The sequence below is a fragment of the Pseudomonas sp. KH_046_2 genome, from assembly GCF_057838985.1.
In genome coordinates, this window is sequence record NZ_CM174480.1 from 1 (window position 1) to 227,379 (window position 227,379).

Annotated in this window: 199 protein-coding genes, 3 tRNA genes, 4 rRNA genes and 3 pseudogenes (1 of these 209 only partly in view); 126 read left to right on the top strand and 83 right to left on the bottom strand. The window is 59.2% G+C overall.

The window, feature by feature from the left end:
• The 9 genes from dnaA (at position 1) to AC3IX1_RS00045 (ending at position 12,067) form a co-directional block, all read left to right on the top strand.
• Positions 1-1,521 carry a chromosomal replication initiator protein DnaA gene (gene dnaA / locus AC3IX1_RS00005; RefSeq protein ID WP_489386646.1) on the top strand — a complete coding sequence of 507 codons (1,521 nt, stop codon included), beginning with the start codon at positions 1-3 and terminating at the stop codon, positions 1,519-1,521.
• A 39-nt stretch (positions 1,522-1,560) separates the two neighbouring features.
• Positions 1,561-2,664: a DNA polymerase III subunit beta gene (dnaN, locus tag AC3IX1_RS00010; RefSeq protein WP_007969885.1), complete on the top strand. Its 1,104-nt coding sequence runs from the start codon at positions 1,561-1,563 to the stop codon at positions 2,662-2,664.
• Between the two features lie 20 nt (positions 2,665-2,684).
• Complete coding sequence (recF, locus tag AC3IX1_RS00015) at positions 2,685-3,788, top strand: DNA replication/repair protein RecF (RefSeq protein ID WP_007969883.1); 1,104 nt, start codon at positions 2,685-2,687, stop codon at positions 3,786-3,788.
• 5 nt (positions 3,789-3,793) lie between these two features.
• Complete coding sequence (gyrB, locus tag AC3IX1_RS00020) at positions 3,794-6,211, top strand: DNA topoisomerase (ATP-hydrolyzing) subunit B (protein WP_489386647.1); 2,418 nt, start codon at positions 3,794-3,796, stop codon at positions 6,209-6,211.
• Between the two features lie 835 nt (positions 6,212-7,046).
• The gene (gene istA, locus AC3IX1_RS00025; protein WP_178925292.1) at positions 7,047-8,546 is read left to right on the top strand and encodes an IS21 family transposase; all 1,500 of its coding nucleotides are present in this window, start codon (positions 7,047-7,049) and stop codon (positions 8,544-8,546) included.
• Positions 8,539-9,342: an IS21-like element helper ATPase IstB gene (istB, locus tag AC3IX1_RS00030; protein ID WP_489385302.1), complete on the top strand. Its 804-nt coding sequence runs from the start codon at positions 8,539-8,541 to the stop codon at positions 9,340-9,342. Before istA (AC3IX1_RS00025) ends, istB (AC3IX1_RS00030) begins: the two co-directional genes overlap by 8 nt.
• A complete protein-coding gene (locus AC3IX1_RS00035) occupies positions 9,329-9,607 on the top strand; it encodes a hypothetical protein (protein ID WP_489386648.1) in 279 nt (92 codons plus the stop codon). The genes istB (AC3IX1_RS00030) and AC3IX1_RS00035 overlap by 14 nt, the downstream gene beginning before the upstream one ends.
• A 232-nt stretch (positions 9,608-9,839) precedes the next feature.
• Positions 9,840-10,814 (top strand): HNH endonuclease family protein, encoded by a 975-nt coding sequence (locus AC3IX1_RS00040; protein ID WP_489386649.1) that lies wholly within the window; start codon positions 9,840-9,842, stop codon positions 10,812-10,814.
• A 47-nt stretch (positions 10,815-10,861) separates the two neighbouring features.
• Positions 10,862-12,067, top strand: coding sequence for an ISL3 family transposase (locus tag AC3IX1_RS00045; protein WP_489384767.1), 1,206 nt, complete (start codon positions 10,862-10,864; stop codon positions 12,065-12,067).
• 531 nt (positions 12,068-12,598) lie between these two features.
• On the opposite strand, the gene AC3IX1_RS00050 is transcribed toward AC3IX1_RS00045, so the two are convergent.
• The 4 genes from AC3IX1_RS00050 to glyQ all read right to left on the bottom strand — a co-directional run bounded on the left by AC3IX1_RS00050 (position 12,599) and on the right by glyQ (position 17,010).
• Positions 12,599-13,378: a lysophospholipid acyltransferase family protein gene (locus tag AC3IX1_RS00050; RefSeq protein ID WP_150728122.1), complete on the bottom strand. Its 780-nt coding sequence runs from the start codon at positions 13,376-13,378 to the stop codon at positions 12,599-12,601.
• An 83-nt stretch (positions 13,379-13,461) separates the two neighbouring features.
• Positions 13,462-14,001, bottom strand: a complete 540-nt coding sequence (gmhB, locus tag AC3IX1_RS00055) for a D-glycero-beta-D-manno-heptose 1,7-bisphosphate 7-phosphatase (protein ID WP_177336487.1) — start codon at positions 13,999-14,001, stop codon at positions 13,462-13,464.
• Positions 14,002-14,005: 4 nt separating this feature from the next.
• The gene (glyS, locus tag AC3IX1_RS00060; protein ID WP_489386650.1) at positions 14,006-16,060 is read right to left on the bottom strand and encodes a glycine--tRNA ligase subunit beta; all 2,055 of its coding nucleotides are present in this window, start codon (positions 16,058-16,060) and stop codon (positions 14,006-14,008) included.
• Positions 16,057-17,010 carry a glycine--tRNA ligase subunit alpha gene (gene glyQ / locus AC3IX1_RS00065; protein WP_008155694.1) on the bottom strand — a complete coding sequence of 318 codons (954 nt, stop codon included), beginning with the start codon at positions 17,008-17,010 and terminating at the stop codon, positions 16,057-16,059. Before glyQ ends, glyS begins: the two co-directional genes overlap by 4 nt.
• 81 nt (positions 17,011-17,091) lie before the next feature.
• Here glyQ and AC3IX1_RS00070 point away from each other — a divergent pair, with 81 nt between their 5' ends.
• From AC3IX1_RS00070 to AC3IX1_RS00080, 3 genes are all read left to right on the top strand, one after another.
• Positions 17,092-17,649 (top strand): DNA-3-methyladenine glycosylase I, encoded by a 558-nt coding sequence (locus tag AC3IX1_RS00070; protein WP_150728125.1) that lies wholly within the window; start codon positions 17,092-17,094, stop codon positions 17,647-17,649.
• A 40-nt stretch (positions 17,650-17,689) separates the two neighbouring features.
• Positions 17,690-18,577, top strand: a complete 888-nt coding sequence (locus AC3IX1_RS00075; protein WP_489386651.1) for a lysophospholipid acyltransferase — start codon at positions 17,690-17,692, stop codon at positions 18,575-18,577.
• 72 nt (positions 18,578-18,649) lie between these two features.
• Positions 18,650-18,889: a PilZ domain-containing protein gene (locus tag AC3IX1_RS00080; RefSeq protein WP_489386652.1), complete on the top strand. Its 240-nt coding sequence runs from the start codon at positions 18,650-18,652 to the stop codon at positions 18,887-18,889.
• On the opposite strand, the gene AC3IX1_RS00085 is transcribed toward AC3IX1_RS00080, so the two are convergent.
• The 5 genes from AC3IX1_RS00085 to def form a co-directional block, all read right to left on the bottom strand.
• On the bottom strand, positions 18,890-19,204 hold the full coding sequence (locus AC3IX1_RS00085) for a tetratricopeptide repeat protein (protein ID WP_347909886.1): 315 nt from the start codon (positions 19,202-19,204) through the stop codon (positions 18,890-18,892). It abuts the gene before it with no gap.
• A 146-nt stretch (positions 19,205-19,350) separates the two neighbouring features.
• Complete coding sequence (gene trkA, locus AC3IX1_RS00090) at positions 19,351-20,727, bottom strand: Trk system potassium transporter TrkA (protein ID WP_056726763.1); 1,377 nt, start codon at positions 20,725-20,727, stop codon at positions 19,351-19,353.
• A gap of 22 nt (positions 20,728-20,749) precedes the next feature.
• Entirely contained in the window at positions 20,750-22,060 is a 1,311-nt protein-coding gene (rsmB, locus tag AC3IX1_RS00095; RefSeq protein WP_489386653.1) for a 16S rRNA (cytosine(967)-C(5))-methyltransferase RsmB, read from the bottom strand.
• Positions 22,057-23,016 carry a methionyl-tRNA formyltransferase gene (gene fmt / locus AC3IX1_RS00100; RefSeq protein WP_489386654.1) on the bottom strand — a complete coding sequence of 320 codons (960 nt, stop codon included), beginning with the start codon at positions 23,014-23,016 and terminating at the stop codon, positions 22,057-22,059. The genes rsmB and fmt overlap by 4 nt, the downstream gene beginning before the upstream one ends.
• 57 nt (positions 23,017-23,073) lie before the next feature.
• Positions 23,074-23,580 (bottom strand): peptide deformylase, encoded by a 507-nt coding sequence (def, locus tag AC3IX1_RS00105; RefSeq protein ID WP_008045730.1) that lies wholly within the window; start codon positions 23,578-23,580, stop codon positions 23,074-23,076.
• A 184-nt stretch (positions 23,581-23,764) separates the two neighbouring features.
• Between def and AC3IX1_RS00110 the strand changes: the two genes are divergently transcribed.
• From AC3IX1_RS00110 to tsaC, 3 genes are all read left to right on the top strand, one after another.
• Positions 23,765-24,589, top strand: a complete 825-nt coding sequence (locus tag AC3IX1_RS00110) for a peptidoglycan-binding protein (protein WP_489386655.1) — start codon at positions 23,765-23,767, stop codon at positions 24,587-24,589.
• Positions 24,590-24,670: 81 nt separating this feature from the next.
• A complete protein-coding gene (gene dprA, locus AC3IX1_RS00115; RefSeq protein ID WP_489386656.1) occupies positions 24,671-25,777 on the top strand; it encodes a DNA-processing protein DprA in 1,107 nt (368 codons plus the stop codon).
• 54 nt (positions 25,778-25,831) lie between these two features.
• Positions 25,832-26,389 carry an L-threonylcarbamoyladenylate synthase type 1 TsaC gene (tsaC, locus tag AC3IX1_RS00120; RefSeq protein WP_489386657.1) on the top strand — a complete coding sequence of 186 codons (558 nt, stop codon included), beginning with the start codon at positions 25,832-25,834 and terminating at the stop codon, positions 26,387-26,389.
• 132 nt (positions 26,390-26,521) lie between these two features.
• Here the strand turns inward: tsaC and AC3IX1_RS00125 are convergent, their stop codons facing one another.
• The gene (locus tag AC3IX1_RS00125; protein WP_489386658.1) at positions 26,522-27,499 is read right to left on the bottom strand and encodes an NADPH:quinone reductase; all 978 of its coding nucleotides are present in this window, start codon (positions 27,497-27,499) and stop codon (positions 26,522-26,524) included.
• A gap of 163 nt (positions 27,500-27,662) precedes the next feature.
• On the opposite strand from AC3IX1_RS00125, the gene hemF reads away from it, so the two are divergent.
• Both hemF and aroE read left to right on the top strand, forming a co-directional pair.
• Entirely contained in the window at positions 27,663-28,577 is a 915-nt protein-coding gene (gene hemF, locus AC3IX1_RS00130) for an oxygen-dependent coproporphyrinogen oxidase (RefSeq protein WP_489386659.1), read from the top strand.
• 13 nt (positions 28,578-28,590) lie between these two features.
• Positions 28,591-29,412: a shikimate dehydrogenase gene (gene aroE / locus AC3IX1_RS00135; RefSeq protein ID WP_489386660.1), complete on the top strand. Its 822-nt coding sequence runs from the start codon at positions 28,591-28,593 to the stop codon at positions 29,410-29,412.
• A 5-nt stretch (positions 29,413-29,417) separates the two neighbouring features.
• Here aroE and AC3IX1_RS00140 read toward each other — a convergent pair whose 3' ends face one another.
• The 3 genes from AC3IX1_RS00140 to betC all read right to left on the bottom strand — a co-directional run bounded on the left by AC3IX1_RS00140 (position 29,418) and on the right by betC (position 33,628).
• Positions 29,418-30,986 carry a SulP family inorganic anion transporter gene (locus AC3IX1_RS00140; RefSeq protein ID WP_489386661.1) on the bottom strand — a complete coding sequence of 523 codons (1,569 nt, stop codon included), beginning with the start codon at positions 30,984-30,986 and terminating at the stop codon, positions 29,418-29,420.
• A 190-nt stretch (positions 30,987-31,176) separates the two neighbouring features.
• Positions 31,177-32,097: a choline ABC transporter substrate-binding protein gene (choX, locus tag AC3IX1_RS00145; RefSeq protein WP_489386662.1), complete on the bottom strand. Its 921-nt coding sequence runs from the start codon at positions 32,095-32,097 to the stop codon at positions 31,177-31,179.
• Between the two features lie 16 nt (positions 32,098-32,113).
• Positions 32,114-33,628, bottom strand: coding sequence for a choline-sulfatase (gene betC / locus AC3IX1_RS00150; RefSeq protein ID WP_489386663.1), 1,515 nt, complete (start codon positions 33,626-33,628; stop codon positions 32,114-32,116).
• A gap of 114 nt (positions 33,629-33,742) precedes the next feature.
• Here betC and AC3IX1_RS00155 point away from each other — a divergent pair, with 114 nt between their 5' ends.
• Positions 33,743-34,693: a choline sulfate utilization transcriptional regulator gene (locus tag AC3IX1_RS00155; RefSeq protein WP_150728139.1), complete on the top strand. Its 951-nt coding sequence runs from the start codon at positions 33,743-33,745 to the stop codon at positions 34,691-34,693.
• Here AC3IX1_RS00155 and AC3IX1_RS00160 read toward each other — a convergent pair.
• Entirely contained in the window at positions 34,690-35,352 is a 663-nt protein-coding gene (locus AC3IX1_RS00160; protein WP_489386664.1) for an NAD(P)-dependent oxidoreductase, read from the bottom strand. The genes AC3IX1_RS00155 and AC3IX1_RS00160 overlap by 4 nt on opposite strands.
• An 86-nt stretch (positions 35,353-35,438) precedes the next feature.
• Between AC3IX1_RS00160 and AC3IX1_RS00165 the strand changes: the two genes are divergently transcribed.
• Positions 35,439-35,765: a DOPA 4,5-dioxygenase family protein gene (locus AC3IX1_RS00165; RefSeq protein WP_489386665.1), complete on the top strand. Its 327-nt coding sequence runs from the start codon at positions 35,439-35,441 to the stop codon at positions 35,763-35,765.
• On the opposite strand, the gene AC3IX1_RS00170 is transcribed toward AC3IX1_RS00165, so the two are convergent.
• Positions 35,766-36,167, bottom strand: a complete 402-nt coding sequence (locus AC3IX1_RS00170) for a GFA family protein (RefSeq protein WP_489386666.1) — start codon at positions 36,165-36,167, stop codon at positions 35,766-35,768.
• Between the two features lie 320 nt (positions 36,168-36,487).
• On the opposite strand from AC3IX1_RS00170, the gene AC3IX1_RS00175 reads away from it, so the two are divergent.
• The 9 genes from AC3IX1_RS00175 (at position 36,488) to AC3IX1_RS00215 (ending at position 46,858) form a co-directional block, all read left to right on the top strand.
• Entirely contained in the window at positions 36,488-37,795 is a 1,308-nt protein-coding gene (locus AC3IX1_RS00175) for a CitMHS family transporter (protein ID WP_008045759.1), read from the top strand.
• Between the two features lie 85 nt (positions 37,796-37,880).
• Positions 37,881-38,648, top strand: coding sequence for a TerC family protein (locus AC3IX1_RS00180; RefSeq protein WP_489386667.1), 768 nt, complete (start codon positions 37,881-37,883; stop codon positions 38,646-38,648).
• Positions 38,649-38,942: 294 nt separating this feature from the next.
• Positions 38,943-40,601 carry a Na/Pi cotransporter family protein gene (locus tag AC3IX1_RS00185; RefSeq protein WP_489386668.1) on the top strand — a complete coding sequence of 553 codons (1,659 nt, stop codon included), beginning with the start codon at positions 38,943-38,945 and terminating at the stop codon, positions 40,599-40,601.
• A 56-nt stretch (positions 40,602-40,657) separates the two neighbouring features.
• Positions 40,658-42,034: a M16 family metallopeptidase gene (locus tag AC3IX1_RS00190; RefSeq protein ID WP_489386669.1), complete on the top strand. Its 1,377-nt coding sequence runs from the start codon at positions 40,658-40,660 to the stop codon at positions 42,032-42,034.
• Positions 42,035-42,266: 232 nt separating this feature from the next.
• Positions 42,267-43,295: a DUF5924 family protein gene (locus AC3IX1_RS00195; protein ID WP_489386670.1), complete on the top strand. Its 1,029-nt coding sequence runs from the start codon at positions 42,267-42,269 to the stop codon at positions 43,293-43,295.
• Between the two features lie 54 nt (positions 43,296-43,349).
• Positions 43,350-44,498, top strand: coding sequence for an ABC transporter permease (locus AC3IX1_RS00200; protein ID WP_489386671.1), 1,149 nt, complete (start codon positions 43,350-43,352; stop codon positions 44,496-44,498).
• Positions 44,495-45,298 carry an ABC transporter ATP-binding protein gene (locus AC3IX1_RS00205; RefSeq protein WP_489386672.1) on the top strand — a complete coding sequence of 268 codons (804 nt, stop codon included), beginning with the start codon at positions 44,495-44,497 and terminating at the stop codon, positions 45,296-45,298. The genes AC3IX1_RS00200 and AC3IX1_RS00205 overlap by 4 nt, the downstream gene beginning before the upstream one ends.
• A gap of 1 nt (position 45,299) precedes the next feature.
• The gene (locus tag AC3IX1_RS00210) at positions 45,300-46,238 is read left to right on the top strand and encodes an MlaD family protein (RefSeq protein WP_489386673.1); all 939 of its coding nucleotides are present in this window, start codon (positions 45,300-45,302) and stop codon (positions 46,236-46,238) included.
• The gene (locus AC3IX1_RS00215; RefSeq protein ID WP_489386674.1) at positions 46,235-46,858 is read left to right on the top strand and encodes an ABC-type transport auxiliary lipoprotein family protein; all 624 of its coding nucleotides are present in this window, start codon (positions 46,235-46,237) and stop codon (positions 46,856-46,858) included. Before AC3IX1_RS00210 ends, AC3IX1_RS00215 begins: the two co-directional genes overlap by 4 nt.
• A 119-nt stretch (positions 46,859-46,977) precedes the next feature.
• Here AC3IX1_RS00215 and AC3IX1_RS00220 read toward each other — a convergent pair whose 3' ends face one another.
• Together AC3IX1_RS00220 and AC3IX1_RS00225 are read right to left on the bottom strand one after the other, a co-directional pair.
• Positions 46,978-47,625, bottom strand: a complete 648-nt coding sequence (locus tag AC3IX1_RS00220) for an HAD family hydrolase (RefSeq protein WP_489386675.1) — start codon at positions 47,623-47,625, stop codon at positions 46,978-46,980.
• A gap of 25 nt (positions 47,626-47,650) precedes the next feature.
• Positions 47,651-48,196 carry a gamma carbonic anhydrase family protein gene (locus tag AC3IX1_RS00225; RefSeq protein ID WP_489386676.1) on the bottom strand — a complete coding sequence of 182 codons (546 nt, stop codon included), beginning with the start codon at positions 48,194-48,196 and terminating at the stop codon, positions 47,651-47,653.
• Positions 48,197-48,284: 88 nt separating this feature from the next.
• Between AC3IX1_RS00225 and prlC the strand changes: the two genes are divergently transcribed.
• Positions 48,285-50,336 (top strand): oligopeptidase A, encoded by a 2,052-nt coding sequence (prlC, locus tag AC3IX1_RS00230; RefSeq protein ID WP_489386677.1) that lies wholly within the window; start codon positions 48,285-48,287, stop codon positions 50,334-50,336.
• Entirely contained in the window at positions 50,333-50,620 is a 288-nt protein-coding gene (locus tag AC3IX1_RS00235) for a YheV family putative zinc ribbon protein (protein WP_008018424.1), read from the top strand. Before prlC ends, AC3IX1_RS00235 begins: the two co-directional genes overlap by 4 nt.
• A 41-nt stretch (positions 50,621-50,661) precedes the next feature.
• Here AC3IX1_RS00235 and AC3IX1_RS00240 read toward each other — a convergent pair whose 3' ends face one another.
• The 3 genes from AC3IX1_RS00240 to AC3IX1_RS00250 form a co-directional block, all read right to left on the bottom strand.
• Entirely contained in the window at positions 50,662-51,306 is a 645-nt protein-coding gene (locus tag AC3IX1_RS00240; protein WP_489386678.1) for a dual specificity protein phosphatase family protein, read from the bottom strand.
• A 383-nt stretch (positions 51,307-51,689) separates the two neighbouring features.
• On the bottom strand, positions 51,690-51,962 hold the full coding sequence (locus AC3IX1_RS00245) for a hypothetical protein (protein ID WP_489386679.1): 273 nt from the start codon (positions 51,960-51,962) through the stop codon (positions 51,690-51,692).
• An 86-nt stretch (positions 51,963-52,048) separates the two neighbouring features.
• Complete coding sequence (locus AC3IX1_RS00250; protein ID WP_489386680.1) at positions 52,049-52,351, bottom strand: hypothetical protein; 303 nt, start codon at positions 52,349-52,351, stop codon at positions 52,049-52,051.
• A 222-nt stretch (positions 52,352-52,573) separates the two neighbouring features.
• Between AC3IX1_RS00250 and AC3IX1_RS00255 the strand changes: the two genes are divergently transcribed.
• From AC3IX1_RS00255 to AC3IX1_RS00265, 3 genes are all read left to right on the top strand, one after another.
• A complete protein-coding gene (locus AC3IX1_RS00255; RefSeq protein ID WP_489386681.1) occupies positions 52,574-53,632 on the top strand; it encodes a PA0069 family radical SAM protein in 1,059 nt (352 codons plus the stop codon).
• A gap of 244 nt (positions 53,633-53,876) precedes the next feature.
• The gene (locus AC3IX1_RS00260; protein WP_008045785.1) at positions 53,877-54,608 is read left to right on the top strand and encodes a carbonic anhydrase; all 732 of its coding nucleotides are present in this window, start codon (positions 53,877-53,879) and stop codon (positions 54,606-54,608) included.
• Between the two features lie 90 nt (positions 54,609-54,698).
• Entirely contained in the window at positions 54,699-56,225 is a 1,527-nt protein-coding gene (locus AC3IX1_RS00265; RefSeq protein WP_489386682.1) for a SulP family inorganic anion transporter, read from the top strand.
• A gap of 118 nt (positions 56,226-56,343) precedes the next feature.
• On the opposite strand, the gene AC3IX1_RS00270 is transcribed toward AC3IX1_RS00265, so the two are convergent.
• Positions 56,344-56,994 carry a hypothetical protein gene (locus AC3IX1_RS00270; RefSeq protein WP_489386683.1) on the bottom strand — a complete coding sequence of 217 codons (651 nt, stop codon included), beginning with the start codon at positions 56,992-56,994 and terminating at the stop codon, positions 56,344-56,346.
• A 369-nt stretch (positions 56,995-57,363) separates the two neighbouring features.
• On the opposite strand from AC3IX1_RS00270, the gene coxB reads away from it, so the two are divergent.
• The 4 genes from coxB (at position 57,364) to AC3IX1_RS00290 (ending at position 61,673) form a co-directional block, all read left to right on the top strand.
• The gene (coxB, locus tag AC3IX1_RS00275) at positions 57,364-58,491 is read left to right on the top strand and encodes a cytochrome c oxidase subunit II (protein WP_489386684.1); all 1,128 of its coding nucleotides are present in this window, start codon (positions 57,364-57,366) and stop codon (positions 58,489-58,491) included.
• A gap of 82 nt (positions 58,492-58,573) precedes the next feature.
• Complete coding sequence (gene ctaD / locus AC3IX1_RS00280; protein WP_056726727.1) at positions 58,574-60,166, top strand: cytochrome c oxidase subunit I; 1,593 nt, start codon at positions 58,574-58,576, stop codon at positions 60,164-60,166.
• A gap of 42 nt (positions 60,167-60,208) precedes the next feature.
• Complete coding sequence (locus AC3IX1_RS00285) at positions 60,209-60,760, top strand: cytochrome c oxidase assembly protein (RefSeq protein ID WP_489386685.1); 552 nt, start codon at positions 60,209-60,211, stop codon at positions 60,758-60,760.
• A 25-nt stretch (positions 60,761-60,785) separates the two neighbouring features.
• Positions 60,786-61,673: a cytochrome c oxidase subunit 3 gene (locus AC3IX1_RS00290; RefSeq protein WP_489386686.1), complete on the top strand. Its 888-nt coding sequence runs from the start codon at positions 60,786-60,788 to the stop codon at positions 61,671-61,673.
• 11 nt (positions 61,674-61,684) lie between these two features.
• On the opposite strand, the gene AC3IX1_RS00295 is transcribed toward AC3IX1_RS00290, so the two are convergent.
• Complete coding sequence (locus AC3IX1_RS00295) at positions 61,685-61,888, bottom strand: twin transmembrane helix small protein (protein ID WP_489317805.1); 204 nt, start codon at positions 61,886-61,888, stop codon at positions 61,685-61,687.
• Positions 61,889-61,959: 71 nt separating this feature from the next.
• Between AC3IX1_RS00295 and AC3IX1_RS00300 the strand changes: the two genes are divergently transcribed.
• From AC3IX1_RS00300 to AC3IX1_RS00320, 5 genes are read left to right on the top strand one after another with little or no spacing between them, the layout of a single operon-like run.
• Complete coding sequence (locus AC3IX1_RS00300) at positions 61,960-62,700, top strand: SURF1 family protein (protein ID WP_489386687.1); 741 nt, start codon at positions 61,960-61,962, stop codon at positions 62,698-62,700.
• On the top strand, positions 62,666-63,259 hold the full coding sequence (locus tag AC3IX1_RS00305; protein ID WP_489386688.1) for a hypothetical protein: 594 nt from the start codon (positions 62,666-62,668) through the stop codon (positions 63,257-63,259). The genes AC3IX1_RS00300 and AC3IX1_RS00305 overlap by 35 nt, the downstream gene beginning before the upstream one ends.
• A gap of 10 nt (positions 63,260-63,269) precedes the next feature.
• Entirely contained in the window at positions 63,270-64,340 is a 1,071-nt protein-coding gene (locus tag AC3IX1_RS00310; RefSeq protein ID WP_489386689.1) for a COX15/CtaA family protein, read from the top strand.
• Positions 64,328-65,227, top strand: coding sequence for a heme o synthase (cyoE, locus tag AC3IX1_RS00315; RefSeq protein WP_008045805.1), 900 nt, complete (start codon positions 64,328-64,330; stop codon positions 65,225-65,227). The genes AC3IX1_RS00310 and cyoE overlap by 13 nt, the downstream gene beginning before the upstream one ends.
• Positions 65,224-65,859: an SCO family protein gene (locus AC3IX1_RS00320; protein ID WP_489386690.1), complete on the top strand. Its 636-nt coding sequence runs from the start codon at positions 65,224-65,226 to the stop codon at positions 65,857-65,859. Before cyoE ends, AC3IX1_RS00320 begins: the two co-directional genes overlap by 4 nt.
• 79 nt (positions 65,860-65,938) lie before the next feature.
• Here AC3IX1_RS00320 and AC3IX1_RS00325 read toward each other — a convergent pair whose 3' ends face one another.
• The 7 genes from AC3IX1_RS00325 to zur form a co-directional block, all read right to left on the bottom strand.
• Positions 65,939-66,709, bottom strand: coding sequence for a MetQ/NlpA family ABC transporter substrate-binding protein (locus AC3IX1_RS00325; protein WP_489386691.1), 771 nt, complete (start codon positions 66,707-66,709; stop codon positions 65,939-65,941).
• A gap of 62 nt (positions 66,710-66,771) precedes the next feature.
• On the bottom strand, positions 66,772-67,446 hold the full coding sequence (locus AC3IX1_RS00330) for a methionine ABC transporter permease (RefSeq protein ID WP_056726718.1): 675 nt from the start codon (positions 67,444-67,446) through the stop codon (positions 66,772-66,774).
• Positions 67,446-68,453, bottom strand: a complete 1,008-nt coding sequence (locus AC3IX1_RS00335; protein WP_053152858.1) for a methionine ABC transporter ATP-binding protein — start codon at positions 68,451-68,453, stop codon at positions 67,446-67,448. Before AC3IX1_RS00335 ends, AC3IX1_RS00330 begins: the two co-directional genes overlap by 1 nt.
• 364 nt (positions 68,454-68,817) lie before the next feature.
• Entirely contained in the window at positions 68,818-69,534 is a 717-nt protein-coding gene (locus tag AC3IX1_RS00340; RefSeq protein WP_489386692.1) for a PA5502 family lipoprotein, read from the bottom strand.
• A 37-nt stretch (positions 69,535-69,571) separates the two neighbouring features.
• Positions 69,572-70,360, bottom strand: coding sequence for a zinc ABC transporter permease subunit ZnuB (gene znuB / locus AC3IX1_RS00345; RefSeq protein WP_489386693.1), 789 nt, complete (start codon positions 70,358-70,360; stop codon positions 69,572-69,574).
• Complete coding sequence (gene znuC / locus AC3IX1_RS00350) at positions 70,353-71,138, bottom strand: zinc ABC transporter ATP-binding protein ZnuC (RefSeq protein ID WP_007989407.1); 786 nt, start codon at positions 71,136-71,138, stop codon at positions 70,353-70,355. Before znuC ends, znuB begins: the two co-directional genes overlap by 8 nt.
• The gene (gene zur / locus AC3IX1_RS00355; protein ID WP_056726713.1) at positions 71,138-71,620 is read right to left on the bottom strand and encodes a zinc uptake transcriptional repressor Zur; all 483 of its coding nucleotides are present in this window, start codon (positions 71,618-71,620) and stop codon (positions 71,138-71,140) included. Before zur ends, znuC begins: the two co-directional genes overlap by 1 nt.
• 66 nt (positions 71,621-71,686) lie before the next feature.
• Here zur and znuA point away from each other — a divergent pair, with 66 nt between their 5' ends.
• The gene (gene znuA, locus AC3IX1_RS00360; protein ID WP_489386694.1) at positions 71,687-72,616 is read left to right on the top strand and encodes a zinc ABC transporter substrate-binding protein ZnuA; all 930 of its coding nucleotides are present in this window, start codon (positions 71,687-71,689) and stop codon (positions 72,614-72,616) included.
• A 126-nt stretch (positions 72,617-72,742) separates the two neighbouring features.
• Here znuA and AC3IX1_RS00365 read toward each other — a convergent pair whose 3' ends face one another.
• Positions 72,743-73,693 carry a homoserine kinase gene (locus tag AC3IX1_RS00365; protein WP_489386695.1) on the bottom strand — a complete coding sequence of 317 codons (951 nt, stop codon included), beginning with the start codon at positions 73,691-73,693 and terminating at the stop codon, positions 72,743-72,745.
• Between the two features lie 60 nt (positions 73,694-73,753).
• The gene (locus tag AC3IX1_RS00370; protein ID WP_046042673.1) at positions 73,754-74,041 is read right to left on the bottom strand and encodes a DUF2782 domain-containing protein; all 288 of its coding nucleotides are present in this window, start codon (positions 74,039-74,041) and stop codon (positions 73,754-73,756) included.
• Between the two features lie 74 nt (positions 74,042-74,115).
• On the opposite strand from AC3IX1_RS00370, the gene polA reads away from it, so the two are divergent.
• Entirely contained in the window at positions 74,116-76,920 is a 2,805-nt protein-coding gene (polA, locus tag AC3IX1_RS00375) for a DNA polymerase I (protein ID WP_489386696.1), read from the top strand.
• Positions 76,921-77,343: 423 nt separating this feature from the next.
• Here polA and yihA read toward each other — a convergent pair whose 3' ends face one another.
• Entirely contained in the window at positions 77,344-77,988 is a 645-nt protein-coding gene (gene yihA, locus AC3IX1_RS00380; RefSeq protein ID WP_046042671.1) for a ribosome biogenesis GTP-binding protein YihA/YsxC, read from the bottom strand.
• A gap of 191 nt (positions 77,989-78,179) precedes the next feature.
• Here yihA and AC3IX1_RS00385 point away from each other — a divergent pair, with 191 nt between their 5' ends.
• From AC3IX1_RS00385 to AC3IX1_RS00415, 7 genes are all read left to right on the top strand, one after another.
• Positions 78,180-78,470 carry a c-type cytochrome gene (locus tag AC3IX1_RS00385; protein WP_008002190.1) on the top strand — a complete coding sequence of 97 codons (291 nt, stop codon included), beginning with the start codon at positions 78,180-78,182 and terminating at the stop codon, positions 78,468-78,470.
• A 45-nt stretch (positions 78,471-78,515) separates the two neighbouring features.
• A complete protein-coding gene (locus AC3IX1_RS00390; RefSeq protein ID WP_489386697.1) occupies positions 78,516-79,145 on the top strand; it encodes a c-type cytochrome in 630 nt (209 codons plus the stop codon).
• Positions 79,146-79,345: 200 nt separating this feature from the next.
• Positions 79,346-79,987 (top strand): thiol:disulfide interchange protein DsbA/DsbL, encoded by a 642-nt coding sequence (locus tag AC3IX1_RS00395; protein WP_489386698.1) that lies wholly within the window; start codon positions 79,346-79,348, stop codon positions 79,985-79,987.
• 14 nt (positions 79,988-80,001) lie between these two features.
• Entirely contained in the window at positions 80,002-80,880 is an 879-nt protein-coding gene (locus AC3IX1_RS00400) for an endonuclease/exonuclease/phosphatase family protein (RefSeq protein WP_489386699.1), read from the top strand.
• Positions 80,877-82,820 carry a GGDEF domain-containing protein gene (locus AC3IX1_RS00405; RefSeq protein WP_489386700.1) on the top strand — a complete coding sequence of 648 codons (1,944 nt, stop codon included), beginning with the start codon at positions 80,877-80,879 and terminating at the stop codon, positions 82,818-82,820. The genes AC3IX1_RS00400 and AC3IX1_RS00405 overlap by 4 nt, the downstream gene beginning before the upstream one ends.
• Before the next feature lie 103 nt (positions 82,821-82,923).
• A complete protein-coding gene (locus tag AC3IX1_RS00410; protein ID WP_489386701.1) occupies positions 82,924-83,703 on the top strand; it encodes an N-acetylmuramoyl-L-alanine amidase in 780 nt (259 codons plus the stop codon).
• Between the two features lie 76 nt (positions 83,704-83,779).
• Complete coding sequence (locus AC3IX1_RS00415) at positions 83,780-85,393, top strand: EAL domain-containing protein (RefSeq protein ID WP_489386702.1); 1,614 nt, start codon at positions 83,780-83,782, stop codon at positions 85,391-85,393.
• 7 nt (positions 85,394-85,400) lie between these two features.
• On the opposite strand, the gene AC3IX1_RS00420 is transcribed toward AC3IX1_RS00415, so the two are convergent.
• Together AC3IX1_RS00420 and algB are read right to left on the bottom strand one after the other, a co-directional pair.
• The gene (locus AC3IX1_RS00420; RefSeq protein WP_489386703.1) at positions 85,401-87,191 is read right to left on the bottom strand and encodes a KinB sensor domain-containing domain; all 1,791 of its coding nucleotides are present in this window, start codon (positions 87,189-87,191) and stop codon (positions 85,401-85,403) included.
• A gap of 10 nt (positions 87,192-87,201) precedes the next feature.
• On the bottom strand, positions 87,202-88,548 hold the full coding sequence (algB, locus tag AC3IX1_RS00425; RefSeq protein ID WP_489386704.1) for a sigma-54-dependent response regulator transcription factor AlgB: 1,347 nt from the start codon (positions 88,546-88,548) through the stop codon (positions 87,202-87,204).
• A gap of 502 nt (positions 88,549-89,050) precedes the next feature.
• On the opposite strand from algB, the gene AC3IX1_RS00430 reads away from it, so the two are divergent.
• The 3 genes from AC3IX1_RS00430 (at position 89,051) to AC3IX1_RS00440 (ending at position 92,774) form a co-directional block, all read left to right on the top strand.
• A complete protein-coding gene (locus AC3IX1_RS00430) occupies positions 89,051-89,215 on the top strand; it encodes a DUF1328 domain-containing protein (protein ID WP_489386705.1) in 165 nt (54 codons plus the stop codon).
• A gap of 793 nt (positions 89,216-90,008) precedes the next feature.
• The gene (gltP, locus tag AC3IX1_RS00435; protein ID WP_489386706.1) at positions 90,009-91,340 is read left to right on the top strand and encodes a glutamate/aspartate:proton symporter GltP; all 1,332 of its coding nucleotides are present in this window, start codon (positions 90,009-90,011) and stop codon (positions 91,338-91,340) included.
• Between the two features lie 204 nt (positions 91,341-91,544).
• Complete coding sequence (locus tag AC3IX1_RS00440; protein ID WP_489386707.1) at positions 91,545-92,774, top strand: nucleoside recognition domain-containing protein; 1,230 nt, start codon at positions 91,545-91,547, stop codon at positions 92,772-92,774.
• Here AC3IX1_RS00440 and AC3IX1_RS00445 read toward each other — a convergent pair.
• Positions 92,756-93,853: an aminopeptidase gene (locus AC3IX1_RS00445; RefSeq protein ID WP_489386708.1), complete on the bottom strand. Its 1,098-nt coding sequence runs from the start codon at positions 93,851-93,853 to the stop codon at positions 92,756-92,758. The genes AC3IX1_RS00440 and AC3IX1_RS00445 overlap by 19 nt on opposite strands.
• Positions 93,854-93,912: 59 nt before the next feature.
• Here AC3IX1_RS00445 and AC3IX1_RS00450 point away from each other — a divergent pair, with 59 nt between their 5' ends.
• Together AC3IX1_RS00450 and AC3IX1_RS00455 are read left to right on the top strand one after the other, a co-directional pair.
• Positions 93,913-94,335: a PA0061/PA0062 family lipoprotein gene (locus tag AC3IX1_RS00450; RefSeq protein WP_489386709.1), complete on the top strand. Its 423-nt coding sequence runs from the start codon at positions 93,913-93,915 to the stop codon at positions 94,333-94,335.
• 40 nt (positions 94,336-94,375) lie between these two features.
• Positions 94,376-94,795 (top strand): PA0061/PA0062 family lipoprotein, encoded by a 420-nt coding sequence (locus AC3IX1_RS00455; RefSeq protein WP_489317829.1) that lies wholly within the window; start codon positions 94,376-94,378, stop codon positions 94,793-94,795.
• 4 nt (positions 94,796-94,799) lie between these two features.
• Here AC3IX1_RS00455 and AC3IX1_RS00460 read toward each other — a convergent pair whose 3' ends face one another.
• The gene (locus AC3IX1_RS00460) at positions 94,800-95,033 is read right to left on the bottom strand and encodes a DUF1161 domain-containing protein (protein WP_489386710.1); all 234 of its coding nucleotides are present in this window, start codon (positions 95,031-95,033) and stop codon (positions 94,800-94,802) included.
• A 391-nt stretch (positions 95,034-95,424) separates the two neighbouring features.
• Here AC3IX1_RS00460 and AC3IX1_RS00465 point away from each other — a divergent pair, with 391 nt between their 5' ends.
• Positions 95,425-96,426: an LLM class flavin-dependent oxidoreductase gene (locus tag AC3IX1_RS00465; RefSeq protein ID WP_489386711.1), complete on the top strand. Its 1,002-nt coding sequence runs from the start codon at positions 95,425-95,427 to the stop codon at positions 96,424-96,426.
• 68 nt (positions 96,427-96,494) lie between these two features.
• Here AC3IX1_RS00465 and AC3IX1_RS00470 read toward each other — a convergent pair whose 3' ends face one another.
• Entirely contained in the window at positions 96,495-96,716 is a 222-nt protein-coding gene (locus AC3IX1_RS00470; protein ID WP_008045869.1) for a DUF1161 domain-containing protein, read from the bottom strand.
• 121 nt (positions 96,717-96,837) lie between these two features.
• Positions 96,838-97,053, bottom strand: a complete 216-nt coding sequence (locus AC3IX1_RS00475) for a dodecin (protein WP_008045871.1) — start codon at positions 97,051-97,053, stop codon at positions 96,838-96,840.
• Between the two features lie 157 nt (positions 97,054-97,210).
• Between AC3IX1_RS00475 and AC3IX1_RS00480 the strand changes: the two genes are divergently transcribed.
• Complete coding sequence (locus AC3IX1_RS00480) at positions 97,211-97,534, top strand: ElaB/YgaM/YqjD family protein (RefSeq protein ID WP_489386712.1); 324 nt, start codon at positions 97,211-97,213, stop codon at positions 97,532-97,534.
• Here AC3IX1_RS00480 and AC3IX1_RS00485 read toward each other — a convergent pair.
• Positions 97,531-98,424, bottom strand: coding sequence for a LysR family transcriptional regulator (locus AC3IX1_RS00485; protein ID WP_223455024.1), 894 nt, complete (start codon positions 98,422-98,424; stop codon positions 97,531-97,533). The two genes, AC3IX1_RS00480 and AC3IX1_RS00485, sit on opposite strands and share 4 nt — an antisense overlap.
• Before the next feature lie 124 nt (positions 98,425-98,548).
• Here AC3IX1_RS00485 and trpB point away from each other — a divergent pair, with 124 nt between their 5' ends.
• Entirely contained in the window at positions 98,549-99,769 is a 1,221-nt protein-coding gene (gene trpB, locus AC3IX1_RS00490) for a tryptophan synthase subunit beta (protein WP_489386713.1), read from the top strand.
• Entirely contained in the window at positions 99,769-100,581 is an 813-nt protein-coding gene (gene trpA / locus AC3IX1_RS00495; protein ID WP_090452353.1) for a tryptophan synthase subunit alpha, read from the top strand. Before trpB ends, trpA begins: the two co-directional genes overlap by 1 nt.
• Positions 100,582-100,644: 63 nt before the next feature.
• Here trpA and AC3IX1_RS00500 read toward each other — a convergent pair whose 3' ends face one another.
• From AC3IX1_RS00500 to AC3IX1_RS00545, 10 genes are all read right to left on the bottom strand, one after another.
• Positions 100,645-102,606 (bottom strand): DUF7844 domain-containing protein, encoded by a 1,962-nt coding sequence (locus tag AC3IX1_RS00500; RefSeq protein ID WP_489386714.1) that lies wholly within the window; start codon positions 102,604-102,606, stop codon positions 100,645-100,647.
• Positions 102,603-102,923: a DUF2388 domain-containing protein gene (locus AC3IX1_RS00505; protein WP_057712574.1), complete on the bottom strand. Its 321-nt coding sequence runs from the start codon at positions 102,921-102,923 to the stop codon at positions 102,603-102,605. Before AC3IX1_RS00505 ends, AC3IX1_RS00500 begins: the two co-directional genes overlap by 4 nt.
• Positions 102,924-102,951: 28 nt before the next feature.
• On the bottom strand, positions 102,952-103,269 hold the full coding sequence (locus AC3IX1_RS00510; protein ID WP_489386715.1) for a DUF2388 domain-containing protein: 318 nt from the start codon (positions 103,267-103,269) through the stop codon (positions 102,952-102,954).
• Between the two features lie 107 nt (positions 103,270-103,376).
• Entirely contained in the window at positions 103,377-103,694 is a 318-nt protein-coding gene (locus AC3IX1_RS00515; protein ID WP_095942951.1) for a DUF2388 domain-containing protein, read from the bottom strand.
• A 323-nt stretch (positions 103,695-104,017) separates the two neighbouring features.
• Complete coding sequence (locus tag AC3IX1_RS00520) at positions 104,018-104,233, bottom strand: DUF1127 domain-containing protein (protein WP_008018491.1); 216 nt, start codon at positions 104,231-104,233, stop codon at positions 104,018-104,020.
• A gap of 319 nt (positions 104,234-104,552) precedes the next feature.
• Positions 104,553-106,046 carry a succinyl-CoA:acetate CoA-transferase ScpC gene (gene scpC / locus AC3IX1_RS00525; RefSeq protein ID WP_489386716.1) on the bottom strand — a complete coding sequence of 498 codons (1,494 nt, stop codon included), beginning with the start codon at positions 106,044-106,046 and terminating at the stop codon, positions 104,553-104,555.
• A gap of 213 nt (positions 106,047-106,259) precedes the next feature.
• Positions 106,260-107,696, bottom strand: a complete 1,437-nt coding sequence (locus AC3IX1_RS00530; RefSeq protein ID WP_489386717.1) for an NAD(P)(+) transhydrogenase (Re/Si-specific) subunit beta — start codon at positions 107,694-107,696, stop codon at positions 106,260-106,262.
• A complete protein-coding gene (locus tag AC3IX1_RS00535; RefSeq protein ID WP_053152987.1) occupies positions 107,693-108,043 on the bottom strand; it encodes an NAD(P) transhydrogenase subunit alpha part 2 in 351 nt (116 codons plus the stop codon). The genes AC3IX1_RS00530 and AC3IX1_RS00535 overlap by 4 nt, the downstream gene beginning before the upstream one ends.
• Before the next feature lie 11 nt (positions 108,044-108,054).
• Positions 108,055-109,176: a Re/Si-specific NAD(P)(+) transhydrogenase subunit alpha gene (locus AC3IX1_RS00540; RefSeq protein WP_489386718.1), complete on the bottom strand. Its 1,122-nt coding sequence runs from the start codon at positions 109,174-109,176 to the stop codon at positions 108,055-108,057.
• Between the two features lie 435 nt (positions 109,177-109,611).
• Complete coding sequence (locus tag AC3IX1_RS00545; RefSeq protein WP_489386719.1) at positions 109,612-110,511, bottom strand: LysR family transcriptional regulator; 900 nt, start codon at positions 110,509-110,511, stop codon at positions 109,612-109,614.
• A 157-nt stretch (positions 110,512-110,668) separates the two neighbouring features.
• Between AC3IX1_RS00545 and AC3IX1_RS00550 the strand changes: the two genes are divergently transcribed.
• From AC3IX1_RS00550 to rrf (AC3IX1_RS00585), 8 genes are all read left to right on the top strand, one after another.
• The gene (locus tag AC3IX1_RS00550) at positions 110,669-111,850 is read left to right on the top strand and encodes an acyl-CoA dehydrogenase (RefSeq protein ID WP_057397414.1); all 1,182 of its coding nucleotides are present in this window, start codon (positions 110,669-110,671) and stop codon (positions 111,848-111,850) included.
• 11 nt (positions 111,851-111,861) lie between these two features.
• Positions 111,862-113,082: a CaiB/BaiF CoA transferase family protein gene (locus tag AC3IX1_RS00555; protein WP_489386720.1), complete on the top strand. Its 1,221-nt coding sequence runs from the start codon at positions 111,862-111,864 to the stop codon at positions 113,080-113,082.
• 595 nt (positions 113,083-113,677) lie between these two features.
• Positions 113,678-115,214: ribosomal RNA gene (locus tag AC3IX1_RS00560) — 16S ribosomal RNA — on the top strand.
• An 82-nt stretch (positions 115,215-115,296) separates the two neighbouring features.
• Positions 115,297-115,373 (top strand) — tRNA-Ile (locus tag AC3IX1_RS00565).
• A gap of 30 nt (positions 115,374-115,403) precedes the next feature.
• Positions 115,404-115,479 (top strand) — tRNA-Ala (locus tag AC3IX1_RS00570).
• Positions 115,480-115,726: 247 nt separating this feature from the next.
• Positions 115,727-118,620: ribosomal RNA gene (locus tag AC3IX1_RS00575) — 23S ribosomal RNA — on the top strand.
• 149 nt (positions 118,621-118,769) lie between these two features.
• Positions 118,770-118,885 (top strand): 5S ribosomal RNA (gene rrf, locus AC3IX1_RS00580).
• A gap of 108 nt (positions 118,886-118,993) precedes the next feature.
• A 5S ribosomal RNA gene (gene rrf, locus AC3IX1_RS00585) occupies positions 118,994-119,109 on the top strand.
• The 16S, 23S and 5S rRNA genes sit together here with 2 tRNA genes alongside, the layout of an rRNA operon.
• Before the next feature lie 105 nt (positions 119,110-119,214).
• Here the strand turns inward: rrf (AC3IX1_RS00585) and AC3IX1_RS00590 are convergent.
• From AC3IX1_RS00590 to AC3IX1_RS00610, 5 genes and pseudogenes are all read right to left on the bottom strand, one after another.
• Positions 119,215-119,682 (bottom strand): SRPBCC family protein, encoded by a 468-nt coding sequence (locus AC3IX1_RS00590; protein WP_489386721.1) that lies wholly within the window; start codon positions 119,680-119,682, stop codon positions 119,215-119,217.
• 22 nt (positions 119,683-119,704) lie between these two features.
• Positions 119,705-123,115 (bottom strand): amino acid adenylation domain-containing protein, encoded by a 3,411-nt coding sequence (locus AC3IX1_RS00595; protein WP_489386722.1) that lies wholly within the window; start codon positions 123,113-123,115, stop codon positions 119,705-119,707.
• 13 nt (positions 123,116-123,128) lie between these two features.
• Positions 123,129-124,058: pseudogene (locus AC3IX1_RS00600) on the bottom strand (diiron oxygenase).
• Positions 124,055-124,831 (bottom strand): DUF3050 domain-containing protein, encoded by a 777-nt coding sequence (locus tag AC3IX1_RS00605; RefSeq protein WP_489386723.1) that lies wholly within the window; start codon positions 124,829-124,831, stop codon positions 124,055-124,057. Before AC3IX1_RS00605 ends, AC3IX1_RS00600 begins: the two are co-directional and overlap by 4 nt.
• 725 nt (positions 124,832-125,556) lie before the next feature.
• On the bottom strand, positions 125,557-126,267 hold the full coding sequence (locus tag AC3IX1_RS00610; protein ID WP_489386724.1) for a GntR family transcriptional regulator: 711 nt from the start codon (positions 126,265-126,267) through the stop codon (positions 125,557-125,559).
• 196 nt (positions 126,268-126,463) lie between these two features.
• On the opposite strand from AC3IX1_RS00610, the gene lapG reads away from it, so the two are divergent.
• Positions 126,464-127,156 (top strand): cysteine protease LapG, encoded by a 693-nt coding sequence (gene lapG, locus AC3IX1_RS00615; RefSeq protein ID WP_489386725.1) that lies wholly within the window; start codon positions 126,464-126,466, stop codon positions 127,154-127,156.
• A 14-nt stretch (positions 127,157-127,170) separates the two neighbouring features.
• Positions 127,171-129,117 carry a cyclic di-GMP receptor LapD gene (gene lapD, locus AC3IX1_RS00620; protein ID WP_489386726.1) on the top strand — a complete coding sequence of 649 codons (1,947 nt, stop codon included), beginning with the start codon at positions 127,171-127,173 and terminating at the stop codon, positions 129,115-129,117.
• A gap of 45 nt (positions 129,118-129,162) precedes the next feature.
• On the opposite strand, the gene AC3IX1_RS00625 is transcribed toward lapD, so the two are convergent.
• On the bottom strand, positions 129,163-129,501 hold the full coding sequence (locus tag AC3IX1_RS00625) for a tryptophan synthase subunit beta (RefSeq protein ID WP_223504791.1): 339 nt from the start codon (positions 129,499-129,501) through the stop codon (positions 129,163-129,165).
• Between the two features lie 146 nt (positions 129,502-129,647).
• Positions 129,648-140,309 carry a retention module-containing protein gene (locus AC3IX1_RS00630; RefSeq protein ID WP_489386727.1) on the bottom strand — a complete coding sequence of 3,554 codons (10,662 nt, stop codon included), beginning with the start codon at positions 140,307-140,309 and terminating at the stop codon, positions 129,648-129,650.
• Positions 140,310-140,665: 356 nt separating this feature from the next.
• Here AC3IX1_RS00630 and AC3IX1_RS00635 point away from each other — a divergent pair, with 356 nt between their 5' ends.
• From AC3IX1_RS00635 to AC3IX1_RS00665, 7 genes are all read left to right on the top strand, one after another.
• Entirely contained in the window at positions 140,666-142,015 is a 1,350-nt protein-coding gene (locus AC3IX1_RS00635) for a TolC family outer membrane protein (protein ID WP_489386728.1), read from the top strand.
• A 42-nt stretch (positions 142,016-142,057) separates the two neighbouring features.
• Positions 142,058-144,214 carry a type I secretion system permease/ATPase gene (locus AC3IX1_RS00640; protein ID WP_489386729.1) on the top strand — a complete coding sequence of 719 codons (2,157 nt, stop codon included), beginning with the start codon at positions 142,058-142,060 and terminating at the stop codon, positions 144,212-144,214.
• Positions 144,204-145,568: an HlyD family type I secretion periplasmic adaptor subunit gene (locus AC3IX1_RS00645; protein WP_489386730.1), complete on the top strand. Its 1,365-nt coding sequence runs from the start codon at positions 144,204-144,206 to the stop codon at positions 145,566-145,568. Before AC3IX1_RS00640 ends, AC3IX1_RS00645 begins: the two co-directional genes overlap by 11 nt.
• A gap of 371 nt (positions 145,569-145,939) precedes the next feature.
• Positions 145,940-146,827, top strand: a complete 888-nt coding sequence (locus AC3IX1_RS00650) for a TauD/TfdA dioxygenase family protein (RefSeq protein WP_489386731.1) — start codon at positions 145,940-145,942, stop codon at positions 146,825-146,827.
• Positions 146,828-146,845: 18 nt separating this feature from the next.
• Positions 146,846-147,871: an ABC transporter substrate-binding protein gene (locus AC3IX1_RS00655; RefSeq protein WP_489386732.1), complete on the top strand. Its 1,026-nt coding sequence runs from the start codon at positions 146,846-146,848 to the stop codon at positions 147,869-147,871.
• Between the two features lie 5 nt (positions 147,872-147,876).
• Positions 147,877-148,737: an ABC transporter ATP-binding protein gene (locus tag AC3IX1_RS00660; protein ID WP_489386733.1), complete on the top strand. Its 861-nt coding sequence runs from the start codon at positions 147,877-147,879 to the stop codon at positions 148,735-148,737.
• 21 nt (positions 148,738-148,758) lie between these two features.
• Positions 148,759-149,625, top strand: a complete 867-nt coding sequence (locus AC3IX1_RS00665) for an ABC transporter permease (protein WP_489386734.1) — start codon at positions 148,759-148,761, stop codon at positions 149,623-149,625.
• Between the two features lie 9 nt (positions 149,626-149,634).
• On the opposite strand, the gene AC3IX1_RS00670 is transcribed toward AC3IX1_RS00665, so the two are convergent.
• Both AC3IX1_RS00670 and AC3IX1_RS00675 read right to left on the bottom strand, forming a co-directional pair.
• Positions 149,635-150,111 (bottom strand): hypothetical protein, encoded by a 477-nt coding sequence (locus AC3IX1_RS00670; RefSeq protein ID WP_489386735.1) that lies wholly within the window; start codon positions 150,109-150,111, stop codon positions 149,635-149,637.
• Positions 150,065-150,418: an RHS repeat-associated core domain-containing protein gene (locus tag AC3IX1_RS00675; RefSeq protein ID WP_489386736.1), complete on the bottom strand. Its 354-nt coding sequence runs from the start codon at positions 150,416-150,418 to the stop codon at positions 150,065-150,067. The genes AC3IX1_RS00670 and AC3IX1_RS00675 overlap by 47 nt, the downstream gene beginning before the upstream one ends.
• A 310-nt stretch (positions 150,419-150,728) precedes the next feature.
• Between AC3IX1_RS00675 and AC3IX1_RS00680 the strand changes: the two genes are divergently transcribed.
• From AC3IX1_RS00680 to AC3IX1_RS00695, 4 genes are all read left to right on the top strand, one after another.
• On the top strand, positions 150,729-151,649 hold the full coding sequence (locus AC3IX1_RS00680; protein WP_489386737.1) for a LysR family transcriptional regulator: 921 nt from the start codon (positions 150,729-150,731) through the stop codon (positions 151,647-151,649).
• 222 nt (positions 151,650-151,871) lie between these two features.
• Entirely contained in the window at positions 151,872-153,404 is a 1,533-nt protein-coding gene (locus AC3IX1_RS00685) for an MFS transporter (RefSeq protein ID WP_489386738.1), read from the top strand.
• 26 nt (positions 153,405-153,430) lie between these two features.
• On the top strand, positions 153,431-154,495 hold the full coding sequence (locus AC3IX1_RS00690) for an HlyD family secretion protein (protein ID WP_489386739.1): 1,065 nt from the start codon (positions 153,431-153,433) through the stop codon (positions 154,493-154,495).
• Positions 154,492-156,051, top strand: a complete 1,560-nt coding sequence (locus AC3IX1_RS00695; RefSeq protein ID WP_489386740.1) for an efflux transporter outer membrane subunit — start codon at positions 154,492-154,494, stop codon at positions 156,049-156,051. Before AC3IX1_RS00690 ends, AC3IX1_RS00695 begins: the two co-directional genes overlap by 4 nt.
• Before the next feature lie 55 nt (positions 156,052-156,106).
• Here AC3IX1_RS00695 and AC3IX1_RS00700 read toward each other — a convergent pair whose 3' ends face one another.
• On the bottom strand, positions 156,107-156,865 hold the full coding sequence (locus AC3IX1_RS00700; RefSeq protein WP_489386741.1) for a slipin family protein: 759 nt from the start codon (positions 156,863-156,865) through the stop codon (positions 156,107-156,109).
• Positions 156,866-156,867: 2 nt separating this feature from the next.
• Positions 156,868-157,401, bottom strand: coding sequence for an NfeD family protein (locus AC3IX1_RS00705; protein ID WP_489386742.1), 534 nt, complete (start codon positions 157,399-157,401; stop codon positions 156,868-156,870).
• A gap of 199 nt (positions 157,402-157,600) precedes the next feature.
• Here AC3IX1_RS00705 and AC3IX1_RS00710 point away from each other — a divergent pair, with 199 nt between their 5' ends.
• The 11 genes from AC3IX1_RS00710 (at position 157,601) to AC3IX1_RS00760 (ending at position 166,674) form a co-directional block, all read left to right on the top strand.
• The gene (locus AC3IX1_RS00710) at positions 157,601-158,062 is read left to right on the top strand and encodes an aminoacyl-tRNA deacylase (RefSeq protein WP_007975646.1); all 462 of its coding nucleotides are present in this window, start codon (positions 157,601-157,603) and stop codon (positions 158,060-158,062) included.
• A gap of 85 nt (positions 158,063-158,147) precedes the next feature.
• Complete coding sequence (locus AC3IX1_RS00715; protein ID WP_347909993.1) at positions 158,148-158,393, top strand: DUF2789 domain-containing protein; 246 nt, start codon at positions 158,148-158,150, stop codon at positions 158,391-158,393.
• Between the two features lie 82 nt (positions 158,394-158,475).
• Complete coding sequence (locus tag AC3IX1_RS00720; protein ID WP_046040690.1) at positions 158,476-158,721, top strand: type II toxin-antitoxin system prevent-host-death family antitoxin; 246 nt, start codon at positions 158,476-158,478, stop codon at positions 158,719-158,721.
• Complete coding sequence (locus tag AC3IX1_RS00725) at positions 158,711-158,992, top strand: type II toxin-antitoxin system RelE family toxin (RefSeq protein ID WP_489386743.1); 282 nt, start codon at positions 158,711-158,713, stop codon at positions 158,990-158,992. The genes AC3IX1_RS00720 and AC3IX1_RS00725 overlap by 11 nt, the downstream gene beginning before the upstream one ends.
• A 132-nt stretch (positions 158,993-159,124) precedes the next feature.
• A complete protein-coding gene (locus AC3IX1_RS00730; protein ID WP_489386744.1) occupies positions 159,125-159,553 on the top strand; it encodes a MarR family winged helix-turn-helix transcriptional regulator in 429 nt (142 codons plus the stop codon).
• Entirely contained in the window at positions 159,550-161,622 is a 2,073-nt protein-coding gene (locus AC3IX1_RS00735) for an FUSC family protein (RefSeq protein WP_489386745.1), read from the top strand. Before AC3IX1_RS00730 ends, AC3IX1_RS00735 begins: the two co-directional genes overlap by 4 nt.
• Positions 161,619-161,828: a DUF1656 domain-containing protein gene (locus AC3IX1_RS00740; protein WP_007987399.1), complete on the top strand. Its 210-nt coding sequence runs from the start codon at positions 161,619-161,621 to the stop codon at positions 161,826-161,828. Before AC3IX1_RS00735 ends, AC3IX1_RS00740 begins: the two co-directional genes overlap by 4 nt.
• The gene (locus AC3IX1_RS00745) at positions 161,825-162,712 is read left to right on the top strand and encodes an efflux RND transporter periplasmic adaptor subunit (protein ID WP_489271670.1); all 888 of its coding nucleotides are present in this window, start codon (positions 161,825-161,827) and stop codon (positions 162,710-162,712) included. Before AC3IX1_RS00740 ends, AC3IX1_RS00745 begins: the two co-directional genes overlap by 4 nt.
• Positions 162,709-164,157 carry an efflux transporter outer membrane subunit gene (locus AC3IX1_RS00750; RefSeq protein WP_489386746.1) on the top strand — a complete coding sequence of 483 codons (1,449 nt, stop codon included), beginning with the start codon at positions 162,709-162,711 and terminating at the stop codon, positions 164,155-164,157. The genes AC3IX1_RS00745 and AC3IX1_RS00750 overlap by 4 nt, the downstream gene beginning before the upstream one ends.
• Positions 164,158-164,249: 92 nt before the next feature.
• Positions 164,250-164,885, top strand: coding sequence for an NADH:ubiquinone oxidoreductase subunit N (locus AC3IX1_RS00755; RefSeq protein WP_489386747.1), 636 nt, complete (start codon positions 164,250-164,252; stop codon positions 164,883-164,885).
• 283 nt (positions 164,886-165,168) lie between these two features.
• Entirely contained in the window at positions 165,169-166,674 is a 1,506-nt protein-coding gene (locus AC3IX1_RS00760; RefSeq protein WP_489386748.1) for a YdgA family protein, read from the top strand.
• Positions 166,675-166,746: 72 nt separating this feature from the next.
• On the opposite strand, the gene AC3IX1_RS00765 is transcribed toward AC3IX1_RS00760, so the two are convergent.
• The gene (locus tag AC3IX1_RS00765) at positions 166,747-168,276 is read right to left on the bottom strand and encodes an FAD-dependent oxidoreductase (protein WP_489386749.1); all 1,530 of its coding nucleotides are present in this window, start codon (positions 168,274-168,276) and stop codon (positions 166,747-166,749) included.
• A 140-nt stretch (positions 168,277-168,416) separates the two neighbouring features.
• Here AC3IX1_RS00765 and AC3IX1_RS00770 point away from each other — a divergent pair, with 140 nt between their 5' ends.
• The 6 genes from AC3IX1_RS00770 (at position 168,417) to AC3IX1_RS00795 (ending at position 175,412) form a co-directional block, all read left to right on the top strand.
• Entirely contained in the window at positions 168,417-168,977 is a 561-nt protein-coding gene (locus tag AC3IX1_RS00770; RefSeq protein ID WP_489386750.1) for a YbhB/YbcL family Raf kinase inhibitor-like protein, read from the top strand.
• 56 nt (positions 168,978-169,033) lie between these two features.
• Positions 169,034-169,303 carry a hypothetical protein gene (locus tag AC3IX1_RS00775; protein WP_489386751.1) on the top strand — a complete coding sequence of 90 codons (270 nt, stop codon included), beginning with the start codon at positions 169,034-169,036 and terminating at the stop codon, positions 169,301-169,303.
• Between the two features lie 219 nt (positions 169,304-169,522).
• Positions 169,523-170,935: a CHASE2 domain-containing protein gene (locus AC3IX1_RS00780; RefSeq protein ID WP_489386752.1), complete on the top strand. Its 1,413-nt coding sequence runs from the start codon at positions 169,523-169,525 to the stop codon at positions 170,933-170,935.
• The gene (locus AC3IX1_RS00785; RefSeq protein WP_489386753.1) at positions 170,895-171,260 is read left to right on the top strand and encodes a hypothetical protein; all 366 of its coding nucleotides are present in this window, start codon (positions 170,895-170,897) and stop codon (positions 171,258-171,260) included. Before AC3IX1_RS00780 ends, AC3IX1_RS00785 begins: the two co-directional genes overlap by 41 nt.
• Entirely contained in the window at positions 171,260-172,612 is a 1,353-nt protein-coding gene (locus AC3IX1_RS00790) for a M48 family metalloprotease (protein WP_489386754.1), read from the top strand. Before AC3IX1_RS00785 ends, AC3IX1_RS00790 begins: the two co-directional genes overlap by 1 nt.
• 1,864 nt (positions 172,613-174,476) lie before the next feature.
• Entirely contained in the window at positions 174,477-175,412 is a 936-nt protein-coding gene (locus AC3IX1_RS00795) for a lysozyme inhibitor LprI family protein (protein ID WP_489386755.1), read from the top strand.
• Positions 175,413-175,992: 580 nt separating this feature from the next.
• Here the strand turns inward: AC3IX1_RS00795 and AC3IX1_RS00800 are convergent.
• The 10 genes from AC3IX1_RS00800 to AC3IX1_RS00845 all read right to left on the bottom strand — a co-directional run bounded on the left by AC3IX1_RS00800 (position 175,993) and on the right by AC3IX1_RS00845 (position 182,661).
• Positions 175,993-177,918 carry a DUF927 domain-containing protein gene (locus AC3IX1_RS00800; protein WP_489386756.1) on the bottom strand — a complete coding sequence of 642 codons (1,926 nt, stop codon included), beginning with the start codon at positions 177,916-177,918 and terminating at the stop codon, positions 175,993-175,995.
• Positions 177,905-178,783: a toprim domain-containing protein gene (locus AC3IX1_RS00805; protein WP_489386757.1), complete on the bottom strand. Its 879-nt coding sequence runs from the start codon at positions 178,781-178,783 to the stop codon at positions 177,905-177,907. The genes AC3IX1_RS00800 and AC3IX1_RS00805 overlap by 14 nt, the downstream gene beginning before the upstream one ends.
• Positions 178,780-179,001 carry a hypothetical protein gene (locus tag AC3IX1_RS00810; RefSeq protein WP_489388672.1) on the bottom strand — a complete coding sequence of 74 codons (222 nt, stop codon included), beginning with the start codon at positions 178,999-179,001 and terminating at the stop codon, positions 178,780-178,782. Before AC3IX1_RS00810 ends, AC3IX1_RS00805 begins: the two co-directional genes overlap by 4 nt.
• A 150-nt stretch (positions 179,002-179,151) precedes the next feature.
• The gene (locus AC3IX1_RS00815; protein ID WP_489386758.1) at positions 179,152-179,415 is read right to left on the bottom strand and encodes a hypothetical protein; all 264 of its coding nucleotides are present in this window, start codon (positions 179,413-179,415) and stop codon (positions 179,152-179,154) included.
• A gap of 139 nt (positions 179,416-179,554) precedes the next feature.
• Complete coding sequence (locus tag AC3IX1_RS00820) at positions 179,555-179,710, bottom strand: hypothetical protein (protein WP_489386759.1); 156 nt, start codon at positions 179,708-179,710, stop codon at positions 179,555-179,557.
• Positions 179,707-180,051, bottom strand: coding sequence for a helix-turn-helix domain-containing protein (locus AC3IX1_RS00825; RefSeq protein ID WP_489386760.1), 345 nt, complete (start codon positions 180,049-180,051; stop codon positions 179,707-179,709). The genes AC3IX1_RS00820 and AC3IX1_RS00825 overlap by 4 nt, the downstream gene beginning before the upstream one ends.
• On the bottom strand, positions 179,960-180,184 hold the full coding sequence (locus AC3IX1_RS00830; protein WP_489386761.1) for a helix-turn-helix transcriptional regulator: 225 nt from the start codon (positions 180,182-180,184) through the stop codon (positions 179,960-179,962). Before AC3IX1_RS00830 ends, AC3IX1_RS00825 begins: the two co-directional genes overlap by 92 nt.
• Positions 180,185-180,259: 75 nt before the next feature.
• Entirely contained in the window at positions 180,260-181,138 is an 879-nt protein-coding gene (locus tag AC3IX1_RS00835; RefSeq protein WP_489386762.1) for a hypothetical protein, read from the bottom strand.
• 39 nt (positions 181,139-181,177) lie between these two features.
• Positions 181,178-182,419 carry a tyrosine-type recombinase/integrase gene (locus tag AC3IX1_RS00840; RefSeq protein ID WP_489386763.1) on the bottom strand — a complete coding sequence of 414 codons (1,242 nt, stop codon included), beginning with the start codon at positions 182,417-182,419 and terminating at the stop codon, positions 181,178-181,180.
• A 165-nt stretch (positions 182,420-182,584) separates the two neighbouring features.
• Positions 182,585-182,661, bottom strand: a tRNA-Arg gene (locus AC3IX1_RS00845).
• A gap of 464 nt (positions 182,662-183,125) precedes the next feature.
• Between AC3IX1_RS00845 and AC3IX1_RS00850 the strand changes: the two genes are divergently transcribed.
• Positions 183,126-185,126, top strand: a complete 2,001-nt coding sequence (locus AC3IX1_RS00850) for an RNA/DNA-binding domain-containing protein (protein WP_489386764.1) — start codon at positions 183,126-183,128, stop codon at positions 185,124-185,126.
• Between the two features lie 662 nt (positions 185,127-185,788).
• Here AC3IX1_RS00850 and tnpC (AC3IX1_RS00855) read toward each other — a convergent pair.
• Positions 185,789-186,379 (bottom strand): annotated as a pseudogene (tnpC, locus tag AC3IX1_RS00855) (IS66 family transposase); the annotation flags it as partial.
• A gap of 153 nt (positions 186,380-186,532) precedes the next feature.
• On the opposite strand from tnpC (AC3IX1_RS00855), the gene AC3IX1_RS00860 reads away from it, so the two are divergent.
• The 3 genes from AC3IX1_RS00860 to AC3IX1_RS00870 are packed head-to-tail and all read left to right on the top strand — an operon-like array spanning position 186,533 to position 189,691.
• Positions 186,533-187,759 (top strand): tyrosine-type recombinase/integrase, encoded by a 1,227-nt coding sequence (locus AC3IX1_RS00860; RefSeq protein WP_489384666.1) that lies wholly within the window; start codon positions 186,533-186,535, stop codon positions 187,757-187,759.
• Positions 187,756-188,700 carry a tyrosine-type recombinase/integrase gene (locus AC3IX1_RS00865; protein ID WP_489384667.1) on the top strand — a complete coding sequence of 315 codons (945 nt, stop codon included), beginning with the start codon at positions 187,756-187,758 and terminating at the stop codon, positions 188,698-188,700. The genes AC3IX1_RS00860 and AC3IX1_RS00865 overlap by 4 nt, the downstream gene beginning before the upstream one ends.
• On the top strand, positions 188,693-189,691 hold the full coding sequence (locus AC3IX1_RS00870) for a tyrosine-type recombinase/integrase (RefSeq protein WP_489384668.1): 999 nt from the start codon (positions 188,693-188,695) through the stop codon (positions 189,689-189,691). Before AC3IX1_RS00865 ends, AC3IX1_RS00870 begins: the two co-directional genes overlap by 8 nt.
• A gap of 79 nt (positions 189,692-189,770) precedes the next feature.
• Here AC3IX1_RS00870 and tnpC (AC3IX1_RS00875) read toward each other — a convergent pair.
• From tnpC (AC3IX1_RS00875) to tnpA, 3 genes and pseudogenes are all read right to left on the bottom strand, one after another.
• Positions 189,771-190,742: pseudogene (tnpC, locus tag AC3IX1_RS00875) on the bottom strand (IS66 family transposase); the annotation flags it as partial.
• A 61-nt stretch (positions 190,743-190,803) separates the two neighbouring features.
• Positions 190,804-191,139, bottom strand: a complete 336-nt coding sequence (gene tnpB, locus AC3IX1_RS00880; RefSeq protein ID WP_256453175.1) for an IS66 family insertion sequence element accessory protein TnpB — start codon at positions 191,137-191,139, stop codon at positions 190,804-190,806.
• Positions 191,136-191,453, bottom strand: coding sequence for an IS66-like element accessory protein TnpA (gene tnpA / locus AC3IX1_RS00885; RefSeq protein WP_256453176.1), 318 nt, complete (start codon positions 191,451-191,453; stop codon positions 191,136-191,138). Before tnpA ends, tnpB begins: the two co-directional genes overlap by 4 nt.
• 290 nt (positions 191,454-191,743) lie before the next feature.
• Here tnpA and istA (AC3IX1_RS00890) point away from each other — a divergent pair, with 290 nt between their 5' ends.
• From istA (AC3IX1_RS00890) to AC3IX1_RS00910, 5 genes are all read left to right on the top strand, one after another.
• Positions 191,744-193,243: an IS21 family transposase gene (gene istA / locus AC3IX1_RS00890; protein ID WP_178925292.1), complete on the top strand. Its 1,500-nt coding sequence runs from the start codon at positions 191,744-191,746 to the stop codon at positions 193,241-193,243.
• A complete protein-coding gene (istB, locus tag AC3IX1_RS00895; RefSeq protein ID WP_489385302.1) occupies positions 193,236-194,039 on the top strand; it encodes an IS21-like element helper ATPase IstB in 804 nt (267 codons plus the stop codon). Before istA (AC3IX1_RS00890) ends, istB (AC3IX1_RS00895) begins: the two co-directional genes overlap by 8 nt.
• 528 nt (positions 194,040-194,567) lie before the next feature.
• Positions 194,568-196,010 carry an NADP-dependent succinate-semialdehyde dehydrogenase gene (gene gabD, locus AC3IX1_RS00900; protein ID WP_489386765.1) on the top strand — a complete coding sequence of 481 codons (1,443 nt, stop codon included), beginning with the start codon at positions 194,568-194,570 and terminating at the stop codon, positions 196,008-196,010.
• Positions 196,011-196,194: 184 nt separating this feature from the next.
• A complete protein-coding gene (gene gabT / locus AC3IX1_RS00905) occupies positions 196,195-197,472 on the top strand; it encodes a 4-aminobutyrate--2-oxoglutarate transaminase (RefSeq protein ID WP_007994487.1) in 1,278 nt (425 codons plus the stop codon).
• A gap of 135 nt (positions 197,473-197,607) precedes the next feature.
• Positions 197,608-198,822, top strand: coding sequence for an HDOD domain-containing protein (locus AC3IX1_RS00910; RefSeq protein WP_489386766.1), 1,215 nt, complete (start codon positions 197,608-197,610; stop codon positions 198,820-198,822).
• Between the two features lie 190 nt (positions 198,823-199,012).
• Here the strand turns inward: AC3IX1_RS00910 and AC3IX1_RS00915 are convergent, their stop codons facing one another.
• A complete protein-coding gene (locus AC3IX1_RS00915; protein ID WP_489386767.1) occupies positions 199,013-200,002 on the bottom strand; it encodes a GGDEF domain-containing protein in 990 nt (329 codons plus the stop codon).
• 217 nt (positions 200,003-200,219) lie between these two features.
• Positions 200,220-201,404 (bottom strand): delta-9 fatty acid desaturase DesA, encoded by a 1,185-nt coding sequence (gene desA, locus AC3IX1_RS00920; RefSeq protein WP_489386768.1) that lies wholly within the window; start codon positions 201,402-201,404, stop codon positions 200,220-200,222.
• 146 nt (positions 201,405-201,550) lie between these two features.
• Here desA and dibA point away from each other — a divergent pair, with 146 nt between their 5' ends.
• The 6 genes from dibA (at position 201,551) to AC3IX1_RS00950 (ending at position 207,720) form a co-directional block, all read left to right on the top strand.
• The gene (gene dibA / locus AC3IX1_RS00925) at positions 201,551-203,470 is read left to right on the top strand and encodes a phosphodiesterase DibA (RefSeq protein ID WP_489386769.1); all 1,920 of its coding nucleotides are present in this window, start codon (positions 201,551-201,553) and stop codon (positions 203,468-203,470) included.
• 222 nt (positions 203,471-203,692) lie between these two features.
• Complete coding sequence (gene oscA / locus AC3IX1_RS00930; protein WP_007975618.1) at positions 203,693-203,875, top strand: sulfur starvation response protein OscA; 183 nt, start codon at positions 203,693-203,695, stop codon at positions 203,873-203,875.
• 68 nt (positions 203,876-203,943) lie between these two features.
• Positions 203,944-204,957 (top strand): sulfate ABC transporter substrate-binding protein, encoded by a 1,014-nt coding sequence (locus AC3IX1_RS00935; protein WP_489386770.1) that lies wholly within the window; start codon positions 203,944-203,946, stop codon positions 204,955-204,957.
• Positions 204,958-205,026: 69 nt separating this feature from the next.
• Positions 205,027-205,845, top strand: coding sequence for a sulfate ABC transporter permease subunit CysT (gene cysT, locus AC3IX1_RS00940; protein ID WP_007972956.1), 819 nt, complete (start codon positions 205,027-205,029; stop codon positions 205,843-205,845).
• 12 nt (positions 205,846-205,857) lie between these two features.
• On the top strand, positions 205,858-206,727 hold the full coding sequence (gene cysW, locus AC3IX1_RS00945) for a sulfate ABC transporter permease subunit CysW (RefSeq protein ID WP_150726413.1): 870 nt from the start codon (positions 205,858-205,860) through the stop codon (positions 206,725-206,727).
• 3 nt (positions 206,728-206,730) lie between these two features.
• Positions 206,731-207,720: a sulfate/molybdate ABC transporter ATP-binding protein gene (locus AC3IX1_RS00950; RefSeq protein ID WP_154910760.1), complete on the top strand. Its 990-nt coding sequence runs from the start codon at positions 206,731-206,733 to the stop codon at positions 207,718-207,720.
• 121 nt (positions 207,721-207,841) lie between these two features.
• On the opposite strand, the gene AC3IX1_RS00955 is transcribed toward AC3IX1_RS00950, so the two are convergent.
• Positions 207,842-208,366: an Mpo1 family 2-hydroxy fatty acid dioxygenase gene (locus AC3IX1_RS00955; RefSeq protein WP_489386771.1), complete on the bottom strand. Its 525-nt coding sequence runs from the start codon at positions 208,364-208,366 to the stop codon at positions 207,842-207,844.
• Between the two features lie 83 nt (positions 208,367-208,449).
• Here AC3IX1_RS00955 and AC3IX1_RS00960 point away from each other — a divergent pair, with 83 nt between their 5' ends.
• The 3 genes from AC3IX1_RS00960 to AC3IX1_RS00970 all read left to right on the top strand — a co-directional run bounded on the left by AC3IX1_RS00960 (position 208,450) and on the right by AC3IX1_RS00970 (position 210,725).
• On the top strand, positions 208,450-209,136 hold the full coding sequence (locus tag AC3IX1_RS00960) for a Crp/Fnr family transcriptional regulator (protein ID WP_489386772.1): 687 nt from the start codon (positions 208,450-208,452) through the stop codon (positions 209,134-209,136).
• Between the two features lie 115 nt (positions 209,137-209,251).
• Positions 209,252-209,500: a helix-turn-helix domain-containing protein gene (locus AC3IX1_RS00965; RefSeq protein WP_489386773.1), complete on the top strand. Its 249-nt coding sequence runs from the start codon at positions 209,252-209,254 to the stop codon at positions 209,498-209,500.
• Positions 209,493-210,725, top strand: a complete 1,233-nt coding sequence (locus AC3IX1_RS00970; RefSeq protein ID WP_489386774.1) for a type II toxin-antitoxin system HipA family toxin — start codon at positions 209,493-209,495, stop codon at positions 210,723-210,725. The genes AC3IX1_RS00965 and AC3IX1_RS00970 overlap by 8 nt, the downstream gene beginning before the upstream one ends.
• Here AC3IX1_RS00970 and AC3IX1_RS00975 read toward each other — a convergent pair whose 3' ends face one another.
• On the bottom strand, positions 210,726-211,730 hold the full coding sequence (locus AC3IX1_RS00975) for an AraC family transcriptional regulator (RefSeq protein ID WP_489386775.1): 1,005 nt from the start codon (positions 211,728-211,730) through the stop codon (positions 210,726-210,728).
• 100 nt (positions 211,731-211,830) lie between these two features.
• Here AC3IX1_RS00975 and AC3IX1_RS00980 point away from each other — a divergent pair, with 100 nt between their 5' ends.
• Positions 211,831-212,904, top strand: a complete 1,074-nt coding sequence (locus AC3IX1_RS00980; protein ID WP_489386776.1) for a fatty acid desaturase — start codon at positions 211,831-211,833, stop codon at positions 212,902-212,904.
• 129 nt (positions 212,905-213,033) lie between these two features.
• Here AC3IX1_RS00980 and AC3IX1_RS00985 read toward each other — a convergent pair whose 3' ends face one another.
• The 3 genes from AC3IX1_RS00985 to AC3IX1_RS00995 are packed head-to-tail and all read right to left on the bottom strand — an operon-like array spanning position 213,034 to position 217,070.
• The gene (locus tag AC3IX1_RS00985; protein ID WP_489386777.1) at positions 213,034-214,644 is read right to left on the bottom strand and encodes an arylsulfatase; all 1,611 of its coding nucleotides are present in this window, start codon (positions 214,642-214,644) and stop codon (positions 213,034-213,036) included.
• A 15-nt stretch (positions 214,645-214,659) separates the two neighbouring features.
• Entirely contained in the window at positions 214,660-215,475 is an 816-nt protein-coding gene (locus tag AC3IX1_RS00990) for an ABC transporter ATP-binding protein (protein WP_489386778.1), read from the bottom strand.
• Complete coding sequence (locus AC3IX1_RS00995; RefSeq protein ID WP_489386779.1) at positions 215,472-217,070, bottom strand: ABC transporter permease; 1,599 nt, start codon at positions 217,068-217,070, stop codon at positions 215,472-215,474. Before AC3IX1_RS00995 ends, AC3IX1_RS00990 begins: the two co-directional genes overlap by 4 nt.
• Before the next feature lie 278 nt (positions 217,071-217,348).
• On the opposite strand from AC3IX1_RS00995, the gene AC3IX1_RS01000 reads away from it, so the two are divergent.
• Positions 217,349-218,362 (top strand): ABC transporter substrate-binding protein, encoded by a 1,014-nt coding sequence (locus AC3IX1_RS01000; protein ID WP_489386780.1) that lies wholly within the window; start codon positions 217,349-217,351, stop codon positions 218,360-218,362.
• A gap of 121 nt (positions 218,363-218,483) precedes the next feature.
• On the opposite strand, the gene AC3IX1_RS01005 is transcribed toward AC3IX1_RS01000, so the two are convergent.
• Positions 218,484-219,404 carry a LysR family transcriptional regulator gene (locus AC3IX1_RS01005; RefSeq protein WP_489386781.1) on the bottom strand — a complete coding sequence of 307 codons (921 nt, stop codon included), beginning with the start codon at positions 219,402-219,404 and terminating at the stop codon, positions 218,484-218,486.
• A 183-nt stretch (positions 219,405-219,587) separates the two neighbouring features.
• Here AC3IX1_RS01005 and AC3IX1_RS01010 point away from each other — a divergent pair, with 183 nt between their 5' ends.
• The 8 genes from AC3IX1_RS01010 to AC3IX1_RS01045 all read left to right on the top strand — a co-directional run.
• Positions 219,588-220,508: a TauD/TfdA dioxygenase family protein gene (locus AC3IX1_RS01010; RefSeq protein ID WP_489386782.1), complete on the top strand. Its 921-nt coding sequence runs from the start codon at positions 219,588-219,590 to the stop codon at positions 220,506-220,508.
• A 120-nt stretch (positions 220,509-220,628) separates the two neighbouring features.
• Positions 220,629-222,989, top strand: a complete 2,361-nt coding sequence (locus tag AC3IX1_RS01015; protein ID WP_489386783.1) for a TonB-dependent receptor — start codon at positions 220,629-220,631, stop codon at positions 222,987-222,989.
• 259 nt (positions 222,990-223,248) lie between these two features.
• The gene (locus tag AC3IX1_RS01020) at positions 223,249-224,058 is read left to right on the top strand and encodes an energy transducer TonB (RefSeq protein ID WP_489386784.1); all 810 of its coding nucleotides are present in this window, start codon (positions 223,249-223,251) and stop codon (positions 224,056-224,058) included.
• A 44-nt stretch (positions 224,059-224,102) separates the two neighbouring features.
• Positions 224,103-224,828, top strand: a complete 726-nt coding sequence (locus AC3IX1_RS01025; RefSeq protein WP_489386785.1) for a MotA/TolQ/ExbB proton channel family protein — start codon at positions 224,103-224,105, stop codon at positions 224,826-224,828.
• Between the two features lies 1 nt (position 224,829).
• The gene (locus tag AC3IX1_RS01030; RefSeq protein ID WP_007972930.1) at positions 224,830-225,231 is read left to right on the top strand and encodes an ExbD/TolR family protein; all 402 of its coding nucleotides are present in this window, start codon (positions 224,830-224,832) and stop codon (positions 225,229-225,231) included.
• A gap of 289 nt (positions 225,232-225,520) precedes the next feature.
• A complete protein-coding gene (locus AC3IX1_RS01035) occupies positions 225,521-226,102 on the top strand; it encodes an alpha/beta hydrolase (protein WP_489386786.1) in 582 nt (193 codons plus the stop codon).
• Positions 226,103-226,157: 55 nt separating this feature from the next.
• Complete coding sequence (locus AC3IX1_RS01040; protein ID WP_489386787.1) at positions 226,158-227,081, top strand: sigma 54-interacting transcriptional regulator; 924 nt, start codon at positions 226,158-226,160, stop codon at positions 227,079-227,081.
• A 273-nt stretch (positions 227,082-227,354) separates the two neighbouring features.
• On the top strand, positions 227,355-227,379 hold the 5' end (the start) of the coding sequence (locus AC3IX1_RS01045; RefSeq protein WP_150726432.1) for a MetQ/NlpA family ABC transporter substrate-binding protein. The gene runs 758 nt beyond the window's last position; 25 of the gene's 783 nt are visible here — the first part of the coding sequence; the start codon lies at positions 227,355-227,357; the stop codon falls past the right edge of the window.

Consider the following 227,379-nt stretch of genomic DNA (forward strand, 5'->3'; position numbering starts at 1 on the left):
GTGTCAGTGGAACTTTGGCAGCAGTGCGTGGAGCTTCTGCGCGATGAGCTGCCTGCCCAACAATTCAACACTTGGATCCGTCCACTACAGGTCGAAGCCGAAGGCGACGAGTTGCGTGTCTATGCACCCAATCGTTTTGTTCTGGACTGGGTCAACGAAAAGTACCTGGGGCGTGTTCTCGAATTGCTCGATGAGCACGGTAATGGCATGGCGCCTGTGCTTTCCCTATTAATAGGCAGCAAACGCAGTTCGGCACCCCGTGCCGCGCCCAATGCTCCCCTGGCTGCCGCGGCTTCCCAGGCCCAGGCTGCTCAAGCGCCCGCCAGTCCGCCGCCGGCACCTGCTGCCGCGTCGACCAAACGTGCGATGCAAAAAGTGGCCGAGGTCACCGAGGAAGAACCTTCCCGTGACAGCTTCGACCCGATGGCCGGCGCCAGTTCGCAACAGGCCCCGGTTCGCGCCGAGCAACGTACCGTGCAGGTCGAAGGTGCGCTCAAGCACACCAGTTACCTGAACCGCACCTTTACCTTTGAGAATTTCGTTGAAGGTAAATCCAACCAGCTGGCGCGCGCCGCCGCCTGGCAGGTGGCAGACAACCCCAAGCACGGTTACAACCCGCTCTTCCTTTATGGTGGCGTCGGCCTGGGTAAAACCCACTTGATGCATGCTGTGGGTAACCACCTGTTAAAGAAGAACCCGAATGCCAAGGTGGTGTACCTGCATTCCGAGCGTTTCGTGGCCGACATGGTCAAGGCCCTGCAACTGAACGCGATCAACGAGTTCAAACGCTTCTACCGTTCGGTGGATGCGTTGCTGATCGATGACATTCAGTTCTTCGCCCGCAAGGAACGTTCCCAGGAAGAGTTTTTCCACACCTTCAACGCCCTGCTCGAAGGTGGCCAGCAGGTCATTCTCACCAGTGACCGCTACCCGAAGGAAATCGAAGGCCTTGAAGAACGTCTCAAATCCCGCTTTGGCTGGGGCCTGACCGTAGCGGTCGAGCCGCCGGAGCTGGAAACCCGTGTGGCGATCCTGATGAAGAAGGCCGATCAGGCCAAAGTCGAGCTGCCTCACGACGCCGCGTTCTTCATTGCCCAGCGCATTCGCTCCAACGTCCGTGAGCTGGAAGGCGCGCTCAAACGCGTGATCGCCCACTCGCACTTCATGGGCCGCGATATCACCATCGAGCTGATTCGCGAATCCCTTAAGGACTTGTTGGCGTTGCAGGATAAACTGGTCTCTGTGGATAACATTCAGCGCACTGTCGCCGAGTACTACAAGATCAAGATCTCCGACTTGCTGTCCAAACGCCGTTCGCGTTCGGTCGCTCGTCCGCGTCAGGTCGCCATGGCGTTGTCCAAGGAACTGACCAACCACAGCTTGCCGGAAATCGGCGATGTGTTTGGCGGTCGCGACCATACAACGGTCTTGCACGCGTGCCGCAAGATCAACGAACTTAAGGAATCCGACGCGGACATCCGCGAGGACTACAAGAACCTGCTGCGTACGCTGACCACTTGATGAACACCAGCGCAGCTTATTAAGGCAAGGGACTAGACCATGCATTTCACCATTCAACGCGAAGCCCTGTTGAAACCCCTGCAACTGGTCGCAGGCGTCGTCGAACGCCGACAGACCTTGCCGGTACTTTCCAACGTGCTGCTGGTTGTCGAAGGCCAGCAATTGTCGCTGACCGGTACCGACCTGGAAGTCGAGCTGGTTGGTCGTGTTCAACTCGAAGAGCCGGCGGATCCGGGTTCCATCACCGTGCCGGCGCGCAAGCTGATGGACATCTGCAAAAGCCTGCCGAACGATGCGCTGATCGACATCAAGGTCGACGAGCAGAAGCTTGTGGTCAAGGCTGGCCGTAGCCGCTTCACCCTGTCGACACTGCCGGCCAACGACTTCCCTACCGTGGAAGAAGGCCCGGGTTCGCTGACCTGCAGCCTGGAGCAAAGCAAGCTGCGTCGTCTGATCGAACGCACCAGCTTCGCCATGGCCCAGCAGGACGTGCGTTACTACCTCAACGGTATGCTGCTGGAAGTTTCCGCTGGCGTGATCCGCGCCGTGGCCACCGACGGTCACCGTCTGGCCATGTGCTCGATGCAGGCCGATATCGGTCAGCCGGATCGTCACCAGGTCATCGTGCCGCGCAAAGGTATCCTCGAACTGGCACGCCTGCTCACCGAGCCGGACGGCAATGTCAGCATCGTGCTGGGTCAGCACCACATCCGCGCCACCACCGGTGAGTTCACCTTCACCTCGAAGCTGGTCGACGGTAAATTCCCGGACTACGAGCGTGTTCTGCCTAAAGGCGGCGACAAGCTGGTACTTGGCGATCGCCAGGCTCTGCGCGAAGCGTTCAGCCGTACCGCCATTCTGTCCAACGAGAAGTACCGTGGTATCCGTCTGCAACTGGCCAGCGGTCAGCTGAAGATCCAGGCGAACAACCCGGAGCAGGAAGAAGCGGAAGAAGAAGTGGGCGTTGAATACAACGGCGGTTCTCTGGAAATCGGCTTCAACGTGAGCTACCTGCTCGACGTACTGGGCGTGATGACCACCGAGCAGGTTCGTCTGATCCTGTCCGACTCCAACAGCAGTGCGCTGGTGCAGGAATCGGATAACGACGACTCGGCTTATGTTGTCATGCCGATGCGTCTGTAATCATGCCCAGCAGAAGCTAGATGTCCTTAAGTCGCGTCTCGGTCACCGCGGTGCGCAATCTGCACCCGGTGACCTTCTCCCCCTCCCCCCGCATCAATATTCTTTACGGCGCCAACGGCAGCGGCAAAACCAGTGTTCTGGAAGCCATCCATCTGCTGGGGCTTGCCCGTTCGTTTCGCAGCACCCGTCTGTTGCCGGTCATTCAATACGAACAGCTTGCCTGTACGGTATTTGGCCAGGTTGAACTGGCGGAGGGTGGGCATAGCGCCTTGGGCATCTCACGGGATCGACAAGGCGAATTCCAGATCCGTATCGATGGGCAGAACGCGCGCAGCGCCGCGCAACTGGCCGAGATCTTGCCACTGCAGCTGATCAATCCGGACAGTTTTCGATTGCTGGAAGGTGCGCCGAAGATTCGCCGGCAGTTTCTCGACTGGGGTGTGTTCCACGTGGAACCGCGCTTCATGTCAACCTGGCAGCGCTTGCAGAAGGCCCTGCGCCAGAGAAACTCTTGGCTGCGGCATGGTACACTTGACGCCGTTTCGCAAGCGGTTTGGGACAGGGAACTGTGCCAGGCCAGCGCTGAAATTGATGAATACCGCCGCGCTTATATCAAAGCCTTGAAACCAGTCTTTGAACAAACCTTGAGCGAACTGGTTGAGCTTGAAGGCTTGACGCTCAGCTATTACCGCGGCTGGGACAAGGACCGTGAACTGAGTGCTGTGCTCGCCGGGTCTCTTCAGCGGGACCAGCAAATGGGACATACCCAGGCCGGACCACAACGTGCTGATTTGCGTCTCAGACTGGGCGCGCACAACGCCGCGGACATCTTGTCCCGTGGCCAGCAGAAGTTGGTGGTTTGCGCATTACGGATTGCCCAAGGGCACTTGGTCAGCCAGGCTCGACGCGGTCAGTGTATTTATCTGGTGGATGACTTGCCGTCCGAACTGGACGAGCACCACCGTCGCGCCCTTTGCCGCTTGTTGGAAGACTTACGCTGCCAGGTCTTTATCACCTGTGTAGATCACGAATTATTGAGGGAAGGCTGGCAGACGGAAACGCCAGTCGCTCTGTTCCACGTGGAACAGGGCCGTATCACCCAGACCCACGACCATCGGGAGTGAAGGCATTGAGCGAAGAAAATACGTACGACTCAACGAGCATTAAAGTGCTGAAAGGCCTGGATGCCGTACGCAAACGTCCCGGTATGTACATTGGTGACACCGACGATGGCAGCGGTCTGCACCACATGGTGTTCGAAGTGGTCGATAACTCGATCGACGAAGCTCTCGCCGGCCACTGCGACGACATCAGCATCATCATTCACCCGGATGAGTCCATCACCGTTCGTGACAACGGTCGTGGCATCCCGGTAGACGTGCACAAAGAAGAAGGTGTTTCGGCAGCCGAGGTCATCATGACCGTTCTGCATGCCGGCGGTAAGTTCGACGACAACTCCTACAAAGTATCCGGTGGCCTGCACGGTGTAGGTGTGTCGGTGGTGAACGCACTGTCCAAAGAACTGGTCCTGACCGTTCGCCGCAGCGGCAAAATCTGGGAACAGACTTACGTCCACGGTGTTCCACAAGAGCCGATGAAAATCGTTGGTGAGAGTGAAACCACCGGCACCCAGATTCACTTCAAGCCATCGGCCGAGACGTTCAAGAACATCCACTTCAGCTGGGACATCCTGGCCAAGCGGATTCGTGAACTGTCCTTCCTCAACTCCGGTGTCGGCATCGTCCTCAAGGACGAGCGCAGCGGCAAGGAAGAGTTGTTCAAGTACGAAGGCGGCCTGCGTGCGTTCGTTGAATACCTGAACACCAACAAGACCCCGGTCAACCAGGTGTTCCACTTCAACATCCAGCGTGAAGACGGCATCGGCGTGGAAATCGCCCTGCAGTGGAACGACAGCTTCAACGAGAACCTGTTGTGCTTCACCAACAACATTCCACAGCGCGACGGCGGTACTCACCTGGTGGGTTTCCGTTCCGCGCTGACGCGTAACCTCAACACCTACATCGAAGCAGAAGGCCTGGCGAAGAAGCATAAAGTCGCGACCACCGGTGACGATGCCCGTGAAGGCCTGACCGCGATCATTTCGGTGAAAGTACCGGATCCGAAGTTCAGCTCCCAGACCAAAGACAAGCTGGTTTCTTCCGAAGTGAAGACCGCGGTCGAACAGGAAATGGGCAAGTACTTCTCCGACTTCCTGCTGGAAAACCCGAACGAAGCCAAACTTGTCGTCGGCAAGATGATCGATGCGGCGCGTGCTCGTGAAGCGGCGCGTAAAGCCCGTGAAATGACCCGTCGTAAAGGCGCGCTGGATATCGCCGGGCTGCCGGGAAAACTGGCTGACTGCCAGGAAAAAGACCCTGCCCTTTCCGAACTGTATCTCGTGGAGGGTGACTCTGCTGGCGGTTCCGCCAAGCAGGGGCGTAACCGTCGGACCCAGGCCATCCTGCCGCTGAAGGGCAAGATCCTGAACGTCGAGAAGGCGCGCTTCGACAAGATGATCTCTTCGCAAGAAGTGGGCACCTTGATCACCGCGCTGGGCTGCGGCATCGGCCGCGACGAGTACAACATCGACAAGCTGCGTTACCACAACATCATCATCATGACCGATGCTGACGTCGACGGTTCGCACATCCGTACCCTGCTGCTGACCTTCTTCTTCCGTCAGTTGCCGGAGCTGATCGAACGCGGCTACATCTACATCGCTCAGCCACCGCTGTACAAGGTCAAGAAAGGCAAGCAAGAGCAATACATCAAAGACGACGAGGCCATGGAAGAGTACATGACGCAGTCGGCCCTGGAAGATGCGAGCCTGCACCTGAACGAAGAAGCACCGGGTATCTCCGGCGAAGCGCTTGAGCGTCTGGTGAATGACTTCCGTCTGGTGATGAAGACTCTCAAGCGTCTGTCGCGTCTGTACCCACAGGAGCTGACCGAGCACTTCATCTACCTGCCAGCGGTGAGCATGGAGCAACTGTCCGATCACGCAGCAATGCAAGATTGGCTGGCTCAGTACGAAGTTCGCTTGCGCACCGTAGAGAAGTCCGGCCTGGTTTACAAAGCCAGCCTGCGTGAGGATCGTGAACGTAACGTCTGGCTGCCAGAGGTCGAACTGATCTCCCACGGCCTGTCGAACTACGTCACCTTCAACCGCGACTTCTTCGGCAGTAACGATTACAAGACTGTCGTTTCGCTAGGCGCTCAACTGAGCACCCTGCTGGACGACGGCGCGTACATCCAGCGTGGCGAGCGCAAGAAGCCGGTAACCGAGTTCAAGGAAGCCCTTGAATGGCTGATGGCTGAAAGCACCAAGCGTCACACCATCCAGCGATACAAAGGTCTGGGCGAAATGAACCCGGATCAGCTGTGGGAAACCACCATGGACCCAAGCCAGCGCCGGATGCTCAAAGTGACCATCGAAGACGCCATTGGCGCAGACCAGATCTTCAACACCCTGATGGGTGATGCGGTCGAACCTCGCCGTGACTTCATCGAAAGCAATGCTCTGGCGGTGTCCAACCTGGACTTCTGATTCCGGTTGTAGGATCCCAGAATAGTTGCTCATTTTCACAAATAGATGGTTCACCTAACCTGTGGATTAGGAAGCCATTGCAAAGAAGGCCCGCTTATAAAGCGGGCTTTTTTTCGCCTCCGAAACGAGTGCAATTATCGATTTGGCACGTCTTTGACTCAAAAATAGATCATAAGCACGGGTAGGTTTAAAAAGAGAGTTGAGGAGAAGATTGGAGAAGGGGATTAGAAATCAAGGCAGCTTTAGAAAGGTAAGTGTGTTAATGGCTGAAGTGCTTAAGGATTTTAATAATCCTACATATGTAAGCTGATGATCACTTTCCGCAAAAATTCGTGCTTGTTTTTAAAAAAATGGCATTTCTGGGGGATTAATTATTTAAAGTAATATTATACATTGCGAACTTAGGGTAAATACCTTAGTTACCTGCTGGACGCGAAAAAAGTGCACGTTTTTCGGTGGTAAATCGTAGATTTTACGAGTAGCGTGGAATATTATTTGAAAACCGGTTGTCAAAAGTTCTCAAAATCTTCGCAGGTAAATCAAGACCTTATTTGAAATTACTCATGTGAGTACTGATTCCGCAACGGTTGAATCCTGCAAGCTTAGAGCGTAACCCTATAAACGATGAAGGACTTAAATTAAACAGCTATCAAGTCAAAGAGGAGAAAATTATGAAAAGCGGGAGGTGTGAAATGTAAAAACGCGACCAAAACCAAGGGGTGTTGCCGCTGACCGAAAACTGACCCAGTAAAGGCTGTTCTGCCGACTGAAAACTGACCCAGGTGTTCAACTACTTCTGCTCACTTTCCGAGCAGGAGAACACAGGGTGATCAGCATGGAAATGTTGGGGAAAATTCGGAGGATGTACTTTCGCGACAAGCTGTCGCTGCACCAGATCGCCAAGCGTACCGGGCTGTCGAGAAACACCATCCGAAAATGGGTCAGAGCACCCGAAGCCACTCAGCCGGCGTACCAGCGGTGCGTAACCTTCAACAAACTCAGCCCATTCCACGAGACGCTGGAGCAGGCGCTGAAGGCTGATTCGTTTCGGGCAAAGCACAACCGCAGGAGCGCCAAAGCACTCTTTGAGCAGATCAAAGCCCAGGGTTATGACGGCGGCTACAGCCAGCTCACAGCCTTCATCCGCTCGTGGCGCGGTGAGCAAGGCAAATCGTTACGTGCCTTTGTGCCGCTGACGTTTGCACTCGGTGAGGCTTTTCAATTTGACTGGAGCGAAGAAGGTCTGCTGATCGGCGGCCTGTTCCGACGCATCCAGGTCTCCCACATGAAGCTGTGCGCCAGTCGCGCGTTCTGGTTGGTTGCGTATCCCAGCCAAGGCCACGAGATGCTGTTCGATGCCCATACGCGCTCGTTCGGTGCGTTAGGTGGGGTGCCACGTCGAGGCATCTACGACAACATGAAAACGGCTGTCGACAAGGTTAACAAGGGCAAAGGCCGCACGGTCAATGCTCGGTTTTCCGTGATGTGCGCGCACTACCTGTTCGATCCGGACTTCTGCAATGTCGCCTCGGGCTGGGAAAAAGGCATCGTTGAAAAGAACGTGCAAGACAGCAGACGACGCATCTGGCTCGACGCTCAAGACTGCATGTTTCACACCTTCGAAGAATTGAATGCCTGGCTCGGCCAACGCTGTCGTGCACTCTGGAGCGAGCTGGTGCATCCGCAGTACAACGGGCTGACGGTGGCAGAGGTCTTGGAGCTAGAGCGGGTCGAAATGATGCCGATGCCGACGGCTTTTGATGGCTACGTCGAGCGCACCGTGCGGGTCTCCAGCACCTGCCTGATCAGCGTGGCGCGAAATCGATATTCGGTGCCTTGCGAGCGCGTCGGCCAGTGGGTCAGCAGCCGTCTGTATCCTTCTCGGATCGTGGTCATCGCCGATGAAACTATGATCGCCAGCCACGAGCGTCTGTTTGATCGAGATCAGGTCAGTTTTGACTGGCAGCATTACATCCCACTCATCGAACGCAAACCCGGTGCGCTGCGCAATGGCGCGCCGTTTGCCGATCTGCCTAAGCCGTTGCAGCTTCTCAAGCGGGGCCTGAGACGTCACAGCAACGGTGATCGAATCATGACGCAGGTACTGGCTGCTGTGCCCATCGCCGGTCTCGACCCGGTGCTCGTGGCGGTAGAACTGGTGCTTGAGTCGGGAAGCTTGAGCGCCGATCACATCCTGAATGTTCTAGCTCGACTGACCTCCACTGCACCACCTCCTTCCGTAGAAACCAACCTGCAACTCAAGGTAGCGCCTGTCGCCAATACGGCGCGCTACGACCGGCTCCGTACAACCGATGAGGAGAATCGCAATGCGTGACCTAATGGCGGAACTCAAAGAGCTGCGTCTGCATGGCATGGCCAGCGCTTGGGAAGAACTGGCTTCTCAAGGCGAAGCCTCGACGACGTCGTCGAAGTGGCTGCTCGAACATCTGCTCCAACAAGAACAAGCAGATCGCGCCGTACGCTCAGTGAACCACCAGATGAACATGGCCAAACTGCCCATGCATCGTGACTTGGCAGGCTTCGACTTCGGCGCTTCCAGCGCAGATGCCCGTCTGGTCAAAGATCTGTCCAGCTTGGAGTTCACAGAGACCGCGCAGAATGTCGTGTTCATCGGCGGGCCCGGAACCGGCAAAACACATTTGGCCAGCGCCCTGGCCGTGTCCGGAATCACGACCCATAACAAACGCGTGCGCTTCTTTTCCACAGTGGATCTGGTCAATCTGCTGGAGCGTGAAAAGTACGACGGCAAGAGTGGCCGAATCGCTCAAGGGCTGCTTCGGACAGACCTGGTGATACTCGATGAACTGGGGTATTTGCCCTTCAGCCAGAGCGGCGGCGCGCTGTTATTTCACCTGCTGTCCAAGCTATACGAGCACACCAGCATTGTGATCACGACCAACCTCAGCTTCTCGGAATGGTCGAGTGTGTTCGGCGACGCCAAGATGACCACAGCGTTGCTGGATCGGTTGACACACCATTGTCACATCGTCGAAACGGGCAACGAGTCCTACCGCCTGCAACACAGCACTCTGGCCGCGCAGACAAAGATCAAATCACGTGAACGAAAGCGCAAGGACGAAGATGGTATCGAGGACGATGAACCGTTTTGATCTGCACCATAAACACCCTGCCGCATGCCTTTATGCGGTGGGGCTTGATGACCGTTCAACCGGAACACTGCTGCTAAGCTTATTCACAATTGCTGGGACAAAAAACAGCAATCCGCCCTGGGTCAATTTTCAATCGGCAGGGTGGGTCAGTTTTCAATCAGCGCCAACAGCATTGAGCAACTGCTCACATCCGATTTCTTTCAGTTGCTATCAACCGACGATGCGAGAGCTGATCGACGCCTGGCGCAAATTGCAGACCTCATAACAGCTCGTACGAGAGGAGAAGAACTGTCCGTCGAGGACAGTCGGATCCTCGCAGATTTCGAGCGCGATATTTCCAGCGCAATTCCAGTAGGTTCAAGCGAAGTCCATCGCATCGTACAATCAGCTGTTGCCGAATATCTATCACTGCGGCGAGAAGCGAGCAGCCGGACACTTCAGCGATTGCGTGATAAAGCCAGGGCCGAGATTTTGGCTGCATTGGAGGTGGTGTAACGATGCGCCGTGTTGATCGTTCCAGTGTACAAGTCCCAGCATCGCTGCTTCCGGAAGGAAAAGGGTCCACCGAACTCGTGGAGGCCAGAAATCACCGCAACGCACCTCCTCCGGCAAACGGGAAAAAAAAGAAAAGTTTCGAGTACACAGCCTATAAGGGTAAGGATGTTCACAAAGCGCTGGAGAAGTTATTCCACGGGAAATGTGCTTATTGCGAAACAGTTTATGCCGCCTCAGCCCCAGTGGACGTAGAACACTATCGTCCCAAGAATGCTGTCTCCGAAAGCCTTGCGCATGGCGGCTACTGGTGGGTCGCGATGCAATGGGAAAATCTACTGCCCAGTTGCATCGATTGTAACCGCCAGAGAGGGCAGGTTCTGGTCGAACCATCTACCAGTTTGGCAGTACTTGCTGCTGCTAAACCTACGATTACGCAAGCAGGCAAGAAAGACAGCTTTCCACTGGCAGCTATCGGGGTGCGTACGACTGAAGAAGGATTGGACTTTACTGCCGAATACCCGCTGCTTCTCAATCCTTGCGAAGATGATCCGGCCGCCAGCTTGATGTATAGCTTCAATCCGGCGGATGCAACCGGATTGATCCTGCCTACTGGTGATGTAGACCAGCAAACCCGGGGGGCTGTCTCAATCCAAATCTATGGTCTGAATCGCCTAAAACTCGTACAGGATCGTACTCGGATATTAAGATGCCTTGAGTTTCTCGGTGATCTGGTAATCGACATCTCTAGCTCAATAGAAGACTTAGAAGCACCAGCCTCTGTAGCCGCATTGGTCGGAACACCAGCTGAAAGGGTCGCGTCAAGATTACGGCTTCTGCGCGACCGTACTCTGGCTGAGATGAAGGACTTTACAGATGATAAGGCGCCCTACTCGTCATTGGCTAAAGCCTGGCTTGAGCGCTTTAAAATGGTTCTTCACGGAATCCCGGGAAACACAGAAACAAGAACGCCGATTTGATTGATGATGTTCGTGCGAGCAAACACATCTAACAAACCGGCGTTCTTATGCGTGATATTAATACTTTCCTTCCCTTTTGGGAGGGCTTTTCTGTCGTTACGATCAAGCCCGATGGCGATACGCTACAGATCGACCTGATGCCTCACGCCACCCGGTTTCCTTCCTGTGGCGGCTGCCAACAACCGTGTTCAACCACGCATGAGTACTGCCAGCGAGTCATTCGTGATTTGCCCATTCTCGGCCGAGCAGTGCGCCTCAGCGTGTTGCTCCGACGTGTCGGGTGTCGCGACTGTGGCAAACGCATGGAAGCGGTCAGTTGGCTGGATCGCTATGCCCGCATGACACGCCGCCTGGCCGAGGCCGTCATTCAAACCTGCGAGCGCCTGCCCACAAAACACGTGGCTCAACTGTTCGGGCTGCATTGGGACAGTGTGCGGTTGCTGGAGCGTCGAGCCTTGCAAGCGGCGCTGAGTGTTTTGCCAAAGGCGCAGCCACGGCGCCTGGTAATGGACGAATTCGCGCTGTTCAAAGGTCATCGTTACGCCAGCGTCGTGCTGGACGCCGATACCCGGCGAGTGCTGTGGATTGGCGAAGGTCGCAGCCGTGCGGCGATCAGGCCATTCTTCGAAGAGCTGGGCCCAGAGGGTTGCGCTCGCATCGAAGCGGTGGCGATGGACATGAACACCGCTTTTGACCTGGAGGTTCGTCAGCACTGCCCAAAAGCGCGCGTGGTCTACGACCTCTTCCATGTGGTGGCCAAATATGGCCGAGAGGTGATTGATCGAGTCCGCGTCGATGAAGCTAATCGGCTACGTCATGACAAGCCTGCCCGAAAGGTCATCAAGCAAGCGCGATGGCTGTTGCTGCGCAACCCGCAGAACCTGAAAACGCCGGAGCAACAGGTGCGTTTGGAGGATCTGCTGGCGGCCAACCAAGCGTTAATGACGGTCTATTTGATGAAGGCTGAACTCAAAACGCTTTGGACACCGAGCACCGCCTGGGGCTGGCGATCAGCCTGGCAGCAATGGCTGCGCCATGCGCATGAAAGCGAAATACCGCCTCTGATCCAGTTTGCCAAACGACTGAAGGGTTACTGGCGGGGCATCGTCAGCCGGGTTCGCTGGCCGATGCATACGGGCCAGTTGGAAGGCATCAACAATCGAATCAAGGTCATCAAGCGGATGGCGTACGGTTACCGGGACAGCGAATTCTTTTTCATGAAGATCAAGAGCGTCTTTCCCGGTAATCCGTGAAGAACCTTTAAAATGAGAGTTCTATCGTAGAACCATAGATGTGTGATCGGGCGGCAAACAGTGCTTCTACTCGGACGCATCTATTCAGTGAGGCGGGTAGGCTTTTCTCATCTATTTTGTGAACCCTAACCGGCGGCTTCACAAGAAAGATGATTTTTTTCCAGCGTTTGCTGAGGCTCCCGAATCATCTATTTTGTGACCCTACACCGGTCGATGCCAACGAAAAGGCCAACGCATTGCGTTGGCCTTTTTTATTGTCTGCGTTTTACTCGCTCGCCGGAGCAACGCGCGGTCCCTCCACTGCTTGCAGAATGAAAGCGAGTGATTCAGGTCGCTCTGTCATGTCGACAGTCAGCGATTGTTTCTGGCATAAAAAAACCGGCTATATCAGCCGGTTTTTTTACGTCCGAAAAAAACTTATGCACCTTTTTATGGTTTTTATCATTCAAAGAAATATGTAAAAAAATCATAAGGTTACGTGCAATAAACGACGTTTTTCGATCAAGCGGTACACAGGTTATCCACAGAATCTCAGACAGCCACCTGATCGTTTGAAACCGGCGCTTGCGGAGCCGGTGGCAGCGAGCCCATTTCCCGTTGCATTTGCTCGTTCCACGCCTGGACCCGATCATTCAATTCAGCAATGGCTCGCGGTCCGGTGCCTGCGGCATACATCGGCTCGCCAATGATCACAGTGATGACGCCCTGCTTCTTTGCCCAACCGGTTTTCGGCCAGAACTTGCCTGCGTTGTGCGCAATCGGCAGCACGGGCAATTCGGCGTTGACCGCCAAAGCGCTGCCACCGCGCGAGAACTTTCCGACGGTGCCGAAAGGAACGCGCGTGCCTTCGGGGAAGATCAGCACCCAGACATTGTCCTTGAGCAACTCATCACCTTTCTGCGCCACATGCTTGAGCGCGGCTTTCGGGTTGCCGCGATCGATGGCGATAGGTCGCAGCATGGCCATGGCCCAACCGAAGAACGGCACATAGAGCAATTCACGTTTGAGCACCTGGCTCAGCGGTGAGAAATAGGCGGAGAGAAAAAAAGTCTCCCAAGTGCTTTGGTGATTCGACTGAATGACGCAAGGCCGTTCAGGTACGTTTTCGGCGCCCTTCACTTCGTAGCGAATGCCCAGGAACACTTTGCTCAGCCACAGGGCGCAGCGGCACCAGTACACGTTGATGAAGCGATAACGTGCCTTGAAGGGCAGGAACGGCGCGATAAAAAAACTCAGGCTGCACCACAGCAAGGAGCTGGTGCCCAGCAGCAGGTAAAAGAGGAAGGTTCTGATGGCCTGCAATATCGACATGGTGACGTTTACCGTTGCGGGCATTGCCCGCCTGTATAAAGCGCACTCCTGATGGGTCCTTTATCAGGAATTTCAGAAGCACTCTAATTGTGGATAAGTTCTGCGGCAATCGCCGCCAGATCGTCAAAAATCAATGTGCCTACCGGTAGGGTCAAGCCCTGAGTCTTTTCGCCTTTCCCGGTCTTTACCAAAACTGGCTGTGAATCGACGGCTTTGGCGGCTTCCAGGTCACCAAGGCTGTCGCCGACGAACCAGAGATTGGTCAGCGACACGTTGTAATGAGCGGCGATGGTTTTCAACATCCCGGGTTTCGGCTTGCGGCAATCGCAGCCTTCGTCCGGCCCGTGCGGGCAGTAGACGATCAGCCCGACTTCACCGCCCTGCTCCGCCACTAGCGCGCGCAAGCGCTCGTGCATGGCATCCAGGGTGGCGAGGTCGTAATAGCCGCGAGCGATGCCCGACTGGTTGGTAGCGACCGCTACCGTCCAGCCGGCCTTGCTCAACTGCGCGATGGCTTCGATCGAGCCGGGGAGCGGAATCCACTCCTCCACCGACTTGATGTAAGCGTCGGAGTCGTAATTGATCACTCCGTCCCGATCGAGAATCAGCAGTTTCAACAGCAATCCCTCAACCCAGCAACGAAATGTCGGCGACGCCGAGGAACAACCCACGCAGACGCGCCAGCAGGGCATAACGGTTGGCGCGGACCTTGGCGTCTTCGGCGTTGACCATCACGGCTTCGAAGAACGCATCCACCGGCTCGCGCAGTGCGGCCAGGCGTGCCAGGGATTCAGTGTACTGACGCGAGGCGGTCATTGGCTGTACAGCCTGGTCAGCCTGCTGGATCGCCGAGTACAGGGAGAACTCGTTGGCATTATCGAAGTACTTGGCTTCCACAACGGTAGGCACCGAGCCTTCGACCTTGCTCAGCAGGTTCGACACGCGTTTGTTCACCGCGGCCAGGGCGGCGGCTTCCGGCAATTTGCGGAAAGCCTCTACCGCTTGCACGCGCTGGTCGAAGTCCAGGGCCGAGCCCGGCTTCAGGGCACGTACCGACAGGTAAGTGGCGACGTCCACGCCTTCGTCTTCGTAACGGGCACGCAGACGATCGAAGATGAACTCCAGCACCGAATCAGCTAGGCCGGCAGCCTTGACCTTGCTGCCGAACGAGTTGACGGCGAAGGCCACGGCGTCGGTCAGGTCGAGGTCGAGCTTCTTGTCGATCAGGATCCGCAGCACGCCGAGCGCGGCACGGCGCAGGGCATATGGGTCTTTGCTACCGGTGGGCAGCATGCCGACACCGAAAATCCCGACCAGGGTGTCGAGCTTGTCGGCGATCGCCACGGCCGCACCGGTCAAGGTGGTCGGCAGTTCAGCGCCGGCACCGCGCGGCATGTATTGCTCGTTCAGCGCTAGCGCGACATCTTCCGGCTCGCCATCGTTGAGGGCGTAGTAGTAACCGGCGACACCTTGCATTTCCGGGAACTCACCGACCATCTCGGTCGCCAGATCACACTTGGACAGCAGGCCGGCACGCGCCGCCCGTTGAGCGTTACCGCCAATGTGTGGAGCGATGAACGCGGCGAGCTTGGAAACGCGTTCGGCCTTGTCGTAGACGCTGCCGAGTTTTTCCTGGAACACCACGTTCTGCAGGCGCTGGTTGAAGTCTTCGAGCTTCTGCTTCTTGTCTTGCTTGAAGAAGAACTCGGCGTCGGTCAGGCGTGGGCGAACCACTTTCTCGTTACCGGCGATGATCTGCTGCGGGTCTTTGCTCTCGATGTTGGCCACGGTAATGAAACGTGGCAGCAACTTGCCGTCGGTATCCAGCAGGCAGAAGTACTTCTGGTTGTCCTGCATGGTGGTGATCAGGGCTTCCTGCGGCACGTCGAGGAAGCGCTCCTCGAACGAGCACACCAGCGGCACTGGCCATTCGACCAGCGCGGTCACTTCATCGAGCAGCGCTGGCGGAACGATTGCCGTGCCTTCCTGACGGGTGGCCAGCTCTTCGGTGCGCTTGCTGATGATCTCGCGACGCTCGTTGGCGTCGGCCAGAACGTAGGCGGCACGCAGGTCAGCCAGGTAGCTGGACGGCGAACCGATGCGCACGTTTTCCGGGTGATGGAAGCGGTGACCACGGGAGTCGCGGCCGGCCTTCTGGGCGAGGATGGTGCAATCGATGACCTGGTCACCGAGCAGCATCACCAGCCACTGGGTCGGACGAACGAATTCTTCCTTGCGCGCGCCCCAACGCATGCGTTTCGGGATCGGCAGGTCGTTCAGGGAATCTTCGACGATGGTCGGCAGCAGGCTCGCGGTCGCCTTGCCGGCGATGCTCTGGCTGTAGCGCAGTTTCGGGCCGCTCTGATCGATTTCGCTCAGGTCGACACCGCACTTCTTGGCAAAGCCCAGTGCCGCTTGGGTCGGGTTGCCTTCGGCATCGAACGCGGCCTGACGTGGCGGGCCGTCGAGGTTGATGCTGCGATCCGGCTGCTGGGTGGCCAGTGCGGTGATCAGCACGGCCAAGCGGCGCGGGGCGGCATAAACGGTTTTGCTTTCGTAGTTCAGGCCGGCGGCTTGCAGGCCCTTGTCGATACCGGCGAGGAACGCCTCGGCCAGGGTGTTCAGGGCTTTGGGTGGCAGTTCTTCAGTGCCCAGTTCAACCAGAAAATCCAGAGCACTCATTGTGCAGCCTCCAGCTTGGCCAGTACTTCATCACGCAGGTCCGGGGTCGCCATCGGGAAGCCCAGCTTGGCGCGAGCCAGCAGGTAGGCTTGCGCAACGGAACGCGCCAGGGTGCGTACTCGCAGGATGTATTGCTGACGCGCGGTCACCGAGATTGCCCGGCGCGCATCCAGCAGGTTGAAGGTGTGGGAAGCCTTCAACACCATTTCGTAGCTCGGCAACGGCAGCGGCTGGTCGAGTTCGATCAGGCGCTTGGCTTCGCTTTCGTAGAAATCGAACAGTTCGAACAGTTTTTCGACGTTGGCGTGTTCGAAGTTGTAGGTCGACTGCTCCACTTCGTTCTGGTGGAACACGTCGCCGTAGGTCACTTTGCCCATCGGGCCGTCAGCCCAGACCAGGTCGTAGACCGAGTCCACGCCTTGCAGGTACATGGCCAGACGCTCGAGACCGTAGGTGATCTCGCCGGTCACCGGGTAGCACTCGATGCCGCCCGCTTGCTGGAAGTAGGTGAACTGGGTCACTTCCATGCCGTTGAGCCAGACTTCCCAGCCCAGACCCCAGGCGCCGAGGGTCGGCGATTCCCAGTTGTCTTCGACGAAGCGGATGTCGTGGACCAGCGGGTCCAGGCCGACGTGCTTGAGGGAGCCCAGGTACAGTTCCTGGAAGTTGTCCGGGTTCGGCTTCAGGACCACTTGGAACTGGTAGTAGTGCTGCAGACGGTTCGGGTTTTCGCCGTAGCGGCCGTCAGTCGGACGGCGGCTTGGCTGCACGTAGGCAGCGTTCCAGGTTTCCGGGCCGATGGCGCGCAGGAACGTTGCGGTGTGGAAAGTGCCGGCGCCTACTTCCATATCGTAGGGCTGAAGTACCACACAACCTTGCTCGGCCCAGTATTGCTGGAGGGCGAGGATCAAGTCTTGGAAGGTACGCACGGCTGGCGTAGGCTGGCTCACGAAATTCACCTGTTTCTTGGGCTGCGATTTAAAGAGCGGGAGTATACCCGATTCATTGCTGCGCACGCCCCCTGGAGCCTTATGCCACGCTGCTTTTGGTGTTCCGAAGATCCGCTGTACATGGCATATCACGATCAGGAGTGGGGCACGCCGCTACGCGATGCGCAGGGTTTGTTCGAGTTGCTTTTGCTCGAAGGGTTCCAGGCCGGGCTTTCCTGGATCACTGTGCTGCGCAAACGCGAGCATTATCGCCAGGTGATGTTCGGTTTTGATGTCCAGCGCGTGGCGCAGATGAGCGATGCCGAAATCGACGAGTTGATGCTCGATCCAGGGATCATCCGCAACCGCCTCAAGCTAAACGCGGCCCGGCGCAATGCCCAGGCCTGGCTGGCGCTGGAGGATCCGGTGGCGTTTCTCTGGTCGTTCGTCGGTGGTGTGCCTGTGATCAATCATTTCAAGGATCGCAGCGAAGTCCCGGCCGTGACACCAACCGCCGTGGAAATGAGCAAGGGCCTGAAAAAAGCCGGTTTCACGTTCGTCGGGCCGACCATTTGCTACGCGCTGATGCAGGCTTCGGGCATGGTCATGGATCACACCCGGGACTGCGACCGCTACGCGCAGTTGGCGAACGGCGGTTAGAATGGCCGCCTCGCGCACAGCACAAAATCAGGAGTGACCTGTGGATAAGTTGAAAGGCGCCTTGCTGGTAGGCGCTCTGCGGCTGTTTGCCCTGCTTCCGTGGCGGGCCGTGCAGGCCGTGGGCTCGGCGATTGGCTGGATCATGTGGAAAACCCCGAACCGTTCCCGCGACGTGGTGCGGATCAATCTGTCCAAGTGCTTTCCTGACATGGACCCCGCCGAGCGCGAACGTTTAGTCGGACAGAGCCTTAAGGACATCGGCAAGTCCCTGACCGAAAGCGCCTGCGCCTGGATTTGGCCGGCCCAGCGCTCCATCGACCTGGTGCGCGAGGTCGAAGGCCTCGACATATTGAAGGACGCCCTCGCCTCCGGCAAAGGCGTGGTCGGCATCACCAGCCACCTGGGCAACTGGGAAGTGCTGAACCACTTCTATTGCAGCCAGTGCAAACCGATCATTTTCTATCGTCCGCCGAAGTTGAAGGCGGTGGATGAGTTACTGCAAAAGCAGCGGGTGCAACTGGGTAACAAGGTCGCCGCTTCCACCAAGGAAGGCATCCTCAGCGTCATCAAGGAAGTGCGCAAAGGTGGTGCAGTGGGCATTCCCGCTGACCCGGAACCGTCCGAATCCGCCGGGATCTTCGTGCCGTTCTTCGCCACTCAGGCGCTGACCAGCAAGTTTGTGCCGAACATGTTGGCTGGCGGTAAAGCGGTCGGCGTGTTCCTGCACGCCCTGCGCCTGCCGGACGGTTCGGGCTACAAGGTGATCCTTGAAGCCGCGCCAGAGGCCATGTACAGCACCGATACAGCGGAATCCTGTGCGGCCATGAGCCAGGTGGTCGAGCGCTATGTGCGGGCTTACCCGAGCCAGTACATGTGGAGCATGAAGCGCTTCAAGAAGCGTCCACCGGGTGAAGAGCGTTGGTATTGATTCAATTGGCATGATCTGTGGATAACCCTGGACTTGGGGTTATCCACAACCGTTCACTCAAGGGCGCAGAAGATGTCCGAACACCGCAAGTCATTGCGCATCAAGATCACTCACGAAAGCATCGGTGATTGCCTGGGGCAGACACGCAATCTGTCGGCCACCGGCGTTTACGTCAAGCACCCGAACCTGTCGGCGCTGCCCCGGGGGGCGGTGGTCTATGGGCAGGTACAGGGCTTACCCACAGGCGCACCGCGAGTACGCATGGAAGTGGTGCTGGTGGATGCCGATGGCATCGGTTTGCGTTATCTCTGATCAGTGCGCCTGACGCTCGAGCTTCTTCAGGAACACTGTCATTTCCTTCTCTGCCTGCTTGTCGCCATGGGCGCGAGCGGCTTCCAGGCCTTGCTCCCAGGCCTGCCGCGCGGCCGTAAAGTCCGCCAGCGCCAGATGGGCCTTGCCCAGTAGTTTCCACGCCGCCGAATACTTCGGATCGAACTCCACGCAGCGTTGGAAATGCTCCGCAGCCTTGGCGTTTTCCCCCAGATCCAGATAACCCTTGCCCAGGCCGAAGCGCAGCAATGAGTTATCCACACCCTTGGCGAGCATTTTTTCCAGGGATTCGATCATGGTGGATTCCTTGATAGAGGTGAGTCAGGGGTTCATGGATTCCAGTGAGATTGCTATCGCGAGCAGGCTCACTCCTACAGGGGAATGCATTCCAAATGTAGGAGCGAGCCTGCTCGCGATGGGGCCAGTGCAGTCTCTGCAAAACCTCAGAAAAAGCTCAACCCCACATGGAACAACTTTTCCACATCGCGAATATGCTTTTTATCCACAAGGAACAGAATCACATGGTCGCCGGCTTCGATCACGGTGTTGTCGTGGGCGATGATCACTTCTTCGTCGCGGATAATCGCACCGATGGTGGTGCCCGGCGGCAGGCCGATGTTCTCGATGGCCTTGCCGATCACCTTGCTCGATTTCGCATCGCCATGGGCAATCGCCTCGATGGCCTCCGCCGCGCCCCGGCGCAGTGAGTGCACACTGACGATGTCGCCCCGGCGCACGTGGGCCAGCAAGGTGCCGATGGTCGCCAGTTGCGGGCTGATGGCGATGTCGATGTCGCCGCCCTGGATCAGATCGACATAGGCCGGGTTGTTGATGATGGTCATCACCTTCTTCGCACCCAGGCGCTTGGCCAGCAGCGACGACATGATGTTGGCTTCGTCGTCGTTGGTCAGGGCCAGGAACAGGTCGGCGTCGGCGATGTTCTCTTCCATCAGCAGGTCGCGGTCCGAAGCACTGCCCTGCAACACCACCGTGCTGTCCAGTGTGTCGGAGAGATGACGGCAGCGTGCCGGGTTCATCTCGATGATTTTCACCTGATAACGGCTTTCGATGGCCTCGGCCAGACGCTCGCCAATCTGCCCGCCACCGGCGATGACGATGCGTTTATAGGTTTCGTCGAGACGGCGCATTTCGCTCATCACCGCGCGAATGTTCGCCTTGGCGGCGATGAAAAATACCTCGTCGTCGGCCTCGATCACCGTGTCGCCCTGGGGCAGGATCGGCCGGTCACGACGGAAAATCGCCGCGACGCGGGTTTCCACGTTCGGCATGTGCTCGCGCAACTGCCGCAGTTGCTGACCCACCAGCGGCCCGCCGTAGTACGCCCGTACCGCCACCAGTTGCGCCTTGCCTTCGGCGAAGTCGATCACCTGCAACGCGCCGGGGTGCTGGATCAGGCGCTTGATGTAGTTGGTGACCACTTGTTCCGGGCTGATCAGCACGTCCACCGGAATCGCTTCGTTCTGGAACAACTGCTCTTCGCGGGTCAGGTACGCGGCTTCGCGAACCCGGGCGATTTTGGTCGGGGTGTGGAACAGGGTGTGGGCGACTTGGCAGGCGACCATGTTGGTTTCGTCGCTGTTGGTCACCGCGACCAGCATGTCCGCGTCATCCGCTCCGGCCTGGCGCAACACGGTCGGGAACGAGCCGCGACCCTGCACCGTGCGGATGTCCAGGCGGTCACCGAGGTCGCGCAGGCGCTCGCCATCGGTGTCGACCACAGTAATATCGTTGGCTTCGCTGGCCAGGTGTTCCGCCAGCGAACCGCCGACCTGCCCTGCACCGAGGATGATGATTTTCATCCAGTCACTCCATTGAATCCATTTAACCGCGCGCGGCGGCGATCTTGATCAGCTTGGCGTAGTAGAAACCATCGTGGCCACCTTCCTGGGCCAGCAACTGGCGACCATGGGGCTGCTTGATGCCGGCCGCCGTGGCGAGGTCCAGTTCCCGGGCACCCGGCGTGCGGGCGAGGAAGGCTTCGATGACTTCGGTGTTTTCGGTCGGCAGCGTGGAACAGGTGGCGTACAGCAGGATGCCGCCCACCTCCAATGTGGTCCACATGGCGTCGAGCAACTCGCCCTGCAGCAGCGCCAGCGCGGCGATGTCGTCGGGTTGGCGGGTCAGCTTGATGTCCGGGTGACGACGAATCACGCCGGTGGCCGAGCATGGCGCGTCCAGCAGGATGCGCTGGAACGGCTTGCCGTCCCACCACGCCTGGGTGTCGCGGCCGTCGGCGGCAATCAGTTCGGCGCTGAGCTTCAGGCGTTCGAGGTTTTCCCGCACCCGCACCAGCCGCTTGGCTTCCAGGTCTACCGCCACGACGCCCGCCAGTTTTGGCTCGGCCTCGAGAATGTGGCAGGTCTTGCCACCTGGTGCGCAGCAGGCGTCGAGCACCCGTTGTCCGGGGGCCAGGTCGAGCAGATCGGCAGCCAGTTGCGCGGCTTCGTCCTGCACGCTGATCCAGCCCTCGGCGAAACCCGGCAGGCTGCGCACATCGGCGGCGGCGTCGAGCACGATTCCATCGCGGCTGTACACACATGCTGTGGCGGCGATTCCCGCGTCAGTCAGCAAACCGAGGTAGGCATCGCGGCTGTGATGGCGACGGTTGACCCGCAGGATCATCGGCGGATGTGCATTGTTCGCCGCGCAAATGGCTTCCCACTGCTCCGGCCAGAATGCCTTCAGGGATTTCTGCAGCCAGCGAGGGTGAGCGGTGCGCACCACCGGATCACGCTCCAGCTCGGCGAAAATCGTTTCGCTTTCGCGCTGAGCGTTACGCAGCACAGCGTTGAGCAATGCCTTGGCCCAAGGTTTTTTCAGCTTGTCGGCGCAACCGACGGTTTCACCAATGGCGGCATGGGCCGGGACGCGGGTGTAGAGCAGTTGATAGAGACCGACCAGCAACAGCGCCTCGACATCGGCGTCGGCGGCCTTGAACGGTTTCTGCAGCAGCTTGGCCGCCAGTGCCGACAAGCGTGGCTGCCAGCGCGCGGTGCCGAACGCCAGGTCCTGGGTGAAGCCGCGATCACGGTCTTCGACCTTGTCCATCTGCGTTGGCAGCGAACTGTTGAGCGAGGCTTTTCCGTTCAGGACGGCAGCGAGTGCCTTGGCGGCGGCCAGACGCGGGTTCATTGAGCGTCCGCCGCTTGACCGAGGATAGTGCCGGTGGCGAACTTCTCGCGACGGCTATTGAACAGGTCGCTGAAGTTCAGCGCCTTGCCGCCGGGCAATTGCAGGCGGGTCAGGCACAGGGCCTGCTCACCGCAGGCGACGATCAGGCCGTCCTTGCTGGCGCCGAGGATTTCACCCGGTGCGCCTTTGCCTTCAGCCAGTTTTGCGGCCAGCACTTTCAGGGCTTCGCCGTTCAAGGTGCTGTGGGTGATCGGCCACGGATTGAAGGCGCGGACCAGACGCTCCAGCTCAACCGCCGGGCGGGTCCAGTCGATGCGTGCTTCGTCCTTGTTCAATTTGTGCGCATAGGTAGCGAGGCTGTCGTCCTGCACTTCGCCCTCCAGGGTTGCGGCGGCGAGGCCGGCAATCGCCTGGACCACGGCCGGCGGGCCCATTTCGGCCAGACGATCGTGCAGGCTGCCGCCGGTGTCTTCGGCGCTGATCGGCGTGGTGACCTTGAGCAGCATCGGCCCGGTATCGAGGCCGGCCTCCATGCGCATCACGGTCACACCGCTTTCGGCGTCCCCCGCTTCCACGGCGCGCTGGATCGGCGCCGCACCACGCCAGCGTGGCAGGAGCGAGGCGTGACTGTTGATGCAACCCAGGCGCGGAATATCCAGCACCACTTGCGGCAGGATCAGGCCGTAGGCGACCACCACCATCAAGTCCGGCTTCAGCGCGGCCAGTTCAGCCTGAGCATCTTCGTTGCGCAGGGTCGGCGGTTGCAGCACCGGGATATTGTTTTCCAGCGCCAGCTGCTTGACCGGACTCGGCATCAGTTTTTGCCCGCGACCGGCCGGACGATCCGGTTGGGTGTAGACCGCGACGATCTCGTAAGGGCTGTCGAGCAGGGCCTTGAGGTGTTCGGCGGCGAATTCGGGGGTGCCGGCAAAGACGATGCGCAGTGGCTCAGTCATGGGTGACGTCTCTTGAAAAGAAAAAGGCTTGCCGCAGCAAGCCTTTGAAGATGGGCATCAGGCGTTCTGGCGATGAAGCTTTTCCAGTTTCTTCTTGATGCGGTCGCGTTTGAGCGTGGACAGGTAATCGACGAACAATTTGCCGTTGAGGTGGTCGCATTCGTGCTGGATGCACACGGCGAGCAAATCTTCGGCGATCAGTTCGTAAGGCTGGCCGTCGCGGTCCAGTGCCTTTACCTTGACCCGTTGCGGGCGATCGACGTTTTCGTAGAAGCCGGGCACCGACAGGCAGCCTTCCTGATACTGGCCCATCTCGTCGGTCAGGGGCTCGAACTCGGGGTTGATGAACACTCGCGGTTCGCTGCGGTCTTCGGAAAGGTCCATCACGACGATACGTTTGTGCACGTTGACCTGGGTAGCGGCGAGGCCGATGCCAGGCGCTTCATACATTGTTTCAAACATGTCATCGACCAGCTGACGCACTTCGTCGTCCACTACGGCCACTGGTTTGGCGATAGTGCGCAGACGCGGATCAGGGAATTCGAGGATGTTTAAAATGGCCATAAGCTTGATTTGTGCACGTGTGAAGTAAGGTCGGGTCGATGGCCTGGCGGTCCGAAGATGCAGGCTACCGTTGTAAAACGTAGCTCCCTTTTGTTGACAAGCAAGTCTTGATAAGCAAGCAGGGAGCGAGCCTCTGACGGCTCTGGCGTTTCACGCGAACGTACATAATAAAGGGATTCACCGCATGAGGAAATCACTACTCGCCCTGCTGCTCCTGGCCTCGGCCGGTCTGGCGTACGGGCAAGTGCAACTTCGGGAAGATATTCCCACCATAAAGCTGTCGCCTCAGGTGCGCAGCAGCCCGGTAACCGAGGCCGTACCCGGCATTGCGCTGAAGTCGATCAACAGCTTTCTGCTGAGCAACCGCATCGTCGACAAGGCCGAGGATTTCGACAAGGCACCCTACGTCGTCGCCGGCGATGCCGAACGCGTGCTCAGCGGCGCGGGTGACCGTATCTTTGCCCGTGGCCATTTCGATCCGGCGCAATCGGCGTACGGCATTTTCCGCCAAGGCAAGGTCTACACCGATCCGCAGAGCAAGGAGATTCTTGGGATCAACGCCGACGACATCGGCGGCGGCGATGTCGTGGCCATTGAAGGTGACGTCGCCACCCTGGAGTTGCAACGCACGACCCAGGAAGTCCGCCTCGGCGATCGCTTGTTCAGCGGGGAGGAGCACGCGATCAATTCGACCTTCACGCCCAGCGCACCGAGCCACGAAATCAACGGATTGATCATCGATGTGCCGCGTGGGGTCACGCAGATTGGCGAGTTGGACGTGGTTACGCTGAACAAGGGACAGCGCGACGGCCTGGCCGAAGGCAATCTGCTGGCGGTGATGAAGACCGGCGAAACCGTGCGGGACCGGATCACCGGTCAGCCGTTGAAAATTCCCGATGAGCGCGCCGGTTTGCTCATGGTTTTCCGTACCTACGACAAGCTCAGCTATGGGCTGGTGCTCAGCGCTTCGCGCTCGCTGTCGGTGATGGACAAGGTGCGAAATCCGTAAGAGTGCTTCACAAGTTACCAACAGAGTTATCCACAACTTATTCCCGTTTGTACGGGTGCTTATTACGATCAAGGATGATCCATGTCGCTGCCTACTGTTACACCGGTTTCTCCCGCGGAACTGGACGCTCGATTACGTCTGCACCGTTTGCCGGAACTCGGTCCGGCACGTTTCAAGAAGCTGCTTGAAGCCTTTGGCTCGGCGTCCAAAGCGATCAGCGCACCGGCCAGTGCCTGGCGCGCGCTGGGTTTGCCACTGGCCTGTTCCGAGGCCAGGCGTAGCACCGAGATCCGTGACGGCGCCAGTCATGCATTGGCCTGGCTGGAGCATCCGGCCCAGCATTTACTGATGTGGGACCAACCGGACTACCCGGCACTGCTGGCACAAATCAGCGATTCACCGCCGCTGTTATTTGTCGCGGGCGATCCGGGCATTCTGGAAAAACCACAACTGGCGATGGTTGGCAGCCGTCGCGCGTCCCGGCCAGGAATGGACACCGCTGCCGCGTTTTCCCGCAGCCTGGCCGGTGCCGGTTTTGTCATTACCAGCGGCCTGGCCCTGGGCATTGACGCCGCCGCGCACCAGGCCGCGCTCGACGTCGGCGGGCAAACGGTCGGTGTGCTCGGTACGGGGCTCGAGAAGTTTTATCCACAGCGAAATAGACGCCTGGCGGACGCCATGATCGCGTCGGGCAGCGCAGTGCTTTCGGAGTTTCCGCTGGATGCAGGTCCCAGCGCCGGCAACTTCCCCCGGCGCAACCGGATCATCAGTGGTTTGTCTCTCGGAGTGCTGGTGGTCGAAGCCAGTGTCGCCAGTGGTTCACTGATCACCGCGAGGCTGGCGGCGGAACAGGGGCGCGAGGTGTTTGCGATGCCCGGGTCGATCCATCACCCCGGCGCCCGCGGCTGTCATCAGTTGATCCGGGACGGTGCGGTGCTGGTGGAAACCATCGAACATATCCTCGAGGCCTTGCGCGGCTGGCAACGACTGTCGTTATCCACAGAAACCTTCGCCCCTGCAACGACTCACCCGCTGCTGAAATTGCTGCATGCAGCCCCTCACACCAGTGAAGCGCTGGCCGATGCAAGCGGCTGGGCCTTGCCGAAAGTGCTGGCGGCGTTGACGGAACTGGAAATGGATGGCCGCGCCGTGTGCGAAAGCGGGCGCTGGTTTGCGCGGGTGAGCTAGGTTTTATAAACAAGATCGGTAAACTGCGCAGAGCCTTAGTCTGGAGTGTTTTTCATGGTCAACAGTTGGCGTGTGCAACAAGCCGCGCAAGCAATTCGCGCCGGGGCGGTGATTGCCTACCCAACCGAAGCAGTCTGGGGCCTGGGTTGCGACCCGTGGGACGAGGAAGCGGTGGAGCGTCTGCTGCTGATCAAGGGCCGGTCTGTGGACAAGGGGCTGATTCTGGTCGCCGACAACATCCGTCAGTTCGATTTCCTCTTCGAAGACTTCCCCGAGTTGTGGATGGACCGCATGGCCAGTACCTGGCCGGGGCCGAACACCTGGCTGGTGCCGCACCAGAACCTGCTGCCGCAGTGGATTACCGGCGTGCATGAAACCGTGGCGCTACGGGTCAGCGATCACCCACTAGTGCGGGACTTGTGCGCGCTGGTCGGGCCGTTGGTGTCGACGTCGGCCAACCCGCAGGGGCGCCCGGCGGCACGTACGCGGATTCGCGTCGAGCAGTACTTCCGTGGTCAGGTGGATCTGGTGCTGGGTGGCAATCTGGGCGGGCGCAAGAACCCGAGCGTGATTCGCGATCTGGCCACCGCCAGGGTTGTGCGCCCGGACTGATACCGAGGCGACCCCAATCGCGGGCAAGCCCGCTCCCACAGTGTCTTCTGGTGTTCACAAAATTTGTGGTCACCGCTGATCCTTGTGGGAGCGGGCTTGCCCGCGATGAGGGCCAGGCAGGCGCTGAAAATGTTAAGGCAGCAGAACAACCGAGCCCGTCGTACGCCGCGCCGACAACTCGGTCTGCGCCTTCGCCGCGTCAGCCAGTGGATAGCGCTGACTGATGTCCACGGTCAGCTTGCCGCCGATGATCATCTCGAACAACTCGTCGGCCATGCGTTGCAGGTTCTCGGCGTTGTTCGCATAAGTACCCAGGGTTGGCCGGGTCACGTACAGCGAGCCTTTCCCTGCCAGGATCCCCAGGTTCACGCCATCGACCGCGCCGGACGCATTGCCGAAACTCACCACCAGCCCACGCGGCGCGACGCTGTCGAGTGAAGTCAACCAGGTGTCCTTGCCAACGCCGTCGTACACCACCGGGACTTTTTTGCCGTCGGTCAATTCCAGCACGCGTTGCGCGACATTTTCATGGCTGTAGTCGATGGTCGCCCAGGCGCCGTTGGCCTTGGCCAGCGCGGCTTTCTCCGCCGAGCTGACAGTGCCGATCAACTTGACGCCCAAGGCCCTGGCCCATTGGCAGGCCAGGGAACCGACCCCACCGGCCGCGGCATGGAACAGGATGGTTTCGCCACCCTTGAGTTCATAAGTCTGACGCAGCAGGTACTGCACGGTCAGGCCCTTGAGCATCACGCCGGCGGCCTGTTCGAAGCTGATGGCGTCCGGCAGTTTCACCAGGTTGGCCTCGGGCAAGACGTGAACATCGCTGTAGGCGCCCAGAGGGCCGCTGCCATAGGCCACGCGATCGCCGATCTTGAAGCGGCTCACGTCGCTGCCCACCGACTCGACCACGCCTGCACCTTCTGAGCCGACACCCGACGGCAGGGACGGTGGCGGGTACAGACCGCTGCGGTAATAGGTGTCGATGAAGTTCAGGCCGATGGCCTTGTTGACCACACGCACTTCCTTCGGACCTGGCTCGGCGGGCTGGTAATCCACATATTCAAGCACTTCGGGGCCGCCATGGGCGCGGAACTGGATACGCTTTACCATCAGAACTCTCCATAGGTCGTTTTACCAAGCTCCCTATCGGACTCCTAAGCTTGATCTTCGTCAACTGCGAAGGGGCGACTTGCGATGGTATGCTACGGGCCCATTTGCGCAGGCTGAGCTCCAATGGAGCGCCGCGTAGTTTTGCCCGATTCAAGGTGAAGACATGACGACCCGCACCGAGGCCGTAAAAGCCTACCTGCTCGACCTGCAAGAGCGCATTTGCGCTGCCCTGGAAGCCGAAGACGGCGGCACGCAATTCGTCGAAGACGCCTGGACCAGGCCGGCGGGCGGTGGCGGTCGCACCCGCGTGATAGAAAACGGCGCGGTGATTGAAAAGGGTGGCGTCAACTTTTCTCATGTCTTCGGCAGCGGTCTCCCACCGTCTGCCAGCGCTCATCGACCGGAACTGGCCGGCCGTGGCTTCGAAGCCCTCGGCGTGTCGCTGGTGATTCACCCGCACAACCCGCACGTGCCGACTTCCCACGCCAACGTGCGCTTTTTCATCGCGGAAAAAGAAGGTGAAGAACCGGTCTGGTGGTTTGGTGGCGGCTTCGACCTGACCCCGTATTACGGCAACGAAGAAGACTGCATCCACTGGCACCGCGTCGCCGAGCAGGCCTGTGCGCCGTTCGGCCCGGACGTCTACCCGCGTTACAAGGCCTGGTGCGACAGCTACTTCCACATCAAGCATCGTCACGAGCCACGTGGCATCGGTGGCCTGTTTTTCGACGACCTGAACGAGTGGGACTTCGACACCAGCTTCGCCTTCATGCGCGCCATCGGTGATGCGTACATCGATGCCTATCTGCCCATTGTGCAGCGCCGCAAGAACGATGCTTTCACCGCCCAGCAGCGCGAGTTCCAGGAGTTCCGCAGAGGCCGCTACGTTGAATTCAACCTGGTCTACGACCGCGGCACGCTGTTCGGCCTGCAATCGGGTGGGCGTACCGAGTCGATTCTGATGTCGCTGCCACCGCAAGTGCGCTGGGGCTACGACTGGAAGGCCGAGCCTGGCAGCGAAGAAGCCCGCCTGACCGAGTATTTCCTGCAAGACCGCGATTGGTTGGCCGAAGCCTGAACGAGGAAACCTGATGGACCGTTATGTCGTATTCGGTAACCCGATTGGCCACAGCAAGTCGCCGTTGATCCATCGCCTGTTCGCTGAGCAGACCGCGCAAAAGCTGGACTACAACACGCTGCTGGCGCCGCTCGACGACTTTTCCACCTGTGCCCGGACGTTTTTCCTCGAAGGGCGCGGCGCCAATGTGACGGTGCCATTCAAGGAAGAAGCCTATCGGCTGGCGAACAGCCTGACGGCGCGGGCGCAACGGGCCGGAGCGGTGAACACCCTGAGCAAACTGGCCGATGGCAGTCTGCTTGGCGACAACACCGACGGCGCCGGGTTGGTGCGCGACCTGACGGTCAATGCGGGATTCAGCCTCAAGGGCAAACGCATCCTGCTGCTCGGTGCCGGCGGCGCGGTACGTGGTGCTTTGGAGCCGTTGCTGGCCGAGCAGCCGGCATCGGTGATCATCGCCAACCGCACGGTGGAAAAGGCCGAGTTGCTGGCAGAGCTGTTCTGCGATCTTGGACCGGTCTCGGCCAGCGGCTACGACTGGTTGCGGGAGTCGGTGGACCTGATCATCAACGCGACGTCGGCGAGCCTGACCGGTGATGTGCCGCCGATTGCTGCCAGCCTGATCGAGCCTGGCAAAACGGTGTGCTACGACATGATGTACGGCAAGGAACCGACCTCGTTCTGTCGCTGGGCCAGCGAACACGGGGCGGCGGTGGCGATGGATGGCTTGGGCATGCTGGCCGAGCAAGCGGCGGAAGCGTTCTTCCTGTGGCGCGGTGTGCGTCCGGAAACGGCGCCAGTGTTGGCTGAGCTTCGCCGGCAGTTGGCCCTTTAAAGTCTTTAATCCTCAAACCGGATCGGGCACTTCTGCGCCCCTTCCAGCTTCCTCAGCTCTTCCACTACCTGTGGCCGGGCCCGGCGCAAGGTCAGGCTGCGGTCCTGGCGAAGCAGGCGCCGGGCTTCCTGATGCAGCATTTCCACCCCTGAATAGTCGATGAAGTTGATCTGCTGCGCCTCGATCACCACGCGCGCGCCGTGCATGCGTTGCAGGCGCACTTGCAGGTAATGGCTGGCGCCGAAAAAGATCGAGCCGCCCACCCGCAGAATGTCCTCCTCGCCATCTCGCACATGCTGCACCCGTGGTTGCGATGTGCGCTTGAGGTAGAAAAAAAGCGAGGCCAACACGCCGGCGTAGATCGCGGTTTGCAATTCCAGCAGCAGCGTGGCGACGCAGGTCAGCGCCATGACCACGAACTCAGCACGGCTGACCCGCAACAACGCGCGAATGCCGCGATGGTCCACCAGTCCCCAGGCGATCAACAGAATGCTGCCGGCCATGGCCGGAATCGGGATGTGCGCGATCAGGCTCGCGCCGAAGATCGCAAACAGCGCCACCCACAATGCCGAAAAAATCCCGGCCAGTGGCGAACAGGCACCCGCTTCATAGCTCAAGCCTGAGCGAGTGAAAGAGCCGGCTGACAGTGATCCGGAAAAGAACGCACCGACGATGTTCGACAGGCCTTGGGCACGAACTTCCTGGTTGGCGTCGAGTAATTGCTGCGAACGTGCCGATATCGAGCGGGCAATCGACAGACTGGTAACCAGCCCGAGCATACCGACCGCCACCGCGCTGGGCAGCAGGTGCAGGATCAGATCGAGATCCAGCGGCAACGGACTGAAAGGCGGCAGCTTGCCGGTAAAGGCGCTGACCAGTTGCACATGGCCGAACATTGATGGCCAGAGCCAAACCAGCAAGCCGCCGAGAATCAGGGTGATCAAGAGCGTCGGCCAGCGTGGCAGCAGCAGCTTGAGGATCACGCCCACCACCACCGTCGCCAGCCCCAGCGCCAACGAAGGTTTGTCCATATCGCCAAGATTGCGCAACAAGGTGATGAAACTGTCCAGTGCGGTGGCTTGGCTGGGCAAGTCCAGCCCCAGCAGATTAGGCAATTGACCGATGGCAATCACCACGGCAGCACCCAGGGTGAAGCCGAGTACCACCGAGTGAGAGACGAAATTCACCAGTGCGCCAAACCGCAGCAAACCCAGTAGCCATTGAAAGAGGCCGGCAAGAAACGTCAGCAACAGGATCAACATGACGTAGTCCTGCGAGGCTGGAACGGCCAAGGGACTGACGCTGGCGTACAGGACAATCGAGATGGCCGCCGTAGGGCCGCAGATCAAATGCCACGACGACCCCCACAGACAGGCGATCAGCACCGGGATGATTGCCGCGTACAGGCCGTATTCCGGCGGCAGGCCGGCAATCAGTGCGTAGGCGATGGATTGCGGCAGCGCGAGAATCGCGCCGCTGAGGCCAACGATCAGGTCGCGACCGACACTGGCGCGGGTTTGCCGGGGCAACCAGGTGAGGAAAGGGAAGAGTGAATGGCGGCTTGGCAGGGCCATGGGGCCTCTCGGGTGGAGTTTTACGGAAGAGTATCAGGCCCAGGCAATCATTGTGGCGAGGGAGCTTGCTCCCGCTGGACCGCGTAGCGGTCCCAAAAGGGCAATCACGATGTGTCTGACTCATCGAGGTAACCGGATTGCGTCTGCTGCGCAGCCGAGCGGGAGCAAGCTCCCTCGCCACAGGTAATCATCAGAGTTTGGCTTTGACCGCCGGCAAAGCGTCCTTGCCATCCACGGTCTTCACCCCATCGAGCCACTTGTCCAGCACTGCCGGGTTGGCCTTGATCCACGCCTTGGCCGCGTCGGCATTGCTGACTTTCTTGTTCACCACCTCGGCCATGATGCTGTTCTCCATGTCCTGGGTGAAACTCAGGTTGGTCAGCAATTTGCCGACGTTCGGGCAGGCCTGTGCATAACCTTTGCGGGTCAGGGTATGCACGCTGCCGGTGTCGCCGAAGTACTTCTCGCCGCCCTTCAGATAGTGCATTTTCAGCTGCACGTTCATCGGGTGCGGGGTCCAGCCGAGGAAGGTCACGAATTTCTGCTTTTTCACCGCGCGGGACACTTCCGCCAGCATTGCCTGCTCGCTGGACTCGACCAGTTTCCACTGGCCCATGTCGAAATCGTTTTTCTTGATGATCTCTTGCAGCGAGATGTTCGCCGGTGCGCCGGAGCCGATGCCGTAGATCTTGCGGTCGAACTTGTCGGCGTATTTGTTCAGGTCGGCAAAGGTATGCACACCCGCCTCCCACACGTAGTCCGGAACGGCGAGGGTGAATTCGGTGCCGTCGAGGTTCTTCGCCAGTTGCGTGACATCGCCGTTGGCGACGAACTTGTCATAGAAGCCCTGCTGCGCCGGCATCCAGTTACCCAGGAACACATCGACCTGGCCATCCTTGAGCCCGCCAAAGGTGATCGGCACGGCGAGGGTGTCGACCTTGGCCTTGTAGCCCATGCCGTCCAGCAGAAACCCGGTGATGGCATTGGTCGCGGCGATATCGCTCCAGCCCGGGTCGGCCATTTTCACGGTCTCGCAACTCTTATCGGCAAACGCCGATGCACTGCCCAGCGCCAGGAGCCCGACCGTCAGTACTGTGGATAACCTTTGCATGGACTTCCCCTTAACATTATTGGTTTTGGCAGGGTTGTGGATAACGTGCTTTACGCTCCAGATCGTCGAGGTCGATGTGGTTGCGCATGTACTGCTGACTGGCGTCCACCAGCGGCTGGTGATCCCAGCTCTTCAGCTTGCCGAGGGTCAGCGCCTCGGCCACGAAGCGTCGGCGCCGCTGGCTGGCGAGCACCTGCTGGTGAATCGCCGGAATGTTCCATTTGGCTCGCGCTTCGGCGAGAAAATCGTCGAACAGCTGGCGATGTTGCGGCGAATGGCTGAGTTCTTCCAGTTCGTGAGGGTCATTCTGTACGTCGAAGAGTAGGCAAGGGTCGTCTTCGCTGTAGATGAATTTATAGGCACCGCGGCGGATCATCATCAACGGGCTGATGGTGCCTTCGGCCATGTATTCACCAAACACTTCATCGTGGCCACCCTGCCCTTGCAGGTGCGGGACCAGCGAGCGGCCGTCCAACGGCAAGCCCGGCTCCAGCGAGCCGCCGGCCAATTCAACAAACGTTGGCAACAGGTCCGCCATGGAAACACTGGCGCTGACCCTGCCGGCACCGAATTGCCCCGGTGCGCTGATCAGCAGCGGCACCCGTGCGGCCATTTCGTACCAGTGCATTTTGTACCAGAGCCCGCGTTCGCCGAGCATGTCGCCGTGGTCACCGGAAAACACGATGATGGTGTCATCGATCAGCCCGGTATCTTCGAGGGTTTGCAGGAGTTTGCCGACGTTGCTGTCGATATAGCTGCACGCGCCGAAATAGGCACGGCGGGCATCGCGGATCTTATCCACAGGCAGTGGCTTGTCCCACAGGTCGTAGACCTTGAGCAGACGTTGCGAGTGCGGATCGAGTTCATGCGGGTCCGGGGTTGTAGGCAGCGGGATGTCGGCATCGTCGTACAAATCCCAGAAAGCCTTGGGAATGGTGTACGGGTCGTGTGGGTGAGTCATGGAAACGGTCAGGCAGAACGGCTGATCGCCATCCTCGCGGATATGGTCGAACAGGTACTGCTGGGCCTTGAACACCACCTCTTCGTCGAAATCCAGTTGATTGGTGCGCACGCACGGGCCGGCTTGCAGCACTGACGACATGTTGTGATACCAGGTCGGGCGCACGTCCGGCTCATCCCAGTTCACCGCCCAGCCGTAGTCGGCCGGGTAGATGTCACTGGTCAGGCGTTCTTCGTAACCATGCAACTGGTCCGGGCCGCAGAAATGCATCTTGCCCGACAGCGCAGTGCGGTAGCCGAGGCGGCGCAGGTAATGGGCGTAGGTCGGTACGTCGGCGGGGAAATCGGCGGCGTTGTCGTAGGCGCCGATCTTGCTCGGTAACTGGCCGCTGACCAGGGTGAAACGCGATGGCGCGCACAAGGGGCTGTTGCAATAAGCCGAATCGAACACCACGCCTTGTGCGGCGAGGCGGCTCAGATGAGGCAGTTTGATGGGCGATGGGCCGTAGAACGGCAACATTGGCGCGGCCATTTGATCGGCCATGATGAAAAGAATGTTCTTGCGCTTCATGTGATCGCGGCATTCCATAGTGGATGTTTATGCGAGAGTGCTGGCTTCGAGAATGAAACCCTCACACCTTGCGGTAAAGCCCACGCACGGCAATGACTAGGATAAGCACAGCTTATGTATGACGCCCTTGGTGACCTGTCACTGGATCTGCTTCGCGCCTTCGAAGCGGCGGCCCGTCAGCGCAGCTTCACCGCGGCGGCGGTTGAGCTGGGCACCACGCAACCGGCCATCAGCCAACAGATCAAGCGCCTGGAAGAACAGCTGGCGACACGCCTGTTCGACCGCATTTATCGCGGTATCGAGTTGACCGAGGCCGGGCAGATCCTTTTTGAGCAGGTTCAGCTCGGTTTGCAGAATATCGACGCAGGATTGAGCGCGATCAGCGCACAGCAACAGCATGAAGTGCTACAGGTGGCCACGGATTTTGCCTTTGCCGCCTATTGGCTGATGCCGCGCCTGCACCGCTTTCACGCGGCCAATCCGCAGGTGGATGTCAGCCTGGTCACCAGTGAACGCAGCCATAACATGCTACGTACCGATATCGATGTGGCGGTACTGTTCGGCGACGGCCGCTTCAAGCAGGGTGAGAGCCACTGGCTGTTCAGTGAGGAAGTGTTTCCGGTGTGTAGCCCGCAGTTGTTGAGCGAGCGTCCCCTGCCCTTGCCGGCCCAGGCATTGCTGGAGTTTCCGTTGCTGCACCTGCGTGGGGAACACAGCAGTAATTGGTTCGACTGGAGTGGTGTGTTCCGCGAACTGGGTATCACCTCGCCCCCGGCGCCCGGGCAATTGCGCTTCGACAACTACACCTTGCTGATTCAAGCGGCGATTGGTGGCCAGGGCGTTGCCATCGGCTGGCGCCACCTTGTGGATAACTTGCTGGCGCAAGGATTGTTGTGTCGACCGATCGGCGAAACGGTGATGTCGAGGCTGGGTTACTACGTGGTCCTGCCCCAGCGCAAACGACGCGGAGCATTGATCCAGCAGTTTGTGGACTGGTTGATGGCTGAACAGGCGAGCAGTGCGCAATCACTCAACGGCCTGACACTGCCGTCCATTGCGGTTTAGCTGTCGGTCGCGATGAAGTTGACGTGCTCTCGGATGTGCAGGTTCAAGTGCAATTCATCGGCAATGCCCACGGCGGTGCGGGCCAGCCGTCCGAGTGGTTCGGTCAGCCCCGGCTCTAGGTTGCCACCGATTTGGGCAAAATGTTCGATGGTCAGCCCCGGTACCCCGCGCGGTTCATTAACCAGCGTCCACTTCAAAGGACTGCTTTGCAGTGCCTCGCGGATTTCCTCGGCGGCGTGACGTTGCAAGCTGTCCTCGGTTTCCGGATCGTCCAGCACGTCGAAATCACCCACCAGAAACAATCGGGCGATGTTTGCTGCCTGCATGCCATCGATCAGTGCATCCACTGCCAGCACCTGCTCGACCGGGCCCGGTACGATGGTTTTTTCAACGTGTTCGCTGTTGAACGGTAAGCCTGGAGCGTCCAGCAAGCAGATGACCACGGAGCTGCCGGCCACACTCTGCTTGACCCGTTGCGCGTCGAACAGGTCGCCAGTCTTGGTGCGCAGCCCCGGACGGGGTGCCAGCGCATTGAGGTCATCGAGAATCGCGATCACTTCATGCTGGCGTCGCAGCATTTCAGCCATCAGCGCACTGCCCAGGCTACTCATGGCACCATAAAGCACCACCTTCACGACGGGGGTTTCGGCATTTTTCATGGCTGGGCTTCCTGTTTTCCAGCGCCTATATGATGTTTGACCCGCAGGAACCAGCGAGGGTTCGAACAGTTTTCAGAGGGGTTCAGATGCAGCAGATCACGGGTTACCACGCCCACGTTTATTTCGATGCCAGTACGATCGGGCAGGCGCGGGCTTTGTGTGAACAGGCGGCGCAATTGTTTCCACTGAAAATGGGCCGCGTGCATGAGCGCCCGGTCGGTCCGCACCCGGACTGGAGCTGTCAGTTGGCGTTCGAGCCGAAGGTGCTGGGCGACGTGCTGCCGTGGCTGGCGCTCAACCGCAAGGGTCTGGTGGTGTTTCTGCACCCGGACACCGGAAACGATTTGCTTGATCACACCGAGCACGCGATCTGGATGGGCGCTATTCGGCCGCTGGACCTGACTGTTTTTTGATCAGAGTGTTTCTTCAGCCTCACCGGGCAAGTGTTCGTCCAGATGCAGCCACGGCAAGCGGCTGTCGGTCCAGATGTGCCGCTCGGCCGGTGCTTGTTCAGGATGGTCGAGGGTGGCGATGGTCAGGTCGATGCTGTCCGGGCTCAGGTGCGTTACCACCGCCAGTTGCGCCCCGCAGTGGCCGCAGAAATATCGCGCGCAGGTGGATGAAGAATCGTACCGAGACGGCGTCCCGGCCAGCCATTGAAAGGCCGATGCCGGCACGGTGATCCAGGTGGTCACGATGCCGCCGCTGACCCGTCGGCAAATCGAACAATGACAGTGGACGATATCGTGCAGTGGCCCGCTGAATTGATAGCGCAGTTGCCCGCAGTGGCAGCCGCCGGTGTGAAGTTCGCCCATGTTTTGACCTCCTGCCCTGTGTTCAGGGACTTGAAACCAATCCGACGATCGGTTGCACATCCGGTCCTTGCTTTCGTTGGCGAAAGCTGGCTGAAAGCTTCCCCGATTAGGATCGCCCCCACTACCGGCAACAGACCGGTTGGCCAATGCCAGCGTTTTATCGCTCGCACAGCCCATTTAACAACAACAATGGTGATTCTGATGTCCTCTTCTACCCGCCGCTTCGCTGTAACTCCGCCCGTACGTCTCGTGCTTCCCGTTCTGCGCTGATCCCGCCCGATCCGCCCATTCCCTAGCCGCGCTACGCCTGGAGTATTCCCATGCTGACTTTCCTTGGCTTCGCCATGGTCATCACGTTCATGTTCCTGATCATGACCAAGCGCCTGTCCGCGCTGATCGCCCTGATCATCATTCCGATCATCTTTGCCCTGTTCGGCGGTTTTTCGCCGAAGATTGGCCCGATGATGCTTGAGGGCATCACCAAGCTTGCGCCGACCGGCGTGATGCTGATGTTCGCTATCTTGTACTTCGCCCTGATGATCGACTCCGGCCTGTTCGACCCGGCCGTGCGCAAGATCCTCAAACTGGTCAAGGGCGACCCGCTGAAGGTTTCGGTCGGCACCGCCGTTCTGGCGCTCGTTGTCTCCCTCGATGGTGACGGCGCGACCACTTACATGATCTGCGTGGCCGCCATGCTGCCGCTCTACAGCCGTATCGGCATGAGCCCGCGGATCATGGCCGGCCTGATCATCCTTGCCGGTGGCGTGATGAACATGACTCCGTGGGGCGGTCCGACCGCTCGCGCGGCCAGTGCGCTGCATGTGGACCCGTCCGACATCTTCGTACCGATGATTCCTGCGATGCTGGCCGGTGTGGTGGCGATCCTGGTCATTGCCTACTTCTACGGCAAGCGTGAACGTGCACGCCTGGGTGAACTGCACCTGGTCGGCGATGAAATCGACCACAGTGAAATCAGCGTTTCGCAGTTCCCGGATGCCCGTCGTCCGAAGCTGATCTGGTTCAACGGCGCCCTGACCCTGGCCCTGATGTGCACCCTGATCGCCGGCCTGCTGCCGTTGCCGGTACTGTTCATGGTGGCGTTCAGTATTGCCATGATTGTCAACTATCCTTGCCTGCAACAGCAGAAGGATCGCGTCGCGGCTCACGCCGGTAGCGTGCTGGCGGTGGTCGGGTTGATCTTTGCTGCCGGTATCTTCACCGGTATCCTGACCGGCACCGGGATGGTCGACGCCATGTCGAAAAGCCTGTTGGCGGTGATTCCGGATTTCCTCGGCCCGTACCTGGCGGTGATCACGGCGCTGGTAAGCATGCCGTTCACTTTCTTCATGTCGAACGATGCATTTTATTACGGCGTGTTACCGGTACTTGCCGAAGCCGCGAGCCATTACGGTATAACCGCAGTGGAAATGGCACGTGCCTCGATCGTCGGTCAGCCCGTCCACCTGTTGAGCCCGCTGGTTCCATCGACCTACCTGTTGGTGGCCCTGGCCGGTATCGACTTCGGTGACCACCAGCGCTTCACCCTGAAGTGGGCAGTGCTGGTTTGTATCTGCATACTGATTGCTGCACTGCTGTTGGGGACTTTCCCGGTGTTCAGTACTCTATAAGCCCAAGACTCACCACTTCGGGTCCAGGCTTCGCTGTTTGAAGCCCGGGCCCGTTGTGGTTTAACAATCGCTCAAAGGAATACACATGGAATGGCTGACCAACCCTGAAATCTGGGTTGCCTTCTTCACCCTGACCGCCCTGGAAATCGTCCTGGGTATCGATAACATCATCATGATTTCGATCCTGGTCAGCCGCATGCCCAAACACATGCAGGCACGCACCCGGATTTTCGGTCTGGCGCTGGCCATGATCACGCGAATCCTGCTTTTGCTGTCGATCACCTGGGTCATGCGCCTGACGGCGGACCTGTTCGTAGTATTCGGCCAGGGTATTTCCGGACGCGACCTGATCCTGTTCTTCGGTGGTCTGTTCCTGCTGTGGAAAAGCTCGCAAGAGATGTACCACGCACTGGAAGGTGAAGACGAAAGCCACGACGAGCCTTCGGGCAAGGGCGGCAACTTCCTCTACACCATCATCCAGATCGCGATCATTGACATCGTGTTCTCCCTCGACTCGGTGATCACCGCGGTCGGCATGGTGTCCCACGTACCGGTCATGGTCGCGGCAATCATCGTGGCCGTGCTGGTGATGATGTGGGCATCGGGCACCATCAGTGAGTTCATCGACAAGCACCCATCGCTGAAGATGCTGGCGTTGTCGTTCCTGCTGTTGGTCGGCACCGTGCTGATTGCCGAATCCCTGGACGTGCACGTGCCAAAAGGCTACGTCTACTTCGCCATGGCGTTCTCGCTGGCTGTGGAAGCGATCAACATCAAGATGCGCACCGCCATTGCGAAAAAGAGGAAACAGCAGGATCCGGTAAAGCTGCGCAAGGACATTCCGGGCCAGTAACCCGAAAACTGTAAATACGCAAAACCTGTGGGAGCGAGCCTGCTCGCGATAGCGGTCTGTCAATCAACATCCATGTTGAACCTGATGGCCTCATCGCGAGCAAGCTCGCTCCCACAGTGCTTTGTGTGGCTGGAAGACCGCCCTTTTTCATGACAGTTTTGTTTCAATCCCTTCTTTGGCTATGCGATGCTGGCGCGCAGACCGTTAGCCAACTACAGCTTAAGTACAGAACGTAGAACGTCGCGCGGTACCGTCAACTTGCTCCTTTGGGGCGCTACACCACAGGGGGTCATTATGCTCACCCTGCTCAATTTGCTTTCTGCCGTGGCCCTGCTGATCTGGGGCACGCACATCGTCCGAACCGGCATCCTGCGGGTCTACGGCACCAACTTGCGCCATGTCATCAGCCATAACATGACCAACCGCTGGCTGGCTTTCCTCTCTGGGATCGCCGTGACGGCAATGGTCCAGAGTAGCAACGCCACCGCCATGCTGGTCACTTCGTTTGTCGGCCAGGGCCTGATGGCGCTTACGCCGGCGTTGGTCACCATGCTCGGTGCCGATGTCGGTACGGCCCTGATGGCGCGGGTGCTGACGTTCGATCTGTCGTGGTTGTCGCCCCTGCTGATTTTTGCCGGGGTGATTTTCTTTCTGTCGCGCAAGCAGACCCGACTCGGACAGATGGGCCGTGTCGCCATTGGTTTGGGGTTGATCATTCTGGCGCTGCAACTGATTGTCGAAGCCGCGCACCCGATTACCCATGCCAAAGGGGTGAAGGTGATTTTCGCCTCGCTCACCGGCGACATCCTGCTCGACGCCCTGGTCGGCGCGTTGTTCGCGATGGTTTCCTATTCCAGCCTGGCCGCTGTGTTGCTGACCGCGACCCTGGCGGGCGCCAATGTGATCAGCCTGCCTGTGGCCATCGGGTTGGTGATCGGCGCCAATATCGGCAGCGGCGTACTCGCCTTTCTCAGCACCAGCATGCAGAACGCCGCCGGACGCCAAGTGGCGCTGGGCAGCCTGCTGTACAAACTGATTGGTCTTTTATTGATCATTCCGGTGCTCGATCCGCTGGTGCACTGGCTCGATGGCCTGGATTTCAGCCCTCAGGAAATGGTCATTGGCTTTCACCTGCTCTACAACACCGTGCGCTGCCTGATCCTGCTGCCCAGCGTCGGGCCGATGGCCAGGTTTTGTGCCTGGGTGCTGCCGGAGCGCCCGCTGGCCAACGGTACGGCCAAGCCCCGGCACCTTGACCCCACGGCGTTGGTCACCCCCGGTCTGGCGCTGGCCAACGCGGCCCGGGAAACCCTGCGCATGGGCGACCTGATCGACAGCATGCTCGAAGCCATGCTCGACGTTTTGCACGGCAAGCAAACCGCCGTCACCCAGGAAATGCGCCGCCTTACCGATGATGTCGAAGCGCTCTACAGCGCGATCAAGTTGTACCTGGCGCAAATGCCCCGGGAAGATCTCAGCGATCAGGACAGCCGGCGCTGGGCGGAAATCATCGAACTGGCGATCAACCTGAAACTGGCCAGCGATTTGATCGAACGCATGCTGCGCAAGGTCCAGCAGCAGAAAACCTCGCAGCGCCGGTCGTTTTCCGAAGTCGGGCTGGACGAATTGACCGGGCTGCAAACTCAGTTGATTTCCAACCTGCGGCTCGGGATGTCGGTGTTTCTCAGTGGCGACCCGGAAAGTGCCCGCCAGCTGGTGCGTGAAAAACGTCGTTTCCGTGCACAGGAACGGCGCCTGGCTCACGCTCATGTCAGCCGCTTGCAACTTAAAATCGTGCAAAGTATCGAAACCAGTTCGTTGCACCTGGAGCTGATCGCTGACATGAAACGTCTGAATTCGCTGTTTTGCAGCAGTGCCTACGTGGTGCTGGAAACATCGGACACCGGTGCGCTGGTGGTCGACGATTTGAGCGACATCACTCATTCACCCTGAACGTCCACAGTTACCTGAAGTCTGTTGAACTTACGCTTGCCGTACGGAAGCTCGTTATGCGTTGTCTGTTGTTCGCCTGCCTGTTGCTTGGTTCATTCCCGTCATTCGCCCTCGATCGCTTCCAGGTCGAGGGCTATACCCTGCGCAACGGTTTGCAGTTGCTGCTCAAGCCCGGCACTGACCGCGGGCATGTGGCGATCCGGCTGGTGGTCGGCGTTGGCCTGGACGATTTCAAGTGCGAAGAAAAGGAGCTGCCGCATCTGCTGGAACACCTGTTGTTCAGCGGAATCGATGCCAGCGGCGAAGGTGGCCTGGAAGAACGCATGCAGGCCCTGGGCGGCGAGTGGAACGCGTTCACCAGCAATGCCGATACAACGTTCGTCATCGAAGCCCCGGCGAAAAACCAGCGTAAGGTGCTCGACCTGTTGCTGGCGCTGCTGACCCAGACCCGCTTCGACGACAGCGCCATCAACGCGGCCAAGCAATTGGTCGAGCGTGAAGACGGCGGCCACTACTCGCACCTGCAACGCTGGCTCGATCGTCAGGACCTGGGCCACACGGCCAGCAAACAACTGGCCGTGGAACTGGGCCTCAAATGCCCGGAGCGTGCGCAAGTCGATGACCTGACCCGTGAGCAGCTGGAGCGGGTGCGCAAGGACTGGTATGCGCCGAACAATATGACCCTGATCGTGGTCGGCGACCTCGACAAGTTGTTGCCGGCCTATCTGGATCGGGCGTATGGCGCGCTGGAAGCGATTACGCCTGGCGAGCATCCGCCGCTGCCGCAAATCCAGGCCAGCGCAGCCCATGAGCGCACTTTGCCCCACGGTCTGGTCGGCAACGGCGCCAAGTTGCACTGGCTGGTGCCGGAGCCGGTACTGGAGGATGGGCACGATGAAACCTTCGATTTGCTCAAGGACTATCTGGATTGGGCGCTCTATCGCCAGTTACGCCTGGCTCACGGTTTGTCCTACGGCCCATGGGCGGAGCGCGAGGTGTTCGGCGGCGTGGGTTTCATGAGCCTCAATGCCGACCTTGAGCGCGACGACGTGGCCGATGCCGAACAAGTGCTCGAGGACCTGAAGGCCGGCCTGCTCAAGGACGGCCTCAATGCCAACACCTTCAATCGCCTCAAACAGGCCGCGATCGCCCGCCAGGCCTGGGCCGCACAAGGTAACAGCGCGTTGGCCGACTACTACTGGAGCGCCATCGGCAACTACGAGGACGGTCGCTTCACCAACCCGGCCCGGGAGCTGCAAGGGGTGACCCTGGAAGAGGCGAACAAGGCCGTTCGTGAATTGCTCCTGCAACCGGGGTATTTGCGGATCGAGAAGCCGTTGTTCAGTTATGACCAAGTGATGTGGCTGGTGGTCGGTGGGGTGGGCTTGATCGTGTTGATGCTGGTGGGCTGGCGTTTGCAGCGCAGGAAATAACCATTCCAACTGGCGGGCGACTAACTGTGGCGAGGGGGCTTGCCCCCGTTGGGTCGCGAAGCGGCCCCAAAATCAGCGATTCCGATCTTAAAGATGCATTGCAGTAATCAGCTTCACGACTGCTTCGCAGCCGAACGGGGCGGTGCGGCGATTCGACAAGCCCCCTCGCCACAGGGCCGCACCAGCGGTACCCTGTCGAGGTTTTTTCCTACGACGACTGTGAAACCACCGAATGCAAAACCTGACCCTTTTCGTACAGCGCATCCTCGAATTGATGAAGCGGTACCCTGGGGTCATTGCGCTCTTTGGTTTCATCTCCGGGGTGGGCAGTTTCATTCTGGTCGATCGCCAGCAAGGCCTGGCGAGCTGGATCACCACCATCATGCTGATCAGCTGGATCTGGCTGATGCTGGAAAACAGCCTGACCAAGCTGTTCACGCGCATCTTCAAGCGCGAAATCCCGGAACCCTTGCTGCGATACGCAACGCAGATGATCCATCAGGAAAGCCTGTTCTTTGTCCTGCCGTTCTTCTTCATCACCACGACGTGGAACAGCGGCCAGCTGATTTTCACCGGGCTGCTGGGCGTCGCGGCGCTGATTTCGATCATCGACCCGCTCTACTACAAATGGCTGGCACCGCGGCGCTGGGCGTTTCTGGCCCTGCACACCCTGACCCTGTTCGCCGCGCTGCTCACCGCCTTGCCGGTGATCATGCACCTGACCACCGCGCAAAGTTTCAAATGGGCACTGGGTATCTCGGTGCTGTTGTCGTTCCCGAGCCTGGCGTCGATCTTCCCGATTCGTACCCTGCGCAGTGCGCTGGCGATCTTGAGTATCACCCTGGGCATCGGCGCCTTTGGTTGGGCGCTACGCTCGTGGGTGCCGCCGGCGACACTGTGGATGACCGACGTGGCCATCAGCACGCAGATGCAAGACCGCACGCCGGGTGCCAGCCTCGACGAAGTCAGCGCCGAACAGATTCGCAATGGCGGGCTCTACGCGTACACCGCGATCAACGCCCCGCGTGGCCTGGGCGAACGGATTTATCACGTCTGGCAGTTCAACGGTAAAGAGGTCGACCGCATCCCCCTGGATATTCGTGGCGGGCGCAAGGAAGGTTACCGGGCCTGGACCCACAAGCAGAACTTCCCGGGCAGCCCGGCCGGCAAATGGCAGGTTCGGGTGCTGACCGAAGATGGCCAGGTCATCGGCGTGCTGCGCTTCAAAGTCACGGACAGCACAGCGATCAAAGAAAAGTAATCCGGTTCGTGCTATTACGTAAATCTGCGTAATCACTGAACAAGCACGGAGCTTATGATCAGCAGCACGATGGCCGGCAACGCCCGATTGGACACGTCGATTACCCCTGCGCGGTTGCGGGTGACGGGCGACTGGACGCTTGCCCATTACGCTGACCTCAAGCTGTTGAGCGAAAAACTCCACGGCCAGTACGATGCCAACACCCCCATCGACCTCAATGGTCTCGGCGCCCTCGACACCGCCGGCGCCTCGCTGTTGGTCGAGCTGCTTGGCTCCGAGCGCCTCGGTCGCTCCGCCGAACATCCTGATTGCACACTCTCTGCCGCCGATCGGGCGTTGCTGCAAACTGTCTACTGTTCGTTGACCGATTTCTGCGTACCGATCAAGGAACCGGAGGTCAGCGTTTCCATTCAGTTGCTGACCCGCATTGGCCGCGCGGTGGACACCGTCTGGCAGGACACCCTGCAACTGCTGGGTTTCGTCGGCCTGATCATCGAAACCATCGCCCGCGGCCTGTTCCGTCCCAAGCGCTGGCGCGTTACGCCGATGATCGCCCACATCGAACAGACCGGTCTCGACGCCGCCCCCATCGTTGCGTTGCTGACTTTTCTGGTGGGCGCCGTGGTGGCGTTTCTCGGGTCGACGGTGCTGGCCACTTTCGGCGCCACCGTCTTCACCGTGGACCTGGTGGGGTTTGCCTTCCTGCGCGAGTTCGGTGTGTTGCTGACCGCGATCCTGATGGCCGGGCGCACCGCCAGTGCGTTCACGGCGCAAATCGGTTCGATGAAGGCCAACGAGGAAATCGACGCCATCCGCACCCTGGGCCTCGACCCCGTGGAGTTGCTGGTGGTGCCGCGGGTCCTGGCGTTGCTGATCGCCCTGCCGATGCTGACCTTCCTGGCGATGCTGTCGGGGATTATCGGCGGTGCCGTGGTCTGCGCGGTGGCGCTGGATATCTCGCCGGCGATGTTCCTGTCGCTGCTGCAAACGGACATCGGCGTTCAGCACTTTCTGGTGGGGATCGTCAAAGCGCCGGTCTTCGCCTTCCTCATCGCCGCCATCGGTTGCCTCGAAGGCTTCAAGGTCAGTGGCAGTGCTGAGTCCGTCGGTGCCCACACCACATCGAGTGTGGTGCAGTCGATTTTCGTGGTGATCGTGATGGATGCGATCGCCGCGATGTTTTTCATGGAGATGGGTTGGTGAGTCGTGTCCCCAGAGCGCCCTCCGAGGCGGTGATTGAAGTCCGTGGGCTGTGCAACCGCTTTGGCCGCCAGAGCGTGCACGAGAACCTCGACCTGGACTTGTACAAGGGTGAGATCCTCGCCGTGGTCGGCGGCTCTGGCAGCGGCAAATCGGTGCTGTTGCGCAGCATTGTCGGGTTGCGCCAGCCCAGTGAAGGCGTGGTGAAAGTCTTCGGGAAAAACCTGCCGACCTTGTCCGAGCATGAGCGCTCTCTGGTGGAGCGGCGATTCGGCGTGCTGTTCCAGAAAGGCGCGCTGTTCTCTTCGTTGACCGTGACCGAGAACGTCGCCCTGCCGCTGATCGAACACGCCGGCTTGAGCCGCAACGACGCCGAGCACCTGGCGGCAGTGAAAATGGCCCTGGCCGGGTTGCCGCTGTCGGCGGCGGAGAAGTACCCCTCGTCGCTGTCCGGCGGCATGATCAAGCGCGCCGCCCTGGCCCGGGCGTTGGCGCTGGACCCGGACATCCTGTTTCTCGATGAGCCCACCGCCGGTCTCGACCCGATCGGCGCCGCCGCGTTCGACCAATTGATCCTGACCCTGCGCGATGCCTTGGGCCTGAGTGTCTTTCTGGTGACCCACGACCTCGATACGCTCTACACCATCACCGACCGGGTGGCTGTGCTGGCGCAGAAAAAAGTGCTGGTGGCGGACGCCATCGACAAGGTGTCGGAAACCGACGACGCGTGGATTCACGAATACTTCCATGGCCCTCGCGGCCGCGCGGCATTGACGGCCGCCCAACAGCTCAAAGAGGTCTGACATGGAAACCCGAGCCCATCATGTATTGATCGGCCTGTTCACCGTGATTGTGGTGACGGCCGCGTTGCTGTTCGGCCTGTGGCTGGCCAAGTCCAGTGTCGACACCGAGTTCAAGGACTACGAAGTCGTGTTCAACGAGGCGGTCAGCGGCTTGTCCAAGGGCAGTTCGGTGCAGTACAGCGGGATCAAGGTCGGCGATGTGATCTTGCTGCGGCTGGACCCGAAAGACCCGCGTCGGGTGCTGGCGCGAATTCGCCTGGCCGGTGATACCCCGGTCAAGGAGGACACCCAGGCCAAACTGGCCCTGACCGGCGTCACCGGGACTTCGATCATCCAGCTCAGCGGCGGCACGCCACAGAGCCCGACGCTCAAGGGCAAGGACGGCAACCTGCCGACCATCGTCGCCTCGCCCTCGCCCATCGCCCGCCTGCTCAATGACAGCGAAGACCTGATGGCCGGGGTGACCACGCTGATGCATAACGTCAACCTGATGTTCTCCACGGAAAACATCGAGCGCATCAGCAACACCCTGGAGCACCTGGAGCAAACCACCGGGGCCATTGCCGAGCAGCGCGGCGATATCCGCCAGGCCATGCAGCAACTGGCGTCGGTGGGCAAGCAGGCCAACACCATGCTGGAGCAGACCACGACGCTGATGCGCAATGCCAACGGGCTGCTCAACGAGCATGGCAAGGAGGCGCTGGGCAGCGCCGAGCAGGCGATGAAGTCGCTGCAGGAGAGCAGTGCCACCCTCAACAAACTGATCACCGCCAATCAGGATTCGCTCAACAGCGGCATGCAAGGCCTCAATGGCCTGGGCCCGGCCGTGCAGGAGATGCGCGAAACCCTGTCCTCGCTGCGCGCCATTACCAAACGCCTGGAGGCCAACCCCAGCGGTTACCTGCTGGGCGGTGACAAGACCAAGGAATTCACGCCATGAAGCTGATTCGGATTGCCCTCCTCGCTGGCTTCACGCTGATCGGTTCGTGCTCGATCCTGCCCAAGCCCGAACCCTTCGAGGTCTATCGATTGCCGTCGGCCCAGAGCGCATCGGCCAGCCATGGCACGCCGCAGCGCTGGTCGCTGCGCCTGAGCAAATTCCAGTCCAGCGAAGCGTTGAACAGTCCGAACATTGCAGTGATTCCCCAGGGCGATGTGATCAGCCACTACAAGGGTTCACGCTGGAGCGATCCGGCGCCGGTGCTGGTGCGCAATCGTCTGCTGGAAGGTTTCCAGCATGACGGGCGGGTGCCGTTGTTGAGCACCGATGACAGTATTTTCCAGACCGATCTTGAATTGGGCGGCAGCCTGCTGGCGTTCCAGACTGAGTACCAGGGGCCGAATGCCAGTGCGGTCGTGCGTCTGGATGCATTGCTGGTGCGCAGTTACGACCAGCGCATCCTCGCCAGCCGCCGCTTTGAAGTGCGCCAGCCACTCAGCGATGTGCAGGTTCCGGCGGTGGTGGTCGGGTTCGGTCAGGCGAACGATCAGTTGACCGCGCAGGTGGTGAATTGGGCGGTTGAGCAAGGACAACGATTGGCCCCGCCACCTCGGCCCTGAGGCCTGCACAATCCCCCTGTAGGAGCGAGCCTGCTCGCGAAAGCGGTGTGTCAGACACATTGTTCTTGAATGTGAAGCCGTCATCGCGAGCAGGCTCGCTCCTACAAGGGAGCGTCGTATCAGCGCAAAAACGCCCGGTGCATCTCTTCCAGCGTTTCAAAGTGATACGCCGGCGCTTCGGCGCTCAACTCTTCGTGGCTGCCGAACCCGTAACCCACCGCTGCCGCGTCCAGCCCGTTGCTGCGTGCGCCGATCAGGTCGTGCTTGCGGTCGCCGATCATCAGGGTGTTGGCCGGGTCCAGGTTTTCTTCGGCCATCAGGTGAGCGATCAACTCGACCTTGTTGGTCCGGGTGCCGTCCAGTTCGCTGCCGTAAATCACCTTGAAGTGTTTGGCAAAGTCGAAATGCCGGGCGATTTCCCGGGCGAACACCCAGGGTTTCGAAGTGGCGATGTACAGCTGCCGCCCTTGTCCGCACAGGGTTTCCAGCAGCGGCGTGACACCATCGAACACGCGGTTTTCGTAGAGGCCGGTGACCTTGAAGCGCTCGCGATAGAAATTCACCGCCTCCCACGCCCTGGCTTCATCGAAGTCGTAGAACTGCATGAACGCTTGCAACAGCGGCGGGCCGATGAAGTGTTCGAGTTTGGCCAGGTCCGGCTCATCGATACTCAGTTTGCCCAGGGCGAACTGGATCGAACGGGTGATGCCCTCACGTGGGTCGGTGAGGGTGCCATCGAGGTCGAACAAAACGGTTTGGTAATGCATGTCGAATCCTGAAAAAGGGGGCAGGTCAAAGCTGGTCGTAGCCTTCGGCCAGATGCAGGTCCTTGAGCTTCACGTAGTTCGCCGCGCTGTAGGTGAAAAAGGCGCGTTCCTTGTCAGTCAATGGGCGGATCTGCTTCACCGGGCTGCCCACATACAGGAAGCCGCTTTGCAGATGCTTGCCCGGTGGCACCAGGCTGCCGGCACCGATGATCACGTCATCGTCGACCACCGCACCGTCCATGACGATGCTGCCCATGCCGATCAACACCCGGCTGCCCACCGAGCAGCCATGCAGCATGACCTTGTGGGCGATGGTCACGTCATCGCCGATCAGCAACGGAAAGCCATCGGGGTGGAACGGCCCGGCGTGGGTGATGTGCAACACGCAGCCATCCTGCACGCTGGTGCGCGCGCCGATGCGGATGCGGTGCATGTCGCCACGGATCACTGTCAGCGGCCAGACCGAGCTGTCTTCGCCAATTTCAACGTCACCGATCACCACCGCCGAGCCGTCGACAAAAGCGCCTTTACCCAGCAGCGGCGTGTGGTTCTGATACTTGCGAAGGTTCACGATAGGGTTTCTCTCTGTTGCTGATAGCTGCGGTGAACGTCGATTGTAATTAAGATGGCTGCATGTTTCTCCAGCCAAGGTATCAACCGTGAGCGTGAACAACCCTCTTTTGCAGTCCTATGACCTGCCTCCGTTCTCCGCCATCCGCGCCGAACACGTACAACCGGCCATTGAACAGATCCTGGCTGACAACCGTGCCGCCATCGTCGAGATCCTCAAGACCCAGGTCAAACAGCCAACGTGGGCTGGTCTGGTGCTGGCGATGGACGAACTCAACGACCGCCTGGGCGCCGCCTGGAGCCCGGTCAGCCACCTCAATGCCGTGTGCAACAGCGCCGAACTGCGCGAAGCCTACGAGTCGTGCCTGCCGGCCTTGAGCGCCTATTCCACTGAAATGGGTCAGAACCGCGAGCTGTTCCAGGCCTTCGAAGCCCTGGCCAACAGCCCGGAAGCCGCCGGTTTCGACGTGGCGCAGAAAACTATCCTGGAACACTCCCTGCGTGACTTCCGTCTGTCGGGTATCGACCTGCCGGAAGCCGAACAGAAGCGTTACGCCGAAGTGCAGAGCAAGCTGTCCGAACTGGGCAGCCGTTTCTCCAACCAGTTGCTCGATGCCACTCAGGCCTGGACCAAGCACATCACCGATGAGGCCGCCCTCGCCGGCCTGACCGACTCGGCCAAGGCGCAAATGGCCGCCGCGGCTCAGGCCAAGGATCTGGACGGCTGGCTGATCACCCTGGAATTCCCGAGCTATTACGCGGTGATGACCTACGCCCATGACCGCGCATTGCGTGAAGAGGTTTACGCCGCGTACTGCACCCGTGCGTCGGACCAGGGCCCGAATGCCGGCCAGAACGATAACGGCCCGGTCATGGAAGAAATCCTCGACCTGCGTCAGGAACTGGCAAAACTCTTGGAATTCAGCAGTTTCTCCGAGCTGAGCCTGGCGACCAAAATGGCTGAGTCCAGCGATCAGGTGCTGAGTTTCCTGCGCGACCTGGCCAAGCGCAGCAAGCCATTCGCCGCCCTGGATCTGGAACAGCTCAAGGCTTACGCCGCCGAACAAGGTTGCCCGGATCTGCAAAGCTGGGACAGCGGTTTCTACGGCGAAAAACTCCGTGAACAACGCTACAGCGTGGCCCAGGAAGCCCTGCGCGCCTACTTCCCGATCGACAAGGTGCTCAGTGGTCTGTTCGCCATCGTCCAGCGCCTGTACGGTATCGAGATTGCCGAGCAGAAAGGCTTCGACACCTGGCACCCGGATGTCCGCCTGTTTGAAATCAAGGAAAACGGCCAGCACGTCGGCCGCTTCTTCTTCGACCTCTATGCCCGCGCCAACAAGCGTGGCGGTGCGTGGATGGATGGCGCACGCGACCGTCGTCGCACCGCTGGTGGTGTATTGCAAAGCCCGGTGGCCAACCTGGTGTGCAACTTCACCCCGGCCGACAGCGGCAAGCCTGCGCTGCTGACCCACGACGAAGTCACCACCCTGTTCCATGAGTTCGGTCACGGCCTGCATCACCTGCTGACCCGCGTCGAGCATGCTGGCGTGTCCGGCATCAACGGCGTGGCCTGGGATGCGGTCGAGCTGCCAAGCCAGTTCATGGAAAACTGGTGCTGGGAGCCGGAAGGCCTGGCGCTGATTTCCGGTCATTATGAAACCGGCGAGCCGCTGCCCCAGGACTTGCTCGGGAAAATGCTCGCGGCGAAAAACTTCCAGTCCGGCCTGATGATGGTTCGCCAACTGGAGTTCTCGCTGTTCGACTTCGAACTGCACGCCACTCACGGCGACGGCCGCAGCGTGCTGCAAGTGCTCGAAGGCGTGCGCGACGAGGTCTCGGTGATGCGTCCGCCGGCCTACAACCGTTTCCCCAATAGCTTTGCGCACATCTTCGCTGGCGGTTACGCAGCGGGTTACTACAGCTACAAATGGGCTGAAGTGCTGTCGGCCGATGCGTTCTCGAAGTTTGAAGAAGAAGGCGTGCTCAACGCCGCCACCGGTCGTGCGTTCCGCGAAGCCATCCTGGCTCGTGGCGGCTCCCAGGAGCCGATGGTGCTGTTCGTCGACTTCCGTGGTCGTGAGCCATCAATTGACGCACTCTTGCGCCACAGCGGCCTGAGTGAGGACGCGGCAGCATGAGTGAGGGACCTGTGATTACGAAAAAACGCTTTATCGCCGGGGCGGTCTGCCCGGCATGCAGCGAGCCGGACAAATTGATGATGTGGAATGAAGACCAGGTCCCGCACCGAGAGTGCGTGGCTTGCGGTTACTCCGACACACTCAATGAGCAAGGGCTGTCGGTGCCCAAGGAGTTGGGTACGCGGGTTAATACCAGCGCACTCAAACCAGCCGACACCAAGGTTCAGGCGGTTCAGTTCTTCCCGAATCCGAAACTGAAGAAAAAGCCTGACGAACAGCACTGAGTGAAAAAAGCCCCCGTTGCGCAATGCTACGGGGGCTTTTTTTATTCGATATGAGCGGACTTGAACCAGTTCTTCATTGAACACGCGGCGAACGGGCTGGTGCTGCAATCACCATTGGCCAGGGCGGTGCGCAGTTTTTCCACGTCGGCCTGCATCATGTAGCGAATGCCGTCCTTGAAGTGGGTGCTGTCGCCAAAGCCGCCCTGGGTCATTTCGTTCAGGGCCTCCTCCTTGCTCCAGCCCTGGATGACAACCCGGTACATGGCTGCCATCAGGCCGGTACGGTCGGAGCCGTGTTTGCAATGCATCAGTACCGGGCCTTTGGCTTCGGCAGACTGAATGGCGCGCAAGGCCTTGAGCACATCGGCGTCATCCACATGGTTGGTGCGATAAGGCAGCTGTACTTGCGTGATGCCTGGCGTGGACAACCAACTGGAGTCTGCTTCAGGCAGGAAGTTGATCACCGTGCCCACCTTGAGTTTTTCCAGCAGTGGCACCGCGCCCTTGTCCGGCAAGGCGCTACGATAGAGCGTCGGCGACATCTGGAAGAGGTTGTATCGCTTCTCTACCTGTTGAGCCCAGTCTGCCGGACGCTGCATTACACCGTCGTCAGCAAGTGCCGGTGTCAGGTTAACGAGTGCAACCAGCGACAGGCATATTGCAGATAAAAAACGTGGGAGAAGCATGCTTGAGCGACCGTTCAGAAAGGGACGGGAAGATGGCGGCAGGATCAGCCATGCACGGTCAAAGGCCTGTGAGCTGACTGTCAAAGAATCGTGAAGCCTGCGCTCTATAGTTTCAGTTTGATGAATGCTTTGAGCAAACCGTTCAGTTCGGCCCCATAGTCAAACACCTGTCCAGTTACAGGGTTGCGCTCACAACCTTCGAAAGGCGAGCCGGAATCCGCAGATTTGGTCTCGTACACACCGAGGCTATGCAGTTGATGATCCTCTTCATCAATGTCAAATACCTCAACATCTACTCGAAGCTCGGGTGGTTCAGCGGGAAGACGATGATAAAGGTACGCTATGCCCTCTGGAGAAATTATTTGTTGATGATAAAAAGCGAGTCAAAGTTGTGTAAAGGCGGCAATGTCATTTTCGTCGATACTATTGTCTGGAATGATATTGATATCGGACCATGGATCAAACTCGAGCTTTGAAGTCTTGCCATCATCCTTAATATGGAGTGTCACGGAGGGAGCACTTGCGAGAGCATCAGAAAACTGCTCCATTATTTTGTTTGGATACTCGTCTGCCCTTATTAGCTTGATGACGACCTGCACATCTTCTGGCGTTTCTATTTCTTGTAGATAGGCACCGGTTTTTATGGGAGTGGACATTTTTTATCCTCGAGGCTGTCTGGAGTGCATGCGGGAGCCCGCATGCATTCGGCAATAGCGCCTTCCAGTGATTGGAAAGTCAGGGCTCAGGGATTGACGATACTGGCATAAGCCTTTGCCAGCGCCTGCAACTTGGCTTTGTCGTCGGCACCGATGTTTCCGTCTCCATCGACATCCTTGCCAACGGCCCTGATGCTGAACGAGTTACCACGGTCTGTGGAAACAGCAGTGTAAAACTCCGAGTCGACCAGGCGTTCAATTTGAACATTGTTTGCCGCATCCCAACTCAACTCTTTTTGAGCCAGTTGCAGCGAAACCAGTGTGTTGGGCTCCGAAGGGCTCGGTTGCATGAGTTGCAGAAAGATGCCGCGCTGATTAAAGAAAGACATTAATAAATCCTTTTATTTGATTGCTGTCGAGGGTGTTGCTTGTCGGGCTGAATATACGGTTGGGTATTGGATCTAACCACTGACTATATGTTTCCTCAGTTTTCTCATCATTGATGAACAAGTAACTCACGACGCCCCGTCGCCAGATGAAGGGCTGAGCGGTACTGGTTGATTCGCAGCATGTCGTATACTGTATGGATATACAGATCAAGGAGTCCGCCGATGGTTAGCCCTTTGCCTCCCCGTGGCCGCGGCACTGCAACCAACCCGCACAACCGCTTTGCCCCCAGCCATTCGGTGGTTGAGGACGACGGCTGGTACCAGGAAGTACTACTCACTCAAGGCACCGAGGTGAGCATTGAAACGGCGAAAACCATCATTACCCGTAACACGTCGCCGGACTTGCCCTTCGACCGATCGATCAATCCCTATCGCGGTTGCGAGCATGGCTGCATCTACTGCTACGCGAGGCCAAGCCATGCCTATTGGGACATGTCGCCCGGGCTGGATTTCGAAACCAGACTCATCGCCAAGACCAACGCCGCGCAGGTGCTGGAGGAACAACTCTCAAGACGTGGGTATCAATGCGCGCCGATCAACCTCGGCTCCAACACCGACCCCTATCAGCCGATCGAGCGTGAATACAAGGTCACCCGGCAAACCCTCGAAGTGCTCCTGCGTTACCGACACCCCGTGACCATCGTTACCAAGGGTTCGCTGATTCTTCGCGACCTGGACCTGCTGACCCAGCTTGCCAGCCAAAGACTGGTGGCGGTAATGATCAGCCTGACCACACTGGACGACGAACTCAAACGTATCCTTGAACCCCGCGCCGCAGCGCCCAAGGCCCGGTTGCGGGCGATCAGGGTCATGCGCGAGGCAGGCATTCCGGTGGGCGTGCTGTGTTCACCGATGATTCCGATGATCAACGACAGCGAACTCGAAAGCCTGCTCACCGAGGCCCAGGCGGCCGGGGCGCAAAGTGCTGCCTACATGATGTTGCGCCTGCCGCTGGAAGTAGCGCCGCTGTTCGAAGAATGGCTGGGCGCCCACTATCCGCAACGGGCGGCGCATGTGCTGAGCCTGATTCGCCAGAGCCGTGGCGGTGAACTCTACGACAGCCGCTTTGGTGCTCGAATGCGCGGTGAAGGTCCCTTCGCCGACCTGCTGGCACAGCGCTTTGCCAAAACCATCAAGCGCCTGGGGCTCAATCGCCGGGAAGGCTTTGACCTGGACTGCAATGCCTTTTGTCCACCCGGTCGCCAAATGTCATTGATTTGAGGACAATTGGCCTATGGTTGAGTACTGAAGATCGCGCTCACGCCTTAGGCTGGTCACGTTTTTTGTGACCTGGAACACGCATTCCAGAGCGTTTTATTCAGTTTCAATTAAGATTCGGCCGCTACCTTGTTCATCGAGTGACTGATGGGTCGAGATTTTTCGCCTGGATGTTTTTTAACCAGCCACTGGCTTCACACCGGACCACACGGGAAGACTCCCTGAGCCCGCCAATGAGGATGAATTGATGAGTGACAAGGATAAACAGCCGTTGGCTGCGTCGGCTTCAGCCCAACCCGAGGCCGAAACCGCCGATGCAGCGTTGCAGCATATCGTTGACGGCTTTTTGCATTTTCATCATGAGATCTTTCCTCAGCAGGAAGAGCTCTTCAAGAAGCTCGCCACGGCCCAGCGGCCACGAGCGATGTTCATCGCCTGCGCCGACTCGCGCATCGTTCCCGAGTTGATCACCCAAAGTTCCCCCGGTGATCTGTTCGTGACCCGTAACGTCGGCAACGTCGTGCCGCCCTACGGGCAAATGAACGGCGGTGTTTCCACGGCCATCGAGTACGCCGTACTGGCTCTTGGGGTGCATCACATCATCATTTGCGGGCATTCCGACTGCGGCGCGATGCGCGCGGTACTCAACCCGGACAGTCTGGAAAAAATGCCCACGGTCAAAGCCTGGCTGCGTCATGCCGAAGTGGCCAAGACCATGGTGCAGGAGAACTGCAACTGCTCTAGCGAAAGCGAAAGCATGCACATCCTCACCGAGGAGAATGTGATCGCCCAATTGCAGCATCTGCGCACCCATCCGTCGGTGGCTTCGCGCATGGCCAACGGTCAGCTTTTTATTCACGGCTGGGTCTACAACATCGAAACCAGTGAAATCAAAGCGTACGACGCCGATCAAGGCTGTTTCCTGCCACTCAATGGCAGCCTGCCAATTCCCGTGGCGACGCCCAAAGCGCGCTTCTAAACCCTCCTAAATCGTTGTGTGGTTCATCCGCGGCTGCCGTTCAGGCAGCCTGGCTTTGCCATGCCTGAAGAAAACTTCGGGAGACTCACCATGCGTGCTGCTCGACTCAAAGCTGTTCTGCCACGGGAGCTGCTGGCTTCGGTGGTTGTGTTTCTGGTCGCCCTGCCCCTGTGCATGGGCATTGCGATTGCCTCGGGGCTGCCGCCGGCCAAAGGACTGATCACCGGCATCATCGGTGGTCTGGTGGTCGGCTGGTTGGCCGGCTCGCCGCTGCAAGTCAGCGGTCCGGCGGCGGGCCTGGCCGTTCTGGTATTCGAGTTGGTCCGCCAGCACGGCATTGCCATGCTCGGGCCGATTTTGTTGCTGGCGGGTTTGTTGCAACTGGTGGCTGGCCGTTTGAAGCTGGGCTGCTGGTTTCGGGTGACGGCACCTGCGGTGGTGTACGGCATGCTGGCCGGGATTGGCGTGTTGATCATCCTGTCTCAAGTACATGTGATGCTGGATGCCGTGCCCAAACCCTCGGGTCTGGATAACCTGGCGGCCTTCCCGGCGGCGATGGCTCAGGCGTTGCCCTCGTTTGGCTGGCAAGCCGGGTTGCTCGGTTTGTCGACAATCGCTGTCATGTGGCTGTGGGAGAAATTCCGTCCGCAATCCCTGCGCTTCGTTCCTGGCGCGCTACTTGGCGTCGGTCTGGCCACGCTTGCCAGCCTGGTGCTGGCGTTGCAGGTCAAACGGGTTGAGGTTCCGGCCAACCTGACGGAGGCCATCGACTGGCTGAAGCCCGCGGATCTGCTCAACCTAGCTGATCCGACCTTGCTGATCGCGGCGTTTGCCGTGGCCTTCATCGCCAGCGCCGAAACCTTGCTTTCAGCCGCCGCGGTTGATCGCATGCACAGTGGTCAGCGCTCGGACTTCGACCGGGAATTGTCGGCGCAAGGTATCGGCAACATGCTGTGTGGCCTGCTTGGGGCGTTGCCGATGACCGGCGTAATCGTACGCAGTTCGGCGAATGTTCAGGCCGGAGCAACCACGCGCTTTTCGACCATTTTCCACGGCCTGTGGTTGTTGGCGTTCGTACTGCTGCTGTCCAGCGTGCTGCAAAGCATTCCGGTGGCGAGCCTGGCGGGCGTGCTGGTTTACACCGGTTTCAAGCTGGTGGATCTCAAGGTTTTCCGTGGTTTGGGCCGGTATGGTCGGGCGCCGATGTTCACCTATGCGGCAACCGCACTCGCCATCGTTTTCACCGACCTGCTGACCGGCGTGTTGATTGGCTTCGGTTTGACGCTGGTGAAACTGGCGCTGAAAGCTTCGCGGTTGAAAATCAGCCTGATCGACCTGCCGCAGGAAGGGGAAATGGAATTGCGCCTGGCAGGCGCGGCTACCTTCCTCAAAGTGCCGGCGCTGACCCAGGTGCTGGGTAGCATTCCGCCAGGCGCGACGGTGCATGTGCCGCTCAATAACCTGAGCTACATCGATCACTCGTGTCTGGAGTTGCTGGAGGAATGGGGCCGGGCGAACGCGGCCAAGGGTTCGAAGCTGTTGATTGAATCGCGGGGATTGAAGCGCAGGCTCGAAGGCAGGGTTCGTACCAACACGGGCATAGGTGCGGCTGGCTGAGGTCCAATGTGGGAGCGAGCTTGCTCGCGATGGGGGCGTATCAGTCAACATTGATGTTGAATGACATGGCCCCATCGCGAGCAGGCTCGCTCCTACAGGTTCTGTGTTGAACTCTGGATCAAGCCGCTGGCTGATCCAGTTCCAGGCCTACACCCAAGCGGCGGGACATGCACGGCCAGCGTTTCCACGCGGCGCCGGTGTCCGGGCTGTTGAGCTTCTCGCGGTAGGCTTCTACCGATTCCAGTGCGAAGCTTTCGTCGTTGAGCATCTCGTCGATGGCGTGATGCACCACTTCGTCCAGTTGGTTGGCGAACGACTCACCGATCAATTGGTGAGCAATCAGGTTGGCGACAGTCATGTCCAAGGGGATCAGTGGCTGGCCGAAATGCTTGATGTACAGGTCGTTGACCTCTTCGACAAACCGGTGCGCCAGATAGGCCTCATCCAGCAGGCTGTCGAGCCCGACATGGCCGGCCATGATGGCTGGCGGCTGCAGGAAGTACTGCTCGGCGATTTTCAGTACCGGTTTGATCTGTGACTCAATGCCCGCTTCCCTGGCGACTTCATTGGCTGCATCCAGCAGATCGGGCACTTCTTCGATGTAGGCGGCGACAAATCGCGTCAGTACGCCGTTTGTATCGGTCTCCGGCAATTGGATCGCCGGGTGTAGATGAGGCAATTTACTTTCCAGCTGACGCGTCAGCAGGCCGGTCTCGGCTTCGTGTTGTTGGGCTTTTTGGATCTGCTCGCGCAATGCGGCGGTGTTCATGAAAACTCCAGGAAACAAGGCAATGAAATAGGGAAGACATAACTTAGCTGGCTTACGAAAAATGCTAAGACGCATTTGTCATAATTATTTCATCCTTGAGACGGCCCCGTTATATCGGTTTGCCACCACTCGTCTGCATCCTTCTCCATTCGTGCCCTGCAACGCAAGTTAATGCTGTTTCAGATCATTTACGCCTTCGCATTGCGAGGTGAGAGTCGCTGTCTATACTCGGGGTGGAATGGAGTTAGCTGATGACGCCCGACTGCATATGCAGCAAGGCCCGGTGCTCAAGTTCGTAGTCTGATGCAGCCGCTCCCTTGCCGCAGGTGAAAGCCGGCGGGATAACAAGAACGATAAGGGGAACCCGCAATGATGCGACATCCACATGTCTGGATGGGCCTCCTGTTGTGGTCGATTTTCAGTCAGGCGCAAGCGGCCTGGACTGTGAATATGGCGCCTGGAGCGACTGAAATCAGTCACGCAGTATTCGACCTGCACATGATCATTTTCTGGATCTGTGTGGTGATCGGCATCATCGTATTTGGTGCCATGTTCTGGTCGATGATTCTCCACCGCCGCTCGACCGGGCAGGTGGCCGCCAAATTTCATGAAAGCACCACCGTCGAAATCCTCTGGACCATCGTGCCCTTCCTGATCCTGGTGGCCATGGCGATTCCCGCTACCGCGACCCTGATCAAGATGTACGACGCCAGCGAGCCGGAAATCGATATCCAGATCACCGGCTATCAGTGGAAGTGGCACTACAAATATCTGGGCCAGGACGTCGAGTTCTTCAGCAACCTGACCACCCCTCAGGATCAAATCCACAACAAGGAAACCAAGGGCGAGCACTACCTGCTCGAAGTCGACAAGCCATTGGTGCTGCCGGTCGGCGCCAAAGTGCGCTTCCTGGTGACCTCCGCCGACGTGATCCACTCATGGTGGGTGCCGGCTTTCGCGGTCAAGCGCGATGCGATTCCCGGGTTCGTCAATGAAGCCTGGACCCGCGTCGACAAGCCCGGCATCTACCGTGGCCAGTGCGCCGAGTTGTGCGGCAAGGATCACGGCTTCATGCCGACCGTGGTCGAGGTCAAGGAAAAGGCCGATTACGAAAAATGGCTGGCCGAGCGCAAGACCGAGGCCGCGCAGCTCAAAGAGCTGACCAGCAAGGAATGGACGCTCGAGGAGCTCAAGGAACGCGGCGACAAGGTCTATCACACCACCTGCGTGGCCTGTCACCAGGCCGAAGGCCAGGGCCTGCCGCCGATGTTCCCGGCACTCAAGGGCTCGAAAATCGCCACCGGACCGAAAGACGCTCACCTGAGCATTGTCTTCCACGGCAAGCCTGGCACTTCCATGGCCGCGTTCGGCAAGCAACTCTCGGAAGTCGATATCGCAGCGGTCGTGACCTATGAACGTAACGCCTGGGGCAACAACAAGGGCGACATGGTCACGCCTAAAGAAGTGCTGGAGCTGAAACAGGCGGAAAGCAAATGACCCGGTCTATTGCGCACCTAAGGAACCGGTCGGGGCTACGCACCCCGGCCTGCCCAGCCCATCTGTTTGCAGGAGACAGAACATGACTGCTGTAATCGATGAACATGTTCATACCGCCACCGACCACGCCCACGGCCCCGCCAAAGGCCTGATGCGCTGGGTGCTGACTACCAACCACAAGGATATCGGTACGCTGTACCTGTGGTTTGCATTCTCCATGTTCCTGCTTGGCGGTTCGTTCGCGATGGTGATTCGCGCCGAGCTGTTCCAGCCAGGGCTGCAGATCGTCCAGCCGGAATTCTTCAACCAGATGACCACCATGCACGGCCTGGTGATGGTCTTCGGTGCGGTGATGCCGGCCTTCGTCGGCCTCGCCAACTGGATGATCCCGCTGATGATCGGCGCGCCGGACATGGCTCTGCCGCGCATGAACAACTTCAGCTTTTGGCTGTTGCCGGCGGCGTTCCTGCTGCTGGTGTCGACCCTGTTCACCCCCGGTGGCGGGCCGAACTTCGGCTGGACGTTCTACGCGCCGCTGTCGACGACCTACGCGCCGGAAAGCGTGACCTTCTTCATCTTCGCCATTCACTTGATGGGGATCAGTTCGATCATGGGTGCGATCAACGTGATCGCCACCATCCTCAACCTGCGCGCCCCCGGCATGACGCTGATGAAAATGCCGCTGTTCGTCTGGACCTGGCTGATCACTGCGTTCCTGCTGATCGCGGTGATGCCGGTACTGGCCGGTTGCGTGACGATGATGCTGATGGACATCCACTTCGGCACCAGTTTCTTCAGTGCCGCCGGTGGCGGAGACCCGGTGCTGTTCCAGCATGTGTTCTGGTTCTTCGGTCACCCCGAGGTGTACATCATGATCCTGCCTGCGTTCGGTGCCGTCAGCTCGATCATTCCGGCCTTTTCGCGCAAGCCACTGTTCGGCTACACCTCGATGGTCTACGCCACGGCGAGTATCGCGTTCCTGTCGTTCATCGTCTGGGCGCACCACATGTTCGTGGTCGGCATTCCGCTGGTGGGCGAGCTGTTCTTCATGTACGCCACGTTGCTGATTGCGGTGCCGACGGGCGTGAAGGTGTTCAACTGGGCCAGCACCATGTGGCAGGGTTCGCTGACGTTCGAGACGCCGATGCTGTTTGCCGTGGCGTTCGTGATCCTGTTCTCCATCGGCGGTTTCTCCGGGTTGATGCTGGCCATCGCCCCGGCGGACTTCCAGTACCAGGACACCTACTTCGTGGTCGCGCACTTCCACTACGTGCTGGTGCCGGGGGCGATCTTCGGGATCTTCGCCTCGGCCTATTACTGGATGCCGAAATGGACCGGCCACATGTACGACGAAACCCTCGGCAAGCTGCATTTCTGGCTGTCGTTCATCGGCATGAACCTGGCCTTCTTCCCTATGCACTTCGTGGGACTGGCGGGCATGCCGCGGCGGATTCCGGACTACAACCTGCAGTTCGCCGACTTCAACATGGTGTCGTCGATCGGCGCATTCATGTTCGGTGCCACGCAGATCTTCTTCCTGTTCATCGTGATCAAGACCATTCGCGGCGGCCCGCCGGCACCGGCAAAGCCGTGGGATGGGGCTGAAGGTCTGGAGTGGAGCATTCCGTCACCGGCGCCATATCACACCTTCACCACGCCGCCGGAAGTGAAATGAAAACCCTCGTTTCCACAAGGGGCGCTGTGGAGGTCCGAAGTCATGGCTGACTCGATTTCGATGAAGAAGCTGGTCACGCGCCTGCTGACCGTGGTGGTGGCAATGTTTGTGTTCGGGTTCGCACTGGTGCCGATCTACGACGTGATGTGCAGGGCCTTCGGCATTAATGGCAAAACTGGCGGGCAGTACGAGGGTGAGCAAACGGTCGACACCTCGCGCCAGGTGCGCGTGCAGTTTCTGTCGACCAACACCGCCTACATGCCGTGGGACTTTTACCCCAAGCATGACGAATTGACCGCGAACCCGGGGGCGGTGAACGAGATGATCTTCATCGCTCACAACCCCACCGATAAGCCGATGAGTGCCCAGGCCGTACCGAGCATTGCGCCGAGCACCGCGGCGGCGTACTTCCACAAGACCGAATGCTTCTGCTTTACCCAGCAAGTGCTGCAGCCCGGTCAGCGGATCGAGATGCCGGTACGTTTCATCGTTGACCGTGACATGCCCAAGGATGTGAAGCACCTGACGCTGTCCTACACGCTGTTCGATATCACCGCCCGACATCCACCGGTAGCTGTAAACACTGGCGGCTGAGCGTGCCCGATAAGGAGAACAATAAATGGCAACTCATGAACATTATTACGTTCCGGCCCAGAGCAAATGGCCGATCATCGCCACGGTCGGGATGTTCGTCACGGTGTTTGGCCTGGCCACCTGGTTCAACGATCTGAAAGCGGCGCGTCCGGAATCCCACGGCCCGCTGATCTTTTTCGTCGGTGGCCTGTTGGTGGCCTACATGCTGTTCGGCTGGTTCGGTACGGTGATCAAGGAAAGTCGCGGCGGCTTGTACAGCGCACAGATGGATCGCTCGTTCCGCTGGGGCATGAGCTGGTTCATTTTCTCGGAGGTGATGTTCTTCATCGCCTTTTTTGGCGCGCTGTTTTATGTCCGTCATATCTCCGGGCCGGCGCTCGGTGGTGAAGGCGCCAAAGGCATGGCGCACATGCTGTGGCCGAACTTCCAGTTCACCTGGCCGCTGCTGAGCAACCCCGACTCGAAACTGTTTCCGCCGCCCAAGGAGGTCATCAGCCCGTGGGGCCTGCCGTTGCTCAACACCGTGTTGCTGGTCAGTTCCAGCGTGACCGTGACCATCGGCCACCATGCCTTGAAAAAGGGCCATCGCGGCGCACTGAAACTCTGGCTGGCGCTCACCGTATTGCTCGGCGGTGCGTTCCTCACCTTCCAGGCCGAAGAGTACATTCACGCCTACCGTGAACTGGGTCTGACCCTGGGTTCGGGCATCTACGGCGCGACCTTCTTCATGCTCACCGGGTTCCACGGCGCCCACGTGACCATCGGCACCATCATCCTGTTCGTGATGCTGGTGCGGATCATGCGCGGGCACTTCGACAACGAGCACCAGTTCGGTTTCGAAGCGGCAACCTGGTACTGGCACTTCGTGGATGTGGTGTGGATCGGGCTGTTTGTTTTCGTCTATGTGCTCTAAAGCAGCTACAGCTACCAGGGGGCATTGGAAACCAGCTGGCCGCTGAAAAAGCCCCAGGTGATCAGACCCAGGGTAATGGCGGCCAGCGTGACACGCACACTCAAGGCAATGACGAGGCGGTTTGAGCGGCTGTCGTCCTTGACCAGAAAAAACAGGCCGCTGAACAGGCTGACAACCGTGGCAATCAGCATCAGGACGATGGCTGCTTTGAGCATGGTGAGACTCCGGGGGGATAAGCGATGCACTTGAGTATAGCTATCGCGATGACCGACTTTCTGGCGATGCCATGAAGCGCTTTCGGCCGGGTATCGTGCCAACGCTGGTGGTGGCCCTTTTGCTGCCGTTACTGGTGTCCCTGGGGTTCTGGCAATTGAGCCGGGGGGCGGAGAAAAGCGCGCTGCTGCAAACCTACGCCGAGCGCCGGGCCGCCGAGCCGATGGCCAGCACCGAATTGCAACACACGCCAGACCCGGCCTTCCGTCGGGTTCACCTGTACGGCCAATTCGATGTCGAACACAGCCTGCTGCTGGATAACAGTCAACGCAACGGCAAGGTCGGCGTCGAGCTGTTGCAACCCTTTCACGATCAGGCATCCGGGCTTTGGTTGCTGGTCAATCGCGGCTGGCTGCCGTGGCCGGAGCGCCGCACACCACCGCAATTCAAGACACCTGGCGAAGCAGTCAGCCTCGACGCGTGGGTCTACGTCTCCCCCGGCGCGACGTTCCAATTGCACGCAGATCCCACAACGTTGACATGGCCGAAGCTGATTACGGCCGTTGAGCCAGACAAACTCTGGACAGCACTGAACCGTGAAGGGTTTGCCTACGAACTGCGCGCCGAAACCGGCCCCGCCACCTATCAGGCCGACTGGCCGGTAGTCGCCACGGGCCCGGAAAAACACATCGCTTATGCCGTGCAGTGGTTCGCCATGGCGATCGCCCTGTTCGGTCTTTATCTCTATCTCGGCTGGCACAACGCAAAGGAGAAACACCATGGGAGCGGCCATGAATCCACCCAGCACGTCTGAGGCGAAACCGTCGGTGAACCGGCGCAAGGGCCGTATGCAACTGCTGCTGATCCTGCTCGGGGTGATCGGTCCGATGATCCTCGCCACCGGCATGTACAAGCTGAATTTCTGGGTGCCCGAGGGCCGCAGTTATCACGGCGAACTGATCGGCAACGGCCAGACCCGCGCGGACATCGGCGTGCAGGCCCAGGAAGAGCGTTGGCAGATACTGGTGACCGCGCCCAAGGATTGCGCGGTGGACTGCCAGCAACTGGTGTATCTGGCGCGGCAAATCCAGATCGGCCTGGGCCGCGATGCGTCCCGCGCCAGCCATGCGTTGGCTGCCGCGCAGACGCTGAACAGCGATTACGAGTCTAAACTTCAACGCGAGTACCCGCAGTTGCAACGCTATTCACTGGACTTGCCTGCCTACACAAAAGGCGCTCAGAGCAATGACGCGCCGCACCTGTGGATCATCGACCCCCACGGCAATCTGGTGCTGCGCTACGACCCGTCGGTCAAGGGCAAGGACCTGCTCAACGATCTGCGCCACCTGCTGAAACTGTCGAACATCGGATAAGGGCATCGTCATGGCCAAGCCTGGATTTCGCCTCGCGTTGTTTGCCACCTTGCTGGCACTGATTGTGGTGTTGCTCGGCGCCTACACCCGCCTGACCCACGCCGGCCTCGGCTGCCCGGACTGGCCGGGCTGCTACGGCTTCATCAGCGTGCCGAAAAGCGAAGCCCAGCTGGCCCATGCCGAATTGCATTTCCCGGACGCTCCGGTCGAGGCCCACAAGGGCTGGAACGAGATGGTCCACCGCTACTTCGCGGGCACGCTGGGGCTGTTGATCGCGGTGTTGGCCGGTCGTTCGTGGGTGCATCGCCGCCATCCCGGGCAGCCGGTGAAGCTGCCGTTGTTTCTGTTGGCGGTGGTTGTTGGCCAGGCCGCGTTCGGCATGTGGACGGTAACGCTCAAGCTCTGGCCGCAGGTGGTCACCGGGCATTTGCTGGGCGGCTTCGCGACCTTGAGCCTGCTGTTTCTGCTGACCTTGCGCCTGTCCGGCGTACTGCCGGCGCTGACCGTGCCACGACGTTTGCAGCACTGGGCGACGGCGGGGCTGTTGCTGGTGATCGGGCAAATCGCCCTCGGTGGCTGGGTCAGTTCCAACTATGCCGCGGTGGCCTGTATCGACTTCCCGACCTGTCACGGGCAGTGGTTGCCAGCGGCGGACTTCGCCAATGGCTTTCACCTGACCCAGCACATCGGTCCGAACTATCTTGGCGGGCAACTGGACAGCGACGCCCGTACGGCCATTCACCTGACCCATCGCATCGGTGCGTTGCTGGTCACCCTGGTATTGCTCGGTCTGGCCTGGCAACTGAAAGCAGTCGGCATGACGCGCCTGGCTGGCCTGGTGCTGATCGCCCTTGGCGCACAAATCACCCTGGGCATCAGCAACGTGCTGTTCCATCTGCCGCTGCCGGTGGCCGTCGCGCATAACGCGGGCGGCGCGGCGCTGTTGCTGACCATGGTGCTGGTCAATTACCACGCCCGAACCAGTCTGGTCCGGGTCAAGCAAGCGCGCTGGCACTTCAGCCCGCGTAAACACTCAGCCGGGCCCATAACAATAAAAGGAGAGATGCCATGGCGATTCTGATCGGCGAACGTCCCAGTCAGGCGATCTGGCGTGACTACCTGGAACTGACCAAACCCAAAGTCGTGGTGCTGATGCTCATCACTTCACTGGTGGGGATGTTCCTCGCGACCCGCGCCGGGGTGCCGTGGACGGTGCTGATTTTCGGCAACCTGGGCATCGCCCTGTGTGCCGGTGGCGCGGCGGCGGTCAATCATGTGGTGGACCGGCGCATCGACGCGGTGATGGCGCGTACCCACAAACGGCCGCTCGCCGAAGGCCGGGTTTCGCCGACCGCCGCGCTGACGTTCGCGCTGGTATTGGCGGTCCTCGGGCAAGCCATGCTGCTGGCATTCACCAACCCGCTGACTGCGTGGCTGACCCTCGCCTCGTTGCTTGGCTACGCGGTGGTCTACACCGGATTCCTCAAGCGCGCGACCCCGCAGAACATCGTCATCGGTGGTCTGGCCGGTGCCGCGCCGCCATTGCTTGGTTGGACCGCCGCCACCGGTCACGTCAGCGCCGAACCGCTGTTGCTGGTGCTGATCATCTTCGCCTGGACCCCGCCACACTTCTGGGCGCTGGCGATCCATCGCAAGGAGGAATACGCCAAGGCCGACATCCCGATGCTGCCGGTCACCCATGGCGAGCACTACACCAAGATTCACATCCTGCTTTATACCTTCGCATTGCTTGCCGTCAGCCTGATGCCTTATGTGATCCACATGAGCGGCACGCTCTACCTGGTCTGCGCGCTCGGGCTGGGTGCGCGGTTTCTGCAATGGGCCGTGGTGCTGTACCGTGGCACTCGGCCGCACGCGGCGATCAACACGTTCAAGTACTCTATTTACTACTTGTTCCTGCTGTTTATCGCCCTGCTCGTAGACCACTACCTATTGTTGAACCTATGACTCGAACCCAGAAAACCGTCTTCATACTCGTCGCCCTGGTCGCACTGATCCTGGGCCTGACCGTCAACAAGGTGCTGTCCGGGAAAAACCAGGGCGATCCGACGGCGCTGATCGACGCCGGCATCATCTTGCTGCCGCAGAGCCGTAATCTGCCGGACGTGACGATGACCAACCAGGACGGCCAGCCGGTCGCGATCAATGAATTGAAAGGCAAGTGGAGCCTGCTGTTCTTCGGCTACACCTTCTGCCCGGACATCTGCCCGACCACCCTCGCCCAGTTGCGGCAGATCAAGAGTGAGTTGCCGCCCGAGGCTGTGGATAAATTGCAGATCGTGCTGGTCAGCGTCGATCCGAACCGCGATACGCCCAAGCAGCTCAAGCAGTACCTGGGCTACTTCGACCCGCAGTTCATCGGCCTGACACCGGCGTCGACCGATGAGCTGCAAACGATCGCCAACGCGGTGAGCATTCCATTCATTCCTGCGGACACCAGCAAGCCCAACTACACCGTTGACCACAGCGGCAACCTCGCCGTGATTGGGCCGGATGGGACGCAGCGTGGGTTTATTCGGGCGCCGTTGAATAATGCGAAGCTGGTGGCGCAGCTGCCGGTGATGCTCAAGCGTCAATAACAGCACCACAGGGGGGCTGTGTTTCGGGCACAAAAAAGGGGCGTATTCGATGCGCCCCTTTTTTGTTGCTTTCAGCCAATCAGAACGCCGGCACCACCGCGCCTTTGTACTTCTCGAGAATGAAGGCCTTCACTTGCGGGCTGTGCAGGGCAGCGACCAGTTTCTTCATCGCGTCGCTGTCCTTGTCGTCCGGGCGAGCCACCAGAATGTTCACGTAAGGCGAGTCGCTGCCTTCGATGAACAGCGCGTCCTTGGCCGGATCGAGCTTGGCTTCCAGCGCGTAGTTGGTGTTGATCAGCGCCAGGTCGACCTGGGTCAGCACGCGCGGGATGGTGGCGGCTTCCAGTTCGCGGAACTTCAGGTTTTTCGGATTTGCGGTGATGTCCTTGACGGTCGACAGGATGTTGTTCGCATCCTTCAACTGGATCACGCCGGCCTTTTGCAGCAGCAACAGCGCACGGCCGCCGTTGGTGGCGTCATTCGGGATCACTACGGTGGCGGTGCTTGGCAGCTCATCCAGTTTTTTGTACTTGCTGGAGTATGCGCCCAAAGGCTCCAGGTGCACGCCAGCCACGGAAACCAGGTGAGTGCCCTTGGCCTTGTTGAACTCATCCAGGTACGGCTGGTGCTGGAAGAAGTTGGCGTCCAGGCGCTTTTCCGCGACCTGTACGTTCGGCTGGATGTAGTCGGTGAAGACCTTGACCTTCAGGTCCACGCCTTCTTTGGCCAGGGCCGGCTTCACGAATTCGAGGATCTCGGCGTGCGGAACCGGAGTGGCCGCGACGGTCAGGGTTTCAGCGTGGGCAGAGAATGCCGCAACGGCCGCGAAGGCCACGAGTAGTTTTTTCATTCAGCTAACTCCTTGTGTGGCGCCGGTTTCCGGCACCTGCCAGCGAATGGCCGGCTCATGTCTTATTTACGGGAGAAATGCACAACCAATTTGTCGCCAACGGTTTGCAGTACCTGGACCAGTACCAGCAGCAACACCACGGTCACCACCATCACATCGGTCTGGAAACGCTGGTAGCCGAAGCGGATCGCCAGGTCACCCAGGCCACCGGCGCCCACGACACCGGCCATCGCCGTGTAGGACACCAGTGTAATGGCTGTCACCGTAATCGCCGCGAAGATGCCCGGCCGCGCCTCCGGCAGCAAGGCATTGGTGATGATCTGTCGTGTGGTCGCGCCCATGGCCTGGGTCGCTTCGATGATGCCGCGATCCACTTCACGCAGGGCGGTTTCCACCAGGCGGGCGAAGAACGGCGTGGCACCCACCACCAGCGGCGGGATCGCACCGGCGACACCCAGGGACGTGCCGGTGATCAACACGGTGAACGGGATCATCACGATCAACAGGATGATGAACGGCAGCGAACGCAGAATGTTCACCACCAACGACAACATCGCGTAGACGCCTTTGGCTTCCAGCAACTGGCGCGGGCTGCACAGGAACAGCAGCACGCCCAGGGGCAAGCCGAGCAGCACGGTGAACAGCAGCGAACCGCCGAGCATCAGCATCGTGTCGCCGGTGGCCAGCCAGATTTCGAACCAGTCGATATTGGCGAAGAAACTTGTCAGGGCTTCCATTAGCGCAGCACCTCCATGTGGACGTCGGCTGCGGTGAAGCGGGCAAAGGCCGCTTCCATGTCACCGCCGGTCACGGCCAGGGTCAGTTGCCCGTAAGGGATGTCTTTGATGCGGTCGATACGACCGGCCAGGATGCTGTAGTCCACACCGGTTTCCCGGGCGACAGTGCCCAGCAGAGGCGCGTAGGTCGCTTCGCCCTGGAAGGTCAGACGCACGATGCGGCCCGGTACGTGAGCGAAGTCGTCACGCTGTTCGCTTTCGTCGATCTGCTCGTCTTCTTGCACGAAGCGTTTGGTGGTCGGGTGCTTCGGATGCAGGAACACCTCGGCCACGGAGCCTTGCTCGACGATCACGCCGGCGTCCATCACGGCTACCTGGTCGCAGACCCGACGGATCACGTCCATCTCGTGGGTGATCAACACGATGGTCAGTTTCAGCTCGCGGTTGATCTCGGCCAGCAATTGCAGGACCGATGCGGTGGTTTGCGGGTCGAGGGCGCTGGTGGCTTCATCGCACAGCAGGATTTTTGGCTTGGTCGCCAACGCACGGGCAATGCCGACACGCTGCTTTTGACCGCCGGACAATTGTGCCGGGTACTTTTTCGCGTGGTCGGACAAACCGACCCGCGCCAGCAACTCGGCCACGCGCGAATCGATCTCGCTGCGCGACAGCTCGCCGGCCAGGGTCAGCGGCAGCGCGACGTTGTCGGCGACAGTCTTTGAGGCCAGCAGGTTGAAGTGCTGGAAAATCATCCCGACTTGCTGACGGAAGCGGCGCAGGCCGTTGGCGTCGAGTGCGGTGACTTCTTCACCGTCGACGATGATCTTGCCGCCGCTGGCATTTTCCAGGCGATTGATCAGACGCAGCAGGGTACTTTTTCCTGCGCCGGAATGACCGATCAAGCCGTAAACCTGCCCATTCTCAATCGTCAGACTGGTCGGATGCAGGGCGGGGATTTCCTTACCGGCGACGCGGTAGGTTTTATGGACGTTTTGAAACTCGATCACGTAGCGAACCTTGTGGGGCGCGTTAGAAAAGGATCAGCGGTTAGCCGGGCGCGCATTTTAGCCTGTCCGTATAGAGGTTCTTAGCATTTATTTCGCAATTGTCCTGTCATTTGGCAATAACGCGATCAAAGGTCAGAAAAAAGGAACGGCTGAAGAAGCGCGCCCAAGGCCGAAGGCAACTTCGACTGGTGGGCAGCATCGGGTTTGGGATAGAGAGGCGAAGGCCAAGGCGATTCAGGCCTGAGAGCTTTACTGCCAGATAGGACGCCTTCGCGGGCAAGCCCGCTCCCACAGGGTTCCGGGTTGGTCACTTACTTTGTGGCTAACTCGGACATTGTGGGGGCGGGCTTGCCCGCGAAGCTTTTCAGGGTTTCCGAGGGCTCAGAACCATCTGCGCCGGAACACTGCGCAAAATCTGCCGCTCGAGCTTCAGATCAAACTCGGGATCGAGTTTCTTCACCCGTTTGGTCAGCAAGTTAGCCAGCCAGGGGTAATCGTTGGTGCGTGGAGCCTGAATGCTTACGTCGCATTGAAAATTCACCACATCGGCGGCGATGGCATCCAGTTGGCGACGCAGTTTGCCCATATCGTTGATATTCAGCACGACAGTGGTGCTTTCAGCCGTCAGGTCGATGACCTTGGCTTTTGGCTTGGCTTCGGCAGCCTTGAGGGCGGCTTCGGCTTTTTCCAACTCGGCCTTGCGCGCCTGGGCAATCGAGCCGTTGACTCCGCCGGTCAGTGCCGGAGCCTTGGGCATCAACGCGCGGGCACGGCTCAGGGCGGTCGCTGCGGCATCCACGTCACCCTTTTGCAGCACGCTCTGGCTGCGGCGCAGATAGGCTTCGGCCAGTTGCCGCTGGTATTGCTCAAGGGACGCATCGTTGGGCGATTCGGCCTGCAAGGCTGCCAATTGGTCTTCGGCGATGGCCAGTTCATCGCTGGCGATGTTTTGTTCCAGCTGCACGATGGCCGTGGCCCGTGCATCAGCGGCCTCGGTGGCCGCCGGTGGCGTGCTTTGGCAGGCGCCCAGCAGCAAAGAAAATGCGACAAGGAGCAGATAACGGGAGGCGAACGACTTCATTCCTGCGACTCTCTATTTGCGCAAAAAACGAGCAAGTCTACACCCCTCGACGGGGCAGAACAAAACTCAGCAGAAATAGGGCGGCGGCCGTCACCACAATCGACGGACCGGCCGGGGTGTCCTTGAACCAGGACAGCGCCAGCCCGCCACACACGGCGAGTATGCCCAGCAGGCTCGCGCCCAGTGCCATCTGCTCCGGCGAACGGGCGTGACGTTGTGCCGCAGCCGCCGGGATGATCAGCAACGAAGTGATCAGCAATACGCCGACGATTTTCATCGCCACGGCAATCACTACGGCGATCAACAGCATCAGCGCCAGGCGCAACCCCGCTACCGGCAGGCCTTCGACCCTGGCCAGTTCTTCGTGCACCGTGATCGCCAGCAATGGGCGCCACAACGTAACCAGCAAGGCCAGTACCGCAGCGCTGCCACCAAGGATCCAGGCCAGATCGGTCGGACTGATCGCCAGCAGGTCACCGAACAGATAGGCCATCAGGTCGATCCGCACTTCGTGCATGAAGCTTAGTACCACCAGGCCTAGAGAGAGCGTGCTGGGTGCGAGAATTCCCAAAAGCGTGTCGGATGCCAGCGGCTGGCGTTGTTGCAAGGTCACCAGCATCACCGCCAACAGCAAGCAGCCTACGGTCACGGCAACGGCCGGGCTGACATCCAGCAGGAAGCCCAGGGCCACGCCGAGCAATGCCGCGTGGGACAGGGTGTCGCCGAAATAGGCCATGCGCCGCCAGACCACGAAAGAGCCCAGCGGGCCTGCGACAACGGCCAGGGCCAAGCCTGCAAGCAGGGCGTAGAGCAGAAAATCAGCCATGCTTGCAGCTATCTCCGTGAACATGGGGTTGGCCCGAGGCGGGCGCCTTGACCACCGAGCCATGCAAGTCGTGGGCGTGGTCGTGATGGTGGTGATAAATCGCCAGGCTTTGTGCGTTTTTTCCGAACAGCTCGACGAAAGCCGGATCGCCGCTGACCTGCTCGGGATGGCCGGAGCAGCAGACGTGACGATTGAGGCAAACCACCTGATCCGTGGTGCTCATCACCAGATGCAAATCGTGGGAGACCATCAGCACGCCGCAACCATGACGGTCACGCAGGCGGGTGATCAGGCTGTACAGCTCGGCCTGGCCGGCCACGTCGACACCCTGCACCGGTTCGTCGAGTACCAGCAGTTCCGGTTCGCGCAACAAGGCACGGGCCAGCAACACGCGTTGCATTTCGCCACCGGAAACGCTTTGCACCGGGCTGTCGATCACCTGTTCGGCGCCGACTTCCTTGAGTGCCGCCAAAGCCATCGCACGGTCCACGCCCGGTACAAGGCGCAAAAAACGCAAGACCGACAACGGCAGGGTCGGATCGACATGAAGTTTCTGCGGCATGTAACCGACCCGCAGTTTCGGCTTGCGCCAGACGCTGCCGCTGTCCGGTTTCAACAGGCCGAGCACGGCACGCACCAGTGTGGTTTTGCCAGCACCGTTGGGGCCGATAAGGGTAACGATCTGCCCCGGCTCGACGCTCAGCTCGATGTTGTCCAGCACCGGTTGCCCGGCGAACGTGACGGCAACCTGCTCAAGACGGATCAGCGCGTTGCTCATCAAGCCCCCTGGCAACCCGAGCAGAGGCCGACCACTTCGACGGTCTGGCCTTCGACGACAAACCCGACATCCCTGGCGCTGGCGATGATTGCGTCGCTGATGGATTTTTGCTCAAGTTCGATCGCGGCGTGGCACGCACGGCAGATCAGGAACTGACCCTGGTGGGCATGTTCAGGGTGATTGCAGCCGATGAAGGCATTGAGCGAGGAAATCCGGTGGACCAAGCCGTTTTCCAGCAGGAAATCCAGCGCGCGGTACACCGTCGGCGGCGCGGCACGGCGGCCGTCCTGTTCGCTGAGAACCGCGAGAATGTCGTAGGCACCCAAGGGCTTGTGGCTTTGCCACACCAGTTCCAGCACTCGCCGGCGCAACGCGGTCAGGCGCAGCCCTTGACGTGCGCACAGGGCATCGGCCTCGGACAACGCGCTGTGAACGCAATGCGAGTGGTCGTGGGGGCGGCTGGCGATCGGTGTTTTTAGCATGAGCGGCGACGAGTTTTGTGAGAGACGTTATTATGTTACCCGTTCTCGCCTCTTCGAGTGGTCATCGTGTCCCGACTTTTTTCTGTTTTTGTCGCATTTATCGCAAGTTTTCTGCTGATCGGTTCGGCGCAAGCCGAGGTCAAGGTCCTGACCAGCATCAAGCCACTGCAGTTGATCGCCGCGGCGGTGCAGGACGGCGTGGCGATCCCCGAGGTTTTACTGCCACCGGGTGCCTCACCGCATAACTATGCGTTGCGCCCTTCCGACGTACGCAAGGTGCAATCGGTGGACCTGCTGTACTGGATCGGCCCGGACATGGAGGGTTTCCTGCCACGGGTGCTCAATGGTCGTACGTTGCCCAACGTCGCCGTGCAGGATTTGCCGGGCATGAAACTGCGCCGATTTGCCGAAGATAGCCACTCCCACGCCGAAGAAGCCGAAGAAGCCGACGACCACGACCACGATCACCGTCCGGGCAGCCTGGATGCGCACCTGTGGCTGTCGCCGGTCAACGCCCGGGTCATCGCCACGAAAATGGCGGCTGACCTGAGTGCCGCCGATCCTGCAAATGCCACGCGCTATCAGAGCAATCTGAAAGCCTTTGACGAGCGTCTCGATGCGTTGGATGCGCGCCTGAAGAAACGCCTGGCCGATGTTCAGGGCAAGCCCTACTTCGTTTTCCACGAAGCCTTCGACTACTTCGAAGACGCCTACGGCCTCAAGCACGTGGGTGTGTTCAGCGTCGCGGCCGAAGTGCAACCCGGTGCCCAGCATGTCGCGGCGATGCGCGCGCGTTTGCAGGAAGTCGGCAAGACCTGCGTGTTCAGCGAACCACCGCTGCGGCCGCGCCTGGCGGAAACCCTGGTGGCGGGGTTGCCGGTGAAACTGGCTGAACTGGATGCGCTGGGCGGGTACACGCCGGCGACTGCTCAGGGCTATGAGCAGCTGTTGGAAAAGTTGGGGAATGATCTGGCGGGGTGCCTGGAGTCGTTGTAACCGACACCAGACCTGTGGCGAGGGGGCTTGCCCCCGTTGGAGCGCGTAGCGCTCCCATGCGATCTATCAGACAGATCCATGGGGGCCGCTTCGCTGCCCAACGGGGGCAAGCCCCCTCGCCACAATTTAAAGGGCGAAAGGCAACGGCGTATTGACCGTCTGGCGCTGCGCCAGACGCAACTGGAACTCCATCGGATCGTGAATCAACACATCCTGCCCGGCGAACGACTCCGCCGCGATCAAGCGTGACAACCAGAACCGTACGCAAGCCACCCGCAGCAGGGTCGGCCACATCTCGGCTTCGGCGGCGGTGAACGGTCGCAAGGCCGCGTAAGCGCCCAGCAAGGCCCGCGCTCGCGGTCCATTGATTACGCCATCGTCGTCCGAGCACCAGTCGTTCAAGGCAATCGCCACGTCGTAGAGCATCGGCCCGGAGCAGGCGTTGTAGAAATCGATCAGCCCGGTCAGGTGAGTGCCTTCGAACATCGCGTTGTCGCGGAACAGGTCGGCGTGAATATTCGCCCGCGGCAGTGCCAGGATTTTTTCTTTTTGCCGGGTGATTTCTTCCAGCGCTCGTTGCAGCAGGTCTTTCTGCTCGGCATCGAGGTGCGACAAAAATTGCGTGCCCTCTTCCAGCATCCAGTCCAGGCCACGATCGGTTTTGCGCTTGATCATGTTGGCTTGGGTCGCCAGGTGCAGATGGCCGAGCAACTCACCCACCTGCGCGCAATGTTGCGCGTTGGCTTGCTTGATGTGCTTGCCGGCCAGGCGCGGTTGCAGCAGCGCAGGTTTGCCCGCCAGTTCGCGCAAGGCCACGCCGTCGGTGGTGCGCAAGGCGTAAGGCACCGGCAGGTCGGCGCCGTGCAGTACGTCGAGCAGTTCGATGAAGAACGGCATCTCCTGAACCGGACCGCGCTCGACCAGGGTCAGGACAAATTCGCCCTGCTCCAGGCTGATAAAGAAATTGGTATTTTCGCTACCGGCGGCAATCCCCTGGAAATCAAGCAGGCGGCCGAGGCCATAAGGGGCGAGAAAAGCTTCCAGCTCGGGCCGAGCCAGGGGGGTGAACACAGACATGTTTAAGCTGCCAGTACGGGCGCCGCTGTTGAGCCGGCGCCGATTAAAGTTAAGGACGACTTACCATTTAAAAATTTCCCACGCCGGAATCAGCATATCCGGGTAATCCGAGCGGATGAAGTTACCGTCCGACCCGTCGGCGCGCACGAGAAAATATGGCTTGCCGCCTTTGGGAGTGACTTTGATCGCATACAGGAAGCCGTTTTGGCGGTACTCCTGAATGAGCTTGTCTCCTTCCGTGCGGATCGTGACATCCGGGTCTGCCGATGGGGCGTCATCCGCCGCCATGACGGCCAAAGGTGTGATTGCAAACAAGCCAGCCAGCAACAGGCGATTTAGTGTGCGCATGATAACCTTGTCCCTTTGTCGTCAACGGTCCCGCTATTCTAGCGCCGGACCCGCCGAAAAGGTTGATCCTGCTCATGAGCCAAGCCCCCCTCGTCCTGGTGGACGGTTCTTCTTACCTGTATCGCGCCTTTCACGCGCTGCCGCCGCTGACCACGTCCAAAGGCCTGCCGACCGGTGCGGTCAAGGGCGTGTTGAACATGCTCAAGAGCCTGCGCAAGCAATATCCGGATAGTCCGTTCGCCGTGGTGTTCGACGCCAAGGGTGGGACTTTTCGCGATGACATGTACGCCGAATACAAGGCCAACCGTCCGAGCATGCCTGACGACATGCGCGTGCAGATCGAGCCACTGCACCAGAGCGTGATCGCCCTTGGCTTCCCGCTGCTGTGCGTCGAAGGTGTGGAGGCCGATGACGTGATCGGCACCCTGGCCCGCAGCAGCGCGGCGGCGGATCGTCCGGTGATCATCTCCACCGGTGACAAGGACATGGCGCAACTGGTCGACGGTCACATTACCTTGGTCAACACCATGACCGGTAGCAGCATGGACGTGGAGGGCGTGAAGGAGAAATTCGGCGTCGCTCCGGAGCAGATCATCGATTATCTGGCGCTCATGGGCGATTCTTCCGACAACATTCCGGGTGTTCCGGGTATCGGCCCGAAGACGGCTTCCGGCCTGCTGGTCGGTGTGAACGGGGGGCTGACCGAGCTCTATGCGCAGCTCGACATCGTGCCGACCCTGCCGATTCGCGGCGCCAAGACCCTGCCGGCCAAGCTCGAAGAACACAAGGAAATGGCTTTCCTTTCCTATCAGCTGGCGACCATCAAGGTCGACGTGCCGCTGGACGTTGGGCTCGACGACTTGCAAATGGGTCCTGAAGATCCGGCCAAACTCTACGAGCTGTACACCCTGCTGGAGTTCAAGAGCTGGCTGAACGACCTTGATCGCGACGCCAAACGCCTGGAACTGAGCGCTGCCGCCGAGCCTGCACCGGCCGCCGATCTGTTCAGCGAACCAGAGGCCGAAGCACCGGCCGCCGCTGCTGAAGTCGCCTATGAAACCATCCTCGATCAAGCGCGGTTCGATGCCTGGCTGGAAAAACTGAACAACGCCAAGCTGTTTGCCTTCGACACCGAAACCACCGGCATCGATGCGCAGCAGGCGCAACTGGTGGGTCTGTCGCTCGCAGTTCAGGCCAACGAAGCGGCCTACATCCCATTGACCCATTCCTACATTGGCGTGCCGCAGCAGCTGGACCGCGACACGGTCCTGCGCGCGCTCAAGCCGATTCTGGAAAATCCGAACAAGCTCAAGGTCGGCCAGCACGCCAAGTTCGACATGAATATCCTGGCCAACTGCGCCATCGGCGGCGATCAGGACAATGGCATTACCGTGCGTGGCATCGCCTTCGACACCATGCTCGAGTCCTATGTGCTCAACTCCACGGCCACGCGCCATGACATGGACAGCCTGGCGCAGAAGTATCTGGACCACACCACGGTGAGTTTCCAGGACATCGCCGGCAAAGGCGTGAAGCAGCTGACGTTCGATCAGATCGCCCTGGAGCAGGCCGGGCCTTACGCCGCCGAAGATGCGGATATCACCTTGCGTCTGCACCAGACCCTGTTCGAAAAGCTCTCGGCCATTCCAAGCCTGGCCAGTGTGCTGACCGACATCGAAATCCCGTTGGTGCCGGTATTGGCGCGTATCGAGCGCCAGGGTGCATTCGTCGACGCCGCCTTGTTGGGCGTGCAAAGCATCGAGCTGGGCGACAAGATGGTGGCGCTGGAGCGTGAAGCCTTCGAGATTGCCGGCGAGGAATTCAACCTCGGTTCGCCCAAGCAACTTGGCGTGATCCTTTACGAGAAGCTCGGCCTGCCGGTGTTGAAGAAAACCGCCAAGGGCCAGCCATCCACCGCGGAAGAAGTGCTGGCCAAACTGGCGGAAGACGACTATCGATTGCCGAAAGTGCTCATGGAATACCGCTCCATGAGCAAGCTGAAAAGCACCTACACCGACCGTCTGCCGGAGCAGATCAACCCGCGTACCGGGCGGATCCATACCTCGTACCACCAGGCTGTGGCGTCCACCGGGCGGCTGTCCTCCAGCGATCCGAACCTGCAGAACATCCCGGTGCGCACCGCCGAAGGGCGGCGCATCCGCCAGGCCTTCGTGGCCCCGACCGGTTACAAGCTGCTGGCGGCGGACTATTCGCAGATCGAACTGCGGATCATGGCGCACCTGTCCCGGGATGAGGGACTGATGAACGCCTTCCGCCACAATCTGGACGTACACACCGCAACCGCCGCCGAAGTGTTCAAGGTCGAACTGGCCGAAGTGACTTCCAACCAGCGCCGCAGCGCCAAGGCGATCAACTTCGGCCTGATCTACGGCATGGGCGCGCAGAAACTCGGCAAGGACATCGGTGTCGACACCAAGACCGCCAAGGCCTACATCGATACCTACTTCGCCCGGTACCCCGGCGTTCGCCAGTACATGGACCGCACGCGTGCCCAGGCCGCCGAGCAAGGTTATGTCGAGACCTTCTTCGGCCGTCGCCTGTACCTGCCGGACATCAACTCCAACAAGCCGCAAGAGCGCGCCGCCGCCGAACGCACGGCGATCAACGCACCGATGCAAGGCACCGCTGCAGACATCATCAAGAAAGCCATGGTCGCGGTGGATAACTGGCTGACCGCGTCGGGCCTCGACGCCAAAGTCATCTTGCAGGTGCACGATGAACTGGTGCTCGAGGTGCGTGAAGACCTGGTCGACCAGGTTCGCGATGAAATTCGCGTGCACATGAGCGAGGCGGCAAAACTGGATGTGCCGTTGCTGGTCGAAGTGGGTGTTGGAAATAATTGGGATGAGGCTCACTGAGCCTTCTTGTAGGAGCGAGCTTGCTCGCGATGGAGTGTCAGACACATCGATTTCGACTGAAATTCCATCGTCGGAACGCCGCCCGGAGCAAGCTCGCTCCTACAGAAAATTGTCGTGTTCTGTTGCGGCATAGTGCCGCGGCAGAAGGGCGCAAAAAACCGCTTGGTCCGGAGGGTTATCAGAGTTATTTCAAAGCTATCTGAAAAAAATCTGAACTAATCTTGCACGCCACCACTCAGAGTTACTGAATGGCTGGTGAAGCCCTTCGATGCTCCTATGTTGTGTTAAGTGTTGGCAGATATCTGGACCCCGCCCTAGCGGTCTAGAGCTTCAACCCCGGAACTTCTCCCTCCCCATATGAAGCCCGGGGTTTTTTTTGCCCAGAGAAAACTGCCTGCGTGCGCCGCAGGCAGTTTTCGGCACTTACTGAGCTTCTGCTTCGGCACCCTTGTCCGCCAGCTCCATCCAGCCAGCCAGTACGGTGTAGGCATCTTCCAGGCCCATGCGTTTCGGGGCCGAAAACAGCTGGATTGTCACCAGATCGCCCCAGCCCTTGCGGATTTCCGCCTGAACCTTGAGCAGCGTGTTCTTGGCCGCGCCATAGGTCAGCTTGTCCGCTTTGGTCAGCAGAATGTGCATCGGCATGCCGGCAGCCACGGCCCAGTCGAGCATCAGCAGGTCGAAATCGGTCATCGGATGGCGGATGTCCATCATCAGGATCAGACCTTTCAAACTCTCGCGACCACCCAGATATGCCTCCAGGTGACGCTGCCAGTGTTGCTTGAGCGGGATCGGTACTTTTGCATAACCGTAACCCGGCAGGTCGACCAGACGGCGTTCATCGTCTAGCTTGAAGAAGTTCAACAGCTGTGTGCGCCCCGGGGTTTTCGAGGTGCGCGCCAGGCTGGCGTGGGTCAGGGTGTTCAAGGCACTCGACTTGCCGGCGTTGGAACGCCCGGCGAAGGCGACTTCGAAGCCTTCGTCATCCGGACATTGGTCGACTTTGGCGGCGCTGAGCATGAAGGTGGACTGTTGGCACAGACCGAGGATGGGATTCTTGAGTTGCATGGGATTTCCGATGTGGGCGGCGCCAGGAATGGGTGCGGCAAGCAGTGTCGCTTCCGTTTCAGTGACGCCAGTATATAATGCCGCAGATTTTGTGTGCGCTTTGTCCCAGCGTAGGATGAAGTTCACGAGAGCGACAGACCTTGATTGCGCACTAGAACGCAGCTCGCTCTCAACCCTGAAAAGGTCGTTTTATGACGAAATGGCTGCTAGCTGCCGGTGTCTTGATGCCGCTTTACAGCGCTCAGGCTACACAGGATCCGGAAGCTGTGTACAACCGTGTTTGTGGTGCCTGTCATTCCGGCCAACTCCCCATGGCGCCGAAAAAAGGCGATCAGGAAGCTTGGACGCCGAGGTTGGCGAAAGGTATGGAGACGCTGGTGCAACACGTGACCCAGGGTTTCAAGGCGATGCCGCCGCGTGGTTTGTGCATGGACTGCAGTGCCGAGGATTACCAAGCCATCATCCTTTGGATGAGCGAGTAAGCCCGGTCCATAACTCTTAACCCTTAGCCGTAGTTGGATTAGCTGATGAAGAAATTGATCGTGAGTCTGCTGTTGACCGTGGGCATCTCCGGCATGGCCCATGCTGCAGGTGAGGCAGTACAACCGGGTGATGCAAAAGCCGGCCAGGCCAAAGCCGCCGTCTGTGGCGCCTGCCACGGCCCGGATGGCAACAGCATGGCGCCAAACTTTCCAAAACTGGCAGGTCAGGGTGAACGCTACCTGACCAAGCAATTGCACGACATCAAGTCGGGCAAGCGCACCGTTCTGGAAATGACCGGCCTGCTGACCAACCTGAGCGATCAGGACCTGGCGGACATCTCCGCCTACTTCGCCAGCCAGAAAGGCAGCGTCGGTGCCGCCGATCCGAAGATCGTCGCTCGCGGTGAAGCCCTGTTCCGTGGTGGTGACCTGGCCAAGGGCCTGCCATCCTGCACCGGTTGCCACTCGCCAAATGGCGCAGGTAACGCGGCTGCCGGTTTCCCGCACTTGGGTGGCCAGCACGCTCAATACGTCGGCAAGCAACTGGTCGATTTCCGCAAGGAAGAAGGCGGCCGCACCAACGACGGCGATACCAAGCCCATGCAGAGCATTGCCAAGAAGCTGAGCGACGAAGACATCGCCGCGGTGTCCAGCTACATTCAGGGCCTGCACTAAGGCTGGCTGATCGGGCGTTGAACGGGGTGCTTATCACCTGCAACGTTAACGCTCGATTAATCCGTTGCAACGAGTATAAAAAGGGTGGCTTTGGCCGCCCTTTTTTGTGGCCGCTGCCGTTACACTACAGAACTCAAGCCCGCCAGGACCTGTCTGATAACAGGTCGCGCGAGGCGAAAAAATTTGTCCAGGAGTGAAGCATGCGTAATCTGATCATCAGCGCCGTTTTTGCCGCTGCCAGCCTGTTCGGCATGACTGCCCAGGCCGCTGACGCCCCCGCCGCACCTTATGTCGAACTGACCAATCCGGTTCCGGTCGCCGTGCCTGGCAAGATCGAAGTGGTGGAGCTGTTCTGGTACGGCTGCCCGCATTGCTACGCCTTCGAGCCAGTGATCAATCCTTGGGTCGAGAAGCTGCCTTCCGACGTGAACTTCGTCCGTATTCCCGCCATGTTCGGTGGCCCTTGGAATGCACATGGCCAGATGTTCCTGACCCTCGAAGCGATGGGTGTCGAACACAAGGTCCATACTGCGGTGTTCGAAGCGATCCAGAAAGAACATAAAAAGCTGACCGACAAGAATGACATGGCAGATTTCCTGGCCACACAGGGCGTCGACAAGGATAAATTCCTGGCGACCTTCGATTCTTTCGCCATCAAAGGCCAAATCAACAAAGCCACTGAATTGGCCAAAAAATATGAAATCACCGGTGTTCCAACCTTGATCGTCAACGGCAAGTATCGCTTCGACGTGGGTTCTGCCGGCGGTGCCGAACAGGCCCTGCAACTGGCCGACAAACTGATCGACAAAGAGCGAGCGGCTAACAAGGCTGCCGCCAACTAAGGGCAGTCACTGCCATGCGCCGATGGGGTACTGAACGCATCGTTGGCCTGCATGATCCGCGGGTCAACGAGCATCATCTGGAGTCCACGGGCCTGCCCGCAGACAGTCGTCTGCGCTTGCTCAGTTTCAATATCCAGGTCGGCATCAGTACCGAGCGCTATCGGCATTACCTGACCCGGGGCTGGCAGCATCTGCTGCCGCACACCGGGCGTGCCGACAATCTGCAGAAAATCGGCAATCTGCTGGGCGACTTCGATCTGGTCGCCTTGCAAGAGGCCGATGGCGGCAGCCTGCGATCAGGCTACGTCAATCAGGTCGAACACCTGGCCCATCTCGGTGCCTTTCCCTACTGGTATCAACAACTCAATCGCAATCTCGGTCGCCTGGCCCAGCACAGCAACGGCGTGCTCAGCCGATTGCGCCCGTGGGCAATTGAAGATCATCCGTTGCCGGGGCCAAAGGGTCGCGGAGCCATTCTGGTACGGTTCGGCGAAGGCCCGGAAGCGCTGGTGGTGGTCATGATGCACCTGGCGTTGGGCGCCCGGGCGCGCAGCCTGCAACTGGCCTACATCCGCGAGTTGATTGGCGACTACAAGCATCAGGTACTGATGGGCGACATGAACACCCATGCCAGTGACCTGCTGCAACATTCCCCGTTGCGCGATCTCGGCCTGCTCGCGCCGCAACTGGAAGCGACGTTTCCCAGCTGGCGCCCACAGCGCTGCCTGGACCATATCCTGCTGAGCCCGAGCCTGACCCTGGAAAAGGTCGAGGTGCTGGCACAGCCCATTTCCGATCACCTGCCGGTCGCGGTAGAGATTCGTTTGCCGGGTTCGCTCACGGCCGATGCATTGCCCGCGTTGAGTCCTGCCCCTCGCGGAACCCCTGAATGAGCGACGAAGCACAGCGCTGGAAAGAGAAATACCTCAAAAGCATCGAACAACAGGAAAAGCTCGAACGTCGCTGGGACGCGCGGCTCGACTTGCTGCGTCGCGGGCTGGTGCGCAGCACCCTGGCGGCGGAAGGTACTGACCGCACCGTTGACCAATGCATGAAGGAAATGCGCGAGGTCGTGCGCACCGACGACATGGACGCTGGTCTGGCCGCGCTGATTCCACGCCTGGAAAAAGCCGTGCTCGACTCGGAGCAGCGTCGGGAAACCCGGGTCAACCAGACCAGTGCCGCCCTGTCTGCGCTGGTCGCTCAACTGCAAACATTACCGCTGCCACGGGATGTGAGCCGGCCACTCAAGAGTTTCGCCAGGCAGCTGGAGGCGCGGGTCAGTCAGGCACGTGAGATACCCTTGCTGCTCAGCGAGCTGAGTGGCTTGCAAGGCAAGGCACTGAGCCAGCTGGAAATGCCGGCGGAGCCTGATCGGCCGGGCTTGCTGCAGCGGTTGTTCGGTGGTCGTGAGGCAGAGGAGACGGTGGCATCAACGGCGACTTCTCTTGCACCGGCCGCCCCTGTAGCCGAGAGCCCGGCGGCGATTATCGAGTCGCCCCCGGTCGTGGCTGCACCTGCTCCGGTAGTCGAGGCTTTTGTACCTCCTGCCGAGGAGCCTCAACCAGCCAGTGCAGCCGCGGCAGAAATTGAATCAGCAGAGAAACCGACCCCGGAATTAATCGCGACACCTCCTGAGCCGGAAACGAACCCCGACGAGCTAATCGCACAAGCATCACTGGATAGCCTGCCCATACCGACAATTGCTACCGAGAGCGTGGCCGTCGCCGATCAGATGCAATCCGAACACGACATTCTCTACGCACTCCCGGACTCCCCCGAGCCCTCCTACAGCTCGGTGGCCAGTCACATCGAAGACACGCTGCTGGGGCTGCTCGACGACCTGACATTGCCCGAGCGTCATCGCCCGCAAGCCGAATCCATGCGCGATCGTCTGAAAAACGGCTTGAACTGGTACGAATTGCTGCCAATCCTCGACGACTTCGCCACGTTGATGCTGGCCATTACCGACAGCGGCCAGCATGAGTTCGAAGCCTATCTGCAACGACTGAACGAGCGCCTCGAATCGTTCCAGAGCAACTTGCAGGCCGCCACCGCAGGACACGCCGACAACCGTTCGGCCGCGCGGCAGATGGACACGCAGATCCGCGAACAGGTCGATGGCCTGCAAAGCAGCATGCAGGAAGCGGCGGACCTGGACGATCTGAAGCACGTCCTGGAAAACCATCTCGAAGGCTTGCTGGGCACGATGGATCAACACCAGAAACAGCGCGATGAACGCGAGCAGGAGGTCGCTGCGCGCCTGCACAGCCTGGCCGAGCGGGTTGCCCATATGGAGCAGGAGGCCCAGGGTTACCGCGAGCACCTTGAGGAGCAACGGCAGAAGGCAATGGTCGACCCGTTGACCGGCCTGCCCAACCGTGCGGCCTGGAGCGAGCGCCTGGATCTTGAGATCAAGCAATGGCAGCAACATGGCAACACGCTGCTGCTGGCCATGCTCGACCTCGATCATTTCAAGCGCATCAACGATAACTATGGGCACCTGGCCGGTGACAAAGTGCTGAAAATCATTGCCAGCGTGTTGCGCAAGCGTCTGCGCGGTACGGATTTCATTGCCCGGTTTGGCGGAGAAGAGTTTGTGCTGTTGATGCCAGCCACGGTGCCGGTGGCGGGGCTGAAGCTACTGGAAGCCTTGCGGGCCTCGATCGAGGCCTGTCCGTTCCACTTCAAGGGAGAGCCGGTGACCATCACCGTGTCTATGGGAATGTCGGCGTTCAGGCCGGGTGAGCACGGCGATCAAGTGCTGAAAAGAGCCGATCAGGCGCTGTATCGCGCAAAAAATGCCGGCCGCAACCGGGTGGAACCAGGCTGACTATCATTTGTTCCATTTTGTTTAATTCGATGGGATTGCCGTCAGCCCGCAAGGCATTACGTTACACTGTTGCATTATTGTCTTGTGTGTACTGCCTTTCACCATGAAATATTTTGCTCTGATCGTATCGCTGATTGTGCTTGCCGGCTGTGCCAGCGGTCCCCGTTTCGACACCAGCCACCCTTCGGCCAATTACGACAGCCGCGTGCAGTTTGTGGTGGTGCATTACACCAACGCCTCGCTGGAGCGTTCGCTGCAACTGCTGACCCACGGCGAAGTCAGCAGTCATTACCTGATTGGTGACGACAAGGGCGCCACCATCTACAAGCTGATGGATGAAAACGTGCGCGCCTGGCATGCCGGCGAGAGCGAATGGGATGGCCGGACCTGGCTGAATTCAAGTTCCATCGGTATCGAAATCGTCAACCCGGGCTTCAAGGACACCCCGACCGGACGCGTGTGGTATCCCTACACCGAAGATCAGGTCCAGTCGTTGATCGTGCTACTCAAGGACATCAGCAAACGCCACGGCATAAAGCCTCGCGAGATCATTGGCCATAGCGATATCGCACCCATGCGCAAGCTGGACCCGGGGCCGCTGTTCCCCTGGAAGCGTCTGGCCGCCGAAGGCTTGGGCATTTGGCCGAATGAACAGTCGGTGGCGCGCCAGCAAATGTTGTTCGCCGAGCAGTTGCCGAGCATCAGCTGGTTTCAGGCACAGTTGGCCCGCCTGGGGTATGCCTCGCCACAAACCGGTGAGCTCGATGTCGCGACACGACATGTTATTGCGGCATTTCAGATGCATTTCCGTCCGGCGCGCTTCGATGGCACTCCGGATTCGCAAACTGCCGCGCTACTGTTGGTGTTGAATCAGACAAAATAATGACGCCCGCCCGACGGTCAGGGCTTTTTTCCAATCAGCAGCTATAACTCATTGGTAATCCTTCGGATATTGCACAATGACTGCTGCTCGAGAGACCCTCCGTAGTTGGTTCCATCGCCCCTGGTTTTTGGGGCTGCTGTCTGCTGTCTTGAGCGCAACGTTATTGATGGCCGGCAGCCTGTTCGTCGCCATACACCAGATCGAGCAGAATGAAAGCCAAGAAATGAATGCTCAGGGGGAGCGCTTCCTTGCCCGCCTGGAACAGCTCTTCGGGCAACTGCGTGAAAGCCTTGATGATCTTGAAGCGCAACCGTTGCGCGGTTGCGATGCTGAAATGATCGCAACCTTGCAACAGGTGACGTTCAACTATCGCTTCGTCTATGAAGCCGCCTACATGGATTCCTCGCGAATCTGCTCAAATCGCCCCCGCCAGGAAGGGCTGTCGCTGAGTCGATCGCCAGACATCAAAGGCCCGACCTACAGTTATTGGCTCAACACCACCACCGAACCCGATGAAAACCGTGCGGCGCTGATGCTCGGGCGCGGGAATTTCCGGGTCGCGACCTCTCGCGGGCATTTGACCGACATGGTCGACCTGTCGCCGGGCAGCAGTCTGCTGGTGGTCCTTGACCGTGGCACGCGGGCGATTCCGGTGCTGGGCGTTACTCAGATATGGCCGCCGGCCGAGGCGTGGCCACCGAAAAACCGTGATGCGCTGCAAATCACTCAGACTCGCCTGATATACCGCATGCCCACCGACAACCCGGAATATCAATTGGTGTTGATCAGCCCGCGCACCGGCATGCATATCCCGACGGTCTGGTGGTGGTTACTGCCGGCCAGCCTCGCGCTGGGCACATGCGTCGGGTTCCTGGTGTTTCTGCTGGTGCGCCAGCGGCAGTCGCTGGACGCCGAACTGACCGGTGCGATTCGCCGCGGCGAGTTGCAGGTGCTGTACCAACCGATCTTCGACCTCGATAGCCGCAACTGTGTCGGGGCTGAAGCCCTGCTGCGCTGGCGCAGGCCGGACGGTACCCTGACCAGTCCCGACCTGTTCATTCCGATGGCAGAGAACACCGGGCAGATTCGCCAGATGACGGACTTCGTCCTGCAACGCCTGCTCGAGCAACTCGGCCAGTTGCTGCGTGCCAACCCGCAGCTGTACATCTCGGTCAATCTCGCTGCGTGTGATGTGATGGTTCCGCGGATTGGCCAGGTGATGGCGCGGTTGCTGACCCTGCACCACGTCGCTGCGCGACAAATTGCCTTTGAAGTCACCGAGCGCGGGCTGGTCGATGTGGTGGTGGCCCGGGAAAACCTGCAAGCGCTGCGGGATGTCGGGCACCAGGTGTTGATCGATGACTTTGGCACCGGCTATTGCAGCCTCGCCTATTTGCAAACCCTGCCGGTCGATTGCCTGAAAATCGACAAGGCGTTCATTGATGCGCTGGGCCATGACGCCGCCAGCAGCGGCGTGGCCCCGCATATCATTCACATGGCCCAGTCACTGCACCTGAAGGTGATTGCCGAGGGCATCGAACATGAGGCCCAGGCTGCGTTCCTGTGCAGTGAAGGCGTGAAGTTCGGTCAGGGCTGGCTGTTCGCCCGCGCGCTGAGCGCAGTGCAGTTCACTGAATTGATTACCCGGGGGCGGCGTCGGGGAGGCCGGCGCCTGGATGATGAAGCGTGAGGGTGTCCTAAACGGTCAGCGTCATATAGAACTGGGTACCCTGCCCCGGCCGTGAATAGACGCCTATCCGCCCGCCATGCAATTGCACGATTTCCTTGCACAAGGCCAGTCCGAGCCCGGCCCCGCCCTTCTTGCGTCCGACCTGCACGAAGGGCTCGAAGATCCGCCCCTGCTGACCGTAGGCAATGCCTTCACCGTTGTCCTCGACACTGATGATGACCCGGTCAGCGTGGCGCCGGGCTTGCAGGCGTATCCATCCGCCGGAGCCGGTGTGACGCAAGGCGTTGTCGAGCAAGTTGTCGAGTACCCGGTCCAGATGTGGCTGGTCGGCCTGCAACCGCGGCAAAGGTCCCTGCACTTCCACCAGCAGATTGATTTCCTTCTCTTCGGCCGCCGTGGCAAAGCGTGACCGAGCCTGTTCCAGCAATGTCTCTATGGCGCACGGCGTCAGGGTGAGTTTCTGCAAACCGTTCTGGTAACGGGAGAAATTCAGCAAATCGTTGATCAGCTGCATCAGCCGCTGCATTTCTTCATTCACGGTATCGAGCAGGTCGGCTTCCCGGGAATCCGGGGCAAAGTGCGTGCGCTCCCGGAACAATCCGAAGGCCATGTGCATGCCGGTGACCGGTGTGCGCAACTCATGGGAGGCACGCAATACAAATTCGCTGCGTACCCGTTCGAAGGCACGCTGTTCCGTGACGTCATGCAGCACCATCACGGCACCCAGGATATGGCCCTGGGTATGGCTGACCGGGGTCAGGCTGTAGGTCAGCAGTCTCGACTCGCCATCGACTTCGACACTCAAGTCTTCCGGCGCCCGCTCCAGCGTGCCGCCGCGCAGCACCAGTTGCAGCTGCTCATCGAGCTCGGGGCGCTCCAGCGCCGTGCCCAACCCCTGACCCAGACGATCGGACTCCCAGCCCAACTGACGCTGGGCTACAGGGTTAAGGTGTTCCAGATGGCCCTGGCGGTCGATCATCAGCAGCCCGTCGTCGATGCTGTCGAGTACGGCCTGCAATCGCTGCTGACCGGCCAGCAGCTCATCGACGTTGGTGGCCTGATGTTCACGCAGTGCCTGGGCCATGATCCCGAAACGCCGGGTCAGCTGGTTCAGTTCCATCGCCGAAGAGATCGGCAGGGTGACATCGAAATTGCCCTGGCCGATATTGTCCGCCGCCTTGGCCAAGGCCTCGATGGGCTCCCCGAAACGCCGGGCAATGGCTTGCGCGGTCACGAAGCCGATGATCAGCACCGCCAGCCCAACCAGGCCAAGCAAGCCGGCAATCAGCAGCGCCTGCTCCCGGGCCTGGCGTTCGGTATCGCTGATGTTATCCAGCGCGCGCTTGTGCTCGGCGATCAGGCCATTGCGTAGCGTATTGAATTTTTCCGTCAGATTGTCGTGGCTGCTGAGCACCTTCGATGGGTCCGGCGAGGTTTCATAAGCCTGGATAAAGCTCTCGTAGTCGGCCCTGGCTTTTCTGAAGCCGTGCTCGCTTGCGGTTTCCGCCGGCTCCTGGGCGATGCCTTCCTCCAGCAGTTCGAAGTAATGCTGCTTCGAGGCGGCGAAAGCGGCGGAGTCAGGCTTCTCGCCGAGCATGATGATCAGTTGATCACCCAAGGTCTGACGCAGCTTGAGGCCCAGGTCCAGGGTGATGAAGTTACTGCGAATCAGTGCTTCCTGGCTGCCGGCCATCTGCATCACGCTGACCAGCCCGAGCAAGAGCCCGAGCAACGCGACGGTGATCAGTGCGGAAATGCTCAGGAACAGCCGGGTCCGCAACTTCATTGCCAGTTTCATCGGCTATTGCTCACAAGTTGTACTGCTTGCGTTTGCGGTACAGCGTCGAAGCGTCGATGCCCAGGGTTTTCGCCGCTTGATCCAGGGTGTCGGCAGTGGCGAGGACCGCGCCGATGTGAGCCTTTTCCAGCTCATCCAGGCTCAGTGCCGCACCGATGCGCGGTGCATTATTGACCGGGGTTTCAGCCATGCCCAGATGACTGATCTCGACCCGCTCCTGCGGACAGATGATGCTCGCCCGCTCGATCACGTTGCGCAGCTCACGGATGTTGCCCGGCCAGCGATAACTCAGCAGCGCTTCCCGGGCCTCGTCGCTGAAGGCGCGTGCGGGACGGGCGTACTCCTTGACGAAGCGCGCCAGGAAACGATCGGCGAGGTTGAGAATATCTTCGTGGCGTTCGCGTAGCGGTGGCAGGTGCAAGGTAATGACATTCAGGCGATAGAGCAGGTCTTCACGGAAACGACCATCGCGCACCATGTCCTCAAGGTTGAGGTTGGTGGCCGCAAGGATGCGCACATCGGCACGGCGGGTCACCGGATCACCGACGCGCTCATATTCCTTGTCTTGAATAAAGCGCAGCAACTTCGGCTGCAATGCGAGGGGAAAGTCGCCGATCTCGTCGAGAAACAGTGTCCCGCCGTCGGCCTGGCTGACTCGCCCCAAGGTACTTTCGCTGGCACCGGTGAAGGCGCCGCGGCTGTGGCCGAAGAGTTCGCTTTCCATGAGCTCGGTGCTCAGCGATGGACAGTTGATCGTGACGCAGGATTTCTTCGCGCGCTTGCTCCAGCCGTGAATGGCTTGGGACAGTTCGCCCTTGCCGGTACCGGACTCACCAAGAATGAGGATGTTGGCATCGGTCGTGGCAACCTGGCGGGCGGTTTCGAGTACCACTTTCATGGCCGGGCTGTGGGAATCCAGACCGTCCTTGGGCTTGCGCACCTCGCCTTCCAGGGCTTCCAGTCGCGCCGACAGTTGCCGCACTTCCAGTTGCTTGGCGGTTGCCAGGCGCAATTGATCGGGGCTGCACGGTTTGACCAGATAGTCGGCGGCCCCGGCCTGAATCGCATCCACCGCCGTGTCGACGGCTGAGTGAGCAGTGACGATCACCACCCGCATCCAGGGCGCCTGAATACGCATCTGGGCCAGCACATCGAGGCCGTTGTCTTCACCCAGACGCAAATCGAGGAAGCACAGGTCGAAGACCTGCCGTTGCAACAGGGCTTCTGCCTGCGCGGCGCTGGTGGCGGTGGCCACGTTGTAGCCTTCGTCTTCGAGGCAGTAACGGAATGTACGCAGGATGGCGGACTCATCATCCACCAGCAGAATGCGGCCTTGATGCTCAGTGGCGGATTCCATTTTCCTACGCTCCTTAATGAATGATCTTTATTTAGTCCCGGAGAAATCGGGCAAGTTGCATGATTGATTCTGAGCCTTTCCTGTCATGGCAGGGTAGCTCTCATCCGATGCATCGGTTAGCCACCTGATTTTGCGGGTCCTTTAATTGATACCCGGTTTCTGCCTGCGGCCAGCGTGAATTTCTGACCTCCGCACCCTCCTCTCAATTCAAAAAGTTTATGCCTTCCTTTAAACCAGTCGTGCAATACGCACGACTGCACAAGTGGCATCGTGCAGGATGCGCGCGAAATGATTTCTTTGATGTTCATAAGTCATTGATATTAAAGATAATTAATTCGAATAAAAGCTGGCATGCGCTCTGCAATTGTCTGGTTAACCGGGAGTTCAAAAACAATCACCCGCTATTGAATGCCAACCCGAGTGGTAGGCGCTTCAGGATTACCGCGCATCCGATGCGCCGGGAAACGCAGCACCTCTAAACACAAGCGTAAGGAGAATTACCATGTTGAGTTGGGCAATCACATTCCTGGTCATCGCCATCATCGCTGCCGTACTGGGCTTCGGTGGTATCGCGGGCACCGCCACAGGTATCGCCAAGATTCTGTTTGTCGTGTTCCTGGTGATGTTCGTTGCTTCCTTCTTCTTTGGCCGTCGCGGTCGAGGCTGACATGAAGGGTTTGTTCAAGGCACTGGCAGCCGCCCTGTTGATGGAGCAACTGAAGAAAGATCCGAACGGGTACCGGGTTCGCACATGAAGGAGGCCACAGCGCCTCTTTCCACCTGCGTCACCTGAGGAAGGCTGGCGCATGACCAAGGGGTCGGGACGTTCTGCCTGTTTCAGGGGCGGAGTGACCTACGGGTACAGGGAGTACCCGCGCAAGGGCCGGGTCAGGAAAAGCTACTGCGCAAGTTCGCCGGACTGCCAAGGCTCGACGGGCTTGCGGAGGGCTTGATCAAGCAACACCTTGAAATAGAGCGCTCGTCTCGATTTCATCACTGTTATCTCGTCCTTGTCCTTGTTACGTCGGAAAATACTTTTCCCGGTGTTTCATCTGCGACCGTATATCGAGAAAAATCACCTTTCTTTGGCCGCGATTTTTCCCTTCGTCCTGCGGGATTTTGCTGAAAAATCAATGCTCGGCCACTGCTCAAAAAACATTCAATCTGCTCTGTAATGACCGGTTCACGGCACTTATGCCTGCCGAAATGTCGTATTCGAACCGGTTGGGACGCGCGTTTCGCTAAAAAAACCTCATGCCGATTCGGCATAGGGTAGGCGTTTACGGCATTAGACGGCGCTCCCTTGCATCGGAATAGTTGCGCCTTTTTTCGCCTGCCAGAGAGCCGCAAACACGCGCTCCGGGGCACCTTATACGGGGGGAAGATGCACTGGACTTTTTCGCCACAAGCGTTCCAGTTCGCGCATCTCCCTGAGTCAAACAACAAGTAAGGGTAAAGATATGAAGAAGGCAAAGCTTAGCCTCGCCTGGCAGATCCTCATCGGTCTGGTATTGGGGATTGCAATCGGTGCGCTGCTCAACCATTTCAGTGCCGAAAAAGCCTGGTGGATCAGCAACGTCCTGCAACCGGCAGGCGATATCTTTATCCGTCTGATCAAGATGATCGTGATCCCGATCGTCATCTCCTCTTTGATCGTTGGCATTGCCGGCGTCGGTGACGCCAAGAAGCTGGGGCGTATCGGCTTCAAGACCATCATTTACTTCGAGATCGTCACCACCATCGCCATCGTGGTTGGCCTGCTGCTGGCCAACCTGTTCCATCCGGGTGCCGGCATCGACATGAGCACCCTGGGCACTGTGGACATTTCCAAGTACCAGGCTACGGCGGCCGAGGTTCAGCATGAACACGCGTTCATCGAAACCATCCTCAACCTGATCCCGTCGAACATCTTTGCGGCCATGGTTCGCGGCGAAATGCTGCCGATCATCTTCTTCTCTGTATTGTTCGGTCTCGGTTTGTCGAGCCTGCAGGCGGACCTGCGCGAGCCGCTGGTGAAGATGTTCCAGGGCGTATCGGAAAGCATGTTCAAGGTCACTCACATGATCATGAACTACGCTCCGATCGGCGTGTTCGCGCTGATCGCGGTGACCGTAGCCAACTTCGGCTTTGCGTCGCTGATACCGCTGGCCAAACTGGTGATCCTGGTTTACGTCGCCATCGCCTTCTTCGCTTTCGTGATCCTGGGCCTGATCGCTCGCCTGTTCGGCTTCTCGGTGATCAAGCTGATGCGCATCTTCAAGGATGAGCTGGTACTGGCCTACTCCACCGCCAGCTCCGAAACCGTGCTGCCGCGCGTGATCGAGAAGATGGAAGCCTACGGCGCGCCGAAAGCCATTTGCAGCTTCGTGGTGCCGACCGGTTACTCGTTCAACCTCGACGGTTCGACCCTGTATCAAAGCATTGCGGCGATCTTCATTGCCCAGCTGTATGGCATCGACCTGTCGATCAGCCAGCAACTGCTGCTGGTGCTGACCTTGATGGTCACCTCCAAAGGCATCGCCGGCGTACCGGGCGTGTCCTTCGTGGTACTGCTGGCTACCCTGGGCAGCGTCGGTATTCCTCTGGAAGGCCTGGCGTTCATCGCCGGTGTCGACCGCGTCATGGACATGGCCCGTACCGCACTGAACGTGATCGGCAACGCACTGGCCGTTCTGGTTATCGCTCGTTGGGAAGGCATGTACGACGACGCCAAAGGCCAGCGTTACTGGAACTCCCTGCCGCACTGGCGCAGCAAGGAAAAACTGCCGGCCGGCGAAGTTTCCACCAACTGACACAAATCCCCTGTAGGAGTGAGCCTGCTCGCGATAGCGCAATATCAAACAACTGAGATGTTGAATGTACCGCCCTCATCGCGAGCAGGCTCGCTCCTACAGTGAGCAGTGCCAGCAGTAACAAACAAACCCCGGAGAAATCCGGGGTTTGTCGTTTCTGGCCACCCCGCTATCATTCGCGGATCTTTTTGGGGGATTTGACTGATGCTCAATGGCCTGTGGCTTGGCTTCTTCATCGTGGCAGCCGTATCGGCGCTGGCGCAGTGGCTGATTGGCGGCAACGCCGGGATATTCGCGGCGATGGTAGAAAGCATTTTTGCCATGGCCAAGCTGTCGGTCGAAGTCATGGTGCTGCTGTTTGGCACCCTCACTCTCTGGCTGGGTTTTTTGCGCATTGCCGAGAAGGCCGGGATCGTCGAATGGCTGGCCAAGGCCCTGGGGCCGCTGTTCTTGCGCCTGATGCCTGAAGTCCCGCCGGGTCATCCGGCCATCGGCCTGATCACCCTGAACTTTGCTGCCAATGGCCTGGGTCTGGACAACGCCGCCACACCGATCGGCCTCAAGGCCATGAAGGCCCTGCAGGAACTCAACCCCAGCGACACCATCGCCAGTAACGCGCAGATCCTGTTCCTGGTGCTCAACGCCTCCTCCCTGACTCTGCTGCCGGTGACGATCTTCATGTATCGCGCCCAGCAAGGTGCGCCGGACCCGACGCTGGTGTTCCTGCCGATCCTGCTGGCGACCAGTTGTTCGACCATTGTCGGCTTCCTGTCGGTAGCGTTCATGCAGCGCCTGCGCATCTGGGACCCCGTGGTGCTGGCCTACCTGATCCCCGGCGCCCTCGTCCTCGGTGGTTTCATGGCGTTGCTGGCGACCCTTTCGGCGACTGCGCTGGCCGGCTTGTCATCGATCCTCGGCAACCTGACGCTGTTTGGTTTGATCATGCTGTTCTTAGTGATCGGCGCGCTGCGCAAAGTGAAGGTCTACGAGGCCTTCGTTGAAGGTGCCAAAGAGGGTTTCGACGTCGCCAAGAACCTGCTGCCCTACCTGGTGGCGATGCTCTGCGCGGTGGGTGTTCTGCGGGCATCCGGGGCACTGGACTTCGGTCTGGACGGGATCCGTCATCTGGTGGAGTGGGCTGGTTGGGACACGCGTTTCGTTGACGCCCTGCCCACGGCAATGGTCAAACCCTTTTCCGGTAGCGCCGCCCGGGCGATGTTGATTGAAACCATGAAGACCTCGGGCGTGGACAGCTTCCCCGCGCTGGTGGCGGCAACGATCCAGGGCAGTACCGAAACGACCTTCTATGTCCTGGCGGTGTACTTCGGCGCCGTGGGCATCCAGCGTGCACGCCATGCCGTCGGTTGTGCATTGTTGGCCGAGCTTGCCGGGGTGCTGGGTGCGATCGGGGTTTGCTACTGGTTCTTTGGTTGATCTGCTCCGTCAGCCAAAGCCTTCAGCGCGGCCTTGCGCTCGTCCGTCGGCAAGGCGCCAAGCTTTTCCACGGCGGCGTAAAATTTAAGCCAGTCGCCATTCTCCTGATGAAACAGCGCGGCAAAAGCCGGCACCCATTGGTCATACAAGCCAAACGGCAATAGCCGGGCGTTGTTCATGGGGGCATAGATCCAGGCGTCGTAGCGTTTGTCGGCGGCCCACTGACTGTCGCGCAATTGCCGGTATTCGCTGCGCAAGCGCTCGAACTCGGCCGCCTTGCGCTGGCGCATTTGTTCGGTTGGCAGCGGCAAGGTGTAGAGCTGTTCCAGTTGGGTGCGGGTCTTGAGCACCAACCCGGTGAACTGTTCGCGCTGACGTGCCTGCGCATTGTTGTCCGGTGGCAGTTGGCGGTAGGCGCGCCATTGGCGAGTACCTTCCTGCTCGACGAAGGTGGCGAAGGATTCGTTGAACTCCGTGTCGTCCTTCACATAGATACGCTGATGGGCCAGCTCGTGAAAGATCAACGTCGCCAGTCGCTCATCCCCCCAGCCCATCATCGAACTGATGATCGGGTCGTTGAACCAGCCGAGTGTCGAATAGGCCTCGACGCCGCCAATCGACACGTCCATGCCTTGCAAGCGTTGCAAAGCTGCTGCGCCGCGGGCTGCGCTCTGGCTGTAGTAACCGCGATAGGCCACGCAACCGGCAATGGGGAAGCAGTGGTTTACGGGCTTGAGGGAAAATTCCGGCGTGGCGAAGACATTCCAGACGACGAAGGGACGCCCAATGTCCGCGTACAAGCGGTAACTCTGGTTATCCGGCAGGTGCAATTGCTGGCTGGCGAAGGTTCGGGCCTTTTGCGATTGCTCAAGGTGTGTGCGCAGTTTTTGATCGCGCTCCGGGTCGGCAATCACGCTGGAAACCGGCTCCCTGGCCCGCAGCAACTGCAGTTGGCCGCTGGCCAGTTGGCTGTAATAGCTGGCGCTGGTGCAGCCGTTGAGCAACAAAAACAACAGGCTCGGAAACAAAACGCGAAAAACGCGATCAAGTAACCCAAGGCTAGGAAGCGGCCTGATCACAATAATTCTTCCTTGGAGAGTCTTCCCGCAAGACTATCCCGCCAGACTGGAGCTCCGCTATGCGCACGTTGATAATGACAGCAAGCCTGTTGTTGCTGGCCGGCTGTGCCGGTTTCGGATTACCCCGCCATGATCCTGCGCAAGCCTGGATCGACCTGGACTCGAAGCAAGAAGATACGGCGTTGCAGGCGCTGGAGGTCGATGACAGGATCACCGACGATAAACGCTATTTCCAGGTTCATCCCGGTAGCCATGAGTTGACGGTCCGCTACCAATTCGCGGTCCAGCCCACCAATATCGGCCCAGACGCCGAGCCGTTGTGGCGCGATTGCCAGTTGAACGTGAAATTCAGCGACTTCAATGCGGGTGAGCGTTATCAGCTACAGGCGGGGAACATCGGCTTTCGGCCTTGGGCGAAACTCTACGATCAACAGCACAAGGTGATTGGTCACGGCACGCCGGCAGGCTGTCAACACACCTGATCGGCGTTATGCTGGATGTATATCCCTTGGGACATCCATCATGCGCAGGTTGATGCTGTTACTCGCCATCGCTGTTGTCGCGGGCTGTCAAAGCCCGATGCCGACACCCAATCCAAAAATGGCCTGGGTCGAGTTCTCGACGCCCTTCCCTAACGACAAGTTATTGATGGCCGAACGACTGGATAAACAACGCCTGCGCGACGGGCGTTTTTTTGAGGTCACGCCGGGCAGCCATGAACTGATCGTGCGTTTCGACTTTGAAGTACCCGGTGGCGGATTGGGCATGATGGGCGGCCCTTCTGAGCGGCTGTGCTACCTGACCATCAAATACGATCATTTCGAAGCCGGCCAGCGTTATGTGCTCGAAGGCCGCTCCATTGCATTTACCCCCGGCGCCCGGCTGTACAACGCCAAGCGCGAAATCGTTGCTGAAGACCGGGAATCCTACTGCCTGATGTGAGCGGTCAGCGGTCGTTCTTCTGGTAGATGATTTTCCTGGTGCCGTTTTCGCACGAGCCCACGACCATGTTCTGGTCATGGACCTCGTCGTTGGTGACGATTTCAAGTGTGTAGGAAGAGACGCCGCTGGCCTGGATCTTGGCTTCGATCTCGGCCTTGAGTTCTTCGCAGGGTTTCGGTGCCGCAAGGGCCGAAGTGGCCAGTGCGCAACAGATAACCGCCAGGGTAAAACGTTTCATGGTTGAAGCTCCTTTGAGGCAGCACGCACAGTCGTGGGTTTTCGCTGCTGTCGTTTATTCGACCACAGTTTTAACGGGCAAATCTGTCGCGACGCAAAAAAGATCGCAGACTTGAGCACCATCTACCGAATGATTCCGGCAGGTTGCGCAAGGCTGCGATCTTTTGTTTTCAACGAAAATCTAGCCGACCAGTGTGGCCTCCAGGCTGATCTTCGCATTCAGCTCTTTGGACACCGGGCAGCCCTGTCCGATCAATCCGCTTTTTTCGAGGGATTTCTTACCGGGCTATTGAAACTCGGGTATATGCCCTCATTGCATGAACACGCTTTTGGATTCGGCAGGTTTGCGTTCGCAAGAACAAACCTGCGCCCTCAATTGGAGAAGCAGGTTTATGAAACGACTGTCCGATATCAAATTCTCGACCCTCGATCTGGTGCCAGTGCGCGAAAACGGCAGTGCGGCCCAGTCATTGCGCAACTCGCTGGACCTGGCGCAGCACGTCGAGAAGTTCGGTTACAACCGCTTCTGGGTGGCTGAGCACCACAACATGGATGGCATCGCCAGTTCCGCGACTTCGGTGCTGCTCGGGTATCTGGCCGGTGGTACGTCGAGCATTCGAGTCGGTTCGGGCGGGGTGATGTTGCCCAACCACGCACCGTTGGTGATTGCCGAGCAGTTCGGCACCCTGGAAAGCCTTTATCCGGGCCGGATCGATTTGGGCCTGGGGCGTGCCCCCGGCTCCGACCAGATGACCGCACGTGCGCTGCGCCGAGAGCGCTCCGGCAGCGCCGACGACTTCCCGGAAGATGTGGCGGAACTGGTGCGCTACCTCGGTCCACGTACTCCGGAGCAACGCATCATCGCGATGCCGGGAACCGGGACAAATGTGCCGGTCTGGCTGTTGGGGTCGAGCCTGTTCAGCGCACAACTGGCGGGCGAACGCGGTTTACCCTATGCCTTTGCTTCGCATTTCGCACCGCGCTACATGCATGAAGCCATTCGGGTCTACCGCAATCACTTCAAGCCGTCAGCCGTTTTGGACAAGCCCTACGTGATGCTCGGTGTGCCACTGGTAGCAGCCGATACCGACGAGCAGGCCGATTACCTGGCGACCTCGGTGTTCCAGCGAATTCTCGCCCTGATGCGTGGCCAAAGCCTGGTACAGCGTCCGCCGGTGAAGACCATGGATGGCCTGTGGCTGCCCCATGAGAAAGATGCCGTGCATGATTTCCTTGGCCTTGCCATGATCGGCAGCCCGCAGAAAATCCGCGCCAAACTCGAGGTTCTGATCGAACAGACCCAGGCCGACGAGCTGATTTTCACCTGTGATCTGTACGAACATGTCGATCGCGTGCACTCCTACGAGCTGCTGGCGCAGGTCATGCGGGGTTGATGCTCAAACGGCAGGCATAAAAAAGCCGGCGCCATGGCGTCGGCTTTTTCATTCGGGCGAGAATCGGTCTACTTTTTGTAGACGATCACTTTGGCACCCGCTTCGCATTTGCCAACAACTTTCCCGCCGGCAGCAGCACCTTTGTCGACAATCTCCAGCGAATAACCGGAAACGCCCTTGGCATCAAGTTTCGCTGCGATTTCGGCTTTCAGCTCTTCGCATGGCTTGCCGCCCGCCAATGCGCTCCCCGCAAGGCTCAACAAACCTACTGCCAACATAAACTTCTTCATCGGTTGCATTCCCTGGTCGGATCATAGGGGTAACCAGCCGTCAGCCGGACGCACTTATGTAGTGCTTTGCCATTCCCTATGGCATTCGACCGGCGTGCAAGTTCAGAAGACTAGCCCAAAGTCAGCTGCTGGCAATCCGGAACCCGACTTTCAAGGTCACCTGAAAGTGCGCAGCCTTGCCGTCCCTGATGTGTCCACGGGTTTCGGTCACTTCAAACCATTCCATGTACTTGATGCTTTTGCTGGCTTCGGCCAGCGCGTTGTTGATCGCATCTTCGATACTGCTGGTGGACGAGCCGATCAGCTCGACTTTTTTGTAGGTGTGATGGTCAGACATGGCGTTCTCCTCGGCGTGTGAATTACAGACTAGCAGTGATTTTTCCTATTTCTTCTGTTGGCCGTTCCGAGTGTGAAGTTCAGATTTTCTGCACTTTCTCGAACCCGTGAAGTCCCAACCAACACACGCCACTCATCACCAATGCAGGAGAGCCACCATGGCCAACACCTCGTTACGCAAAGCCTCATTGCAAAGCATGGAAGCCGAGATCGAGAGTCTGCTCAAGTCTTTGGAAAGCCTGAAGGACGACGCCTCGGACGAGTCGCGTAGAACCCTCAAGACCCTGAAAAGCAACGCCGAGAATGCCTTGAAGCACTCGCGCCATCTGCTTGCCGATGCCTATGAAGAGGTCAAGGTCAAAACCCGTGAAACCGGGATTGCCACCCGGGACTACGCCCAGGAGCACCCTTGGACAGCAGCTGGTGTCGCAGTGGGCGCATTGGGCCTGCTGGCCGCTTATCTATTGTGCAAGCGTGATTAATCAGCTCGACGCAGTTCGTTCTTGAGCCACTGCGCCAGTTGTCGGGCGCGCCCGTCTGCGGCGCGCTTGGGTAGCCACAACGCCAGTTGCGCCGGGGTTTCACTGAAGCCCCAGGGCGCAACCAGGCGGCCGGCCTTCAAGTCCTCCGTCACCAGGGGTTCGGGGGCAATCGCTACGCCCAGACCCGCGACGGCGGCTTCCAGCAAGTAATACAAATGTTCAAATCCCTGACCGTACTTCAGCGCCCTGGCGTCGAGCCCCCGGGGCTGCGCCCAGTTCGGCCAGGCTTGCGGGCGTGAGGTGGTGTGCAGCAAGGGTTCGTTCAACAGCGCGGTTTCCGGTGCCTGCTTGAGCCGTTCATAGCCGGCGAACCGAGGGCTCATGACCGGGCCGATACGTTCGCTGGTCAGCTCAAAAACCTGCATGTCCGCCGGCCAGGGTGGCTCGGCAAATACCAGCAAGGCATCCAGCCCTGGTCTTCGCGGATCCAGATCGCCTTCTCCGGCCGACAGGTGCAGGCGCAAATCCGGCAGGTCGGCATTGAGTCGCCCCAATCGCGGGATAAACCAGCGCGCCAGCAGGCTTCCCGAGCAACCGAGCACGAATGGCGCATCGGCTGTGCTTTGTGTGAGTTCGGCGCAAACGCTGCGCAGGCGCTCGAAGGCTTCGCTGCTGGCATCACGCAGTCGTAACCCGGCATCTGTGAGTTTCAGGCCGCGACCGTCCTTGATGAACAGGCTTACGCCGAGGTGTTCTTCAAGTACCTTGAGCTGCCGGCTGACCGCGCCGTGGGTGACGTGTAGCTGTTCGGCTGCCTGGCTGACGCTGTTCAAGCGGGCAGTGGCTTCGAAGGCGCGAAGCGCGTTCAGCGGAGGAAGGTCATGGCTCATTGGATCTGTGAGTTTTCCTGACAGGTTGTGGCGATCTTATCGGTTTTCAGGTCGGGGCGTCAGGGGTAGAGTGAAGCCCACTATCTCTTTATGCATCACTTCACGCATTCAACTGGAGCGCCCCATGACCCAGACTAATCTGCGCAACGGCCCTGATGCCAACGGCCTGTTTGGCGCGTTCGGCGGCCGCTACGTTGCCGAAACCCTGATGCCGTTGATCCTCGACCTGGCCCGCGAATATGAGTTGGCCAAGGAAGATCCTGCATTCAAGGAAGAACTGGCCTACTTCCAGCGCGACTACGTCGGACGTCCAAGCCCACTGTACTTCGCCGAGCGTCTGACCGAGTTCTGTGGCGGCGCGAAGATCTACCTCAAGCGTGAAGAGCTGAACCACACCGGCGCGCACAAGATCAACAACTGCATCGGCCAGATCCTGCTGGCGCGGCGCATGGGCAAGAAACGCATCATTGCCGAGACAGGCGCAGGCATGCACGGTGTGGCCACGGCCACAGTCGCTGCGCGTTTCGGTCTGGATTGCGTGATCTACATGGGCACCACTGACATCGAACGTCAGCAGGCCAACGTGTTTCGCATGAAGCTACTGGGTGCCGAAGTGATCCCGGTGGTGGCCGGTACCGGCACGCTGAAAGACGCGATGAACGAAGCCCTGCGTGACTGGGTGACCAACGTCGACAGCACCTTCTACCTGATCGGCACCGTGGCCGGTCCGCACCCTTACCCGGCAATGGTTCGCGACTTCCAGGCGGTGATCGGCAAGGAAACCCGCGAGCAGCTGCAGACCCAGGAAGGCCGCCTGCCGGACAGCCTGGTGGCGTGCATTGGCGGTGGTTCCAACGCCATGGGCCTGTTCCACCCGTTCCTCGACGACAAGAGTGTCGAGATCATCGGCGTTGAAGCCGCCGGCTATGGCATCGAGACCGGCAAGCATGCGGCCAGCCTGAACGGCGGCGTACCCGGTGTGTTGCACGGCAATCGTACTTTCCTGCTGCAGGACGACGATGGCCAGATCATCGATGCCCACTCGATCTCCGCCGGCCTGGACTACCCGGGCATCGGTCCGGAACACGCCTGGTTGCACGACATCGGCCGCGTTCAGTACACCTCGGTGACCGACGACGAAGCCCTCGCTGCGTTCCACCAGTGCTGCCGCCTGGAGGGGATCATTCCTGCCCTGGAAAGCGCCCATGCCCTGGCTGAAGTATTCAAGCGCGCACCGAGCCTGCCGAAGGATCACCTGATGGTGGTCAACCTCTCCGGCCGTGGCGACAAAGACATGCAGACCGTGATGCACCACATGGAACAATCGAAGCAGGAGAAACACTGATGAGCCGCCTGCAAACGCGCTTTGCCGAACTCAAGGAACAGAACCGCGCCGCCCTGGTGACCTTCGTGACCGCTGGCGACCCGGGCTATGACACCTCCCTGGCGATCCTCAAAGGCTTGCCGGCGGCTGGCGCCGACGTGATCGAACTGGGCATGCCCTTCACCGACCCAATGGCTGACGGACCCGCAATCCAGCTCGCCAACATCCGTGCGTTGGGTGCCAAACAGAATCTGGCGAAAACCCTGCAAATGGTTCGCGAGTTCCGCCAGGACAACAACGAAACGCCACTGGTACTGATGGGGTATTTCAACCCGATCCACATGTACGGCGTTCCGCGCTTCATCGCCGAAGCCAAAGAGGCTGGCGTTGATGGTCTGATCGTGGTCGACCTGCCGCCTGAACATAACGGTGAGCTGTGCGACCCGGCGCAGGCAGCGGGTCTGGACTTCATCCGCCTGACCACGCCAACCACCGACGATGTGCGCCTGCCAACCGTTCTAAACGGCAGCTCCGGTTTCGTCTACTACGTCTCGGTGGCCGGTGTGACCGGCGCCGGTGCCGCCACGCTGGAACACGTCGAGGAAGCGGTCGCCCGTCTGCGCCGCCATACCGACCTGCCGATCAGCATCGGTTTCGGTATCCGGACTCCGGAACAGGCGGCGTCCATCGCGCGTCTGGCCGACGGTGTTGTGGTGGGCTCGGCGTTGATCGATCACATCGCCAATGCCACTTCCCCGGAACAAGCCGTGGATGGCGTGCTGAGTCTGTGCTCGGCACTGGCGGACGGCGTGCGTAAAGCCCGCGTCAGCTGAGGGTAAAGCTGCTAAACGCTGTAAACCTTGTGGGAGCGAGCTTGCTCCCACAAGGTTGCGGTATCAAGGCAACTCTATCCCGCCTGATGCCTTGTGCAGTTTGCGCAGGTGCTCACCAATCTGCTTCACGTTGGCCTCGTTGGCGGCCATTTCGGCGGCGCGGCCGGGTTCAAGCAGCGCTCTCACTTCCTTGTCCAGATCGCCGGACAGCGCCAGGAGCTGCTTCTGGCGCTGGCTGCTTTCCGCTTCCAGATGCTGCCATTCGTTCGGTTGTGGCAACCCGTAACCCGCGGTCCCCAGCAACTCTGCCGGGCGGCTGAGGAAGCCGCTGTTGGCGAGAATCTGCTTCAGCGTCTCGTTGGCCTTGTCCATGCCGCCGTTTTTCAGCTCCCGAGCGCCCAGATAGCGTTGCTTCACTTCGTCCTGGGCCAGCAACATCTGTCGACGGAAACTCGCCTGTTCCAGCAGCAGCAATGCTGCGCTAGTACGCAAATCAGCCTGTTCGAACCATTGCCGCCGCTCTGCGGCTTTCAAATCCAGCCACTCTTCGACAGTTTCCTGTTTGATCGGCATCTGCTTTTTCAACACTTCGAACATCGCTTGGTAGCGATCACGGAAGGAGTCGAAGCGATAACCCAGGCGCAGTGCTTCGCGAGGATCATCCAGCACGCTGGTATCGGCCAGACCACGACCCTTGAGCACTTCGAGCATGCCGTTGGGCATGATGTTGTCCAGACCAACCAGTTGCGGGTTGTTAGTGCTGCTACGCAGCAGTTTCAATCCTTCTACTGCACAGTTGTTGGACAGGAAGAAGTAGTTGCCGTCGTAGCTCCAGTGCATTTCGGCGGCGTGCTCCACCACATCTTCGATCTCGCGGCGCGACAGGTTCAGTGGTACTGAGGCCAGGCTGCGCAATTCGGTCTTGGTGTATTCGTCGATTACCTGGGAAAGCGGCAGGACAAACAGGCGCGACGGGTACTTGCCGACCAGCCCGTTCCAGCTCGACATCTGCACATCACCGATAAATGCGCGGTACGACAGCACCAGATGCTGGTCCAGGTCCAGTCGGCAATCCGGCCCGCGAGGCCGGCCCGGTGCGCAAATGACCAGGCGCAACATGCTGTGACCCCAGTAGCTGAACAAGTTCTGGTTAGCCTCGGCCAGCAGGTAGTCGATGGCGTAAACCCGTTCAGGATCGACCTGTCCCAGTGGTGTTTTAGCGAAATCACTGCCTGCATTGAGGAAGGCGACGGTTTTGCCGCAAGCGTTTTTGGCAGTGGGTGCCCAGCCGAAGTGTTCTTTGTAGTAGCGGTACAACGCGGGACGACGGCAGGCATAGCTCGGATCGAGCAGGAAGTACTCCATATTGACCGCGACGAACTCCTTGGGGTTGCTCGTCTCGTAGATGTCCGGGCTGCGCGCGATCTGCCGGTTGTACTGTTCACGCTCGCCACGACGGCCGACGTATTGCGGCCAGCCGGCTAGGTCGAGCAGGCGTGGATCATCGCTGAGGGTAAAGCGGCGGCCGGTCTGGCCGCGGCATTGGTCGGGGATGCCGACCAGCCCTGAGCTGCTGTCTTGTCGGGTACAGCGTTGAATCAGTGTGCGCTCCGCCTTTGGCCACAGGCGCGAACGGTCGTAGATGTGAGTCAGCTCGTGCAACACCGTGGCCAGCATTTCCCGGCGCACGGTGCCATGGGGGCGATGGGTTTTTTTGGTCGCGGCGCTGCCATCGGTGAGGCCGGCCAGCAGGTTGCGGTTCAGGTCGAGTTCGGACACCAGTGTCGCCTGACCGTAGGCATTTCTCGGCATGTCATCGGTCCAGCCGACATCGATGCGCCGGTCCAGTTGCTCGACAAAACGTGGCGGCAGTGCCTGCATGGCTTCATCGAGCAACGCCTGGCTGGCTTGCTGTTGCGCGGGTGTCAGACCTTCGGTCTTGAGCTGTAATTGAAGGCCGGCGTGGGCCGTGTTGCCGAGCAGCAACAGGGCCCCGGCCAGCAGCCAGGCGCCTGGACGCTTCACAGTGCGAGGATGGCTTCGGCGAGATCCTGGTCACTGGCGTCACGAGCTTCCGGCACGCGGGTGCGCAGCAAATCGAAGGCGGATTCCAGGTGAGCGCCACGAATGTCGCCATTGCTGGCAACGAAACTGGCGGCGTCGTCCTGGGCTTCGCGCACGATTTTCGAATCGCGAATGGACGTGGTGGTGTCGGAGGTGAAATCGAGGGTGCGCTGGGTAGCACGGATCAGGATATTACTGGTGGCAACCAGAGTATGTGCCTGGGCCACATCGGCCAACAGCAGCAGGCCTAAGGTGGCAGCAATCAGCGGGTTACGCATGGAATGACTCCAGAAAAAACAGGGATAACTATTGGACGAGAATTGCTTGTGCCAGTTCAAGGTCGCTGGCATGAAGTTTTGCCTGGGTTCGGCGCAGATACCGCAGGGCCGACTCCAGTCGTGCGCCTCTCAGTTGGCCGTCACTGGCAATGAATGCCGCGGCGTCATCTTGGGCCGCGAGCAGCAGTTTATGGTCGAAGGGGGCGGAGGTCACCATGCTTGTGGCATATCCACTGGCCACGATCCCCTGGGTTGACAGGTTAAAGGCGTCGTAAGCGTGGGCTGAGCCTGAAGAGGCGGCAGTAATCATGACGGGAGTGATCAACAGATTTGCAAGAAAACGCATGAGACTCGACAGTTAAAAGTGAGTCCCAAGGCTAGCGCAAGGCCCGTTCTAGAGCCAGCACGGAAATACTGGGGCACGTCGAGCGTGTCCCCGGCCAGAACAGTCGATCAGATCGTCAGGATCGCCTGCGCCAGTTGTGCATCGGTTGCGTTCAACTGGGGTGCCTGATGACGAATATGGTCGAGCGCGCTTTCCAGTTTCACCCCACGGATGGAGCCTTCGCTGGCAACGAAGCTGGCGGCGTCGTCACGCGCTGCGAGCACGATCTTGTCATCTTTGAACGAAGACGTGATGTCGGACGTCGCATCGGAACTGGATTTGAGTGCCCCAACGACTGCGTCGGTGGTCACGATAAAGCTGGTGGCGTGGGAATTTGCAGCCACGGCAAGCAGGGCTGCAGCGCTGAGCAGGCGAAGTCGGGACATGGTGTAACTCCTAGGGTAAGCCGATTGGAAGATGGCGCAGTGTCTGCTGAGTCAGACGCTCGTAGCCCGCCAGGTTCTGGTTGATAGTAGCTGTCTGTGCGTGACGCCGCGACAGTCTGATCGTGTTGATCTGGCGAAGTTTCCAGACTGTATCAAATCTGGCGGGTTAACTGTTCTGGTATATTTTATTTTTGTAAAAACTGTACTGCTTTTTTCTTTCTCCCCTGAAACGACAAAGCCCGTCGTGGTTTCCCACGACGGGCTTTGTTTTTCAATTCGGGTTGCTGGCGGTGGACCTTCAGGTCAGAGCCAGCGACGCTAACTTAGCGCCAGAACGGCTTGCTCAGCTCTTCGTAGCGTTGTGCTTCGCTAATCCCGGCGTCAGCCAGCAGACGCGAATCCAGACGAGCCAGTTGATGGCGGCTGGTGATGCGGCGCTGCCACAGCATCAGGTTGGCAATAACGCGCAGAGGCAGGGAAGCCTGGGTTTTTGCAGCAGTGTCTTCGAAGAACAGTTCGGAACTGAGTGTACGTTCCATGGTTGACATCCTTCCGCTTATGGCGGGATTAGGTAGTGGTTTAACTGGTGCCCATGATCCTCTCGTTTGCCTAGTCTCTGTAGATACAGTTCATCTGTATTGTGAGAGCTCAGTTAACTGTTTATAGGGGGTGTACTGGTCTAAATTGAGGCAACTGTACCTATCTGCACTATTAAGGTGCGAAATTGCTGTTTTGGTTCGAAGAGGTAGGAGTTTTCCCTAGGAAATGACCGGTACAGCAGTACAGTTTTTTTCATATTTCGAAGAGGGAAGAGCAAGCTGACGAAACTGTGTTTGCGCCAGCTGCTATCTGTACCAATTACTTCTTCAGCATTTGCCCGGTTTCTTCCAGGTTGATGTGCCAGCTCAGGGCGTCACGCAGGATGTGCGGGGTGTGCCCGCCGATGGCGCACGCGGCGGTGAAGTAATCATTCAGGGCCTGGCGGTAATCCGGGTGCACGCACTTGTTGATGATGACCCGGGCACGCTCCCGGGGCGCCAGGCCGCGCAAGTCTGCCAGGCCCACTTCGGTCACGAGGATGTCGACGTCATGTTCGGTGTGGTCAACATGGCTGACCATCGGCACCACGCTGGAGATCGCACCGCCCTTGGCGATCGACTTGGTCACGAACACGGACAGGTGCGCGTTGCGCGCGAAGTCGCCCGAGCCACCGATGCCGTTCATCATCCGCGTGCCGCAGACGTGAGTGGAGTTGACGTTGCCGTAGATGTCAAACTCCAGTGCCGTGTTGATGCCGATGATGCCGAGGCGGCGCACGACTTCAGGGTGGTTGGAAATCTCCTGTGGGCGCAGGACCAGTTTGTCCTTGTAGCGCTCCAGATTGCCGAACACGTCGGCATTGCGCCGGCTCGACAGGGTGATCGAACTGCCCGAAGCAAAACTCAGCTTGCCCGCATCGATCAGGTCGAAGGTCGAGTCCTGCAGTACCTCGGAATACATCGTCAGGTCTTCGAACGGCGAGTCGATCAGGCCACACATCACCGAGTTGGCGATGGTGCCGATACCGGCTTGTAGCGGGCCGAGCTTGTTGGTCATGCGCCCGGCCGCCACTTCCTGTTTGAAGAAGTCGATCAGGTGGTCGGCAATGGCCTGGGTCTCGGCGTCCGGCGCAAGCACCGTGGAGGGCGAGTCAGCCTGGTTGGTGACCACGATGGCGACGATTTTTTCCGGTGGAATAGGGATGGCGGTGCTGCCAATACGATCGTCGACCTTGACCAGCGGGATCGGCGTGCGGGTCGGACGATAGGTCGGGATATAGATGTCGTGCAGACCTTCGAGATTCGGGTTGTGCGCCATGTTGATCTCGACGATCACGTGTTTGGCGAAAATCGCGAAGCTGGCCGAGTTGCCGACCGAGGTGGTTGGCACGATATGCCCTTGCTCGGTGATCGCTACAGCTTCAATCACGGCAATGTCCGGCAGCTTCAATTGCTGGTTGCGCAATTGCTCCACGGTTTCCGACAAGTGCTGGTCGATGAACATGACTTCACCGGCATTGATCGCCTTGCGCAGGGTGCTGTCGACCTGAAACGGCATGCGTCGTGACAGCACACCGGCTTCGGTCAACTGCTTGTCGAGGTCGTTGCCCAGGCTTGCGCCGGTCATCAGGCTGATCTTCAGCGGTGTGACCTTGGCGCGTTCGGCCAGCGCCTGGGGGACGGCCTTGGCTTCGCCTGCGCGAGTAAAGCCACTCATGCCGACGGTCATGCCGTCCTCAATCAGAGCGGCAGCGTCGGCAGCGCTCATCACTTTGTCCAACAACGAAGGCAGGCGAATACGGTCACGGTACATGGATTGTTATCTCGGGCAACAGGTAGCAGGACGTGCAGTCTAGTGAATTGCGCCGGCTTCTGTCCCGCTACCAAGGTCGCAATCGAGGCGTCTACTCCTGGCCTTTCAAGCAAAACACCGTTACCGGATCGGTAACAAAAGGATGGTTTGTCCGACGATTTGCGCAAACAAAAACGCCCCGACGAGTCGGGGCGTTCCGTGTGCCGCAGAGGGTTAGTCGACGGCTTTGACCATGTCCTCGATGACCTTTTTAGCGTCGCCGAACACCATCATGGTCTTGTCCAGGTAGAACAGTTCGTTGTCCAGGCCCGCGTAGCCGCTGGCCATCGAGCGCTTGTTGACGATGATGGTCTTGGCCTTGAACGCTTCGAGGATCGGCATGCCGGCAATCGGCGATTTCGGATCGTTCTTCGCGGCCGGGTTGACCACGTCGTTGGCACCCAGCACCAGCACCACGTCGGCCTGGCCGAACTCGGAGTTGATGTCGTCCATCTCGAACACCTGGTCGTAAGGCACTTCGGCCTCGGCCAGCAACACGTTCATGTGGCCGGGCATGCGCCCGGCAACCGGGTGGATCGCGTACTTCACGGTCACGCCACGGTGGGTCAGCTTCTCGGTCAGCTCTTTCAGCGCGTGCTGCGCCCGGGCCACCGCCAGGCCGTAGCCCGGCACGATGATCACGGTGTCGGCGTTGGTCAGCAGGAAGGTCGCGTCGTCAGCCGAACCGGATTTCACCGGGCGGGCCTCTTTCGAACCCGCCGGGCCGGCCGCATCCGCCGTATTGCCGAAGCCACCGAGCAGCACGTTAAAGAAGGAGCGGTTCATCGCCTTGCACATGATGTACGAGAGGATCGCGCCGCTTGAGCCTACCAGCGAACCGGCGATGATCAGCATCGAGTTGTTCAGCGAGAAACCGATGCCCGCCGCTGCCCAGCCGGAGTAGCTGTTGAGCATCGACACGACCACTGGCATGTCCGCGCCACCGATCGGGATGATGATCAGCACACCCATGATGAAGGCCAGGGCCAGCATCAAGGCGAAGGCGCTGAGGTCGCCGGTCAACATGAAGGTGATGCCCAGGCCCAGGGTCGCCAGGCCCAGCAGCAGGTTCAGTTTGTGTTGACCGGTGAACTGTACCGGTGCGCCCTGGAAGAGGCGGAACTTGTACTTGCCCGACAGCTTGCCGAAGGCGATTACCGAACCGGAGAAGGTGATCGCACCAATGGCGGCACCGAGGAACAGTTCCAGTCGGTTACCGGCCGGAATGGCGTCACCCAACTGCGCAACGATACCCAGCGACTGCGGCTCGACCACCGCCGCAATGGCGATGAACACCGCGGCCAGACCGATCATGCTGTGCATGAAGGCGACCAGCTCGGGCATCTTGGTCATTTCAACGCGTTTGGCCATGATCGAACCGGCAGTGCCGCCGATCAGCAGGCCGACGATCACGTAGACGATACCGTCCTGGGCCAGTTCGGCGCCCAGTTTGTAGATAAGGCCGACCGTGGTCAGGATCGCCAGGCCCATGCCGAGCATGCCGAACAGGTTGCCACGACGCGACGTGGTGGGATGCGAGAGGCCCTTGAGCGCCTGGATGAAGCAGACCGAGGCGATCAAATACAGGGAGGTAACCAGGTTCATGCTCATGCTTGCTGCACCTCAGCCTTGACTGCTTCAGCTTTGGCGGCCGGAGCTTTGGCGGCTTTCTTCTTGAACATTTCCAGCATGCGACGGGTGACCAGGAAGCCACCGAACACGTTGACGGCGGCCAGAGCCACGGCCAGGGTGCCCATGGTCTTGCCCAGCGGCGTCACAGTCAGGGCGGCCGCGAGCATGGCGCCGACGATGACGATGGCCGAGATGGCGTTGGTGACGGCCATCAGCGGGGTGTGCAGTGCAGGTGTCACGTTCCAGACCACGTGGTAGCCGACATAGATGGCCAGCACGAAGATGATCAGGTTGTAGATACCGTGAGAGATCAGCATGTCTTCCATTGTTTTTATCCTCAGCCGTTCTTGCGCACGATTTGGCCGTCGCGGCACATCAGGCACGCGGCGACGATATCGTCTTCAAGGTTGATCACCAGTTGTCCTTCTTTATCGAACAACAGTTTCATGAAGTCCAGCAGGTTGCGGGCGTACAGCGCCGAAGCGTCAGCCGCCACGGCGCTGGCCAGGTTGGTCGGGCCAACGATGGTCACGCCATTTTCGACGACCACCTGATCGGCCACGGTCAGCGGGCAGTTGCCGCCCTGGGCGGCCGCGAGGTCGATGACCACCGAGCCTGGCTTCATCTGTGCCACGGTTTCCGCGCTGAGCAGCGTCGGTGCCTTGCGGCCGGGAATCAGTGCGGTGGTGATCACGATGTCAGCCTGCTTGGCGCGTTCGTGCACGGCCGCGGCCTGGCGCTGCATCCAGCTGGCCGGCATCGGACGGGCGTAACCGCCGACACCGACGGCGCATTCACGCTCTTCGTCGGTCTCGTACGGCACGTCGACGAATTTGGCGCCGAGGGATTCGATCTGCTCTTTTACCGCAGGACGCACGTCAGACGCTTCGATCACCGCACCCAGGCGTTTCGCGGTAGCGATTGCCTGCAAACCGGCCACGCCAGCACCGAGGATCAGCACGCGCGCCGCTTTCACGGTGCCCGCCGCGGTCATCAGCATCGGCATGAAACGAGGGTAATAGTGAGCGGCCAGCAACACAGCCTTGTAACCGGCGATGTTGGCTTGCGACGACAGCACATCCAGGCTCTGCGCGCGGGAAGTGCGAGGCGCAGCCTCCAGGGCAAAGGCGGTAATGCCGCACTCGGCCATTTTGGCGATGGTTTCGTTGTTGAACGGATTGAGCATCCCGACCACGACGGTGCCGTTTTTAATCAGCGCCAACTCGCTGTCGCTGGGCGCGACTACCTTCAAGATCAGCTCTGCACCAAACGCATCGTTGGCGCTGCCAATGCTCGCGCCTGCCGCTTCATAGGCACTGTCGACAACGCTGGCATTAATGCCGGCGCCGCTTTGTACAGTGACCTTATGGCCCTGGCCGATCAGCTTCTTGATGGTTTCCGGGGTTGCTGCAACCCGTGTTTCACCGGTCTGGGTTTCGAGAGGAACACCAATGTGCACGTCAAATCTCCTGCGTGATCTTATAGAGTAAACCCATGCACTACGGATGGTGCGGCTGGGGCGGCCGATCAGCACGATCCCACCAAATCAGGGCGGGGCGCGGCATTTTGCAGGCGAACTTTGTGCCCTTCAAGGGATTATGACGGGTGACGGAAAATTAACTACAAGTCACCCCGTGACCGAATGTCGCAACCAGCCGGCTCAATCCCTTGCAGACCGTGCTTTTCAAGGATTCTGGCCGAAATTGAAGAATTTACACATCGGCCGTATGAATGATGCGGCATCGCCTCGAAATAGTGGCGCAAAGCCGCGTCATCAGGCGCTTGTGGGACGTTTGTACGACTTTTCGGTACAGTTTGCTGGTATGCGACAAATACGTATATCTGTAGGGCTTTAATTTTGCTGACTACGGGGTCAAGTAACCTTGGGGAGCCTTTATCCCTCTAGGCTGTAGCTGTGCGCCTGATTTACCAGCCAGTCACGAAATGCCCTTAAGGACGCGGATTCGACCTTTCGCTCAGGAATCATCAGGTAGTAAGCCTTGATGCTGGACAGTGCTTGCGGGTTGGCGATCACCAGGCGTTTCTCTTTCAACTCCCTTTGAATCAGGAACGGCGGAATCAGGGCAATGCCCATGTCGTGCATGGCTGCCTGGGCGAGCATGGAGAATAGCTCGTAGCGGGGGCCTGTCATGTCTCGCGGGACATTCAGGTGCTGGGAGTCGAACCATTGGCGCCAGGCATAGGGACGGGTGGTTTGTTGCAGGAGAGGTAAGTCGGCGATTTCGCCGGGCGTCAGACCGGCCTTGTTTCCGAGCAGGTTGGGGCTGCAAACGGGCATCGGATTTTCACCCATCAGTCTGTGGGATTCTGTACCCGACCAATCCGCGTCACCGAAGTAGATGGCGGCATCAAAATCCGTGTCGGCGAACAGGAACGGTCGCGTGCGGTTGGTCAGGTTGACCGTCACTTCCGGGTGTTTTTGCTGGAAGTCCTTGAGGCGCGGCAACAGCCATTGGGTGCCGAAGGTCGGAACTACGGCCAGTTCGATCACGTTGGTGCCCTGCTGGCCCATCACGGACAACGTGTCGCGCTCAACCGCATCGAGTTGAGTGGCCACTCGACGGCTGTAGGAGAGTCCGGCTTCCGTCAGCTTGACCCCGCGCCGCGAGCGTCGGAACAGTTCCACGCTGAGGAACTCTTCAAGGCTGGCAATCTGTCGGCAAATCGCCCCTTGGGTCAGCGAAAGTTCCTGGGCGGCCTTGGTGAAGCTCTCGTGGCGCGCCGCGGCCTCGAAGCTGATCAGGGCGGTGGTGCTGGGTATCTTTCTGCGCATGTACGTCAACCTCACTAATACATCGCATAAAGGCTCTTTCGCGACGTTTCGGAGTGAGAAATTAGCACAACAGTATGCAAAATCCTCGTTTGCCGTAGCGCCGATCCGGGCCTAGGATCAGTCCACGTTATTTGACCCGATTCGAGAGGACACACTCATGGGCGGTAAAGCTAGCTTCAACTGGATCGATCCCCTGCTGCTGGATCAACAGCTCACTGAAGAAGAGCGCATGATTCGCGACACGGCTGCGCAATTCGCTCAGCAAAGCCTTGCGCCGCGCATCCTCGAAGCTTTCCGTCATGAGAAGACCGATCCGGCGATCTTCCGCGAAATGGGCGAAATCGGCCTGTTGGGTGCAACCATCCCCGAGCAGTACGGTGGCAGCGGCCTGAACTATGTCAGCTATGGCCTGATCGCCCGTGAAGTCGAGCGCATCGACTCCGGTTATCGCTCGATGATGAGCGTGCAGTCCTCGTTGGTGATGGTGCCAATCAATGAATTCGGTACCGAAGCGCAGAAGCAGAAGTACCTGCCGAAACTGGCGTCGGGCGAATGGATCGGCTGCTTCGGCCTGACCGAGCCAAACCACGGCTCAGACCCGGGCGCGATGATCAGTCGTGCGCGCAAAGTGGAAGGCGGCTACAGCCTCACCGGCAGCAAGATGTGGATCACCAACAGCCCGATCGCCGATGTGTTCGTGGTCTGGGCCAAGGACGATGCCGGCGACATCCGCGGTTTCGTTCTGGAGAAAGGCTGGAAAGGCCTGAGCGCTCCGGCGATTCACGGCAAGGTGGGCCTGCGGGCTTCGATCACCGGTGAAATCGTGATGGACAACGTGTTCGTGCCGGAAGAGAACATTTTCCCGGATGTCCGTGGTCTGAAAGGTCCTTTCACGTGCCTCAACTCGGCACGTTACGGCATCTCCTGGGGTGCGCTGGGTGCAGCCGAGTTCTGCTGGCACACCGCTCGCCAGTACACCCTGGATCGTCAACAGTTCGGTCGCCCGCTGGCCGCCACTCAGTTGATCCAGAAGAAGCTGGCCGACATGCAGACTGAAATCACCATGGCGCTGCAAGGCTGCCTGCGTCTGGGTCGTATGAAGGACGAAGGGACCGCTGCAGTCGAAATTACCTCGATGATGAAGCGCAACTCTTGCGGCAAGTCCCTGGATATCGCCCGCATGGCTCGCGATATGTTGGGCGGCAACGGCATCTCCGATGAGTTCGGTGTCGCGCGCCACCTGGTCAACCTGGAAGTGGTGAACACCTATGAAGGTACTCATGACGTCCATGCGCTGATCCTCGGTCGTGCGCAAACCGGCATCCAGGCGTTCTATTAAGGAGAACGTCCATGGGCGCGCTATCGCATCTACGGGTACTGGATTTATCGCGGGTGCTGGCCGGGCCTTGGGCCGGGCAGATCCTGGCCGACCTTGGCGCTGAAGTGATCAAGGTCGAGCGTCCGGGTAACGGCGATGACACGCGCGCCTGGGGGCCGCCGTTCCTTAAAGACGCGTATGGCGAGAATACCAGCGAGGCCGCCTATTACTTGTCGGCCAATCGCAACAAGCAATCGGTCACCATCGACTTCACTCGCCCTGAAGGGCAGAAGCTGGTGCGTGAACTGGCGGCCAAGTCGGACATCCTGATAGAGAACTTCAAGGTCGGTGGTCTGGCGGCTTATGGCCTGGACTATGAATCGCTGAAGGCGATCAATCCGGATCTGATCTATTGCTCGATCACCGGGTTCGGCCAGACCGGTCCTTACGCCAAGCGTGCGGGTTATGACTTCATGATCCAGGGGCTGGGCGGCCTCATGAGTCTGACGGGGCGACCTGAAGGCGAAGAAGGTGCGGGGCCGGTGAAGGTTGGCGTGGCGCTGACGGACATCCTGACCGGGCTGTATTCGACTGTCGCGATCCTGGCTGCGCTTGCGCATCGGGACCACGACGGCGGTGGTCAGCATATCGATATGGCGCTGCTGGACGTGCAGGTGGCTTGTCTGGCCAACCAGGCAATGAACTACCTGACGACAGGCAATGCGCCTAAACGCCTGGGTAATGCTCACCCGAACATCGTGCCTTATCAGGATTTTCCTACGGCGGATGGCGATTTCATCCTTACCGTCGGGAACGATGGACAGTTCCGCAAGTTCGCGGAGGTGGCCGGGCAGCCGCAGTGGGCGGACGATCCGCGTTTTGCCACCAACAAGCTGCGGGTGGCAAACAGGGCAGTACTGATTCCGCTGATCCGCCAGGCGACGGTGTTCAAGACGACCGCTGAATGGGTGGCGCAGCTGGAACAGGCTGGCGTGCCATGCGGGCCTATCAATGACGTGGCGCAGATGTTTGCCGATCCTCAGGTCAAGGCGCGTGGGTTGGCTATCGAACTGCCGCATGCGCTGGCCGGGATGGTGCCTCAGGTGGCGAGCCCGATCCGACTGTCGGAGACGCCGGTGGAGTACCGTTTTGCACCTCCTCTGCTGGGTGAGCACACGCTGGAAGTTTTGCAGCGGGTGTTGGGCCTGGATGCCGGGACGGTGTCCGCATTCAAGGCTTCGGGCGTTCTCTGATAGGTCTCTTCTATATAGAGGGTGTTTCGGCTCCTCTATATAGGCTCCCTTTGGGGGTGTTTTGCTGCTTTCTGCAGCTTGTTGATAGAAAACCTAAATCAATGCTTGACGGCAGATTTCAGGTGTCTATAATTCGCCCCACTTCCGGCGCAGTCGAAACTGAAAACTCCTTGGCAAACAAAGAGTTACGCGGTTTTCGGCAGCAAGTTGCTTCAGGTCATCGAAGCCGAAAGGGAGTTGAAAAAGAGGTGTTGACAGCAGCGTGTAACGCTGTAGAATTCGCCTCCCGCTGATGAGAGATCTGAAGCGCAAGTGGTTGAAGTTGTTAAGGATTTCCAAGTGAAACTTTGAAAACTTCTGAAAATAAGCACTTGACAGCAAATGAGGCTGCTGTAGAATGCGCGCCTCGGTTGAGATGAAAGATCTTAACCAACCGCTCTTTAACAACTGAATCAAGCAATTCGTGTGGGTGCTTGTGGAGTCAGACTGCTAGTCAACAGATTATCAGCATCGCAAGTTACTCCGCGAGAAATCAAAGATGTAACCAACGATTGCTGAGCCAAGTTTAGGGTTTTCTCAAAACCCAAAGATGTTTGAACTGAAGAGTTTGATCATGGCTCAGATTGAACGCTGGCGGCAGGCCTAACACATGCAAGTCGAGCGGATGACAGGAGCTTGCTCCTGAATTCAGCGGCGGACGGGTGAGTAATGCCTAGGAATCTGCCTGGTAGTGGGGGACAACGTTTCGAAAGGAACGCTAATACCGCATACGTCCTACGGGAGAAAGCAGGGGACCTTCGGGCCTTGCGCTATCAGATGAGCCTAGGTCGGATTAGCTAGTTGGTGAGGTAATGGCTCACCAAGGCGACGATCCGTAACTGGTCTGAGAGGATGATCAGTCACACTGGAACTGAGACACGGTCCAGACTCCTACGGGAGGCAGCAGTGGGGAATATTGGACAATGGGCGAAAGCCTGATCCAGCCATGCCGCGTGTGTGAAGAAGGTCTTCGGATTGTAAAGCACTTTAAGTTGGGAGGAAGGGCATTAACCTAATACGTTAGTGTTTTGACGTTACCGACAGAATAAGCACCGGCTAACTCTGTGCCAGCAGCCGCGGTAATACAGAGGGTGCAAGCGTTAATCGGAATTACTGGGCGTAAAGCGCGCGTAGGTGGTTTGTTAAGTTGGATGTGAAAGCCCCGGGCTCAACCTGGGAACTGCATTCAAAACTGACAAGCTAGAGTATGGTAGAGGGTGGTGGAATTTCCTGTGTAGCGGTGAAATGCGTAGATATAGGAAGGAACACCAGTGGCGAAGGCGACCACCTGGACTGATACTGACACTGAGGTGCGAAAGCGTGGGGAGCAAACAGGATTAGATACCCTGGTAGTCCACGCCGTAAACGATGTCAACTAGCCGTTGGGAGCCTTGAGCTCTTAGTGGCGCAGCTAACGCATTAAGTTGACCGCCTGGGGAGTACGGCCGCAAGGTTAAAACTCAAATGAATTGACGGGGGCCCGCACAAGCGGTGGAGCATGTGGTTTAATTCGAAGCAACGCGAAGAACCTTACCAGGCCTTGACATCCAATGAACTTTCCAGAGATGGATTGGTGCCTTCGGGAACATTGAGACAGGTGCTGCATGGCTGTCGTCAGCTCGTGTCGTGAGATGTTGGGTTAAGTCCCGTAACGAGCGCAACCCTTGTCCTTAGTTACCAGCACGTTATGGTGGGCACTCTAAGGAGACTGCCGGTGACAAACCGGAGGAAGGTGGGGATGACGTCAAGTCATCATGGCCCTTACGGCCTGGGCTACACACGTGCTACAATGGTCGGTACAGAGGGTTGCCAAGCCGCGAGGTGGAGCTAATCCCACAAAACCGATCGTAGTCCGGATCGCAGTCTGCAACTCGACTGCGTGAAGTCGGAATCGCTAGTAATCGCGAATCAGAATGTCGCGGTGAATACGTTCCCGGGCCTTGTACACACCGCCCGTCACACCATGGGAGTGGGTTGCACCAGAAGTAGCTAGTCTAACCTTCGGGAGGACGGTTACCACGGTGTGATTCATGACTGGGGTGAAGTCGTAACAAGGTAGCCGTAGGGGAACCTGCGGCTGGATCACCTCCTTAATCGACGACTCAGCTGCTCCATAAGTTCCCACACGAATTGCTTGATTCATTGAAGAAGACGATATAGAAGCAGCCCGAAATTGGGTCTGTAGCTCAGTTGGTTAGAGCGCACCCCTGATAAGGGTGAGGTCGGCAGTTCGAATCTGCCCAGACCCACCAATTTTGTGTGGGAAACGCCTGTAGAAATACGGGGCCATAGCTCAGCTGGGAGAGCGCCTGCCTTGCACGCAGGAGGTCAACGGTTCGATCCCGTTTGGCTCCACCACTACTGCTTCTGATTGTATAAAGCTTAGAAATGAGCATTCCATCGGTTCGATGGTGAATGTTGATTTCTAGTCTTTGACTAGTTCGTTCTTTAAAAATTTGGGTATGTGATAGAAAGATAGACTGAACGTTACTTTCACTGGTAACGGATCAGGCTAAGGTAAAATTTGTGAGTTGCTCTTAGGAGCTCAATCGAATTTTCGGCGAATGTCGTCTTCACAGTATAACCAGATTGCTTGGGGTTATATGGTCAAGTGAAGAAGCGCATACGGTGGATGCCTTGGCAGTCAGAGGCGATGAAAGACGTGGTAGCCTGCGAAAAGCTTCGGGGAGTCGGCAAACAGACTTTGATCCGGAGATGTCTGAATGGGGGAACCCAGCCATCATAAGATGGTTATCTTGTACTGAATACATAGGTGCAAGAGGCGAACCAGGGGAACTGAAACATCTAAGTACCCTGAGGAAAAGAAATCAACCGAGATTCCCTTAGTAGTGGCGAGCGAACGGGGACTAGCCCTTAAGTGGCTTTGAGATTAGCGGAACGCTCTGGAAAGTGCGGCCATAGTGGGTGATAGCCCTGTACGCGAAAATCTCTTGGTCATGAAATCGAGTAGGACGGAGCACGAGAAACTTTGTCTGAATATGGGGGGACCATCCTCCAAGGCTAAATACTACTGACTGACCGATAGTGAACTAGTACCGTGAGGGAAAGGCGAAAAGAACCCCGGAGAGGGGAGTGAAATAGATCCTGAAACCGTATGCGTACAAGCAGTGGGAGCCCGCTTTGTTGGGTGACTGCGTACCTTTTGTATAATGGGTCAGCGACTTATTTTCAGTGGCGAGCTTAACCGAATAGGGGAGGCGTAGCGAAAGCGAGTCTTAATAGGGCGTCTAGTCGCTGGGAATAGACCCGAAACCGGGCGATCTATCCATGGGCAGGTTGAAGGTTGGGTAACACTAACTGGAGGACCGAACCGACTACCGTTGAAAAGTTAGCGGATGACCTGTGGATCGGAGTGAAAGGCTAATCAAGCTCGGAGATAGCTGGTTCTCCTCGAAAGCTATTTAGGTAGCGCCTCATGTATCACTGTAGGGGGTAGAGCACTGTTTCGGCTAGGGGGTCATCCCGACTTACCAAACCGATGCAAACTCCGAATACCTACAAGTGCCGAGCATGGGAGACACACGGCGGGTGCTAACGTCCGTCGTGAAAAGGGAAACAACCCAGACCGTCAGCTAAGGTCCCAAAGTTATGGTTAAGTGGGAAACGATGTGGGAAGGCTTAGACAGCTAGGAGGTTGGCTTAGAAGCAGCCACCCTTTAAAGAAAGCGTAATAGCTCACTAGTCGAGTCGGCCTGCGCGGAAGATGTAACGGGGCTCAAACCATACACCGAAGCTACGGGTATCACCTTCGGGTGATGCGGTAGAGGAGCGTTCTGTAAGCCTGTGAAGGTGAGTTGAGAAGCTTGCTGGAGGTATCAGAAGTGCGAATGCTGACATGAGTAACGACAATGGGTGTGAAAAACACCCACGCCGAAAGACCAAGGTTTCCTGCGCAACGTTAATCGACGCAGGGTTAGTCGGTCCCTAAGGCGAGGCTGAAAAGCGTAGTCGATGGAAAACAGGTTAATATTCCTGTACTTCTGGTTATTGCGATGGAGGGACGGAGAAGGCTAGGCCAGCTTGGCGTTGGTTGTCCAAGTTTAAGGTGGTAGGCTGAGATCTTAGGTAAATCCGGGATCTTAAGGCCGAGAGCTGATGACGAGTGTTCTTTTAGAACACGAAGTGGTTGATGCCATGCTTCCAAGAAAAGCTTCTAAGCTTCAGGTAACCAGGAACCGTACCCCAAACCGACACAGGTGGTTGGGTAGAGAATACCAAGGCGCTTGAGAGAACTCGGGTGAAGGAACTAGGCAAAATGGCACCGTAACTTCGGGAGAAGGTGCGCCGGTGAGGGTGAAGGACTTGCTCCGTAAGCCCACGCCGGTCGAAGATACCAGGCCGCTGCGACTGTTTATTAAAAACACAGCACTCTGCAAACACGAAAGTGGACGTATAGGGTGTGACGCCTGCCCGGTGCCGGAAGGTTAATTGATGGGGTTAGCTAACGCGAAGCTCTTGATCGAAGCCCCGGTAAACGGCGGCCGTAACTATAACGGTCCTAAGGTAGCGAAATTCCTTGTCGGGTAAGTTCCGACCTGCACGAATGGCGTAACGATGGCGGCGCTGTCTCCACCCGAGACTCAGTGAAATTGAAATCGCTGTGAAGATGCAGTGTATCCGCGGCTAGACGGAAAGACCCCGTGAACCTTTACTATAGCTTTGCACTGGACTTTGAATTTGCTTGTGTAGGATAGGTGGGAGGCTTTGAAGCGTGGACGCCAGTTCGCGTGGAGCCAACCTTGAAATACCACCCTGGCAACTTTGAGGTTCTAACTCAGGTCCGTTATCCGGATCGAGGACAGTGTATGGTGGGTAGTTTGACTGGGGCGGTCTCCTCCTAAAGAGTAACGGAGGAGTACGAAGGTGCGCTCAGACCGGTCGGAAATCGGTCGTAGAGTATAAAGGCAAAAGCGCGCTTGACTGCGAGACAGACACGTCGAGCAGGTACGAAAGTAGGTCTTAGTGATCCGGTGGTTCTGTATGGAAGGGCCATCGCTCAACGGATAAAAGGTACTCCGGGGATAACAGGCTGATACCGCCCAAGAGTTCATATCGACGGCGGTGTTTGGCACCTCGATGTCGGCTCATCACATCCTGGGGCTGAAGCCGGTCCCAAGGGTATGGCTGTTCGCCATTTAAAGTGGTACGCGAGCTGGGTTTAGAACGTCGTGAGACAGTTCGGTCCCTATCTGCCGTGGACGTTTGAGATTTGAGAGGGGCTGCTCCTAGTACGAGAGGACCGGAGTGGACGAACCTCTGGTGTTCCGGTTGTCACGCCAGTGGCATTGCCGGGTAGCTATGTTCGGAAAAGATAACCGCTGAAAGCATCTAAGCGGGAAACTTGCCTCAAGATGAGATCTCACTGGGACCTTGAGTCCCCTGAAGGGCCGTCGAAGACTACGACGTTGATAGGTTGGGTGTGTAAGCGCTGTGAGGCGTTGAGCTAACCAATACTAATTGCCCGTGAGGCTTGACCATATAACACCCAAGCAATTTGCGTCGAAAGGCCAGATTGCGGTGTGTGAAGACGAAAGAACCGAAAGTTCGAAGCTCACAAAACACCGAAGCTATCACATACCCAATTTGCTGAAGCGAGGCCAGCCGGTCACGACTCAGTACCCGAATTTCTTGACGACCATAGAGCGTTGGAACCACCTGATCCCATCCCGAACTCAGCAGTGAAACGATGCATCGCCGATGGTAGTGTGGGGTTTCCCCATGTGAGAGTAGGTCATCGTCAAGATTAAATTCCGAAACCCCTATCTGCGTATGCAGGTAGGGGTTTTGTTTTAGTAGAAGTCACCAGTTTTCACCGGCACGTTGAATTTCTAACGGGCCGGTCACAGAATTTCTTGACGACCATAGAGCGTTGGAACCACCTGATCCCATCCCGAACTCAGCAGTGAAACGATGCATCGCCGATGGTAGTGTGGGGTTTCCCCATGTGAGAGTAGGTCATCGTCAAGATTGAATTCCGAAACCCCTGTCTGCTAACGCGGACAGGGGTTTTTTCGTTTCAGGGGTACTGAAAAGCCCGATGTGGAACCTCTCCACAACGGGCTTTTTCACGTCTTACGCAAACAGCTTCAGCACATTGCTCATCGCATCATCGGCAAAACCCTGAACGAAAGCCTTGAATCCCGGCAGCGCCTCGGCACCTCCCTGCGCCGGTTCGGCAATGATGGTCCAGGTGGCTCGGGACTTGCCCGCATCCAGTGGTTCAACGCTCATCGATGCCCACAGATTGGCCACACCCAGGGTGTTGTAGATAGTGGTCCAGGTCATGTGCCGTGCCTGGTCGTCCCGGGAGTTGAGTTGCTCGACCACCAGGTTGCCGTCCTTGAAAAACTTTTTGCGCAGCGATGACACACCATCACCGGTCATCTCGATGTGCGACAACGCCGGGATGAAGCGATCGAAGCCGGCAAAGTTGCCGACTACGGCCCATACCTGCACAGCATCGGCGGGCACCTCTACCGAGGACACCACGTGGCAGCCTTGAGGGTTTTTGATCAGGGTATCGGGTTGCAGAGTACTCATGGTTTTGCTCCGTTGGGTTGAGTCAGATGAAATTGATTTCTTTGAGGTAGTCGCAACCGCGACGTAGCAGCGCCGGGGACTTTTGCGGGTAGTGCGCGCCCATCAGCCGAACACCGGCCTGGGCGTTGTCGTGACCGATCATCGAGATGTCGCCGATGTCCTCCTCGAAGCCGTTGAGGTAGAACCCCAGGACGCCGAACAACGCGTTGTCGCTGTTGACCCGATCAAGTTGCTGCTGCCAGTCGGCGACGCTGACCATCGCGAATTCGCGCCCCGCCTCGCGGAAGGACGCCACGTAGTTGTCCCAGCTCAGGGGCTCGGGGTTGTGCAGGTTGAATACCGCTTGTTCCGGTTGATAACGACTGGCGTGGAAGGCGATGAATCGGGCGAGAAAGTCCACCGGCATCAAGTCGAAGTTCAAGGCGAACTCCGGCACCTGTCCCAGCTGGATCGAGCCCTTGAGCATCAGCATCAGGCGATTCTTGTGCGGCTGGCACACGCCTGTGAGGCTGTTGAAGCTGATGTTGCCGGGGCGGTAGAGATTGACCCGCACCCCAAGCTCCCGCGCCCGTTCGAGGATTCGCTCGCCGACCCATTTGGACAGGTTGTAGCCGTTCTTGATGTAGATCGGTGGCGTCGGTGCGGCCGGTAACTCAAGCACTCGGCCGTCGGCGGATATCGTGCTGGAGGCCGAGAGCGTCGAGACGAAGTTGAAGATTTTTTTGCTGCGTCCTTCGCACAGGCGCAAACACTCGAAAATCGGCTCGACGTTGTCCCGGGCCAGCGACTCGTAATCGAGGACGTGATTGACGTTGGCCGCGTTGTGCACCAGAGCGCCAAACTCCTGATCCAGTCGCTGGTAAACCTCAGGCGCCAAACCGAGCTCCGGCCGTGCGATGTCCGCGGCGTAAACCCGCACCCGGCTCATATCCAGATGCTCCAGGCGGTTCTCCCGCAACGCCAGGGCAAAGCGCTCGCCCGCCGATTGCCCGTTGCTGTCGCGAACCAGGCAGGCGACTTCACTGGCACCCCAGGCCAGCAACGCCTCGACTATGTGTACACCGACAAAACTGTTGGCACCGGTGACGATCACCTTGTGCACATCGCCCATGCGGCTGACGGGCAGCGGCTGAACATCCAGTTCGCGGAAGGCATCGCGCATGGCCTGCTCGCTCAGCACTTCTTCGCTGCCGGAGCCGCGGACCAGTGTCGCCAGTTTCGCGAGGGTGGGCAGCTCGATGAAACGGTTGATCGAGATGCTGCGCCCGAACTCCTCGCGCAGTCGCAGGAGCATGCGCGACAGCAGGATCGAGTGTCCGCCCAGATTGAAGAAGCTTTCGTCGGTGGAAATATCGCTCGCCGGCAGCTCCAGCAACTCGGCCCAGATCTCCAGCAGCAGGGCCTCATCGGTGCTGGCGGGCAGGCGTCGTGGAGGGTGCTCGGTGACGTTGAGCGGCAACTCCAGCAGCGCCTTGCGGTCGACCTTGCCATTACTGGCGTAGGGCATGTCTGTCAGCTCGGTCCATGCAAGGGGGCGCATGTAGTCCGGCAGGTGCTGTGTCGCGTGGGCCTTCAACGCTTGGCGAGCGCTGCCGGGAAGGTCCTCCCGGGGTTGGGCAAGGAAGGCCAGAATCCGCCGCTGGCTATCGATGACCACCGCAACCTGGCGGTACAACTGGCTGTCGCGCAGGCAGCGCTCAATCTCTTCCGGCTCGACCCGGAAGCCGCGAATCTTCACCTGATTATCACGTCGGCCGCACAGCTCGATCCCTTCAGCCGTCCACTTCGCCATGTCCCCGGTGCGATAGACGCGCAGGGGCCGGCCATCAGGCAAGTTCAAGTGCAGATAGCGCTCAGCGGTTTGCTGCGAGTTGTTCAGGTAGCCCAGGCACACACCCGGGCCGGCGATGTACAACTCGCCGACCGTCTGTTCGGCCACCGGTTGAAAATCGTCATCGAGAATCAACACCTGGCTGTTGGCGATTGGAGCGCCCAGAGAGCGGTTGTTGTCGCCTGACTGGAGTTTGCGCGCGGTAATCAGCACGGTGGCTTCGGTGGGCCCATAGAGGTTGTAGAGCTTGCCCTGACGGCTCAGCTGCTCGATGACCCACGGCTCGCAGACATCGCCACCGGTCATCACATGGTCCAGGCACTGCAATTGCTCCAGCGGCAGGATGCTCAACAAGGCCGGCGGCAAAAAGGCGTGGCTCAGTTGCCGATGACGAAGCAGCTCCACCAGTTGCAGCGGATCGCGGCGTTGGTCATCGCCGGGCACGATCAGTTCGGCGCCTTGCAACAGGGTGGGGAAGATGTCGATCAGCGATGAGTCGAATCCCAACGAAGAAAACTGCAACACCCGGCTCTGGCGGGTCAGCTGCACATAGTCGGCGTACCAGTGGGTGAAGTGCGCGAGGTTGGCCTGGCTGAGCAACACGCCCTTCGGATGGCCGGTGGTGCCCGAGGTGTAGAGGGCCATGCATGGCGCATCGAGGTCGGGGCGTTGGTGCATCAACGGTTGAGTGAGGTCTGCGTCGAGGACGTCGATGCTGCTGATGTCCAGCCCTGGTATCTCGTTCGCCATGGGATGCTCGCCGTCATGCAGCAACAACACCGTGCCGGCATTCGACAGGATGTACTGCTGACGTTGCAACGGATGGCTTGGTTCCAGCGGCAAGTACACCGCGCCGCTGCCCAGGATCGCCAGGATTCCCGCATACAGCGCACTGCATTTGGGCAGGCAGATCCCGATGACGACCGGGCCTTGATGCCGCTCCAGCAGCGGTCGCAGGCGTTGCTGGATGGCGCGGCTGTGGGCGTGCAACTGGCGATAGTCGAGGGTGTTGCCGTCGACGCTCAAGGCCGGATGGTTGGCGCTCTGGATGCATTGTTGTTCCAGCCTTTCGATCATCGGCGTTTGCGCGAGTTGTTGCAGTCGTGGGTCGACGGTGGCATTGAGGCGATGCACGAACGCGAGGCTGTCCAGGAACCGCAGACTCTCGATGCGCTCGAAGCGGGCAGGTACGGCGGGTTCGGCGTGTCGAAAATAGTCGGCATCGCGCGAGTAGCGGCTGACCAGCAGTGCCACGTGGTCAACGAGTGCTGTCATGGCCTGCATACGCAACGCCTGGCCGTTACCCGACGGTTCATCGGCGATGGGTACGCGGGTCAGCAGCGTTGAACCATGGCAGCACAACAGGTCCAGAGATGGCAGGCCGGACGCCTGCGGCAGGCCAAGTCCCAAATGCAATGTCAGTCGTGGCGCCTGACAAGTGAGCAGAGGTGACGTGTCATCGTCGATCAGTAGATCCGCAGGCCCCGGCATTTCGTCGAGTGCGGATATCCGCGTCAGTGAGTGACCGTGTTGTTCGAGTTCCAATGCCAGCTCGGTCAGGGCCTGGCTTTTGCCGGTGAGCAAAATGTCGAGACGTCTCATGATGGGCTCCTCGTCAAACCAGGTAGTCGCTGAGGGTGGTTTGTACGCACGGCGAATCGAGCAGCGAACTGCTGTGGAAAAACCGCACAATGTTGGCCACCAGCGGGTGATGGCGATTGATCGGGAAGGCCAGTGCCGACACTTCGTTCTTGAGGGCGTGACGCGCCGCGTCGTTGATCTGCAGTGCGTCGATCAAGCGGAAGTCGAAGGATTTCTGGATGTCGTTGGTCAGGTAATGAGCAATGAACACCGGCAGGATCTGCGCGATGCAATGGCGGTCGTCTGCACTTGCGGTGTGTCAGTAGATGCGCACCAACCGCGCCCAGAAACCGGAATGGCGCCCCTCGTCCAGCAAGTGATCGGCCATCAGGCCCTTGATCGATTGCTTGACCGTGTCGTCCTTGGCGAACGCGGCGACATCACCGGTCACCGTATTTTCGGCGATGGCCACGCAGATCAGTTCTACGGCGCTACGCAGGTGCTCCGGCGCGAGAGCCACGGCCACCGGTATCGCCCGACTCAACTCGATCTCATCCGGTAACTCAATGGGGGTGATTCCGGTCATGGCGATGGTCTGTTGCATGAAATCCATCGCCACCAGCGCGTGGTAATCCTCGTCCACCACCACAGTCATGGCGTCGTAGCGGCAGGCGAACGGAAACTCGACCGCGAAGCGATTCTTGGCGATGCTGCGGGCGGTTTTGTCGACGATCTCGGTTTCGAAGATCACCACATCGTTGATGAACTTGTAGAGGGTCTGCACCAGGGCGAAGTCGCGCTGTTCCGGGCATTCGCGCAGAAAGGTTTCGCTCAGCACCAACGGTTGCCGGCTCAAGGGGTAGATCAGTTTGTCGTCGTTCTCCAGCACGCGGCGCGGGCGGGTGCGGATGGTCGCGCGGCTCTCCCAGGCGTCGGCGAAGGACTGGTAGTCGGTGGCGTTCATGCGCTCACCTCCGTGACGGATTCGTTCATGCTCAGGCGCAACCCGTCCCACAAGGCGATACGACTTTCCACGGCTGCGATGGCGCTGGCGTACACGTCTTCCTGCCGTTGCGGGTCGCTATCGACCAGTCGCGACAGGAGCTTTTCCGCTGCCGGGCCGTGGTCCTCGGAGTCGACCTCAATGTGCCGTTCGAGGTAGTACCGGAAAGTCGGCGCCTGCTCGATGCCGATGCCCCAATCGTCGAGGATGCGCTGGAACATCCGAGGGATAACGCTCTCGCGACCGTGCAGAAAGGCCGCCGCCACACTGTGACCCGGCGCATGCAGTGCGGTGTGTAGCGTATGGCGGACGAAATTGGCGGCCGCCGGATCGACCTTGACGCTCTGCAAGGCAACGTCGTAGCTCACGCCTTCTTGCTGCAGGGCCACGAAGCGTTCGATGGCAACGGTGCAGGCGCCGACCTCACGCATTGCATCCAGGTACAACTCGAAGTGGCTGTAATGACCCTGGGCCGGACGATCATCCGACTCCTCACCCAGTACGATCTCGTTGATCAACCGCGCGGCCTGGGGGTCCTGCGGCGGCAGCCAGGGCAGTCGCACGCAGGTCAGCTCCTGTTGCAGGCGCTTGGTCAGCGACATGAAGTCCCATACGGCAAACACGTGGGTTTCCATGAAGCGTCGCAGGACCGGCAGCGAATGTATTTCAGAGAAGATCGGGTGTTCGCCAAGTTCGGATTTTTTTTGAAACAGACGTTCTTTAGTTGGTTTCATGGATGAGCCTGTAAATGATCAGCGAGTGAGAAGTCATCAAGCACTGAAGTTCGCTGGAAGTTTTCTCCTGGCGAACGGGGACCTCAAACTAATTGATCTTTTTCAGTGCCATGGATGCCGAGTTTCTTAGGTGTTGCAGCCGTTTGTGGCAGGCGGCGAAGAAAAACTAATACACATATAAAGTCTTGATCAAGTTGTTTTGTTGTTATTTTAATAGTCAACTTTTTTGAAGATGATAAGTTCCAATAAAACTTTTCATATTGGTTTTATTTTGGCGTAGTTACTCCTTCCGGCTTATATAAGTCAGAATTGAATAAAGAGTGAATGCCTCACTCGAAGTAACTTTTTTACGGGCGTCGTTGGGGGTGTCTGAGGGGGTGGAAGCGGGTCGCGAGTGATGCCGATCCTTCCGTTCCCGTGATGAGGCTCCTTCCTTCGCTTCTCGGGGCAGGGGCTGCTCCATTCGCACGGAGCGTCACCCGTTTTTTGTCCTGGTTATCCAGAGTGGGCGTAAATCGAGGCGGCCGCCATTACTGAGGCATCGCGCAAACGTTGCAATGGTCGGGATTTAAGGCGGCGGGGCGTTGGGGCGCGGTATGGCGCCGCAAGGGCTGTGTGGTATGGGGGCAGGGGATTTGTAATCAAATTATTCGCGGAGCATTTGGGGGAATGCGCGGCAAGCGGGGTGAACCCTTCGGTACGTTCCCCGGGCTTGCCGCCGCGGGCTACTTCGACCGGTTCCTGGCCTGGACTTCAGGGCTGTTGAGGTAGCGCGTAATGACCTCGACCCCACGGTTCAGGTGATGTTCGAGCAGATGCACGGAGCGCTCGACGTCCCGGGCTTCGGCTGCTTGCAAAAGTGCCTTGTGGTCATCCTGGGACAGTTTGCCCAGGCCCATGGCTTCCAGGTTGAAGCGCAGGAACCGTTCTTCCTCGTTCAGGCCGTCCTCGACCAGTTTCAACAGCCGGCGATTCGGCGCCCGGGTGTAAAGCGCCATGTGGAACAGGCGATTGAGCCGGCCGATTTCGGTGTAGTCGCTTTCCGTTTCCAGTGCATCGATGTAGCGGGCAGCCTGTTCGATATCTTCGTCCTGGAGCAGTGGTACCGAGAGACGCAGGGCTTCGGATTCCAGCAGGATGCGCAGCGCGTAGGTTTCCACGGCGTCGCCCTGGACCAGCGGCGCGACCACGGCGCCCTTATGGGCAACCACGTTGAGCAAGGATTGTGCTTCGAGTTGGCGCAAGGCTTCGCGTACGGGCATGCGGCTGACGCCGAACAGGTCGGCGAGGTCTTGCTGGCGCAGGGCCGCACCGCAGGGAATGCGCCCGTCGAGTATGGCCGCGCGCAGGGTTTCTTCGATCACCGAGCGTGCCATGTGTGCGGGAATTGGCCCGTTGACCTTGATACTGCTGAGAGGGTTGGCCTTTTGTGTCACTAAACGCACCCTGAATGATGAAATATTTTTGGATCCAAATGACACTAGTGACTGCCTGACGGCTTGTCAAACAAGCGGACGAGTGCCTTTCTTGCAGTTTAGCGCGCCGCCAGTGATCTCACCGTGCCATTGTCTTTTTCCGGGCTAACCTTCACCATTCGAACGATTCCCTCCTGCCTATCCAGGATGCCTCGCATTGGCGGCAAGTTTAACGATCCCCCGGGTTTTACGCTGGCTGTGCAGCGCATTGCTGCTGACTGGCGTGATGCTGGGCAGCTTGAGCGCCGATTGGGATTTCTCCCTGATCAGCCGGCGGGCGCAGGCATTGTACGGGCCTTTGGGAGAAGGTCAGCAGCGCATTAATGATTGGCAATACTTATTGACTAGCCAGAAGCAACTCGGCGAGCTGGAACAGCTCAATGTGGTCAATCGCTTCTTCAACAAACAGCTGCGATACGTTGAAGACAACGATCTGTGGCATGAAGTCGACTACTGGGAAACCCCGATCGAAGCCCTCTGGAAAGGCGCCGGCGACTGTGAAGACTACGCTATCGCCAAGTACTTCAGCCTGCGGCACCTCGGTGTAGCCAGTGAAAAGCTGCGTATTACCTATGTCAAGGCTCTCACTCAGAACCGCGCGCACATGGTGCTGACTTACTACGCGAGTTCGGAAGCCGAGCCCTTGGTGCTCGACAGCCTGATTGATGCAATCAAGCCGGCCAGCCAACGGAATGATTTGCTGCCGGTCTACTCTTTCAATGCGGAAGGGATGTGGTTGCCGGGTGCCAAGGGCAATAAAAAGGTCGGCGATACCAAACGCCTTTCGCGTTGGCAGGATGTGTTGAAGAAAATGCAGGCCGAAGGATTCCCGGTCGAGACGACTAACTAGGAGCACGTGCTCAGATGTCTTTGTTCAAACAGCTGTTGATTGCTATCTGTCTGTTCCTGGTGGTCGCCTTCACCGGCAGTTTCATGGTCAGCCTGGAGAGCTCGCGTACTCAGTACGTCAACCAGTTGCGCTCCCATGCCCAGGACGCCGCGACGGCGCTGGCGCTGTCCCTGACACCGAACATCGACGACCCGGCGATGGTCGAGTTGCTGGTGAGCTCGATTTTCGACAGCGGTTACTACGCGAGTATCCGCGTGGTCGATCTGAAGACCGACCAGACTCTGGTCGAGCGCACGGGCATTCCGGCGGTCAACAACGTTCCGGACTGGTTCGTCAAACTGATCGGCCTGGAGCCCGCCGGTGGTGATGCGATCGTCAGCCGTGGCTGGGAACAGGCTGCCAGGGTCGAGGTGATCAGCCACCCGATGTTCGCGCTGGCCAAGTTGTGGCAAAGCGCTTTGGGCAGCCTGGGCTGGTTGCTGCTGTGTGGCGCGGTCAGTGCGGTACTTGGCGCGCTGTTGTTGCGTCAGCAATTGAGACCGCTCGATTACATGGTCAAGCAATCCCACGCCATCGCCCGACGGGAATTCCTCAGCCTGCCGGAACTGCCGCGCACCCCCGAACTTCGTCGGGTAGTGCAGGCCATGAACCAGATGGTCGAGAAACTCAAGGCGCTGTTCCAGGAGCAGGCCGAACGCAGTGAAAAACTGCGGGTCGAGTCCTATCAGGACTCGTTGACCGGGTTGGCTAACCGGCGTTATTTCGAGATGCAATTGAATGCGCGGGTAAGCAACCCGGAGCAGGCCAGCTCCGGCTATCTGCTGCTGTTGCGGGTCAAGGATCTGGCCGGCCTCAACCAGCGTCTCGGCGGCCAGCGCACCGATGAAGTGCTCAAGGCGGTTGGTGAGCACCTGTCTCGTGAGTGCGCCAAATACCCGGAAACCCAGAACCTGGTGACCCGTATCCGCGGCGGCGAATTTGCCGTGTTGGCACCGGGCCTGGTGCGCGAAGAAGCGCTGCAATTGGCACAGAGCCTCGACAGTGCCTTGGCCAGTCTTCACGCTACCGGCGCTACCGATGTGGCTGCCGTGGCGTCTATCGGCCTGGCGCCGTTCACTCACGGCGACTCACCGCAATCGGTGCTCAGCCTCGGCGACCAGGCGCTGGCGCAGGCCGAAGGCCAGGGCGAGCAGAACTGGGCCTGTATCGAGCACAGCCTCTCGGCCAGTGTCGGCGACGATCACCACGCCTGGCATCTGATGCTCGACCAGGCGCTGACACAGAGACGTTTCGAGCTGTATTTCCAACCGGTAGTGGCCGCCCAGGACACGCAACTGGTGCTGCACTACAAAGTGTTGTCGCGACTGCTCGATGAACACGGTCAGACCATCCCCGCCGGGCGTTTTCTGCCTTGGCTGGAGCGCTTCGGCTGGACTGCGCGTCTGGACCGGCTGATGCTCGAGCGGGTACTGGAGCAAATGAGCGGTCATGAGGAGTCGCTGGCGCTGAATCTGTCGTCGGCTACCCTGGCCGATCCGCAGGCGCAAAACAAAATCTTCGAGATACTGCGCGCGCACTCCAACCTCGGCCCGCGTCTGACCCTGGAAATTGGCGAAGAGCAACTGCCTGACCAGGCGGTGCTGGAGCAACTGACCCGGCGCCTGCGCGAACTCGGATTCTCCCTGAGCCTGCAACGTTTCGGTGGCCGCTTCAGCATGATCGGCAACCTGGCTCGGCTGGGTCTGGCGTACCTGAAAATCGATGGCAGCTACATTCGGTCGATTGATCTGGAGAGTGACAAACGCCTGTTCATCGAGGCGATCCAGCGAGCGGCGCACAGCATTGATCTGCCGCTGATTGCCGAGCGAGTCGAGACAGAAGGCGAGTTATCGGTGATCCGCGAGATGGGGTTATACGGTGTGCAGGGCCAGTTGTTTGGCGAGCCAAAACCCTGGGGCTGATGTGATCGCTCCCACGCAGCGCGTGGGAATGATCGCAGGGTCGCGTCAGATCAACCCGGTCTCTTCATCATCGATCAATTGGCTCAAGCCACCCAGGGCTTCACGGGCCTGGTTTCGATCCATGAGCTTGGCCTGGGCCGCCGTCGGCAGGTCGGTGACGCGGATCACACCTTTTTGGGTCAGCACCTGAATCAAGTCATCGAGTACCCGGATCATTTCCAGGTCACTTTGCTTGAGCTGTTTGAGGCTGTTCTCCACAGCCGCGTTGGCAAACCAGGCCAGGATTTCATGATTGTCGGCCGCCAGCGTTTCCGTGGCCTCGGCGTAGGCGGCGGGTTCCACGCGTACCAGCAGGCCCTGCGCATCGCGTTGCACGTAAAACATTGAGCATCCCTCGGATTTGAACCAGCGTCGTGCTGACAGCAGCATAGGTCAACTGCACGCCAGTATGTGGCGCAGCGACGAAATCGTCACCGGGCAGTAGGCGCAAACGTGACGGCCGCCCCATAGGGAGCGGCCGTTTTCACGCATCAGCTGTTGTTGTGATCGATTTTGATGGTCGGGTCGCTACCGGCAATCAGGTTGTGCAGGTTGGCGCTAGACCAGTTGTTGCCTTCCAGTTTGATCGTCACGTCCGGTGTGGCGGCTGCAGCGTTGCCCGAGTTGAACTGGCCGGTCGAGCTGACTTGCAGCGACGACACGCCATCGACCGTGCTGATCTTCAGGAAGTTGTCGATGGTGCTGCCGGTTTCGCCCTGCAACAGATCGCGCAGGTCGATCCGGTCGCCTTCGCTGGCCTTGAAGTCCTTGATCACGTCGTTGCCGGTGTCGCCCGCTTTCCAGACGAAGGTATCACCACCGGAACCACCGATCAGGATGTCGTTGCCCTTGCCACCGTCGAGGTTGTCGTTACCGCCCGAGCCGAACAGGATGTCATTGCCCGCACCGCCCAGCAGGGTGTCGTTGCCGTCATGGGCACCGGACACATCGAACGCGGTGTAATGCTCGGTGATGTACTGGTGCACGTTGCTGGTGGTGACTTTGCTGACTTCCACACCGGATTGCTGCGCCACGAAAGCTTGCATGGCCTGGTAACCCTCGCCGGCAATGCCGTTGAAGCTCACCAGGTCGCCGAACAGGATGTCGTTGCCTTCGCCACCGCTGACGGTATCGTGACCCGGCATCGTCGCTTCGGTGTGGCCGATGATCGAGTTGGCCAGATCCTTCGGATCGATGTTGGTTTGTGGCGACTGATTCGAGTCGTACGGCTTCAGGTCGTTGAGGCCCACTCCGCTGTTGAGGCCAATGGCCTCGACATTCGACAGGTTGCTCAGCAGTGTGAAACTGCTGGTGGAGTTGCTGGTAGTGTCCCCGTCGGTGCTGCCGCCGTCGCCATCACGCCACGAGAACTCGTAGGTGCCGTCACCCTGGGCATGCAGATAGCCGAAGTCCTTGGATGACCAGCTATCTCCGTTGCCGTTGCCGTTGCCATTGCCATTGCCATTGCCATTGTTGCCGTTGTTGCCATCGCTGCTCTTGGTCCAGACCGTCACGCGGCCTGAGGCGGTAATGTCGATCTGGTGCGTGCTGTCGGGGAACAGGCTGATCGCTTTACCCAGCTGATAGTTGCTGGTGGTGATCAGGCTATCGAGTGTTGTGCTGCCATACAGGGTCGGGTTGGTCGACTCGCCGCTCTGGTAGTAAGTCGGCTTGCCGTCAGTAATGAAATACGTGAGGTTCTTCGCCCCGGTGTTGGCCACGGCGCCCGCACTCTGGAACCAGTTGGCCGTGGTTTTGAACACGTCCTCGTAGTTGGTGCCGCCACCGGACGACATCGAGTCCAGAGTCTCCTTCAACTGAGTCAGCGCATTCGAGTCATTGAGGTTCACCGACACCGACTTGTTGACCTGGGCATCGAAGTCCACCAGGAAAATGTTCACCGTACCCGAGTTACTGCCCAGGCTTTGCTTGAGGGTGTTGAACACCGACGTCAACGAGTCCTTGGCCGAATTGATCGACGCGCTACTCATGCTGCCGGAGCTGTCGACCATGAACGCGATGTTGTAGTTGGCGCCTGGCACCACGGTCAGGCCGCCAATGTCGGCGACGATGATGTCGTTGCCGTCGGTGCCGTTGACAGTGTCATTGCCCGCAGTGGCGGTGGCAGCGTTGTAGGCCGCCGGGTACACGGTCACCGGAATCTGCGAAGTGCTGCTGGCCGAACCACCCAGGGCCTCGGTGGAGGTCGAGGTCACGGTCAGGTTGAACTGGCCGTTGTAGTACGGTGGTGGAGTGACGGTCAGAGAGCCGAGGCTCCAGCCTGTCACATTGGCCTCGCCATTGGTCGCGGTGACTGTGAAGGTATGTCCCGCGCTGTCGGTGAGCACCGAGCCGACCGGCATGCCGCTGATCTTAAGGCTCAGGCTTTCCGAGCCGTCGGTATCGGTCAGCGCGGTGGTGATGGCGGACAACTTCACACTGGTGCCTTCGGCGCCGGTATTGAGTTTGTAACCGTCGTAGTAGCCTTCGCCATTGGTGCCGTGCAAGTCGGACACGGTCACGCCGGCATTCACCAGATCCGACACGCCGGTGTAAACCGGTACGCCGGCACTGCTCAGATCGATCGGCGTGCTGCCATTGACCGACAGGTTGACGTCATAGCTGCCCGGGCCACTCTGGTTGTGGTGGTAGATGTCCAGGGTGTAGTAGCCGCTGGTGGTCGGGGTGTACGAACCATTGAGGTTGCCGCCCGCGCCCCAGGTGATCGCGGCCACGTTCTTGCCGCCGATGGTCACCAGCAGGCTGTCATCGCCGGTACCGCTGAAGGTGTAGGTCTTGCCGGCCTCGAGGTAGATCAGGCCGGAGGTTTTCGACGCCGTACCGGCGGTCACGCTACCGTTGGACTGCACGTTGGTCACGGTGCCTGTGGAGTTCGGTGTGCCCGCGGCGTCGATCACGTTTTTCAGCGTGGTCGAGTCTGCGCCGCTACCGCTGGTGCCCAGGCCCGACAGACCGGTCCAGACTTCCTTGATCAACCCGGTGGACCTTACGTTGTTGTCGGCAACGCTCAGGGTCGGCGCATCCGCCACCGGAGTGATGTCGATCTTTATCGTGCCGGTGTTGCCCAGTGCCTGGCCGTCGATTGGCTGGAACTTGATCTGTGCGTAGTCGGACTGGTTGTTGCCCTGGCTGGTACCGCCGTAGCCGTCCGCGCCCGATTCGTTGGCATCCGGCATGAAACGCAGTTTGCCAGCGTCGATGTCGGCTTTGCTGAACGTCTGGTTGGCGGCGACGTCTTTCCAGGTCGAACCGTCCAGGTACTGCAGTTTGCCCTCGCCCGGCAACTGGGTGATTTTCACGCCCAGACTGGTGGCCGGACTGTCGACGTCGCTGACGCCGAAGGTCGACCAGCCGAGAACCAGAGGTGTGTCTTCGGTGCCGGTAACGTTGACCGGTGCTGCGACCGGTGCGTCATTGACCGCCGCCACATTGACCGTGGTGGTCGCGGTGTTGGAGTAGTTGCTGCCATCGGTCACCGTCACGGTGATGATGCGCGGCACGGTGCTCGGATCTTCACTGTTGTTGGTGAAAGTGATGTTCTTGATCTGTTGCATGTAGTCGGCCAGCGTCGCGTTACCCGACAGAGTCAGCGTGACTGTGCCATTGGTGCTGTTGGCATTGATGGTGATGCCGTTGACGCTGTTGCCCAGGTTCAGCGCATCGCCGTCCTGACGGTTGGTCAGCACGATGGTCGCGCCGGTCAGCAGGGTGCTGTCCGGGTCGGTGATGCTGATGTCGGTGTCGGCGATCGACACACCCGCACCTGGGGTGTTCTCGGTGAAGGTCACCTTGTAATCGGCCCCGGTGCCGCCGCTGGAGTTGTTGGCGTCGAGGTCCAGTACGGGTGGTGCATCGTTGTCGATGATCGAAGTGTTGACGCTACCATTGGACGCGCTGATCGCCAGGTTCTCGAAGTTGCCGCCGGTGGCCGAGTCTATCTTGACCACGAAGTTTTCGGTGCTTTCGGTGATCCGGTCATCGATGGTCGAAATGTCGAACGGTACGCTGCTGGCATTCGCCGGGATCTTGACCGTCGTCACGCCGGTGAAGTCCACACCATTGGCTGCGGTGCCGGAGTAGGTCAGGGTTACGGTCACTTCACCGTGAGCCGGGTTGGTCAGCGCGAGAGTGTAATGCGCGGCCTGACCCTCGACGACAGATGTATCACCCGAGATGCTGATGGTGGTGACGTCACCGGTGTTGGTCGGCGTATTCGGCGTACCCGAACCTGCTTCGTCGGTGACGGTGGTGGTGAACTGGTCCTTGCCCAGGGTCAACTTCTCGAAGTTATCCGCACCGCTGACCGATTCCAGCTTGTTGACGATGGACGGCTGGCCGCCGGTGTAGACGTCATCCTTGGCGATGAGGGTGGCCGTGCCGGTCGCGGTATTGGCCGGAACGGTGACTTTGGTGCCGTCGGAGAGGGTGAACTCCAACGGGCCGTGGTTATTGATCGGCAGACCCGCCGCGTTGGTCAGGGTCACGGTGTAAGTAACCGAACCCCCTTCAGCCACGGTGGATTTGTCCACAGTCAGGGTGGCAATGACTTCGCTGGCGGTGTCAGTAATTTCGACCTTGGCTTCGCCACCAATGACCAGATTTTCAAACGACTTGCCATCGACCGTCGCATCGCTGATGCCAACCTTGATGGTCTCGCCATCCGTGTACACGTCGTCGCCTTGAGCCTTGAGTTCATAAGCGGTTTCAGTGGTGTTGGCCTTGATCACGACCTTGTCGCCGTTGCTCAAGGTCACGGTCAGGTCCTGTTTCAGGGCCTGATCGATTTTGACGGTGAACTTCGGTGCGACGTTTTCCTGCACGTCGCCGTTGCTGACGATGCTGACGGTGACCTTGTCGCCCTGGTTGTCGGTTGGGGTGCCCGAGCCTGGTTCGTCGGTGACGGTGGTGGTGAACTGGTCCTTGCCCAGGGTCAACTTCTCGAAGTTATCCGCACCGCTGACCGATTCCAGCTTGTTGACGATGGACGGCTGGCCGCCGGTGTAGACGTCATCCTTGGCGATGAGGGTGGCCGTGCCGGTCGCAGTATTGGCTGGGACTTTGATTTGTGTGCCGTCGGTCAGGGTGAACGTGAGTTCACCGTGATTATTGATCGGCAGACCCGCCGCGTTGGTCAGGGTCACGGTGTAAGTCACCGAACCCCCTTCAGCCACGGTGGATTTGTCCACGGTCAGGGTGGCGATGACTTCGCTGACGGTGTCAGTAATTTCGACCTTGGCTTCGCCACCAATGACCAGGTTCTCAAACGACTTGCCGTCAACCGTCGCATCGCTGATGCCGACCTTGACGGTCTCGCCATCCGTGTACACGTCGTCGCCCTGAACCTTGAGTTCATAAGCGGTTTCAGTGGTATTGGCCTTGATCACGACCTTGTCGCCGTTGCTCAAGGTCACGGTCAGGTCCTGTTTCAGGGCCTGATCGATTTTGACGGTGAACTTCGGTGCGACGTTTTCCTGCACGTCGCCATTGCTGACGATGCTGACGGTGACCTTGTCGCCCTGGTTGTCGGTTGGGGTGCCCGAGCCCGGCTCGTCGGTGACGGTGGTGGTGAACTGGTCCTTGCCCAGGGTCAACTTCTCGAAGTTGTCCGCACCGCTAACCGATTCCAGCTTGTTGACGATGGACGCCTGGCCACCGGTGTAGACGTCATCCTTGGCGATGATGGTCTCCGTGCCAGTCGCAGTATTGGCTGGGACTTTGATTTGTGTGCCGTCGGTCAGGGTGAAAGTGAGTTCACCGTGGTTATTGATCGGCAGACCCGCAGTGTTGGTCAGGGTCACGGTGTAAGTAACCGAACCCCCTTCAGCCACGGTGGATTTGTCCACGGTCAGGGTGGCAATGACTTCGCTGACGGTGTCAGTAATTTCGACCTTGGCTTCGCCACCAATGACCAGGTTTTCAAACGACTTGCCGTCAACCGTCGCATCGCTGATGCCGACCTTGACGGTCTCGCCATCCGTGTACACGTCGTCGCCCTGAACCTTGAGTTCATAAGCGGTTTCAGTGGTGTTGGCCTTGATCACGACCTTGTCGCCGTTGCTCAAGGTCACGGTCAGGTCCTGTTTCAGGGCCTGATCGATTTTGACGGTGAACTTCGGTGCGACGTTTTCCTGCACGTCGCCGTTGCTGACGATGCTGACGGTGACCTTGTCGCCCTGGTTGTCGGTTGGGGTGCCCGAGCCTGGTTCGTCGGTGACGGTGGTGGTGAACTGGTCCTTGCCCAGGGTCAACTTCTCGAAGTTATCCGCACCGCTGACCGATTCCAGCTTGTTGACGATGGACGGCTGGCCGCCGGTGTAGACGTCATCCTTGGCGATGAGGGTGGCCGTGCCGGTCGCGGTATTGGCCGGAACGGTGACTTTGGTGCCGTCGGAGAGGGTGAACTCCAACGGGCCGTGGTTATTGATCGGCAGACCCGCAGTGTTGGTCAGGGTCACGGTGTAAGTCACCGAACCCCCTTCAGCCACGGTGGATCTGTCCACGGTCAGGGTGGCAATGACTTCGCTGACGGTGTCAGTAATTTCGACCTTGGCTTCGCCACCAATGACCAGATTTTCAAACGACTTGCCATCGACCGTCGCATCGCTGATGCCAACCTTGATGGTCTCGCCATCCGTGTACACGTCGTCGCCTTGAGCCTTGAGTTCATAAGCGGTTTCAGTGGTGTTGGCCTTGATCACGACCTTGTCGCCGTTGCTCAAGGTCACGGTCAGGTCCTGTTTCAGGGCCTGATCGATTTTGACGGTGAACTTCGGTGCGACGTTTTCCTGCACGTCGCCGTTGCTGACGATGCTGACGGTGACCTTGTCGCCCTGGTTGTCGGTTGGGGTGCCCGAGCCTGGTTCGTCGGTGACGGTGGTGGTGAACTGGTCCTTGCCCAGGGTCAACTTCTCGAAGTTATCCGCACCGCTGACCGATTCCAGCTTGTTGACGATGGACGGCTGGCCGCCGGTGTAGACGTCATCCTTGGCGATGAGGGTGGCCGTGCCGGTCGCGGTATTGGCCGGAACGGTGACTTTGGTGCCGTCGGAGAGGGTGAACTCCAACGGGCCGTGGTTATTGATCGGCAGACCCGCCGCGTTGGTCAGGGTCACGGTGTAAGTAACCGAACCCCCTTCAGCCACGGTGGATTTGTCCACAGTCAGGGTGGCAATGACTTCGCTGGCGGTGTCAGTAATTTCGACCTTGGCTTCGCCACCAATGACCAGATTTTCAAACGACTTGCCATCGACCGTCGCATCGCTGATGCCAACCTTGATGGTCTCGCCATCCGTGTACACGTCGTCGCCTTGAGCCTTGAGTTCATAAGCGGTTTCAGTGGTGTTGGCCTTGATCACGACCTTGTCGCCGTTGCTCAAGGTCACGGTCAGGTCCTGTTTCAGGGCCTGATCGATTTTGACGGTGAACTTCGGTGCGACGTTTTCCTGCACGTCGCCGTTGCTGACGATGCTGACGGTGACCTTGTCGCCCTGGTTGTCGGTTGGGGTGCCCGAGCCTGGTTCGTCGGTGACGGTGGTGGTGAACTGGTCCTTGCCCAGGGTCAACTTCTCGAAGTTATCCGCACCGCTGACCGATTCCAGCTTGTTGACGATGGACGGCTGGCCGCCGGTGTAGACGTCATCCTTGGCGATGAGGGTGGCCGTGCCGGTCGCAGTATTGGCTGGGACTTTGATTTGTGTGCCGTCGGTCAGGGTGAACGTGAGTTCACCGTGATTATTGATCGGCAGACCCGCCGCGTTGGTCAGGGTCACGGTGTAAGTCACCGAACCCCCTTCAGCCACGGTGGATTTGTCCACGGTCAGGGTGGCGATGACTTCGCTGACGGTGTCAGTAATTTCGACCTTGGCTTCGCCACCAATGACCAGGTTCTCAAACGACTTGCCGTCAACCGTCGCATCGCTGATGCCGACCTTGACGGTCTCGCCATCCGTGTACACGTCGTCGCCCTGAACCTTGAGTTCATAAGCGGTTTCAGTGGTATTGGCCTTGATCACGACCTTGTCGCCGTTGCTCAAGGTCACGGTCAGGTCCTGTTTCAGGGCCTGATCGATTTTGACGGTGAACTTCGGTGCGACGTTTTCCTGCACGTCGCCATTGCTGACGATGCTGACGGTGACCTTGTCGCCCTGGTTGTCGGTTGGGGTGCCCGAGCCCGGCTCGTCGGTGACGGTGGTGGTGAACTGGTCCTTGCCCAGGGTCAACTTCTCGAAGTTGTCCGCACCGCTAACCGATTCCAGCTTGTTGACGATGGACGCCTGGCCACCGGTGTAGACGTCATCCTTGGCGATGATGGTCTCCGTGCCAGTCGCAGTATTGGCTGGGACTTTGATTTGTGTGCCGTCGGTCAGGGTGAAAGTGAGTTCACCGTGGTTATTGATCGGCAGACCCGCAGTGTTGGTCAGGGTCACGGTGTAAGTAACCGAACCCCCTTCAGCCACGGTGGATTTGTCCACGGTCAGGGTGGCGATGACTTCACTGACGGTGTCGGTGATAGCAACCGACGCAGGACCGCCAATGACCAGATTCTCAAACGTCTTACCGGCAACGCTAGCATCAGCGATACCCAGCGAGGCGCTGCCGCCATCCTTGTAGACGTCATCACCTTGCGCTGGCAATGCATAGCCAACTTGAGTTGCGCCTGCGGCGATGACCACAGTCTGGCCGTTGCTGAGGGTCACCGTCAGGTCGTGATCCAGCTTCTGGTCGAGTTTGATGGTGAAAGTCGGTGCCTGATTCTCCAGTACCGGACCAGCGCTTTCGATGGTAACGGTGACCTTGTCGATCACATCGGAAATCGTGGTGACTGCTGGCGTGGTGCTCGGCACCAGGTTTTCAAAGTTGCCGCCGGTGGTACCAGTAATGGTGGTGCTGACGGTGCTGCCGTTGACATAGACGTCGTTGGCCGCAGTCGGCACGTTGACGCTGCCGCTGGTCTGGCCCGCCTCGATGGTGATGACCGAGCCATTGCTCAAGGTCACGGTCATCGGCGTGCCGGCCGTGTTGGTCAGTGTGGCGGTGTAGGTGATCTGGCCGCCTTCGGTGATGTTGCCGGTGGCGGTGAGGGTCAGCCCGGTGTTGTCCACGGAGTCGGTGATGGTGGTCACAGCCGGGGTGGTGTCCGGCACCAGGTTTTCGAAGTTGCCGCCGGTGGTGCCGGTGATGGTGGTGCTGACGGTGCTGCCGTTCACATAAACGTCATTGGCCGGGGTCTCGACCACAGCGCTGCCGCTGGTCTGGCCCGCGTCGATGGTAATGACCGAGCCATTGCTCAGGGTCACGGTCATCGGCGTGCCGGCCGGGTTGGTCAGTGTGGCGGTGTAGGTGATCTGGCCGCCTTCGGTGGTGTTGCCGGTGGCGGTGAGGGTCAGCCCGGTGTTGTCCACTGAATCGCTGATGGTGGTCACAGCCGGCGTGGTGTTCGGCACCAGGTTTTCAAAGTTGCCGCCGGTGGTACCAGTGATGGTGGTGCTGACGGTGCTGCCGTTGACATAGACGTCGTTGGCCGCAGTCGGCACGTTGACGCTGCCGCTGGCCTGGCCCGCTTCGATGGTGATGACCGAGCCGTTGCTCAAGGTCACGCTCATCGGCGTGCCAGCCGGGTTGGTCAGTGTGGCGGTGTAGGTGATCTGGCCGCCTTCGGTGATGTTGCCGGTGGCGGTGAGGGTCAGCCCGGTGTTGTCCACGGAGTCGGTGATGGTGGTCACAGCCGGGGTGGTGTCCGGCACCAGGTTTTCGAAGTTGCCGCCGGTGGTGCCGGTGATGGTGGTGCTGACGGTGCTGCCGTTGACATAGACGTCGTTGGCCGCAGTCGGCACGTTGACGCTGCCGCTGGTCTGGCCCGCCTCGATGGTGATGACCGAGCCGTTGCTCAAGGTCACGCTCATCGGCGTGCCGGCCGGGTTGCTCAGGGTCGCGGTGTAGGTGATCTGGCCGCCTTCGGTGATGTTGCCGGTGGCCGTCAGGGTCAGCCCGGTGTTGTCCACGGAATCGGTGATGGTGGTCACGGCCGGGGTGGTGTTGGGCACCAGGTTTTCGAAGTTGCCACCGGTGGTGCCGGTGATGGTGGTGCTGACGGTACTGCCGTTGTTGTAAACGTCGTTGGCCACAGTCGGCACATTGACGCTGCCGCTGGTCTGGCCCGCATCGATGGTAATGGTCGAGCCGTTGGACAGAGTGACGGTCACCGGCGTCTGCGCCGGGTTGGTCAGGGTCGCCGTGTAGGTAATCTGGCTGCCTTCAGTGACGGTGTTGCCGGCCGTCAGGGTGACCGTGGTGGTGTCGACGGTATCGGTGACCTGGGTCACGGCGGGGGTAGTCGGCGGAGTCACTGTGATGCCGCTGCCGCCGCTGGTACCGGTGACAGTTACTTCGATCTGTGTCGCGTCGTTGTAGACAGTGTCGTTCGCAGCCAATGGCACGTTGACGGTGCCGGTGGTCGAGCCCGCGGGAATCACGATCACGGCGCCGCTGGACAAGGTGACAGTCAGGTCGCTCAGTGGTGCCTGGGTCAGGGTCGCGGTGTACACCAGCACGCCACCGGCCTCGGTGATGGTCGGCGTGGCACTGAGGCTGAGGACTGATTCACTCGGGGTATTGGCGTTGGCGTTGGCATTGGCATTGACGTTGGTGGTCTGGCTACCCGGGATTTCCAGGGTGGTTTGCGCAGCAGAGTTGATACCCGCAGTTGGGAAACCAATGGTCGGGTCGACGCGGCCAGCCGTAGCGTCGAGCATCACGAAACTGTGACCGCCACCGGCGGCACCGCCAGAACCCGATGCCGTCGGACCTGCAGCGGTGGCTTCAAGGTCTTTGGTCGGGTCGGCACCGGCGACAATGGCTTGCTGCAACTCTTCAACGGACGGCGCGGCTTGCGCGGTGGCGGCTGCCAGGTCAGTGCCAGAGTCCGGGGCGTCAGCGCTCCACTGGGTGTCACGGCCCAGATCCAGGGTGCGGCCATCGGCCAGTTCCAGGGACACGGCACCGGAAAGGCCGGTGTCGATCTGGTCACCGGCGAACAATTTGTCGCCTTCAACGAGAACGCGGCGGATGCCCTCGGGGGACACCACGAAAACCTGACCGACAATGCTTTTGACGATGGCAACAACACTGCTCATTGAAGACTCTCCGGGGTGTCACGTTCAGTTGGCTTCCATGGACCTGATGGCGTCTGCGCCGACCAGTCTGGACGTACATTGCAAAATAGATGCACAAATTTGACGCATCAAATCGTCAATAATTTGGCTATATTTTTTCGCTATTAACTTAATGCCAAACTATTGACCTTCTGGATCCCATCCTAAACAATCGTCCCAGTAATGTCACATTGATATTTGAGCTGTGACCTGTCCTCGGTATGTGATCCAGTTCCGCTTTTGAACTTTCCGACATACGGTCATTCCGCTTGCCATCTTCCGACGCAGCGCGTTCTTTTGCTGTGATTCAAGACAAGAAGTCCTGGGAAATTCCTACAATGCGTTCGCCTTTGTTCATGGCTATACCTTTCGCCCTCGCCGCGTCCTTCGTCCAGGCGCAGTCCTTACCAGAAGCCATGCAACAAGCGCTGGATGTCCATCCGGAAGTCCAGGCCGGCGTCAACAGCCGGTTGGCTGCGGACTATCAGTTGAAGGCTGCGAAGGGTGGGTACTTGCCGCGGGTCGACCTGCTGGGTGGTTATGGTCGTGAAGGCACCGATAGCGTGACGACGCGAGACGACGGCAACAATCACTTCGAAACCCTGAATCGCAGTGAATCAAGTTTGCGACTGACCCAAATGGTTTTTGACGGTTTTGCGACGTCCAGCGAAGTCGGGCGTCAACAAGCCACCGTCAACTCCCGTGCCTACTCGCTACTGAGTACTTCCGAGCGCACCGGGCTGACCGTGGCCCAGGTCTATCTCGACGTGCTGACCCGCCGCGAATTCGTGCGTCTGGCCGAGGAAAATCTCAAGAGTCACCAACGCATTTACGACCAAATCCAGCTGCGCACCCAGCGTGGCGTCGGCAGTGGTGCCGACCTCGATCAGGCCGAAGCGCGGATGGCCCAGGCGCGCAACAACCTGATCACCGAGCAGACCAACCTGGCTGACGCCGAAACCAACTACCTCTCTGCTGTTGGCCAGATGCCCGATCAACTGGAGCGCCCGGCGAGTTTCCTGGCGCTGATGCCGGCCAACCTGAATGAAGCCCGTGCGCAGATGCTGGAAAACAGCCCGATCCTGCGCTCGGCAGAATCCGATATCGCCGCTGCCGAGAAGCAGTACGACACGGCCAAGTCGACGTTCTACCCGCGCTTCGATGCTGAGTTGGGTCGCTCCGCGGACAACGATATTGATGGTCAGAACGGCCACAATAACGAATGGCAAGCCATGCTGCGCATGCGCTTCAACCTGTATTCCGGTGGCAGCAACAAGGCTGATCTGGAATCCAAATCCTATCTGTCGAACCAGGCGCTGGATATCCGCAACAACGCCCTGCGCCAATTGAACGAAGAGCTGGGCCTGGCCTGGAACGCCCTGAACAATGCCAACGCTCAGGTGCCGATCGCCCAGCAATACGTCGATCACAGCACCGCCGTGCGTATCGCTTACCAGCGTCAGTTCAGCCTCGGCGAGCGTACCCTGCTCGATTTGCTCGACAGTGAGAACGAACTGTTCACCTCTTCTCGCCGTCTGGCGGAGATCAAGAACATTCAGTTATTTACTCAGTACCGAATCAAGGCGACCATGGGCGAGTTGCTCAAGAGCCAGGGAGTGGTCGCACCATTGGCATCCGTTGTGCAGAACGACGTGAAGCCCAAGGTCCAATTGCCCGGTATGAATTGAGCAGGACCTTCGTTGTTCAATTGTTAGCCAAGAGTGCCGAGCGTGGAATCAGAAGTCAGTCGGGTTCAACTCATTCATGATCCGCGCGCGTTGCATGACGATCCGCTACTGGATGGTCTGCTCGCTCTTTGCATGCTGCACCAGAAACCTGCCAGCGCGGCAATGCTGACCACCGGCCTGCCGTTGTTCGAGCAGCGCTTGACTGTCGAGTTGCTGCCTCGTGCGGCCGCTCGCGCGGGGCTGCAAGGCCGGGTGCTGCAACGCAAGCTGGAGGATATTCCGGCGATTGCGATGCCGGCATTGTTGCTGCTCAAGGACGGTCGCAGTGCCGTCCTGCTCGGCTGGCAAGGCGAAGATCAGGTGCGGGTACTGCTCAGCGAAAGCGATGGCGGTGAGTCCCTGGTCAGCCGTGAGCTGCTGGTCGACGACTACACCGGCAAGGTCTTTTTCGCCCAGCCGCAGCACAAGTTCGACGTCAATCACGGCACGCTGATTCCGCGTGCGCGCTCGTGGTTCCGCGACACCCTCAAGCGTTCGCGCTGGTTGTACGCCGACGCCATCGCCGCCAGTTTTCTGATCAACATCATTGCCATGGCCGCGCCGTTGTTCGTGATGAACGTCTACGACCGCGTCGTGCCGAACCAGGCCGAAGCGACGCTCTGGGTGCTGGCACTCGGCATCACCGGCGCCTACCTCTTCGACCTGATCCTGAAAAGCCTGCGTAGCCTGTGCCTGGACCTGGCCGGCAAGAAAACCGACCTGATCATCTCGGCCACGCTGTTCGAGCGCATCGTCGGCATGGCCATGAAATACCGGCCGGCGCGGGTCGGCAGCTTTGCCCAGAACATCCATGAGTTCCAGAGCCTGCGGGACTTCCTTGCCTCGCTGACGCTGACCAGCCTGATCGACCTGCCGTTCACGATTCTGATTTTCATCGTCATCGCGATCCTTGGCGGGCATCTGGTATGGATACCGGTGCTGGCATTCCCGATCGCCTTGGCCATCGGCTACGCCTTGCAGAAACCCCTGGTGGCGACCATGGAGCGGACCATGGCGCTGGGGGCCGAGCGTCAGTCGAGCCTGATCGAAACCCTGGCCGGCCTGGATGCGGTAAAGGTCAACAACGCCGAAAGCGAACGCCAGTATCAGTGGGAGCAGACCATCGGCACCCTCAGTCGTCTTGAGTTGCGGGTGAAAATGCTCTCCGGCCTGGCGATGAATATCACCTTGCTGATCCAGCAACTGGCCGGGGTGATCATGATCGTCTTCGGCGTGTACCAGATCATCGACGGTCACCTGAGCATGGGCGGCCTGATTGCCTGCTACATGCTCAGTGGCCGTGCGCTCAGCCCGCTGGCGTCACTGTCCGGACTGCTGACCCGTTATCAGCAGGCACGGGTGACCATGACCTCGGTCGACCAGATGATGGAACTGCCCCAGGAGCGCAATTTCGAAGAACGTCCGCTCAGCCGCAAGGTGCTGCAGGGCGGTATTGAGTGCCGCCAGCTCAACTTCACCTACCCGCAACAGCAGAACCTGGCGCTGAAGAACATCAACCTGTCGATTCAACCTGGTGAGAAGGTCGGCATCATTGGTCGAAGCGGCTCGGGCAAGAGCTCACTGGCGAAACTGCTGGTGGGGCTGTATCAGCCGGATGATGGCTCGTTGTTGGTCGATGGTGTGGATATCCGCCAGATCGACGTCAGCGAGCTGCGCTACAACATCGGCTACGTGCCCCAGGACATTCAGTTGCTCGCCGGCACCTTGCGCGACAATCTTGTTTCCGGCGCGCGGTATGTCGAGGACGAACTGGTGCTGCAAGCCGCGGAACTGGCCGGCGTCCACGAGTATGCGCGCCTGCATCCGCAGGGCTACGAGCTGCAAGTCGGCGAGCGCGGGCAGAACCTCTCCGGCGGTCAACGGCAAAACGTTGCCCTGGCCCGTGCATTGTTGCTCAACCCGCCGATCCTGCTGCTCGACGAGCCGACCAGCGCCATGGACAACACCGGTGAAGAACGCCTCAAGCAGCGCCTGGCAGCGGTGATCGAAAACAAGACCATGGTGCTGGTGACGCACCGGGCATCGCTGTTATCGCTGGTGGATCGCCTGATCGTGATCGACCGCGGGCAGATACTCGCCGACGGCCCGAAAGCTGCGGTGATGGAAGCGTTGAAGAAGGGGCAGATCAGTGTTGCTTAAGTCGGGTAAGGATTCGATCCGTCGCTACTTCAAAGGCTCTGCTTCACTTCAGGGCCAGCCGCTGCCTGAGGTCAACAAGGCGCTTATCGAGGATGCGCCACGGGTGGTGCGGCTGACGATCTGGGCGATCATCGCGTTCTTTGTGTTCCTGATGCTCTGGGCCAATTTCGCGGTGATCGATGAGGTGACCAAGGGCGACGGCAAGGCGATTCCGTCGTCGAAGATCCAGAAAATCCAGAACCTTGAAGGCGGTATCGTTGCCGAACTGTTCGTCAAGGAAGGTCAGATCGTCGAAGCCGGCGCGCCACTGATTCGCCTGGACGACACGCGATTTGCTTCGAACGTCGGCGAAACCGAGGCCGATCGGTTGTCGATGCTGCTGCGGGTCGAACGCCTGAGCGCCGAGGTCGAAGATCGCCCGCTGAACTTCCCCGAGGATGTGCTCAAGGCCGTGCCGGGTCAGGCCAAGAGCGAAGAGTCGCTCTATGTAAGCCGCCGCCAACAGTTGCACGACGAGATTGGCGGCTTGCAAGAGCAACTGATCCAACGCCAGCAAGAGCTGCGCGAATTCACCTCCAAGCAGGCGCAGTATCGCCAGCAATTGGGCTTCCAGCGTCAGGAAATCAGCATGTCCGAGCCGTTGGTGGCCCAGGGCGCGGTATCGCCGGTGGAAGTCCTGCGCCTCAGGCGTGCGGAAGCGGAGACCCGTGGTCAGCTCGACGCCACCACCCTGGCCATTCCGCGTGCCGAATCGGCAATCAAGGAAGTGCAGCGCAAGGTCGATGAAACCCGTGGCAAGTTCCGTAGCGAAGCCCTGACCCAACTCAACGAAGCACGCACCGACCTGAACAAGGCCCAGGCCACCGGCAAGGCCCTGGAAGACCGGGTCAGCCGGACGCTGGTCACTTCGCCAGTGCGGGGTATCGTCAACAAGTTGCTGGTCAATACCATCGGCGGGGTTATCCAGCCGGGCAGCGACATGGTGGAAATCGTGCCACTGGACGACACCTTGCTGGTCGAGGCGAAGATCCGCCCGCAGGACATCGCGTTCCTGCATCCGGGGCAGGAAGCGACGGTGAAATTCACCGCCTATGACTACACCATCTACGGCGGGTTGAAGGCCAAGCTGGAGCAGATCGGCGCCGACACCATCACCGATGAAGACAAGAAGACCACTTATTACATCATCAAGCTGCGCACCGACCGCAGCCACTTGGGCACCGATGAAAAGCCGTTGCTGATCATTCCGGGGATGGTAGCTTCCGTGGACATCATCACCGGCAAGAAGACCGTCCTCAGCTACCTGCTCAAGCCGATCATCCGCGCGCGGGCCGAGGCGCTGCACGAGCGCTAGATCTTTAGTGGATTCACTGGCCCCATCGCGGGCAAGCCCGACTCCCACAGGTTTTTGTGTCAAACACATGATCGTGTTTCAACAAAGAACCTTGTGGGAGCCGGGCTTGCCCGCGATAGCATCCGCCAAAACACCACAATCCTGTCAGAAAGTGACAAATAACGTCACTCGACCATTCACTCAGTCCCTTCTCAATCGCCATATCGTTATTCATTAACGGTATTTAAATTTCAATTATTATATCTATAAAGTCAATCTCCTGCGTACCTGCCGACCAATCGGCGCGCCGCACGACACGAACTAACACGGGACCTCCGTGAGTTTCTGATCGACGCGCGCGCCTTTGAGCGTGCCGTGCGTGGGAGTGATTTATGTCTGCAGCCTCAGCTTCGCCAAGCATCGCGCCACAATTCTTTGAAGTCCGCCCGTTCAGCGGAGCGGTGGGCGCCGAGATCATCGGTCTCGACCTGTCCCGCCCGATCAATGATGACGATTTTTCCCGCATTCACCATGCGCATCTGGATCATCACGTGGTGGTGTTCCGCGACCAGCGTATAACCCCTGAGCAACAGATCGATTTCAGCCGCCGTTTTGGCGTATTGCAGATCCACGTGCTCAAGCAGTTCCTGCTGGCGGGGCATCCGGAAATCCTCATCGTTTCCAACATCGTCGAGAACGGCCAGAACATCGGCCTGGGCGATGCCGGCAAGTTCTGGCACTCCGATCTTTCTTATAAGGAGCTGCCGAGCCTGGGCTCGATGCTGCATGCCCAGGAGCTGCCGTCAGAAGGCGGCGACACATTGTTCGCCGACATGCACAAAGCCTGGGACAACCTGCCGCTCGCGTTGCGCAAAGCGGTGGAAGGTCGCTCGGCGGCGCACTCCTACACAGCGCGTTACAGCGAGACCAAATTCGAAGGTAACTGGCGCCCGACCCTGACCCCGGAGCAACTCGCTCAGGTCGCCGAAGTCGTCCACCCGGTCGTGCGCACTCACCCGGAAAACGGCCGCAAGGCGTTGTTCGTCAGCGAGGGGTTCACCACCCGCATCGTTGGTCTGCCGGAAGACGAGAGCCGCCAACTGCTGGCGGAACTGTTTGCCCACAGCGTGTTGCCGCAAAACATCTACCGCCATCAATGGCAGGCCCGCGACCTGGTGTTCTGGGACAACCGTTCGCTGATCCACCTCGCCGCCGGATGCCCCAGCCATCTGCGCCGCAAGCTGTTTCGCACCACCATCCAGGGCGATGCGCCTTTCTGATTTGTCGGAGATCTGATCATGTCCAAACGTCTTCCATTCGCACCGCTGGCCGCGGCCATCGGCCTGGGCTTCAGCCTGATCGCCGGCAGCCTGGTGGCGCCGACCGTGGCCCACGCCGAAGGTGAAATCCGCATTGCCGAACAGTTCGGCATCGTTTACTTGTTGCTCAATGTGGTGCGCGATCAGAACCTGATCGAGAAGTACGGCAAGCAGGAAGGTATCGACATCAAGGTCGACTGGACCCAGCTCTCCGGCGGTGCAGCGGTCAACGATGCGTTGCTGTCGGGCTCGATCGACATTGCCGGCGCCGGTGTCGGCCCGCTGCTGACCATCTGGGATCGCACCCACGGTAAGCAGAACGTCAAAGCCGTCGCCTCCCTGGGCAACTTTCCGTACTACCTGGTGAGCAATAATCCGAAGGTCAAAACCATCGCCGACTTCACCGAGAAGGACCGCATCGCCGTGCCGGCGGTAGGCGTGTCGGTGCAGTCGCGCTTCCTGCAATACGCGGCGGCCAAACAGTGGGGTGACAAGGAGTTCAATCGCCTCGACAAGTACACCATCGCTGTTCCGCACCCCGACGCGACAGCGGCGCTGGTGGCTGGTGGCACTGAGCTGAGCGGGCACTTTTCCAACCCGCCGTTCCAGGATCAGGAACTGGCCAATCCCAACGTGCACGTGGTGCTGAACACCTATGACCTGCTCGGTCCGAACTCGCCGACTGTGCTGTTCGCCACCGAGAAATTCCGCAATGAGAACCCGAAAACCTACAAGGCATTCATTGATGCACTGACCGAAGCAGCGCAATTCGCGCAGAACGACAAAGGCGCAGCGGCGGACACTTACATCCGCGTTACCAAGGCCAAAATCGACCGCGCCGCGTTGCTGAAAATCATCGACAACCCGCAGTTCGAATTCAGCGTCACGCCGAAAAACACTTACCCGTTGGCCGAGTTCCTCTACCGCGTCGGCGCGATCAAAAACAAACCGGATTCATGGAAGGACTACTTCTTCCAGGACGCCAAGCCGCTGCAAGGGAGCTGACCGAAATGAACGCCCCTTTGCAAGGCCACACGGTCAGCAAACCGATCGCGGCAGCCCAGGCGCTGCTGTCGGTCGATAACGTCAGCCTCGAATACCGCACGCCGCAGCGTGTGGTGCGGGCGACCCATCAAGTCAGTTTCGAGATCGACCCGGCGGACCGCTTTGTCCTGCTCGGGCCGTCCGGCTGTGGCAAGTCGACGTTGCTCAAGGCCGCCGCCGGCTTCATCCAGCCAGTGGAAGGCGAGATCCGTCTGCAAGGCCAGCGCGTCGATGCGCCGGGGCCGGACCGGATCGTGGTGTTCCAGGAGTTCGACCAACTGCCGCCTTGGAAAACCGTGAAGCAGAACGTGATGTTTCCGCTTCTGGCCTCGAAAACCCTCAGGCGCAGGGAGGCCGAAGAGCGGGCGCTGCACTATCTGGAAAAAGTCGGCCTGGCGGCGTTTGCCGATGCCTATCCGCACACTTTGTCCGGCGGCATGAAGGCGCGCGTTGCCATCGCCCGGGCGCTGGCGATGCAGCCGAAAATCCTGTTGATGGACGAACCCTTCGCCGCGCTTGATGCCCTGACTCGGCGCAAGATGCAGGAAGAATTGCTGTTGCTCTGGGAAGAAGTGCGTTTCACGCTGCTGTTCGTCACGCACTCTATCGAAGAGGCGCTGGTAGTGGGCAATCGCATTCTGTTGTTGTCACCGCATCCGGGGCGGGTGAGGGCGGAAGTCCACAGTCATCAATACGATTTGCACAGCCTCGGCGGTGTGGCGTTTCAGGAATCGGCACGGCGTATTCATCGGCTGTTGTTCGACGAAGGTGATGTGTCGAACGCCGAGCATGAACTGGATTTCGCCGACATCCGCATCGCTTATTGAGCCAGTTGAGAGGAGGGCCCGATGAGCCATTTATCATCCCAGCGTGAAGAGTTCGAAACGGTTTTGCAGCCACTGACCAGCGTGCCGCTGGAGCGCGAATTGCCGCTCGGCCAGCGCCTGTGGCAACAGGGCTGGCTGCGCAAAAGCCTGATCCTTGTTTTGCTCGCGGTCCTGTGGGAAACCGTTGCCCGATATCAGAACAATGACCTGCTGTTGCCGAGTTTTTTGCAGACCACTCACGCCTTGTACTACGGCCTGCTCAGCGGTGAATTGCTGGGCAAGGTGTGGATTTCCCTGGTTGTGTTGCTCAAGGGGTATCTGATCGGCATCGTCCTGGCGTTTGCCCTGACCACGCTGGCAGTGTCGACGCAATTGGGTCGCGATTTGCTCAGCACACTGACTTCAATGTTCAACCCCTTGCCGGCCATCGCCCTGCTGCCGCTGGCGCTGCTGTGGTTTGGACTGGGCCAGAACAGCCTGATTTTCGTTCTGGTGCATTCGGTGCTCTGGGCGCTGGCGCTGAACACCTACGCCGGCTTCCTCGGCGTCTCGGAAACCCTGCGCATGGCCGGGCGCAACTACGGCCTCAAGGGCATGCGTTTCGTACTGTTCATCCTGATCCCGGCGGCGCTGCCGTCGATCCTCGCGGGGCTGAAAATCGGTTGGGCGTTTGCCTGGCGCACGTTGATTGCGGCTGAGTTGGTGTTTGGGGCTACCAGCGGTAAAGGTGGGTTGGGCTGGTACATCTTTCAGAATCGCAATGAACTGTATACGGATAAGGTGTTTGCCGGGTTGGCGGTGGTGATTTTGATTGGGTTGTTGGTGGAGAATCTGGTGTTTGATTCGTTGGAGCGGGTGACGGTTAGGCGGTGGGGGATGGTGCGGTAGGTTACGACCTCAGGAGCTGCGAACAAGGGAGACGACGGGACGTAACCACCACATTTTTTTGATCTCCCCTTCGGTTGCGCTGATGGGTAGTGTTGGCATTTTTCTTTTTCCGTGCAGTAGGGGGCGATGATAAGGATCTATCGTCGCTTTTAATCTGGGCATTTCATTAAGTATTCCAACTTGCGAGTGTGCGGTGCTAATCATTGGTTGTGAGGTTGGAATGCTGGAGATAGCAGCTTCTGCATCAATGTTTTTGATGGCTGATGACGGTGGTCTAGATGTGGTGATAAGTTCGCCGACTGGGTTTTGTATTTTTGGGGGTGCGACACTACGTTCAGTGGCTAGTTTGGTGGCTTTTAGCGATGGGCTTTTTACAATAACGCTGAGCCGCTTTAGCTGTAAGGCATTTGGATTTTTAACAATGACGCTCGCCCTTTGCTTAAGAAAGCGCTGAAGTAGGATTCCCCACGCAATACATATACGCATTCAACCCACCCTGCCCAAACGGACTCCAGCTGTCCGGACTGTGAAAACGCATCAATCTCGGGTTGTAGGCGCGGTAGCCGTTGCCCAGCAAATACCAACCGATACTCGCTTCACGTAACTGGCCATTGAACCCCAGCCGTGTCTCGACTCTCTGCTGCGCTGACTGCTCGCCGTAAGCGGAGTAGCCGATGGTTTTGGTCTGGCCATCGACGATTTCGCCAATGATCGATTGGCTGCGGTCGGTTGCCAGCAGCACGACGCGTTGCCGGCTGCGGTTGTGTTGATCATCAGGTTTGGCTTGGCTCATACCGGGTTCTTCGCGGGAGTGAAGCAGGCCATGAGTTTTACTTGCTTGAGCCAGGCTTGAGAACTATCAGAACTGATAGTGGTGTGAGTTGTTTCTATGGGCTGGCGCGAATGGATGTGGTGACGATTCCACCGCTTTCGCGAGCAGGCTCGCTCCTACATTGGTTCTTTGTCGTACACAAATTTTGCGACCACCTCGGATCCCCTGTGGGAGCCTGCTCGCGATGAGGCCGGTACTGCCAGCACAACATTCCGAGGTTGTTTGCTAGCATTGCGTCTTAATCAACTCAGATCAGCCACGAGTGCTCGCGATGCAACTCCCAGACATGAACCTGTTGGTCGCCCTCGACGCCTTGCTCGACGAAGGCAGTGTGGTGGGCGCGGCGCGGCGGATGAACCTGAGCCCGGCGGCGATGAGTCGGACATTGACGCGCATCCGCGAAGCCATTGGCGATCCGATCCTGGTGCGTGCCGGTCGTGGCCTGGTGCCGACCCCCAAGGCGCTGGAATTGCGCGAGCAGGTGCGCAGCGTGGTGGAGCAGGCCGGGTTGCTGTTTCGTTCGGCCGATGCGGTGGAGCTGAGTTCGCTGCGGCGGCGGTTCAGTATTCGGGCTAACGACTTCTTTGTCGGCGTCTACGGCGGCAAGCTGTTCGACACCCTCGACCGGCAGGCGCCGCACTGCGAATTGCGTTTCGTCCCGGAAGGCGATGGCGATGATGAGGCGTTGCGCGAAGGGCGGATCGATTTGAGCATCAGTAACACCCGGCCGCTGACGCCGGAAGTGAAAGTCCAGAACCTGTTTTCCACGCACTTTGTCGGCCTGGTGCGCGAGGATCATCCGCTGTTGGACGATGAGATCACGGCGGAGCGTTACGCGGGGTTCTCGCACATCAGCATGTCCCGGCGCGGCATTGCCCGGGGGCCGATCGATACCGCGCTCAATGCCCTGGGGCTGGAGCGGCGGGTGGCGGTGATCGCGCCGAGCTTTCATGCGGCGATGTTCGCCTTGCCCGATTCCGACCTGATTCTGCCGGTGCCCAAGGAAGCCTTGCTGAGTGTGCGACGGCTCGGACTGAAGCTGCGCTCGTTCGACCTGCCGATCCCGTTGCCGACCTTGATGCTGACCCAAGCCTGGCATCCACGTTTCGACAAGGATCCGGCCCACCGCTGGCTGCGTGAAACGCTGAAATCCTGCTGCGATGAAACGTGGCTGGCTGCGCAGCCGGACTGAGGTCAAGCGCAATTTCCTTCTGTGGGAGCGGGCTTGCTCACGAAGGCGTTGGGTCAGTCGGTATCAATGTTGAATGATAAACCGCATTCGCGAGCAAGCCCGCTCCCACAGGGTTTTATACTGTTGCGTCAGACGCACTTATAACCTGTCAATAAGTTGATTTTCGTCAGGCATCACGCTTCCTAGAATGCTTCGGTCTTTCCACGCCGGAGCTTGCAGTACATGACTTCCCTCACGGCCCCGGCACCTGTCGCCGCGACCGGCCCAACAGCTTCACCACAGGTATTCGGCGCTCGAATCATCATCGGCCTGCTTGGCATATTGCTGGCGGTGCTGGTGTCGGGCCTGAACGAGATGGTGACCAAAGTCGCCCTGGCCGACATCCGCGGTGCGTTGGCCATCGGCTACGACGAAGGCACCTGGCTGGTCGCCTGTTACACCGCGACGTCGGTGGCGGCCATGGCGTTCGCGCCCTGGTGTGCGGTGACGTTTTCGTTGCGGCGTTTCACCCTGTGGGCCATCAGCCTGTTCACCCTGCTGGGTGTGCTGTGCCCCTTCGCCCCGAATTACGAAAGCCTGTTGTTACTGCGCACCTTGCAAGGCCTCGCGGGCGGTGCATTGCCACCCATGCTGATGACCGTGGCCCTGCGGTTTCTGCCCGCCAACGTGAAGTTGTATGGCCTGGCCGGTTATGCCCTGACGGCGACGTTCGGCCCGGGCCTGGGCACGCCGTTGGCCGGGTTGTGGACCGAGTATGTCGGCTGGCAATGGACCTTCTGGCAAATCATCGCGCCGTGCCTGATCGCCATGGCCGCGGTGGCGTATGGCTTACCCCAGGATCCCCTGCGTCTGGAGCGCTTCAAGTCCTTCAACTGGCGAGGTGTACTGCTGGGTTTTCCCGCCATTTGCATGCTGGTGATCGGCATCTTGCAGGGCAATCGCCTGGACTGGTTCGAGTCCAGCCTGATCTGCGGATTTCTCGGTGGCGGGCTGTTGTTGTTGGTGCTGTTTTTGGTCGGCGAGTGGTCGCAGCCAATGCCGTTTTTCAAGATGCAGATGCTCGGGATCCGGAACCTGTCTTTCGCCCTGCTGACCCTGGCGGGCGTGCTGGTGGTGTTGCAGGCGGTGATCATTATTCCGTCCGGTTACCTGGCGCAGGTCCAGGGTTATCGCCCGGTGCAGACTGCGCCGATCATGCTGCTGGCGGCGCTGCCGCAATTGATTGCGCTGCCGTTAGTGGCGGCGCTGTGCAACTTTCGCTGGGTCGATTGCCGCTGGGTGTTGGGCATCGGCTTGAGCATGCTGGCGCTGTCGTGCGTCGGCGGCTCGCAACTGACGTCCGTGTGGATTCGCGACGATTTCTATGCGCTGCAATGGCTGCAGATTTTCGGTCAGCCCATGGCGGTGTTGCCGCTGCTGATGCTGTCAACTGGCAGCATCAACCCGATGGAAGGGCCGTTTGCATCGGCCTGGTTCAACACGGTCAAAGGCCTGTCGGCGGTCATCGCCACCGGGGTGATCGAGGCGTTGACCACGGCACGCCTGCATTTTCACTCGACCATGCTGGTCGACCGCCTCGGCAACTCGCCGCTGGCCGAGCAAGACAGCGCAAGCCTCGCTCATCGTCTGCATGAGCAAGCGGTGGTGCTCACGTCCTCTGATCTTTACCTGTGCATGGCCGGTATCGCCGTGACCTTGATCCTGCTGATTTTCTGGCTGCCGACGCGGATTTTTCCGCCACGCGCACCGACCTGAATGCTCCACTGATACAGAAGGTTTTTATGAACACTCAAGCAAAGCAGAAAGTCACGGTTGCCGTGGTCGCCGCATTGGTCGTCGGCGTGTTGCTGTACCTGGCAATGCCCGGCCTGTTCGGCAAGCGTACCCAGCAGAACACCAACGATGCCTATGTCTCGGCGGATTTCACCCTGGTCGTGCCGCGCGTTGCCGGGTTTATCAAGCAAGTGCTGGTCGAGGACAACCAGCAGGTCAAGGCCGGGCAGTTGCTGGCGCTGATCGATGACCGGGATCTACGCGCCGCCGCCGAGGCCGCCGATGCCGAAACGCTGGTGACCAGGGCGCAACTGCAAAACGCCCGGGCGACCCTTGAACGCCAGGCGTCGGTGATTGCCCAGGCGCAATCCTCAGTAGTTTCGGCCAAGGCAGAAATGGCCTTTGCCGAGCATGAATTGAACCGCTACAACCACCTCGCCGGGGTGGGCGCCGGCACGGTGCAAAATGCGCAACAGGCGCAAACGCGCATCGACCAGGCCTCCGCACGGCTGGCCAATGCCACGGCGGTACTGGCGGCGGAACGCAAGCAGGTGGAGATCCTCACGGCCCAGCGCGATGCAGCCGAAGGTGGCCTGAAACGGGCGCAGGCGAAGCTGGAAATGGCCAGCTACGAGTTGTCCTATACGAGGATCGTCGCGCCTCAGGACGGCATGGTCGGCGAACGTGCGGTGCGGGTCGGCGCCTACGTCACCCCGGGCAGCAAAATCCTCGCGGTGGTGCCGCTGGCGCAGGCATACGTGATGGCCAATTTCCAGGAAACCCAACTGACGGATGTGCAGCCGGGGCAGGCTGTGCAAGTGCGCGTCGACAGCCTGGGTGGTGCGGCATTGAGCGGTCGCGTCGAAAGCATTGCCCCGGCCACCGGGGTGACGTTCGCTGCGGTCAAACCGGACAACGCCACCGGCAACTTCACCAAGGTGGTGCAGCGGATACCGGTGAAGATCGTGCTGGAGCCGGGACAGTCGCTGGCCGAGCGCTTGCGGGTGGGGATGTCGGTGGAGGCGAGTATTGATACTGTCAGCGCCGCTTCGAGGGAGGTGGCCAAGCGATGAAAACCTCCGTTGAGCGACCTGGCGCCTTCGCGGGCAAGCCCGCTCCCACAGGGGAATGCGGTCAACTGTGGGAGCGGGCTTGCCCGCGAAGAGGCCTGTGGCAGCCACTCACCTTCAGTGCCTTGCTCGTCATGAGTCTCAGCGCCTGCTCCGTCGGCCCGGACTTCCACAAACCAGAGGCAAAGCCAATCGCCGAATGGTCGAAACCATCAAAGGCAGCCGCCAGCCAGGCGATTACCGAAACAATGGACGAGCGCTGGTGGGAGGTGTTCCACGACCCCAAACTCTCAGCCCTGAGCCAGCGCGCCCTGACCGACAACCTCGACCTGAAGCTGGCCAGCAGCCGCTTGCAGCAAAGTCGTGCAGTGCGTCAGGTCATCACCGCCGAGCGCTACCCCAGCACGGCTGCCAGCGGTCGTTACGGACGCAACCGCAACAGCGGCGAAGGCTTGAACGACCCGTCAGGACACAACGGCCAATCGGCCTTCAACCTGTGGGATGCCGGCTTTTCCGCCTCCTGGGAGCTGGATTTCTGGGGCCGCGTGCGGCGGGAAACCGAAGCGGCCGACGCCAACCTGGAAGTCGCCGAGAACGACCGACGCGATGTGCTGCTGTCGGTGCTGGCCGACACCGCCCAAGGCTACATTCAACTGCGCGGTGTGCAGAACACCCGGCTCGTCACCGAACAGAATCTCGACGTTGCCCGCCATAGCCTGAAGCTCTCGCAATTGCGTCTGGCCGACGGCGTCGCGACGGATCTGGATGTCGCCGAAGCCGCCGCTCAAGTGGCGGCCATCGAATCGCGCCTGCCCGCACTGGAGCAGCGCCAGTGGCAACTGATCAACGCCTTGAGTCTGTTGATGGGTGAACCGCCCCAGGCATTGGCGGCGGAGTTATCCACAGACGCACCGGTGCCACAAACGCCGCGTCAGGTCGCCATTGGCTTGCCCTCGCAACTGGCTGCACGTCGGCCGGACATTCGTCAGGCCGAAGCGCGGCTGCATGCCGCCACTGCCAGCATTGGCGTGGCCAAGGGCGATTTTTATCCGCGAATCACCCTGTCGGGGAACATCGGTTCCCAGGCCATGCAACTGAGCGATTTCGGCTCCTGGGGTTCGCGTTCGTTCGGGATCGGCCCGCAGTTCAGCTTGCCGTTGTTCGACGGCGGCCGCTTGCGTGGCGTGCTTGAATTGCGCGAAGCACAACAACAGGAAGCCGCTATCGCCTATCAGCAAACCGTGCTGCGCGCCTGGCATGAAATCGATGACCAGTTGACCGCCTATAACGCCAGTCAGTTGCGCCGCGACAGCCTGGCCGAAGCCGTACGCCAGAACCGCGTTGCGCTGGACACCGCGCAACAACAGTACGTTGAGGGTGTGGTGGATTTCGTCACCGTACTCACCGTGCAAGGGGCGTTGCTGGCGACGCAGGAACAGTGGGTCGAAAGCTCGACCGGTGTGTCGCTGGCAGTCGTCGGTTTGTACAAGGCGTTGGGTGGCGGATGGCAGTCAGTGTATCCCGTGGCAGAGACGGCGCACTTCGAGCCGGCCGAATGACTATGGGGCGTATCTGTCCGGCATTACCTGGCAATGAGCGGCGTCATCGCATCCTTCAGGTTTTCGACGACAAATCCGCCATGCCCTTGAGCAACTCGATTGGTAGTGGAAAGACGATGGTCGAGCTCTTGTCGCCAGCAATCGAACTCAGGGTCTGCATGTAGCGCAGCTGCATGGCCCCCGGTTGGCGGCCAAGCATTTCGGCGGCCTGCATGAGCTTTTCCGAGGCCTGCAATTCACCCTCGGCGTGGATCACCTTGGCTCGCCGTTCCCGTTCGGCTTCGGCCTGTTTGGCGATGGCGCGGATCATCGATTCGTTGAGGTCCACGTGCTTGATCTCGACGTTCGCGACCTTGATGCCCCAGGCGTCGGTCTGGGCGTCGAGTACTTGCTGGATATCCAGGTTCAAGCGTTCGCGTTCGGCCAGCAGTTCGTCCAGTTCGTGTTTACCCAGCACCGCCCGCAGCGTGGTTTGCGCCAACTGGCTGGTGGCGGCCAGGAAGTCCTCGACCTGGATGATTGCCTTCTGCGGATCGAGTACGCGGAAATACAGCACCGCATTGACCTTGACCGACACGTTGTCGCGGGTGATCACGTCTTGCGGCGGAACGTCCAGCACCACGGTGCGCAAATCGACCCGGACCATCTGCTGGACCACCGGAATCAGCAGGATCAGGCCGGGGCCCTTGACCTGCCAGAAGCGCCCGAGCTGGAACACCACGCCGCGCTCGTATTCGCGCAGGATGCGGAACGTCGACCCCGCCAGTGCGATGATCAACAATAGCAGCGCGACAAGACCCAATTGCAAACCCATGACTATTCTCCGCCCGGCGCCGCGTCAGCCGCGGCCACTTGCAGCAGCAAGCCCTTGCGCCCCACCACCCGCACCTGTTGCCCGGGTTGCAGCGGCGTCGCGCTGAGCACTTGCCATCGTTCTCCTTGCAGATGAACCCAGCCGCCACAGGCGTTGCCGAGCTGCACTGACGTGACCGGCGTTTCGCTGCCGACCAGCCCGGCATCACCGCTAACCGTGTGCCGCGGTCGGGTCTTCAGGGCGTGAAACACCAGGTAGATCAGCAACAGCGCGCTGATCAGTCCGAGGCCGATCATCAGTGGCACGGGCACATCGGTATTGGTCAGGATCACCGCACCGATCACGAACATCACGATGCCGCCCAGGCCGATCACACCGTAATTGGGCAGGGCCGCCTCGGCGATCAGGAACGCGATGCCGAAGGTGATCAGCCAGATCCCGACGGGGTTGGGCACCAGCACCACAACCGTGTCGGCAGCACAGGCCCATCCGCTCAACGCCAACAGCAACGCAACGGCACAGCAACGCGTGTTCACTTGACCCTCCGGGAGAGTCGTGGAGTGGCTCTGAGTACAGTTTAGTTGAGCCTTGGCCTGTATGAATTTTGCTCAATTGTCGTCGGCGGCCGATGGGCGGATTTCCCGCCGGATCGCGCTGACGGGCCTAGACTTTTACTACGCAAGCAAAACTTTAACCATCGTCCGCCGGCGGTCATGGCGGACACCGAGGTGCATCATGCGTATGGCAAGAACCGTGCAGCGAAGCCTGGAAAAGGCTCAATGCGAATATGACATCGTCAGCCACCCACACTCGGCCAGCAGCCTTGAAACGGCGCGGGTCGCAGGTATTCCTGCCGAACGGGTGGCCAAATCGGTGATCCTCGACGATCACCATGGGCATTACCTGATGGCCGTGCTGCCCGCCAGCCGTCACCTTGACCTGAGCAAAGTCCGCAGCAGCGGTGAGTGGCAGGTTTCCCGCGAAAGCAACCTGGCGCACCTGTTCGATGATTGCGAACGCGGTGCTGTACCGGCGCTGGGTGAGTCCTATGGGTTGGAGGTGGTCATCGATCCGCTGCTGACCCGGCAGAAAGACATCTATCTGGAGGCCGGCAACCACGTCAACCTGGTGCGCATGGACATGCCCGAGTTTCTGAAAATGGTGCCGCATGCCGAGGTGCGGGAGTTGAGTCATTGAGTTTTGCGCCGTCAATGCTGCGGTCATCGCGGGCTTGCCCGTGATGACCGCGTAGCGGTCCCTTAATCGGTCACAGGAGCCAGGCATGGAAAACCCAACCCACAACCTCCCTTCGCTGTTCAAACAACTCGGCCTGCCGGACGACGCCGAAAGCATCGATAAATTCATCGCCACCCATTCACCGCTCAAACCGGAACTGCACCTTGCGGATGCATTTTTCTGGAGCCCGAGTCAGGCGGATCTTCTGCGTGAGGAGATACTCGATGACGCGGATTGGGCTGAGGTAGTGGATCAACTGGATGTGATGTTGAGGAAGGGGCGGGGGGTGTAAAAAACTGATAGGCGGTGCTCAACCGAGGTTGCTCTGATTACAATAACTGACCAGAATTAAGACCTTATTTGAGGTCTTAATTATGCAAAGTGTTTTGGCTGATATGGCTGTCAGCGTTTCTGAACTAAAGAAAAACCCCTCTGCCGTTTTGAATGGCGCCCATGGAGGGCCCGTCGCAGTGCTCAATCACAATCGCGTCATGGGCTACATGGTTCCTGCCGATGTGTTCGAAGCCATGATGGAGCGCCTGGATGATTTGGAGTTGGCGGAAATCGTGCGTTCTCGTCGTCATGAAACGCCGATCCCGGTAACGCTGGATGACTTATAAGCTCGAATTTCTGCCGTCTGCACGCAAAGAATGGGACAAGCTGGGGCACACGCTGCGTGAGCAATTCAAAAAGAAATTGGCAGAGCGGCTCGAAATGCCTCGAATCCCTTCCGACTCACTCCATGGCATGCCCGACTGCTACAAAATCAAGTTGAAGTCATCGGGATATCGACTCGTCTACGAGGTGATAGATGAGCGCGTCGTCGTTTCTGTCGTTGCAGTAGGAAAGCGCGAACGCAGTCAGGTGTATGAGCGCGCCAGGAAACGTTGATGGCACTTGGCAGGTAGCTGTTACGTATTTGTTTCAAAACTTGACGGAAAATCCCCTCCAATGCCATATTGATAGTTAGCAAACTAACAGTGTGTGTTTTCCCTCGTGCCGAACAACCTCGACCTTCTCCAGATGAACATCAGCAGTGCCATGGTGGTGGCCGCCAGGCATTGGCGGAAGATCTGCCAGACCACGCTGGTCAACTATGGAATCTCCGAAGCCTGCGCTGTTCCGCTGTTGATGATCGGGCGGCTGGGCGAGGGCGTGCGCCAGGTGACGGTGGCTCAAGCGGCAGGGATGGAGAGCCCGTCGCTGGTGCGCCTGCTCGATCAGTTGTGCCATGCCGGTTACGTCTGCCGGACCGAAGACACGCAGGACCGCCGCGCCAAATGCCTGAGCCTGACCGAAACCGGTCGGGAGCTGGTGCAGGCGGTCGAAGTGGAGCTGGTGCGCTTGCGCCACGAAGTCCTTGAAGGCATTGACCAGAGTGATCTGGAGGCTACGCTACGGGTACTGAGAGCATTTGAAGCGGCCACGCCGCCATCGGTGGCCAGCTCTTGAACGGATTCTTCTCAGGCATGCCCCCGGCGCGGGACTGGTTCTACGGAGTCCGCACCTTCGCCGCATCGATGATCGCGCTGTACATTGCCCTGCTCATGCAAATGCCGCGTCCGTACTGGGCGATGGCCACGGTGTACATCGTTTCCAGTCCGTTTCTCGGCCCTACCAGTTCCAAGGCGTTGTACCGGGCGGTTGGCACCTTTATCGGCGCTGCGGCGGCGGTTCTGTTCGTGCCGATGTTCGTGCAGAGCCCCTACGTGCTGGTGGTGGTGATTGCGCTGTGGACCGGGACGCTGCTGTTTCTGTCCCTGCATTTGCGCACGGCCAACAACTACGCCTTGATGCTCGCCGGATACACCTTGCCGTTGATTGCCCTGCCGGTGGTGAACAACCCGCTGGGGGTGTGGGACGTGGCCGAAGCGCGGACCGAAGAAATCTTTCTCGGCATCGCCGTGGCAGCGGTGGTCGGTGCGATGTTCTGGCCCCGGCGCCTGGCGCCAGTGTTCAATGATTCGGTGAGCAAATGGTTTACCGATGCATCGACCTACAGCCTGCGTTTCCTTAGCCGCAACGTGCAGCCTGAAGAGGTCAGTGCGTTGCGCGCATCGATGGTTGTCACGTTCAACTCCCTGGAGTTGATGATCGGTCAGTTGCCCCACGAAGGCTCGCGTCCGCAGACAGTGCGCAACACCAAGGAATTGCGCGGACGGATGATTCACCTGCTGCCAGTGATCGATGCCCTCGACGACGCGCTTTACGCCCTGGAACGGCGCACCCCGGAGCTTGTGGACAAGTTCGCACCCTTGCTGGCCGCCACCTCCGAATGGCTCGAACACAAGGATGCCAATCTCGCCCGCTGGCAAGCCCTGAAGGATCAACTTGAGGCCCTGCAACCGGCTCCTGAAGCGCTGGATGACCGCAAGCAACTGCTGTTCTCCAACGCCATTTACCGTCTCGGCGAGTGGATCGATTTGTGGCAGGACTGCCGCAGCCTGCAAAACGCCATCCAGTGCGAAAGCCAGGACAGCTGGCGCGCGGTGTATCGGCACTGGCGGCTGGGTCGGCTGACGCCGTTTCTGGATCGCGGCCTGATGTTTTATTCCGCGGCGTCCACCGTCACCGCGATTATCGTCGCCTCGGTGCTGTGGATTCTGCTCGGCTGGACCGATGGCGGCAGCGCGGTGATCCTGGCGGCGGTGGCGTGCAGTTTCTTCGCCTCGATGGACGATCCGGCACCGCAGATTTACCGGTTCTTTTTCTGGACAGCGATGTCGGTGGTGTTCGCCAGCCTTTATCTGTTTCTGGTGCTGCCCAACCTGCATGACTTTCCGATGCTGGTGCTGGCGTTTGCCGTGCCGTTCATTTGCGTCGGCACCCTGACGGTCAAGCCGCAGTTTTACCTGGGCATGTTGCTGACTCTGGTCAACACCTCGTCTTTCATCAGCATTCAGGGCGCTTACGACGCGGACTTCCTCAGTTTTGCCAACTCCAACCTGGCCGGTCCCACGGGGCTGCTGTTCGCGTTCATCTGGACCCTGATCGCCCGGCCGTTCGGTGCCGAACTGGCGGCCAAGCGCCTGACCCGTTTCAGTTGGCGTGACATTGTCAGCCTCGCCGAGCCGGCCACGTTGTCCGAGCATCGGCTGCTGGGCTTACGGATGCTCGATCGGTTGATGCAGCATCTGCCGCGCCTGGCCATGACCGGCCAGGACTCCGGCGTGGCGCTGCGGGAAGTGCGGGTGGCGCTGAATCTGTTGGACCTGCTCGCTTATACGCCGCGGGTCCTTGGTGTGCCGCAGGTGCTGCTGCGCCAGGTGGTGACCGAGGTGGGCGAGTACTTCAAGGCCTGCCTCAAGGCCGGTGAGCGCTTGCAGGCACCGAGCCCGTTGCTGATGACCCTCGACCGCACGCGTCGCGCCCTCAGCGGTGCCGGCGATGATGAAACCCGTCGGCATCTGCTGCACGCCCTGAGCGGCCTGCGCCTGGCACTGTTGCCCGGCGTCGAGTTCGTCGGTTCCGCCGAGCCCGAAGAACCGCTTCCCCATGGCATTGATGGAGCGCCTTTATGATCGGTGACCTGGATCTGAGCGGGGTATTCCTGCCCACACTGCTGGTGCTGATGGGCATTACGTATGTGTTGTACCTGTTGGTGCACGGGGTGCTGACGCGCCTGCACTTTTACCGTCTGGTCTGGCACCGGGCATTGTTCAACGTGGCCCTCTACGCCTTGCTGCTTGGCGCCGTGGATTCACTCAGTCGATACCTGATGACATGAAAAAACCGTTTCTAACCCTGGGTCGCGTGGTGTTGACCCTGCTGATCGTGAGTTTCGCCGTTGTCGTGGTCTGGCGCATGGTGATGTATTACATGTTCGCGCCCTGGACCCGCGACGGACACATCCGTGCCGACATCGTGCAAATCGCGCCGGATGTCTCCGGGCTGATCCAGCAAGTGGAGGTGCGCGACAACCAGTTGGTCAAGCGTGGCCAGGTGCTGTTCAGCATCGATCCGGACCGCTTCAAGCTGGCCCTGCGCCAGGCGAAAGCGGCAGTCGCCGACCGCGAAGAAACCCTGGCCCAGGCCCAGCGTGAGGCCAGGCGGAACAAGGGCCTGGGCAACCTGGTGCCGGGTGAGCAACTGGAAGAAAGCCAGTCGAAAGTGGCCCGCGCCCAAGTGGCCTTGATGGAAGCCCAGGTGGCGGTGGACAGCGCGCAGCTCAACCTCGACCGCTCGGTGATCCGCAGCCCGGTGGACGGCTACGTCAACGACCGCGCGCCTCGGGCCCAGGAGTTCGTCAGCGCCGGGCGTCCGGTGTTGTCGGTGGTCGACAGCAACTCGTTCCATATCGATGGTTATTTCGAAGAAACCAAACTGAACGGCATTCATATCGGCCAAAGCGTCGACATCCGGGTGATCGGCGACAATGCGCGCCTGCGCGGACATGTGGAGAGCATCGTCGCCGGTATCGAAGACCGCGACCGCACCAGCGGCAACAACCTGCTGCCCAACGTCAACCCGGCCTTCAGCTGGGTGCGGCTGGCCCAGCGGATTCCGGTACGGATCGCCTTCGATGACGTGCCGGAAGATTTCCGCATGATCGCCGGGCGCACCGCCACGGTATCGATCATCGACGATCAGAAGCGGGAGCCGGCGCAATGAGCAAGGCCTCGGGTTTGGCGGTCGCCGGGTTAGGCTTGCTGCTGTCGGCGTGTCAGATGGTCGGGCCGGATTATCATTTGCCTGAAGAAGCGGCTGTCCATCGTCCAGACTTGCAGGGCGATCTGGCGGTCGACGGTAAAACCGTGGTGTCCGCGCCGGTGCCGGCCGATTGGTGGCGCCTGTACAAGGACCCGCGACTCGACCAGCTGGTGCAACAGGCCATGGCTTCCAACACCGATTTGCGGGTGGCGGCGGCCAGTCTGTCGCGGTCTCGTGCGCAGGTTGATGAGGCCGAAGCCGCAGGCGGCTGGAGCGGCGGCGTGCAGATGGGCGCCCAGCGCTTGCAGGAGTCCGGCCAGGCCTTCCTGCTGCCGGAAAAAGTGCCGGTGGCCAACATCGGCGATATCGGCATCAGCGCGTCGTACCAGTTCGACCTGTTTGGCACCTTGCAGCGCGGTATCGAAGCGGCCAAGGCCAATGCCGATGCGACGCAGGCCGCCGCCGATACTGCACGCATTACCGTGGTGGCCGACGTGGTTCGGGCCTACACCCAAGTGTGCGCGGCCAATGAAGAGCGGGAAATTGCCCAGCACTCCCTCGACCTGCAAGCCCAGAGCACTACGCTGATCCAGCGCCTGCGCGATGCCGGGCGTGGCGATGAAACCCAGGTCACCCGTTCGCAAACCCAACTCAAATCCCTGCGCGCTGACATGCCGCGTTATGAGGCGGCGCGTCAGGCCGGGTTGTACCGCTTGTCGATGTTGCTGGCCAAGCCGGTGGACCAACTGCCGGCCGGCACCGCCACCTGCGACGAGCTGCCAAAAATCGCGCAACTGATTCCGGTGGGCGATGGCGCCGCGTTGCTCAAGCGTCGTCCCGATGTACGGCAGGCCGAGCGGCGACTGGCGGCCGCGACGGCCGGTATTGGCGTCGCCACGGGCGAGCTGTACCCGAACATCAGCATCGGCGCGACCATCGGTACCGTCGGTATCCTGGACGATCTCGGCGATCCGTCGACCAACCGCTGGGGCTTCGGTCCGTCGCTGACCTGGAACGTGCCGACCAACGGCGCCCGGGCGCGCATCCGCGAAGCCGAAGCGGTGACCCAGGCGACCCTGGCGCATTTCGACGGGGTGGTGCTCAACGCCATTCGCGAGACCCAGACCGGTCTGGCCCAGTACACGGCATTGCTGCAACGCCGCGATGCACTGGCCGATGCCGAGCAGTCGGCAAAACTGGCAGCCGACCAGACCCACCGCTTCTTCCAGGCCGGCCGCGCCTCGTTCCTGGCGGACCTGCAAGCCACCCGCACCTACATTGACGTCACGGCGCAACTGGCGGCCGCGAACACCCAGGTTGCCGCCAGCCAGATCGATTTGTTCCTCGCCTTGGGCGGCGGCTGGGAAAGCGGACGAACGCAAGCGTCGAACTCCGGCAAACCCTGAGGCCGTTGCTATGCTTTGAAGTGTTGGGGGGCGCCTCGTGCAAAGCGCCCTTTCTACGCACAAGGCTCGCGCAGGTCAGGGGGAAACCAATAATGAAAAACCCTTATGCTCTCGGCTTCTGGTGCGCCATCGTGGCGTTGGTGCTGCTGTCGGCCACCTATTTCTACGGCATCATGCTGGCCCACCAGATCGACAAGGCTCTGGCGTTCCTCGACAGTGCCGCCGCGCTGATTGCCGTGATTTCCATTGCGGTGGTGGCTTGGGCCTCGGTCCAGAACCAGCGCATCAAGAAAAGACAACTCGAACAAGGCAAGACCCTGGTCCTGATCTGGGACACCAAGGTGGCGCTGCGTCGTGTCGAAACCGTGTTCGACCGCTATTTCTGGGGCAGTTACTGGCAACCGGGGCGCACGTTTCAGGAAGTCATGGGCGAATTGACCGGCACGCCGCTGGAAAAAAGCCTCGAGAGCCTGAAAAAACAGTGCCTGGCGCTGGACCGGCAAGTGGCTGACGACGGTCGGCACTGGCTCAGCAATGCCCGGGAGCTGGCGGATGTCGCCACGGCCATGGCCCGCGAACGCTATCAACTGGACGTCTGCGACCCGCGCGCGGAAGTGACGGGCGGGGCGGTGATCAACCGCGACTTCGAAGTGCTGGTGTACACCTGGACTGCGCGGCTAAAAAGCTTTGATCATCAGCTGGATGAGATCGAGGTCCAGTATTCCTGATTCTGTGTTGGCAAGGCTGACGCCTTCGCGAGCAAGCCCGCTCCCACAGGAGTACGCATTCCAATGTGGGAGCGGGCTTGCTCGCGAAGGCGATTGTATAGGCGCAAAGAATCCCCAGCCCAGCGAACACCCCCCCAAGACACTCTTTCACCTTCAATCATTGCGCCGTTCGTCGCGCCTGATGCTAATCTCCATACCACTTTCAGCACAGTCGAGCCGCAACCCGTCATGGGTTCAGGGAAGACGACCTCTCTTTCAACAACGGACATTGAACGGGTCATACATGAATAAATCAGCAGGCGTGCTTCTGGGAATTGTTGTCGCAATCGGTGCCATCAGCGCAGGCGGAGCCTGGTTTACCGGCACCAAAATCGAAGGTGTGCTGAACACCTCGATTGCCGATGCCAACAAGGAATTGCAGGCAGCGATGGTCGGTTCCAACGGCATCGCGTCGCTGGAACTGGTGTCACTGGAGCGTCATGCATTCAGCAGCACCGCGCACTATCGCCTGAAGGGCGAAGGCGAAATGTTCGGCGAAGCGCCGGTCGAGTTGCTGTTTGTCGATCACATCGAACACGGCCCGTTGCCGTTCTCGCGCCTGATGTCGCTGAAATGGCTGCCGGTCCTGGCGACCAGTCACTACGAGCTGGAAAAGACCCCGTTCACCGAGAAGTGGTTTGCCGCCGCCAAGGACAAGTCCCCGCTGACCGGCGTGGTCAATATCGGCTATGACAACGCTACCAATGGCACCTTCGAGTTGCAGCCGCTGGAAATGGCCCTGGATGACAAGTCGAGCATGAAATTCTCCGGCTTGAGCATGGACGTCGACGCCAGCGCCAAGGCGCAGAAGGTCAAGGCCAATGGCTACATGGACAGCCTGAAGGTGACCACCGTTTCCGAAGACCAGGCACCGGTGCAGGTTGAGTTGAACGGTCTGACCCTGGCCAGCAACCTGACCAAAAGTACCTACGGTTTCTACACCGGCGAGAACGTCGTTGAGCTGGCCAGTGGCAAATCGACCTTCGGCGTCAAACAGTCGGTGCTGGACTTCAAGAAATTCGAAATGAAGAACCTGACTGAAGAAAAGGGCAGCAACGTCTCCGGGCGCGCCGATTACAAGGTCGGCGACGTGTCCTTCAACGGCAAGACCATCGGTTCCGGTGCGCTGGCCATGAGCCTGAAGAACCTCGACATTCCGGCCACCCTGTCATTGATGCAGGTTTACCAGAGCAAACTGCAGCCGTATGAAAGGGCGGCAGCCGAAGCGACGGCGGCCGGCCTGCCGGTGCCAGAGCTGAAACTGACCGAAGCCGAAGAGGCGCTGCTCAAGTCCAGCCTGGAAAAACTGCTGGCGGCCGGACCACAAGTGGCCCTGGAAAACCTGTCGTTCAACACCGCCAACGGTGAGAGCCGCGCCAATATGGTGCTCGACCTGACCAAGCCACAGACCATCGATCTGCCGACCGATCAGTTGGTCAGGCAGCTGATCGCGCTGCTGGACTTCAAGCTGAAAGTGTCCAAAGCCATGCTGGTCGATGTGCTCACCGTGCAATCGCAAATCGACGGTCAGACCGACGCCAAGCTGATTGCCGACCAGGCCACCGCCACCGCAGACATGTTCAGCAGCATGGCGGTCGGCAGCCAACTGGCAAAACTGGACGGCAATAACATCGTCACCAACTTGCGTTACGCCAACAATCAGGTGGACTTCAACGGCCAGAAAATGACCGTCGAAGAGTTTGCCAGTTTTGTGATGAGCAAGTTCGCCGATGCCGGTGCCACCGAATAACAGCGGCTGTTAACCCTGCAACGCCCGGCCTCTGCTTCGCGCAGGCGCCGGGCGTTTTGCTGTCCGGCCTCTCTAGGGGACGTCACGGATCAGGCGCCATGCCTCCTCCCATGGCAGCGGTTGTTTCATCCGCTCGGCGAGCATCGCCATGGCCCGGTCCATCTCGCAGGCTACCGCCGCCGACACCACGCCGTTTTTTCCGAACAGGCCTATGAAAGGCGGATCGTCAGGATCGCCCTTGAACTCGACTTCGTCCCAGGCCTCGGCGTGCCCGAGGTAGTCGTAGGTTTTACCGAAATGCCAGGTCCAGAAAAACGGCACATCGAGGTAATGCTCGTCACCGCCCAGCATATTGGCCGCGGCGATCCGCGCCTGCTGCTGGGCCAGTCGCCAGTGTTCGATGCGCAGGTGTTGGTTGTTCAGCGGGAACGTGGCGATATCGCCAGCCGCCCAGAGGCCGTCGGCCACGCGCATTCCACCATCGACACGCAGCGAGTGATCCTGCTCCTTCGGCAACCCGGTAAAGGCCGCAGTGGCTGGCGTGACGCCGATGCCGACCAGCACCAGATCGGCCGTCAGGCGTTGGCCGTTGTCCAGGCGCACGGCCTCGACCTTGTCCGTCCCTTCGATCTGCACCGCATTGCCCTGGGTATGAAACACGACGCCATTGGCTTCATGCCGCGCGCGAATAGCCTTGCCGACCGTGTCACCGAACTGTTTGGCGAACGGCACTTCGTGGCGGGCCAGCACGGTCACGTGCAGGCCAAGCTGGCGCAGGGACGAAGCGGATTCCATGGCAATGAAACTGTCGCCGATGATCACCACCTGCTGGCCGGCGCTGGCGCTGTCCAGAATTTGCTGTGCATGGGCTTTGGAGCGCAGGACGAACACTTGCGGCAGGTCGGCGCCCGGCAGCGTCAGCGGGTTGGGCACGCCGCCGGTGGCCAACAGCGCTGCGTCGTATGTCAGTGTTTGGCCGTCAGTCAGCCGCAGCGTCCGGTGTGGCGCATCCAGGCTTGCCACTTCGCCTTGCAGGCGCTCGATCCGCTGCTCGCGGTAAAAAACCTCGTCGCGCAGCGGCGGGACTTCGTCCAGCGGCATCTCCCCGGCGATCACGTATTTGCTCAGTGCGGTGCGGTCGTATCCGGAATCGGCTTCGCGGTCGATCAATAGCAACCGGCCGCCGAATCCTTTCTCGCGCAAACACGCTGCCGCCGCCGTGCCTGCCGCGCCGGCGCCGACAATGATGAAGGTTCGTGGATCGTCGGCCGGTGGCGGGTGGGCAGCCGGCATAGGCTGATCGCCGACCCAGATGTCGCCGTCACGGACTTCGAGGGGATAGCGCTTGAGGCTGTCCAGGGCTGGCGGCTCACACAGCCCGCCATCCTCGATCCGAAACTGCGCCTTGTGCCACGGACAGGTCAGGCGCCCATGGCATATCGCGCCGTCCGCCAGCGGGGCTCCGGCATGCGGGCATTCGGCCTGATAAGCACGCAGTTGTTCGCCGGCCCGCAACAGCAGAATCTTGCTGTCCTGGACCTGCACTTCCAGACCCCGGTCTTCGGGCACATTGGCGACACGCGCAACGCGATGCAGAGTCATGATCGCTCTCCAGACAGACGTTTCACTTATTGAGTCTGGTACCTGTCGCGAGGTTCAGCCAATTGCCCCTGCCACGGCGTGAACGGTCCGGATATAGTTTGCACGCCGACGACGGCCCAACACGCACAAGGTGCTCCGGTATGCCCCGATTGACCTCAATGAACCCTTGGCTCGCGGCCTTGGCAGTCGCCCTTTGCGTGCAGTTCCCGGCGCAGGCCCAGGAACGCTTCACCCTGAACATTCCCGGCGTCTCCGATGACCGCCTGTTCACGTCGGCCGCCGCCAGCGATTCCGCAGGTTGTGGCGGGCATAACATTTCCCCGGCATTGAACTGGAACGCCGGCCCGGCAGCTACCCAAAGCTACGCCATCGTCATGCACGACCCAGACGGCCAGAAAGGCCAGGGCGTCGATAACTGGGTGCATTACGGCATCAAGGCCGGCACCCACCAGATTCCGGCCGGCGCCGGGAGCAAACCCGGCCTCGAGGGCGTCGGCGGTACCAACAGCAAGGTAACCACTGGCTACATCGGCCCTTGCCCGCCCGTTGGCGACAGCGCGCACCACTACATCATCCAGATCTACGCCCTGGACCTAGCCCCGGACGCCTTGCCCGCCGGCCTGACCCGTACGCAACTGCTGGAAAAAATCAAAGGCCACGTCCTGAAAAACAGCAGCGTGGTGCGGCGCTATCACCGCTGAAGGCTGATAGCCCCAGCAGATTTGCAGAACACTGAAGTGCGCAGCATTCCGGGGATTTGGCATCCACCCCCGAAAGCGCGCACTATCAGGCTATAGCCGATGCGTTGGAGGATGCCGTGGCAAAAAAAATTGACCGCATCGCCCAAATGCTCAACTGCCCGCAAAAGGGTGAGGAACTGCGGCGAGCGATTACCGAGAGTCGCAAGGATTTTCTGCTGAACCAGCCGGAAGAAGACGTTGTTGAAGACGACGACCTTGAAGAGGAGTTTTTCGATGACGACGAGGACGACGATGAGTACGACGAGTTCGACTGGACGACAGAATGAAAAAAAAACCGCTTCGGCGGTTTTTTTGTGCCGTAAAGAAGCCCAGGGCCTTGGGAACTGAGGCGTTCTCGTGTCTAAACAGTTTGCCCATGCGGGCCGAACCGCCGACAACGTACGCTGCCTGACTGGCGGGAAAACTATTTAATTAAATGTACATCGCACGAATCATTTGGATATCCTTGGCCAAAGGGTGGCCTAGTGATATCACGGAGCGATAAAGTGTTCAAAGTTGTGGATGAGGGTTTTGAAAGGCTCCGCAAGTGGCCACTGGTTCGTGTAGGGCTTTACTTGATCCTTGGTTACTGGGGCTTGTTCTGTGATCCGTTTGGCCTGTCCTCCGCCGCTGACAAGGCTCTGTCGGATCAACTCGGGCGATTCCGGGCGTTCAGCTTTCCTGTCGCGCCCGCGCCAGTAACGGTCGTCGCTATTGATTACCCCAGCATCGCCGGGTTGCACAATGATGGAAAGGGTTGGCTGGAGGCCAATGACTGGCCCCTGACTTACGCCGATCATGCTCGCATTTTGCGTGACCTCGCCCTGCCCAAAAGCGGCGAGCCGGCTCCGGCGGCCATCTTCTACGACATCTTCTTTGAACGCCCTCGCATCACGAGTGGCGACTTGCAGCAGCTCGGTCGTGTGCTGGAGCGTTTGGATGCAAACCCGGTGGCCTCGAGGGTCCATCTGGCCGGGGGAGGGAGTTTTGTGCCGATGTCTCCACAGGCCCGCGAGCAGTTGCGGTCTGCCTCACTGGCAGTCTCTGCGTGGGACGGGATAGGCGATCTCTATCCGCTGAAGGCGACTCTGGGCACGGCGAGCGCCACTGAACCCGTAGCGACGGCGGCTGGCGCACTCTATCAGGATCTGTGCAAGGCGCGCGGCGAAGATTGTCGCTGGGCCGAGGCGGCAAGCCTTCCAGAGCTTTCCATTCAGTGGACTATGACTTCGGGGGACGATTGCAGTGTCGAGCACGCGAGTTCGTGGCGCGATTTGATTTCGATTTTTTGGCGTTTCACAGGTCTCTCGACGGCAGCCGAAAACCCGACAGCCGCGTGCATGCCGGTCCATCAGGTTCGACTGTCGCAGTTGTACGGCGAGCACCCGGTAAGTCTCAGGCCGCCCCGACTCAAGCCCGGTGAGCCCTTCGTGGTATTGGTGGGGAACGTCATGCCTAGTCTGAACGACTACGTAGAGTCGCCATTGTATGGCCAGGTGGCTGGCGTATACCTGCACGCCAATGCATTGGCAAACCTGGACGAAAGGGGAGCGCACTACATACATCAGAGCGATTTCCGAATTGCAAACTTTCTATTCCTGTTGGTGATGATTCTGATGTGTATGCATCTGCAGGGCACCCTTGGCTGGCGAGTCCAGACACGCGAATCCAGCGCTGCCGAGAAAGATTCATTTACCTCTAAAGTCGGTAGGACATTGGGGTTTACCGCACTCAACACATCGGTGGTCGCGGTCGGCTACTACCTGTTCTACCGGGCGAACATGGCTCCCGAAGGTTGGTTGGCGCTGGCGGCTTTCATGCCTTTCCTGTGGGAAGTCGTCTTGGCCGGTGAGCAGAATTACTCAAAGGATGGACCTGATGAAAAAGCGTTTTCCAATCCAGCTGTTGCTACTCGCTAGTTTGAATGTTTTATCGGCTTCGGCAGATACGTTGCAGATCCAGGCAATTCCCCATCCCGAGCTCATCGAAGTTGAAGCCGCCAAGGGTGGCGAGTATCGGTTGGTGTCGGAGCTGGGCAAACTGACTTACCCACTGTCGGCCAAGTCAGTGGAAGGCAACCGCCTGGAGTTTCGCCAGGGCAGCGGAGTCTGGAAAGTTTCGCGTGCCGATGTGGAGTTGGTGAACGAAAAACTGGTGGTCGATGCCTGTAGCACCATACCTGTGACCCTGGCTGGCGATGCGAAATCTGCAAGCGTCAAGGGAGCGGGCGAAGGATGCAAATGATGAGACGGAGTGTCTGTCTGTTCGTATTTGCACTGGCGGCGCTGTCCGGTTGCGCTGTCGACCCGAAGTACAGTGCGTTCAAGCCGTTGGAGGGCGCCGATCGCAAAGTCAACATCGATGATGTGCGGCTGTTGCGGCAGATGGATCGCACGCCAGTCCTGGATCCTGCGCTGATCCAATATGTGCAGCGTATTCGCCAGCGCCTTGAAGGTGCTTGGGCAGTGCCGTGCGACTGTGTGGTGATCGTGGACTCGTTCAGCGGGTACGAGGCCTATTCTCTCTCTACTACAACCATCGTGGTGTCGGCCGGGCTGATAGCCCAGGCCAGTTCAGAGGATGAGGTTGCAGCGGTCATCGGCCACGAACTTGGGCATGTCTATCAAGGTGATACCACCAAGGGCAACCTGCAACAGACTGCATTGGACATGACCAAGCTGGGCGCCTGGGCCGCTGGAGCCGGTGGTTATAGCCTGCTCTTCGGCGAGACTGTCGATGACATGACCAAGGGCCTCGTCTATCGGCACTGGAACCAGGAGCAGGAAATTGCGGCAGACCATTTTTCCGCGCAGTTGCTGGTGAAAGCCGGGTATTCGCTCGATGGTCTTAAAATGGCTGTACGCCGTCTCGGCAAATACAGTGAAGGTGCGCTGGTGGCGAACGCCCCGCAAACAACCCGTTGTGTGACGGGTAAGGGCGGCAATTACCAGATCAATTTGAAGGGCTGTAGCAAGGAACTGAGCCATGTGGACGAGAGTATCTACCAGTCGTCCGAACAGCGGCTGGAACCGATCGTGAAACTCACCGCCAGCCTGCCGCCAGAGCAGCGCCGTCGCCGGCCGACCGGGCCGCTACCGGATTTCCCTTCGGCGGACTATCTGTTCCGACTGAACGATCTGGTTTCCAGCAATCGCGAACAGCTCAAGGCGAATCTGGCTCTCATCGAGGCGCAGCCCTTGCCGGCGACCCTGCAGGGCAATGTCGCAGTCACCAACAAACTGGCGATGGCTTACTCCATCGCTGGCGACTCGGCGCGTGCGGCATCCTATTTGCGCACCAGCCTGCAAGGTGCCGGGCGTACGGCCTGGACATTCAACATGCTGTTCAAGGAAGTCGATCGTAGCGGTGACCAGAAGCAGGTCATGAAGGCCATTGAAGACTCGCATCTGGAGGTGGGCTACATGGCACAGCTATTACCTGTGGAGTACTACCTGACCAAGCGTCATGGACTGCAGGTATACGAATTGATCGCTTATGGCCGCTGCGTTTCCAACGTGGTCGATGATGTGGCCACCTACAACACCTGCGCTAAATTCGAGAAGCAGGCAAAGCAGTATGGCGGTGCGAACTGGTGATGCCAGTTGTTCCAAGGCTGCGCACGAATGTCTGGAAGGATGAAAAAACACAAAAGCCCGCAATTTGCGGGCTTTTCAGTGATGATTTCAGCGATGCGTATGCATGCGAAATCATTGGAGGAGTCTTGAAATGGTGCCCAGGCGTCGTTTGAACTGGTGGTTGTGATGCCAGCTTTATAAGGGTTTGGTAGGGGTTTATTTTGTCTGGCATACATGAGGGCATACACGGCGCTTGCTGCTGGGGTGTTTTCCCATGTGCTGCCCTTACGCTCAGGATGTTCCTAAACGATGATGACCCCGATTTAACTTATCGGATGAACGGCCAGATTTGGCCTATGGAGATTCAGCCGAAACTGGCTCGATTGCCAGGTTCATCACTTTGGGGGATTGATCCGTCTGAGGGATCGGATTTGAGCCAACAGGCATTTGCGGAATTACCGGGGCCGTACGGTCACTCAGTAGCAGCACCAGGGTCAGAAGCGCAAAGGCTGCAATCATGGGGAATGATCCTAACCACAATGCGATACGGCGTCGGTGTTGGTCTTCGTTCATCTGTGCCAACCCCTTGCAGCTCGATAGCTGCCATACGACAAGAATGCCACCAATGTAGCGCCAGCCCACGAAAAGTTCGCACAAAATTGCGGCCTGACTTCCCTCTGATGGGGAAAAACGACAATTAGCAAATGTTAGCAGCTTGCGGACGTAGGGCTAGGCCATTCTCGACCAGCAAATACGGGTCTTTTTGTCGAAATTTCGACTCGTTTGTAGGTGGCTAATATTAGCCAATTTGTTCACCTTGCGATTTTGCGCACGTTAGCCTGATGAAAAACCCACCTTAGCAAACCTTAACAGCCTGCTGGCACCCGTTTGAGCCACCGCTTCGGCCTTGCACTGGTAGCCTGCATCCCGGTAGGACTGGCCCCGTTATACGTCAAAGCCACAGGTCTACAAACTTTGCCTGACGTGTATAAAGTCCTTTGAAAGCCGCTAAATACAAGGCTTTTCGCTCTTTCAGAGCCAGCTTTTCGGGCTCGTTATCTGCGCACGTCCACGGTCGCCATGCTGGTTAGCCGTCTTCGAATTTTCAGTTTTCCCACTTGTATATACAGCGATTTTTTCAGCCGTTGTGGCGGGTTTTTTGCTGCTGTTGGCACTGCTAACCTTAGCAATCTGTTCGTTGTATTCGGTTGGTCATCCCTCTGATGGGGGAAAAGGACAGTTAACCAATGTTAACAGCCTGCTGGCGCCTGCCCGAGCCACCGCTTCGGTCTTGCACTGGTAGTCTGCATCCCTGTAGGACGGGGGAGCGTTGTACGTCACCGACCACAGGTCTACGAACTTCGTCTGACGGGCATCAAGACTTTGGAAAGCCGCTAAATCCAAGGCTTTGCGCTCTTTCAGAGTCAGCTTCACCGGGCTCGTTATCTGCGCACTTCCACAGTCATCATGCTGGTTAGCCGTCTTCGAATTTTCAGTTTTCCCACTTGTATATACAGCGATTTTTTCAGCCGTTGCGGCGGGCTTTTTGATAGGTAAATTCTTGCTGACGTTAACAGCACGCGGTTTTGCAGGTTAATGAACACGCTTGGCCGCATTGGAAGGGATTGGTTGTCCTCGGATCGCTGGTTTTTCAGATGGGGGAAAAGGACGTTAACAAATGTTAGCAGTCTAGTAGCATACGATTAGGCCGCTTTTGACCAGCTAAATCGGGCCTTTTCCAGAAGTTTAGACACGTTCGTAGCTGTTCAGCCTTAACTGCTGCGACCAAAAAGCCTCAGTAAAACATCAGACATCTGGGTAATTAGAACGTGCCGTGGCTTAGGTTGGGGGTTGACGGCAAAATGCCTGTGTACAGAGCTGGTTGATGCAGTTCGTCGTCCCCATCACCGCAGTCAGGAAAGAATCAATGAAGAATGGAATGAAGGCGCTTGGTTTTGTTGTAGCAGGTTTGTCCGCCGTGCTTTTCGCACAAAGCACCTTAGCCGCGTACGACCGCCATACCGATCCCTACTACAAAGATGCGATGGCGCACGCCGAGGCTACGGTCAATCAGTACGTCGCGACCTGCAATGGAAAATCCTACGCCAAGGGCAGTGATCGCGCCTATGTGGAATTCAGCAAGCCTCTCCAAGAGGTCAAGATGATGTACGCCTACAACGTTGATGAAAGCGACCGACTCAATGGCAAGGAGTGGAGCGGGAAGTTTGCTGTGATTTCAGGAGGGGCTGCACGCTACCTCGTTGTTAACCCGGATGGCAGTGCTACCCCACAGCCCTGGTCAAACAGCCAAGATCTGGAGTTTGATCTCGTATTGAACAACGGTAAATGGCAAGTTCGCACAGGTGTCACTCATTTTTGGGCGGGTACATCGGGAACACTGGAGCCGGGCATCAGTTGCGCTAGCATAGGCCAGGCGGTTCTACTGGAAGGCATTCCTTCTGTCCCGACCGCCATTACAAAACCCGCTTCGACACCCGCTGAAGTAGCGTTGGCCGACAAGGCGCCTGCTACTCAACCGACGGCGGTAGGTCCCATCAAGGCAAGTTTCGACTGTACCAAAGCATCGACGGCGGTAGAGGGGATGATTTGTGGCAACGCCGAACTAGCCGCACTCGACGTACGGCTTGCTGCTGCATACAAAGCATTGCGTAACGATGCACAAGACAAAACGGCCTTGAAACAAGAGCAAGTTGCCTGGATTAAACAACGTAACGCATGCCACGTAGCCGACTGCCTCATTACCACCTATAGCGAACGCGCAAAGGCGATGGAAAGCGCACTTGCTCGTAATGCTCATTAGTAAAACGCCAGTGTCTACTCGCTGGGCGCATAGCAGTCCCTACAAGCCATGATGCGCTTAATGTACTGTCGCGGGCGAGGCACCACTCAGGTGTGGAGGTGGCGGCGCTGGCGTGAAGACGGAGGCGAGTTTGACGGGTGCCTGGCTAGCACGAAGTGTGAACGATCCGAGCGATTCGCCATGGTCGATTTTGCAGCACCAGCGATGGTCGGCGGCATGTGATCGAGCAGGCCAGAAAGGAGGTTCATTGCGCCGCCTTGCCCACATTCACATGTTCCTGTGATTCAAAAAACACCGGCAACAGTGGCAACAATGGCAACAGCTACGGAATACGCGGGCTCCAGCCGTTTCCGATGTTGCCATTTTGTTGCCGCACGTTTTTTTGTGGCAACGGTGATAACCAAAAGCCGCAGTAGGAAAGCGCCCTTATGTTGAAACGTAGGTGTGTGTTGCCAGTTGTTGCCACTTTTTTTATAGGATGGCAACGGCTAAGAGGCCCGCCCTGTAAGGCGGTTGCCACTGTTGCCACTGTTGCCACCAATTCTAGGTTCCTATGAACTTGGGCATTCTGGGGTGACGTTCATGCGCCGCCACCTTCCATGTCCAATGCTTCTTGATCGACGACATGCAGGCGCTCTTGCCCGCCACCAGGTAGTCGGTAGTTCTTTGTATTCCGCCCGATATCGCGGCGCCCCAGAGCGCCCGCCCCCTCTAGTGCTTTGATAACACGATTAAATCCATACCCCTGCGCGGCCTCGATCAGTGCCGGTTTGTTGAACAGGTACAGCCGTCTGGTGTCGATCAACTTACATTCCCCATTCGGGGCAAACACCTCGGTGCCGATCAACTCCCAGTACCCGGCCCGGTTGAATACCTTGGTGTCGAGTGTCTGGTCTTTCACGTTGGAGAATCGGCTATCGCCGTGCTTGGCGATGAAGTCGCTAACGCTAGACAGGATTTGCCGGTCTTCGGCATTGCCACTGCCTACACGGCTCAGCCACTCGCCATAGAGCAACTGGCAATCGGCAAGGGCGCTACCCGGCGTCCAGGGCAGTAGGCCGTAGGTAATAGCCATTTCCCCCGCCAACGCGATGACTGCGAAGCGATCCGCTACCCGTCCGGCTTGAGCATTGTCCTCGGTGAACTTGGCGCGAATATCGGCGAACTCTTCCAGCAGGCCGGGGCGGTCATCACTGGCGAGCAGCTTTTCCACGAAGGCTGGCCCGATGTGCCCATGGTGGGCGCCGACAGCGACAGTCAGCAGGCGGTGGAAGTCGGCGCCCGCCAAGCCATGCAATTCATCAAAGGCACGGTGGGTGCGAGTACCGGCGTTCACGTCCACCATGCGTAGCTCAGCGCCAGCATGGGCCGCATTACCGCCGATGGCCGCGTGTTCAGACAGGGAGCGCTCGCCACTCGACAGCGCCAGCAGACGCCACGACAGTTTGGCTCGCCCTTCTCGCTCACGGGTCATGGTGCCTTTGCCCTGGCCATTGGCGAGTGAGTAGGCCATTTCCTGTACGCGCTTGGGGTCGGCCCGTTTGATCTCGTCCAGAGGCAGCATGGTGTCATTGCGGCTCGATGCTTCGATTTCCAAACCACCCTTAGTCATATCCCACGACGCGGCGAATATTCCAGGATCGCCCCATACGGACGAGCCAATTAGTTGCGCCAGCGACTTGCCGCTAGAGCTGTCGCCCACCAGGTGAACACCGCCACCCAGCACGCCCACCAGACTCAGCAACGGGCCAGCCAGGGCACAGCCAATCGCCAGGGTCAGTACCGGGTTGCCCTCGCACTTGGCCGCGACTTCGGTTTTCCAGTCCTCCAGATCACCGCGCAGGCTGAATAGGTTTTGTCCCTTGCCGCTGGCCTGATAGCGCACTTTGTCGCTGCCGATGGTGCGGCCTGGCAGCACGAACGCGCCCGACTCATGCCAGCCGGGGCGGCAAGTGGTGGCGAACACCTCGGCGGGGCGCTGCTCCAACAGGTACTCCATGAACGGGTTGCGCTTCTTGAGGGCGATGATGACGCCCATGCCAAATAGCTGGCGCCTGGCGTCCTCGCCACTACCGCCGAACACCTCCATGGGGATGATCCATTCCTTGATGCCGCTTTCCGTCACCAGTCGCAGTAAACGGCCTTCGCTACCATCGTCGCTATTGGTCGTCCGGGCCACTACGGTCACGGGGCTGGCGATCCACTCATCAGTGATGGGGCGATCTGTTTTGTCGTCGTCGGCCTCATCATCGGCGGCGGTGCGTTTAAAGCCGTGCCAGTACACACCGGGTCGCAGCTTGCGGCCTTTCTCATTCGTTACCCAGTGTTCATACACGCCCCAGCAAGGGCGCTTAAGAAGCTTAATCGTCGGGGTTTCACTCGTCAGAAACTTGGCCGAGACCTTTGCCGCTTGGCTTGCGGTAGTTTTCGCCGTGTTGGCCCCGTCAGTCGCCCCCGCCGTGCCGCCTAGATCAATCGTCTGGCGGGTTACGTTATTCGTTGGCATGGTCGGCTTCCCAGCGGTACAGATCGTTGAAGTCCGTCAAGGTGTCGGGCGCACTGTTCGGCCAGTTGGGAAACGCCACCAGTCCACCTACTGCAATGGCGGCGGCATTGGCGGCGGTGCGTCCGGGATTGCCTTCGGTGCGCCGGTCGTCGTCGCCCGCGATGATAATTTCGACGCTGTGGTATTCGGCTTTAAGCGCCAGCGCCACCGGCTTGAGGTTCCCGGCATTCATGGCGCAGGCGACGGTGTAGCCGCTTTCGTGAAGCGTGGCGCCCGTGGCCCAGCCTTCGCAAATGCAAAGCGGCTTGCCTGGCGCAATACGGCCCATCGGTGAATAACAGCCCTTCACCCGGCCACCGAACAGGAAGTGCTTATCGCCGTCCGGGGCGATCCGTTGCAGGTTGACCAGTACGCCGCCGGAGTACAGCGGCACCAGCAATTCGTCACGACGCTGGCGCAGGCTGTAGGAGCGAACGCCCTTGGCAATCAGGTACGGGTGATTGGGATCGGCGCGACGCGCATCACGCCACCAGCGTTGGGCAAGGTTCGTGGCCCTGAGCTGGCGCCGTTGCTGCTCGGCTTCGCGCTGGCGTCTGGCCTGCTCGATGCGCTGGCGCACCTGCTCGGCTTCGCGGTGGTCGGCGGGTTCACGACTACACCAGGTGCTGGCGCCACCAGCCTTCCAGCTACCAAACGCACCAGAGGCGATACCGTCCGCAAACAAGGTGTACCAGCCGTTGAGGGTGCCGGATTTATCGCCAGGGACGTGGAAACGGTGAATGTCACCATCAGGAACCGGGAGCCAATCGAGCGAGCCATAGACGGACTGGAGCGCGTCGCGGAAAAGGATCGTCGCGTCTGTCATGCGGCCCCCTTGGCAGCGCCAGCAAAGGCCCGACAGATCCGGCCATTATTCACGGTGTGCCAGTAGGTCAGATCGTCCAGCGAATCAATGAGGCAGGCCGTCACCAAGGCATCAGCGCTACGCATAACTACGCGCCCGCACTCGGCGTCGGCTTCGGTCAGGAATGGCCCTAGCAATGCCTTGGTCGCCTTCGGATGGGTGACGTACCAAAGTTCGATGGCTTTCTTCGGGCAAGCCTTCGGCGTTCCCGCTTTTTTTGCAGATTGTTTTGGTCATGGTGGTTATTCCGTTACGAGGCTTTCGGTGCTACTCGCTCCAGCGCCGTTAGGCAGGCTGGAGTGCGTCACGAAAAAGAGTTGCTGCATCAGTCATTCACTTGCCTGCGAAGGATCAAGTCGTGCGATTAACGCCTCAAAGTTTTCGACGACTTCCGATAGCCAACCTGCACGTCCAGGGCACTGCTCTAGGTCATAAAAATCGCGAAGCTCAGAGCAGGCACCAATCAGCAGAACTAAGCTATCGTCGTCGATGGCTGGCGCTGTGGGAGCGCAGAAGTCGTCGTAAGCTCCCGGCGTAGCGGTGGTGCTGGCACACGCGTATGGCTTGCCATTCAAAGGCTTCACGCTACCCATAACGACAACTCCTGACTGTGTTTCATGGATGAGTTGCGACCGGCTGGGATCAGGGCAACCAAGGCGCAAGAACTGCGCTTCGTAACGCCCCCGCAGCCGAAATAGGCCAGGCTCAGAAAAGGCACCAACAGCGACCAGTTCACTTTGCACCGCCTTGCACTTCCAAGGCGCGAACAATGGCCATGTGGTTGTTATATCGCTTGAGGCGAGTTGCGAGGCTGGAGTCGGCGCGGAGGGCGCTTAAGGCCATGCGGCGGAGAGCAAGTGCGCGGATTTTGGACGGATAGAGGTTCATGCGAAAACTCCATCTGGCGGGTTGGTGCTGAGGTAATACAGAGCGATCCTGCGATGTGTGCGGCCTTGATCGTCAGTGAGCACAAGACGGTGAGTAAAAATCTTGTGGCCTAGATCCCGCAGCTCGCAAATACGGGCGCCTGGGCGAAGAATATTCAATTCACGGATGGCGGTGAACGTATCGATGGGCCCCATTTGCAGGCGCTTCAATAGTCGGGCGCACTGAGCTGTCCCGTTGTTTGTATTCATTTTAAATAGCGTCCCGTGCTTCGATCTTGGCAGAAAGCCATGCGTCCAACTCCGCCACAACGTAATAAGCAGCAGCTTGCCGGGATTCACCATCCTTGATGGGCTTGGGGAATGAGGGGTCTTTCGCTCTTAGCTTGGCGAGGCCGGAGCGGGTCACGTCCAACCACTGGCAGAGGGTGGGCTGACGGATCAGCCCTTTGCTTGAATCAGGTTTGTTCGGGTGCATTCACTTGCCTCCATACGACTGAGGCTTGCCACGTTATGCACACGACGGAGCAGAGTCATTGCAATTGCAAAATTCCTAAAACGCACCCCTGGCCAGCTTGTCATTCTCGGCGGTCTTCTGCTTTGCCCGTGCGACCAGCTCAAGCTTCTTTTTGTTCGCATCGGAAAAAATAGTATTGATCGTGGAGTCACTAATGCAGTTTGGATAGATGGCTTGGATCATCCTGGAAATATCTCCCTGCGAGTATTTCTTACGTCCATTTTCTGCACTCAGCGTTTCAACAATTTGCTTCAATGCAGAGATAGTTATCAACTCCATGCTCGTACTTTCGCTTGGCTCGTTTGTACTCTTTCTATTGGGACGCCTTCTGTCAGGGTTTAGGTGATAAGGATCATCCGTAAAGGGGCTCATCCCTCGCCACTCTCCTACAGTCTCGATTTCCCAGCCTGCAAATGCGTTGCAGTAACCATGGATCGTAGGCTCAACCACCTTATTACTTAGATATCGTTTAACTTTGGCGCTGGCGGGCCTGATTTCAAGCGGGGCGTAAACTCGTACAAAATGATCCTCGCTTATCGGATCAAGGTGGCCGTCAACATGTGCTGCAAAGACTTTGTAATCCAGTGTCCGGAGCGTTGGAGTCTTGCTATTTCCATGACTTGCCCATTCGGCAGCTCTGAAAATACCTCCTTCCCGAAGGGGGAACGGCAAGGCTCGTAAATCGGTTTCAAATCCGTTATCGATGCAAACATCTTCCTCTAAGTCATAGACAAAATAGAATCGTTTTCTCGGGTATGCTCGACTATCAGCCGGACGAAACTCCATATAGGCCGGTATAACTCCCGCCTCTGCAAGCTCGATTATTTCGTCCCTGGAAATGTCCCTGCCGATGGCCTTACTGAGCCGCTCACAAGTCACTTGCTCGCTTAGATACTTCACATTCTTGATGTGCAATTTGGCCTCCAGAACCGCATTGATGGATATGGACTTGTATCAAGCCCGCTTGATCATGGCCACGACGTTACCGGCAGCGAGCTCGTCTAGGTGATCGGCATACCACTGCATCATGGTCGTGCGCTGAGCCAGGTATTGAGCTTTGTTGTACACCCCCGCAATCCCGTCTTTGACGTGCGAGAGATGGGCCTCAATGTGGTTTTCGTCGAAGCCATGTTCGTTGAGGATCGTGCTGGCGATATGGCGAAATCCGTGGCCGGTCTGCCGCCCTTCGTAGCCAAGCCGACGCAGAGCCATTAGGAACACGGTATTGGAGCGCGACTTGGTTGTGTCGCTACGGCCAGGGAATAGCAGCAAATAAGCCCCAGTGAGGTTATGCAGATCACGCAGCAGCTCGACGGATTGCCGTGGTAGGGGAAACACATGTTCTCGACGGCGCTTCATCCGTTCAGCGGGAATCGTCCAAAGACCGGCGTTTAGATCAAATTCAGACCACCGAGCCTCCCGCAGCTCAGACGGTCGGCAGGCGAGCATAGACAGTAAGTGCAGACCAATACGAATGTCGGCAGCGCTTGGGTACGCTCTGATGGCTCGTAGCAAGGGCGGCAGCTCTTCGATTGATACATGGGCATAGTTCTCGGCTGGCTTGGTCAGCAAGAACTTGTGCAGCCCTTCCAGCGGGTTGTGAGTGGCACGGCCAGTGACTCGGGCCAGGTCGTAAATCTCCCGGCATATGGCACGTACTCGACTGGTCTGTTCGACAATGCCGGTCTGTTCCATGCCGCGCAGGAACTCCATCCATTCCATTGGCAGAACGCCTTGATAGGGGCGCTTACCAAAGACTGGGAACACGTGAAGTTCCAGTGCACCTATGACCCTAGTCGCCGTCCCAGCACTCCAGCCTTTGCGCTTGTTGGCGTACCACTCGCGAGCCAGATGCTCGAAAGTATTGTCGGCTGCTTCGCGCTTCGCTGCCTGTTGGGCGCGCTGGGTGGCGAGCATGCTGCCGTCTTTCGTTGTTCCGTCACGTAGCTCTGCTGCTTTCTGGCGCGCCTGTTCGCCGGTCAACTGGTGGCTACCCTTGCCGTAGCCTCCCAGGCCAAGCCAGGACCATTTGCCATCGGCTTTTTTGTAGCGCAGCTCCCAGGACTTCTGGCCGGTAGACTTCACTCGCAGATAGAGCCCGGCGCCATCCAGCTCCCGGTAGGTGCTGGCCTCTGGTTCAAGGCTGGCGAGGGTAGTGTCTGCCATCGGACGGCGTTTAATCTCCGAACGCTTCATGCGTGTATGCCCCAGTTTCAAATTATAGGCGAGCATACAAGCAGGCATACACAACGTGCAATGCTGTGTGGGTTCATTTGTAGACGTACAGACACAAGAAAGCCCGCACAGGGCGGGCTTCTTGGGGTGTTTCCGATCATGTGGGAACATGTGGAAACTTGTATATGGTGCACCAGGCGGGATTCGAACCCACGACCCCTGCCTTCGGAGGGCAGTACTCTATCCAGCTGAGCTACTGGTGCAATGCGGGCGCCATGATACCCATGTCAGGGTGGGGCGTCCAGTTGCCGGGTCTTGAAGCTCGATTCTAGGGCAGTGTCACACTTTGATGGGGCTGGTTGATGTCGCACCTACGTTATCCATCGACTCCAAGAGATGCAAACCATATCGCTAGCTGTATCGGTATCAGCTTCTTCCGATTAGCTCGGGGGAGGACTTTCTAAAGTCCGTAGCAGCTCGTAAAGGTCTGTTTCCCTGGTCGTAGATCATAAGAGTCAGAATGAGTGTCTCAACCGAGAATCGACAACGAACCCGCGTGGTTCAATTGTTGCCATATCCCGACAAGCTTCGGTTCTATAAGGCCAGGTCCGGTAGCCGTGATATGGTCCAACCTTTCGAGTTATCCCACCGTCGACTTCGTATATCCTAACCGTTTGAAATCCGGATCTTTCTCAGGGATTTCCGCCGAAATTGTGGAGGTATCACCATGCTAATTCAGTCGCTCGACGACATTACCTTGCTGCAGGAATCGGTGTCGGTTGAGTGCAAGCTGGCGGCGGGACGAGATGGTAAAGGGGCGTTGCCCGAGGATTTCTGGCCGACATACAGTGCCTTTGCCAATACCGATGGCGGTATCGTGATTCTCGGTCTTCGGGAAAAAAAGGGCGTTTTTTCAGTTGAAGGCATCAGCGACGTGGCAAAAGTTCGGGCCGAACTGTTCAATGGACTGAACAATCGGCAGAAAGTGAGCGTTAACCTGCTTACCGATGCTCAGGTTAGTGAGTTGCCGATTGATGGGAAAACGTTGGTGATAATTGAAGTGCCGCGAGCTCGACGTCAGCAGCGCCCTGTATTCCTCACTCAAAACCCGTTAGCTGGTCACACCTTCCGTCGTCTTAATGAGGGCGATAGGCCTCTTCCTGACGAGGAGGTTAAGCGCATGTTGGCCGAGCAGGTGGAAGACAGTCGCGATGATCGAATTTTGCGCGGTTATGGGTTAGAAGATCTGGATCGTGAAACTTTTCGTGCGTACCGACAGGTATTTGCTATTCGAGATCCGGGACATCCATGGAATGCTATCGAGGATCCTGAGTTTCTTCGCCAAATTGGTGGCTGGCGGCGTGACCGCGAATCAGGTGAGGAAGGGTTGACGCAGGCCGGACTGCTAATGTTCGGGCAAATGGTGGCGATTCAAGAAGCATTACCTCACTACATGCTCGACTATCAGGAGCGTCCAGAAGCAAAAACAGAAAGGCGGTGGATTGACCGTCTCACGCTGGATGGTAAATGGTCAGGCAATTTATATGACTTTTACCGCAAAGTTTATTTGAAGCTCACTTCTGACCTTAAGGTTCCGTTTCAGCTTGAGCATGGCGAGCGCCAAGACGAGACACCGGTACACATTGCTCTGCGTGAAGCTCTAGCCAATGTGCTGGTGCACGCTGATTACTCTGATCGCGCCTCAGTCCTGGTTGTCAAACGTCCCGATATGTTTGGTTTTCGGAATCCTGGCCTCATGCGCATTCCTGTCGAGGTGGCTTTGCACGGAGGTGAAGCTGATTGTCGGAACCGCACCTTGCACAAAATGTTTCGATTTGTCGGTGTCGGCGAGCAAGCTGGTACAGGCATTCCGAAGATCATGCAGGGCTGGCAATCCCAGCATTGGAATCCCCCAAAGCTTCACGAGAACAGTATTCCGTACAATCAAACGCTTCTTGAGTTGCGAATGATTGATCTCTTCCCCGAACAGGTCATGTTTGGATTACAGGCAAAATTTGGAGGTCTCTTTGAAGCGCTAGCTTATGAAGAGAGAGTCGCTCTTGCTATTGCAGCGTGTGAGGGGACGGTTACGCATGCGCGCTTGCGCACTGTGACGACGGGGCACCCAGTAGATTTATCCCGAACGCTCCAGCATCTCACTCAGCTTGGTATGCTGGAGTCAACCGGCGGAAGGGGAGCGGTTTATCATCTGTCTGGTGAGGAGCTGCCCACCCCAGAGGATGTATTCGGCCCGTCACCTTTAAATGTAGCGCCGAGCTCCTCAGTTTTGAAAAAGAGCTCCTTAGTTATGGCCGGTAGCTTCCCAGTTTTGAAAGACGCCTCCTCAGTTTCGAGCGTGAAGCGTGATGGCGATGGCTGTCTTGTGGCCGAGCAGTTGGCGCTGCCGGTGATTGATGATCTAACAGAAATCACAGCTGAACTGAGGTCCTACCTCGAATTGTGTGCAGAGGAGCCTCGACAAAAGAAAAAAATGGATCGAGAGTTGCTGCAGGCAGTGTTACTGAGACTATGTCAGGGGCGCTACCTCACCCTGCAATGTCTCGCCATGCTTGTAAATCGGAAACCAGAACCTTTGCGTAATGAGTATCTGAGCAAAATGGTGCGGGAGCGTAGCCTGACCCTGGCCTTTCCCACTACCCCTACTCATGAAAGGCAGGCCTACTGTACGACCGCATCTCTACCAAGTCTCCCTACGGATGCAAGCTGATCAGTACTCAGTTAGAGCATACTGCCATCGTGCAGAAAATGGCGTCTCGCCTAACGAGAGCTTTCGTGGGGTGCCCATCGGGCAAAAAACGTATTGTGCCGAACGAACTGGCTGACTATTGAGCACACTCAGAGCGTCGTCCCCTCATCGGAAGCTTTCCGCTGGCGCTGACTAGCTCGGTGTTCCCCTGGTGGATGAAGCCGCGATCATATAGTCAGAACGAAACATCTATGCCAAAGATTGCAGCAGCAGACGGAGCTATCGGTGCAATCCAGGGATACTTTACAAAGCGGTATATACACCCTTACTCCAAAGTGCCCCTGTCCAGCCACGCCCCGGTGTCCTCGTAGAGGATTTTCGCCAACTGAGTCAGTGACCGGGTGGAGTAGCCAGGGCTCTTCTTTTTTCCGGTCTGGTCTTCCAGCATCATCATGGTGACGTCGAACTCTTTCACACAGTAAGAGGCCCACCAGCGCGTGTTTTGGATTGGTTCAAGCAAAACCGCTACGTTCTTCCAGCGAGCTCTGTAACCTAGTGCCAGCGCGATCCTGAGGGCTTCTGCGACCTCCGGAATGCGTTCATGAGGGATGCATAAGACTCCATGAATGTGGAGACTGTGGTTCTCTTTGCTGTAAGCGTCTGCCCAACTCACCTTGCGTAAGTTAGGCCGGCACCCACTGATGCGGCAGCAGTTGGTCGATCTCACTTGCCCGCTGCGTCGGCAGGCGCATCAACACATCTTTGAGATACGCATAAGGATCATGCCCATTCATGCGGGCTGACTGGATCAAGCTCATGATCGCAGCTGCCCGCTTACCGCTGCGTAGCGACCCGGCGAACAACCAGTTCGAGCGTCCAAGTGCCCACGGCCTTATCTGATTTTCGACCGCATTATTATCTATGGGCACAGCCCCGTCCTCGAGATATCGAGTCAGTGCCGTCCAGCGTTTGAGGCTGTAATCCAGAGCTTTGGCGATGGCCGACCCTTCGGGCACAAGATCGCGCTGGGCCAACATCCAGGTATGCAGTGCGTCGATCAGGGGGGCTGCTTTTTCCTGGCGTATTCGCCAGCGATTTTCGTCGGTCATTTCCCGCGCTTGCCGTTCAATTTCGTACAACCCGCCAATTGAGTGCAGCGCCTGCTCAGCCAGTTGGCTTTTATTCGTCGCGTGCAAATCGAAAAACTTGCGGCGGGCGTGGGCCAGGCAGCCGATTTCCGTGATGCCTTGCTGGAAGCTGGCTTTGTAGCCGGCATTATGTGTTGCAACACATAATGCCGGTTATGTTGCGGCCTGAGTTATGTGATCCCGACCGGGCGAATAGGCAGTTTCTCTGTTGTCGATAGGTGATTGACGCAACATAAGTTGCAGCGCCTTGGTAGACCCTCATCACCTGGAGTGTCTGCCATGTTCGAGAATATCTATTCTTCAAACGCTGCCTGTAAACGCCATCGTGTGGGATCGCTGGCCGCTGAACGCGAGCGATATCTACAGCACTGTGCTGAGCAGGGCTGTACGCATGCCTCCCTTTACTTGAAGGCGTGCTGCTTGCTTTGGATCGCCGAACGGGTGCAGCCAAGCGACCTCAATGCAATCAATTCGTCACGGCTGCGCCAGATCATTCACGAAGGGCCATTGCCGGCCAATTCTCCTGCAACTGCTACGACGTTGATAAACACCGCAAGACCTTGGTTTAAGTTCCTGGGCTGGTGGCAAGAGCCAACGGCGGAGCCAATTCCATTCGAGGAGAATCTTGAGCTTTTCGTCTCGTGGATGCGGGATGAACGCGGGTTGACACCATGTACCATCAGTCAATGGCGCAGTCGAACGGCAACCTTTTTGCGCTGGTGCTTCAACACAGGCCGCAGATTTTCGACGCTTAGCCCCGAGGATATTGATGCCTACTTCATCACCTACGGTGCGCAACGGTGGTCGCGAATTTCGGCAGGGCACGTCGCAACAATGTTGCGGGTATTCCTGCGCTACGCGGCAACGCAGGGAGCATGCAGCAGTACATTGGCCGACTCGATCCGCGCCCCGCGACATTACGCCCTAGAGTCACTTCCCTATGCACTGAGCTGGGAGGATGTTCAGCGAGTACTCGCAACTACAAATTCAAGCTCTGAACGCGATGTGCGCGACCGAGCCATCCTGATGCTTCTCGCCGTCTACGGTTTACGCCGGGGAGAAGTTGCCGCACTCCGGTTGGATCAGATCGACTGGGCTGCTGGCCAATTGCATATTTGGCGATTGAAGCGCCGTCAGCCACAGGTTTATCCATTGGCGTTCACAGTGGCTGAGGCATTAGCGCAATACGTCGACACAGTGCGTCCGAAGGTACTGCACCCTGAGATATTCATCCGAACTCGGGCGCCGCGAGTCCCCATCTCCGCTGCTGGCCTATACAACATCGTCAGCGGCAGATTGCGTCTGCTCAACATACAAGTCGCACATTTGGGGCCGCACGCGCTGCGACATGCATGCGCGGCCAGGCTGCTCGCCAATGGGCTGAGCCTCAAGGAGATTGGCGACCACCTGGGCCACCGCAGCACGTCGGCGACAATGACGTACACCAAGGTTGATCTGGTCTCGTTACGTGAAGTCGGTGACTTCGACCTGGGAGACCTGCTATGAGAACCTTGGACGTAGTCAATGCCTACGTGGCTGTCCGTCGTGCCCAAGGCGTGGGCCTGAATAGCAGTGCCAGAGTACTACGTCAGTTTGCACGTGAGACTGGAAACCTGCCGCTGCCCGAAGTTACTCCAGAGGCAGTAGCCGCATTTCTGCATGGGCACGGTGAGCTAAGCGCTACGTGGAAGACGAAGCGAGGATTACTTGTTAGCTTTTATCGCTTCGCAATCGCACGTGGTCACACAACGATCTCGCCCCTGCCGGAACGACCACCACAGTTTCCACCGGCACAGACTCCCTATGTCTATGCCACCGCAGAAATACAGCACTTGTTAGATGCCACCGTCATACTGAGTACCTCGCTCAGTCGCCTTCAAGCTGCGACATACAGAACCCTCCTGCTGATCCTTTACGGTGCAGGGTTGCGCGTCGGAGAGGCGATCAGACTAAATCTCTGTGACGTCGACCTCGAGCAGCGAATCATCACCGTTCGTGACACGAAGTTCTATAAGACAAGACTGGTGCCGATTGGGCCCAGGCTGGCATCGAAACTGCGAGTCTATCTAGGACAACGTTGCGCGCTGGCACTTCCACTGGGCCAAGACTCTGCCCTGCTGTGCACTCGTACTGGCCATCGCCTGAACTACCAATACGTCATAACTGTGTTCCAACGTGTTCGTTTGGCGGCAGGTATTGCTCGCCCAACTGGCGAGCTACGGCCACCGCGCCTCCATGATCTGCGGCATACAGCCGCCGTTCATCGTGTACTGGGATGGTATCGCGCCGGTAAGGATGTACAGCGGCTATTGCCGCAATTGGCAACGTATTTGGGGCATGTCGACATAAGGTCGACCCAGCGCTATTTGCATATGACTCCCGAACTGTTGCACGAAGCGAGTCGCCGATTTGCCATTTATTCAGGCCAGGAGATTGATCATGATTGACCGCAATCGCCTCGGGGCATGGGTACGTCGCTTCTTGTTGGAGTATCTGGTCGCCGAGCGCAACCTATCCCACAACACCCAGATCAGTTACCGCGACACGCTGACGCTCCTGCTTCCATTTGTCAGTCGACGAGCCTCGGTGGCAATCGACCATTTAACGGTGCTCGACATATCGCCCGCCATCGTGCGCGCATTCCTTGAACACGTCGAACACGAGCGCGGTTGTGGCATCGTCACGCGCAACCAGCGGCTCTGCGCGATTCATTCATTAGGGCGTTTCATTGCTATGCGATCGCCAGAGCATTTGGCGTGGTGCACAGAGATCCGTTCTATCCCGTTCAAAAAAACTACCCAGGCAGTCATCCACTACCTCGACAAGCCAGAAGTGGAGGCTCTGCTCCGGGCACCTAATCGGGCTACGAGCCAGGGTGCACGGGACTATGCGATTTTGCTGTTCCTATACAACACCGGCGCCCGCGCTGACGAAGCTGCCTGCCTCAGCGTTGGTAATTTGCAACTTGGGACTTCACCCTCCGTGCGCATTCTGGGTAAGGGAAACAAATGGCGCGTCTGCCCCCTGTGGTCAGTAACAGCTACAGCGCTGCGGGCACTCATCGTCGAACGCAGAACAGAGGATCGCGTATTCATAGGTCGTGCCGGGAATCCCATGACTCGATTCGGCATCCATCGCGTTGTGTCGGTGTATGGACGAGCAGCCGGCAAGTGGGTTGATTCCATGCAAGGCAGGCGCATCAGCCCGCACACTATTCGACACACGACCGCCGTTCACCTGTTAAGAGCCGGGGTCGATATCAATACAATTCGGGCCTGGCTGGGGCATGTCTCCTTGGACACAACCCACATCTACGCGGAAGTCGATCTCGAAATGAAGGCCAAGGCGCTTGCATGTTTGGACGTCACAAATGTGCCTGAGGCTGTGCGCCTGCGACCGAGTTCAGCATCTCTCATGGCGTTCATGCGAGGGCTGTAACATGAATTTATGTGCCACTTTTTGCGCCGAACTCCCGATTGGGAGGCGGCGCCTCTTACCACCGCAACATAACTCAGACCGCAACATAACCGGCAAAATCATCGCAAACCAGCTTGCCATTCCACTGGCCAAGAAAATTGCGTGCATGTTCGCCCGCCCGGCTCGGGCTGAAGTCGTACACCACTGCCTTGAGCGCCGAAAAAGGCGTGGTGCAGTAGGCCCAGACGTAAGCACGGTGGGTTTTCTTCTCGCCCGGCGCGAGCATCTGTACCGGCGTTTCGTCAGCGTGGATCACACCTTGAGCAAGCACTGTTTCGCGCAGCGCATCGACCAAGGGCTGGAGCTGCACACCGGTTTGGCCGACCCATTGCGCCAGGGTCGAGCGGGCGATAGCCAGGCCGGCGCGGCCAAAGATTTTCTCTTGCCGATACAGCGGCAAATGGTCGGCGAACTTGGCCACCATCACGTGAGCCAGCAGCCCTGCGGTCGGGATGCCCTTGTCGATGACCTGGGCCGGAACCGGAGCCTGACTCAGCGTTTCACATTTGCGGCAGACCCATTTCCCGCGCACATGCTGCTCGACGGTGAACACGCCCGGGATGTAATCCAGCTTCTCGCTGACGTCTTCGCCGATGCGCTGGAGCTGGCAGCCGCAGGCGCACTGGGTGGTGTCGGGTTCGTGATAAATCACGGTACGCGGAAACTGCGCTGGCAAGGAAACACGCTTGGGCTGCTTGCGTGGTTCGGCCGGCGCAGCCGGCGGATTCAGCGCCTTCAGCTCGGCTTCGATGGCCGCGATGTCGGTGTCGAGCAGGTCGTCGAGCAGGCTGCCTTGGGCAGGGCTCAGTTGCTCGCTGCGCTTGGCAAACTTGTTACGTTTGAACCAGGCGATTTCGTGGGTGAGCTGCTCGATGATGGTTTGGTCGCGGTCGTTCTTCTTGCCCATCCGGTCGACCTGCTGCCCGAGAGAATCAACCTGGGACAGCAACTGCGCCGCGAGGGCACGCAGTTGGTCTGGGGACATTTGGTCGAGATTGGGCGATGAAGTCATGCCGCGAATTTTGCCAGAGCAAGCCGTTTGCGGCGATAGACCAATGGGCTAATGGCGGGCGTTAAAGCAGTGTGATTGCACCGCCCGCCCCAACGCGCTGCCAAGGCAGACCGAGCACCAAGGCCTGAAGTTGCTCGGTATCCAGCTCCATCTCGCAGCCATTCCGAATACCGGGCCAGTGAAACTTGCCTTGGTTCAACCGGCGAGCAGCCAGCCAGACGCCAATCCCGTCATGCACCAGCACTTTCATACGAGTGGCGCGGCGGTTGGCGAACAGATAAGCACAGTGCGGCTTCGCCGCACCGAACACCGCGATCACCCTGGCCAGCGCCGTTTCAGTACCGGCACGCATGTCCATGGGCTCGGTGGCAAGCCAGATGGCGTCGATGCGAATCATTGAGTGAGTCCACGGACAAAGCGGGCGCAGCCTTCAGGATCGGACGTTGGCCATTTCACTGTGATCGATTGCTCGCCAAGCGGCAACTCAATGGTCGCCAACGCTTCCACCTGCCGTTTAGGCGTAGCTTTCAACGGAACGAAAGCCGGCAACGCCGCTGGTAGCTGATCTCGATAAAGCGGTAGCCACTTGCGGATAACGTTGGCATTGATGCCGTGGCTGATGGCAACGCTGGATAGGGTTGCGCCCGGTTGCAGACATTCCTGAACAACCTGGGCTTTGAACGGTTTCGGGTAAGAGCTTCGTTGGCGCATGGAAATCCTGACGTTAAGGGCGATCGCGTCCGCTTAAAAATACGCGGACACCATCGCCCTTAACGCTGGAGTTCGGAAGGTGTGTTGGCTGGACGCTTACTCTTTGCTGGCGTCATGGATGAACTCCAGATTGAAAGCCATCTCAGTTTCAATCCCGAGCTTTTTGAGTGTCCGCTGTTGCCGCTGACCGAAAACTGACCCAGTAAAGGCTGTTCTGCCGACTGAAAACTGACCCAGGTGTTCAACTACTTCTGCTCACTTTCCGAGCAGGAGAACACAGGGTGATCAGCATGGAAATGTTGGGGAAAATTCGGAGGATGTACTTTCGCGACAAGCTGTCGCTGCACCAGATCGCCAAGCGTACCGGGCTGTCGAGAAACACCATCCGAAAATGGGTCAGAGCACCCGAAGCCACTCAGCCGGCGTACCAGCGGTGCGTAACCTTCAACAAACTCAGCCCATTCCACGAGACGCTGGAGCAGGCGCTGAAGGCTGATTCGTTTCGGGCAAAGCACAACCGCAGGAGCGCCAAAGCACTCTTTGAGCAGATCAAAGCCCAGGGTTATGACGGCGGCTACAGCCAGCTCACAGCCTTCATCCGCTCGTGGCGCGGTGAGCAAGGCAAATCGTTACGTGCCTTTGTGCCGCTGACGTTTGCACTCGGTGAGGCTTTTCAATTTGACTGGAGCGAAGAAGGTCTGCTGATCGGCGGCCTGTTCCGACGCATCCAGGTCTCCCACATGAAGCTGTGCGCCAGTCGCGCGTTCTGGTTGGTTGCGTATCCCAGCCAAGGCCACGAGATGCTGTTCGATGCCCATACGCGCTCGTTCGGTGCGTTAGGTGGGGTGCCACGTCGAGGCATCTACGACAACATGAAAACGGCTGTCGACAAGGTTAACAAGGGCAAAGGCCGCACGGTCAATGCTCGGTTTTCCGTGATGTGCGCGCACTACCTGTTCGATCCGGACTTCTGCAATGTCGCCTCGGGCTGGGAAAAAGGCATCGTTGAAAAGAACGTGCAAGACAGCAGACGACGCATCTGGCTCGACGCTCAAGACTGCATGTTTCACACCTTCGAAGAATTGAATGCCTGGCTCGGCCAACGCTGTCGTGCACTCTGGAGCGAGCTGGTGCATCCGCAGTACAACGGGCTGACGGTGGCAGAGGTCTTGGAGCTAGAGCGGGTCGAAATGATGCCGATGCCGACGGCTTTTGATGGCTACGTCGAGCGCACCGTGCGGGTCTCCAGCACCTGCCTGATCAGCGTGGCGCGAAATCGATATTCGGTGCCTTGCGAGCGCGTCGGCCAGTGGGTCAGCAGCCGTCTGTATCCTTCTCGGATCGTGGTCATCGCCGATGAAACTATGATCGCCAGCCACGAGCGTCTGTTTGATCGAGATCAGGTCAGTTTTGACTGGCAGCATTACATCCCACTCATCGAACGCAAACCCGGTGCGCTGCGCAATGGCGCGCCGTTTGCCGATCTGCCTAAGCCGTTGCAGCTTCTCAAGCGGGGCCTGAGACGTCACAGCAACGGTGATCGAATCATGACGCAGGTACTGGCTGCTGTGCCCATCGCCGGTCTCGACCCGGTGCTCGTGGCGGTAGAACTGGTGCTTGAGTCGGGAAGCTTGAGCGCCGATCACATCCTGAATGTTCTAGCTCGACTGACCTCCACTGCACCACCTCCTTCCGTAGAAACCAACCTGCAACTCAAGGTAGCGCCTGTCGCCAATACGGCGCGCTACGACCGGCTCCGTACAACCGATGAGGAGAATCGCAATGCGTGACCTAATGGCGGAACTCAAAGAGCTGCGTCTGCATGGCATGGCCAGCGCTTGGGAAGAACTGGCTTCTCAAGGCGAAGCCTCGACGACGTCGTCGAAGTGGCTGCTCGAACATCTGCTCCAACAAGAACAAGCAGATCGCGCCGTACGCTCAGTGAACCACCAGATGAACATGGCCAAACTGCCCATGCATCGTGACTTGGCAGGCTTCGACTTCGGCGCTTCCAGCGCAGATGCCCGTCTGGTCAAAGATCTGTCCAGCTTGGAGTTCACAGAGACCGCGCAGAATGTCGTGTTCATCGGCGGGCCCGGAACCGGCAAAACACATTTGGCCAGCGCCCTGGCCGTGTCCGGAATCACGACCCATAACAAACGCGTGCGCTTCTTTTCCACAGTGGATCTGGTCAATCTGCTGGAGCGTGAAAAGTACGACGGCAAGAGTGGCCGAATCGCTCAAGGGCTGCTTCGGACAGACCTGGTGATACTCGATGAACTGGGGTATTTGCCCTTCAGCCAGAGCGGCGGCGCGCTGTTATTTCACCTGCTGTCCAAGCTATACGAGCACACCAGCATTGTGATCACGACCAACCTCAGCTTCTCGGAATGGTCGAGTGTGTTCGGCGACGCCAAGATGACCACAGCGTTGCTGGATCGGTTGACACACCATTGTCACATCGTCGAAACGGGCAACGAGTCCTACCGCCTGCAACACAGCACTCTGGCCGCGCAGACAAAGATCAAATCACGTGAACGAAAGCGCAAGGACGAAGATGGTATCGAGGACGATGAACCGTTTTGATCTGCACCATAAACACCCTGCCGCATGCCTTTATGCGGTGGGGCTTGATGACCGTTCAACCGGAACACTGCTGCTAAGCTTATTCACAATTGCTGGGACAAAAAACAGCAATCCGCCCTGGGTCAATTTTCAATCGGCAGGGTGGGTCAGTTTTCAATCAGCGCCAACACTACTGGTGCAGCGGGCGCCATGATACTCATATGCACTGCGGGCGTCCATGCTGCTGAATCGCCTGCGTTTTTTCAAAGCTGTAACGCGCGTTTGCTACGTTGATCAGAAAAAATAGGCAAAAGCGTCGTTTTCGTTCTTTTTTTCGAACAGCCTATTGTCCTTTACCCCCTTTGATCCTAGGATTCGTTTGAGATTTCAAACGCTCTTGTCTGGGTGCTGAACCGCACGAGTTCAATCAGTGCGCTATTTATGTGCTTCAGCCCGGTGAATGATTTCCCTGACGGCAGCCTATCGAGGCGCCTTTCTACAATCATAATTTGCTCCGCATTCGTTGCGGTGCTGTTAAGGAAAGCCGACATGCAGCTTAAAGACACCCAGTTGTTCCGCCAGCAAGCCTTCATCGATGGCGTGTGGGTTGATGCGGACAATGGTCAGACGATCAAGGTCAACAACCCGGCAACGGGCGAAATTCTGGGCACCGTGCCGAAAATGGGCGCTGCCGAAACCCGCCGTGCGATCGAAGCCGCTGACAAAGCGCTGCCGGCCTGGCGTGCACTGACCGCCAAAGAACGTGCGAACAAGCTGCGTCGCTGGTTCGAGCTGATCATCGAGAACCAGGACGACCTGGCTCGCCTGATGACCCTGGAACAAGGCAAGCCATTGGCCGAAGCCAAGGGCGAAATCGTTTACGCCGCCTCCTTCATCGAATGGTTCGCCGAAGAGGCCAAGCGCATCTATGGTGACGTGATTCCGGGCCACCAGCCAGACAAGCGCCTGATCGTGATCAAGCAGCCAATCGGCGTGACCGCGGCCATCACCCCGTGGAACTTCCCGGCTGCAATGATCACCCGTAAAGCCGGCCCGGCTCTGGCCGCCGGTTGCACCATGGTGCTCAAGCCTGCTTCGCAAACTCCGTTCTCCGCTTTCGCCCTGGCTGAACTGGCCCAGCGTGCCGGCATCCCGGCTGGCGTGTTCAGCGTGGTTTCCGGCAGCGCCGGCGACATCGGCAGCGAGCTGACCAGCAACCCGATCGTGCGCAAGCTGTCCTTCACCGGTTCGACCGAAATCGGTCGTCAACTGATGTCGGAATGCGCCAAGGACATCAAGAAAGTCTCCCTGGAACTGGGCGGCAACGCGCCGTTCATCGTGTTCGACGACGCGGACCTGGATAAGGCCGTCGAAGGCGCGATCATTTCCAAGTACCGCAACAACGGTCAGACCTGCGTCTGCGCCAACCGCCTGTACATTCAGGATTCGGTCTACGACGCGTTCGCCGAGAAGCTCAAAGCCGCTGTGGCCAAGCTCAAGATCGGTAACGGTCTGGAAGCAGGCACCACCACTGGCCCGCTGATCGACGAAAAAGCCGTGGCCAAGGTGCAGGAGCACATTGCCGACGCCGTTTCCAAAGGCGCCACCGTGCTGTCCGGCGGCAAGCCGATGGAAGGCAACTTCTTCGAGCCGACCATCCTGACCAACGTGCCGAATCATGCGGCCGTGGCCAAGGAAGAAACCTTCGGCCCACTGGCTCCACTGTTCCGCTTCAAAGACGAAGCCGACGTGATCGCGATGTCCAACGACACCGAGTTCGGTCTGGCCTCGTACTTCTATGCTCGTGACCTGGGCCGTGTGTTCCGTGTGGCTGAAGCCCTGGAATACGGCATGGTCGGCGTCAACACCGGGTTGATCTCCAACGAAGTCGCGCCGTTCGGCGGTATCAAGGCCTCTGGCCTGGGCCGTGAAGGCTCCAAGTACGGCATCGAAGATTACCTGGAAATCAAATACCTCTGCCTGGGCATCTAACCCCGGTAGAGCATTGCTTCAAGCGCAAAGGGCACGAGAGCGCTGTCCCTTTGCGCCGCTTCAAACCGGAATTTTCTCGGTGACCGGGAACGCCGTGGCAGTCGATCATCGCATGCTGCCGCCGTTGCTCCCCGTCGCTTTATCCTTGAACCACGCCGCCCGATGAGCGGTGAATGAGGAATGTATGAGCAAGACTAACGCTTCTTTGATGGCCCGCCGTACCGCTGCTGTTCCACGTGGTGTTGGCCAGATTCACCCGATCTTCGCCGATTCCGCGAAGAACGCGACCGTAACCGACGTTGAAGGTCGTGAGTTCATCGACTTCGCCGGCGGTATCGCCGTACTGAACACCGGCCACGTGCACCCGAAAGTCATCGCCGCCGTGACCGAGCAGCTGAACAAGCTGACCCACACTTGCTTCCAGGTTCTGGCCTACGAGCCGTACGTGGAAGTGTGCGAAAAAATCAACGCCAAGGTCCCAGGTGATTTCGACAAGAAAACCCTGCTGGTGACCACCGGCTCCGAAGCTGTGGAAAACTCGATCAAGATCGCCCGTGCCGCCACTGGCCGTGCCGGCGTGATCGCCTTCACCGGCGCTTACCACGGTCGCACCATGATGACCCTGGGCCTGACCGGTAAAGTCGTGCCTTACTCGGCCGGCATGGGCCTGATGCCAGGCGGCATCTTCCGCGCGCTGTACCCGAATGAACTGCACGGTGTGAGCATTGACGATTCGATCGCTTCCATCGAACGCATCTTCAAGAACGACGCCGAGCCGAAAGACATCGCCGCGATCATCATCGAGCCGGTTCAGGGCGAAGGCGGTTTCTACGTCGCTCCGAAAGAGTTCATGAAGCGTCTGCGTGCCCTGTGCGACCAGCACGGCATCCTGCTGATCGCTGACGAAGTACAGACTGGCGCTGGCCGTACCGGTACTTTCTTCGCCATGGAACAGATGGGCGTTGCTGCCGACCTGACCACCTTCGCCAAATCCATCGCTGGCGGCTTCCCGCTGGCCGGTGTGTGCGGCAAGGCCGAATACATGGACGCCATCGCTCCAGGCGGCCTGGGCGGCACCTACGCCGGTAGCCCGATCGCTTGCGCCGCGGCCCTGGCCGTGATGGAAGTGTTCGAAGAAGAGCACCTGCTGGATCGTTGCAAGGCTGTTGGCGAGCGTCTGGTGACTGGCCTGAAGGCCATCCAGGCCAAGTACCCGGTGATCGGCGAAGTGCGTGCCCTGGGCGCGATGATCGCTGTCGAGCTGTTCGAAAACGGCGACAGCCACAAGCCGAACGCTGCAGCCGTGGCGTCCGTTGTGGCCAAGGCTCGCGACAAGGGTCTGATCCTGCTGTCCTGCGGCACCTACGGCAACGTTCTGCGCGTCCTGGTACCGCTGACCTCGCCGGACGAGCAACTGGACAAAGGCCTGGCGATCATCGAAGAGTGCTTCTCCGAGCTCTGATCCCCAGTGTGACCTGATCCACAAAAAACCCGCTTCGGCGGGTTTTTTCATGCCCCTTCAAACACATCCCGCGCATTAGCGCTGTATCGAATGGCCAGCATTGGCTAAGGTTTCCGCATTGCCAGGGAGAGCTGTATGACAACCGTCATTTTACCCGCCGTACCAAGAGTCCTGATTGCCGAGGCCGACCCCTGGTCCCGGGATCTGCTCAAGGAAGTTTTGTTGAACGTACGCTGCGATGCGCAGCTGGACTTGTGCGCCGATGGTCAGCAAACGCTGGAGCTATTGGCTGCCAATCCCTATGACCTGGTCATCGCCGATTGGGAGTTGCCGGGCGTCGATGGCCTGAACGTCCTGCGCAACATCCGTCAGCGCAAACGCAATCCGCCGCTGCCCTTCATCCTTATGAGCAGTCGCAACGACAGTGCCAGCGTGCGCGAGGTCTTGCCGCTGGCGCCGGCCGCCTACCTGACCAAGCCCTTGAATATGGAAAGCCTGACCCGTCGGTTGCAGGGGCTGCTGCTGAACGCTGGCGAAGAAGTTTCGTGCGAAGTGCCGTCGCTGGCACCGGGCATGACGTTGTCGGTGTTTCTGGAGCGTCGCCGGGAATTGGCCGACGGCGCGCCGCTGATGACCGATGTGCAAGTGGCGGTCAAACGCAGCCTCAATCCTAACGGCCTCGACCTGACGGTGCTGGAAGACGAAATCCGCACCGATCCGCAGGTCACAGCCGTGCTGATCGCCGCTGCCAACAGTGCGGCCCAGCACCACGGCGCCGCTGTGCAAACCCTGTCCCAGGCGCTGCATCGCCTGGGCACCGGGCAAAGCATGAACCTGATTCTCGGCCTGGCGCTCAAGCGCAGTGCCCGGCTCAGCGATCCGCAATTGGCCGACTATGCCGAGCGCTACTGGGATCTGTCGCTGCACACCGCCGAATACGCGCGAACCCTGGCGCGCTTGCTCGATCTGGATCAGGAGCGTTGCTATTGCGCCGGCATGTTGCATCGTCTCGGCGATCTGGCATTGCTGCGCTGTTTGCAGGAGTGGAAGCAGGCCGGTGGCGAACTGGACGAGCAGGAGGAAGTGGGCGAAGCGCTGGTTGAATTTGGCGCGGCCTACGGTTCGGCCCTGCGCACGCGCTGGCGCCTGCCGCTGGAGTTGCGGGAGCTGATTGCAGCCACCTACCAGCTCGGTGGCGGGGTTTACTCACGCGAAGCGCTGGTGATGAATATGGCGGCGCAGATGGCGCGCCTGACCGAACATGAGGGTATCGAGGAGCTGGCGAAGAGCCGGACGGCGCGGTTGCTCAAGATCGGCTTGCCGGAGTTGATGCGTTTGCGCAGGAAGTAAGTACACCACCACCCCCTGTGGGAGCGAGCTTTTGTGGCGAGGGGGCTTGCCCCCGTTCGGTTGCGCAGCAGCCGTAAAACCAGCGAATGCGGTTGTTCTGACAATGCTGGAACACCAAATGCAGGACTGCTTCGCAGCCCAACGGGGGCAAGCCCCCTCGCCACAGGTATCCGGTGTTGCCAGCGAAATCTCAGGCAGTAACAATCCGGTTCTTGCCCTCGCGCTTGGCCCGGTACATCGCGGCATCCGCCCGGGAAAACAGGTGCTCCACGTTTCCGTCCGCGGCGGTCAGGCTGGTCAGGCCCTGGCTGACAGTGATGCCGAACGTCTGGCCTTCATGGGTGAAACTCAATCGCTGAATCTCCCGCTGCAAGCGTTCAGCCACTTGCAGGGCCATCTGTGGCGTACAGCCGGGAAACACCGCAGCAAACTCCTCACCACCAATGCGACCGAACAGGTCCCCACGGCGCAACGCGGCGCGGCCGCTCTCGGCGATGTGTTGCAACACGTTGTCGCCTTCCTGGTGTCCGTAGGTGTCGTTGATGATTTTGAAGTCATCGATGTCCAGCATCAGGAACGACAGCGGCTCACCCTGTTGCCGGGCATGTTCGAACGCGCGGTGAGCGCATTCGAAAAAATGCCGACGGTTGCTGCTCTGGGTCAGGGCGTCGGTGGTGGCCAGGCGATGCAGCTCGCTTTCCATCCGCTTCTTGTCGGTGATGTCTTCGGCGATACCGACGATGATCACCGGTTGCCCCGGCTCGGCCTGGCGGTTGATGTAGCACTTGTCGCTGAGCCAGCGCACCTGGCCATCGGCGGCAATGATTCGATACTCGCGGTCTTCGACGGCGCCTTTGTCCAGCACTTCGGCCAGGCTGCGTTCGGCATAGTCCAGGTCGTCAGGGTAGATGCTGTCGCGCCATTGATTGCAGTCGGTCAGTAGCAGATCAGCCGAACGGCCAAAGATCCGTTCATAGGCGGGGCTGACGTAAAGCACCTGGCGGGTTTCCCAATCGAATGCCCACAGCACCGCGTTGACGCTCATCAGCAGGGTGTTGAACAACTGTTCGCGTTCGCTCAGGCGTGCGACTTCGCCTTGGGCATGCATCAGCGCCAGCAGGGTCTGCGCGGCCTCGGGCCAGTGTGACGGAGATGAGTCTTGCGGGTTTTTTTCGGCCATCGACACAAATCTCAAAGGGCATGCCGCGCGCGATCGCGGCCAACATCAAGCCCGCCGGGGATGGCGAAGTGTCTTTGAGATAGGGCTTTTCAGATGAAGTTCCCGCCTTTCGTGGCGAGGGAGCTGGCTCCCGCCGGGCGGTACTGCGATGAGCTTTTAAGGTCAGGTCAAAAGCCAAAGTGGGAGCGAGCGGGCCCGCTCCCACAGGTTTATTGGTTCAGACGGCGGCAGGGCGCAGGGAGTAGGTCTTCAACTGATCGGCGAATTCGCGCAGGGATTGAATCCCGCTGGCTTCGGCTTCGTGGACCCAATCCTTGATGGCCGCGAGCATGTCGTGACCATTTGAGCTGGTCTTGACCCAGATCTGCTGCAGGGCCAGGCGTTTCTCGTAAATTACCTTCAGCGCCTGACTGTGCTCGAGCATGTTCTGGATGCGTACATGGTGTTTGTCATCCAGCAGGCTGGTCTCCCGCGAAAGCAGGCGTTTGGCCCGGTGGAACTGGTGACGTACCGAGTGATCGACCTTTTCCAGCTCTTGCTTGACCAGCGGGCCGATCACCAGCTTTCGGTACTGGGCCATGATCTGGAAGCGGTTGTTGAGGATCGCCATGGCGGTGTCCATGTCCAGGTTGCCCTTGCCTTCGACGCGATGGGCAATCGGCGCAACCCGTTGAACCTTGGCCAGGCGCAGGAAGCTGAAGACTTGAATCCACGCCCAGCCCAGGTCGAACTCCCACTTCTTCACCGACAGTTTTGCCGAGTTAGGGTAGGTGTGATGGTTGTTATGCAGTTCTTCACCGCCAATCAGGATGCCCCAAGGCACCAGGTTGGTCGCCGCATCGCGGCATTCGAAGTTGCGGTAGCCGATGGCATGGCCCAAGCCGTTGACCACGCCGGCGGCCCACACCGGGATCCACATCATCTGGATGGCCCAGATGGTGATGCCGATGGTGCCGAACAGCAGCAGGTCGATAACGCCCATGATCGCGATGCCCAGCAGCGGGAAGCGGCTGTAGAGGTTGCGCTCGATCCAGTCTTCGGGGCAGTTCTTGCCGTAGATGCGCAGCGTCTCGGGGTTTTCCGCTTCGGCGCGGTACAGCTCGGCGCCTTTGCGCAGCACCGTGGACAAACCCTTGATGACCGGGCTGTGCGGATCATCGACGGTTTCGCATTTGGCGTGATGCTTGCGGTGAATGGCGGTCCACTCGCGGGTGTTCTGCGCCGTGGTCAGCCACAGCCAGAAACGGAAGAAATGCTTGAGGCCCCCATTCAGCTCCAGGGAGCGATGGGCGGAATAACGATGCAGATAGACCGTGACGGCGATGATCGTGACGTGGGTCATCAGCAGGGTGACTGCTACCAGCGACCAGGGCGACAAGCCAAGAAAACCTTCGTACCACATAGGCTGTAGGGCCCTCGATAAAGAAAAAACAGCCGTTGCATTATCACTAAGCCCACACAGAAAACCAGTCACCCTTTCAGATAAGAGTGGCTGGATGTGTCTTTAAACTATAATTCCAACCTTTTTGTAGGGACATGGATCGCCGGATGTCTGCCACCTATCGCGATGCCTTGCGCGCAGCGCTGCTCTATCTGTTGCTTTCTGTGGTTTGGCTGCAGATCAGTGGCTATTTATTAAACAGTTTCTTCGATAGCTCTGCCGAGCGACTGCGATGGCAACTGATCAACGGTTACGTTTTGGTGCTGTTCAGCGCCGGGTTGATCTTCATTGCCCGGGCGCGGTTGCTGCGGTGTCTGGGTATCGGCGCCAAGCTGCGTGAGCGCGATGCTGGCCGCATACGCTTGCGCCAGGCGGCGGCCGTGTTCGACTGCACCCGCGAAGGCGTGCTGGTCACCAATCGGGAAGGCGTGATCGTCCATGTAAACCGGGCGTTCATGGAAATCACCGGTTACGGGTGTGAGGACGTACTGGGGCAGCGACCCAATCTGTTCAAGTCCGGGCGACATTCCCCTGAGTTCTATCAGGTGATGTTTGCCACGCTCGCCAGTGTCGGGGAGTGGAGTGGGGAAATCTGGAACCGGCGCAAAAGCGGCGAGATTTACCCGCAATGGCAAACGATCCGCCTGATCCACGACGACTACGGCCAGCCGAGCCAATATGTGGCGGTGTTTTCCGACATCAGTGCAATCAAGAACTCCGAACACGAGCTGATGCACCTGGCGCACCACGATCCGCTGACCGACCTGCCGAACCGCCTGCTGTTCACCGACCGCGCCGAACAGGCCCTGGCCTCGGCACAGGTCCACAAGCGTGGCTGCGCGCTGCTGATGATCGATCTCGATCACTTCAAGATGATCAACGACAGCCTTGGGCATACCATCGGCGATCAGCTGCTCAAAGCGGTGGCCGAGCGCCTGGGCGCGATGTTCGGCCCGGGGATCACTCTGGCGCGGTTGGGCGGGGATGAGTTCGCCGTGCTCGCCGAAAGCTGTCCGCAACTGGTTCAGGCCGCTGCGTTGGCCCAGCGGATCATCGATGGCCTTAAAGAGCCGTTCCTTATTGATGGGTACCAGCTGTCCATCAACACCAGCATCGGCATCAGCCTGTTCCCCAGCGATGCCTTGAGCGTCGAGCAACTGCTGCGCAATGCCGACTCGGCACTGTTCAAGGCCAAGAGCACGGGGCGCAATGATTACGCCCTGTACACCGAAGAACTGACGGCCCACGCCCAGCAACGGGTCGAGATCGCCTTCGAATTGCGCCGTGCTCTGGATCAGCAAGAGCTGCGGGTCTATTACCAGCCGGTTCACGACCTCAAGACCCGTCGCCTGATTGGCGTCGAGGCACTGGTGCGTTGGCAGCATCCGCAGCGGGGGTTGGTATCGCCGGCGGAATTCATTCCGGTCGCCGAACGAACCGGCCTGATTGCTGAAATCGATGCCTGGGTCATGGCACAGGCATGCCGGCAGATGTGCCAGTGGCAGCAGGACGGGGTGGTGCTGTCGTTCGTCGCGGTCAACGTTTCTTCGCGCCTGTTCGCCCGCCGTGAGCTGTATCAGCAGGTGGCGCAGGTCTTGCGCGAAACCGGTCTGGAACCGGCGTTTCTGGAGCTGGAAGTCACTGAAAGCGCGGTGATGGAGGACCCGGAAGTCGCGCTGGAGCAGATGCATCGTCTGCGCGAGCTGGGAGTGCGCCTGGCCATCGACGACTTCGGCACGGGTTATTCATCGCTGCTGCGGCTCAAGCGTCTGCCGGTGCAGAAGTTGAAAATCGACCAGGGCTTCGTCGCCGGGTTGCCGTGGGATGAGGATGATGCGGCGATTTCACGGGTGATTATTGCTCTGGCCCAGAGCATGGGCATGCAGGTGCATGCCGAGGGGATCGAGCAGGTCGAACAGGCGGCGTTCCTGCTTGAGCAGGGATGTGATCTGGGGCAGGGCTATTGGTTCGGGCGACCGGTGCCGGCGGCGCAGCTCGATTGGGCTCATGCTCCGGTCATCGCCTGATTTACAAAATCCCTGTGGGAGCAAGCTCACTCCCACAGGTTTTTGGTGTGCTTGAAAGAGGGTGATTCACCTCAAACCCTTGTCCCTTCAGTTAATCTCTTCTGGTTATATAAACATTCTTAAATAGTCTTTTTAAGAATATCTGAGTCTCTCTAGTATTGCTCTCAAGCCGCAAGCAGTGCCGACACTGCTAGGCAACCTCTCAGTTGAAGGAGCAGCAATATGAGCGCATCCCTGCGTAGCGTCGACGGTCAAGACGAAGCCACCATCCTGCGGGAAATCCAGAGTGCCCTGCGCGATCTGCGCTTTGGTGCCGTGGAAATCACCGTGCACAACGCCCAGGTGGTGCAGATCGAACGCAAGGAAAAATTCCGTTTGCAGCAGCCGGGCAACAAGCCGGGCTGAGGCGAATCAGGCAACGCGATATCCCATAAGAAAAAGCCAACAAACCAAGAATTCCAGGAGCTTTCACCATGTCGTCGATTCGTCATTTTGCTTTGGCCGCCCTGGCCAGCGCCCTTTTTGCCGGTTCCGCCGTTGCCAAGGACTACGAGCTGCTCAACGTGTCGTACGACCCGACCCGCGAGCTGTACCAGGACTACAACGCCGAGTTCATCAAGTTCTGGCAGAAGGAGCATGCGGGCGACACCGTGAAGGTCCAGCAATCCCACGGCGGTTCGGGCAAGCAAGGCCGGGCGGTGATCGATGGCCTGCGTGCCGATGTCGTGACCCTGGCCCTGGCCGGTGATATCGACGAAATCGCCAAGCTCGGCAAGTCCCTGCCGGCGGACTGGCAGAAGCGCCTGCCGGAAGCGAGTACCCCATACACCTCGACCATCGTGTTCCTGGTGCGCAAGGGCAACCCCAAAGGCATCAAGGACTGGGGCGACCTGATCAAGAATGACGTCTCGGTGATCACGCCGAACCCGAAAACCTCCGGCGGTGCACGCTGGAACTTCCTCGCGGCGTGGGCCTATGGCCTGAAAGCCAATGGCGGCGACGAAGCCAAGGCCAAGGAATACGTACAAACCCTGTTCAAGCACGTGCCAGTACTGGACACCGGCGCTCGCGGCTCGACCATTACCTTCGTCAACAACGGTCAGGGCGACGTATTGCTGGCCTGGGAAAACGAAGCCTTCCTGGCCCTGAAAGAAGAAGGCGGCGCCGACAAGTTCGACATCGTCGTGCCTTCGCTGTCGATCCTCGCCGAGCCACCGGTAGCGGTGGTCGACAAAAATGCCGAGAAAAAGGGCAACGAGCAGATCGCTGAAGCCTACCTCAAGCACCTGTACAGCCCGGCCGGCCAGGAAATCGCGGCGAAGAACTTCTATCGTCCACGTGACAAGGATGTGGCCGCCAAGTACGCCCAGCAGTTCCCGAAACTGGAACTGGTGAGCATCGACAAGGACTTCGGCGGCTGGAAAACCGCACAGCCGAAATTCTTCAATGACGGGGGCGTGTTCGACCAGATCTACCAGGCGCAGTAATCTTAAATAGCCATCAACGAGCCCCGGATTCACCTCCGGGGCTCAGTGCGTTCTCACCCAAGGACTTTTATGTCGCGTCGTATCTCCCCCGTCATACCCGGCTTCGGGCTGACACTGGGCTACACCTTGGTGTACCTCAGCCTGATTGTGCTCATACCACTGGCGGCGATGTTCGTGCATGCCGCTCAACTCACCTGGGATCAGTTCTGGGCAATCATCTCGGCGCCACGGGTGCTGGCCGCGTTGAAGCTCAGCTTCGGCACCGCCCTGTGTGCCGCGATCATCAACGGCATCATCGGCACGCTGTTGGCCTGGGTATTAGTGCGCTATACCTTCCCTGGACGAAAAGTGATCGATGCAATGATCGACTTGCCGTTCGCATTGCCCACGGCGGTGGCCGGTATTGCGCTAACGGCGTTGTACACCCCTACCGGTCTGGTCGGTCAATTTGCAGCGGATCTGGGGTTCAAGATCGCCTACACCCCTCTGGGCATCACCCTTGCCCTCACTTTTGTGACACTTCCATTCGTAGTACGTACCGTACAGCCAGTATTGGCGGATATTCCTCGTGAAGTGGAAGAAGCGGCAGCGTGCCTGGGTGCAAAACCGTTGCAGGTTTTCCGCCATATCCTGCTGCCTGCGCTGCTGCCGGCATGGCTGACCGGTTTCGCTTTAGCCTTTGCCCGCGGGGTCGGCGAGTATGGTTCGGTGATATTCATCGCCGGCAACATGCCGATGAAAACCGAGATTCTGCCGCTGCTGATCATGGTCAAGCTCGACCAATACGATTACACCGGCGCTACCTCCATTGGTGTACTGATGCTGGTGGTTTCCTTCGTCCTGTTGCTGCTGATCAACTTGTTGCAGCGGCGCATCGAAACCCCATAAGGAGGCGCACCCATGTCCCAATCGTCTATTGCTGCCGCTTCCTCGAACGCTGCCCGCCGTGGCAGTGCGACTTCGCGGCGAATCCTGATCGGCCTTGGCTGGCTGATTTTTGCGCTGTTCCTGCTGTTGCCGCTGTTCATCGTGGTGTCCCAAGGGCTGAAGCTCGGCCTCGGGGCGTTTTTCACCGCGATCTTTGAGCCGGACGCGCTGTCGGCACTGAAGCTCACGGTCATCGCCGTGCTGATTTCGGTGCCGCTGAACCTGGTGTTTGGCGTCAGCGCCGCCTGGTGCGTGAGCAAATACTCGTTCCGCGGCAAGAGCATGCTGGTGACACTGATCGACCTGCCGTTCTCGGTGTCGCCGGTGATCGCCGGTCTGGTCTATGTGCTGATGTTCGGCGCCCAGGGCCTGTTCGGCCCATGGCTTTCGGACCACGACATCCAGATCGTCTTCGCCCTGCCGGGCATCGTGCTGGCGACGATTTTCGTCACCGTGCCGTTCGTGGCCCGTGAACTGATTCCGCTGATGCAGGAACAAGGCACTCAGGAAGAGGAGGCCGCGCGCCTGCTCGGGGCCAACGGCTGGCAGATGTTCTGGCACGTCACCGTGCCCAACATCAAATGGGGCCTGATCTACGGTGTGGTGTTGTGTACCGCGCGGGCCATGGGGGAGTTCGGTGCGGTGTCGGTGGTGTCCGGGCATATTCGCGGGGTGACCAACACCCTGCCGCTGCACGTGGAGATCCTCTACAACGAATACAACCACGTGGCCGCGTTCGCCGTGGCGAGCCTGTTGCTGATCCTGGCGCTCTTCATCCTGCTGCTCAAGCAGTGGAGCGAAAACCGTATTAACCGCCTGCGCGCCAGCGCCGCGGAGGAATAATTCATGTCGATCGAAGTGCGTAACGTCAGCAAGAACTTCCATGCCTTCAAGGCGCTGGACAACATCAGCCTGGACATCCAGAGCGGCGAACTCGTCGCGTTGCTCGGTCCGTCGGGCTGCGGCAAGACCACGCTGCTGCGGATCATCGCCGGCCTGGAAACTCCGGACCAGGGCAACATCGTGTTCCACGGTGAAGACGTTTCCGGCCACGACGTGCGGGATCGCAACGTCGGTTTCGTGTTCCAGCACTACGCCCTGTTCCGCCACATGACGGTGTTCGACAACGTCGCGTTCGGCCTGCGCATGAAGCCGAAAAACCAGCGCCCGAGCGAAAGCCAGATCGCGACCAAAGTCCACGAACTGCTGAACATGGTGCAACTGGACTGGTTGTCGGATCGCTACCCGGAGCAACTCTCCGGCGGTCAGCGCCAGCGCATTGCCCTGGCCCGAGCGCTGGCGGTGGAGCCGAAAGTGCTGCTGCTCGACGAGCCCTTCGGCGCCCTCGACGCCAAGGTCCGCAAAGAGCTGCGCCGCTGGCTGGCGCGCTTGCACGAAGACATCAACCTGACCTCGGTGTTCGTGACCCACGACCAGGAAGAAGCGATGGAAGTCGCCGATCGCATCGTGGTGATGAACAAGGGTGTGATCGAGCAGATCGGTTCGCCGGGTGACGTCTACGAAAACCCGGCCAGCGATTTCGTCTATCACTTCCTCGGTGATTCGAACCGACTGCACCTGGGCGAAGACAGGCACGTGCTGTTCCGCCCGCACGAGGTGTCGCTGTCACGCCATGAACTGGAAGACCACCACGCGGCGGAAGTGCGCGATATTCGACCGCTGGGCGCGACTACACGGGTGACGTTGAAGGTCGAAGGGCAGAGCGATCTGATCGAAGCCGAAGTGGTCAAGGATCACGACAGTCTGGTTGGTTTGGCAAAAGGCGAGACGTTGTTCTTCAAGCCGAAGGTCTGGCAGAAGGTCGCCAACATCTAAAGCAAAAGCTTCGTCGGATCGCCGCCCGGAGCAAGCCCGCTTCCACATTGAATCGGTATCGACCACAAAACCTGTGGTTAACCCGAAACCCTGTGGGAGCGGGCTTGCCCGCGAATGCGATCTAGACAGCAGCACGCTTCGGATTGACCCGCACCCCACCCGCCCGCGCCTCGATCTGCTCTTTGAGCTCACGCCGCATCCCCAGCATGAAGGCCAGCTCAGCCACCACGAACAACGGCCCGACAATCAACCCGGTCACGTCATCGACAAATGCCGGTTTGCGCCCTTCATAGTGATGGCCGACAAACTGGATCGCCCAGCCGATCACGAACATCGCCACGCCGCTGCCCAGCCAGACCAGCGTGCTTTGCTGCGCCAGCGCATGACCGGCCCAGACACTCAGCCCAAGCAACACGGTCATCAACACGCCCAGGCGCAACTCCAGGCGCAGGTAAAACCATGCCGATGCCAGCGAGACGAGCACCGCCGGAGACAGCCACACGCCGCCCAGGGACCATTCCGGCCGAGACAGCAACACCGCGACGGCCACCACGATCAGCGGAATGCCGATAAAGTGCGAAGCGATGTTGCGCGGGTCACGGTGGTAAGCGGCGTATTGACTGAGGTGGTCGACGAGGCTTTTCATTGTTGTTCTCCTGTGGGGTGATTGATCATGCCCCGGGGTCACATCCCGCTCTGTCAGCCAGGCGACAATCTCTAGGAGTTTTCATGGATATGCAGGTCTGGCGTCCACGCCTGATGAGCGGTCAGTGGTTCAGCCATTTGCCTGTTTCCCTACAGGATAGTCTGCTGTCGGTGGCCAAGGTACGGCGCCTGTCGCCGGGCCAGCGGCTGTTCAAGCGTGGCGATCCGCCCTGCGGCCTGTACGCGGTGCTTGAAGGCGCTGTGCGAGTCGGTGCCGTGAGCGAGCAGGGCAAGGAAGCGTTGCTGAGCCTGGTGGAGCCGCCGCACTGGTTCGGCGAAATCTGCTTGTTCGATGGCCAGCCACGCACTCACGATGCCTACGGCGTGGGCCAGTGCACGCTGCTGCACATTCCCCAGAACACCTTGCTGGCGCTGCTCGACGAGCATCCGCAGCACTGGCGGCAACTGGCCTTGCTGATGAGCCAGAAATTGCGCATGACCTTCATCAACCTCGAACAGCTGAGCCTGTTGCCGGCCCCGGCACGGTTGGCGCACCGCTTGCTGATGATCGCTGAAGGCTATGGCGAGACCGCCCCACCGCGCCGCGTCCTGCAACTGCCCCAGGAGCAGCTTGCCGCCATGTTGTCGCTGTCGCGCCAGACCACCAACCAGATCCTCAAGGAGTTGCAGGGGCAGGGAGTCATCGGGTTGAGTTACGGCGAAATTGAAATCCTCGATGCCGAGCGGTTGCGGGTATTGGCGATGGTTTGATGCCTGATATGGGCGTCAGCAAATGTAGCTGGACTTCGATCATAATCTGCACTAAATACAATGCATAATCGTTAAATTGATAAAATATGCACTGTATAGGATGCATGGTGGTGAAATGGAAAACCTTGGCAAGCTGATCCGAACCTTACGCAAGGAAAGAAAACTCTCCCAGCAGGCATTGGCACAGCAGTACGGAATGAGCCGTGCAACGATTTCCGGCATTGAAAACAACACCATTTCCGAAATTGGTCTGCGCAAGGTCGAGGCGATCCTCAACGGCTTCGGTTATGAACTGACGGCCGTGCCGCGACAGTCGAAGCGGCCGACGCTGGACACCCTGAAAAAGGTTGATTTCCATGGATGAGCCGCAGGAAAAGGATCGACTGACTATCAGCGTTTCCAACAGTGTGGTGGGAGTCCTTGGCCGTGGTCAGTCTCCTGTTGATACCGTGTTTGCCTACACCGAAAACGCGTCAGAACAAAACGCCGTCTCGTTGACCATGCCGGTGCGGCTGGAGAGTTACGCGTGGGAATCGGGCGTCCCACCGGTTTTTGAAATGAATCTGCCTGAGGGAGCCCTGCGTGATGAATTGACTCGTCGCTTCAGCAAGGCTGTCCGAGGGTTTGACGATTTTTCGATGCTTGCCATCGTAGGCCCGCACCAGCTCGGAAGAGTCGGCATTTCAAAGGCCCAGGGTCCGGGCGACCAGCCACCTGAAACCAGCCTGGCGGACCTACTTGTACATGATGGTGCGCAAGGTCTGTTCGAAGACCTCTTGCAGACCTATGGCCAGTATTCAGGCGTTTCCGGTGTACAGCCGAAGGTACTGGTGCGTGACAGCGCGTCAACCATCGATCGGCTGTCCCATCGGGGGGCCACGCATCTGGTCAAAGCCTTCCGTCCTGAGCAATACCCGGAGCTTGCTGCCAATGAATACTTCTGCATGCGGGCGGCGTTGCATTCGGGTCTTGAGGTGCCGAAGTTTGAACTCAGTGAGCACGGCAAGTTTTTGATCGTTGAACGCTTCGACCTGAATGAAAAAGGTTACCTGGGGTTCGAGGACTTCTGCGTGCTCAATGCCTGGCCATCAAAGGCCAAATACGATGGTTCATACGAAGGGGCGGCCAAGCAGATCAAGGCCTTTGTTTCTCCGCCTTTGCTCAATCAGGCACTGGAGTCGTTTTTCAAAATCGTCGCGCTATCTTCGGGATTGAAGAATGGCGATGCACACCTGAAAAACTTCGGTGTTCTGTACGAAGACTGTGGTGTCGATGCGCCAATCAACCTGGCACCTGCCTACGACATCATCACCACGTCGGTCTACATCAAGACCGATAGCATGGCGTTGCTACTGGGCGGATCGAAGGCGTGGCCCAAGTACAAAATGCTGATGCGATTTGGTCGCTCCGCCTGCAATTTGACCGAGGGGCGCTGTAACGAATTGCTGCAACAAGTCATCCATGGGATGGCAATGGCGATGGGCGAGATGGGCCAACACATAAAGGCAAACAGTACCTTTGCCGAGGTTGGAGAGGCGATGCTGGAGCAGTGGAACGAGGGTATTGCGCGCAGCCTGGTCAAAGGCTGATCAGCGCAACCCATCCCGAAACTGCCCAGGCGTCAGCCCCGTCCAGCGCTTGAAGGCGCGGCTAAAGCTGCTGGTGTCGGCAAACCCGAGCAGATAACTGATCTCGCTCAACGAACATTGCGGGTCACGCAAGTGCAGCAGCGCCAGATTTTCACGGCTTTCGTTTAGCAGCGTGTCGAACCGGTAGCCTTCATCGGCCAGGTGCCGTTGCAGGCTGCGCAGGCTCAAGTGCAGGGCCTTGGCGATGTGTTCGGCGCTGGGTTCGCCTTCGGGCAGTTGTTCTTCAATCGCATCGCGGACCTTGCGCTCCCACGTCAGCGGCTTGAGTTGCGCCAGGGTTCGCTTGAGCACGGTTTCGTTGTGTTCGGCCAGTTCCGGGTTGGCGTCGTCCAGGTGGCTGTCGAAGTCGACGAGGGCGAATTCCAGTCGATCCTCGTCGGCGCCGAAGTGCACGGGCGAGCGAAAGACTTTATGCCATTGATGTGCGTCTGCCGGCTCCGGGCGGCGCAGGTAGGTCGCCAGCGGCGCGTAGTCGCGACCCAGGCGATTGCGGCAGGTGCGCACGTAAATCGCCATGAACGCATCGATGGCCTCGAAGGCCGGGGCCGGGTTGCCGGAAGGGATTTTCAGACTGAAACGGTAGCGATCCTCGGCGCGGGTCAGTTCCAGTTCCAGGGCATCGCTGACTACCTGGTGATAGCGCACGATACGCTCGAACACTTCCCGAAGGCTGCCGCTGGCTACCAGCGCATAACCCAGCGCATGGAAAGTGGTCGGACTGACGAAACGCGAAACCCGCAAACCAATCGCCGGGTCGCCGCTGGCCTGCACTGCCAATTGCCACAGGTGTGTGGTGCCCGACAGCGGATAACGGGCGTTCGGGTCGTCCATCAACTGCGGGTCGAGCCCTGCTTGCTGGCACAGGGCAGTGCTGTCGTGGCCCAAGGCATCGAGCTGCTTGCGCAGGGCGCGGGTCCAGCTGGCGAGGGAGGTCGGTTCAGTCATGCTGATTGGCGCTTCCGGTCAACAGGTTGGCGTTCTCGGCTACCGCATTGCGAGGGTCCGCAAGGCAGGATGCAACCATCAATAACCAGAGGATGGAAGCATGAGTGGTACTTCTGCAAGCCCCCAGCGACTGAATGCATCACAGCGATCGGCCCATATCCGTGAAGTGGTGCTGGCCAGAGGCGTCGAGCTGCGCGAGCAATACCCGATTCTCAAGCATCAGGACGCCCTCGGCGCGGGTATTCTGGCCTTCGCCCTGGCCGGCATGGTCGGTTCGGCGGCGCTCTACATGGCCGGGCACATGGCGTGGTGGGCGTGCCTGTTGCTCAACGCCTTTTTCGCCTCGTTGACCCATGAGCTGGAACACGACCTGATCCACAGCATGTACTTCCGCAAGCAGAAGGTACCGCACAACCTGATGATGGGGCTGGTATGGCTGGCGCGGCCGAGCACTATCAATCCCTGGATTCGCCGCCATCTGCACCTCAATCACCACAAGGTATCGGGCTCAGAAACCGACATGGAAGAGCGCGCCATTACCAACGGCGAACCATGGGGCATCGCGCGATTCTTGATGATTGGCGACAACATGATGTCGTCGTTCATCCGCATGCTGCGGGCCAAGACCTGGGCGCAAAAGATCAGCATCGTCCAGCGCACCCTGAAGGTCTACGCACCGCTGGCGCTGATGCATTGGGGCGCGTGGTACGTGTTTCTCGGTTTCCACGCAGCGAACGGCGTTGCGCATCTGATGGGCGCACCGATCGAGTGGTCGGCAACGACATTGTCGGTGATGCAGGTGATCGACATTGCGGCAGTCGTGATCATTGGCCCGAACGTGTTACGCACGTTCTGCCTGCACTTCATCAGCTCGAACATGCACTACTACGGCGATGTGGAACCGGGCAACGTGATGCAGCAGACGCAAGTGTTGAACGCGTGGTGGTTGTGGCCGTTGCAGGCGTTCTGCTTCAACTTCGGCAGCAGCCACGGGATCCATCACTTTGTGGTTAAGGAACCGTTCTACATCCGTCAATTGACTGTGCCGGTGGGGCACAAGGTGATGCGCGAGATGGGCGTGCGGTTCAATGATTTCGGCACGTTTGCGCGGGCTAACCGGTTTGAGGGCAAGGATGAAGTGGTTGGGGAAAAGGTGCATACGGCTCAGGCTTAGTAGCGTTTGAAAGGGCCTCTTCGCGGGCAAGCCCGCTCCCACAGGTTTCTGCGGCGAATGCGAAGTTTGCGTTCAACACAAATCACTGTGGGAGCGGGCTTGCCCGCGAAGGGGCCGGATCAGCCGATATCAATCCGGCTGAAACGGCGACTCACTCAGGATCACCCCAGTCTCATCCACATACCGCTGCCAATGCTCGATCAAGGCACTGAGCTTTTCCGGCTGACTCGACGCCAGGTCATGAATCTCCCCCGGATCACTACTCAGGTCATACAGCTGCCAGGTCGCCGGCCCTACCGGTCCAGGGATGTACACCGCCTTCCATTTTCCTTGCCGAATCGCCCGTCGTCCGAACAGTTCCCACCCGGTGACGGTGTGCTCGTCATGCACTTGCGCCGTCTCGCCGGACAGGAACCCCAGCCACGACTTCCCGCGAACTTCCGCCACGGGTTTGCCGTGCCATTGCTTGCCGGGATGGCGTACCCCGGCAAGATCCAGAATGGTCGGCGTGATGTCCATTACCGTGCCAAACCCGTGGCTGATCTGGCCCTTGAGCGGCAGCTGCGGATAGTGCACCAGCGCCGGAACACGGATCCCGCCTTCGGTGGTGAAGGCCTTGAACAACCGCGATGGCGCGGTGGCAACCTGCGCCCAGTTCGGCCCGTACCAGACGTAGGAATTGGCGCGGCCGATGTTGTCCAGGCTGTTGTCGTAATGCTGGTTGAGATAGGTCAGCAGCTGCGGGCCGAATTTCGGAAAGGCCTCCAGCAACGCCCCTTCGGCACCGTTATCGGACATGAACAGGATGAAGGTGTTGTCCAGCTGGCCTTGCTGGCGCAAGTAATCGACGACGCGCCCGATGTTCCAGTCCATGCGTTCGACCATTGCCGCATAAACTTCCATGGCCCGCGCGGAGATCTGCCGCTGCTCGTCGCTCAGGGCATCCCATTGTGCAGTCAATTGGATCAATGGATGCGGCTCGACATCGGCCTCGATCAGCCCCAGTTTTTTGAGTTTTTCCAGGCGCTCGATTCGTAGTACTTCAGGGCCGGCGTCATAGCGCCCGCGGTATTTTTCCACTACGTCGGCCGGCGCCTGCAACGGCCAGTGGGGGGCGGAAAACGGCAGGTAGGCGAAGAACGGCCGGGTCTGGTCGCGCTCCTTGAGGTATTGCAGCAGCTTGTCGCCAAAGGCATCAGAGGAATAGAAGTCCTTGGGCAGCTCATCGATGAATTGGTCGTCTTCGATGTACAGCGTCGGGGTGGATTTCAGCAGCCGTGGCGTCGTTTCATCGTAGGTCGGCTCGAAGCCGTAATGGTTGGCGGCGCCGGGCAGCAGCGAGAACGAACGCTCGAAACCCCGGGCGTGGGGCGCCAGTTCCGCGGTCAGGCCCAGGTGCCATTTGCCGCTCATCAACGTCTGGTAACCCGCCTCGCGCAGCAGCTCGGGCAGGGCGACCACGCGGTCGTTCAAGTGCCCTTCGTAACCCGGTTTGCCGATCAGGTCCGGGGTCAGGGCTTCGGCCATGGTACCGATGCCGGCGATGTGGTGGTCGGTACCGGTGAGCAGCATCGAACGGGTCGGCGAGCAGGTCGGTGCGGTGTGGAAGTCGGTCAGGCGCAGGCCATTGTTGGCCAGGGTATCGAGATTCGGCGTGTTGATTTCGCCACCGAAGGCGCCGAGGTCGGAAAAGCCCAGGTCATCGGCCAGGATCACTAGAAAGTTGGGACGTTGCGGCATCAGGAATTTCCTTTTTCAGTAGGCAATGAAGGACAGCGGCAGATCGCGGACCTGCACCGGCACGGGGGGCTGGTAGTGATCGTCGCTGGTGAGTTCGTGCAGCAGTTCTTCACGCAATTGGTGGAAGTCGAAGCTGCTGCGCTGGCGCGGATGGGGCAGGGCGATGTCGACCACTTGCTTGATCCGCCCCGGACGCGGCTCCATCACCACCACGCGGTCGGCGAGGAAGATCGCTTCCTCGACATCATGGGTAACCAGCACAGTGGTGATTTTTGCCCGGGCGCGGATCGCCAACAGTTCGTCCTGCATCTGCTGGCGGGTCAGCGCATCGAGGGCGCCGAAGGGCTCGTCCAGCAGCAGAATCCGTGGGCTGGCCACCAGGCCGCGGGCGATGGCCACGCGCTGCGCCATGCCGCCGGAGAGCTGATGCGGATAGGCGCGGGCGAAGTCGCTCAAGCCCACCAACTCGATGAAATCGCTGATGCGCTTGTGCTTCTGCGCAGCGCTCAGGGGCTCGTTGACCAGGCCCAGGCCGATGTTGTCGGCCACGCTCAGCCACGGGAACAAACGGTGTTCCTGGAAGACGATGCCGCGCTCGCCGCCGATGCCGGTGACGGCTTTTCCGTCCACGCTGATCTGCCCGCGAAACTGCGTATCGAGGCCCACCAGCAACCGCAGCAAAGTGGATTTGCCGCAGCCGCTGGAGCCGACGATGGCGACGAATTCGCCCTCGGCGATGTCCAGGTTGAATTCGCGAATGGCCTCAAGTGTGAAGCCGTCGACGTCGAAGGTTTTGCCCACGTGATTGAAGCTGACAATTGGTGCGTTCATGCGTGTCTCCAGCGGGTGGCGCGGATTTCCAGGCGTTGGCCAACGAGGTTGAGCAGGGCACCGGTCAGGCCCACCAGGAGCATGCCGGCCATGATCAGATCCATGCGCAGCAGTTGCTGGGCGCCGATCATCTGGCTGCCGATACCGCCGTTGGACGGCATGAAGTATTCGGCGCCGATGGTGCCGAGCCAGGCGTAGATCAGGCTCAGCCTGAGCCCGGCGAAAATCCCCGGCGCGGCGCCCGGCAACACCAGTCGACCGAGGCGCTGGCGCAGATTCAGGCGCAATACCTGCGCGGCCTCATTCAGTTGCGACGACAGGTGGGCAACGCTGCGTTGGGTGGCGATGAACAATGGGAAAAAAGCGGCGAGGGCAACGAACACCCACTTCGCCAGTTCGCCAAGACCGAACCAGGCGGTGAGCAGCGGCACCCAGGCGAATATGGCGATCTGGCGGACGGCGGCGAGGGTTGGGCCGAGCACGCGTTCACTGGTGCGCGACAGCCCCAGTAGCAATCCCAAGGCAAACCCGAGCCCGCCACCGAGCAGTAATCCGCCAAGGGTTCGGCCCAGGCTCAGGGCCATGCCGCCAAGCAGTGTGCCGTCGAGCAAACCATCCCGGGTGGTCTGCAGGACGGCCAGCGGGCTGACCAGAATGTTCGCGTCAATCCATTGCTGATCCGAGGTCAGTTGCCACAACGCCAGCAGTGCCAGAGGCAGCAGCCACGGTTGCAGGCGTTGCCAGCCTTGATAACGCGGCCCGCGACGGATTTCAGCGGTGGCCGGGTGCGGCCAGTGCACCAGTTTCCTGTCCAGCAGGCCGATGCCGCGATCCATCGCCACGCCGATCAAGCCGATCACCACGATGCACACGAACACGATGTCGAGCATGAACAGCTGCCGCGCCCAGACCATCAGGTATCCGATGCCTTCACTGGATGCGAGCAGTTCGACAGCGAGCAGTGAAGTCCAGCCGGCGGCCAGCGCGAGGCGCACGCCGGCCATGAACGCCGGCAGCGCGGCAGGCAGCACCAGGCGGCGGATCAACAAGTACCTGGGCAGGCGCAACACCGCGGCGGCTTCGCGTAGCTTTGGTTGTGCATCGCGCACACCGACCAGCGTATGCAGGGTCACCGGCACCACGATGGCCTTGATCAGCACCACCAATTTCAGCACTTCACCGATGCCGAAAAACACCATGAACAATGGAATCCAGGCCAGGGTCGGGACTTGCGCCAACCCGGCGAAGGTTGGAAACACCAGACGCTCCAGTCGCCGACTGAAACCCAGTGCCGCACCCAAAACCGCACCAGCGCTGATCCCGGCCAACAGCCCCCAGAACAAGCGTTGCAGGCTGATCCACAAATGGCTCCACAACTCGCCTTGGGACAGATCAACGGCGCTGGTCCAGACCAGGGTTGGCGCCGGCAGGATCTGCTCACTCATCCAGTGATAGCGGCTGGCGAGCCACCAAAGGGTGAACAGGGTAACCGGCAGCAACCAAGGCAACAGCCGACGATTCAGGCTGGGCCAGAGGCGCTGGTTTTCCAGTGGTGGCGCGGCCAGCGGCAGGCTGAGAAGGGAAACACGGGCCATGGATGACCTCCGTTGTCGGTGTATGCAAAATCGATCTATAAAAATTCAAATCAATGCTATTGAGAGATAAGCAAGGCCATTTAAGGCCTCCAACTCAGCTGTATCCAATGCATTCGAAGAATATTTTTGATGCCGTTTGGGCATATCGGCGGAGAGCCCCGGATGTGTTGATATAGATCTAATTGATCTAAAAATGTGAATTTATAGTATTTAAGTGTTGGTTCTACTTCAGCCTACTTTCGACTCCTCAACGCCCGTTGCCCCAAGGAGCCGCACCCATGAACCTTCCCTTCAAACGTGTCATCAGTCTGTTCGCCGCACCGGCCCTGGCGGGGCTACTGGCTTTCACGGCCAACGCCGATGAGCTCAAGGAAATCCGCATCGCCGTGCCGGACCTCAGTGCCGGTACCCAGCACAGCAGTGGCGGTGTAGTGGATGTGTTGCGCCATCAACAGATCTTCGAAAAGGCCTTTGCCGACCAGGGCATAAAGATTCAGTGGAACTTCTTCAAGGGCGCAGGCCCGGTGATCAACGAGGCGTTCGCCAACGGTCAGGTTGACCTGGCCTACCTCGGTGATCTGGCGGCCATCATCGGCAAGTCCAATGGTCTGGATACGCGACTGCTCAGCGCCTCGGCGCGTGGGGTGAAGCATTACCTCGGCGTGGTGCCGGGTTCGGGAATCAAGACCCTGCAAGACCTCAAGGGCAAGCGCGTAGCGATCTTCAGAGGTACCGCCACGCAGTTGTCCTTCGATGCGGCGCTGGCCAGTCAGGGGTTGAGCGAGAAGGATGTGAAAGTCATCAACCTCGATTTCAACGCGGCGGTCGCGGCGCTGGCGGCGAAGCAGATCGATGCCACGTGGGGCAGTTCCGGGCTCACGGCGTTGCAGGCCAAGGGGTTGGCCGAGTTGCCGCTCAGTACCAAGGACCTGGGCGGTGCCGGCAGTGTGCAGGCGGTGCTGATAGGGACCGGGAAGTTTGTCGACGAGAACCCCGAGGCGGTGGCGAAACTGCTCAAGGCTCAACAGCAGGCCGTGGCGTGGTTGACCCAGGACAGCAACAAGGACGCCTACATTCAGTTGGTGTCGGGGCTGGCGGGTTATCCGGTGGTAATTCTTTCTCAGGATTTGAAGGATCAGAAACTGAGTGAGGTGTTCCCTTCGACGCTTGACCCGGTGTTCCTGGGTAAATTGCAGGATGCGGTGGATCTGGCAGCGCAGCAGAAGCTGATTCGCAAGTCGTTCAAGGTGAGCGATTGGGTGGCGCCGGAGTTGGCGGCTGCCAAGCTTTGATTCTTAAGCGCTCTTGAGGGCGCCTTCGCGGGCAAGCCCGCTCCCACAGGTGTTTCTGGTGTTCAGAAGATCTGTGTTCACTGGAGATCCCTGTGGGAGCGGGCTTGCCCGCGAAGAGGCCCTAAACCGCGACGCTGATCTGCTGCCTGTCCACCGCCACCAACGTCTCGATCATCGCCCGTGCCGCTGGTGACAACCGGAACCCGGTGCGACTGACGATCCCGCACCGTGCATTCATGCTCTCAATGTTCTGCGGCAGATTGCGCCAGTGCAGCTGCACCAGCGAACCCTGGGCAACGTCTTCGATAAACGCTTCTTGCGTTCCCACGCCTATGGCGTTGGATTGCAGCACTACTTTCACTAGCGCCGGAAAATGTTCGGTCTCGATGCTCGGCGAAAAGTCCACCCGGCCACTGAGGTTTGCCAGCAGTTTGCGAATGCCTGGGGGGATCATCGTGGTCGCCAGCGGGTAATCGAACATGTCGTTGGTCGACAGACTCTCCTTGGCAAGCAGCGGATGCCCCGGCCGGCAGAAAAACACACCGCGCTTGGGCGTCAGGGCCTGGGTCTGGAAGTTCGGGTCGGACTCGAAATGGCGGATGTCGGCGATGAAAAATTCGATCTCCTCACGACTCAATGCGCGGCTGAGTTTTTCCCAGTTATCCACCTCGAAACAGGTGCGCACTTTCGGGTGCGCATTGATGAACTGCGCCACCGCATCCGGCACCAGTTTCACCGCCGGTGCCGGGCCGCAACCGAAGCGCAGTTCACCGGCATCGAGCTTGGTCATCTGCGTCACTTCGGAGCTGAGCAACGCCGCACCCTGCACCAGGCTGCGGGCATGTTGCAGCACCACCAGGCCTTCGGGGGTGGGGCGCAAATCCTTGTTGCCACGGTCCACCAGGACGCAGCCGAACTCGTGTTCGAGCCCCTGAATGCTGCGGCTGAAGGCAGGCTGGGTAATGCCCATGGCCTCGGCCGCGCGCACGAAACTGCGGTGTTCGTCGAGGGCGATGAAGTAACGCAACTGGCGAAGATCCATATGCTTTTCCGGCATCCTAAAAATAGCTCGAAGGCATTTGCGACGAGGGTTGACTGAGGTTTTAAATGCAACCTCTTATTCCGTCAACGAAGCATGTAGATATCTATTAGACCTAAATAGAATATAGATAGAGCAGTGTTTCGCGGCCGGTCCAACCGCAAGCAGTCTGATGAGGGTCTACCCATGAGCAATGCCGCTTTCGCAGTACAACCCGCTGTTCACGCGCTTGAAATCCATCCGGTGGCCGGTCGCATCGGTGCCGAAATCCGTGGCGTACAGCTTTCCGGCGAGCTGGATGCCGCCACTGTTGAAGCCATTCAACAGGCACTGCTGCAATACAAAGTGATCTTCTTCCGCGAGCAGACCCAACTCGACGATCAACGCCAGGAGGCGTTCGCCCACCTGCTCGGCGAGCCGGTGGCGCACCCGACCGTACCGGTGCGCGAAGGCACGCGTTTTCTGTTGGAACTGGACGGTGCTGAAGGCCAGCGAGCCAGCTCCTGGCACACCGACGTGACCTTCGTCGAGGCCTACCCGAAAGCCTCGATCCTGCGCTCGGTGGTGGCCCCGGCGTTCGGCGGCGACACCTTGTGGGCCAACACAGCCTCCGCCTACGAGGGGTTGTCGGTGGAGCTGCGTGAACTGGCCGACAAACTGGTCGCCGTGCACAGCAACGAATACGACTACGCCGGCACCAGGCCTGACGTCTCGGCCGAGAAGCTGGAGCGCTATCGCAAGATCTTCACCTCGACCGTCTACGAGACCGAACACCCGGTGGTCCGCGTGCACCCGGTCAGCGGTGAGAAGAGCCTGTTGCTGGGGCATTTCGTCAAACGTATCAAGGGCTATTCCCAGGCCGATTCGGCGCACCTGTTCGGTCTGTTGCAGAGCCATGTGATCCGCCAGGAAAACATCGTGCGCTGGCGCTGGAAGGCCGGTGATGTGGCGATCTGGGACAACCGCTCCACCCAGCATTACGCGGTGGATGACTACGGGACCCAGGACCGCATCGTGCGCCGGGTGACGCTCAAGGGTGAAGTGCCGGTGGGTGTGAGCGGGCAGGTCAGCCAGACGGTGAAAGGGCCGGATATCGACGGCGTCTGAGCCGACGCCTTCGCGAGCAGGGGATCTCCAGTGTTCGCACGGTCAGTGTGGGAGCGGGCTTGCTCGCGAAGGCGGCCTTTCAAGCAACAAAGAATTTACTTTGATCGGGAACCCCGCCTTATGAGTCCGTTGCACGTCGCTTCAACCTCTTCACCCCAACGGCTCAAACGCCTGCCTCTGGCCTTGTTGCTGGCAGGCAGCGCCAGTTGGACCCAGGGTTATGCAGCCGATAGCGCCACCCCTGAAACCACCCCCCAAAAAACCGCCACCGCCGACAGCGCGCAGCTGGAAACCGTGACGGTCACCACTCGCCGCCGCGAAGAAAGTTCGCAGGACGTACCGACGCCGATGAGCGTGGTCAGCGGCCAGACCCTGGAAATCCAGCGGGTCTATCGCATCCAGGATCTGCAGCAGCTGGTGCCCAGCGTCAACGTCGCCTACATGCATGCGCGTCAGTCCAGCGTGTCGATCCGTGGCCTTGGCAACAACCCGGCCAGCGATGGCCTGGAAGGCAGTGTCGGGCTGTACATCGACAACGTTTACCTCGGCCGGCCAGGCATGGCCGTGTTCGACCTGATGGACATCGAGCAGCTCGAAGTGCTGCGCGGCCCACAAGGCACCTTGTTCGGCAAGAACACCACCGCCGGCGTGATCAACATCAGCACCCGCGCGCCGACCTTTACCCCTGAGCGCAGCATCGAATCTTCGGTGGGCGAGGACGGTTATTTCCAGACCAAGGGCACGATTTCCGGCCCGTTGAATGACGAACTGGCCGGACGTTTTTCCGCGTACCGCACCCGCAGCGACGGTGACATCAAGAACGAATTCGACGGCCACGATTTGAACGGAGGCTCCCGCGATGGCTTTCGCGGGCAGCTGCTTTTCAAACCGAACGAGTCATTCAGCCTGCGCTGGATCGGCGACTACAACGAAGAGGATTCCAGCGCCGGCACCCGTGTGTTGTTCAACACCGGGCCGACCATCAATGGCACCAACCTTTACCAGCGCCGGGCCAATGCGGCGGGTGCGACACTGGTTGATGGCACGCACCGCAAGGTCAATCTGAACAATGAACAGCACGTCACCGTGCATCAGGGCGGCACATCGGTCGAGGCCAACTGGACGCTGCCGAGCGACTTTACCCTGACCTCCATCAGTTCCTATCGCTGGTGGAATTTCACCCCGCGCAATGATGACGGCCTGAACGTCTCCACCTTCTTCAATGCCGGCGTTTCGGTGGAGGACAAGCAGTATTCCCAGGAGTTTCGCCTGGCGTCGCCTACCGGTGGATTGTTCGATTACGTGCTCGGCGCCTACTACTTCGGCTCCGACCTGGACAACAAATCCTTCGCCTTTTACGGCCCGCAAGCGGACATCTGGAACGGTACGCCCAACGGGGCGCTGAACAACGTCGATAGCGTCGGTAACGGTCATATCGAAACCAACAGTTTCGCGCTGTTCGCCCAAGGCACCTGGCACCTGACCGAGCGTCTGGATTTCACCGCCGGTCTGCGCGGCACCTATGAAGAGAAAAGCGCCAGGGTGACCCGTGATGCACCGGCCGGTGGTGTCGCGGTCACTGGCGCGGCGGCCGCGGCACGACGCGCTCGTGCGGGGGTCTTCGATTCCGGCGATCTGAATCAGTACAGCTCCAGCCCTTCGGGTTTGTTGAACCTCAGTTACCACATCACTGACGACTTGCTCACCTACGCCACGTTGTCCCATGGCGAAAAATCCGGCGGGGTCAATCTGGCGGTGGGCACGGCACCGGTTGCCGGCGCCGACTCGCTGCTCATCGGCACCGAGCGTGCCAACAACGCCGAACTCGGTTTCAAAAGCACCCTGTGGGACCGTCGCCTGCAACTCAACGCCAACCTGTTCTGGACCCAGGTCAACGGCTACCAAACCAACGCCTACGACGACGTCAATCGCGTGCAATACCTGACTAACGCCGGCTCCGTGCGCTCCCGTGGCGTGGAGTTCGAAAGCACCCTGATCCCGCTGCGTGGCCTGACGCTGAACATCAACGGCTCGTACAACGACGTCAGCTACCTCTCCTACAAGGATGCGCCGTGCCCGCCGGAAGTCAGCCTGGCGCCCGGCGCTCCGGCGTCCTGTGACCTCAGCGGCCATCAAGTGGTGGGTGCTTCGAAATGGATCGGCAACGCTAACGGCGAATACAAATGGAACCTGAGCAACGGCTTCGAAGAGTACGTCACCGCCAGCTATGCCTTCCGCTCCAAAGCGGTGGGCACGGTGGAAGATTCCGACTTCGGCCAGATCCCCAGTTATGCGGTGGTCAACCTGTCCACCGGCCTGCGCGGCGACTTCAACCAAGGGCAGTGGGACGTTTCGTTGTGGCTGAAAAACGCCTTCGACAAAACCTACTACACGACGCTCTGGACAGCCTCGAATGGCGGTTATGAAGGCTTGCTCGGCACGCCACGGACGCTGGGCGTGACCGGTCGATATGACTTCTGACGGCGAAAAACCATGCCTAGGATGAATACTTTCAATGCGGGCAAGGCATCGGGTTTTTTCCACTACGCCGGAGCCCTTGAACGGCGGGCTCTGGCGGTGGGTTGATGGGTTTATATATTCGCTTAAGGTCTAAACATAAGTTTAAACATTACTTTCAGAACTAAGCGTTCAAGCCAATGATTGCTCTACCAGGACGTCGTCGGGGGATGTTCAGTACGACGTTCCGGTAAATCGCAAAGAGACCGCAGGGAGTTAAACAATGGGCAATGTCCAGACCGCCGCCGGTGCACATGAAGTGCTGTGGCGCCAGGCACCTGGTGGTGAGTTGGTCGATCTCGGCCGACCGCACCGGGTGCCCTTGGGCCAGTTGCGTTTGCAGCGTGCGCCCAAAGACGTCCTTCGCCGACGGGAAGCGATCGTGCTGGGCGTGCTGGCGTTGCTGGTGCATGGCGCGGTGATCTATTGGGTCAATCAGCAACCGACCACCGTGCTGCCCATCGTGCCACCGGAGATTCCGCCGATGACCATCGAGTTCTCGCGTCCGGCACTACCGGTGGTCGAGCCACCGCCGCCGCAACCGGTCCAGCCGGTGGTGGAGCCGCCTGCGCCCGTGGAAGACGAACTGGCGGTGAAACCACCTCCACCGAAGCCGGTTCCCAAGCCCCGGCCGGTGGCCAAACCGGTAGCGAAACCGGCGCCAAAAGCCGTTGAGCAACCACCTGCGCCGCCACAACCGGCAGCGCCTGTCGCGGCCCCGGCGCCACCTGCACCGCCTGCACCCGCACCTGTGACACCGGCCTCGGCCACCGCCGGTTACTTGAAGAACCCGGCGCCGCAATACCCGTCGCTGGCCCAGCGTCGCGGCTGGGAAGGCACGGTGTTGTTGCGCGTGCATGTGCTGGCCAGCGGCAAGCCCGGCGAGATCCAGATCCAGAAAAGCAGCGGTCGCGATGCACTGGACGAAGCAGCGCTGAACGCGGTGAAACGCTGGAGTTTCGTGCCAGCCAAGCAAGGCGATGTCGCCCGGGACGGCTGGGTCAGCGTGCCCATCGATTTCAAGATTCATTAAACCGAAACAAAATTCGCGCGAAACGTTTACACGAGGAATACACCATGACGTTACTGGCATCTCCACTTGAATCCATCGAAAGCGCGGTGATCTGGCTGCTGGTGGTTTTTTCCGTCGCGACCTGGGGTCTGGCATTGCTCAAGGGTGTGCAGTTCGGGCGCCTCAAGGCACAGGATCGAAAGTTTCATCAACAGTTCTGGGCCGCTTCGAGTCTCGATTCGGCGGCCGAACTGAGTGAAACCCGGCCCGGAGCGGCAGCCCGGGTTGCACAGGCCGGTTATGCGGCCATCCAGGTGGGCGAGGCGCCACAGGCGGCGGACTTGAGCCAGGCGATCAATCATCAGGATCGTCTGGAGCGTGCCTTGCGTCAGCAGATCGTGCGCGAGCGCCGGTCGCTGGAAACCGGGTTGGCGGTGCTCGCGAGCATTGGCAGCACCTCGCCGTTCATTGGTTTGTTCGGCACGGTGTGGGGAATCATGGAAGCGTTGAAAGGCATCAGTGCGGCGGGCTCGGCGAGCCTTGAAACGGTCGCCGGACCGATTGGTGCGGCACTGGTCGCCACCGGCGTAGGGATCGCCGTCGCGGTGCCGGCGGTGCTGGTTTACAACTACTTTTTACGCCGTTTGAAACTCACGGCGGCGGATCTGGATGACTTCGCCCATGACTTCTACAGCCTGGCGCAGAAGAGTTCGTTCCGCGTGTTGATCCACCCGACGGCGCACAAGGTGGCAGCCCAGGGCAACGCGCAGAAAGTGAAGGAGGCGTCCTGACATGGCCTTCTCCACGCAAGACACCGATGAGGTGCTCAGCGAGATCAACGTGACGCCGCTGGTGGATGTGATGCTGGTGTTGCTGGTGGTGTTCATCGTCACCGCGCCGCTGCTGACCAACGCGATTCCGATCAACCTGCCCAAGACCGAAGCGGTAGCGCCGGTGGAGCAGAAAGACCCGTTGGTGGTGAGCATCGACGGTGCCGGCAAACTGTTTATCAACAAGGACGAGATACAGCCGGACTTGCTGGAATTCAACCTCAAGTCGGCGAAGGCCAAAGACCCCGAGGTGCGCGTGCAATTGCAGGCGGACGATGGGGTGAATTACGGCGAAGTGGCGCGGGCCATGGCTTCGATTGAACGGGCGGGGATTACCAAGTTGTCGGTGATTACTGCGCGTTAACAGATTTTCGTTTTCCGGGGCCGTCTCCTTGGCAGGGTGCGGCCCTTTTTTTTGCCTCGATTTTCGCGAACACCGCAGTACCCCTGTAGGAGCGAGCCTGCTCGCGAAGGCGTCTTCATATTCAAAATCAGGGTGGCTGATCCACCGCTATCGCGAGCAGGCTCGCTCCCACAGGGGGTTTGTTATATATTCGATAATGGTCTTAATAAATAGCTTCTTATTCCTTAACGAATATAAATCCTCTCCCTATACTCGACCGGGAACAGACACGCAGCAGGAGAGCTCCCCCATGCGCAACGAATCAATTCGCTACCTGATTGTGCCGGGCTGGCAAGGATCGCCAGAAGATCATTGGCAAAGCCACTGGCAGAACAGCCTGCCGAACAGCGCACGGGTGGAACAGGCCGACTGGCTGACGCCGCGCCGTGAAGACTGGGTCGCGGCGCTGGCCGAGGCGATTGCCGCCGACAGCACGCCGGTGATTCTCATTGCCCACAGCCTGGGTTGCATCACCGTCGCCCATTGGGCAGCGAGCGCCCCGGTGCAGTTTTTGCGTCAAGTGCGCGGCGCCTTGCTCGTCGCGCCGGCAGACGTCGAACGCCCGGCCTGCGTACCGGCCTTGCGCAACTTCGCGCCGATTCCGAAGGATCTGCTGCCATTCCCCAGCCAGATCGTCAGCTCCGACAACGACAGCGCCGTCAGTGCACCGCGGGCCCTGGAGCTGGCGCGTAACTGGGGCGCCGAGGCGGGGATTCTGGCGGGGGCAGGGCATATCAACGTGAAGTCCGGTCACCAGCGTTGGGAGCAGGGTTTTGCCTATCTCTATCGCCTGCAAAACCGCATGGAACACCACGCCCTGCGCCGCGCTTGAACACTTTCTTTATTTAACGCCCCCGTCTCCCGGCGGTTTTGGGCGGGAGTCTGCCATGAGCTTTGAAACCTTCGGCCAGCCGCTGCTGACCTTTCCCGATGCTGAAAAAAGTCCCCTGAGCATCCGCGCCAAGGCGTTGGTGTTTGTCGATCCACGTTCGCGGCAATTACGTGAAGACCTCGAGCAACTGGCCACGCGTTCAGTGTCAGTGCTTATCCGTGGCGAAACCGGCACCGGCAAGGAATTGCTGGCCCGCCATATCCACCGCGCCAGTGATCGCGGCGGGTTGTTCGTCTCGGTCAACTGCGGGGCCATCAGCCCGACCTACGCCGACGCCGAGTTGTTCGGCTATGCCGCCGGCAGCTACAGCGGCTCGGCGAGCAGTCGTGCCGGGTGGTTTGGTTCGGCCAACGGCGGCACGCTGTACCTGGACGAAATCGGCGACCTGCCGCTGCCGATCCAGACCAAATTGCTCGCCGCACTGGAAAACCACGAGGTCACCCGCGTCGGCGCTCATCAGCCGAGCCCGGTGGATGTGCGGTTGGTGGCGGCCACCAGCATCGACCTGGCCCAGGCAGTTGCCGCCGGAAAATTCCATGAACGGCTCTATCACTACCTCAGCGAAGGCCAGCTCGAACTGCCGGCACTGCGCGAGCGCACGGGCGACATCCTGTCGCTGGCCGAATACTTCCTCGGGATCTACAGCCAGCGTCTCGACTTGCCAGTGCCGCTGATCAGCGAAGCGGCGCAGCTTGTGCTGGAACGCCACAGTTGGCCGGGCAATACCCGGGAGCTGGAAAACATCATTCACTTTGCGCTGTTGGTGAGTACGGGCGACGAGATTTTGCCGGAACATTTGAATTTGCCGGATACAGGTTTGGGACAGCTTGAACAGCAGCTCAAGCAGATTCTCGGTAATGGTTCGGCCGATGAAAAGGCGGCTTTGAAGCGATTGATAGCCGACGCGGGACTCCTGTAGGAGCGAGCCTGCAAGCGATGGACGTCAACGATGACGCGGCGCGCTGAATGTACGCGTTGCCCTTGCGACCTTCGCGAGCAGGCTCGCTCCTACAGAGAACGTGCGCTTTAACGCTCTGTATGAACAAAATGGAATATGAAGCTGAATAAACGTTATTGTTCGGGAATAAAAAATCCCGGTATTGTCCGCTTCACGCCAGCGATAGCACTTCACTGGCACTCTCATATTCAAGCCGTCGCCACAAGCGACTGTGATTTTCGATAAGGACACTGCATGAAAAAGGTTCTGTTGTTCACCG

What these genes read in the sequence shown, in the direction of transcription:
- AC3IX1_RS00040 (WP_489386649.1), top strand. Translation starts at nt 9,840, where the DNA reads ATGCGCCGTGTTGATCGTTCCAGTGTACAAGTCCCAGCATCGCTGCTT.
- istB (WP_489385302.1), top strand. Translation starts at nt 8,539, where the DNA reads ATGCGTGACCTAATGGCGGAACTCAAAGAGCTGCGTCTGCATGGCATG.
- recF (WP_007969883.1), top strand. Translation starts at nt 2,685, where the DNA reads ATGTCCTTAAGTCGCGTCTCGGTCACCGCGGTGCGCAATCTGCACCCG.
- cysW (WP_150726413.1), top strand. Translation starts at nt 205,858, where the DNA reads ATGTCCCAATCGTCTATTGCTGCCGCTTCCTCGAACGCTGCCCGCCGT.
- istA (WP_178925292.1), top strand. Translation starts at nt 191,744, where the DNA reads ATGGAAATGTTGGGGAAAATTCGGAGGATGTACTTTCGCGACAAGCTG.
- AC3IX1_RS00555 (WP_489386720.1), top strand. Translation starts at nt 111,862, where the DNA reads ATGGGCGCGCTATCGCATCTACGGGTACTGGATTTATCGCGGGTGCTG.
- AC3IX1_RS00685 (WP_489386738.1), top strand. Translation starts at nt 151,872, where the DNA reads ATGACTTCCCTCACGGCCCCGGCACCTGTCGCCGCGACCGGCCCAACA.
- AC3IX1_RS00475 (WP_008045871.1), bottom strand. Translation starts at nt 97,053, where the DNA reads ATGTCTGACCATCACACCTACAAAAAAGTCGAGCTGATCGGCTCGTCC.
- AC3IX1_RS00480 (WP_489386712.1), top strand. Translation starts at nt 97,211, where the DNA reads ATGGCCAACACCTCGTTACGCAAAGCCTCATTGCAAAGCATGGAAGCC.
- AC3IX1_RS00420 (WP_489386703.1), bottom strand. Translation starts at nt 87,191, where the DNA reads ATGAAACTGGCAATGAAGTTGCGGACCCGGCTGTTCCTGAGCATTTCC.
- AC3IX1_RS00700 (WP_489386741.1), bottom strand. Translation starts at nt 156,865, where the DNA reads ATGGGTTTGCAATTGGGTCTTGTCGCGCTGCTATTGTTGATCATCGCA.
- AC3IX1_RS00660 (WP_489386733.1), top strand. Translation starts at nt 147,877, where the DNA reads ATGAACGCCCCTTTGCAAGGCCACACGGTCAGCAAACCGATCGCGGCA.
- AC3IX1_RS00035 (WP_489386648.1), top strand. Translation starts at nt 9,329, where the DNA reads ATGAACCGTTTTGATCTGCACCATAAACACCCTGCCGCATGCCTTTAT.
- AC3IX1_RS00160 (WP_489386664.1), bottom strand. Translation starts at nt 35,352, where the DNA reads ATGAAAAATGCCGAAACCCCCGTCGTGAAGGTGGTGCTTTATGGTGCC.
- AC3IX1_RS00715 (WP_347909993.1), top strand. Translation starts at nt 158,148, where the DNA reads ATGGAAAACCCAACCCACAACCTCCCTTCGCTGTTCAAACAACTCGGC.
- AC3IX1_RS00785 (WP_489386753.1), top strand. Translation starts at nt 170,895, where the DNA reads ATGAAAAAGCGTTTTCCAATCCAGCTGTTGCTACTCGCTAGTTTGAAT.
- AC3IX1_RS00995 (WP_489386779.1), bottom strand. Translation starts at nt 217,070, where the DNA reads ATGGCCCGTGTTTCCCTTCTCAGCCTGCCGCTGGCCGCGCCACCACTG.
- AC3IX1_RS00720 (WP_046040690.1), top strand. Translation starts at nt 158,476, where the DNA reads ATGCAAAGTGTTTTGGCTGATATGGCTGTCAGCGTTTCTGAACTAAAG.
- AC3IX1_RS00970 (WP_489386774.1), top strand. Translation starts at nt 209,493, where the DNA reads ATGGATGAGCCGCAGGAAAAGGATCGACTGACTATCAGCGTTTCCAAC.
- AC3IX1_RS00170 (WP_489386666.1), bottom strand. Translation starts at nt 36,167, where the DNA reads ATGGGCGAACTTCACACCGGCGGCTGCCACTGCGGGCAACTGCGCTAT.
- AC3IX1_RS00175 (WP_008045759.1), top strand. Translation starts at nt 36,488, where the DNA reads ATGCTGACTTTCCTTGGCTTCGCCATGGTCATCACGTTCATGTTCCTG.
- znuC (WP_007989407.1), bottom strand. Translation starts at nt 71,138, where the DNA reads ATGAGCAACGCGCTGATCCGTCTTGAGCAGGTTGCCGTCACGTTCGCC.
- AC3IX1_RS00985 (WP_489386777.1), bottom strand. Translation starts at nt 214,644, where the DNA reads ATGCCGCAACGTCCCAACTTTCTAGTGATCCTGGCCGATGACCTGGGC.
- AC3IX1_RS00330 (WP_056726718.1), bottom strand. Translation starts at nt 67,446, where the DNA reads ATGGAAGCCCTGACAAGTTTCTTCGCCAATATCGACTGGTTCGAAATC.
- AC3IX1_RS00605 (WP_489386723.1), bottom strand. Translation starts at nt 124,831, where the DNA reads ATGAAACCAACTAAAGAACGTCTGTTTCAAAAAAAATCCGAACTTGGC.
- AC3IX1_RS00245 (WP_489386679.1), bottom strand. Translation starts at nt 51,962, where the DNA reads ATGTCCACTCCCATAAAAACCGGTGCCTATCTACAAGAAATAGAAACG.
- AC3IX1_RS00155 (WP_150728139.1), top strand. Translation starts at nt 33,743, where the DNA reads ATGTATGACGCCCTTGGTGACCTGTCACTGGATCTGCTTCGCGCCTTC.
- AC3IX1_RS00430 (WP_489386705.1), top strand. Translation starts at nt 89,051, where the DNA reads ATGTTGAGTTGGGCAATCACATTCCTGGTCATCGCCATCATCGCTGCC.
- znuB (WP_489386693.1), bottom strand. Translation starts at nt 70,360, where the DNA reads ATGGCTGATTTTCTGCTCTACGCCCTGCTTGCAGGCTTGGCCCTGGCC.
- AC3IX1_RS00140 (WP_489386661.1), bottom strand. Translation starts at nt 30,986, where the DNA reads ATGGCCCTGCCAAGCCGCCATTCACTCTTCCCTTTCCTCACCTGGTTG.
- zur (WP_056726713.1), bottom strand. Translation starts at nt 71,620, where the DNA reads ATGCTAAAAACACCGATCGCCAGCCGCCCCCACGACCACTCGCATTGC.
- oscA (WP_007975618.1), top strand. Translation starts at nt 203,693, where the DNA reads ATGAGCGCATCCCTGCGTAGCGTCGACGGTCAAGACGAAGCCACCATC.
- AC3IX1_RS00300 (WP_489386687.1), top strand. Translation starts at nt 61,960, where the DNA reads ATGAAGCGCTTTCGGCCGGGTATCGTGCCAACGCTGGTGGTGGCCCTT.
- tnpB (WP_256453175.1), bottom strand. Translation starts at nt 191,139, where the DNA reads ATGATTCGCATCGACGCCATCTGGCTTGCCACCGAGCCCATGGACATG.
- AC3IX1_RS01000 (WP_489386780.1), top strand. Translation starts at nt 217,349, where the DNA reads ATGAACCTTCCCTTCAAACGTGTCATCAGTCTGTTCGCCGCACCGGCC.
- ctaD (WP_056726727.1), top strand. Translation starts at nt 58,574, where the DNA reads ATGACTGCTGTAATCGATGAACATGTTCATACCGCCACCGACCACGCC.
- AC3IX1_RS00325 (WP_489386691.1), bottom strand. Translation starts at nt 66,709, where the DNA reads ATGAAAAAACTACTCGTGGCCTTCGCGGCCGTTGCGGCATTCTCTGCC.
- AC3IX1_RS00625 (WP_223504791.1), bottom strand. Translation starts at nt 129,501, where the DNA reads ATGTTTTACGTGCAACGCGATGCGCAGGGCCTGCTGGTACGCGTGGAA.
- AC3IX1_RS00675 (WP_489386736.1), bottom strand. Translation starts at nt 150,418, where the DNA reads ATGAGCCAAGCCAAACCTGATGATCAACACAACCGCAGCCGGCAACGC.
- AC3IX1_RS00550 (WP_057397414.1), top strand. Translation starts at nt 110,669, where the DNA reads ATGGGCGGTAAAGCTAGCTTCAACTGGATCGATCCCCTGCTGCTGGAT.
- AC3IX1_RS00295 (WP_489317805.1), bottom strand. Translation starts at nt 61,888, where the DNA reads ATGCTCAAAGCAGCCATCGTCCTGATGCTGATTGCCACGGTTGTCAGC.
- hemF (WP_489386659.1), top strand. Translation starts at nt 27,663, where the DNA reads ATGACGACCCGCACCGAGGCCGTAAAAGCCTACCTGCTCGACCTGCAA.
- lapD (WP_489386726.1), top strand. Translation starts at nt 127,171, where the DNA reads ATGTCTTTGTTCAAACAGCTGTTGATTGCTATCTGTCTGTTCCTGGTG.
- AC3IX1_RS00070 (WP_150728125.1), top strand. Translation starts at nt 17,092, where the DNA reads ATGCCACGCTGCTTTTGGTGTTCCGAAGATCCGCTGTACATGGCATAT.
- AC3IX1_RS00960 (WP_489386772.1), top strand. Translation starts at nt 208,450, where the DNA reads ATGGATATGCAGGTCTGGCGTCCACGCCTGATGAGCGGTCAGTGGTTC.
- tnpA (WP_256453176.1), bottom strand. Translation starts at nt 191,453, where the DNA reads ATGCGCCAACGAAGCTCTTACCCGAAACCGTTCAAAGCCCAGGTTGTT.
- AC3IX1_RS00270 (WP_489386683.1), bottom strand. Translation starts at nt 56,994, where the DNA reads ATGAACACCGCCGCATTGCGCGAGCAGATCCAAAAAGCCCAACAACAC.
- yihA (WP_046042671.1), bottom strand. Translation starts at nt 77,988, where the DNA reads ATGCAACTCAAGAATCCCATCCTCGGTCTGTGCCAACAGTCCACCTTC.
- AC3IX1_RS00405 (WP_489386700.1), top strand. Translation starts at nt 80,877, where the DNA reads ATGAGCGACGAAGCACAGCGCTGGAAAGAGAAATACCTCAAAAGCATC.
- AC3IX1_RS00045 (WP_489384767.1), top strand. Translation starts at nt 10,862, where the DNA reads ATGCGTGATATTAATACTTTCCTTCCCTTTTGGGAGGGCTTTTCTGTC.
- AC3IX1_RS00390 (WP_489386697.1), top strand. Translation starts at nt 78,516, where the DNA reads ATGAAGAAATTGATCGTGAGTCTGCTGTTGACCGTGGGCATCTCCGGC.
- gltP (WP_489386706.1), top strand. Translation starts at nt 90,009, where the DNA reads ATGAAGAAGGCAAAGCTTAGCCTCGCCTGGCAGATCCTCATCGGTCTG.
- istA (WP_178925292.1), top strand. Translation starts at nt 7,047, where the DNA reads ATGGAAATGTTGGGGAAAATTCGGAGGATGTACTTTCGCGACAAGCTG.
- AC3IX1_RS00850 (WP_489386764.1), top strand. Translation starts at nt 183,126, where the DNA reads ATGCTAATTCAGTCGCTCGACGACATTACCTTGCTGCAGGAATCGGTG.
- dnaN (WP_007969885.1), top strand. Translation starts at nt 1,561, where the DNA reads ATGCATTTCACCATTCAACGCGAAGCCCTGTTGAAACCCCTGCAACTG.
- AC3IX1_RS00415 (WP_489386702.1), top strand. Translation starts at nt 83,780, where the DNA reads ATGACTGCTGCTCGAGAGACCCTCCGTAGTTGGTTCCATCGCCCCTGG.
- AC3IX1_RS00790 (WP_489386754.1), top strand. Translation starts at nt 171,260, where the DNA reads ATGAGACGGAGTGTCTGTCTGTTCGTATTTGCACTGGCGGCGCTGTCC.
- scpC (WP_489386716.1), bottom strand. Translation starts at nt 106,046, where the DNA reads ATGTACCGTGACCGTATTCGCCTGCCTTCGTTGTTGGACAAAGTGATG.
- tsaC (WP_489386657.1), top strand. Translation starts at nt 25,832, where the DNA reads ATGGTCAACAGTTGGCGTGTGCAACAAGCCGCGCAAGCAATTCGCGCC.
- trpB (WP_489386713.1), top strand. Translation starts at nt 98,549, where the DNA reads ATGACCCAGACTAATCTGCGCAACGGCCCTGATGCCAACGGCCTGTTT.
- AC3IX1_RS00190 (WP_489386669.1), top strand. Translation starts at nt 40,658, where the DNA reads ATGCGTTGTCTGTTGTTCGCCTGCCTGTTGCTTGGTTCATTCCCGTCA.
- AC3IX1_RS00050 (WP_150728122.1), bottom strand. Translation starts at nt 13,378, where the DNA reads ATGTCGATATTGCAGGCCATCAGAACCTTCCTCTTTTACCTGCTGCTG.
- aroE (WP_489386660.1), top strand. Translation starts at nt 28,591, where the DNA reads ATGGACCGTTATGTCGTATTCGGTAACCCGATTGGCCACAGCAAGTCG.
- AC3IX1_RS00980 (WP_489386776.1), top strand. Translation starts at nt 211,831, where the DNA reads ATGAGTGGTACTTCTGCAAGCCCCCAGCGACTGAATGCATCACAGCGA.
- AC3IX1_RS01040 (WP_489386787.1), top strand. Translation starts at nt 226,158, where the DNA reads ATGAGCTTTGAAACCTTCGGCCAGCCGCTGCTGACCTTTCCCGATGCT.
- AC3IX1_RS00320 (WP_489386690.1), top strand. Translation starts at nt 65,224, where the DNA reads ATGACTCGAACCCAGAAAACCGTCTTCATACTCGTCGCCCTGGTCGCA.
- istB (WP_489385302.1), top strand. Translation starts at nt 193,236, where the DNA reads ATGCGTGACCTAATGGCGGAACTCAAAGAGCTGCGTCTGCATGGCATG.
- AC3IX1_RS00755 (WP_489386747.1), top strand. Translation starts at nt 164,250, where the DNA reads ATGAAAAACCCTTATGCTCTCGGCTTCTGGTGCGCCATCGTGGCGTTG.
- AC3IX1_RS00240 (WP_489386678.1), bottom strand. Translation starts at nt 51,306, where the DNA reads ATGCTTCTCCCACGTTTTTTATCTGCAATATGCCTGTCGCTGGTTGCA.
- AC3IX1_RS00410 (WP_489386701.1), top strand. Translation starts at nt 82,924, where the DNA reads ATGAAATATTTTGCTCTGATCGTATCGCTGATTGTGCTTGCCGGCTGT.
- trkA (WP_056726763.1), bottom strand. Translation starts at nt 20,727, where the DNA reads ATGAAAATCATCATCCTCGGTGCAGGGCAGGTCGGCGGTTCGCTGGCG.
- AC3IX1_RS00805 (WP_489386757.1), bottom strand. Translation starts at nt 178,783, where the DNA reads ATGACAGACGCGACGATCCTTTTCCGCGACGCGCTCCAGTCCGTCTAT.
- AC3IX1_RS00220 (WP_489386675.1), bottom strand. Translation starts at nt 47,625, where the DNA reads ATGCATTACCAAACCGTTTTGTTCGACCTCGATGGCACCCTCACCGAC.
- AC3IX1_RS00690 (WP_489386739.1), top strand. Translation starts at nt 153,431, where the DNA reads ATGAACACTCAAGCAAAGCAGAAAGTCACGGTTGCCGTGGTCGCCGCA.
- trpA (WP_090452353.1), top strand. Translation starts at nt 99,769, where the DNA reads ATGAGCCGCCTGCAAACGCGCTTTGCCGAACTCAAGGAACAGAACCGC.
- AC3IX1_RS00820 (WP_489386759.1), bottom strand. Translation starts at nt 179,710, where the DNA reads ATGAACCTCTATCCGTCCAAAATCCGCGCACTTGCTCTCCGCCGCATG.
- coxB (WP_489386684.1), top strand. Translation starts at nt 57,364, where the DNA reads ATGATGCGACATCCACATGTCTGGATGGGCCTCCTGTTGTGGTCGATT.
- AC3IX1_RS00285 (WP_489386685.1), top strand. Translation starts at nt 60,209, where the DNA reads ATGGCTGACTCGATTTCGATGAAGAAGCTGGTCACGCGCCTGCTGACC.
- AC3IX1_RS00870 (WP_489384668.1), top strand. Translation starts at nt 188,693, where the DNA reads ATGATTGACCGCAATCGCCTCGGGGCATGGGTACGTCGCTTCTTGTTG.
- cysT (WP_007972956.1), top strand. Translation starts at nt 205,027, where the DNA reads ATGTCGCGTCGTATCTCCCCCGTCATACCCGGCTTCGGGCTGACACTG.
- AC3IX1_RS00265 (WP_489386682.1), top strand. Translation starts at nt 54,699, where the DNA reads ATGCGTGCTGCTCGACTCAAAGCTGTTCTGCCACGGGAGCTGCTGGCT.
- AC3IX1_RS00180 (WP_489386667.1), top strand. Translation starts at nt 37,881, where the DNA reads ATGGAATGGCTGACCAACCCTGAAATCTGGGTTGCCTTCTTCACCCTG.
- AC3IX1_RS00085 (WP_347909886.1), bottom strand. Translation starts at nt 19,204, where the DNA reads ATGATCGAATCCCTGGAAAAAATGCTCGCCAAGGGTGTGGATAACTCA.
- AC3IX1_RS01005 (WP_489386781.1), bottom strand. Translation starts at nt 219,404, where the DNA reads ATGGATCTTCGCCAGTTGCGTTACTTCATCGCCCTCGACGAACACCGC.
- glyS (WP_489386650.1), bottom strand. Translation starts at nt 16,060, where the DNA reads ATGAGTGCTCTGGATTTTCTGGTTGAACTGGGCACTGAAGAACTGCCA.
- AC3IX1_RS00750 (WP_489386746.1), top strand. Translation starts at nt 162,709, where the DNA reads ATGAGCAAGGCCTCGGGTTTGGCGGTCGCCGGGTTAGGCTTGCTGCTG.
- AC3IX1_RS00730 (WP_489386744.1), top strand. Translation starts at nt 159,125, where the DNA reads ATGAACATCAGCAGTGCCATGGTGGTGGCCGCCAGGCATTGGCGGAAG.
- cyoE (WP_008045805.1), top strand. Translation starts at nt 64,328, where the DNA reads ATGGCGATTCTGATCGGCGAACGTCCCAGTCAGGCGATCTGGCGTGAC.
- AC3IX1_RS00290 (WP_489386686.1), top strand. Translation starts at nt 60,786, where the DNA reads ATGGCAACTCATGAACATTATTACGTTCCGGCCCAGAGCAAATGGCCG.
- AC3IX1_RS00590 (WP_489386721.1), bottom strand. Translation starts at nt 119,682, where the DNA reads ATGAGTACTCTGCAACCCGATACCCTGATCAAAAACCCTCAAGGCTGC.
- AC3IX1_RS00935 (WP_489386770.1), top strand. Translation starts at nt 203,944, where the DNA reads ATGTCGTCGATTCGTCATTTTGCTTTGGCCGCCCTGGCCAGCGCCCTT.
- desA (WP_489386768.1), bottom strand. Translation starts at nt 201,404, where the DNA reads ATGTGGTACGAAGGTTTTCTTGGCTTGTCGCCCTGGTCGCTGGTAGCA.
- AC3IX1_RS00080 (WP_489386652.1), top strand. Translation starts at nt 18,650, where the DNA reads ATGTCCGAACACCGCAAGTCATTGCGCATCAAGATCACTCACGAAAGC.
- AC3IX1_RS00520 (WP_008018491.1), bottom strand. Translation starts at nt 104,233, where the DNA reads ATGGAACGTACACTCAGTTCCGAACTGTTCTTCGAAGACACTGCTGCA.
- AC3IX1_RS01030 (WP_007972930.1), top strand. Translation starts at nt 224,830, where the DNA reads ATGGCCTTCTCCACGCAAGACACCGATGAGGTGCTCAGCGAGATCAAC.
- AC3IX1_RS00830 (WP_489386761.1), bottom strand. Translation starts at nt 180,184, where the DNA reads ATGCACCCGAACAAACCTGATTCAAGCAAAGGGCTGATCCGTCAGCCC.
- AC3IX1_RS00165 (WP_489386665.1), top strand. Translation starts at nt 35,439, where the DNA reads ATGCAGCAGATCACGGGTTACCACGCCCACGTTTATTTCGATGCCAGT.
- AC3IX1_RS00305 (WP_489386688.1), top strand. Translation starts at nt 62,666, where the DNA reads ATGGGAGCGGCCATGAATCCACCCAGCACGTCTGAGGCGAAACCGTCG.
- AC3IX1_RS00465 (WP_489386711.1), top strand. Translation starts at nt 95,425, where the DNA reads ATGAAACGACTGTCCGATATCAAATTCTCGACCCTCGATCTGGTGCCA.
- algB (WP_489386704.1), bottom strand. Translation starts at nt 88,548, where the DNA reads ATGGAATCCGCCACTGAGCATCAAGGCCGCATTCTGCTGGTGGATGAT.
- def (WP_008045730.1), bottom strand. Translation starts at nt 23,580, where the DNA reads ATGGCCATTTTAAACATCCTCGAATTCCCTGATCCGCGTCTGCGCACT.
- AC3IX1_RS00340 (WP_489386692.1), bottom strand. Translation starts at nt 69,534, where the DNA reads ATGAAGTCGTTCGCCTCCCGTTATCTGCTCCTTGTCGCATTTTCTTTG.
- rsmB (WP_489386653.1), bottom strand. Translation starts at nt 22,060, where the DNA reads ATGAACCCGCGTCTGGCCGCCGCCAAGGCACTCGCTGCCGTCCTGAAC.
- AC3IX1_RS00370 (WP_046042673.1), bottom strand. Translation starts at nt 74,041, where the DNA reads ATGCGCACACTAAATCGCCTGTTGCTGGCTGGCTTGTTTGCAATCACA.
- gabD (WP_489386765.1), top strand. Translation starts at nt 194,568, where the DNA reads ATGCAGCTTAAAGACACCCAGTTGTTCCGCCAGCAAGCCTTCATCGAT.
- AC3IX1_RS00630 (WP_489386727.1), bottom strand. Translation starts at nt 140,309, where the DNA reads ATGAGCAGTGTTGTTGCCATCGTCAAAAGCATTGTCGGTCAGGTTTTC.
- AC3IX1_RS00455 (WP_489317829.1), top strand. Translation starts at nt 94,376, where the DNA reads ATGCGCAGGTTGATGCTGTTACTCGCCATCGCTGTTGTCGCGGGCTGT.
- AC3IX1_RS00510 (WP_489386715.1), bottom strand. Translation starts at nt 103,269, where the DNA reads ATGCGTTTTCTTGCAAATCTGTTGATCACTCCCGTCATGATTACTGCC.
- AC3IX1_RS01020 (WP_489386784.1), top strand. Translation starts at nt 223,249, where the DNA reads ATGGGCAATGTCCAGACCGCCGCCGGTGCACATGAAGTGCTGTGGCGC.
- polA (WP_489386696.1), top strand. Translation starts at nt 74,116, where the DNA reads ATGAGCCAAGCCCCCCTCGTCCTGGTGGACGGTTCTTCTTACCTGTAT.
- AC3IX1_RS00990 (WP_489386778.1), bottom strand. Translation starts at nt 215,475, where the DNA reads ATGAACGCACCAATTGTCAGCTTCAATCACGTGGGCAAAACCTTCGAC.
- AC3IX1_RS00515 (WP_095942951.1), bottom strand. Translation starts at nt 103,694, where the DNA reads ATGTCCCGACTTCGCCTGCTCAGCGCTGCAGCCCTGCTTGCCGTGGCT.
- AC3IX1_RS00965 (WP_489386773.1), top strand. Translation starts at nt 209,252, where the DNA reads ATGGAAAACCTTGGCAAGCTGATCCGAACCTTACGCAAGGAAAGAAAA.
- AC3IX1_RS00710 (WP_007975646.1), top strand. Translation starts at nt 157,601, where the DNA reads ATGCGTATGGCAAGAACCGTGCAGCGAAGCCTGGAAAAGGCTCAATGC.
- dibA (WP_489386769.1), top strand. Translation starts at nt 201,551, where the DNA reads ATGTCTGCCACCTATCGCGATGCCTTGCGCGCAGCGCTGCTCTATCTG.
- AC3IX1_RS00635 (WP_489386728.1), top strand. Translation starts at nt 140,666, where the DNA reads ATGCGTTCGCCTTTGTTCATGGCTATACCTTTCGCCCTCGCCGCGTCC.
- AC3IX1_RS01035 (WP_489386786.1), top strand. Translation starts at nt 225,521, where the DNA reads ATGCGCAACGAATCAATTCGCTACCTGATTGTGCCGGGCTGGCAAGGA.
- AC3IX1_RS00955 (WP_489386771.1), bottom strand. Translation starts at nt 208,366, where the DNA reads ATGAAAAGCCTCGTCGACCACCTCAGTCAATACGCCGCTTACCACCGT.
- AC3IX1_RS00655 (WP_489386732.1), top strand. Translation starts at nt 146,846, where the DNA reads ATGTCCAAACGTCTTCCATTCGCACCGCTGGCCGCGGCCATCGGCCTG.
- AC3IX1_RS00800 (WP_489386756.1), bottom strand. Translation starts at nt 177,918, where the DNA reads ATGCCAACGAATAACGTAACCCGCCAGACGATTGATCTAGGCGGCACG.
- AC3IX1_RS00260 (WP_008045785.1), top strand. Translation starts at nt 53,877, where the DNA reads ATGAGTGACAAGGATAAACAGCCGTTGGCTGCGTCGGCTTCAGCCCAA.
- AC3IX1_RS00460 (WP_489386710.1), bottom strand. Translation starts at nt 95,033, where the DNA reads ATGAAACGTTTTACCCTGGCGGTTATCTGTTGCGCACTGGCCACTTCG.
- AC3IX1_RS00210 (WP_489386673.1), top strand. Translation starts at nt 45,300, where the DNA reads ATGGAAACCCGAGCCCATCATGTATTGATCGGCCTGTTCACCGTGATT.
- betC (WP_489386663.1), bottom strand. Translation starts at nt 33,628, where the DNA reads ATGAAGCGCAAGAACATTCTTTTCATCATGGCCGATCAAATGGCCGCG.
- AC3IX1_RS00215 (WP_489386674.1), top strand. Translation starts at nt 46,235, where the DNA reads ATGAAGCTGATTCGGATTGCCCTCCTCGCTGGCTTCACGCTGATCGGT.
- AC3IX1_RS00670 (WP_489386735.1), bottom strand. Translation starts at nt 150,111, where the DNA reads ATGCGTATATGTATTGCGTGGGGAATCCTACTTCAGCGCTTTCTTAAG.
- AC3IX1_RS00530 (WP_489386717.1), bottom strand. Translation starts at nt 107,696, where the DNA reads ATGAGCATGAACCTGGTTACCTCCCTGTATTTGATCGCCTCGGTCTGC.
- AC3IX1_RS00200 (WP_489386671.1), top strand. Translation starts at nt 43,350, where the DNA reads ATGATCAGCAGCACGATGGCCGGCAACGCCCGATTGGACACGTCGATT.
- AC3IX1_RS00915 (WP_489386767.1), bottom strand. Translation starts at nt 200,002, where the DNA reads ATGGCCGAAAAAAACCCGCAAGACTCATCTCCGTCACACTGGCCCGAG.
- AC3IX1_RS00440 (WP_489386707.1), top strand. Translation starts at nt 91,545, where the DNA reads ATGCTCAATGGCCTGTGGCTTGGCTTCTTCATCGTGGCAGCCGTATCG.
- AC3IX1_RS00470 (WP_008045869.1), bottom strand. Translation starts at nt 96,716, where the DNA reads ATGAAGAAGTTTATGTTGGCAGTAGGTTTGTTGAGCCTTGCGGGGAGC.
- AC3IX1_RS00365 (WP_489386695.1), bottom strand. Translation starts at nt 73,693, where the DNA reads ATGTCTGTGTTCACCCCCCTGGCTCGGCCCGAGCTGGAAGCTTTTCTC.
- AC3IX1_RS00125 (WP_489386658.1), bottom strand. Translation starts at nt 27,499, where the DNA reads ATGGTAAAGCGTATCCAGTTCCGCGCCCATGGCGGCCCCGAAGTGCTT.
- AC3IX1_RS00825 (WP_489386760.1), bottom strand. Translation starts at nt 180,051, where the DNA reads ATGGTGAATCCCGGCAAGCTGCTGCTTATTACGTTGTGGCGGAGTTGG.
- AC3IX1_RS00950 (WP_154910760.1), top strand. Translation starts at nt 206,731, where the DNA reads ATGTCGATCGAAGTGCGTAACGTCAGCAAGAACTTCCATGCCTTCAAG.
- dprA (WP_489386656.1), top strand. Translation starts at nt 24,671, where the DNA reads ATGTCGCTGCCTACTGTTACACCGGTTTCTCCCGCGGAACTGGACGCT.
- AC3IX1_RS00535 (WP_053152987.1), bottom strand. Translation starts at nt 108,043, where the DNA reads ATGGAAGACATGCTGATCTCTCACGGTATCTACAACCTGATCATCTTC.
- AC3IX1_RS00450 (WP_489386709.1), top strand. Translation starts at nt 93,913, where the DNA reads ATGCGCACGTTGATAATGACAGCAAGCCTGTTGTTGCTGGCCGGCTGT.
- AC3IX1_RS00250 (WP_489386680.1), bottom strand. Translation starts at nt 52,351, where the DNA reads ATGTCTTTCTTTAATCAGCGCGGCATCTTTCTGCAACTCATGCAACCG.
- AC3IX1_RS01015 (WP_489386783.1), top strand. Translation starts at nt 220,629, where the DNA reads ATGAGTCCGTTGCACGTCGCTTCAACCTCTTCACCCCAACGGCTCAAA.
- AC3IX1_RS00865 (WP_489384667.1), top strand. Translation starts at nt 187,756, where the DNA reads ATGAGAACCTTGGACGTAGTCAATGCCTACGTGGCTGTCCGTCGTGCC.
- choX (WP_489386662.1), bottom strand. Translation starts at nt 32,097, where the DNA reads ATGCAAAGGTTATCCACAGTACTGACGGTCGGGCTCCTGGCGCTGGGC.
- AC3IX1_RS00975 (WP_489386775.1), bottom strand. Translation starts at nt 211,730, where the DNA reads ATGACTGAACCGACCTCCCTCGCCAGCTGGACCCGCGCCCTGCGCAAG.
- AC3IX1_RS00745 (WP_489271670.1), top strand. Translation starts at nt 161,825, where the DNA reads ATGAAAAAACCGTTTCTAACCCTGGGTCGCGTGGTGTTGACCCTGCTG.
- AC3IX1_RS00795 (WP_489386755.1), top strand. Translation starts at nt 174,477, where the DNA reads ATGCAGTTCGTCGTCCCCATCACCGCAGTCAGGAAAGAATCAATGAAG.
- AC3IX1_RS00395 (WP_489386698.1), top strand. Translation starts at nt 79,346, where the DNA reads ATGCGTAATCTGATCATCAGCGCCGTTTTTGCCGCTGCCAGCCTGTTC.
- AC3IX1_RS00310 (WP_489386689.1), top strand. Translation starts at nt 63,270, where the DNA reads ATGGCCAAGCCTGGATTTCGCCTCGCGTTGTTTGCCACCTTGCTGGCA.
- AC3IX1_RS00770 (WP_489386750.1), top strand. Translation starts at nt 168,417, where the DNA reads ATGCCCCGATTGACCTCAATGAACCCTTGGCTCGCGGCCTTGGCAGTC.
- AC3IX1_RS00840 (WP_489386763.1), bottom strand. Translation starts at nt 182,419, where the DNA reads ATGAAGCGTTCGGAGATTAAACGCCGTCCGATGGCAGACACTACCCTC.
- AC3IX1_RS00195 (WP_489386670.1), top strand. Translation starts at nt 42,267, where the DNA reads ATGCAAAACCTGACCCTTTTCGTACAGCGCATCCTCGAATTGATGAAG.
- AC3IX1_RS00485 (WP_223455024.1), bottom strand. Translation starts at nt 98,424, where the DNA reads ATGAGCCATGACCTTCCTCCGCTGAACGCGCTTCGCGCCTTCGAAGCC.
- AC3IX1_RS00765 (WP_489386749.1), bottom strand. Translation starts at nt 168,276, where the DNA reads ATGACTCTGCATCGCGTTGCGCGTGTCGCCAATGTGCCCGAAGACCGG.
- AC3IX1_RS00595 (WP_489386722.1), bottom strand. Translation starts at nt 123,115, where the DNA reads ATGAGACGTCTCGACATTTTGCTCACCGGCAAAAGCCAGGCCCTGACC.
- AC3IX1_RS00725 (WP_489386743.1), top strand. Translation starts at nt 158,711, where the DNA reads ATGACTTATAAGCTCGAATTTCTGCCGTCTGCACGCAAAGAATGGGAC.
- AC3IX1_RS00740 (WP_007987399.1), top strand. Translation starts at nt 161,619, where the DNA reads ATGATCGGTGACCTGGATCTGAGCGGGGTATTCCTGCCCACACTGCTG.
- gabT (WP_007994487.1), top strand. Translation starts at nt 196,195, where the DNA reads ATGAGCAAGACTAACGCTTCTTTGATGGCCCGCCGTACCGCTGCTGTT.
- AC3IX1_RS00815 (WP_489386758.1), bottom strand. Translation starts at nt 179,415, where the DNA reads ATGGGTAGCGTGAAGCCTTTGAATGGCAAGCCATACGCGTGTGCCAGC.
- AC3IX1_RS00255 (WP_489386681.1), top strand. Translation starts at nt 52,574, where the DNA reads ATGGTTAGCCCTTTGCCTCCCCGTGGCCGCGGCACTGCAACCAACCCG.
- AC3IX1_RS00910 (WP_489386766.1), top strand. Translation starts at nt 197,608, where the DNA reads ATGACAACCGTCATTTTACCCGCCGTACCAAGAGTCCTGATTGCCGAG.
- AC3IX1_RS00400 (WP_489386699.1), top strand. Translation starts at nt 80,002, where the DNA reads ATGCGCCGATGGGGTACTGAACGCATCGTTGGCCTGCATGATCCGCGG.
- AC3IX1_RS01010 (WP_489386782.1), top strand. Translation starts at nt 219,588, where the DNA reads ATGAGCAATGCCGCTTTCGCAGTACAACCCGCTGTTCACGCGCTTGAA.
- AC3IX1_RS00760 (WP_489386748.1), top strand. Translation starts at nt 165,169, where the DNA reads ATGAATAAATCAGCAGGCGTGCTTCTGGGAATTGTTGTCGCAATCGGT.
- AC3IX1_RS00860 (WP_489384666.1), top strand. Translation starts at nt 186,533, where the DNA reads ATGTTCGAGAATATCTATTCTTCAAACGCTGCCTGTAAACGCCATCGT.
- AC3IX1_RS00110 (WP_489386655.1), top strand. Translation starts at nt 23,765, where the DNA reads ATGAGGAAATCACTACTCGCCCTGCTGCTCCTGGCCTCGGCCGGTCTG.
- AC3IX1_RS00680 (WP_489386737.1), top strand. Translation starts at nt 150,729, where the DNA reads ATGCAACTCCCAGACATGAACCTGTTGGTCGCCCTCGACGCCTTGCTC.
- AC3IX1_RS00385 (WP_008002190.1), top strand. Translation starts at nt 78,180, where the DNA reads ATGACGAAATGGCTGCTAGCTGCCGGTGTCTTGATGCCGCTTTACAGC.
- fmt (WP_489386654.1), bottom strand. Translation starts at nt 23,016, where the DNA reads ATGACTGAGCCACTGCGCATCGTCTTTGCCGGCACCCCCGAATTCGCC.
- AC3IX1_RS00695 (WP_489386740.1), top strand. Translation starts at nt 154,492, where the DNA reads ATGAAAACCTCCGTTGAGCGACCTGGCGCCTTCGCGGGCAAGCCCGCT.
- AC3IX1_RS00665 (WP_489386734.1), top strand. Translation starts at nt 148,759, where the DNA reads ATGAGCCATTTATCATCCCAGCGTGAAGAGTTCGAAACGGTTTTGCAG.
- AC3IX1_RS00545 (WP_489386719.1), bottom strand. Translation starts at nt 110,511, where the DNA reads ATGCGCAGAAAGATACCCAGCACCACCGCCCTGATCAGCTTCGAGGCC.
- AC3IX1_RS00185 (WP_489386668.1), top strand. Translation starts at nt 38,943, where the DNA reads ATGCTCACCCTGCTCAATTTGCTTTCTGCCGTGGCCCTGCTGATCTGG.
- AC3IX1_RS00235 (WP_008018424.1), top strand. Translation starts at nt 50,333, where the DNA reads ATGAGTGAGGGACCTGTGATTACGAAAAAACGCTTTATCGCCGGGGCG.
- AC3IX1_RS00650 (WP_489386731.1), top strand. Translation starts at nt 145,940, where the DNA reads ATGTCTGCAGCCTCAGCTTCGCCAAGCATCGCGCCACAATTCTTTGAA.
- AC3IX1_RS01025 (WP_489386785.1), top strand. Translation starts at nt 224,103, where the DNA reads ATGACGTTACTGGCATCTCCACTTGAATCCATCGAAAGCGCGGTGATC.
- AC3IX1_RS00505 (WP_057712574.1), bottom strand. Translation starts at nt 102,923, where the DNA reads ATGCGTAACCCGCTGATTGCTGCCACCTTAGGCCTGCTGCTGTTGGCC.